This window comes from Streptomyces bauhiniae (assembly GCF_004784475.1).
Lineage (GTDB): Bacteria > Actinomycetota > Actinomycetes > Streptomycetales > Streptomycetaceae > Streptomyces > Streptomyces seoulensis.
Genome location: NZ_SRRT01000003.1, coordinates 1 through 227,508 on the forward strand (window position 1 = coordinate 1; position 227,508 = coordinate 227,508).

General features: G+C 71.7%; 211 protein-coding genes, 1 tRNA gene, 2 pseudogenes and 1 riboswitch. Of the genes and pseudogenes, 102 read left to right on the forward strand and 112 right to left on the reverse strand.

Going from position 1 to position 227,508, the window contains the following annotated elements; all coding sequences use genetic code 11:
- Positions 1–561: 561 nt before the first annotated feature.
- Positions 562–1,203 (reverse strand): DNA-3-methyladenine glycosylase, encoded by a 642-nt coding sequence (locus E5083_RS10040; RefSeq protein WP_135785308.1) that lies wholly within the window; start codon positions 1,201–1,203, stop codon positions 562–564.
- A 101-nt stretch (positions 1,204–1,304) separates the two neighbouring features.
- Between E5083_RS10040 and E5083_RS10045 the strand changes: the two genes are divergently transcribed.
- The 3 genes from E5083_RS10045 (at position 1,305) to E5083_RS10055 (ending at position 3,323) form a co-directional block, all read left to right on the forward strand.
- Positions 1,305–2,087: a sporulation protein gene (locus tag E5083_RS10045; protein WP_135785309.1), complete on the forward strand. Its 783-nt coding sequence runs from the start codon at positions 1,305–1,307 to the stop codon at positions 2,085–2,087.
- Between the two features lie 42 nt (positions 2,088–2,129).
- Positions 2,130–2,669 carry a YbhB/YbcL family Raf kinase inhibitor-like protein gene (locus tag E5083_RS10050; protein WP_135785310.1) on the forward strand — a complete coding sequence of 180 codons (540 nt, stop codon included), beginning with the start codon at positions 2,130–2,132 and terminating at the stop codon, positions 2,667–2,669.
- Positions 2,670–2,813: 144 nt separating this feature from the next.
- A complete protein-coding gene (locus E5083_RS10055; protein WP_135785311.1) occupies positions 2,814–3,323 on the forward strand; it encodes an HNH endonuclease in 510 nt (169 codons plus the stop codon).
- A 4-nt stretch (positions 3,324–3,327) separates the two neighbouring features.
- Here the strand turns inward: E5083_RS10055 and E5083_RS10060 are convergent, their stop codons facing one another.
- The 3 genes from E5083_RS10060 to E5083_RS10070 form a co-directional block, all read right to left on the reverse strand.
- Positions 3,328–4,281 carry an SPFH domain-containing protein gene (locus E5083_RS10060; protein WP_135785312.1) on the reverse strand — a complete coding sequence of 318 codons (954 nt, stop codon included), beginning with the start codon at positions 4,279–4,281 and terminating at the stop codon, positions 3,328–3,330.
- A 132-nt stretch (positions 4,282–4,413) separates the two neighbouring features.
- On the reverse strand, positions 4,414–4,845 hold the full coding sequence (locus E5083_RS10065) for an NfeD family protein (RefSeq protein ID WP_135785313.1): 432 nt from the start codon (positions 4,843–4,845) through the stop codon (positions 4,414–4,416).
- Positions 4,846–4,918: 73 nt separating this feature from the next.
- Positions 4,919–5,710, reverse strand: a complete 792-nt coding sequence (locus tag E5083_RS10070; protein WP_135785314.1) for an ABC transporter ATP-binding protein — start codon at positions 5,708–5,710, stop codon at positions 4,919–4,921.
- A gap of 149 nt (positions 5,711–5,859) precedes the next feature.
- Between E5083_RS10070 and E5083_RS10075 the strand changes: the two genes are divergently transcribed.
- Entirely contained in the window at positions 5,860–6,642 is a 783-nt protein-coding gene (locus tag E5083_RS10075) for a hypothetical protein (RefSeq protein WP_135785315.1), read from the forward strand.
- 9 nt (positions 6,643–6,651) lie between these two features.
- Here E5083_RS10075 and E5083_RS10080 read toward each other — a convergent pair whose 3' ends face one another.
- Together E5083_RS10080 and E5083_RS10085 are read right to left on the reverse strand one after the other, a co-directional pair.
- Positions 6,652–7,293 (reverse strand): response regulator, encoded by a 642-nt coding sequence (locus E5083_RS10080; RefSeq protein ID WP_135785316.1) that lies wholly within the window; start codon positions 7,291–7,293, stop codon positions 6,652–6,654.
- The gene (locus E5083_RS10085; protein ID WP_135785317.1) at positions 7,286–8,431 is read right to left on the reverse strand and encodes a GAF domain-containing sensor histidine kinase; all 1,146 of its coding nucleotides are present in this window, start codon (positions 8,429–8,431) and stop codon (positions 7,286–7,288) included. Before E5083_RS10085 ends, E5083_RS10080 begins: the two co-directional genes overlap by 8 nt.
- A gap of 435 nt (positions 8,432–8,866) precedes the next feature.
- Between E5083_RS10085 and E5083_RS10090 the strand changes: the two genes are divergently transcribed.
- Positions 8,867–9,613, forward strand: a complete 747-nt coding sequence (locus E5083_RS10090; RefSeq protein WP_135785318.1) for a transglycosylase SLT domain-containing protein — start codon at positions 8,867–8,869, stop codon at positions 9,611–9,613.
- Positions 9,614–9,701: 88 nt separating this feature from the next.
- Here E5083_RS10090 and E5083_RS10095 read toward each other — a convergent pair whose 3' ends face one another.
- Positions 9,702–12,215: an ABC transporter ATP-binding protein/permease gene (locus E5083_RS10095; RefSeq protein WP_135785319.1), complete on the reverse strand. Its 2,514-nt coding sequence runs from the start codon at positions 12,213–12,215 to the stop codon at positions 9,702–9,704.
- A 249-nt stretch (positions 12,216–12,464) separates the two neighbouring features.
- Here E5083_RS10095 and serB point away from each other — a divergent pair, with 249 nt between their 5' ends.
- Positions 12,465–13,688, forward strand: a complete 1,224-nt coding sequence (serB, locus tag E5083_RS10100; protein ID WP_135785320.1) for a phosphoserine phosphatase SerB — start codon at positions 12,465–12,467, stop codon at positions 13,686–13,688.
- A 55-nt stretch (positions 13,689–13,743) separates the two neighbouring features.
- Here serB and E5083_RS10105 read toward each other — a convergent pair whose 3' ends face one another.
- The 4 genes from E5083_RS10105 to E5083_RS10115 all read right to left on the reverse strand — a co-directional run bounded on the left by E5083_RS10105 (position 13,744) and on the right by E5083_RS10115 (position 16,126).
- On the reverse strand, positions 13,744–14,262 hold the full coding sequence (locus tag E5083_RS10105) for a SixA phosphatase family protein (RefSeq protein WP_135785321.1): 519 nt from the start codon (positions 14,260–14,262) through the stop codon (positions 13,744–13,746).
- Between the two features lie 78 nt (positions 14,263–14,340).
- Positions 14,341–14,532, reverse strand: a complete 192-nt coding sequence (locus tag E5083_RS10110) for a hypothetical protein (protein WP_135785322.1) — start codon at positions 14,530–14,532, stop codon at positions 14,341–14,343.
- A 148-nt stretch (positions 14,533–14,680) separates the two neighbouring features.
- Complete coding sequence (locus tag E5083_RS32005) at positions 14,681–14,803, reverse strand: SGM_5486 family transporter-associated protein (RefSeq protein ID WP_279632455.1); 123 nt, start codon at positions 14,801–14,803, stop codon at positions 14,681–14,683.
- Positions 14,804–14,851: 48 nt separating this feature from the next.
- Positions 14,852–16,126: a CynX/NimT family MFS transporter gene (locus tag E5083_RS10115; RefSeq protein WP_135785323.1), complete on the reverse strand. Its 1,275-nt coding sequence runs from the start codon at positions 16,124–16,126 to the stop codon at positions 14,852–14,854.
- Between the two features lie 103 nt (positions 16,127–16,229).
- Between E5083_RS10115 and E5083_RS10120 the strand changes: the two genes are divergently transcribed.
- A complete protein-coding gene (locus E5083_RS10120) occupies positions 16,230–16,922 on the forward strand; it encodes a FadR/GntR family transcriptional regulator (RefSeq protein ID WP_135785324.1) in 693 nt (230 codons plus the stop codon).
- Here the strand turns inward: E5083_RS10120 and E5083_RS10125 are convergent.
- The 6 genes from E5083_RS10125 to E5083_RS10150 form a co-directional block, all read right to left on the reverse strand.
- Positions 16,900–17,241, reverse strand: a complete 342-nt coding sequence (locus tag E5083_RS10125) for a hypothetical protein (RefSeq protein WP_135785325.1) — start codon at positions 17,239–17,241, stop codon at positions 16,900–16,902. The genes E5083_RS10120 and E5083_RS10125 overlap by 23 nt on opposite strands.
- 148 nt (positions 17,242–17,389) lie before the next feature.
- Complete coding sequence (gene fabI / locus E5083_RS10130) at positions 17,390–18,157, reverse strand: enoyl-ACP reductase FabI (RefSeq protein ID WP_135785326.1); 768 nt, start codon at positions 18,155–18,157, stop codon at positions 17,390–17,392.
- Between the two features lie 5 nt (positions 18,158–18,162).
- Positions 18,163–18,867 carry a 3-oxoacyl-[acyl-carrier-protein] reductase gene (gene fabG, locus E5083_RS10135; protein ID WP_031182105.1) on the reverse strand — a complete coding sequence of 235 codons (705 nt, stop codon included), beginning with the start codon at positions 18,865–18,867 and terminating at the stop codon, positions 18,163–18,165.
- A 169-nt stretch (positions 18,868–19,036) separates the two neighbouring features.
- Positions 19,037–19,423, reverse strand: a complete 387-nt coding sequence (locus tag E5083_RS10140; protein WP_135785327.1) for a type II toxin-antitoxin system VapC family toxin — start codon at positions 19,421–19,423, stop codon at positions 19,037–19,039.
- Between the two features lie 5 nt (positions 19,424–19,428).
- Positions 19,429–19,713: a type II toxin-antitoxin system Phd/YefM family antitoxin gene (locus E5083_RS10145; protein ID WP_135785328.1), complete on the reverse strand. Its 285-nt coding sequence runs from the start codon at positions 19,711–19,713 to the stop codon at positions 19,429–19,431.
- Between the two features lie 42 nt (positions 19,714–19,755).
- Entirely contained in the window at positions 19,756–20,202 is a 447-nt protein-coding gene (locus tag E5083_RS10150; RefSeq protein ID WP_135785329.1) for an ATP-binding protein, read from the reverse strand.
- 135 nt (positions 20,203–20,337) lie between these two features.
- On the opposite strand from E5083_RS10150, the gene E5083_RS10155 reads away from it, so the two are divergent.
- The 5 genes from E5083_RS10155 to tyrS are packed head-to-tail and all read left to right on the forward strand — an operon-like array spanning position 20,338 to position 25,645.
- Positions 20,338–21,180, forward strand: coding sequence for a helix-turn-helix domain-containing protein (locus E5083_RS10155; RefSeq protein WP_135785330.1), 843 nt, complete (start codon positions 20,338–20,340; stop codon positions 21,178–21,180).
- Complete coding sequence (locus E5083_RS10160) at positions 21,177–21,353, forward strand: DUF397 domain-containing protein (RefSeq protein WP_135785331.1); 177 nt, start codon at positions 21,177–21,179, stop codon at positions 21,351–21,353. Before E5083_RS10155 ends, E5083_RS10160 begins: the two co-directional genes overlap by 4 nt.
- A 52-nt stretch (positions 21,354–21,405) precedes the next feature.
- The gene (locus tag E5083_RS10165; RefSeq protein ID WP_135785332.1) at positions 21,406–22,929 is read left to right on the forward strand and encodes a TldD/PmbA family protein; all 1,524 of its coding nucleotides are present in this window, start codon (positions 21,406–21,408) and stop codon (positions 22,927–22,929) included.
- A complete protein-coding gene (locus E5083_RS10170) occupies positions 22,926–24,320 on the forward strand; it encodes a metallopeptidase TldD-related protein (protein ID WP_135785333.1) in 1,395 nt (464 codons plus the stop codon). The genes E5083_RS10165 and E5083_RS10170 overlap by 4 nt, the downstream gene beginning before the upstream one ends.
- 56 nt (positions 24,321–24,376) lie before the next feature.
- On the forward strand, positions 24,377–25,645 hold the full coding sequence (gene tyrS, locus E5083_RS10175) for a tyrosine--tRNA ligase (protein WP_135785334.1): 1,269 nt from the start codon (positions 24,377–24,379) through the stop codon (positions 25,643–25,645).
- Positions 25,646–25,703: 58 nt separating this feature from the next.
- Here the strand turns inward: tyrS and E5083_RS10180 are convergent, their stop codons facing one another.
- On the reverse strand, positions 25,704–25,997 hold the full coding sequence (locus tag E5083_RS10180) for a GlsB/YeaQ/YmgE family stress response membrane protein (RefSeq protein ID WP_031182097.1): 294 nt from the start codon (positions 25,995–25,997) through the stop codon (positions 25,704–25,706).
- Between the two features lie 239 nt (positions 25,998–26,236).
- Here E5083_RS10180 and E5083_RS10185 point away from each other — a divergent pair, with 239 nt between their 5' ends.
- A complete protein-coding gene (locus E5083_RS10185) occupies positions 26,237–26,641 on the forward strand; it encodes a DUF3099 domain-containing protein (protein ID WP_135785335.1) in 405 nt (134 codons plus the stop codon).
- 269 nt (positions 26,642–26,910) lie between these two features.
- Entirely contained in the window at positions 26,911–27,129 is a 219-nt protein-coding gene (locus tag E5083_RS10190; RefSeq protein ID WP_031182095.1) for a hypothetical protein, read from the forward strand.
- Here the strand turns inward: E5083_RS10190 and moaA are convergent.
- From moaA to E5083_RS10205, 3 genes are all read right to left on the reverse strand, one after another.
- The gene (moaA, locus tag E5083_RS10195; protein WP_244317469.1) at positions 27,112–28,101 is read right to left on the reverse strand and encodes a GTP 3',8-cyclase MoaA; all 990 of its coding nucleotides are present in this window, start codon (positions 28,099–28,101) and stop codon (positions 27,112–27,114) included. The two genes, E5083_RS10190 and moaA, sit on opposite strands and share 18 nt — an antisense overlap.
- A 168-nt stretch (positions 28,102–28,269) precedes the next feature.
- Positions 28,270–29,910: a solute symporter family protein gene (locus E5083_RS10200; RefSeq protein WP_135785337.1), complete on the reverse strand. Its 1,641-nt coding sequence runs from the start codon at positions 29,908–29,910 to the stop codon at positions 28,270–28,272.
- Positions 29,910–30,260 (reverse strand): DUF485 domain-containing protein, encoded by a 351-nt coding sequence (locus E5083_RS10205; RefSeq protein ID WP_135785338.1) that lies wholly within the window; start codon positions 30,258–30,260, stop codon positions 29,910–29,912. Before E5083_RS10205 ends, E5083_RS10200 begins: the two co-directional genes overlap by 1 nt.
- Before the next feature lie 288 nt (positions 30,261–30,548).
- On the opposite strand from E5083_RS10205, the gene E5083_RS10210 reads away from it, so the two are divergent.
- Both E5083_RS10210 and E5083_RS10215 read left to right on the forward strand, forming a co-directional pair.
- Entirely contained in the window at positions 30,549–32,090 is a 1,542-nt protein-coding gene (locus E5083_RS10210) for a S8 family peptidase (RefSeq protein WP_135785339.1), read from the forward strand.
- Between the two features lie 43 nt (positions 32,091–32,133).
- Entirely contained in the window at positions 32,134–33,519 is a 1,386-nt protein-coding gene (locus tag E5083_RS10215) for a CoA transferase (RefSeq protein ID WP_208754021.1), read from the forward strand.
- Positions 33,520–33,533: 14 nt separating this feature from the next.
- On the opposite strand, the gene E5083_RS10220 is transcribed toward E5083_RS10215, so the two are convergent.
- Positions 33,534–34,580 carry a zinc-dependent alcohol dehydrogenase family protein gene (locus E5083_RS10220; protein WP_135785340.1) on the reverse strand — a complete coding sequence of 349 codons (1,047 nt, stop codon included), beginning with the start codon at positions 34,578–34,580 and terminating at the stop codon, positions 33,534–33,536.
- 241 nt (positions 34,581–34,821) lie between these two features.
- On the opposite strand from E5083_RS10220, the gene E5083_RS10225 reads away from it, so the two are divergent.
- From E5083_RS10225 to E5083_RS10245, 5 genes are all read left to right on the forward strand, one after another.
- Positions 34,822–35,805, forward strand: coding sequence for a DEDDh family exonuclease (locus E5083_RS10225; RefSeq protein ID WP_135785341.1), 984 nt, complete (start codon positions 34,822–34,824; stop codon positions 35,803–35,805).
- Positions 35,806–35,887: 82 nt separating this feature from the next.
- Positions 35,888–36,121 (forward strand): hypothetical protein, encoded by a 234-nt coding sequence (locus E5083_RS10230; RefSeq protein WP_078858611.1) that lies wholly within the window; start codon positions 35,888–35,890, stop codon positions 36,119–36,121.
- Positions 36,122–36,137: 16 nt separating this feature from the next.
- The gene (locus tag E5083_RS10235; RefSeq protein ID WP_167513510.1) at positions 36,138–36,968 is read left to right on the forward strand and encodes an SURF1 family cytochrome oxidase biogenesis protein; all 831 of its coding nucleotides are present in this window, start codon (positions 36,138–36,140) and stop codon (positions 36,966–36,968) included.
- 66 nt (positions 36,969–37,034) lie between these two features.
- Positions 37,035–38,828 (forward strand): glycoside hydrolase family 15 protein, encoded by a 1,794-nt coding sequence (locus E5083_RS10240; protein ID WP_135785343.1) that lies wholly within the window; start codon positions 37,035–37,037, stop codon positions 38,826–38,828.
- Between the two features lie 4 nt (positions 38,829–38,832).
- Positions 38,833–39,588, forward strand: coding sequence for an SDR family oxidoreductase (locus E5083_RS10245; protein WP_135785344.1), 756 nt, complete (start codon positions 38,833–38,835; stop codon positions 39,586–39,588).
- A gap of 26 nt (positions 39,589–39,614) precedes the next feature.
- On the opposite strand, the gene amaP is transcribed toward E5083_RS10245, so the two are convergent.
- The 5 genes from amaP to E5083_RS10270 form a co-directional block, all read right to left on the reverse strand.
- The gene (gene amaP, locus E5083_RS10250) at positions 39,615–40,205 is read right to left on the reverse strand and encodes an alkaline shock response membrane anchor protein AmaP (RefSeq protein ID WP_425276713.1); all 591 of its coding nucleotides are present in this window, start codon (positions 40,203–40,205) and stop codon (positions 39,615–39,617) included.
- Entirely contained in the window at positions 40,202–40,885 is a 684-nt protein-coding gene (locus E5083_RS10255; RefSeq protein ID WP_135785346.1) for a DUF6286 domain-containing protein, read from the reverse strand. Before E5083_RS10255 ends, amaP begins: the two co-directional genes overlap by 4 nt.
- Entirely contained in the window at positions 40,882–41,289 is a 408-nt protein-coding gene (locus E5083_RS10260) for a hypothetical protein (protein ID WP_135785347.1), read from the reverse strand. Before E5083_RS10260 ends, E5083_RS10255 begins: the two co-directional genes overlap by 4 nt.
- A 5-nt stretch (positions 41,290–41,294) precedes the next feature.
- Positions 41,295–41,525, reverse strand: coding sequence for a hypothetical protein (locus tag E5083_RS10265; protein ID WP_135785348.1), 231 nt, complete (start codon positions 41,523–41,525; stop codon positions 41,295–41,297).
- A gap of 84 nt (positions 41,526–41,609) precedes the next feature.
- Positions 41,610–42,074 carry an Asp23/Gls24 family envelope stress response protein gene (locus E5083_RS10270; protein WP_425276719.1) on the reverse strand — a complete coding sequence of 155 codons (465 nt, stop codon included), beginning with the start codon at positions 42,072–42,074 and terminating at the stop codon, positions 41,610–41,612.
- A gap of 98 nt (positions 42,075–42,172) precedes the next feature.
- Between E5083_RS10270 and E5083_RS10275 the strand changes: the two genes are divergently transcribed.
- Positions 42,173–42,889, forward strand: a complete 717-nt coding sequence (locus tag E5083_RS10275) for a nucleopolyhedrovirus P10 family protein (RefSeq protein WP_135785350.1) — start codon at positions 42,173–42,175, stop codon at positions 42,887–42,889.
- A gap of 14 nt (positions 42,890–42,903) precedes the next feature.
- Here the strand turns inward: E5083_RS10275 and E5083_RS10280 are convergent, their stop codons facing one another.
- The 3 genes from E5083_RS10280 to abc-f form a co-directional block, all read right to left on the reverse strand.
- A complete protein-coding gene (locus E5083_RS10280; protein WP_135785351.1) occupies positions 42,904–43,707 on the reverse strand; it encodes an enoyl-CoA hydratase/isomerase family protein in 804 nt (267 codons plus the stop codon).
- A 129-nt stretch (positions 43,708–43,836) separates the two neighbouring features.
- Positions 43,837–44,058 (reverse strand): helix-turn-helix domain-containing protein, encoded by a 222-nt coding sequence (locus E5083_RS10285; RefSeq protein ID WP_004002281.1) that lies wholly within the window; start codon positions 44,056–44,058, stop codon positions 43,837–43,839.
- 354 nt (positions 44,059–44,412) lie between these two features.
- Positions 44,413–46,011, reverse strand: a complete 1,599-nt coding sequence (gene abc-f, locus E5083_RS10290) for a ribosomal protection-like ABC-F family protein (protein ID WP_135785958.1) — start codon at positions 46,009–46,011, stop codon at positions 44,413–44,415.
- 255 nt (positions 46,012–46,266) lie between these two features.
- On the opposite strand from abc-f, the gene ypfJ reads away from it, so the two are divergent.
- A complete protein-coding gene (gene ypfJ, locus E5083_RS10295; RefSeq protein ID WP_135785352.1) occupies positions 46,267–47,154 on the forward strand; it encodes a KPN_02809 family neutral zinc metallopeptidase in 888 nt (295 codons plus the stop codon).
- Between the two features lie 86 nt (positions 47,155–47,240).
- On the forward strand, positions 47,241–47,660 hold the full coding sequence (locus E5083_RS10300; protein ID WP_135785353.1) for a VOC family protein: 420 nt from the start codon (positions 47,241–47,243) through the stop codon (positions 47,658–47,660).
- A 29-nt stretch (positions 47,661–47,689) separates the two neighbouring features.
- Here E5083_RS10300 and E5083_RS10305 read toward each other — a convergent pair whose 3' ends face one another.
- The 3 genes from E5083_RS10305 to E5083_RS10315 all read right to left on the reverse strand — a co-directional run bounded on the left by E5083_RS10305 (position 47,690) and on the right by E5083_RS10315 (position 51,326).
- On the reverse strand, positions 47,690–49,093 hold the full coding sequence (locus tag E5083_RS10305; RefSeq protein WP_167513511.1) for a hypothetical protein: 1,404 nt from the start codon (positions 49,091–49,093) through the stop codon (positions 47,690–47,692).
- Between the two features lie 395 nt (positions 49,094–49,488).
- Entirely contained in the window at positions 49,489–50,610 is a 1,122-nt protein-coding gene (locus tag E5083_RS10310) for an alpha/beta hydrolase (RefSeq protein WP_135785355.1), read from the reverse strand.
- Positions 50,611–50,660: 50 nt separating this feature from the next.
- The gene (locus E5083_RS10315) at positions 50,661–51,326 is read right to left on the reverse strand and encodes a class II aldolase/adducin family protein (protein ID WP_135785356.1); all 666 of its coding nucleotides are present in this window, start codon (positions 51,324–51,326) and stop codon (positions 50,661–50,663) included.
- A gap of 169 nt (positions 51,327–51,495) precedes the next feature.
- Here E5083_RS10315 and E5083_RS10320 point away from each other — a divergent pair, with 169 nt between their 5' ends.
- The 10 genes from E5083_RS10320 (at position 51,496) to cobI (ending at position 65,112) form a co-directional block, all read left to right on the forward strand.
- Complete coding sequence (locus tag E5083_RS10320) at positions 51,496–52,263, forward strand: lysozyme (protein WP_135785959.1); 768 nt, start codon at positions 51,496–51,498, stop codon at positions 52,261–52,263.
- A gap of 141 nt (positions 52,264–52,404) precedes the next feature.
- A complete protein-coding gene (locus tag E5083_RS10325) occupies positions 52,405–53,670 on the forward strand; it encodes an inorganic phosphate transporter (RefSeq protein WP_135785357.1) in 1,266 nt (421 codons plus the stop codon).
- 27 nt (positions 53,671–53,697) lie between these two features.
- The gene (locus E5083_RS10330; RefSeq protein ID WP_030815516.1) at positions 53,698–53,919 is read left to right on the forward strand and encodes a hypothetical protein; all 222 of its coding nucleotides are present in this window, start codon (positions 53,698–53,700) and stop codon (positions 53,917–53,919) included.
- 122 nt (positions 53,920–54,041) lie between these two features.
- Positions 54,042–54,180, forward strand: a riboswitch (cobalamin riboswitch).
- A gap of 99 nt (positions 54,181–54,279) precedes the next feature.
- Positions 54,280–55,221 (forward strand): cobalamin biosynthesis protein, encoded by a 942-nt coding sequence (locus tag E5083_RS10335; protein ID WP_135785358.1) that lies wholly within the window; start codon positions 54,280–54,282, stop codon positions 55,219–55,221.
- Positions 55,218–56,726 (forward strand): cobyric acid synthase, encoded by a 1,509-nt coding sequence (locus E5083_RS10340; RefSeq protein WP_135785359.1) that lies wholly within the window; start codon positions 55,218–55,220, stop codon positions 56,724–56,726. The genes E5083_RS10335 and E5083_RS10340 overlap by 4 nt, the downstream gene beginning before the upstream one ends.
- Positions 56,723–60,373: a cobaltochelatase subunit CobN gene (gene cobN / locus E5083_RS10345; RefSeq protein ID WP_135785360.1), complete on the forward strand. Its 3,651-nt coding sequence runs from the start codon at positions 56,723–56,725 to the stop codon at positions 60,371–60,373. The genes E5083_RS10340 and cobN overlap by 4 nt, the downstream gene beginning before the upstream one ends.
- Complete coding sequence (locus tag E5083_RS10350; protein WP_135785361.1) at positions 60,370–62,379, forward strand: putative cobaltochelatase; 2,010 nt, start codon at positions 60,370–60,372, stop codon at positions 62,377–62,379. Before cobN ends, E5083_RS10350 begins: the two co-directional genes overlap by 4 nt.
- On the forward strand, positions 62,379–62,978 hold the full coding sequence (gene cobO, locus E5083_RS10355; protein WP_135785362.1) for a cob(I)yrinic acid a,c-diamide adenosyltransferase: 600 nt from the start codon (positions 62,379–62,381) through the stop codon (positions 62,976–62,978). Before E5083_RS10350 ends, cobO begins: the two co-directional genes overlap by 1 nt.
- The gene (locus E5083_RS10360; protein WP_208754043.1) at positions 62,978–64,384 is read left to right on the forward strand and encodes a cobyrinic acid a,c-diamide synthase CobB; all 1,407 of its coding nucleotides are present in this window, start codon (positions 62,978–62,980) and stop codon (positions 64,382–64,384) included. Before cobO ends, E5083_RS10360 begins: the two co-directional genes overlap by 1 nt.
- The gene (gene cobI, locus E5083_RS10365) at positions 64,381–65,112 is read left to right on the forward strand and encodes a precorrin-2 C(20)-methyltransferase (protein ID WP_135785364.1); all 732 of its coding nucleotides are present in this window, start codon (positions 64,381–64,383) and stop codon (positions 65,110–65,112) included. The genes E5083_RS10360 and cobI overlap by 4 nt, the downstream gene beginning before the upstream one ends.
- Before the next feature lie 5 nt (positions 65,113–65,117).
- Here cobI and E5083_RS10370 read toward each other — a convergent pair whose 3' ends face one another.
- Entirely contained in the window at positions 65,118–65,849 is a 732-nt protein-coding gene (locus E5083_RS10370) for a ZIP family metal transporter (protein WP_135785365.1), read from the reverse strand.
- 142 nt (positions 65,850–65,991) lie between these two features.
- On the opposite strand from E5083_RS10370, the gene cobM reads away from it, so the two are divergent.
- Genes cobM through cobC form a run of 6 tightly spaced genes read left to right on the forward strand, consistent with a single transcriptional unit; the run spans position 65,992 to position 72,291 of the window.
- Complete coding sequence (gene cobM, locus E5083_RS10375; protein WP_135785366.1) at positions 65,992–66,810, forward strand: precorrin-4 C(11)-methyltransferase; 819 nt, start codon at positions 65,992–65,994, stop codon at positions 66,808–66,810.
- The gene (gene cbiE, locus E5083_RS10380; RefSeq protein ID WP_135785367.1) at positions 66,807–68,042 is read left to right on the forward strand and encodes a precorrin-6y C5,15-methyltransferase (decarboxylating) subunit CbiE; all 1,236 of its coding nucleotides are present in this window, start codon (positions 66,807–66,809) and stop codon (positions 68,040–68,042) included. Before cobM ends, cbiE begins: the two co-directional genes overlap by 4 nt.
- Positions 68,039–69,730 (forward strand): precorrin-3B C(17)-methyltransferase, encoded by a 1,692-nt coding sequence (cobJ, locus tag E5083_RS10385; protein WP_135785368.1) that lies wholly within the window; start codon positions 68,039–68,041, stop codon positions 69,728–69,730. The genes cbiE and cobJ overlap by 4 nt, the downstream gene beginning before the upstream one ends.
- Positions 69,727–70,314 carry a precorrin-8X methylmutase gene (locus E5083_RS10390; RefSeq protein ID WP_135785369.1) on the forward strand — a complete coding sequence of 196 codons (588 nt, stop codon included), beginning with the start codon at positions 69,727–69,729 and terminating at the stop codon, positions 70,312–70,314. The genes cobJ and E5083_RS10390 overlap by 4 nt, the downstream gene beginning before the upstream one ends.
- A complete protein-coding gene (locus E5083_RS10395) occupies positions 70,311–71,240 on the forward strand; it encodes a sirohydrochlorin chelatase (protein ID WP_135785370.1) in 930 nt (309 codons plus the stop codon). The genes E5083_RS10390 and E5083_RS10395 overlap by 4 nt, the downstream gene beginning before the upstream one ends.
- On the forward strand, positions 71,230–72,291 hold the full coding sequence (gene cobC, locus E5083_RS10400) for an Rv2231c family histidinol phosphate aminotransferase CobC (RefSeq protein WP_244317470.1): 1,062 nt from the start codon (positions 71,230–71,232) through the stop codon (positions 72,289–72,291). Before E5083_RS10395 ends, cobC begins: the two co-directional genes overlap by 11 nt.
- Here cobC and sigJ read toward each other — a convergent pair.
- Positions 72,279–73,160: an RNA polymerase sigma factor SigJ gene (sigJ, locus tag E5083_RS10405; RefSeq protein ID WP_135785372.1), complete on the reverse strand. Its 882-nt coding sequence runs from the start codon at positions 73,158–73,160 to the stop codon at positions 72,279–72,281. The two genes, cobC and sigJ, sit on opposite strands and share 13 nt — an antisense overlap.
- Before the next feature lie 95 nt (positions 73,161–73,255).
- Here sigJ and E5083_RS10410 point away from each other — a divergent pair.
- A pseudogene (locus tag E5083_RS10410) lies at positions 73,256–73,633 on the forward strand (hypothetical protein).
- Between the two features lie 12 nt (positions 73,634–73,645).
- Here E5083_RS10410 and E5083_RS10415 read toward each other — a convergent pair.
- The 5 genes from E5083_RS10415 to E5083_RS10435 all read right to left on the reverse strand — a co-directional run bounded on the left by E5083_RS10415 (position 73,646) and on the right by E5083_RS10435 (position 78,344).
- Positions 73,646–74,602, reverse strand: coding sequence for an SCO1860 family LAETG-anchored protein (locus tag E5083_RS10415; protein WP_135785373.1), 957 nt, complete (start codon positions 74,600–74,602; stop codon positions 73,646–73,648).
- A 147-nt stretch (positions 74,603–74,749) separates the two neighbouring features.
- Entirely contained in the window at positions 74,750–75,841 is a 1,092-nt protein-coding gene (locus E5083_RS10420; RefSeq protein WP_135785374.1) for an amidohydrolase family protein, read from the reverse strand.
- A 43-nt stretch (positions 75,842–75,884) separates the two neighbouring features.
- Positions 75,885–76,667 (reverse strand): amino acid ABC transporter ATP-binding protein, encoded by a 783-nt coding sequence (locus E5083_RS10425; protein WP_135785375.1) that lies wholly within the window; start codon positions 76,665–76,667, stop codon positions 75,885–75,887.
- Positions 76,664–77,497 (reverse strand): amino acid ABC transporter permease, encoded by an 834-nt coding sequence (locus tag E5083_RS10430; protein WP_086695322.1) that lies wholly within the window; start codon positions 77,495–77,497, stop codon positions 76,664–76,666. The genes E5083_RS10425 and E5083_RS10430 overlap by 4 nt, the downstream gene beginning before the upstream one ends.
- 4 nt (positions 77,498–77,501) lie before the next feature.
- Entirely contained in the window at positions 77,502–78,344 is an 843-nt protein-coding gene (locus E5083_RS10435) for a basic amino acid ABC transporter substrate-binding protein (RefSeq protein ID WP_135785376.1), read from the reverse strand.
- A 202-nt stretch (positions 78,345–78,546) separates the two neighbouring features.
- Here E5083_RS10435 and E5083_RS10440 point away from each other — a divergent pair, with 202 nt between their 5' ends.
- The 5 genes from E5083_RS10440 (at position 78,547) to thpD (ending at position 83,110) form a co-directional block, all read left to right on the forward strand.
- Positions 78,547–79,647 (forward strand): pyridoxal-phosphate-dependent aminotransferase family protein, encoded by a 1,101-nt coding sequence (locus E5083_RS10440; RefSeq protein ID WP_135785377.1) that lies wholly within the window; start codon positions 78,547–78,549, stop codon positions 79,645–79,647.
- 296 nt (positions 79,648–79,943) lie between these two features.
- Positions 79,944–80,462 (forward strand): diaminobutyrate acetyltransferase, encoded by a 519-nt coding sequence (ectA, locus tag E5083_RS10445; protein ID WP_135785378.1) that lies wholly within the window; start codon positions 79,944–79,946, stop codon positions 80,460–80,462.
- A 23-nt stretch (positions 80,463–80,485) separates the two neighbouring features.
- Complete coding sequence (ectB, locus tag E5083_RS10450; RefSeq protein WP_135785379.1) at positions 80,486–81,757, forward strand: diaminobutyrate--2-oxoglutarate transaminase; 1,272 nt, start codon at positions 80,486–80,488, stop codon at positions 81,755–81,757.
- A 43-nt stretch (positions 81,758–81,800) separates the two neighbouring features.
- The gene (locus E5083_RS10455; protein WP_030815454.1) at positions 81,801–82,205 is read left to right on the forward strand and encodes an ectoine synthase; all 405 of its coding nucleotides are present in this window, start codon (positions 81,801–81,803) and stop codon (positions 82,203–82,205) included.
- Between the two features lie 5 nt (positions 82,206–82,210).
- Entirely contained in the window at positions 82,211–83,110 is a 900-nt protein-coding gene (thpD, locus tag E5083_RS10460; RefSeq protein ID WP_135785380.1) for an ectoine hydroxylase, read from the forward strand.
- 78 nt (positions 83,111–83,188) lie between these two features.
- Here the strand turns inward: thpD and E5083_RS10465 are convergent, their stop codons facing one another.
- The 5 genes from E5083_RS10465 to E5083_RS10485 all read right to left on the reverse strand — a co-directional run bounded on the left by E5083_RS10465 (position 83,189) and on the right by E5083_RS10485 (position 87,824).
- Positions 83,189–84,250 carry an aminotransferase class V-fold PLP-dependent enzyme gene (locus E5083_RS10465; RefSeq protein ID WP_135785381.1) on the reverse strand — a complete coding sequence of 354 codons (1,062 nt, stop codon included), beginning with the start codon at positions 84,248–84,250 and terminating at the stop codon, positions 83,189–83,191.
- Between the two features lie 76 nt (positions 84,251–84,326).
- Complete coding sequence (locus E5083_RS10470) at positions 84,327–85,046, reverse strand: DsbA family oxidoreductase (protein ID WP_135785960.1); 720 nt, start codon at positions 85,044–85,046, stop codon at positions 84,327–84,329.
- A 76-nt stretch (positions 85,047–85,122) separates the two neighbouring features.
- Positions 85,123–85,626, reverse strand: a complete 504-nt coding sequence (locus tag E5083_RS10475) for a GNAT family N-acetyltransferase (RefSeq protein ID WP_208754022.1) — start codon at positions 85,624–85,626, stop codon at positions 85,123–85,125.
- 36 nt (positions 85,627–85,662) lie between these two features.
- On the reverse strand, positions 85,663–86,271 hold the full coding sequence (locus E5083_RS10480; RefSeq protein WP_135785382.1) for a DUF1349 domain-containing protein: 609 nt from the start codon (positions 86,269–86,271) through the stop codon (positions 85,663–85,665).
- Positions 86,272–86,297: 26 nt separating this feature from the next.
- A complete protein-coding gene (locus E5083_RS10485) occupies positions 86,298–87,824 on the reverse strand; it encodes an aldehyde dehydrogenase (NADP(+)) (RefSeq protein ID WP_135785383.1) in 1,527 nt (508 codons plus the stop codon).
- Positions 87,825–87,997: 173 nt separating this feature from the next.
- Here E5083_RS10485 and E5083_RS10490 point away from each other — a divergent pair, with 173 nt between their 5' ends.
- Both E5083_RS10490 and E5083_RS10495 read left to right on the forward strand, forming a co-directional pair.
- Positions 87,998–88,771 (forward strand): IclR family transcriptional regulator, encoded by a 774-nt coding sequence (locus E5083_RS10490; RefSeq protein ID WP_135785384.1) that lies wholly within the window; start codon positions 87,998–88,000, stop codon positions 88,769–88,771.
- Between the two features lie 156 nt (positions 88,772–88,927).
- Positions 88,928–90,385: a peptidoglycan D,D-transpeptidase FtsI family protein gene (locus E5083_RS10495; protein WP_135785385.1), complete on the forward strand. Its 1,458-nt coding sequence runs from the start codon at positions 88,928–88,930 to the stop codon at positions 90,383–90,385.
- Between the two features lie 33 nt (positions 90,386–90,418).
- Here the strand turns inward: E5083_RS10495 and E5083_RS10500 are convergent, their stop codons facing one another.
- The 3 genes from E5083_RS10500 to E5083_RS10510 form a co-directional block, all read right to left on the reverse strand.
- Entirely contained in the window at positions 90,419–91,216 is a 798-nt protein-coding gene (locus tag E5083_RS10500) for an HAD family acid phosphatase (RefSeq protein ID WP_135785386.1), read from the reverse strand.
- Between the two features lie 409 nt (positions 91,217–91,625).
- Positions 91,626–92,213, reverse strand: coding sequence for a TIGR03086 family metal-binding protein (locus E5083_RS10505; RefSeq protein ID WP_135785387.1), 588 nt, complete (start codon positions 92,211–92,213; stop codon positions 91,626–91,628).
- Between the two features lie 80 nt (positions 92,214–92,293).
- The gene (locus E5083_RS10510; RefSeq protein WP_135785962.1) at positions 92,294–93,445 is read right to left on the reverse strand and encodes a hypothetical protein; all 1,152 of its coding nucleotides are present in this window, start codon (positions 93,443–93,445) and stop codon (positions 92,294–92,296) included.
- Between the two features lie 230 nt (positions 93,446–93,675).
- On the opposite strand from E5083_RS10510, the gene E5083_RS10515 reads away from it, so the two are divergent.
- From E5083_RS10515 to E5083_RS10545, 7 genes are all read left to right on the forward strand, one after another.
- Positions 93,676–94,485 (forward strand): NAD-dependent epimerase/dehydratase family protein, encoded by an 810-nt coding sequence (locus E5083_RS10515; RefSeq protein WP_135785388.1) that lies wholly within the window; start codon positions 93,676–93,678, stop codon positions 94,483–94,485.
- 276 nt (positions 94,486–94,761) lie between these two features.
- A complete protein-coding gene (locus E5083_RS10520) occupies positions 94,762–95,532 on the forward strand; it encodes a DeoR/GlpR family DNA-binding transcription regulator (RefSeq protein ID WP_037775373.1) in 771 nt (256 codons plus the stop codon).
- Between the two features lie 99 nt (positions 95,533–95,631).
- Positions 95,632–97,002 carry an ABC transporter substrate-binding protein gene (locus tag E5083_RS10525; protein ID WP_135785389.1) on the forward strand — a complete coding sequence of 457 codons (1,371 nt, stop codon included), beginning with the start codon at positions 95,632–95,634 and terminating at the stop codon, positions 97,000–97,002.
- Positions 96,999–97,934 carry a carbohydrate ABC transporter permease gene (locus tag E5083_RS10530; RefSeq protein ID WP_135785390.1) on the forward strand — a complete coding sequence of 312 codons (936 nt, stop codon included), beginning with the start codon at positions 96,999–97,001 and terminating at the stop codon, positions 97,932–97,934. Before E5083_RS10525 ends, E5083_RS10530 begins: the two co-directional genes overlap by 4 nt.
- Positions 97,931–98,776 (forward strand): carbohydrate ABC transporter permease, encoded by an 846-nt coding sequence (locus E5083_RS10535; protein WP_135785391.1) that lies wholly within the window; start codon positions 97,931–97,933, stop codon positions 98,774–98,776. Before E5083_RS10530 ends, E5083_RS10535 begins: the two co-directional genes overlap by 4 nt.
- Positions 98,773–99,762 (forward strand): zinc-dependent alcohol dehydrogenase family protein, encoded by a 990-nt coding sequence (locus E5083_RS10540; RefSeq protein WP_135785392.1) that lies wholly within the window; start codon positions 98,773–98,775, stop codon positions 99,760–99,762. Before E5083_RS10535 ends, E5083_RS10540 begins: the two co-directional genes overlap by 4 nt.
- Positions 99,763–99,857: 95 nt before the next feature.
- Positions 99,858–101,030 carry a TerD family protein gene (locus E5083_RS10545; protein WP_135785963.1) on the forward strand — a complete coding sequence of 391 codons (1,173 nt, stop codon included), beginning with the start codon at positions 99,858–99,860 and terminating at the stop codon, positions 101,028–101,030.
- 7 nt (positions 101,031–101,037) lie between these two features.
- On the opposite strand, the gene E5083_RS10550 is transcribed toward E5083_RS10545, so the two are convergent.
- From E5083_RS10550 to E5083_RS10560, 3 genes are all read right to left on the reverse strand, one after another.
- Positions 101,038–101,589: a GNAT family N-acetyltransferase gene (locus E5083_RS10550; protein ID WP_135785393.1), complete on the reverse strand. Its 552-nt coding sequence runs from the start codon at positions 101,587–101,589 to the stop codon at positions 101,038–101,040.
- Positions 101,586–102,491 carry a 4-hydroxy-tetrahydrodipicolinate synthase gene (gene dapA, locus E5083_RS10555; protein ID WP_135785394.1) on the reverse strand — a complete coding sequence of 302 codons (906 nt, stop codon included), beginning with the start codon at positions 102,489–102,491 and terminating at the stop codon, positions 101,586–101,588. The genes E5083_RS10550 and dapA overlap by 4 nt, the downstream gene beginning before the upstream one ends.
- A 76-nt stretch (positions 102,492–102,567) precedes the next feature.
- Positions 102,568–104,391: an endonuclease/exonuclease/phosphatase family protein gene (locus E5083_RS10560; RefSeq protein WP_135785395.1), complete on the reverse strand. Its 1,824-nt coding sequence runs from the start codon at positions 104,389–104,391 to the stop codon at positions 102,568–102,570.
- 265 nt (positions 104,392–104,656) lie between these two features.
- Here E5083_RS10560 and E5083_RS10565 point away from each other — a divergent pair, with 265 nt between their 5' ends.
- From E5083_RS10565 to E5083_RS10575, 3 genes are all read left to right on the forward strand, one after another.
- Positions 104,657–106,081 carry a hypothetical protein gene (locus tag E5083_RS10565; RefSeq protein WP_135785396.1) on the forward strand — a complete coding sequence of 475 codons (1,425 nt, stop codon included), beginning with the start codon at positions 104,657–104,659 and terminating at the stop codon, positions 106,079–106,081.
- A gap of 146 nt (positions 106,082–106,227) precedes the next feature.
- On the forward strand, positions 106,228–107,649 hold the full coding sequence (locus E5083_RS10570) for an alkaline phosphatase PhoX (protein ID WP_135785397.1): 1,422 nt from the start codon (positions 106,228–106,230) through the stop codon (positions 107,647–107,649).
- 43 nt (positions 107,650–107,692) lie between these two features.
- Positions 107,693–108,241 carry a TetR/AcrR family transcriptional regulator gene (locus E5083_RS10575; RefSeq protein WP_135785398.1) on the forward strand — a complete coding sequence of 183 codons (549 nt, stop codon included), beginning with the start codon at positions 107,693–107,695 and terminating at the stop codon, positions 108,239–108,241.
- On the opposite strand, the gene E5083_RS10580 is transcribed toward E5083_RS10575, so the two are convergent.
- Positions 108,228–109,079, reverse strand: coding sequence for a helix-turn-helix domain-containing protein (locus E5083_RS10580; protein ID WP_135785399.1), 852 nt, complete (start codon positions 109,077–109,079; stop codon positions 108,228–108,230). The genes E5083_RS10575 and E5083_RS10580 overlap by 14 nt on opposite strands.
- A 12-nt stretch (positions 109,080–109,091) precedes the next feature.
- Entirely contained in the window at positions 109,092–109,838 is a 747-nt protein-coding gene (locus tag E5083_RS10585; RefSeq protein ID WP_135785400.1) for a DUF6879 family protein, read from the reverse strand.
- A 172-nt stretch (positions 109,839–110,010) separates the two neighbouring features.
- Here E5083_RS10585 and E5083_RS10590 point away from each other — a divergent pair, with 172 nt between their 5' ends.
- Positions 110,011–110,208, forward strand: a complete 198-nt coding sequence (locus tag E5083_RS10590) for a hypothetical protein (protein WP_135785401.1) — start codon at positions 110,011–110,013, stop codon at positions 110,206–110,208.
- A 62-nt stretch (positions 110,209–110,270) separates the two neighbouring features.
- Positions 110,271–110,429 (forward strand): hypothetical protein, encoded by a 159-nt coding sequence (locus E5083_RS10595; protein ID WP_244317471.1) that lies wholly within the window; start codon positions 110,271–110,273, stop codon positions 110,427–110,429.
- Positions 110,430–110,525: 96 nt separating this feature from the next.
- Here E5083_RS10595 and E5083_RS10600 read toward each other — a convergent pair whose 3' ends face one another.
- From E5083_RS10600 to E5083_RS10645, 10 genes are all read right to left on the reverse strand, one after another.
- Positions 110,526–111,587: a DUF5677 domain-containing protein gene (locus E5083_RS10600; RefSeq protein ID WP_244317493.1), complete on the reverse strand. Its 1,062-nt coding sequence runs from the start codon at positions 111,585–111,587 to the stop codon at positions 110,526–110,528.
- Between the two features lie 335 nt (positions 111,588–111,922).
- On the reverse strand, positions 111,923–112,909 hold the full coding sequence (gene dapD / locus E5083_RS10605; RefSeq protein WP_135785404.1) for a 2,3,4,5-tetrahydropyridine-2,6-dicarboxylate N-succinyltransferase: 987 nt from the start codon (positions 112,907–112,909) through the stop codon (positions 111,923–111,925).
- Between the two features lie 120 nt (positions 112,910–113,029).
- Positions 113,030–113,362 (reverse strand): metal-sulfur cluster assembly factor, encoded by a 333-nt coding sequence (locus E5083_RS10610; protein WP_031182020.1) that lies wholly within the window; start codon positions 113,360–113,362, stop codon positions 113,030–113,032.
- On the reverse strand, positions 113,359–113,832 hold the full coding sequence (gene sufU / locus E5083_RS10615) for a Fe-S cluster assembly sulfur transfer protein SufU (protein WP_031182019.1): 474 nt from the start codon (positions 113,830–113,832) through the stop codon (positions 113,359–113,361). Before sufU ends, E5083_RS10610 begins: the two co-directional genes overlap by 4 nt.
- An 18-nt stretch (positions 113,833–113,850) precedes the next feature.
- Positions 113,851–115,107 (reverse strand): cysteine desulfurase, encoded by a 1,257-nt coding sequence (locus E5083_RS10620; RefSeq protein WP_135785405.1) that lies wholly within the window; start codon positions 115,105–115,107, stop codon positions 113,851–113,853.
- On the reverse strand, positions 115,104–115,868 hold the full coding sequence (sufC, locus tag E5083_RS10625; protein WP_031182017.1) for a Fe-S cluster assembly ATPase SufC: 765 nt from the start codon (positions 115,866–115,868) through the stop codon (positions 115,104–115,106). The genes E5083_RS10620 and sufC overlap by 4 nt, the downstream gene beginning before the upstream one ends.
- A gap of 7 nt (positions 115,869–115,875) precedes the next feature.
- On the reverse strand, positions 115,876–116,199 hold the full coding sequence (locus E5083_RS10630; RefSeq protein ID WP_030815347.1) for a non-heme iron oxygenase ferredoxin subunit: 324 nt from the start codon (positions 116,197–116,199) through the stop codon (positions 115,876–115,878).
- Positions 116,196–117,377 carry a Fe-S cluster assembly protein SufD gene (gene sufD / locus E5083_RS10635; protein ID WP_135785406.1) on the reverse strand — a complete coding sequence of 394 codons (1,182 nt, stop codon included), beginning with the start codon at positions 117,375–117,377 and terminating at the stop codon, positions 116,196–116,198. The genes E5083_RS10630 and sufD overlap by 4 nt, the downstream gene beginning before the upstream one ends.
- A gap of 70 nt (positions 117,378–117,447) precedes the next feature.
- Positions 117,448–118,869 carry a Fe-S cluster assembly protein SufB gene (sufB, locus tag E5083_RS10640; RefSeq protein ID WP_031182015.1) on the reverse strand — a complete coding sequence of 474 codons (1,422 nt, stop codon included), beginning with the start codon at positions 118,867–118,869 and terminating at the stop codon, positions 117,448–117,450.
- Positions 118,866–119,633: a helix-turn-helix transcriptional regulator gene (locus E5083_RS10645; RefSeq protein ID WP_135785407.1), complete on the reverse strand. Its 768-nt coding sequence runs from the start codon at positions 119,631–119,633 to the stop codon at positions 118,866–118,868. Before E5083_RS10645 ends, sufB begins: the two co-directional genes overlap by 4 nt.
- A gap of 184 nt (positions 119,634–119,817) precedes the next feature.
- On the opposite strand from E5083_RS10645, the gene E5083_RS10650 reads away from it, so the two are divergent.
- From E5083_RS10650 to E5083_RS10665, 4 genes are read left to right on the forward strand one after another with little or no spacing between them, the layout of a single operon-like run.
- Positions 119,818–120,630: an AAC(3) family N-acetyltransferase gene (locus E5083_RS10650; protein WP_135785408.1), complete on the forward strand. Its 813-nt coding sequence runs from the start codon at positions 119,818–119,820 to the stop codon at positions 120,628–120,630.
- A 31-nt stretch (positions 120,631–120,661) separates the two neighbouring features.
- Complete coding sequence (locus tag E5083_RS10655) at positions 120,662–121,585, forward strand: ABC transporter ATP-binding protein (protein WP_135785409.1); 924 nt, start codon at positions 120,662–120,664, stop codon at positions 121,583–121,585.
- Positions 121,582–122,352, forward strand: a complete 771-nt coding sequence (locus E5083_RS10660) for an ABC transporter permease (protein WP_135785410.1) — start codon at positions 121,582–121,584, stop codon at positions 122,350–122,352. Before E5083_RS10655 ends, E5083_RS10660 begins: the two co-directional genes overlap by 4 nt.
- 47 nt (positions 122,353–122,399) lie before the next feature.
- Positions 122,400–123,410: a COX15/CtaA family protein gene (locus tag E5083_RS10665; protein WP_135785411.1), complete on the forward strand. Its 1,011-nt coding sequence runs from the start codon at positions 122,400–122,402 to the stop codon at positions 123,408–123,410.
- 1 nt (position 123,411) lies between these two features.
- Here E5083_RS10665 and E5083_RS10670 read toward each other — a convergent pair whose 3' ends face one another.
- From E5083_RS10670 to E5083_RS10685, 4 genes are all read right to left on the reverse strand, one after another.
- Positions 123,412–124,143 carry a nucleotidyltransferase gene (locus E5083_RS10670; protein ID WP_135785412.1) on the reverse strand — a complete coding sequence of 244 codons (732 nt, stop codon included), beginning with the start codon at positions 124,141–124,143 and terminating at the stop codon, positions 123,412–123,414.
- 39 nt (positions 124,144–124,182) lie between these two features.
- Positions 124,183–125,283 (reverse strand): amidohydrolase family protein, encoded by a 1,101-nt coding sequence (locus tag E5083_RS10675; RefSeq protein ID WP_135785413.1) that lies wholly within the window; start codon positions 125,281–125,283, stop codon positions 124,183–124,185.
- A gap of 155 nt (positions 125,284–125,438) precedes the next feature.
- Positions 125,439–125,753: a hypothetical protein gene (locus E5083_RS10680; protein ID WP_135785414.1), complete on the reverse strand. Its 315-nt coding sequence runs from the start codon at positions 125,751–125,753 to the stop codon at positions 125,439–125,441.
- A 49-nt stretch (positions 125,754–125,802) separates the two neighbouring features.
- On the reverse strand, positions 125,803–126,789 hold the full coding sequence (locus E5083_RS10685; RefSeq protein ID WP_167513534.1) for a heme o synthase: 987 nt from the start codon (positions 126,787–126,789) through the stop codon (positions 125,803–125,805).
- Positions 126,790–127,177: 388 nt separating this feature from the next.
- On the opposite strand from E5083_RS10685, the gene tkt reads away from it, so the two are divergent.
- The 5 genes from tkt to pgl are packed head-to-tail and all read left to right on the forward strand — an operon-like array spanning position 127,178 to position 133,831.
- The gene (tkt, locus tag E5083_RS10695) at positions 127,178–129,265 is read left to right on the forward strand and encodes a transketolase (protein ID WP_135785416.1); all 2,088 of its coding nucleotides are present in this window, start codon (positions 127,178–127,180) and stop codon (positions 129,263–129,265) included.
- A 34-nt stretch (positions 129,266–129,299) separates the two neighbouring features.
- Positions 129,300–130,418 (forward strand): transaldolase, encoded by a 1,119-nt coding sequence (gene tal, locus E5083_RS10700; protein ID WP_135785417.1) that lies wholly within the window; start codon positions 129,300–129,302, stop codon positions 130,416–130,418.
- A 1-nt stretch (position 130,419) separates the two neighbouring features.
- Positions 130,420–131,958 carry a glucose-6-phosphate dehydrogenase gene (gene zwf / locus E5083_RS10705; protein WP_135785418.1) on the forward strand — a complete coding sequence of 513 codons (1,539 nt, stop codon included), beginning with the start codon at positions 130,420–130,422 and terminating at the stop codon, positions 131,956–131,958.
- A complete protein-coding gene (opcA, locus tag E5083_RS10710) occupies positions 131,955–133,052 on the forward strand; it encodes a glucose-6-phosphate dehydrogenase assembly protein OpcA (protein ID WP_135785419.1) in 1,098 nt (365 codons plus the stop codon). Before zwf ends, opcA begins: the two co-directional genes overlap by 4 nt.
- Positions 133,049–133,831 (forward strand): 6-phosphogluconolactonase, encoded by a 783-nt coding sequence (gene pgl / locus E5083_RS10715; protein ID WP_031182002.1) that lies wholly within the window; start codon positions 133,049–133,051, stop codon positions 133,829–133,831. The genes opcA and pgl overlap by 4 nt, the downstream gene beginning before the upstream one ends.
- Before the next feature lie 59 nt (positions 133,832–133,890).
- Here the strand turns inward: pgl and E5083_RS10720 are convergent, their stop codons facing one another.
- The 13 genes from E5083_RS10720 to uvrC form a co-directional block, all read right to left on the reverse strand.
- On the reverse strand, positions 133,891–138,735 hold the full coding sequence (locus tag E5083_RS10720) for a DUF3320 domain-containing protein (protein ID WP_135785420.1): 4,845 nt from the start codon (positions 138,733–138,735) through the stop codon (positions 133,891–133,893).
- Positions 138,736–138,976: 241 nt separating this feature from the next.
- Positions 138,977–140,623, reverse strand: a complete 1,647-nt coding sequence (gene pgi, locus E5083_RS10725) for a glucose-6-phosphate isomerase (RefSeq protein ID WP_135785421.1) — start codon at positions 140,621–140,623, stop codon at positions 138,977–138,979.
- Between the two features lie 76 nt (positions 140,624–140,699).
- Positions 140,700–141,977, reverse strand: coding sequence for an MFS transporter (locus E5083_RS10730; RefSeq protein WP_135785422.1), 1,278 nt, complete (start codon positions 141,975–141,977; stop codon positions 140,700–140,702).
- Between the two features lie 112 nt (positions 141,978–142,089).
- Positions 142,090–142,425, reverse strand: a complete 336-nt coding sequence (locus E5083_RS10735; protein ID WP_003957010.1) for an RNA polymerase-binding protein RbpA — start codon at positions 142,423–142,425, stop codon at positions 142,090–142,092.
- A gap of 251 nt (positions 142,426–142,676) precedes the next feature.
- The gene (secG, locus tag E5083_RS10740) at positions 142,677–142,913 is read right to left on the reverse strand and encodes a preprotein translocase subunit SecG (RefSeq protein WP_030809737.1); all 237 of its coding nucleotides are present in this window, start codon (positions 142,911–142,913) and stop codon (positions 142,677–142,679) included.
- A gap of 122 nt (positions 142,914–143,035) precedes the next feature.
- A complete protein-coding gene (gene tpiA / locus E5083_RS10745; protein ID WP_135785423.1) occupies positions 143,036–143,812 on the reverse strand; it encodes a triose-phosphate isomerase in 777 nt (258 codons plus the stop codon).
- Positions 143,813–143,818: 6 nt separating this feature from the next.
- Positions 143,819–145,030 (reverse strand): phosphoglycerate kinase, encoded by a 1,212-nt coding sequence (locus E5083_RS10750; protein WP_135785424.1) that lies wholly within the window; start codon positions 145,028–145,030, stop codon positions 143,819–143,821.
- Positions 145,031–145,174: 144 nt separating this feature from the next.
- Positions 145,175–146,185, reverse strand: a complete 1,011-nt coding sequence (gene gap / locus E5083_RS10755) for a type I glyceraldehyde-3-phosphate dehydrogenase (RefSeq protein ID WP_130334626.1) — start codon at positions 146,183–146,185, stop codon at positions 145,175–145,177.
- Between the two features lie 297 nt (positions 146,186–146,482).
- The gene (locus E5083_RS10760) at positions 146,483–149,470 is read right to left on the reverse strand and encodes a M14 family metallopeptidase (RefSeq protein WP_135785425.1); all 2,988 of its coding nucleotides are present in this window, start codon (positions 149,468–149,470) and stop codon (positions 146,483–146,485) included.
- A gap of 171 nt (positions 149,471–149,641) precedes the next feature.
- Entirely contained in the window at positions 149,642–150,631 is a 990-nt protein-coding gene (whiA, locus tag E5083_RS10765) for a DNA-binding protein WhiA (protein WP_030809753.1), read from the reverse strand.
- Positions 150,622–151,716, reverse strand: a complete 1,095-nt coding sequence (locus E5083_RS10770; RefSeq protein WP_135785426.1) for a gluconeogenesis factor YvcK family protein — start codon at positions 151,714–151,716, stop codon at positions 150,622–150,624. Before E5083_RS10770 ends, whiA begins: the two co-directional genes overlap by 10 nt.
- Positions 151,713–152,714, reverse strand: coding sequence for an RNase adapter RapZ (gene rapZ, locus E5083_RS10775; protein WP_031182822.1), 1,002 nt, complete (start codon positions 152,712–152,714; stop codon positions 151,713–151,715). Before rapZ ends, E5083_RS10770 begins: the two co-directional genes overlap by 4 nt.
- The gene (gene uvrC, locus E5083_RS10780; RefSeq protein ID WP_135785427.1) at positions 152,711–154,810 is read right to left on the reverse strand and encodes an excinuclease ABC subunit UvrC; all 2,100 of its coding nucleotides are present in this window, start codon (positions 154,808–154,810) and stop codon (positions 152,711–152,713) included. Before uvrC ends, rapZ begins: the two co-directional genes overlap by 4 nt.
- A 325-nt stretch (positions 154,811–155,135) precedes the next feature.
- On the opposite strand from uvrC, the gene E5083_RS10785 reads away from it, so the two are divergent.
- Positions 155,136–156,083, forward strand: a complete 948-nt coding sequence (locus E5083_RS10785) for a hypothetical protein (RefSeq protein WP_135785428.1) — start codon at positions 155,136–155,138, stop codon at positions 156,081–156,083.
- A 28-nt stretch (positions 156,084–156,111) separates the two neighbouring features.
- Here E5083_RS10785 and E5083_RS10790 read toward each other — a convergent pair whose 3' ends face one another.
- Positions 156,112–156,537 (reverse strand): Rieske (2Fe-2S) protein, encoded by a 426-nt coding sequence (locus E5083_RS10790; RefSeq protein WP_135785429.1) that lies wholly within the window; start codon positions 156,535–156,537, stop codon positions 156,112–156,114.
- 268 nt (positions 156,538–156,805) lie between these two features.
- Here E5083_RS10790 and E5083_RS10795 point away from each other — a divergent pair, with 268 nt between their 5' ends.
- Both E5083_RS10795 and E5083_RS10800 read left to right on the forward strand, forming a co-directional pair.
- Entirely contained in the window at positions 156,806–157,888 is a 1,083-nt protein-coding gene (locus E5083_RS10795) for a LacI family DNA-binding transcriptional regulator (RefSeq protein WP_135785430.1), read from the forward strand.
- Entirely contained in the window at positions 157,885–158,796 is a 912-nt protein-coding gene (locus tag E5083_RS10800; RefSeq protein ID WP_135785431.1) for a carbohydrate kinase family protein, read from the forward strand. The genes E5083_RS10795 and E5083_RS10800 overlap by 4 nt, the downstream gene beginning before the upstream one ends.
- Positions 158,797–158,865: 69 nt before the next feature.
- Here the strand turns inward: E5083_RS10800 and uvrA are convergent, their stop codons facing one another.
- Positions 158,866–161,871, reverse strand: a complete 3,006-nt coding sequence (gene uvrA / locus E5083_RS10805) for an excinuclease ABC subunit UvrA (protein WP_135785432.1) — start codon at positions 161,869–161,871, stop codon at positions 158,866–158,868.
- A 225-nt stretch (positions 161,872–162,096) separates the two neighbouring features.
- On the opposite strand from uvrA, the gene E5083_RS10810 reads away from it, so the two are divergent.
- Positions 162,097–162,783, forward strand: coding sequence for a maleylpyruvate isomerase family mycothiol-dependent enzyme (locus tag E5083_RS10810; protein WP_135785433.1), 687 nt, complete (start codon positions 162,097–162,099; stop codon positions 162,781–162,783).
- A gap of 46 nt (positions 162,784–162,829) precedes the next feature.
- Positions 162,830–163,486: an MBL fold metallo-hydrolase gene (locus E5083_RS10815; RefSeq protein ID WP_135785434.1), complete on the forward strand. Its 657-nt coding sequence runs from the start codon at positions 162,830–162,832 to the stop codon at positions 163,484–163,486.
- Positions 163,487–163,499: 13 nt separating this feature from the next.
- Here E5083_RS10815 and aroQ read toward each other — a convergent pair whose 3' ends face one another.
- From aroQ to E5083_RS10850, 7 genes are all read right to left on the reverse strand, one after another.
- On the reverse strand, positions 163,500–163,973 hold the full coding sequence (gene aroQ, locus E5083_RS10820; protein ID WP_135785435.1) for a type II 3-dehydroquinate dehydratase: 474 nt from the start codon (positions 163,971–163,973) through the stop codon (positions 163,500–163,502).
- Between the two features lie 100 nt (positions 163,974–164,073).
- Positions 164,074–165,174, reverse strand: a complete 1,101-nt coding sequence (locus E5083_RS10825) for a calcium:cation antiporter (protein ID WP_135785436.1) — start codon at positions 165,172–165,174, stop codon at positions 164,074–164,076.
- Positions 165,175–165,340: 166 nt separating this feature from the next.
- Complete coding sequence (locus tag E5083_RS10830) at positions 165,341–166,324, reverse strand: TerC family protein (protein WP_167513514.1); 984 nt, start codon at positions 166,322–166,324, stop codon at positions 165,341–165,343.
- 233 nt (positions 166,325–166,557) lie between these two features.
- The gene (locus E5083_RS10835) at positions 166,558–168,297 is read right to left on the reverse strand and encodes a TerD family protein (protein WP_135785438.1); all 1,740 of its coding nucleotides are present in this window, start codon (positions 168,295–168,297) and stop codon (positions 166,558–166,560) included.
- 43 nt (positions 168,298–168,340) lie between these two features.
- Positions 168,341–168,919, reverse strand: a complete 579-nt coding sequence (locus E5083_RS10840; RefSeq protein ID WP_135785439.1) for a TerD family protein — start codon at positions 168,917–168,919, stop codon at positions 168,341–168,343.
- A 156-nt stretch (positions 168,920–169,075) separates the two neighbouring features.
- On the reverse strand, positions 169,076–171,223 hold the full coding sequence (uvrB, locus tag E5083_RS10845) for an excinuclease ABC subunit UvrB (protein WP_135785440.1): 2,148 nt from the start codon (positions 171,221–171,223) through the stop codon (positions 169,076–169,078).
- A gap of 41 nt (positions 171,224–171,264) precedes the next feature.
- A complete protein-coding gene (locus E5083_RS10850; protein ID WP_135785441.1) occupies positions 171,265–172,140 on the reverse strand; it encodes an MHYT domain-containing protein in 876 nt (291 codons plus the stop codon).
- A 278-nt stretch (positions 172,141–172,418) separates the two neighbouring features.
- Here E5083_RS10850 and E5083_RS10855 point away from each other — a divergent pair, with 278 nt between their 5' ends.
- The 4 genes from E5083_RS10855 (at position 172,419) to E5083_RS10870 (ending at position 175,828) form a co-directional block, all read left to right on the forward strand.
- Entirely contained in the window at positions 172,419–173,288 is an 870-nt protein-coding gene (locus tag E5083_RS10855; RefSeq protein WP_135785442.1) for a glycerophosphodiester phosphodiesterase, read from the forward strand.
- Between the two features lie 48 nt (positions 173,289–173,336).
- Positions 173,337–173,891, forward strand: coding sequence for a methylated-DNA--[protein]-cysteine S-methyltransferase (locus tag E5083_RS10860; RefSeq protein WP_135785443.1), 555 nt, complete (start codon positions 173,337–173,339; stop codon positions 173,889–173,891).
- Positions 173,892–173,981: 90 nt separating this feature from the next.
- Entirely contained in the window at positions 173,982–174,890 is a 909-nt protein-coding gene (locus E5083_RS10865) for a pseudouridine-5'-phosphate glycosidase (RefSeq protein WP_208754024.1), read from the forward strand.
- Entirely contained in the window at positions 174,875–175,828 is a 954-nt protein-coding gene (locus E5083_RS10870) for a carbohydrate kinase family protein (RefSeq protein ID WP_135785444.1), read from the forward strand. The genes E5083_RS10865 and E5083_RS10870 overlap by 16 nt, the downstream gene beginning before the upstream one ends.
- A gap of 4 nt (positions 175,829–175,832) precedes the next feature.
- On the opposite strand, the gene E5083_RS10875 is transcribed toward E5083_RS10870, so the two are convergent.
- A complete protein-coding gene (locus E5083_RS10875; RefSeq protein ID WP_135785445.1) occupies positions 175,833–176,627 on the reverse strand; it encodes a methyltransferase domain-containing protein in 795 nt (264 codons plus the stop codon).
- A gap of 178 nt (positions 176,628–176,805) precedes the next feature.
- Between E5083_RS10875 and E5083_RS10880 the strand changes: the two genes are divergently transcribed.
- Positions 176,806–177,933 carry a magnesium and cobalt transport protein CorA gene (locus E5083_RS10880; protein ID WP_135785446.1) on the forward strand — a complete coding sequence of 376 codons (1,128 nt, stop codon included), beginning with the start codon at positions 176,806–176,808 and terminating at the stop codon, positions 177,931–177,933.
- A 25-nt stretch (positions 177,934–177,958) separates the two neighbouring features.
- Here E5083_RS10880 and E5083_RS10885 read toward each other — a convergent pair whose 3' ends face one another.
- Positions 177,959–178,591 carry a nucleoside/nucleotide kinase family protein gene (locus E5083_RS10885; protein WP_135785447.1) on the reverse strand — a complete coding sequence of 211 codons (633 nt, stop codon included), beginning with the start codon at positions 178,589–178,591 and terminating at the stop codon, positions 177,959–177,961.
- Between the two features lie 120 nt (positions 178,592–178,711).
- Here E5083_RS10885 and E5083_RS10890 point away from each other — a divergent pair.
- A pseudogene (locus E5083_RS10890) lies at positions 178,712–179,465 on the forward strand (DUF2293 domain-containing protein).
- 240 nt (positions 179,466–179,705) lie between these two features.
- The gene (locus E5083_RS10895; protein ID WP_135785448.1) at positions 179,706–181,193 is read left to right on the forward strand and encodes a glutamate synthase subunit beta; all 1,488 of its coding nucleotides are present in this window, start codon (positions 179,706–179,708) and stop codon (positions 181,191–181,193) included.
- Between the two features lie 121 nt (positions 181,194–181,314).
- Here the strand turns inward: E5083_RS10895 and E5083_RS10900 are convergent, their stop codons facing one another.
- Both E5083_RS10900 and E5083_RS10905 read right to left on the reverse strand, forming a co-directional pair.
- Entirely contained in the window at positions 181,315–181,569 is a 255-nt protein-coding gene (locus E5083_RS10900; RefSeq protein WP_130334574.1) for a DUF397 domain-containing protein, read from the reverse strand.
- A complete protein-coding gene (locus tag E5083_RS10905; protein WP_135785449.1) occupies positions 181,570–182,430 on the reverse strand; it encodes a helix-turn-helix domain-containing protein in 861 nt (286 codons plus the stop codon). It lies immediately after the preceding gene.
- Between the two features lie 240 nt (positions 182,431–182,670).
- On the opposite strand from E5083_RS10905, the gene E5083_RS10910 reads away from it, so the two are divergent.
- From E5083_RS10910 to E5083_RS10920, 3 genes are all read left to right on the forward strand, one after another.
- Positions 182,671–183,369 (forward strand): ATP-binding protein, encoded by a 699-nt coding sequence (locus tag E5083_RS10910; protein ID WP_135785450.1) that lies wholly within the window; start codon positions 182,671–182,673, stop codon positions 183,367–183,369.
- On the forward strand, positions 183,366–183,788 hold the full coding sequence (locus E5083_RS10915) for a hypothetical protein (protein WP_135785451.1): 423 nt from the start codon (positions 183,366–183,368) through the stop codon (positions 183,786–183,788). The genes E5083_RS10910 and E5083_RS10915 overlap by 4 nt, the downstream gene beginning before the upstream one ends.
- A 244-nt stretch (positions 183,789–184,032) precedes the next feature.
- On the forward strand, positions 184,033–185,895 hold the full coding sequence (locus E5083_RS10920) for an ABC transporter ATP-binding protein (RefSeq protein ID WP_244317494.1): 1,863 nt from the start codon (positions 184,033–184,035) through the stop codon (positions 185,893–185,895).
- Positions 185,896–185,914: 19 nt separating this feature from the next.
- Here E5083_RS10920 and E5083_RS31175 read toward each other — a convergent pair whose 3' ends face one another.
- The 4 genes from E5083_RS31175 to E5083_RS10935 all read right to left on the reverse strand — a co-directional run bounded on the left by E5083_RS31175 (position 185,915) and on the right by E5083_RS10935 (position 189,748).
- The gene (locus E5083_RS31175) at positions 185,915–186,091 is read right to left on the reverse strand and encodes a hypothetical protein (protein WP_167513515.1); all 177 of its coding nucleotides are present in this window, start codon (positions 186,089–186,091) and stop codon (positions 185,915–185,917) included.
- Positions 186,092–186,276: 185 nt separating this feature from the next.
- Complete coding sequence (locus E5083_RS10925) at positions 186,277–186,921, reverse strand: DUF899 domain-containing protein (RefSeq protein WP_135785453.1); 645 nt, start codon at positions 186,919–186,921, stop codon at positions 186,277–186,279.
- Positions 186,922–187,019: 98 nt separating this feature from the next.
- Positions 187,020–188,870 carry an FUSC family protein gene (locus tag E5083_RS10930; RefSeq protein WP_135785454.1) on the reverse strand — a complete coding sequence of 617 codons (1,851 nt, stop codon included), beginning with the start codon at positions 188,868–188,870 and terminating at the stop codon, positions 187,020–187,022.
- A 56-nt stretch (positions 188,871–188,926) separates the two neighbouring features.
- On the reverse strand, positions 188,927–189,748 hold the full coding sequence (locus E5083_RS10935; RefSeq protein ID WP_135785455.1) for a nucleotidyltransferase domain-containing protein: 822 nt from the start codon (positions 189,746–189,748) through the stop codon (positions 188,927–188,929).
- A 115-nt stretch (positions 189,749–189,863) separates the two neighbouring features.
- Here E5083_RS10935 and E5083_RS10940 point away from each other — a divergent pair, with 115 nt between their 5' ends.
- Together E5083_RS10940 and E5083_RS10945 are read left to right on the forward strand one after the other, a co-directional pair.
- On the forward strand, positions 189,864–190,274 hold the full coding sequence (locus E5083_RS10940; RefSeq protein WP_135785456.1) for a RidA family protein: 411 nt from the start codon (positions 189,864–189,866) through the stop codon (positions 190,272–190,274).
- Positions 190,271–190,723 (forward strand): GNAT family N-acetyltransferase, encoded by a 453-nt coding sequence (locus E5083_RS10945; RefSeq protein ID WP_135785457.1) that lies wholly within the window; start codon positions 190,271–190,273, stop codon positions 190,721–190,723. The genes E5083_RS10940 and E5083_RS10945 overlap by 4 nt, the downstream gene beginning before the upstream one ends.
- Here the strand turns inward: E5083_RS10945 and E5083_RS10950 are convergent.
- Both E5083_RS10950 and E5083_RS10955 read right to left on the reverse strand, forming a co-directional pair.
- Positions 190,720–191,418 (reverse strand): uracil-DNA glycosylase, encoded by a 699-nt coding sequence (locus tag E5083_RS10950; RefSeq protein ID WP_135785458.1) that lies wholly within the window; start codon positions 191,416–191,418, stop codon positions 190,720–190,722. The two genes, E5083_RS10945 and E5083_RS10950, sit on opposite strands and share 4 nt — an antisense overlap.
- Before the next feature lie 24 nt (positions 191,419–191,442).
- On the reverse strand, positions 191,443–192,957 hold the full coding sequence (locus tag E5083_RS10955; RefSeq protein ID WP_135785459.1) for a YfcC family protein: 1,515 nt from the start codon (positions 192,955–192,957) through the stop codon (positions 191,443–191,445).
- 134 nt (positions 192,958–193,091) lie between these two features.
- Here E5083_RS10955 and E5083_RS10960 point away from each other — a divergent pair, with 134 nt between their 5' ends.
- Complete coding sequence (locus tag E5083_RS10960) at positions 193,092–193,649, forward strand: RNA-binding S4 domain-containing protein (RefSeq protein ID WP_244317472.1); 558 nt, start codon at positions 193,092–193,094, stop codon at positions 193,647–193,649.
- 32 nt (positions 193,650–193,681) lie between these two features.
- Here E5083_RS10960 and E5083_RS10965 read toward each other — a convergent pair whose 3' ends face one another.
- Positions 193,682–194,365: a class I SAM-dependent methyltransferase gene (locus E5083_RS10965; RefSeq protein WP_135785460.1), complete on the reverse strand. Its 684-nt coding sequence runs from the start codon at positions 194,363–194,365 to the stop codon at positions 193,682–193,684.
- 141 nt (positions 194,366–194,506) lie between these two features.
- On the opposite strand from E5083_RS10965, the gene E5083_RS10970 reads away from it, so the two are divergent.
- Positions 194,507–194,833, forward strand: coding sequence for a DUF6343 family protein (locus tag E5083_RS10970; RefSeq protein WP_135785461.1), 327 nt, complete (start codon positions 194,507–194,509; stop codon positions 194,831–194,833).
- Positions 194,834–194,843: 10 nt separating this feature from the next.
- Here E5083_RS10970 and E5083_RS10975 read toward each other — a convergent pair whose 3' ends face one another.
- The 4 genes from E5083_RS10975 to rpsA all read right to left on the reverse strand — a co-directional run bounded on the left by E5083_RS10975 (position 194,844) and on the right by rpsA (position 198,601).
- Positions 194,844–195,224, reverse strand: a complete 381-nt coding sequence (locus tag E5083_RS10975) for a tetratricopeptide repeat protein (protein WP_135785462.1) — start codon at positions 195,222–195,224, stop codon at positions 194,844–194,846.
- A gap of 50 nt (positions 195,225–195,274) precedes the next feature.
- The gene (coaE, locus tag E5083_RS10980) at positions 195,275–195,892 is read right to left on the reverse strand and encodes a dephospho-CoA kinase (RefSeq protein ID WP_167513516.1); all 618 of its coding nucleotides are present in this window, start codon (positions 195,890–195,892) and stop codon (positions 195,275–195,277) included.
- 32 nt (positions 195,893–195,924) lie between these two features.
- Positions 195,925–196,863 carry a PAC2 family protein gene (locus E5083_RS10985; protein ID WP_135785463.1) on the reverse strand — a complete coding sequence of 313 codons (939 nt, stop codon included), beginning with the start codon at positions 196,861–196,863 and terminating at the stop codon, positions 195,925–195,927.
- Positions 196,864–197,095: 232 nt separating this feature from the next.
- On the reverse strand, positions 197,096–198,601 hold the full coding sequence (gene rpsA, locus E5083_RS10990) for a 30S ribosomal protein S1 (RefSeq protein ID WP_135785464.1): 1,506 nt from the start codon (positions 198,599–198,601) through the stop codon (positions 197,096–197,098).
- A 371-nt stretch (positions 198,602–198,972) separates the two neighbouring features.
- Here rpsA and E5083_RS10995 point away from each other — a divergent pair, with 371 nt between their 5' ends.
- Positions 198,973–199,809, forward strand: a complete 837-nt coding sequence (locus E5083_RS10995) for a class I SAM-dependent methyltransferase (protein WP_208754045.1) — start codon at positions 198,973–198,975, stop codon at positions 199,807–199,809.
- Positions 199,810–199,843: 34 nt separating this feature from the next.
- A complete protein-coding gene (locus E5083_RS11000) occupies positions 199,844–202,777 on the forward strand; it encodes an ATP-dependent helicase C-terminal domain-containing protein (RefSeq protein ID WP_135785466.1) in 2,934 nt (977 codons plus the stop codon).
- Positions 202,778–202,783: 6 nt separating this feature from the next.
- On the opposite strand, the gene E5083_RS11005 is transcribed toward E5083_RS11000, so the two are convergent.
- A complete protein-coding gene (locus E5083_RS11005; RefSeq protein ID WP_135785467.1) occupies positions 202,784–204,532 on the reverse strand; it encodes a lytic transglycosylase domain-containing protein in 1,749 nt (582 codons plus the stop codon).
- A 314-nt stretch (positions 204,533–204,846) separates the two neighbouring features.
- Between E5083_RS11005 and E5083_RS11010 the strand changes: the two genes are divergently transcribed.
- Positions 204,847–205,731 carry a DUF4184 family protein gene (locus tag E5083_RS11010; protein ID WP_135785468.1) on the forward strand — a complete coding sequence of 295 codons (885 nt, stop codon included), beginning with the start codon at positions 204,847–204,849 and terminating at the stop codon, positions 205,729–205,731.
- Here E5083_RS11010 and E5083_RS11015 read toward each other — a convergent pair.
- Both E5083_RS11015 and polA read right to left on the reverse strand, forming a co-directional pair.
- Complete coding sequence (locus tag E5083_RS11015; protein ID WP_244317473.1) at positions 205,646–206,056, reverse strand: hypothetical protein; 411 nt, start codon at positions 206,054–206,056, stop codon at positions 205,646–205,648. The two genes, E5083_RS11010 and E5083_RS11015, sit on opposite strands and share 86 nt — an antisense overlap.
- A 101-nt stretch (positions 206,057–206,157) precedes the next feature.
- Positions 206,158–208,881 carry a DNA polymerase I gene (gene polA, locus E5083_RS11020; protein WP_135785469.1) on the reverse strand — a complete coding sequence of 908 codons (2,724 nt, stop codon included), beginning with the start codon at positions 208,879–208,881 and terminating at the stop codon, positions 206,158–206,160.
- 192 nt (positions 208,882–209,073) lie between these two features.
- Here polA and E5083_RS11025 point away from each other — a divergent pair, with 192 nt between their 5' ends.
- The 8 genes from E5083_RS11025 to E5083_RS11060 all read left to right on the forward strand — a co-directional run bounded on the left by E5083_RS11025 (position 209,074) and on the right by E5083_RS11060 (position 218,628).
- Positions 209,074–211,374, forward strand: a complete 2,301-nt coding sequence (locus E5083_RS11025) for an FdhF/YdeP family oxidoreductase (protein ID WP_135785470.1) — start codon at positions 209,074–209,076, stop codon at positions 211,372–211,374.
- Positions 211,375–211,431: 57 nt separating this feature from the next.
- On the forward strand, positions 211,432–211,911 hold the full coding sequence (locus E5083_RS11030) for a PaaI family thioesterase (RefSeq protein ID WP_135785471.1): 480 nt from the start codon (positions 211,432–211,434) through the stop codon (positions 211,909–211,911).
- Between the two features lie 107 nt (positions 211,912–212,018).
- Positions 212,019–212,621 (forward strand): Tat pathway signal sequence domain protein, encoded by a 603-nt coding sequence (locus E5083_RS11035; protein ID WP_135785472.1) that lies wholly within the window; start codon positions 212,019–212,021, stop codon positions 212,619–212,621.
- 253 nt (positions 212,622–212,874) lie between these two features.
- Positions 212,875–214,107 carry a branched-chain amino acid ABC transporter substrate-binding protein gene (locus tag E5083_RS11040; RefSeq protein ID WP_135785473.1) on the forward strand — a complete coding sequence of 411 codons (1,233 nt, stop codon included), beginning with the start codon at positions 212,875–212,877 and terminating at the stop codon, positions 214,105–214,107.
- Between the two features lie 114 nt (positions 214,108–214,221).
- Complete coding sequence (locus tag E5083_RS11045) at positions 214,222–215,154, forward strand: branched-chain amino acid ABC transporter permease (protein ID WP_031182872.1); 933 nt, start codon at positions 214,222–214,224, stop codon at positions 215,152–215,154.
- Between the two features lie 5 nt (positions 215,155–215,159).
- Complete coding sequence (locus E5083_RS11050) at positions 215,160–217,001, forward strand: branched-chain amino acid ABC transporter permease (protein ID WP_135785474.1); 1,842 nt, start codon at positions 215,160–215,162, stop codon at positions 216,999–217,001.
- 5 nt (positions 217,002–217,006) lie between these two features.
- Entirely contained in the window at positions 217,007–217,915 is a 909-nt protein-coding gene (locus tag E5083_RS11055; RefSeq protein ID WP_135785475.1) for an ABC transporter ATP-binding protein, read from the forward strand.
- Positions 217,912–218,628: an ABC transporter ATP-binding protein gene (locus tag E5083_RS11060; protein WP_086695666.1), complete on the forward strand. Its 717-nt coding sequence runs from the start codon at positions 217,912–217,914 to the stop codon at positions 218,626–218,628. Before E5083_RS11055 ends, E5083_RS11060 begins: the two co-directional genes overlap by 4 nt.
- Before the next feature lie 64 nt (positions 218,629–218,692).
- Here E5083_RS11060 and E5083_RS11065 read toward each other — a convergent pair whose 3' ends face one another.
- Positions 218,693–219,349 (reverse strand): ANTAR domain-containing response regulator, encoded by a 657-nt coding sequence (locus E5083_RS11065; RefSeq protein WP_135785476.1) that lies wholly within the window; start codon positions 219,347–219,349, stop codon positions 218,693–218,695.
- A gap of 101 nt (positions 219,350–219,450) precedes the next feature.
- On the opposite strand from E5083_RS11065, the gene E5083_RS11070 reads away from it, so the two are divergent.
- Positions 219,451–219,533, forward strand: a tRNA-Leu gene (locus E5083_RS11070).
- 88 nt (positions 219,534–219,621) lie between these two features.
- Positions 219,622–220,410, forward strand: coding sequence for a helix-turn-helix domain-containing protein (locus E5083_RS11075; RefSeq protein WP_135785477.1), 789 nt, complete (start codon positions 219,622–219,624; stop codon positions 220,408–220,410).
- A gap of 3 nt (positions 220,411–220,413) precedes the next feature.
- Here the strand turns inward: E5083_RS11075 and pyk are convergent, their stop codons facing one another.
- Together pyk and E5083_RS11085 are read right to left on the reverse strand one after the other, a co-directional pair.
- The gene (gene pyk, locus E5083_RS11080) at positions 220,414–221,838 is read right to left on the reverse strand and encodes a pyruvate kinase (RefSeq protein WP_135785478.1); all 1,425 of its coding nucleotides are present in this window, start codon (positions 221,836–221,838) and stop codon (positions 220,414–220,416) included.
- 158 nt (positions 221,839–221,996) lie between these two features.
- Positions 221,997–222,680: an SIMPL domain-containing protein gene (locus E5083_RS11085; RefSeq protein WP_135785479.1), complete on the reverse strand. Its 684-nt coding sequence runs from the start codon at positions 222,678–222,680 to the stop codon at positions 221,997–221,999.
- Positions 222,681–222,830: 150 nt separating this feature from the next.
- Here E5083_RS11085 and E5083_RS11090 point away from each other — a divergent pair, with 150 nt between their 5' ends.
- Positions 222,831–224,642 (forward strand): bifunctional metallophosphatase/5'-nucleotidase, encoded by a 1,812-nt coding sequence (locus tag E5083_RS11090; protein ID WP_135785480.1) that lies wholly within the window; start codon positions 222,831–222,833, stop codon positions 224,640–224,642.
- Here E5083_RS11090 and E5083_RS11095 read toward each other — a convergent pair.
- Both E5083_RS11095 and E5083_RS11100 read right to left on the reverse strand, forming a co-directional pair.
- On the reverse strand, positions 224,639–226,072 hold the full coding sequence (locus tag E5083_RS11095; RefSeq protein WP_135785481.1) for a lysine N(6)-hydroxylase/L-ornithine N(5)-oxygenase family protein: 1,434 nt from the start codon (positions 226,070–226,072) through the stop codon (positions 224,639–224,641). The two genes, E5083_RS11090 and E5083_RS11095, sit on opposite strands and share 4 nt — an antisense overlap.
- Positions 226,069–227,427, reverse strand: coding sequence for a pyridoxal phosphate-dependent decarboxylase family protein (locus E5083_RS11100; RefSeq protein WP_135785482.1), 1,359 nt, complete (start codon positions 227,425–227,427; stop codon positions 226,069–226,071). Before E5083_RS11100 ends, E5083_RS11095 begins: the two co-directional genes overlap by 4 nt.
- Positions 227,428–227,508 lie beyond the last annotated feature (81 nt).

The following is a 227,508-nucleotide window of genomic DNA, read 5'->3' on the forward strand; positions in this document are numbered from 1 at the left end:
GCCAGCGTTCGTCCTGAGCCAGGATCAAACTCTCCGTGAATGTTTTCCCGTAATCGGGACGACACACACGAGAGCGGAACCATCGGAGGAATAGTCCGATGGTTCACAGCGTCCTCGCTGTGTTTTTTCAAAGGAACCTCGTCCCGGTCGTGATGACCGGTAACGGGGTTATCAACATATCTGGCGTTGACTTTTAGCACGCTGTTGAGTTCTCAAGGAACGGTCGCTTCCTTTGTACTCACCCTCTCGGGCTTTCCTCCGGGCTTCCCTTCGGTGTTTCCGACTCTATCAGATCCTTTCGGCGTCTGATTCCCAGTCGGAGTGGGATTGCCTTTGGGCTTTTCGGCTTTCGCCGTCCGGCCTTTCGACATTCACTACGTTAGCCGATCTCCGCTGTTACTCATAATCGAGTCTCGCGGAGTTGAATTCGGACATGCGGGCACGCCGAAATCATCCCCGCCAGGGGAAGTCGTAGGTAGTGGGTGGCCGCTTCCGGCTGCAGGCGAATGCCGTACCCGGTTCAAGCGACTCGGGCTACATTACGCACCCGGCGGGGACGAGTCAACGTGACCTGCGTCTCGGGACGTGGGCCCGGTAGGGGCTCACGGTGGGGTCGTCCGCGACCCAGAAGCGCCAGGGGTGGACTCCGCCGTCGCCGGCCACTCCGGTGCGCGGGCCGCTGCGTACCTGCTCGGGCGGGACCGGCGTGCCCGTGAGGGCGCGGATCGGGGTCTCCCCCGTGGTGCAGGCGTCGGTGCCGTCGAGGGAGCGGTCGACGTCCAGGGCGGTCGCCAGGCGGGCCGGGCCCTTGGCCAGTTCCTTGTCGTTGCGGGCCGAAAGCCGGCGCTCGCGGGTCAGCTCGGCGCCCTCGACGATCTCGCCGGCGCGGAGCAGCACACCGCTCGCGGTGCCCTCGGGGCCGCAGACGAGGTTCATGCAGTGCCACATGCCGTAGGTGAAGTAGACGTACACATGGCCGGGCGGGCCGAACATCACGTCGTTGCGCGGGGTGCGGCCCCGGTAGGCGTGCGAGCCGGGGTCGTTCGGGCCGTCGTACGCCTCGACCTCGGTGAGGCGGAGGGCTATCGGACCGTCGGGGGTCGTGCGGATGATGAGGCGGCCGAGGAGGTCGGGGGCGACCTCCAGCACGGGACGGTCGAAGAAGTCCCGTGGCAGTGGCGTACGGTCCGGGGGCGTGATCATGCCCTCCGAGGGTAATGCAGCCGCGTCGTGGTCCCGGCGGAACCGGTCGCGGCCGGCTCGCGTTTGTACGGGTCGAGGGTCCATACGTAAAGGGAGAGTCAATGGCGTTCAAGAAGCTGCTCGCGAGCCTGGGGGCCGGGGGCGCCTCCGTGGAGACGGTGCTGACCGAGGTCAACGTGGTGCCCGGTGGCGTTGTCCAGGGTGAGGTCCGGATTCAGGGCGGCTCGGTCAACCAGAACATCGAGGGTCTGTCGGTGGGCCTCCAGGCGCGGGTCGAGGTGGAGAGCGGCGACCAGGAGTACAAGCAGGACGTCGAGTTCTCCAAGGTGCGGCTCGGCGGTGCCTTCGAGCTGCAGGCCGGGGCGGTGCACGCGGTGCCGTTCGGGCTGGAGATCCCCTGGGAGACCCCTGTCACGGTGATCGACGGGCAGGAGCTGCGCGGGATGCACATCGGGGTGACGACCGAGCTGCAGATCGCGCGCGCGGTGGACTCCTCCGACCTGGACCCGATCCGTGTGCACCCGCTGCCGGCGCAGAAGGCGCTGCTGGACGCCTTCATCCAGCTCGGCTTCCGCTTCAAGAACGCCGACATGGAGCGCGGCCACATCCGGGGCACCCGGCAGCGGCTCCCCTTCTATCAGGAGATCGAGTTCTACCCGCCGGCGCAGTACCGGGGTCTGAACCAGGTCGAGGTCAGCTTCGTGGCCGACGAGAACGCGATGGACGTCGTGCTGGAGATGGACAAGAAGCCGGGTCTGTTCAGCGAGGGCTCGGACACCTTCCGCTCCTTCCAGGTGGGCCTGCACGACTTCCACACCACCGACTGGGCCGGTTACCTCAACCAGTGGCTGTCCGAGGTCGGAAGCAAGCGGAACTGGTTCTAGGCTCGGAAGTCACGAACGGAACGATCAGCAGGAGGTATCGACGTGACCGAGCACAAGCGGCGGCCGCTCCCCCATGACTTCCATCCGCCCGTGCCGTCGTTCACGGTGACGAGCGCGGACCTCACCGAGGGCGGGACGCTGAAGGACGCCCAGGTGCAGTCGGAGGGGAACACCTCTCCGGAGCTGAGCTGGTCCGGCTTCCCGGCGGAGACCAAGAGCTTCGCCGTGACCTGCTTCGACCCGGACGCGCCGACCGGCAGCGGTTTCTGGCACTGGGTGGTCTTCGACATCCCGGTCTCGGTGACCGAGCTGCCGGCGGGCGCGGGCAGCGGTGACTTCGCGGAGCTGCCCAAGGGCGCGGTCCAGGTGCGCAACGACTACGGGGCGCCCGGCTTCGTCGGCGCGGCCCCGCCGCCCGGCGACGGTCCGCACCGGTATGTCTTCACGGTGTACGCGGTGGACGAGGAGAAGCTGGGGATCGACGCGGACGCCACTCCGGCGGTCGTCGGCTTCAATCTGCGTTTCCACGCGCTGGCCCGTGCCCAGCTCATCGGGGAGTACGAGGTTCCCGCTCAGGGCTGAGTGCCCCTTCGGTGTTTGCCCGCCCCTGGTCTTGGAATTGATCAGGGGCGGGCGCTTTTTATTTCGTTGTCCATCTCGTTGCGTCCGTCCAGAGTTGATCCAGGTCCGCCGGGGGTGCGGACAGGCGCACGGGAGGTGGGCGGGATGCGTGGCACGTTGGTCCTGAACGCGAGTTTCGAGCCGCTGTCGACGGTGACGGTGAACCGCGCCGTCGTGCTGGTGCTCCAGGACAAGGCGGTGGTGGAGCAGGCGCACACCGGGCTGCGGATGCGCGGTACGGCGGTGGACATGCCGGCGCCGAGGGTGATCCGGCTGTGCAGATACGTAAGGGTGCCGTTCCGAAGACAAGCGCCATGGTCGCGGCGGGGTGTGCTGGTGCGGGACCGGCACCGCTGCGCGTACTGCGGGCGGGCGGCGACCACGGTGGACCATGTGGTGCCGCGGGCGCAGGGGGGTGCGGACTCCTGGCTGAACACGGTGGCGTCCTGCGCGGAGGACAATCACCGCAAGGCGGACCGGACGCCGCAGCAGGCGGGGATGCCGTTGCTGCGGCAGCCGTTCGAGCCGACTCCGGCGGACGCGATGCTGCTGGCGCTGGGCTCGGACGACTTCGCGGCGCTGCCTGAGTGGCTGGCGCCGCCCGCCGCGGCGTGACCGGTCAGTCGATCGACGGCTTCTCGCGGCGGTCGGTGCCCGTGCCCTTGTTCTGCTGGGGCACCGCGCCGCCGCCCCCGCCGAAGTTGCCGAAGTTGCCCATGGCGCCGGAGAGGCCCTTGAGGGCGTCGCCGATCTCGCTGGGGACGATCCAGAGCTTGTTGGCGTCGCCCTCGGCGATCTTCGGGAGCATCTGGAGGTACTGGTAGGAGAGCAGCTTCTGGTCCGGGTCGCCCGCGTGGATGGCCTCGAAGACGGTGCGTACGGCCTGGGCCTCGCCCTCGGCGCGGAGGGCGGCGGCCTTGGCCTCACCCTCGGCGCGCAGGATCTGGGACTGCTTCTCGCCCTCGGCGGTGAGGATGGCGGCCTGCCGGGTGCCCTCGGCGGTGAGGATGGCGGCGCGCTTGTCGCGGTCGGCGCGCATCTGCTTCTCCATCGAGTCCTGGATGGAGGTGGGCGGCTCGATGGCCTTCAGCTCGACGCGGTTGACGCGGATGCCCCACTTGCCGGTGGCCTCGTCGAGGACGCCGCGCAGGGCCGCGTTGATCTCCTCGCGGGAGGTCAGGGTCCGCTCCAGGTCCATGCCGCCGATGATGTTGCGCAGCGTGGTGACGGTGAGCTGCTCGATCGCCTGGATGTAGCTGGCGACCTCGTAGGTGGCGGCTCGGGCGTCGGTGACCTGGTAGTAGATGACGGTGTCGATGTTGACCACCAGGTTGTCCTGGGTGATCACCGGCTGGGGCGGGAACGGTACGACCTGTTCGCGCAGGTCGATGCGGTTGCGGATGGTGTCGATGAACGGGACGACGATGTTCAGGCCCGCGTTCAGGGTGCGCGTGTAGCGGCCGAAGCGCTCGACGATGGCGGCGCTGGCCTGTGGGATGACCTGGATGGTCTTGATCAGGGCGATGAAGACCAACACCACCAGAATGACCAGGACGATGATGACCGGTTCCATCGTGTTCCCCGTATCCCCTCTCCGCTTCGGTGCGCGCGGCGGATGTCGTGGCCTGTGAAAGATCTTGCCGGTCGAGTCTGACAGACCGTCCGGCAAGTCGTGTGCTGTTCGGTTCAGTTGAGTCGTGCGAGGTCAGATGACGAGCGCGGTGGCTCCGTCGATGTCGACGACGTCCACCTCCTGGCCGACGTCGTAGGCACGGCCGGTGTCGAGGGCGCGGGCGGACCAGATCTCCCCGGCGAGCTTGACGCGTCCGCCGGTGCCGTCGACCCGTTCGGTGACGACGGCCTGTCTGCCCTTCAACGCGTCGATGCCGGTGGGCAGATGGGGGCGCCGGCTGCTGTGGCGGGCCGCGATGGGGCGGACCACCGCGATGAGCGCGACGGAGACGATCACGAAGGCGAGGACCTGGACGACGATGCCGAAGCCGAGTCCGGCCGCGCCCGCGGCGACCACGGCTCCGACGGCGAGCATGCCGAACTCGGGCATGGCGGTGACGACGAGCGGAATCCCGAGGGCCACGGCGACGACGAGCCACCACACCCATGCGTCTATGGCGTTCACCCGGTCATGGTAGGTCCGGGGGCCGGGCCGCCGACAGGGCGCGGACGGACCGGTGGTGGCCGAAAGAGGCGGGTCAGCCCAGCGGAAGGCCGCGCGCGGTCCAGCGCTCGCCGGCCTGCTCGACGACGAGCGGGAGGCCGAAGCAGCGGGAGAGGTTGCGGGAGGTCAGTTCCAGCTCGATGGGTCCGGCGGCGAGCACCTTGCCCTGGCGGATCATGAGGACGTGGGTGAAGCCGGGGGCGATCTCCTCGACATGGTGGGTGACCATGATCATGGAGGGGGCGATGGGGTCGCGGGCGAGCCGGCCGAGGCGGCGGACGAGGTCCTCGCGGCCGCCGAGGTCGAGTCCGGCGGCGGGCTCGTCCAGGAGCAGCAGCTCGGGGTCGGTCATCAGGGCGCGGGCGATCAGGGTGCGCTTGCGCTCGCCCTCGGAGAGGGTGCCGAAGCGGCGGTCGAGGAAGTCGCTCATGCCGAGGCGGTCGAGGAAGGCGCGGGCGCGCTGCTCGTCGACGTCCTCGTACTCCTCCTGCCAGCCGGCGGTCATGCCGTAGGCGGCGGTGAGGACGGTCTGCAGGACGGTCTGGCGCTTGGAGAGCTTCTCCGCCATGGCGATGCCGGCCATGCCGATGCGGGGGCGCAGGTCGAAGACATCGACCTTGCCGAGGGTGTCGCCGAGGATGGTGGCGGTGCCCTTGGTGGGGAAGAGGTAGCTGGAGGCGACGTTCAGGAGGGTGGTCTTGCCGGCGCCGTTGGGGCCGAGGATGACCCAGCGCTCGCCCTCCTTGACCGACCAGGAGACCTGGTCCACCAGAGCCCGGCCCTCACGGACCACGGATACGTCCTGAAGCTCCAGAACATCGCTCATGAGCGCGTTGTCTCCCCTTGATCTGCGGCCGGTCCCGGCTGTCGCGTACGCCTGTGGCTGGGTCGCCGCGCCGATGGGCGCAGCCCATATGAAATCTACGCCACGAGTGCCCCGCTCCATTCCATCGGTCCGGTCCTTAGGGTGGGGGCATGCTCACGGAACCGCGTTCAGGACGCCTCGCCGCTTGGGGAAATGCCCTCTTGGCCGGACTTGTCTCGCCGGATGACGCCGTACTGGCCGCTGTCGGTGACGACGCGGTGCACCGGGTGGCCGGGCTGCCGGGTGAGAACGGGGTGGTGGGTCTCACGTTGGCGCTGGGCCGGCTGCGGGCGCTCGGGGTGAGCGGGCTGCGGGTGGCGCTGCCCGCGCCGGGGCATCCGCTGGGGCTGAGCGGTCCGCCGGACTTCAACGCGCGGGCGCTGGCCGCCGGGGAGGCGGTGGTGTGTACGGGGGCCGCCTTCGGGCTGGTGCCGGAGGTCTCCGAGGCGGGTCCGGCGGGCGATGTGCACGTGGAGGTGGTGTGGCACGTGCTCCCGGTGCGGGAGGCGCCGCCGGCCGACGTGCCCTCGCTCGGCGAGGCGGAGCGGGAGCTGGCGGAGGCGCTGCGGGAGGCCACCGAGGTGCTGTCCCGGCTGGACGTGGCCGGGTCGGGGCCGGTGGCCGCGGCGGCGATCGACGCGTACCGGGCGCGCGCCGAGCGGGACGGGGAGGTGCTGGCGCCGGGGTATCCGCCGCGTGCGGCACGGGTGTTGGAGCTGGCGGGGCGGGTGGGGCTGCTGGTCTCGCTGGCCGGGGAGCGGGGGCACGGCGGGGCGGTGAGCGCCTCGGAGATGGGGGCCCGCGCCGAGGCGCTGCGCCCGGTGGAGCGGACGGCGCGGCGGGCGCGGGTGGCGGCGTACAACGCGGTGGTGGAGGAGCGGGAGCGGCGCTGACGGCCCGGTTCAGTCGGTCATGCCGTGCCGTACGGCCCACAGGGCGGCCTGGGTGCGGTCGGCGAGGTCGAGTTTCATCAGGATGTTGGAGACGTGCGTCTTGACGGTCTTCTCGGAGAGGACCAGGGCGCGGGCTATCTCCCGGTTGGAGCGGCCGTCGGCGATGAGGCCGAGCACCTCGCGTTCCCGTTCGGTGAGTGAACCGCCCCTGCCCTGGCCCGAGTTGGCCTCTTCCTGGGTGAGGAGGGCGTCGGCGACCTCGGGCTGGAGCAGGATGTGCCCGGCGTGCACGGAGCGGATGGCGGCGGCGAGCGCGTCGGGGTCGACGTCCTTGTAGACATACCCGGCGGCGCCCGCGCGCAGGGCGGGGACGACGGTACGGCGCTCGGTGAAGCTGGTGACGATCAGTACACGGGCGGGGTTGCCCAGCTCGCGGAGTCTGCGCAGGGCGTCGATGCCGTCGGTGCCCGGCATGAGGACGTCCATCAGGATCACGGCGGGCCGCAGTTCCTCGGCGCGGGCGACCCCCTCGGCGCCGTCGGCGGCCTCGCCGACCACCTCGATGTCGTCCTGGACCTCCAGGAAGGTGCGCAGCCCACGGCGGACGACCTGGTGGTCGTCGACGAGCAGCACCCTGATCGGCTCAGCCACCGGGGACCTCCATCTCGATCGCGGTGCCCTTGCCGGGCGCCGATTCCACGGTGAGCGTGCCGCCCGCGCCGTCGGCCCGGTCCCGCATGGAGACGAGGCCGAGGTGGCGGCCGGCCCGGCGGACGGCGGTGGGGTCGAAGCCGTGGCCGTCGTCGGTGACGCGGAGGACGGCTCCCCGGCCGCGTCGTGCCACGTCGACGTGGACGTTGTCGGCGCCGGAGTGGCGCAGGGCGTTGTGCAGGGCTTCCTGGGCGACGCGCAGCAGGGCCTCCTCCTGGGCGGCGGGCAGGGCGCGCAGGCCGTGGCCGCTGAAGGTGACGCGGGCGGTGTGGGCGCGGTCGAGGACCTGGATCTGGGTGCGCAGGGTGGCGAGCAGGCCGTCCTCGTCCAGCGCGGCGGGGCGCAACTCGACAACGGCGGCGCGCAGTTCGTCGGCGGCTTCGGCGGCGAGGGCGGCGACCTGGTGGAGTTCGTCCTTGGCGCGGGCGGGGTCGCGGTCCACCAGGGCGGTGGCGGCCTGGGCGGTCAGGCGCAGGGAGAACAGCTTCTGGCTGACGGCGTCGTGGAGTTCGTGGGCGAGGCGGGAGCGTTCCTCGGCGATGGTCAGCTCGCGGCTGCGTTCGTAGAGGCGGGCGTTGGTGAGGGCGATGGCGGCGTGCTGGGCGAGGATGCCGAGCAAGTCCTCGTCCTCGGCCGTGAAGCCGCAACCTCCTTGCGGTCTCGCGCAGTTCTTGTTGGCGAGGAACAGGGCGCCGATGATCTCGTCGCCGTCGCGTACGGGCAGGCCGAGGAAGTCGGCGAGTTCGGGGTGGGCGTCCGGCCAGCCCTCGAAGCGGGGGTCCTCGCGTACGTCGCCGAGGCGGACCGGGCGGCCCTCGCGGAGCATCGCGGCGAGGATGCCGTGCTGGCGGGGCAGCGGGCCGATGGCCTTCCACTGGGCGTCGCTGACGCCGTCCACGACGAACTGGGCGAAGCCCCCGTGGTCGTCCGGGACGCCGAGGGCCGCGTACTGGGCGTCGAGCAGCTCGCGGGCGGAGGCGACGATCGTCTTGAGGACGTCGCGCACCTCCAGATGCCTGCTCATGGCCAGCAGCGCGGCGCTCACGGCGGCGAGACCGGACCGGGGACCTGGGTGCATGCCCTCACGGTACCGGCGTGGCGCCAGGAGGCCGCACGAGGAGGTACAACGCGCGCGCGGGCGGGCGGGCACGCACAGACATCAGGGTGTCCGGGGAGTTTGCTAACGCAGAGAAGCGCTTGATGACCCCCGCGTGACATCCGGCCCGTACCGGTGTGAGCCCGCGCATAGGGCGCACATCACTTACGAACGGACATAGGAGACAGAGCACCCCTAGATGAACGGGGCGGATGGGCTGATCTGTCCTGTTTTACGTAGACCTGATCCACTACCCGGCTTCGTACGTCACATCATTGCCAGGGCATTTTGCGGCCGCTAAGAATTGCTCATGTCGCTCAGCGCCGCGGTTCACCCCGCGGCGTTCGTGCTGGAGGAACCGATTTCCCCGGCGGACGCGAGAGCGACCTCCGCGCTAACGAAGAGGTCCATCAAGCCATGCCCAAGAACACCCTGAATCGTCGTCTCAGTCGCCCGCTCGAGAAGTTCTCCGCGCTGAACAAGCAGCACAAGATCGCCATCGCGGGTGTCAGCACCCTCGGTGCCGCCGCCATCGCCCTGTCCGCCATCCCCGGCGGTGCCACGACCGTGGCCGGTGGCACCCCGGCCGCCAAGCCGGTGGCCGCCGAGCAGACCACCCAGACCCGTGACCTGCACGCCACGCTCAGCAGCCCGCTGACGAGCGACAAGGTCAAGCTCGACGCCATCGAGGCCAAGCAGAAGGCCGCCTCGAAGCAGAAGGCCGCCGACGCCGCGAAGAAGGCCGCCGCCGAGCGCAAGGCCGCCGAGTCGCGCTCCGCCAAGAAGGCCGCCGACCGGTCCGCGAAGCGTCCCCAGATGGAGACGGTCGCCGCGAAGACCTACAAGAACAACCTCGACGGCTGGATTCGCGAGTCGCTCGACATCATGCACGCCAAGGGCATCCCGGGCAGCTACCACGGCCTGCACAAGAACATCATGCGGGAGTCCTCCGGCAACCCCCGCGCCATCAACGGCTGGGACATCAACGCCATCAACGGCATCCCGTCCAAGGGTCTGCTCCAGGTGATCCCGCCCACCTTCGCCACGTACCACGTGAAGGGCACCTCGAACGACATCTACGACCCGGTCGCCAACATCACCGCCGCCGCCAACTACGCGGCGCACCGGTACGGCTCGATCGACAACGTCAACAGCGCGTACTGAGGTCGGCGCGGACCTCTGAGACGACGCGGAAGGGCGGCACCCGTACGGGGTGCCGCCCTTCACGTGACCTCTCGGAGCGCGAGCGCCGTTACTTGCGCATGACCTCGGGCTCGTGCCGCCGCAGGAAGCGCGAGACGAGGAAACCGCAGGCCACCCCGAGCGCGATGAGCACGACCATGTCCAGGCTCCAGGCCGCCGCCGAGTGGTTCCACAGCGGGTCGGTACTGGTCGGGTCGTCGGTGTTCGGCGCGATGTTGTTGAAGTCCAGCGTGGTGCCGGCCGCGGCCACCGCCCAGCGGGACGGCATCAGGTACGAGAACTCGTTGACACCCGGCGTGCCGTGCAGCGTGAACAGGCAGCCGGTGAACACGACCTGGATGATCGCGAACATCACCAGCAGCGGCATGGTCTTCTCCGCGGTGCGCACCAGCGACGAGATGACCAGGCCGAACATCATCGATGTGAAGCCCAGCGCCATGATCGGCAGGCACAGCTCGAAGAGCGTGGAGCCGCCGAGGACGAGGCCCCGCTCCGGGATCTCCCGGCTGGCGAAGCCGATCAGGCCCACCATGAGGCCCTGGAGCACCGTGACGGCGCCCAGCACGACCACCTTGGACATCAGGTAGGCCGAGCGGGACAGGCCGGTCGCGCGCTCCCTCTCGTAGATCACCCGCTCCTTGATCAGCTCGCGGACCGAGTTCGCCGCGCCCGCGAAGCAGGCGCCGACCGCGAGGATCAGCAGGACCGTCGTCGCCGTGCCGTTGGGCACGTGCAGGCCGGTTCTGGGGTTGAGCGGGTTGACCAGCAGCCCCTTCTCGTGGTCGATCAGCAGGCTGACCGCGCCGAGCACGGCCGGCAGGATCACCGTCAGGGCCAGGAAGCCCTTGTCGGAGGCGATGACCGACACGTACCGCCGGACCAGCGTGAGCAACTGGGAGCCCCAGCTCTGCGGCTTGGGCGGCTTGACCGCCTGCGGCGGGGGCGCGGTGACGGACTGGGCCGCGACGGCGTCGAGGTCGGCGGCGTACATCTGGTAGTGCTGCGAGCCCTTCCAGCGGCCCGCCCAGTCGTAGTCGCGGTAGTTCTCGAAGGCGGAGAAGACGTCGGCCCAGGTGTCGTAGCCGAAGAAGTTCAGCGCCTCCTCCGGCGGGCCGAAGTAGGCCACCGCGCCGCCCGGCGCCATCACCAGCAGCTTGTCGCACAGCGCCAGCTCGGCGACGGAGTGGGTGACGACCAGGACGGTACGGCCGTCGTCGGCGAGACCGCGCAGCAACTGCATGACATCGCGGTCCATGCCCGGGTCGAGGCCCGAGGTCGGCTCGTCCAGGAAGATCAGCGAGGGCTTGGTCAGCAGCTCCAGGGCGACCGAGACGCGCTTGCGCTGGCCGCCCGAGAGGGAGGTGACCTTCTTGTCCTTGTGGATGTCGAGCTTCAGCTCGCGCAGCACCTCGTCGATCCGGGCGTCGCGCTCGGCGGGCGTGGTGTCGGCGGGGAAGCGCAGCTTGGCCGCGTACTTCAGCGCCTTCCGGACGCTCAGCTCCTTGTGCAGGATGTCGTCCTGCGGGACCAGGCCGATGCGCTGGCGCAGCTCGGCGAACTGCTTGTACAGGTTCCGGTTGTCGTAGAGCACCTCGCCCTCGTTGGCGGGGCGGTAGCCGGTGAGCGCCTTGAGCAGGGTGGACTTGCCGGAGCCGGACGGGCCGATGACCGCGATCAGGGACTTCTCGGGGGCGCCGAAGGAGACGTCCCGCAGGATCTGCTTGCCGCCGTCGACCGTGACGGTGAGGTGGCGGGCGGAGAAGGACACCTCGCCGGTGTCGACGAACTCCTCCAGCCGGTCGCCGACGATGCGGAAGGCGGAGTGGCCGACACCGACGATGTCATCGGGGCCGAGGACCGCGGTGCCGCCCTTGGCGATGGGCTGGCCGTTGACGTACGTGCCGTTGTGCGAGCCGAGGTCCCGGATCTCGAAGCGGCCCTCGGGGGTCGTCTGGAACTCGGCGTGGTGCCGGGAGACCTGGAGGTCGGAGACGACGAGGTCGTTGTCCAGCGAACGGCCGATGCGCATCACGTGGCCGAGGGCGAACTGGTGGAACGTGGTCGGGCTGCGGTCCCCGTGGGCCTGCTGGTCCGGCGCGGCGGGGGTGCCGCCCTGCTGGTGCGGGAAGGCCGGGGCCTGCTGCGGGCCGCTGTGCCACTCGGCGCCCTGCTGGTGCGCGGGCTGCTGCGGCTGCGCGGCCTGCGGTACGGCCTGCGTCTGCTGGGCCCAGGTGGCGGACTGCGCGGCGTACGGCGCGGCCTGGTGCGCGTCGGCCGAGGTCAGGTTCAGCCGCGGCCCGTCGGTCGCGTTGCCCAGGTGTACGGCCGTGCCGGCGCCCAGTTCCGTCCGGCCGACGCGGTGGCCCTGCACGAACGTGCCGTTGGTGCTGCCGTGGTCCTCGATGACCCAGGTGTGCCCGTCGAAACGGACCGTGGCGTGGCGCCACGACACCCTGGCGTCGTCGAAGACGATGTCGCCCTGCGGATCACGTCCGAGGGCATAGGACCGGGACGGCTCCAGCGTCCAGGTCCGTCCGTTTGTTTCCAGTACGAGTTCCGGCACTCCATGCCCCACTGAGTTGTCCCCCGAATTGCCCCCGACACGGGGAGTCTAGGGATGTCGAACATCGTGGGGAACTATTCCAGGCGGGACCGCCCAACTGTTAGCCGGGCGGGCGGGGGAACGGGAGTTGAGGGGCGGATACCGGTGCGGAGGGGGCTATTTGACCGCGAGCGGGACGGGGGCGGGCGCTGTCCGGGTGGCGGACCTGTCGGGCGGTGGGCCGCGGGTGCCGGATACGGTGGTGGGACCATGAGCGCTTCGCAGATCGTCGCTTCGCGGACCGGTGAGGTCCCCACTCTTCTCGTCAAGGTCTTCGGGAAGGACCGGCCCGGCATCACGGCCGGGCTGTTCGACACCCTGGCCGCCTTCCAGGTCGACGTGGTCGACATCGAGCAGGTCGTGACGCGGGGCCGACTGGTGCTGTGCGCGCTGGTCACACAGCCCGCGGAGGGGCTGGAGGGCGACCTCCGGTCGACCGTGCACAGTTGGGCCGAGTCGATGAAGATGCAGGCCGAGATCATCTCGGGGCACGGCGACAACCGCCCGCGCGGTGTCGGCCGCTCCCTGGTGACGGTGCTCGGACATCCCCTGACCGCCGAGTCGACGGCGGCCATCGCGGCACGGATCGCCGGGGCCGGCGGCAACATCGACCGTATCTTCCGGCTCGCCAAGTACCCCGTGACGGCCGTGGAGTTCGCGGTGTCCGGCGTGGCGACGGAACCCCTGCGCACCGCGCTGGCCGCGAGCGCCTCGGCATTCGGTGTCGACATCGCCGTGGTCTCGGCGGGCCTGCACCGGCGGGCGCAGCGGCTCGTGGTGATGGACGTGGACTCGACCCTGATCCAGGACGAGGTCATCGAGCTGTTCGCCGCGCACGCCGGCTGCGAGGCGGAGGTCGCCGCGGTGACCGAGGCGGCGATGCGCGGGGAGCTGGACTTCGAGCAGTCGCTGCACGCGCGGGTGGCCCTGCTGAAGGGGCTGGACGCGTCGGTGGTGGACAAGGTCCGCGAGGAGGTCCGGCTGACGCCGGGCGCGCGGACGCTGATCCGCACCCTGAAGCGGCTCGGCTACCAGGTCGGGGTGGTGTCCGGTGGCTTCACGCAGGTCACGGACGCGCTCCAGGACCGGCTGGGGCTGGACTTCGCGCACGCCAACACGCTGGAGATCGCCGACGGGAAGCTGACCGGCCGGGTCACCGGTGAGGTCGTGGACCGGGCGGGCAAGGCGCGGCTGCTGCGCCGGTTCGCCGCGGAGGCGGGGGTGCCGCTGTCGCAGACGGTGGCGATCGGTGACGGCGCCAATGACCTGGACATGCTGAACGCGGCCGGGCTGGGCGTGGCCTTCAACGCCAAGCCGGTGGTCCGGGAGGCCGCGCACACGGCGGTGAACTTCCCCTTCCTGGACACCGTGCTCTATCTGCTGGGGGTCAGCCGGGAAGAGGTCGAGGCGGCGCAGACGCACGACGAGGACTGAGCGGACGCGACGAAGGGCCCGGAACCTTCCGGGCCCTTCCGCATGTCCGGGCAGGTCACTCCGAGGGCGCCCAGTACTCCACCAGCGTCGCCTTGCCCGGCTCCAGGTCCTTCCAGTCGCCGTCGAAGGTGAGCACGGCGAAGGCGGAGGTGGGGAAGCCGCGCCGGTTCATCCGCTCGCGGGCGTCGCCCTCGGCGGTCCCGGCGAGGATCTCGACCAGGTGGTGCACGCCGGGGTTGTGGCCGATGAGGATCGCGTCGCGCACGTCGTCCGGCGTCTCGTTCAGCACGGCGATCAGCTCGCCGGGCGAGGCGTTGTAGACCCGGTCCTCATAGACCGTTTTCGGCCGGTGATCCAGCTCGGACACGGCGAGTTTCCATGTCTCGCGGGTGCGTACCGCGGTGGAGCAGACGGCCAGGCCGAAGGGGATTCCGGTGTCGGCGAGCCTGCTGCCGGCGACGGGGGCGTCCGTGCGGCCCCGGTCGGCGAGGGGGCGCTCATGGTCGGAAACCTGGGGCCAGTCGGCTTTCGCATGGCGGAAGAGGACGATCCTGCGGGGTTCAGCGACGCTCATGTCCCCCAGCTTCGCATGAAACAGGCCACCTGGCGCAGGGAGTTGACATGCGGATTCACCGGTGCGAGGGGTCTGGGTTCAGTGCGCGACGAGCTGCCGGGCGCGCTCCAGTATCTGCGCGAGCGCGGGGTCGCCGCTCGCCGCGTGCGCGTCGGAGGGGTTCATGATGAGCAGCAGCAGCGCGACGAAGGCCAGTATCGGCAGCGCCAGCGCCCACCAGGGCAGCCGGGCACCGGCGGGGTGGGGCCGGGTGTGGGCGGGTACCGGCATGATCGCCTCCGTGGCTCGTCGGGCCGTACGGGAAGCTCTCTCCCGTACCCCTCGAAGCTACGCGGTCACCGGCCGTCAACCCATCCGGGCTTCCACCCACTTGACCCTGATCCCCGCCCCCTAGGGGACGGGGGGACAGCCCCCGTGATCAGGAGGGGGCGAGCAGCATCGCGACGATGCCGATGACGATGAAGATGGCGAAGAACGAGCCGAAGACGATCAGCATCTTCTTCTGGCCGTTCTTGGGGTTCGGGTCGAGCACAGGCTGCATGCGGCCAGTGTCCCACCCTCCCCCGCGCCGGAGCCCGCCACCCCCGCCTCAGCGGGCCTCGTCCTCCACGATCCGGTCGCGCCCGGCGAGGAACCCGACCGCCATCTGCGGCAGCATCAGCGCGGCCATGAGCGCGATCGGCACGCCCCAGCCCCCGCTGCGCTGGTAGAGCACGCCGACCAGCAGCGGGCCGGGGATGGAGAGCAGGTACCCGGTGCTCTGGGCGAACGCGGAGAGCTGGGCCACGCCCGGACCGGTGCGGGCCCGCATGCCGACCATGGTGAGCGCGAGCGGGAAGGCGCAGTTGGCGATGCCCAGCAGCACCGCCCAGGCCCAGGCACCGGCGGCGGGCGCCAGGTACAGCCCGGCGTACCCGGCGAGGCCGCAGGCGCCGAGGACCAGCACGATGGGCCCCTGGTGGGGCAGTCGGCTCGCCACGCGCGGGATGACGAAGGCCAGCGGGACGCCCATCACCATGGTGACCGCGAGCAGCACGCCCGCCGTACCGGCCGGGACCCCGGCGTCGCGGAAGATCTGCGGCATCCAGCCCATGGTGATGTACGCGGCGGTGGCCTGGAGGCCGAAGAAGACGGCGAGCGCCCAGGCGGTGCGGCTGCGGGCGATGCGCAGCCGGGGGCCCGCCTCCGCGCCCGGCACCGGCACCGGCGCGGGCACCCGCTCGCGGACCAGCGGCAGCCAGGGCAGTACGGCGATGCCCGCGAGGACCGCCCAGACGGCGAGCCCGGACTGCCAGTGCCCGCCGAGGGCGCCGGTCAGCGGCACGGTGACGGCGGCGGCGACGGCGGTGCCGAGGGCCAGCGCCATCGAGTACAGGCCGGTCATGGTGCCCACGCGGTCCGGGAACCAGCGTTTGACGATGACCGGCATCAGCACGTTGCTGACCGCGATGCCCATGAGGGCGAGGGCGCTGGCGGCCAGGAATCCGGCGGTTCCGCCGATGTAGGGGCGGATCAGCAGGCCGGCGGTGATGGCGGTCATGCCCGCGCAGACCACCGCGCCGGGGCCGAAGCGGCGGGCGAGGCGGGGTGCGGTGGCGCCGAAGACCGCGAAACAGAGCGGGGGCACGGAGGTGAGCAGTCCGGCGACGCCGCCGCTCATGCCGAGCCCGTCGCGGACCTCCTCCAGCAGGGCGCCCAGGCTGGTGATGGCCGGGCGGAGGTTGAGCGCGGCCAGCACGATACCGACGATCACCAGGCGCACGGCCCAGGCGGGCGGGGCGGCGGGGGTCGTCAGGGGGGTGCTTGTCTCGGGGACGGCGGGCTTCCGCACGGTCCGGGTCTCCTCAGCCATGAGACCCATCATAGAATCATGGGATGATTGGTTGTCCATTCCGGAGCCGGCTCCTCAGGGGGCGCCCCGGTCCGGTCCGTTGGTACGGGCCGGAACTCACGTGCCAAGGTGAGTCATGCCTCTGAGCCACCCGCGCCGTTCGGCGCTGTCCGAGCAGGTCATCGCGGAGCTGCGCGCCCAGATCACGTCCGGCGAGTGGCCGGTCGGCTCCCGCATCCCCACCGAGCCGGAGCTGGTCGAGCAGCTCGGCGTGGCCCGCAACACCGTCCGCGAGGCGGTACGGGCGCTCGCGCACAACGGCCTGCTCGACATCCGCCAGGGCTCCGGCACCTATGTGGTCGCCACGAGTGAGCTGGCCGGGGTGATGCACCGCAGGTTCGCCGACGCCGATCCCCGGCACATCGCGGAGCTGCGGTCCACGCTGGAGTCGTCGGCGGCGAGGCTGGCGGCGGAGCGGCGTACCGAGAAGGACCTCAAGCAACTGGACGCGCTGCTGACCCGGCGCGAGGAGGCGTGGGAGGCCGGGGAGGCGGAGGCGTTCGTGACGGCCGACGCCACCTTCCACCTGGCCGTGGTGTCCGCCTCGCACAACGACGTGATGACGGCGATGTACGCGGACCTCGGCGAGGTGCTGCGGGAGTGGCTGCGCGCGGACGTGGGCGCCGAGCTGGAGCCGCGGGCGTACATGGACCACACCCGGCTGGTGGACGCGATCCGCACCGGCGACGCGCGGGCGGCGGCCACGGAGGCGGCGAGCTACCCCTTCCAGTGCCGGCCGGAGCGGTTCAGCCCGCCTTCTGGTGACTGATCCACACCACCCGGATCTCCTTCCAGCACCGCCCGGTCAGCTTCACGGTCAGCGCGGGCCCCGCCGCCACCGGCGCGCTGTCGGTGTCGATGTCCCACCACCGCGCGCACTCGACGTGCAGCCGCACCCGGTCCACGTGCACATACGGGTTGTGGCAGTACGCCACCACCTCGGACCCGTCCACCTTGGTACGACAGGACGCCCCGAACAGATCGGGCGCGTGCGGCTTGCCGTCCCCGGCGCGCGCGATGCCGCCGGGCATGGCGAGAACGAGCACCGCCGCCGCGGTCACCGGGGTCAGGCTGCGGGGAAGACGCACGTAGAGGGACCTCCTCGGCCATGGCTGCGGAGGGGACGCGTACTACGAGGATGCGCCGCGTGAGCCGGGTCGGCCCGGCCGGAGATCCGTACGGGTGAGGCCCGCACCCCGTTGAAGGGGTGCGGGCCTCACGCGCGTGCGGGAGCTGTCAGGCGCCGATCGCGTGCAGGCCGCCGTCGACGTGGATGATCTCGCCCGTGGTCTTGGGGAACCAGTCGCTGAGGAGGGCGACGATGCCCTTGCCGGCGGGCTCGGGGTCCTTGAGGTCCCACTCGAGGGGGGAGCGGGTGTCCCAGACGGCGGCCAGGTCGGAGAAGCCGGGGATGGACTTCGCGGCCATGGAGCCGAGCGGGCCCGCGGAGATGAGGTTGCAGCGGATGTTCTGCTTGCCCAGGTCGCGCGCCATGTAGCGGCTGGTGGCCTCCAGGGCGGCCTTGGCCGGGCCCATCCAGTCGTACTGCGGCCAGGCGTACTGCGCGTCGAAGGTGAGGCCGACGACCGAGCCGCCGTTCTGCATCAGCGGCAGGCAGGCCATGGTCAGCGACTTCAGGGAGAAGGCGGAGACGTGCATGGCGGTGGCGACCGACTCGAACGGGGTGTTCAGGAAGTTGCCGCCGAGGGCGTCCTGCGGGGCGAAGCCGATGGAGTGGACGACACCGTCCAGGCCGCCCAGCTCCTCGCCGACGATGTCGGCCAGGCGCGCGAGGTGCTCCTCGTTGGTGACGTCCAGCTCGATGACCTTCGCCGGCTTCGGCAGCTTCTTGGCGATGCGCTCGGTCAGCGTGGGACGCGGGAACGCGGTCAGGATGATCTCGGCGCCCTGCTCCTGCGCGAGCCTGGCCGCGTGGAAGGCGATGGAGGACTCCGTCAGCACACCCGTGATCAGGATGCGCTTGCCCTCGAGAATTCCGCTCATGGTGTTCAGTGACCCATTCCCAGTCCGCCGTCAACGGGAATGACGGCTCCAGTGATGTACGAGGCGTCGTCCGAGGCGAGGAACTTCACCGCCGCGGCCACCTCCTCCGGCTCGGCGTACCGGCCGAGCGGCACCTGCGACACGATGCCCTTGCGCTGCTCGTCGGTGAGCGCCTTGGTCATGTCGGTGTCGACGAAGCCGGGGGCGACGACGTTGAAGGTGAGGTTGCGCGAGCCCAGCTCACGGGCGAGGGAGCGCGCGAAGCCGACCAGCGCGGCCTTGGACGCGGCGTAGTTCGCCTGCCCCGCCGAGCCCAGCAGGCCGACGACCGACGAGATCAGTACGACGCGGCCCTTCTTGGCGCGCAGCATGCCCCGGTTGGCCCGCTTGACGACCCGGAAGGTGCCCGTCAGGTTGGTGTCGATGACCGAGGTGAAGTCCTCTTCGGACATGCGCATCAGGAGCTGGTCCTTGGTGACACCCGCGTTGGCCACCAGCACCTCGACCGGGCCGTGCCGCTCCTCGATCTCCTTGTACGCCTGCTCGACCTGCTCGGCGTCGGTGATGTCGCACTTGACGGCCAGGAAGCCCGCCGGGGGCTCGCCCGAGCGGTACGTGATGGCGACCTTGTCGCCGGCGTCGGCGAAAGCGCGGGCGATGGCGAGGCCGATGCCCCGGTTGCCTCCGGTGACGAGAACCGAGCGGCTCAACGGATCACCCTTTCATCAGCGGTCTACAACGTTCCGACAATCCGCCCGGACGCCCTCGTGACGGGCCTGACAGGCGGCTTCCCAAGAAACCTATCGGTCCGCCCGCGACCACGGACAATCGGGCACCGACAGTGACACATCCCTGCTCCTGTCGGATTCCTACAGACGCTCAGCCCGTCATTCCGGGCGCGTGAGCGGCCAGCCCCTCGGCTCGGGCCGCGTCCAGCATCCGGCGGTCGTAGGTCACCAGAGCGGTCAGGTCGTCGCCCAGCGACAGCGCGCCGGCCACATGAATCGCGTCCAGCGTCCTGAGCCTCCCGACCAGCAGAGCCGCCCCGTCACGAACTTCCCTGGTCAGCAGGATCTCGGTGATCCGGGTATCCAGATCCTCCATCGCCTTCGGGAAGTGCCCCATGAGATCCAGGGTCCGTACCGTCTCCACGAAGCCCAGCGTGCTGGTGGCGAGCGGCGCGGTGATCCGCTCCTGGAGGAAGGCGTCCAACTCCCTCCAGTGGTTGCGGCGGGTCATCCACGTGACCAGCGCGGATGTGTCCATGTAGATCAACGGTCATCCTCCTCGCGCTCGGCCAGAAGCAGCGCCAGGGGATCGACGTCTTCGGGTACCGCGTAATGGGGCATCGTGTGCCGGTCGGCAGCGGTGACCGGCTTGAGCTTGATCTTCCCCTGGGCCACCAAATGCGCGTACCGCTCCATGGGCCCGCCGGCCGGGGACAGTATGGCGATCACGTTGCCGTGCCGGGTGACCTGAATCGCCTCCCCCTTCTCGACACGGGCGAACACCGCGCTCGGGTTGTACGAGAACTCTCGGACGGAGATGGTGCTCATCGCTGCCTCGCTTCGGCCGATTGTGCCTACATCTCTTCAAGCCTACCTACAAACCGGTGAGACTGCGTGGGTGGCGCACTCCGCCCACACGGTCTTGCCGGGGCCGGTTCGCGGGCTCGTGCCCCAGCGGGTGGCTACGGCCTCGATCAGGAGGAGGCCCCTGCCTCCCTCGGCGGTGGGGTCCTGGGCGGGGAGCTTGGGGTGGGCGGGGTGGGTGTCCGAGACCTCCACGCGGATGCGGTCGGGGGTTTGGTGGAGGCGGAGTTCGAAGTCCCTTCCCGGTACGCGGCCGTGCAGGACGGCGTTCGCGGCGAGTTCGGCGACGATCAGGGCGACGGCCTCGGAGGTGGGGGTGCCGTAGGGGTGGCCCCACTGGTCCAACTGGTGCGTGGCGAGTCGGCGGGCGAGCCGGGCACCCCGCCGGGTGGCGGAGAAACGCTGAGCGAACGTACGTACGGTGACTGCCTCTTGGGCGGGCGTGGGTGACATGGGTCCAGCGTGAGGAGTCCCTCCGGGGGGCCAACAGGAACGAAGCCCATACAACTCCGCTTGTATCAGTGCACACTCTGGACTGGGTGGGTCACTCCCCGTGACGATGGGTCGATTCGGCCGGTTCAGGGGCACATGGAGGCAGTCGTGACGAAGGGCAACAACGAGGCAGAACTCTCCGATGGCCTGCGGACCTTCGGCGCGGTCTTGAAGGTGCTACGGGAGGAAGCGAACCTGACACAGGAGGAGTTCGCAGTTCGCGTGCAGTACTCGGTTCCTTACATCGCCAAGATCGAGCAGGGCAAGCGATTTCCTCCATCGGATCTGCTGACCCGGGCCGAAGAACCCCTGGGGCCGGTCGCCATCAAGGTACTGACGGGAGCGGCCAAGAGCCTGACCAGGCGGCCAGGGCTGGCTCACCGGTTCCGGGAGTGGGCAGGCATCGAGGAGGACGCGGTCTCCCTGTGCGCGTACGAATGCCGGGCGATTCCGGGGCTGTTGCAGCCGGAGAGCTACATGCGGGCGGTGTTCAACGGACAGCTACCGCCGCCGGACGAGGAGCAGGTCGAGCGCAACGTGGCAGCCCGGCTGGATCGGCAGCAGATCTTCTCCGCCCGGCAGAACACCGCGTTCACCTTCGTCATCGAGCAGTGCGTACTGGAGCGACGCCTGGGAGGCGGCGAGGTGACGAAGCAGGTCATTGACCACCTGCTCGCAGTGGGGGCCCGGCGCAATGTCGAGATTCAGATCATGCCCTTGATCCAGGAGGACCACGCGGGCATCGACGGTCTGATGTATCTGGCAGAGACGCCCGCTCACCAGTGGCTCGGCTACACCGAGGGACAGAGGTCCAGCAACCTGATCTCCGCGCCGAAAGACGTAAGCGTGTTGCTTCAGTGCTATGGCAAGCTGCGTTCCCAGGCATTGGACTGCCGGGCTACCGTGGAACTGCTGGAAGACATGCGAGGAGCACTATGAGCACCACTGACAAGCTGGCCTGGTTCAAGAGCAGCTACAGCGGCAGCGAAGGTGACAATTGCATCGAGGTCTCCTTGCGTCCCGGCGCTATCCACATCCGCGACTCCAAAGACAAGCGTATGCGCCCCCTCACCGTCACCCCCGAGGCATGGGCCATGTTCGTCGGCAAGTGAACTGAGCGCCGTATCCTCCTTGCACCCCACCCCGTGCAGGAGGAACCCGCCCGTGGCTCAACACATCGACCCTTCCTTCCTGGCGCTCCCCCTGAGGGCCCTCGCTGATGCCGCGCTGGCGCGTGCACGCGCCCTGGGGGCCACGCACGCCGACTTCCGGCTGGAACGGGTGCGCAGCGCGTCATGGCGGCTGCGGGACGGGCGGCCGTCGGGGTCCTCGGACACCACCGACCTGGGGTACGCCGTCAGGGTCGTGCACGGGGGTAGCTGGGGGTTCGCCTCAGGGGTGGACCTGACGATGGACGGCGCCGCGAAGGTCGCCTCGCAGGCGGTGGCGATGGCCAAGCTGTCCGCGCAGGTGATCAAGGCCGCCGGGTCGGACGAGCGCGTCGAGCTGGCCGACGAGCCCGTACACGCCGACAAGACGTGGATCTCGTCGTACGACATCGACCCCTTCACCGTGCCGGACGCGGACAAGTCCGCGCTGCTGGGCGACTGGAGCGGGCGGCTCCTCGCGGCGCAGGGCGTCGACCACGTGGACGCCTCGCTGACCACCGTGCACGAGAACAAGTTCTACGCCGACACCGCCGGGACCGTCACCACCCAGCAGCGCGTCCGGCTGCACCCCGAGCTGACGGCCGTCTCCGTGGACGACTCCAGCGGCGAGTTCGACTCGATGCGCACCCTCGCCCCGCCGGCCGGCCGGGGCTGGGAGTACCTGACCGGCACCGGCTGGGACTGGGACGCCGAACTCGAACAGATCCCCGAGCTGCTGGCCGAGAAGATGCGCGCCCCGAGCGTGGACCCCGGCCTGTACGACCTGGTCGTGGACCCCTCCAACCTGTGGCTCACCATCCACGAGTCCATCGGCCACGCCACCGAACTGGACCGCGCCCTCGGCTACGAAGCCGCCTACGCCGGCACCTCGTTCGCCACCTTCGACCAGCTCGGCAAGCTCAAGTACGGCTCCGAGCTGATGAACGTCACCGGCGACCGCACCGCCGAACACGGCCTGGCGACCATCGGCTACGACGACGAGGGCGTGGCCGCGCAGTCCTGGGACCTAGTGAAGGACGGCACCCTCACCGGGTACCAACTCGACCGCCGGATCGCCAAGTTGACCGGCTTCGACCGCTCCAACGGCTGCGCCTTCGCGGACTCCCCCGGCCATGTCCCGGTCCAGCGCATGGCCAACGTCTCGCTGCGGCCGGACCCCGCCGGGCTGTCCACCGAGGGGCTGATCGGGGGCGTCGACCGGGGCATCTACGTCGTCGGGGACCGGTCCTGGTCGATCGACATGCAGCGCTACAACTTCCAGTTCACCGGCCAGCGCTTCTTCCGCATCGAGAACGGGCGGATCACCGGCCAGCTCCGGGATGTCGCCTACCAGGCCAACACCACCGACTTCTGGGGCTCGATGGCCGCCGTCGGCGGCCCCCAGACCTACGTCCTCGGCGGCGCCTTCAACTGCGGCAAGGCCCAGCCCGGCCAGGTCGCCGCCGTGTCCCACGGCTGCCCCTCCGCCCTGTTCCGGGGCGTCAACATCCTCAACACGACCCAGGAGGCCGGGCGATGAGCGCGCGGACCAGCAAGCCGTACGAGATCGTCGAGCGGGCCCTCGCGCTGTCCCGGGCGGACGGCTGTGTCGTCATCGCGGACGAGGAGTCCAGCGCCAACCTGCGCTGGGCGGGCAACGCGCTCACCACGAACGGCGTGACCCGCGGCCGTACCCTCACCGTGATCGCCACCGTGGACGGGCAGCAGGGCACCGCCTCCGGCGTGGTCTCGCGCTCGGCGGTGACGGCGGCCGAGCTGGAGCCGCTGGTGCGGGCCGCCGAGGCCGCCGCGCGGGCGGCCGGACCCGCCGAGGACGCCCAGCCGCTGGTCAGCGGGGTCCCGGACTCCCCCGACTTCCGCGACGCGCCCGCCGAGACCTCCTCCGCCGTGTTCGCCGACTTCGCCCCGGCGCTCGGCGAGGCGTTCGCCCGCGCCCGGGCCGGCGGCCGCGAGCTGTACGGCTTCGCCAGCCACGAGACCGTCTCCACCTACCTCGGCACCTCCACCGGCCTGCGCCTTCGGCACGACCAGCCGACCGGCACCCTGGAACTGAACGCCAAGTCCCCCGACCACACCCGCTCGGCCTGGGCCGGCCGCTCGACCCGCGACTTCAAGGACGTCGACCCGGGCGCCCTGGACACCGAGCTGGCCGAGCGCCTCGGCTGGGCCGAGCGCCGCGTGGAGCTGCCGGCCGGGCGGTACGAGACGCTGCTGCCCCCGTCCGCCGTGGCCGACCTGCTCATCTACCAGCTCTGGTCCGCCTCCGGCCGGGACGCCACCGAGGGCCGCACGGTGTTCTCCAAGCCGGGCGGCGGCACCCGTACCGGCGAGCGGCTCAGCGAGCTGCCGCTGACCCTGCGCAGCGACCCCGACGAGCCGGGCCTGAACTGCGCGCCCTTCGTCGTCGCCCACTCCTCCGGCGGCGACCGCTCGGTCTTCGACAACGGGCTGCCCGTACGCGCCACCGACTGGATCAAGGACGGTGTGCTCGACCACCTCACCACCACCCGGCACAGCGCGGCCCTGACCGGGCTGCCGCTCGCCCCGGCGCTGGACAACCTGATCCTGGACGGCGGCGGCGACCGCTCGCTCGCGGAGATGGTCGCGGCCACCGAGCGCGGGCTGCTGCTGACCTGCCTGTGGTACATCCGCGAGGTGGACCCGGCGACCCTGCTGCTCACCGGCCTCACCCGCGACGGCGTCTACCTGGTGGAGAACGGCGAGGTCACCGGCCAGGTGAACAACTTCCGGTTCAACGAGTCGCCCGTCGGCGTGCTCGGCCGCGCCTCCGAGGCGGGCCGCACCGAGCAGACGCTGCCCCGCGAGTGGAGCGACTGGTTCACCCGCGCCGCGATGCCCGCGCTCCGCGTGCCGGAATTCAATATGAGCTCTGTCAGCCAGGGCGTATAACCTCGTACTCGGCTGTCACCCGACCGCCGCATGATCATCTAGGAGACACGAGAACCGTGACGGACATCGTCGACGAACTGAAGTGGCGTGGGCTGATCGCCCTCTCCACCGACGAGGACGCATTGCGCAAGGCGTTCGCGGACGGTCCTGTCACGTTCTATTGCGGCTTCGACCCGACCGCGCCCAGCCTGCACCTCGGCAACCTGGTCCAGATCCTCACCATGCGCCGCATCCAGAACGCGGGCCACCGCCCGCTGGGCCTGGTCGGCGGCGCGACCGGTCTGATCGGCGACCCCAAGCCGACCGCCGAGCGCACGCTGAACGCGCCGGAGACCGTCGGCCAGTGGGTCGAGCGGCTGCGCGCGCAGATCCAGCCCCTGCTGGACTTCGAGGGTCCGAACGCGGCCGTGATGGTCAACAACCTGGACTGGACCCAGGGCATGTCGGCCATCGAGTTCCTGCGGGACATCGGCAAGCACTTCCGAGTCAACAAGATGATCGCCAAGGAGGCCGTCTCCCGCCGGCTGAACTCCGACGCGGGCATCAGCTACACCGAGTTCAGCTACCAGATCCTCCAGGGCATGGACTTCCTGGAGCTGTACCGGCGCTACGGCTGCACGCTGCAGACCGGCGGCAGCGACCAGTGGGGCAACCTCACCTCCGGCACCGACCTGATCCACCGGACCGAGCCGGACGCCGTGGTCCACGCGCTGGGCACCCCGCTGATCACCAAGGCGGACGGCACCAAGTTCGGCAAGACCGAGTCGGGCACCGTCTGGCTCGACGCGGAGATGACCACGCCGTACGCCTTCTACCAGTTCTGGCTGAACGCGGACGACCGGGACGTCTCCAAGTTCCTGCGGATCTTCAGCTTCAAGTCCCGCGAGGAGATCGCGGAGCTGGAGCGGCTGACCGAGGAGCGTCCGCAGGCCCGTGCGGCGCAGCGCGCGCTCGCGGAGGAGCTGACGACGCTGGTGCACGGCGCGGACCAGACCGCCGCCGTGGTCGCCGCGTCCAAGGCGCTGTTCGGCCAGGGCGAGCTGTCCGAGCTGGACGAGGCGACGCTCGCCGCCGCGCTCTCCGAGCTGCCGCACATCCAGGTCGCGGAGCTGGGCCCCGTGGTGGACCTGTTCGCCGAGGTCGGTCTCGTGGCCAGCAAGTCGGCCGCGCGGCGCACGGTGAAGGAGGGCGGGGCCTACGTGAACAACGTCAAGGTCGCCACTGAGGACGCCGTACCGGACGCCGGGGAGCTGCTGCACGGGCGCTGGCTGGTGCTGCGCCGGGGCAAGAAGAACCTGGCGGCGGTCGAGGTCACGGGCGCCTGAGGCATGGATAAGAGGGCGGCTTCCCTTCGCGGGGAGGCCGCCCTCTGTCGTACCCGCGTCACACCCGTTCGTCGTACTTGCGCTTGCGGCGCTTGCCGAGGGTCGCGGTGTAGAGCATGTCGACGAAGAACACGATGATGATCGCGGCGACGAGCTGGAAGATGTGCCTGCTCCAGTCGATGCCCTTGGTCTCCGCGACCCCCAGACCGCGCGCGATGGCGTTGCCCGCCAGGGCGCCCAGGATGCCGCAGATGGTGGTCAGCCACAGGGGGCTGTGCTGCTTGCCGGGAATGATCGCCTTGGCGAGCAGGCCCAGCACGAATCCCACGATGATCGCCCACAGCCAGCCCATGGCGGCCTCCTCGTCCGGTCCGACCTGATCGATCTGATCGTCCTGGCCAGTCTGGGCGCGCTCCGGCCGTCGCGCATGCCGGGGGCACCCGGACGGTGGACGTTCCCGCAGGCCGGACGGCGCCCCGGTATCGAGCGCGGGGGCGCGGCGGCGTACCGTTGGTGGGTGTGCCGGGGCCGGTTCGGGCCCGGACGCGGCTTTCGGGCCGGGGTTGGACCATGCGGGCGGATGGTGGACTGATGGGCAAGCAGCGTGGCGAGGTTTTCCGGATCACCGGCGCCCGGACCGGCCTGGCCGAGGACGTACGGGGCCGACAGCGGCGGTACGTGATCTCGATGTCGATCCGGACGGTGTCCGTGATCCTGGCCGCCTCCCTGTGGAACGTGGAGCGGTACGTCGCCATCGTGGCGCTGGTGCTGGGCGCCGCGCTGCCGTACATCGCCGTGGTGATCGCAAACGCGGGGCGGGAACGGCCGCAGTCGCTTCCCTCGACCTTCGTCGTGATGCCGTCCAAGCCGATGATCACACCGCCGCGTGACGAGCCTCGTGACGAAGAGTCAGCGGAGCGGTCGGATTCCGGCCCGGAACAGGCGTCGGCCCGGCCAGGTGCGGAGTCGCGGGAGAAACGTTCCGACCGAGCCTGAGCAGCGCGGCAGCGGAAAAAGCGGAAGACGACTTCCCGCCAAGCTCAGGAAAAGCTCAGTTCAATCATGCTGTTCTTGTGCCGGTCGGCCAGTGGTGCGTGACATACTGCGTACGCGCTCCGCATCCCCCGTCGGAGCGACAGACCGACGCCGGGCAGCTCCCCCCGTGGCTGCTCGGCGTCGCCTTGTTCGCAGGCGTTTTTCCCGCGCGAATTCACTCCGCGCACTCCCCGCCTTCCGTGGGAATCCCCTCTGCGAGAATCTTTTTCGTGAGTGAGACACCGATCTGTTCCGCGAAGGGCTGCCGGGCCGATGCCGTGTGGGTGCTGGCGTGGAACAACCCGAAGATCCACACCCCGGAGCGGCGCAAGACCTGGATCGCCTGCGAGGAACATCGCGAGCATCTGTCGCAGTTCCTCGGCGTGCGCGGCTTCCTGAAGGACGTGGTCCCGCTCCGGGAATGGGAGGACTCAGCCGCCGATCGCTGACATCGGGCGGTCCGGCTGGACGAAGGACGGGTCGTCGAGGCCCGCGCCCGCCTTCTTGCCCCACATCGCCTTGCGCCACAGCTCGGCGATCTCCTCGTCGGAGGCGCCGGAGCGCAGCAGGGCGCGCAGGTCGGTCTCCTCGGTGGCGAACAGACAGGTGCGTATCTGGCCGTCGGCGGTGAGCCGGGTGCGGTCGCAGGCCGCGCAGAACGGGCGGGTCACCGAGGCGATCACGCCGACCCGCTGCGGGCCGCCGTCCACCAGCCAGCGCTCGGCCGGGGCCGAACCGCGCTCGCCCTCGCCCTCGTCGGTCAGCTCGAAGCGGGTGCGCAGGGAGGCGAGGATGTCCTGGGCGGTGACCATGCCCTCGCGCTTCCAGCCGTGCTGGGCGTCGAGCGGCATCTGCTCGATGAAGCGCAGCTCGTACGCGTGCTCCAGCGCCCAGGCCAGCAGGTCGGGGGCCTCGTCCGCGTTGAGGCCCGGCATCAGGACCGAGTTGACCTTGACCGGGGTGAGGCCCGCCTCGGAGGCGGCTTGGAGCCCGTCCAGGACGTCCTGGTGGCGGTTGCGCCGGGTGAGGGTCTTGAAGACGTCGGGGCGCAGGGTGTCCAGCGAGACGTTGACCCGGTCGAGCCCCGCCTGCTTCAGGGCGGCGGCGGTGCGCTTGAGGCCGATGCCGTTGGTGGTGATGGACATCTGGGGGCGCGGCTCAAGGGCCGCGACGCGCTCCACGATGCCGACCAGGCCGGGGCGGAGCAGGGGCTCGCCACCGGTGAAGCGGACCTCCTCGATGCCGAGGTGGGTCACCGCGAGGTCGATCAGGCGGACGATCTCGTCGTCCGTGAGCAGGTCCGGCTTGGCCAGCCACTGCAGGCCCTCCTCGGGCATACAGTAGGTGCAGCGCAGATTGCACCGGTCGGTCAGTGAAACCCTCAGGTCGGTGGCCACCCGGCCGTAGGTGTCGATGAGCACGTGGGCCCCCTCCCTCGTCTCGGACCGTCTGTCATTCGCCACTTGCGAGCCTACGCGAGACCTCGGACATCGACAGCCGCTGATTCCCCGGCCCGGCATGGACGCGGCCGCGCCGCGCGAGGGTCCTGCCCCGCGCGGCGCGGCCGTGAGGTGTGCCGAACGGGCGGCTCAGTGCGCCCCGGTGCCGGTCAGGGACCGTACCTCCAGCTCGGCGTACTTCTCCGCGTCCGGGACCTCCTTGGACAGCAGGGTGCCGACCGCGCCCAGCAGGAAGCCGACCGGGATCGAGATGATGCCGGGGTTCTCCAGCGGGAACCAGTGGAAGTCGACGTCGGGGAACATCGAGGTCGGCTTGCCGGAGACCACCGGGGAGAACAGCACCAGGCCGACCGCGGTGACCAGGCCGCCGTAGATCGACCACAGGGCGCCCGAGGTGGTGAACCGCTTCCAGAACAGGCTGTAGAGGATGGTCGGCAGGTTCGCCGACGCGGCGACCGCGAAGGCCAGCGCCACGAGTCCGGCCACGTTCAGGTCGCGGGAGAGCGCGCCGAGCACGATGGAGACGGCGCCGATGCCGACGGTGGCGTACCGGGCGGCGTTGATCTCCTGCTTCTCGGTGGCCCGGCCCTTCTTGATGACGTTGGCGTAGATGTCGTGGGCGAAGGACGAGGAGGAGGCCAGGGTGAGGCCGGCGACGACCGCGAGGATCGTGGCGAAGGCGACGGCGGAGATGCTGGCCAGCAGGATGGCGCCCCAGTTGGAGTCCACTCCCCCGAGGTGCAGGGCGAGCAGGGGGGCCGCGGTGTTGCCCGCCTTGTTGGAGGCGATGATCTCCTCGGGCTTGATCAGCGCGGCCGCGCCGAAGCCCAGGGCGAGGGTCATCAGGTAGAAGGCGCCGATCAGACCGATGGCCCAGATCACCGATTTCCGGGCCGCCTTGGCGGTGGGGACCGTGTAGAAGCGGATCAGGATGTGCGGCAGGCCGGCGGTGCCCAGGACCAGGGCGATGCCGAGGGAGATGAAGTCCAGCTTGGAGGTGCCGGTGGCGCCGTACTTCAGGCCGGGCTCAAGGAACGCCTTGCCCTTGCCGCTGTTGTCGGCGGCCGAGCCCAGCAGGTCGGAGACGTTGAAGTCGAACTTGAGCAGCACCAGGAAGGTCAGCAGTATCGCGCCCGCGATGAGGAGGACCGCCTTGACCATCTGGACCCAGGTGGTGCCCTTCATCCCGCCGATGGTGACGTACACGATCATCAGAACGCCGACCAGGGCGACGATGCCGATCTTGCCGCTGTCGCTGGTGATGCCGAGCAGCAGGGAGACCAGGACACCGGCGCCGGCCATCTGCGCGAGCAGGTAGAAGATCGACACCACGATGGTGGAGGTGCCCGCGGCGGTGCGTACCGGGCGCTGGCGCATCCGGTAGGCCAGCACGTCGCCCATGGTGTAGCGGCCGGAGTTGCGCAGCGGCTCGGCGACCAGGAGCAGCGCGACCAGCCAGGCGACCAGGAAGCCGATGGAGTACAGGAAGCCGTCGTAGCCGAACAGGGCGATGGCGCCCGCGATGCCGAGGAAGGACGCGGCGGACATGTAGTCGCCGGAGACGGCGAGTCCGTTCTGGAAGCCGGTGAACTGGCGGCCGCCCGCGTAGAAGTCGGCGGCGTCCTTGGTCTGGCGGCCCGCCCAGACGGTGATGACCAGGGTCGCGGCGACGAACACCGCGAACAGGGAGATGATCAGACCTCTGTGCTCGCTGGCCTCGCCGGCCGCGAGCAGGGTGTGCTGGGCGGCGATCGTGTGCGATGCGGACATCAGGCGCCGCCCTCCATCCGGGACTTGATGGCGTCGGCCCTGGGGTCGAGCTTGGCGGCGGCGTGCCGCGCGTACCACCAGGCGATGAGGAACGTGGTGAGGAACTGGGCGAGGCCCAGCACGAGGGCCACGTTGATGTTCCCGGCGATCTCGGTGCCCATGAAGTCGCCCGCGTAGCAGGAGAGCAGCACGTAGGCCAGGTACCAGGCGATGAAGGCGATCGTCAGGGGAAAGGCGAACGAGCGGTGGGCGCGGCGCAGTTCACCGAACTCCGCGCTCGCCTGTGCCTCGGTGAACTCCTCGGGGGACGGAAGTGGGTGCTTCGCGGGGGGCGGTGTCTCGGTCGCCACTCAAGGTCTCCTCGCGTCACGGACGGGCGGTTGCCGACCTCACTGGAACGGAGATCACGTTACCGGGCGTCAACGCGTGACTCCCCGTTGTGATCTTCCGGGGGGCGCGATCCGGCCGTACCCCCTCGTTGACGCACACGGCCCGGCGCGTACGCCGGTTCACGGGAGTGCGGGCCTTTCGGAGTTCCGTGTCACCGGGATAGCTTCACCTTGTTCCACCCGTCATGTACCTGCCCGAGCGCCACCCGTGCCTCGGGCGGTTTCGTTTCCGGATGATGTGGAGATCCCATGGCTCATCTGCGCTCCCGGCGCCGGTTCGCGCCGGCCGTCCCGGTCGTGCTGTCGCTGACCGCCTCGCTCGGCTTCCTGCCGACGGCGGCTTCGGCGGCCCCGTCCACGGCCCCGACGACGCGGGCGGCGGAGGGTTCGGCCACCACGTACGACGGCCCGAAGCTGTCCTACGTGGTCAACACGAGAACGGACCATCGCACGATCGAGTCGGTGCGCCGCGCGATAGGACGCAACGGCGGCACCGTCGTGGCCAGTTACGACCGTATCGGCGTGATCGTGGTGCACTCCGCGAACCCCGACTTCGCCAAGTCGATCCGCAAGGTGTCCGGTGTCTCCTCGGCCGGGGCCACCCGCAACGCGCCGCTGCCCGCGCAGTCCACCACCGACGTGGGGGCGCCGAAGCCGCTCACGGCGGCGGAGCTGTCGAAGGCCAAGGCGGTCGACGGGCAGGACCCGTTGGAGCCGCTCCAGTGGGACCTGCCCGCCATCAAGGCGGACAAGGCCCATGAGAAGACGCTCGGCAGCAAGAAGGTGACGGTCGCCGTCATCGACACCGGCGTCGACGACACCCACCCGGACATCGCGCCCAACTTCGACCGGGCGGCCTCCGTCAACTGCGTCTCCGGCGCGCCGGACACGGCGGACGGTGCCTGGCGGCCGAGCGCGGCGGAGTCCCCGCACGGCACGCATGTCGCGGGTGAGATCGCGGGCGCCAAGAACGGCGTCGGCATCACCGGTGTGGCGCCCGGTGTGAAGGTGTCCGGCATCAAGGTGGGCAACCCGGACGGCTACTTCTACACCGAGGCCGTGGTCTGCGGGTTCGTGTGGGCGGCCGAGCACCACGTGGACGTCACCAACAACAGCTATTACACCGACCCGTGGTACTTCAACTGCACCGGCGACCCGGACCAGAAGGCCCTGGTGGACGCCATCACGCGGGCCACGCGGTACGCGGAGAGCAAGGGCACGGTCAATGTCGCGGCGGCCGGCAACGAGAACTACGACTTCGCCGCCGACTCGATCACCGACCCCTCCTCGCCCAACGACGGCACGCCCTCGGACCGGACCGTCGACCCGCGCAAGTGCTTCGACATACCCACCCAGCTTCCGGGGGTGGTGACGGTCGCGGCGACCGGCGCGAAGGGGATCAAGTCGTCGTTCTCCAACTACGGCCTGGGCACGATCGACATCGCGGCGCCCGGTGGCGACTCGACCGCCTACCAGACCCCGGCCCCGCCCGCGACCAGCGGTCTCATCCTGGGCCCGCTGCCCGGCGGCACGTGGGGGTACATGGCCGGCACCTCGATGGCCTCGCCGCACGTCGCGGGTGTCGCCGCGCTGATCAAGTCGGTCCACCCGCACGCCTCCGCTGCCGCGGTGAAGGCCCTGCTGTACGCGGAGGCCACGGCCACGCCGTGCACCGACCCGTACGACATCAACAGTGACGGCAAGGTCGACGCGGTGTGCGAGGGCACGAAGAACCGGAACGGGTTCTACGGCTGGGGAATCGCGGACGCGCTGGCGGCGGTGACGCACTAGGCGCCTCCTTGTGGGGCCGGGGCGGCTGATGCATAGTGCGGCCATGATCGATCCCATGATCAAGTCCGCCTGGGTCGCGCTGGGCGGCGATCGCGCGCTGCTGGCCCGGCTGGTCTGCGTCGAGCGGCCGGGGGCGCTGATCGGCCGCCTTCCCGTGCAGCGGCTGGCGCGTGCGTGCGTGGGCACGTGCGCGCTGGCCGCCGCCGAGCTGGGCGCGCTGCGGGCCGGGCTCGGTGAGGTACCGCGTGCCGTGGTGGACGACGGCGCGGTGGTCACCGCGTTCCACAGCGAGCGGCTGCTGCGGATCGACGGCCGCGCCCCGGTCAACTTCGCCCCGCTGTCCCGCTGGTGGCGGGCCTCGTACGGCTGGGTACGCACCCACGCCAACTACCCGCACCACCGACAGCGCCTCCTCGGCGCCCTGGGACTGCCCGACGACGCCGGCCCCGAGGACGTGGAGCGGCTGCTCCTCGAACGCTCCGCCCTGGACGTCGAGGAGGCGGTGTACGCGGCCGGGGGCCTGGCGGTGGCCCTGCGTACGCCTGGGCAGTGGGCGGCACATCCGCAGGGCGCGGAGGTGGCACGGCGGCCGCTGGTCGAGCGCATCCCGATCGGCTCGGCCTCGGCACGCCAACTTCCGCCCTTGGAAAGGGAGTCCGGCCCCCTGCTGCCCGCCACCGGCCTGCGCGTGCTGGACCTCACCCGCGTCCTCGCCGGGCCCGTCGCCACCCGCACCCTCGCTCTCCTCGGCGCGGACGTGCTGCGCGTGGATGCCCCCGAGTTGCCCGAACTTGCCGACCAGCACGCCGACACGGGCTTCGGGAAGCGGTCGGCCACCCTCGAACTCGCCACCGACACCACGGCGTTGACCGACCTGCTGGCCTCCGCCGACGTGGTCGTCACCGGCTACCGCCCCGGCGCCCTCGACCGCTTCGGCCTCTCCCCCGAGGCGCTGGCCGGGCGGTACCCCGGCCTGATCGTCGCCCAGATCTCGGCGTGGGGGGCGTACGGGCCCTGGGGTGAGCGGCGCGGCTTCGACAGCCTCGTCCAGGTCGCGACCGGCATCGCGGCCACCGAGGGCTCGACCATGGAGCCCGGCGCGCTGCCCGCGCAGGCCCTGGACCACGGCTCGGGCTACCTACTGGCGGCAGGCGTCCTGCGTGCCCTGACCGAACGCTCCCACGACGGCCAAGGCCGCCTGGTACGCCTCGCCCTCGCCCGCACCGCCCACTGGCTGACCACCGAGGCCGGCCGAGACCCCCGCCCCGGCGGCCCCTCCTACGAGGGCCCGGCCCCCTGGCTGACCGAACGCGCCAGCCCCCTGGGCCACTTGGACTACGCCCGCCCCCCGGTGTCCTTCACCGGCGGCCCGACAGACTGGGCCACCCCACCGGTGCCTTGGGGGTCGAGCCCGGCGAAGTGGAGCTGACCGGGGGCGATCGGTCAGCCGTTGGTGACGAGGACCTTCAGGGCTGTGCGCTCGTCCATCGCGCGGTAGCCGTCCGGGACGCCCTCGATGTCTACGGTCATGTCGAAGACCGGGGAGGGGTCGATGGTGCCGTTGAGGACGTCGGGGAGGAGTTCGGGGATGTAGGTGCGGACCGGGGCGACGCCGCCGCGCAGGGCGATGTTGCGGTCGAACATGACGCTGAGGTCCAGGCCGGTGCCGCTGCCGTGGGGGACGCCGACGAAGCCGATGGCGCCGCCGTCGCGGGTGATGTTGACGGCCGTGCTCATGGACTGCTCGGTGCCGACCGCCTCGACGACGGCGTGGGCGCCCTGGCCACGGGTCAGCTCGCGGACGGCGGCGACCGCTTCCTCGCCGCGCGCCGCGACGACGTCGGTGGCGCCGAAGCGGCGGGCGATGTCGGTGCGGGCCTCGTGGCGGCCGAGGGCGATGATCCGCTCGGCGCCGAGCCGCTTGGCGGCGAGCACCGCGCAGAGGCCGACCGCGCCGTCACCGACGACGGCGACCGTGGCGCCGGGGCGGGCGCCCGCGCCGAGGGCGGCGTGGTGGCCGGTGCCGAGCACGTCGGAGAGGGTGAGCAGGCCGGTGAGGAGGTGGTCGTCGGAGGCCGCCTCACCCGGCAGCTTCACCAGGGTGCCGTCGGCGAACGGCACCCGCACCGCCTCGCCCTGGCCGCCGTCGTAGCCGACGGAGCCCCAGAAGCCGCCGTGCACGCAGGACGTGGTCAGGCCCTCGGCGCAGTACTCGCAGGTGCCGTCGGACCACATGAACGGGGCGACCACGAGGTCCCCGCGTCGCAGCGTGCCGACGGCGGAGCCGGTCTCCTCCACCACACCGAGGAACTCGTGCCCTATCCGCTGCCCCGGCTGCCGGGCCGCCTCGCCCCGGTAGGCCCACAGGTCGCTGCCGCAGATGCAGGCGCGCAGCACGCGTACGACGGCGTCGGTGGGGAGCTGCACGATCGGCTCGGGCACGTCCGTCACCCGCATGTCGAACGGGGCGTGGATGGTGGTGGCGCGCATGACGGGGTCCTTCTCGTACCGGGGTGGTGGGGGCGCCCGGAAGTGGCCCGAGCGCACCCACGGTACGCCGTCGCGGGACCGGTCCGCGCCGCGAGGAGCCCCGGACCAGCGGCGACGCCGTCAAAGGCGTGTCCCCGTACCGGCCTTGAGGGCGTACACCCTTGCGAGGACCGACCCGGTCGGTGGGGTGGGAGCCCCTGGGCGGCCCGGCTGTCGGCGGTGACCCGTATCCTCATTGACCATGCTCGAAGACCCCGCGACCGCAGTGTCCTCGCCCACCCCGTGGCCGGCCGTGTATCCGAAGGGATACGCGGTCGTTGACGTCGAGACCACCGGGCTGGCGCGCGACGACCGGATCATCTCCGCGGCCGTGTACCGGCTGGACGCGCGGGGCGAGGTCGAGGACCACTGGTACACGCTGGTCAACCCCGAGCGCGACCCCGGCCCGGTGTGGATACACGGGCTGACGAGCGACGTGCTCGAAGGGGCGCCGCTCTTCACGGAGGTGGCGGAGGAGTTCGCGGCCCGGCTGGCCGACCGCGTACTGGTCGCGCACAACGCGGTCTTCGACTGGCAGATGATCGCGCGGGAGTACGCGCGCGCCCGGCGCGAGCCCCCCGTGCGCCAGCGGCTGTGCACCATCGCGCTCTCCAAGGAGCTGCGCCTGCCGCTGCCCAACTTCAAGCTGGAGTCGCTCGCCGCGCACTTCGGGGTCGTGCAGCAGCGGGCGCACCACGCGCTGGACGATGCGCGGGTGCTGGCGGAGGCGTTCCGGCCGAGCCTGCGCGCGGCCGCCGCGAACGAGGTGCGGCTGCCGCTGCTGGAGTGCCGTCCGCTCACCGAGTGGTCGGACGCCCCGCTCATCGGCCGTCAGGCGACCGGCGGTTACGGCGGCGGACGCGGCCCCGGCTGGCGCCCGGCGCGCAAGCGGCCCGCGTGCCCGTACCCCAACCCCGGACGGTACGAACCGGGCAAACGTCTCAAGCAGGGCATGCGGGTGGCCTTTTCGGGTGACACCTCCACCGAGCGCGAGCTGCTGGAGGACCGGGCGACCGAGGCCGGGCTGCACGTGGCCACCAGCCTCTCCCGGCTGACCAGCCTGCTGGTCACCAACGACCCCGACTCGGGCACCTCCAAGACGGCCAAGGCCCGCCAGTTCGGCACCCCGGTCATCGACGAGGCGGCCTTCGGGCAACTGCTGCGGGACGTCGAAGCGGCCGGCTGAGAGCCGTACACACGGGTGATTCCCCGCGATTCGCGCCCGCGCCCGCTCGCCCGGCGGGCGGGTACGGCTCACTCTGAGGCGCATGGCGAGATGCGAAGTTTGCGGCAATGACTACGGAATGACCTTCGAGGTCCACGCACAGGGCGCGGTGCACGTCTTCGACTGCTTCTCCTGTGCGATCCACCGCATGGCACCCATCTGCGAGCACTGCCGGGTGCAGATCATCGGGCAGGGCGTGGAAGTGGAGGGCCACTGGTACTGCGGCGCCCACTGCGCCCGCGCCGAGGGGAAGGCGGGGGTGGTGGACCGGGTCTGACCCGGTACCCGCCCGAATGCGCCCCACGGCCCACAGGTACCGTCGTGGGGTGCACCGCTACCGCTTCCTGCTCACCCGCCAGTGGGTGATCCTCACCCTCGTCGTGATCGCGCTGATCCCGACGATGATCAGGCTCGGTTTCTGGCAGCACCACCGGTACGAGGAACGCACCGCCCGCAACGACCTGGTCGCGCGGGCCCTGCACGCCGATCCGGTGCCCGTGGAACGGCTCGCCTCCCCCGGCCGCGCCGTCACCCACGCCGACAAGTACCGCACGGTCACCGCGACCGGCACCTTCGACACCGCCCACGAGGAGGTCGTCCGGCGCCGCACCAACGCCGACGACGAGGTGGGCTTCCACGTCCTGACCCCGCTGAGGCTGACCGACGGCCGGGTGCTGCTGGTCAACCGGGGCTGGATTCCGGCGAACGGCGCCCAGACCGAGTTCCCGAAGGTCCCCGCGCCCCCGGCCGGGAAGGTCACGATCACCGGCCGGCTGAAGGCCGACGAGACCACCGCGGCCAGCGGCATCAAGCAGATCGCCGGTCTCCCGGACCGCCAGGTCATGCTGATCAACAGCGCCGACCAGGCCAAGCGCCTCGGGGCCCAGGTGCTCGGCGGCTATGTGGAGCAGACCGCGCCGGAGCCCAGGGGCGACACCCCGGAGCAGATCTCCAGCCCGGGCAAGGAAGACGCCCCGCTGAACTACGCGTACATGATCCAGTGGTGGCTGTTCGCCGCCGCCGTGCCCGTCGGCTGGTGGTTCCTGGTCCGGCGCGAGCTGCGCGACCGGGCGGCGGCCGCCGAGCAGGGGAGCGCGGCCGAGGCGGAACCCGCCGCCGTGTGAGCCGGGTGTCACTCCCCCGGCGCACCACCTGATTGGCCGTCAGGCCGCACGGGGAATCGCCAAGGCGTGAACCCGCGCATCGAGGACTACGCCGTCATCGGCGACGAGCAGACCGCCGCCCTGGTCGGCCGGGACGGCTCGATCGACTGGCTCTGCCTGCCCCGCTTCGACTCCGGCGCCTGCTTCGCCCGGCTGCTGGGCGACGAGGACAACGGCTACTGGCGGATCGCGCCGAAGGGCGCCGGTACCTGCACTCGGCGCGGCTACCGCCCCGACACCCTCGTCCTGGACACCGAGTGGGACACCCCCGAGGGCACCCTGCGCGTCACCGACCTGATGCCGCAGCGCGAGAAGGTCCCGGACGTCGTACGGATCGTGGAGGGCGTCAGCGGCCGGGTCACCGTGCGCAGCACGCTCCGGCTGCGCTTCGACCACGGCTCCATCGTGCCGTGGATGCGCCGCGCGGACGGGCACCGGGTGGCCGTCGCGGGCCCGGACTCCACCTGGCTGCGCTCCGAGCCGCATGTACGGACCTGGGGCGAGGATCTCGGCACGCACTCGGAGTTCACCCTGGCCGAGGGCGAGCGGGTGGCGTTCGTGCTCACCTGGCACCCCTCGCACCAGCCGCGCCCCCGGCTGATCGACCCGTACAAGGCGCTCAGCTCCAGCGTCCGGGACTGGCGGCGCTGGAGCGGGCGGTGCCGGTACGAGGGGCCGTACCGGGACGCCGTGGTGCGCTCGCTGATCACCCTGAAGGCGCTCACCTACCGGCCCACCGGCGGGATCGTCGCGGCGGCCACCACCTCCCTGCCGGAGAAGCCGGGCGGGGTGCGCAACTGGGACTACCGGTACTGCTGGCTGCGCGACTCCACCCTCACCCTGAACGTGCTGCTCGCCGCCGGGTACCACGAGGAGGCCGAGGCGTGGCGCGACTGGCTGCTCCGGGCGGTCGCGGGCAGCCCGGAGGACCTCCAGATCATGTACGGGGTCGCGGGCGAGCGCCGGCTCCCGGAGACCGAGCTGCCCTGGCTCGCCGGGTTCGCGGGTTCGGCGCCGGTCCGCATCGGCAACAGCGCGGTGGACCAGCTCCAGCTCGACGTGTACGGCGAGGTGATGGACTCCCTGTGGCTGGCCCGGCAGTCGGGTCTTTCGGCCCGCCCGCACATGTGGGCCCTGCAGTGCGCGCTGATCGACTTCCTCGACGAGCAGTGGCGGCAGCCGGACGAGGGGCTGTGGGAGGTGCGCGGCGGGCGCCGCCAGTTCACCCACTCCAAGGTGATGACCTGGGTGGCGGTGGACCGCGCGGTACGCACGCTGGAGGAGCATCCGGAACTGGAGGGCGACCTGTCCGGCTGGCGGGAGCTGCGCGACGAGATCCACGCCGAGGTGTGCGCCAAGGGCTACGACCCGGAACGCAACACCTTCACCCAGTACTACGGCTCCCGCGAGCTGGACGCCTCGCTGCTGCTGATCCCGCGCGTGGGCTTCCTGCCCCCGGACGACCCACGGGTGATCGGCACGGTCGACGCGATCGCCGCCGACCTGGGCGACGGGGGCTTCGTGCGCCGCTACGACACCGAGGACCCCGGGGGCCCGGTGGTGGACGGGCTGCCCGAGGGCGAGGGCGCCTTCCTCGCCTGCTCCTTCTGGCTGGCCGACGCCCTGCACATGACCGGCCGCACCGAAGAGGCCCGCGCGCTGTTCGAGCGCCTCGTCGGCCTGGTCAACGACGTCGGCCTGCTGGCCGAGGAGTACGACGAGGAGGCCGGCTGCCAGCTCGGCAACTTCCCGCAGGCGTTCAGCCATATCGCGCTGGTGAACACCGCCCTCACGCTGTTCGGCACCGAGGAGGCAGGATAGGAGCATGGATCTTGGACTGAAGGACCGGGTGTACATCGTCACCGGCGCCTCGCGGGGCCTGGGCAACGCGGCCGCGCGGCAACTGGTCGCGGACGGGGCGAAGGTGGTCGTCACCGGCCGGGACGAGCAGCGGGTGGCGGACGCCGCCGCCGAACTGGGCCCGGACGCGGTGGGCGTGGCCGTCGGCAACGCCGAGGCGGACGCCCCCGAGCGGCTGATCGCGCTGGCCCGTGAGCGCTTCGGCCGTTTCGACGGCATCCTCATCAGCGTCGGCGGCCCGCCGCCCGGCTTCGTCGCGGACAACAGCGACGAGCAGTGGCGGGACGCGTTCGAGTCGGTGTTCCTCGGCGCGGTGCGCCTGGCCCGCGCCGCGGCGGCCGAGCTGGAGCCGGGCGGGGTCATCGGGTTCGTGCTGTCGGGCTCGGTGCACGAGCCGATCGCGGGGCTGACCGTCTCCAACGGGCTGCGGCCGGGCCTCGCCGGGTTCGCCAAGTCCCTCTCCGACGAGCTGGGCCCGCGCGGCATCCGGGTCGTCGGCCTGCTCCCGGCCCGTATCGACACCGACCGGGTGCGGGAGCTGGACTCGATGTCCGCCGACCCGGTCGCCACCAGGGCGGCCAACGAGTCCCGTATCCCGCTGCGCCGGTACGGGGCGCCGGAGGAGTTCGGGCGGGTGGCCGCGTTCCTGCTGTCCCCGGCCGCGTCCTATCTGACGGGCGTCATGCTGCCGGTCGACGGGGGCATGCGGCACGGGTTCTGAGCCCCCTTCTTTTGGGCGGCGGCCGGTCAGCTCACCCGGTCCGGCTTGTGCCGGACCTTCCGCAGCCGCACCACGGTGGGCAGGGTCTCGATGCCCGTCGAGTCGCGGGCCGCGCCCAGCGGACGCTCGGCGAAGTCGGCCAGGGCGGCGGCCGGGGACGCGTCGGGTTCCAGGCGGAGCCCGGCGCGCAGCGCGGGGGACGTACGGCGGCCGCTCAGGCGGGCGTCGGCCCCGGCCACGCCCGGCCGGCGGGCCGCGTCGTCCGCCACCGCGGACTCCAGCGCGCCGCCGCGCACCAGGGCGCCGGTGCCGTCGCCCGAGTCGACGAGGATCTCAGAGAGCCGGTGCCTGCGCAGCACCGACACCAGCCACCACAGTCCGATGAGAAACAGGACGGCCAGCAGCGCGATCAGCGCGGGCCACCACCAGTCCTGGTCCCGCCAGGCGGTGCGCTCGGCCCGGCTGAGCAGCACGTCGTGCCGGCCGGAGTGCGGCCACCAGGAGGGCGAGGGCGCGCCGAGGCCGACGGCCAGCACCGACCCGCCGAGCACGAACAGCACCAGTCCGGCGAGCGCCAGCAGAACGCGGTTGACGGCTCCTGAACGCATGCCCCTCATCCCTTCTTCCCGGGTCCCCGGAGGCGTACCGACAGCTTGGGGCGCCGGACCATGCCGAGGTCGGTCACGGCGCCGGCCAGCGCGGTGTCCAGGTCGCTCCGCACCTCGGCGGGGTCCCGGAAGTGCGAGATCACCCGCACGTCGGCCCGGCGGCGGCGCATGTTCACCCGCGCCTCGCGCACCCCGGACACCTCCACGGCCCGGTCCCGCAGCACCTGGGCGGCGGCGTCGCGGGTGAGCGCGGCGCGTACGTCGTAGCGCGGGCGGAGCATGGGGAGCAGGTTGCGCAGGCCGGGGGTGAGCGCGAGGAGGATCAGCCAGAGGCCGAGGGCGGTGACGAAGGCGGCGCCCCCGAGCACCGGGATGTCGTCGAGGTGCCGCTCGGCCAACTGGCGGGCGAGTTCGCGGCGCCAGTACATCGCCGGGTGCCCGGTGCGCACGGCCACGACGTCGTACAGCAGCAGGCCGGCGCCGCCCAGGGTGAGCAGGGCGACGATCGCCGAGGGGACGCGGCGGGCGGACCAGAAGCGGCCGCTGCCGCGGGCGTCCGGGGAGAGGGCGGGCTGCCCGTCAGCCGGCGGACGGTGCCGGCCGGTGCCGGGGTGCTTCTCGGTGTCGGGGTGCTTCTCGGTGTCGACCACGGGCATGGGCCGGGTGGCGTCCTGCGGCGGCTCGCTCATACCGTCCTCCCCTGACGCTCACCGGGCAGCCGCAGCCGCTCCACCTCGACGACCACCTGCGGCACCTCCATGTTGGCCAGCGTGCCCACCCGCTCGGTGACCCGGCGGCGTACGGCGGCGCAGCGCGCGCCGATGTCACCGGGGTACTCCAGCTCCAGCACCACCCGCACCCGGGCCGTGGCGAAGGGGCTGTCCTCCACCGGGCCGGTGCCGCGGGCCCGGGGGCGGACGTTGACCGTGGCGTGCGGCGGGCCGAGGTCGCGCGGCAGCGGGGCGATTGCCTCGCGCGCGGCCCGCGCGGCGATCTTGGCGACGACCCGGTCCGCGATCCGGGTGAACCCGCGCTCGCCCGGCGGGGTGCGGTCCGGGACAGCCGGCGCCGCCGCGCCGGTGTCCGTGCTCATCGCGGTCACCGGCGCCAGTCGCGCCGGTCGCCACCGGTGCGGAACCGGTCGTCACGCGGGCGGTCGTCCCGGCGGCGGAAGAAGTCGCCGAGTTCCAGTTCACCGTCCATGAAGCGGCCGGCGAAGAATCCGACGGCCCCGAGGGCCGCCACCAGCACGAAGGCTCCGAACCCGCCGTAGAACCCGGCGAATCCCAGCGCCATTCCGGCGATCATGCCGACTGCTGCCATGCTCATCTCTGCAGCGCTCCTTCAAGCGAGTCGGCTCGTCCGGCCGAGTGATGTCAGCCGGTCCGGCCTCTTTTACGAGTACCCCCCGACTCACTGAATACGGGGCTGCTCCGGCTCCTCGTCGTCCTCCTCGTCCGGGAGGTGGACGTCGCTGACCGCGATGTTGACCTCGACGACCTCGAGGCTGGTCATCCGCTCCACGGCGGCGATCACGTTCTCCCGTACCGCGCGGGAGACATCACCGATCGGGTAGCCGTACTCCACGACGATCTCCAGGTCGAGCGCGGTCTGCACCTCGCCGACCTCGGCCTTCACCCCTCGGGTGACGGCCTTGCCGCCGCCCGGTACCCGGTCGCGCACGGCGCCGAAGGTGCGGGAGAGGCCGCTGCCCATGGCGTGCACGCCCTCCACGTCCCGTGCCGCCATTCCGGCGATCTTCTCGACGACTCCGTCCGCGATGGTGGTGCGGCCTCTGGTCGCCGGGTCGCCGCCGCCGGACCGGGACTGCCTGCGGGCCGAGGTCTGCGGCTCGTTGTCGCCGCCATGGGTTGCCATCTCGCTCATCGCCACTGCTCCCCTTTTCGGTCGTCGTTCTCCGACCACCGTAAGCACGCCTGCGCCGTTGCGCGCCGTGGAGAGGGCAGGGTGGAGGAATGACGGCGGACTGGACACAGGCGGTACGGCAGCGACTGGCGCCCGGCAGACTGCTGCCGCTCGGCGGCAGCCGGGACGGCGCGTGGATGACGGAACGGGCGGCCGCCTCGGTGCTGGCCGGGGCGGCGGCCGAGGTGCCGGGGGCGTGGCTGGGCACGCTGCGGATCGGTCCGGCCGATCCGCGCGAGGTGAGCGAGCCGGTCGTACCGGCCCCGCCGAGCGCGCTGTGGCCGGGGCCCCTGCGGGTGACGGCGGACTTCGCGGCGACTGCCGCCCGGCCGCTGCCGGAGACGGCGGACCGGCTGCGGGAGGCGCTGACGGCGGCGGCCGACCGGCTCGGGCTCACCGTGACGGAGGTGGACCTGCGCGTGACGGACCTGCTGGAGCCGCCCGCCGAACCGCCCCCGGCGCCTCAGGCGCAGCGGGCGCCGGACGCCGAGCGGACCACCGACCCGGACGAGGCGGCAGTGGCCGCGGCCGTGCTCACGGTGGCCGGGGTGACCCGGCTGACGGCCGCCTTCGGCGACCGGGGGCACGCGGTCCGGGTCCAGCGGCGCGAGTCGGACGCGGCCCTCCCGCACCGGCATGTGTACGTGGAGATCGCCACGGACTCCGCGCACCGGGCCACCGAGGTGGCCCAGCGGGTGCGCGCGGCGGTACGGGACACGCTGGAGGACCGCCCGACGGTGGCGGTCCTGGTGACCGGCGTGGAGTGAGCGCCGGGGCGGGCTCAGTCGCCGATGCCCGCGAGGTCCCGCAGCCGGCGGGCCTGGGCGGCGCGCTCGGCGACGACCTGCTCGTCGAAGGAGCGGCCGACGGCACCGCGCAGCAGCGCCTTGGTCTCCACGACGGCGTCGCGCGGCGCGGCCAGCACGGCGGAGGCGAGGTCGGTGGCGGCGCCGTCGAGTTCGGCGGCGGGCACGGCGACGCTGGCGAGGCCGGAGACGACCGCCTCTTCGGCGTGCACGAAGCGGCCGGTCACACAGATCTCCAGCGCGCGGGCGTAGCCGACGAGGCCGACCAGCGGGTGGGTGCCGGTGAGGTCGGGGACCAGGCCGAGGCTGGTCTCGCGCATGGCGAACTGTACGTCGTCGGCGACGACACGCAGGTCACAGGCGAGAGCCAACTGGAAGCCGGCGCCGATGGCGTGTCCTTGCACGGCGGCGATGGACACGATGTCATTGCGCCGCCACCAGGTGAACGCCTCCTGGAAGGCGGCGATGGCGGAGTCGACCCCGGCGTCGTCACGGCGCGCGAGATCGATGAAGGTCGGCTCGCCCTCGATCCCCTCCGGCGTGAACATCTGGCGGTCAAGACCGGCGGAGAAGGACTTGCCCTCGCCACGCAGCACGACGACGCGGACGGAACCCGGCAGCGCCCGGCCCGCCTCGGCCAGCGCCCGCCACAGAGCGGGGCTCTGCGCGTTGCGCTTGGCCGGGTTGGTCAGGGTCACCGTGGCGAGCGCGTCGTCGACGGTGAGCCGTACGCCGTCCTTGTCGAGTACAGGAGCGAGGTCCTGGTCGGGCGAAGCCATGGGGCGCCTCCGGTGGGTGCGGTCATCGCGCGGCGCCGTACGGCACCGCGAAGTGACTGCACAGTAACCACCCGGACGATCAGGGGACCGACCGGGTGGCCACCATCGAAGCCGATGGGCCGCCCGGAGTCAGGACGACGCGGCCTTCTTGCCCCGCGTCGCGCCGCCACGCCCACGGAGCGTGACGCCCGACTCGCTGAGCATCCGGTGCACAAAGCCATACGAGCGACCGGTCTCCTCGGCCAGCGCCCGGATGCTCGCACCGGAGTCGTACTTTTTCTTCAGGTCTGCCGCGAGCTTGTCGCGCGCGGCGCCGGTAACCCGGCTGCCCTTCTTCAGAGTCTCGGCCACCCGGTCCTCCTCATGGGAAGTGCGCTCTGGTCTTCTCATGATCACCCCTTCTCGTCGGGTTGGCCACCCATTCGGCAAGGTCCGTGAGACGAGGTTGTGACGACAGGAGCGGGTCCGCACATACGGAATCAGCGATTCCGACCCGGCGCGCGCGTACCGCCGAACGGGTGGAATCGGGAAGCCCCAGGTCAGAGACGCGGAACGGCCGGTCCCCCGGTACCGCTCGGGTACGGGGGGACCGGCCGCGAAATCCGTGTAGGACACACCTCGGTATGAGGAGATCTCACTCAGATGGTGGATCACCACTGGGCCGAATGATCGGTTCGAGTGATCGTGCCGGGGGTCTTACGAGGGTCAGGCGAGGGCGACCAGGTCGGCGTAACCGGAGCCCCACAGGTCCTCCACGCCGTCCGGGAGCAGGATGATCCGCTCCGGCTGGAGCGCCTCCACGGCGCCCTCGTCGTGGGTGACCAGGACGACGGCGCCCTTGTAGGTGCGCAGCGCGCCGAGGATCTCCTCGCGGCTGGCGGGGTCGAGATTGTTGGTGGGCTCGTCCAGCAGCAGCACGTTGGCCGAGGAGACGACCAGGGTGGCCAGCGCCAGGCGGGTCTTCTCGCCGCCGGAGAGGACCCCGGCCGGCTTGTCGACGTCGTCGCCGGAGAAGAGGAACGAGCCGAGCGTCTTGCGGACCTCGACCAGGTCCAGGTCCGGCGCGGCCGAGCGCATGTTCTCCAGGACGGTGCGCTCGGGGTCCAGGGTCTCGTGCTCCTGGGCGTAGTAGCCGAGCTTGAGGCCGTGGCCGGGGACGACCGAGCCGGTGTCGGGCTGCTCCGCGCCGCCGAGGAGGCGCAGCAGGGTGGTCTTGCCGGCGCCGTTGAGGCCGAGGATGACGACGCGGGAGCCCTTGTCGATGGCCAGGTCGACGTCGGTGAAGATCTCCAGCGAGCCGTACGACTTCGACAGGCCCTCCGCCATCAGCGGGGTCTTGCCGCAGGGGGCGGGCTCGGGGAAGCGGAGCTTGGCGACCTTGTCGGACTGGCGGACGGCCTCCAGGCCGGAGAGCAGCTTGTCGGCGCGCTTGGCCATGTTCTGCGCGGCGACCGTCTTGGTGGCCTTGGCGCGCATCTTGTCGGCCTGCGAGTGCAGGGCGGCGGCCTTCTTCTCGGCGTTCTGCCGCTCGCGCCTGCGGCGCTTCTCGTCGGCCTCGCGCTGCTGCTGGTAGAGCTTCCAGCCCATGTTGTAGACGTCGATCTGGGAGCGGTTGGCGTCCAGGTAGAACACCTTGTTGACCACCGTCTCGACCAGGTCGACGTCGTGGGAGATCACGATGAAGCCGCCGCGGTAGGTCTTGAGGTAGTCCCGCAGCCAGACGATCGAGTCGGCGTCGAGGTGGTTGGTCGGCTCGTCGAGCAGCAGGGTGTCGGCGTCCGAGAACAGGATGCGGGCCAGCTCGATACGGCGGCGCTGACCACCGGAGAGGGTGTGCAGCGGCTGGCTGAGCGCGCGGTCGGGCAGGTTCAGCGCGGCGGCGATGGTCGCGGCCTCGGCCTCGGCGGAGTACCCGCCCTTGGTGAGGAACTCGGTCTCCTGGCGCTCGTACTGGCGCAGGGCCTTCTCGCGGGTGGCGCCGGAGCCGTTGGCGATGCGCTGCTCGTTCTCCCGCATCTTGCGGATCAGTACGTCGAGGCCGCGGGCGGAGAGGATGCGGTCGCGGCCGAGGACGTCGAGGTCGCCGGTGCGGGGGTCCTGCGGGAGGTAGCCGACCTCGCCGGAGCGGGTGATGGTGCCGGCGGCCGGGATGCCGTCACCGGCGAGGCACTTGGTGAGGGTGGTCTTGCCCGCGCCGTTGCGGCCGACGAGGCCGATGCGGTCGCCCTTGGCGATGCGGAAGGTGGCGTTCTCGATGAGGACGCGCGCACCGGCGCGCAGCTCGATACCGGAGGCGGAGATCACGGACATACTCCTGGGCGTACGTGGTTGACGGATGGGCGGCTGTCGAGGGCGTTCCCGCCGTCTAATGCGCGAGGAGAATGGCCATGGGGCCAGTCTAACGGGGGCGGGCAAGCCCTTTTCCTGCCTCGGGTGGCGGGGTGCGGGGGCTCGCGGGGTAGATATGCCGCGTGAGCTGCGGGCGACGGGTGTGACGGGTCGGCCGGAAGCGCGCAGAAGCCGATGGACCTGACAGAAGCCGACAGAAGGTGACGGGCTGTGCAGTTCGACGACGACGCGAATCTGGACACCTCCGAGGTGCGGGACGTGCGCGGGAGCCGGGTGCCGGGCGGCCGGGCGACGATCGGGGGCGGTGTCGTCGGGCTGGTCGGGCTGCTGCTGGCGCTGTTCCTGGGCGTCGGCCCGGACCAGCTCGGGCTCTCCTCCGGCGGTGAGGAGTCCGCGGCCCAGCCCTCCTCGGTGAGCGAGGTCCAGCAGTCCTGCCGTACCGGCCGGGACGCGAACACCCGTGAGGACTGCCGGGCGGTCGCGGTGGTCAACAGCGTGCAGGACTACTGGTCGGGCGAGTTCCGGCAGCAGGGGAAGCGGTACACCCCGGCGGAGACGTACTTCTTCACCGGGCAGATCCGTACCGCCTGCGGGGCGGCGACGGCGGCCGTGGGGCCGTTCTACTGCCCCGGTGACCAGCGGGTCTATCTGGACCTGGACTTCTTCGACGAGCTGCGCACCAAGTTCGGGGCGAGCGGGGGTCCGTTCGCGCAGGCGTATGTGATCGCGCACGAGTACGGCCACCATGTGCAGGACCTGATGGGCACGCTGGGCCGGACCCAGGACGGGACGACCGGCGAGAACAGCAGCTCGGTCCGGGTCGAACTCCAGGCGGACTGCTATGCCGGGGTGTGGGCGCACCACGCGACGACGACGCCGGCCGAGTCGGGCAAGCCGCTGATCACCGAGCTGACCCCGGCGGACATCAAGGACGGGCTGAACGCGGCGGCGGCCGTGGGCGACGACCGTATCCAGGAGGAGTTCCAGGGGAAGGTCACCCCGGAGACCTGGACGCACGGGTCCTCGCTGCAGCGCCAGCAGTGGTTCGACCAGGGGTACCGGACGGGCGATCCGGACCGGTGCAACACGTTCGGCTGAGGCGCTCGGCCTGAGGCATTGTCAGTGGGGGCTGCCAGACTGAGGGGACGAAGCGGGACGGAACCGTTCACAAGGGAGTGATCGGCATGGCGGACACCAGTGGGCGCCCCAGCGTGTACCCGACGCTGCTGTACGCGGACGCGCGGGCGGCGATCGCGCAGCTCACGCGGGCGCTGGGCTTCACCGAGCTGGCGGTGTACGAGTCGGAGGACGGCACGGTGCTGCACGCCGAGCTGACCCAGGGGAACGGCGCGGTGATGCTGGGGTCCATGGGGCGCGGCGGTGCCTTCGACGAGGCGATGAGGGGCGGGGGCCGGGCGGGGGTGTACGTGGTCCTGGACGACGCGGCCGACGTGGACGCCCATCACCGGCGTGCGGTGGAGCACGGGGTGGAGATCCTGATGCCCCCGACCGACCAGGACTACGGCTCGCGGGACTACATGGCGCGGGACGCCGAGGGCAACGTCTGGAGCTTCGGCACGTACGCCCCCGCGCTGCCGTCCTGAAGCGGCGGGGGCGTCCGGCAGGGCCCTGCTCAGCCTCCGGTGTGCACCTGGAAGGCGGCCCGGCGCACGGCCTTGGCGAGGGCGGGGTCGGGGTGGGCGGCGGCGAGCGCGACCAGGACCTGCACGGTGCGGGGGTGGCCCACGGACCGGACCTCCTCCAGCAGGGCGGGGACGGTGGGCTGCACCGCCGCCTCGAGGTGCCGGACGAGCATGTCGGTCTCGCCGTGGTCGGCGACGGCGGCGGCGGTGTCGACCCAGAGCCAGGTGGCTTCCTCGCGGGTGAGGACCTCGTGGGCGTCCTCCGGGTCGACGCCGTCGTACTCGGCGAGCCACAGCAGGGCGTAGGGGCGCAGCGCGGGCTCCGCGACGACGGCGCGGACCTCGTGCTCGGCGGGGGCGCCGACCACGCGGAGCGCCTCGAAGGCGAGGCCGCGCAGCAGGGCGTCGTCGCCCCGGGCGGCGTCCAGGAGCTGGCCGACGGCTCCGCCGACGGTGCGGGCGGCGAGCCAGGCGCGGTACTCGGCGCGGGCGGCGTTGGGGCGGAGCTGGGCGCAGCCGCGCAGCATGTCCTCGGCGGACTGCTCGATGTTCCCGGCGGGGCTCTGCGCGGCGACGCAGATCTGCTCCAGCTTGACCCAGACCGCCCAGCTTCCGAGCGGGGTGAGGGTGGCGTGGCCGTCGCCGTGGGTGAGCGCGCCGACCGCCGCGAGCGCTTCCACGGCCCAGTCCAGGAGGGGGGCGAGGGGGACGTCCGGGGCGGGCGCGGTGAGGACGGGGGCCTCGACGGCGCCGGGGGCGTAGGTGACCTCGCAGCGTTCGGTGCGCAGTTCGGTGACCCGCTGCTGGAGCAGGTCGAGCAACTGCTCCGCCGGGACGGGCCCTGCGGAGAGCTGGAGGAAGGAGAGGACCTGGGGCATGGCGGAGACGACCTCGGCGACCGTGGCCGGCTCCTGCCCGCTGGGCTCGGGGCAGGCCAGCGACCAGGCGTCGAAGAGGGCGACCCAGCCGCGCAGTACGGCGCTGTCGTCCCGGTCCCAGGCGCGCAGGCGCCAACTGGGGCGGGCGCTGTCGCCGTGCACCTCGACCAGGCCGGAGAGGCGGGCGGTGTCCCAGTCGGCGCGGATCTGCGCGGGGGTGAGGCCGAGGTCGGCGGCGGCGCGCTCGGCGGTCGCGTCGGAGAGGGTGGCCTTGCCGTCGGCGGTGCCGGCGTCGCTGCCGGGTCCCAGGGCGAGGTCGGCCCACCGGGCCACCCGGACCGCCCCGGCGAGGACGGTCCGGGCGAGTCTCGCCAGTTCGGCGGGGGCCGGCGTCCCCTCGGGCGGCCGGGGCGCGGCGCGGCGCGTGCGCCGCTGGTTCACAGCTCTGGGGGCGGCGGCCAGGGGTCGCGGTCGGACGAGTCGAAGCCTGGAGTCGCGCGGGATACGGGACGTCACGGGTGCAGTCTTCCGGTTGACGGTCCGAAAACCCAAACGGGAAGTCACACGCGGCAACAGAGAGGGCCAGAACCGGGCCTCCGGCCGGGGGCGAGGTGCTCCGCCGGGGGCGGGGGTGTGCGGCCGGGGCTGGTCCTGTCGGGCCGGGGCCCCGCGGAAAAGACCCTCCGGGAACCGAGGCTCCGGGCCAGGGACCGGAAGCCGACGGCGGAGGCCCGGAGGCGGAACGGTGGGGAGCGTCGGCCGGAGTGGCGGAGGCCGGAGTGGCAGGTCGACTCGGCGGGCCGACGTGGGGCCTCGCGGGGGTGGGCGGGATGCCACCCGGAACACGGGAACGGCGGGCGAGCCGGGGGGACCGCCTGCGGTGAGGTCCTGGGGCTGATGCCGCCGGGCCGCTACAGCAACGGAGTCAGAAAGCGGCGGAGGAGGTCTTCGTACGGGGTGGGGTCGGTGTTCCACATGGCGGCGTGGGGGGCCTTGGGGACGGGGTGGAGGGATATGAGGCCGGGCTGGCGGGCGGCGAGGCGGCGGGAGTCGGCCCAGGGGGCGACCTTGTCGTCGGGGCCGTGGATGATCAGGGTGGGGACCTTGAGGGGTTCGACGGCCACGGCGTGCCGGGCGGTGCGCATGCCGGCCCGGCCCTGGGCGGCACGTACCGCGAGGGGCAGCAGGGGGCCGGGGACGTGCCGGGCGTGGGCCAGGGCGCGCAGGGTGGTCTCCCAGCCGAGGACGGGCGAGTCGAGGATCAGCCCGGCGATCCGGTCCCGTACGGAGGAGCGTTCGGCGGCGCGCAGGGCCATGGTGGCCCCGGTGGACCAGCCGAGGAGGACGACCCGGCGGGCGCCGTAGCGGACGGCGTACCGGATCGCCGCGTCCACGTCCCGCCACTCGGTCTCGCCGAGGTGGCTCAGGCCGTCCGGGGAGCGCGGGGCGCCGATGTCGCCCCGGTAGGCGAGGGCGAGGACGGGCAGGCCGAGGGCGTGCAGCATCCCCATGACGTTGAGGGTCTGCTCGCGGGTGGTGCCCAGGCCGTGTACGGCGATCACCCAGGTGTCCCGGGGGCCGGGCACGAACCAGGCGGGGAGCGGGCCGAGTTCGCCGGGGATGTCGATGTCGGCGTACTCCAGGCCGAGGGCGGAGCCGGGGTCGCCCACGTAGGCGTTGGGCGTGAGCCAGGCCGGGTCGCCGGGGGCGAAGGCGCCGTGGGTGAGGCGTTCGAGACGGCGGACGACGGTGTCCGGGCTCTGTTCTGCCCCCTCCAGCACCTCTCCGACGACGGCGTGCGAGCCGTTGCCCGCGAGGCCGTAGACGCCGGGGCGCCGGGAGGCGAGGTCACGGGTGAGGGTGATCCTGCCCCCCTCCAGACCGTGCACGGTGAGCCGGGGTTCGGTGGGCAGCGGGCGGCCGGGCGGCAGCTTCAGCGCGGCTCCGCTGGCCAGCCTTCCGACGGCCACGGAAGCGGCGCCCGCGGCCAGCACGGCACCGATGGCGGCGGCGACTACGTGGACTTTGCGCACGCGTCCAGTGTCACGGGACGGGCGGGTCCCGGCCAGTGGAGCACCGGCGCTCAGCGCTGCCCGTACCCCCGCAGCCGCTCCCCCGCCTCCGCCAGTTCCGCCTCCGTGAGCAGCGAGGGGCTCAGGCCCGGCACCGAGGACGCGGTGAGCCAGACGCGGCACATCCACTCCAGTTGGGCGGTGCGGTCGTAGGCGCGGTCCAGGGTGTCCCCGTAGGTGAGGGTGCCGTGGTTCCGCAGCAAACAGCCGGAGCGGTCGTCGAGGGCCCGGAGCGCGTGGGCGGCGAGTTCGGGGGTGCCGTAGGGGGCGTAGGGGGCGACCCGTACGGGACCGCCGAGGGCGCCGGTCATGTAGTGGATGGCGGGCAGCTCGGTGACCAGGGTGGAGACGGCGGTGGCGTGCACGGCGTGGGTGTGGACGATCGCGTGGGCGTCGGTGCTGCGGTACACCGCGAGGTGCAGGGGGAGTTCGCTGGTCGGCACCAGGGTCCCGAGCACCTGGCGGCCGGAGAGGTCGACGCCGGTGACGTCGGCCGGGGTGAGCCGGTCGTAGGGCACGCCCGAGGGGGTGACCAGAACCGTGTCGCCCACCCGTACGGAGACGTTGCCGGAGGTGCCGACGACCAGTCCGTCGGCGACGGTCCGCCGGGCGGTGGCCACCAGCTCGTCCCAGGCCCGCGCCTCGTCGCCGTCCGCGTCCCGCCGTTGCTCCGCCATGCCGCGATCCTGCCAGCAGGCGGCCGCCCGTGTGCCCGCTTCGGCCCCCTCCACGCGCCGCCGAACGAGCGAAACCGACCGGAAACGCCAGAAATAGTCACACTTCTGACGAACCTCCGGCATTCACTGATCCCTCTTGCCGCTGGACCACGTCTCGCCGGGGGACCGCATGGCCCGTGACCGCTCATCAACCCGTCGCCGCGCGGGCGTCCTCGCGGCGGCCCTGACGGCCCTCACCCTCACCGGGGCCCTCACCGCCGCCCACGCCCCCGTGGCCGCGAAGCCCGAACTGCGCCGGACCCAGCCCAAGGGCCACGACGTCTCCTCGCACCAGAGGCGCGTCGACTGGTACGCGGCCCGCGCCAAGGGCGCCCGGTTCGCGTACGTCAAGGCGACCGAGGCCACGAGCTATCGCAACCCCTACTTCACCGGCCAGTACGACGGCGCCCGCCGGGCCGGCCTGATCCGGGGCGCGTACCACTTCGCCCTGCCGAACCGTTCCTCCGGCGCCGCGCAGGCCGCGTACTTCGTCCGGCACGGCGGTGACTGGCAGGCGGACGGGGTGACACTGCCGCCCGCGCTGGACATCGAGTACAACCCGTACGACAAGCACCACAAGTGCTACGGGCTGAGCCGGACGCGGATGGTGCGCTGGATCAGGTCCTTCAGCGACGAGGTGCGCCGGGAGACCGGCCGCCGCCCGGTCATCTACACCACCACCAACTGGTGGACCGCCTGCACCGGCAACAGCCGCGCCTTCGCCGCCGACCACGCGCTGTGGATCGCGAGCCACGGTTCCTCCGGCCCCGGCAGGCTGCCCGGCGGCTGGCGGTACTGGACGTTCTGGCAGCACGGCACCAAGGGAAAACTGCCGGGTGACCAGGATCTCTTCGGCGGCTCCACCACCCGGCTGCGGGCCTTCGCGCGCGGGCGCTGAACAGGCCCCGCAAGGCCCCCCGAAGCCCCCGGAATCCGGGGTCCCGCTTCCGGCACCAAGGCGCCCGTCCCAGTTCACCTTCCGTTCACCCAGGTTGCCTACGTTCAACCCGCCAACGACTTCGAACGATTGCCTGGGTAAATGGAAAGCTTCTCGCTGATCCTCGCGATAGTGGTGATAACCGCACTCGCGTTCGATTTCACGAACGGTTTCCACGACACCGCCAACGCGATGGCCACCACCATCTCGACCGGCGCTCTCAAGCCCAAGGTCGCGGTGGCCATGTCCGCCGCGCTCAACCTGGTGGGCGCTTTCCTCTCGGTGGAGGTCGCCAACACGATCTCCAAGGGTCTCGTCGACGAGACCGGCATCCGTCCCGAGGTCATCTTCGCGGCCCTGACCGGCGCGATCCTCTGGAACCTGCTGACCTGGCTGGTGGGCCTGCCGTCCAGCTCCTCGCACGCCCTGATGGGCGGCCTCGTCGGTGCCACCGTCGCCTCGGCGGGCTTCGGCGCGGTCCACGGTGACGCGCTGGTGACCAAGGTGCTGCTCCCGGCGGTGGCCGCGCCGATCGTGGCGGGCCTCGCCACGATGCTCGCCACCCGCCTCTCCTACGGCATCGGCCGGGACGGCGACACCCCCGCGACCCGCAAGGGCTACCGCGCCGGCCAGATCGCCTCGGCCGGCCTGGTCTCCCTCGCGCACGGCACCAACGACGCGCAGAAGACCATGGGCATCATCACCCTCGCGCTGATCGCGGGCGGCGCCCTCTCCCCCGGTGCCAACCCTCCCACCTGGGTGATCCTCTCCGCCGGCCTGGCCATCGCGCTCGGCACCTACATCGGCGGCTGGCGCATCATCCGCACCATGGGCAAGGGTCTGACCGACCTGGAGCCCCGTCAGGGCTTCGCCGCGCAGACCAGCGCCGCGACCGCGATCCTGGCCTCCTCCCACCTCGGCTTCTCCCTCTCCACCACCCACGTCGTCTCCGGCTCGGTGATGGGCGCGGGCCTCGGCCGCAAGGGCGGAGTGGTCCGCTGGTCCACCGCGACCCGGATGTTCGTCGCCTGGGCGCTGACCCTGCCGGCCGCCGCGCTGGTCGGCGCGGGCGCCGAGGCCGTGACCGGCCTGGGCGACTGGGGCACCGCGCTGGTCGCGCTCTTCCTGGCCGGCTCCAGCTTCGCCATCTGGAAGATCTCCCGCCGCGAGGTCATCGACCACACCCACGTCACCGCCGAGGAGTACACCGAGCCGGCCGGTGTGGTGACCACCGCGATGGCCATGGTCACCCCGCCCCCCGTGGGCATCGTCGCGGACGACCTGACGGCCACCATCCCGGCCGCCACCGCCGAGTCCCGTACGACCGAGCCCACCCCCGCCACCACCGCGCCGTCCGCCCGGGTCTGACCACCCGGCAACTGGAGGAACATCCCCATGAAGATCGACTGGGCGGCCCTCGGCTCCGTCTTCGGCGTCAGCCTCGTGGTCACGGTGGCCCTGGTGGGCCTGTTCACCCTCGGCGTCAGCGGGCTGGCCCGCCGCGAGCGCGCGGTGGCCACCGGCGGCTCGGCCCCGCTCGCGGTGACCGGCGCCTACGCCTGCTTCGCCGCCTGCGCGGCGGCGGTGGCGTACGGCTTCTACCTGATCGTCGCCTAGCACCCGCACTTCCGGAGGGCCCCCGCACGGCACATGCCGCGCGGGGGCCCTCCGCTGTTCCCACCGGTGCCGGTGTGGGGCTCCACACACTCTTCTCCCGCAGGTCACAGGCAGGTTGACGGCCCTTCCGGGCACGTGGTGGACTTCGCGGGCCATGTACGGCGACAGCAGAGGAAGCCGGTGCGAATCCGGCGCGGTCCCGCCACTGTCACCGGGGAGAAGTCCCCGGGAGCCAGGAACTCTCGTCGCCGGTCTCGTCGAACCAGGGCGTGGACACCCTGAGTGAGGACTACCGTCATGCCCGGCCGCCGCCCGAGAACCCGCACCAGGAACACCGGCACGCCCACGGCGAGTTAGCCGATGGGCGCCGATCGCTCGTACGCGTACGGTGCCGCCGCCGGCCTCCTCGGTGATCTCCTCCTGGGCGATCCCCAGCGCATGCACCCCGTCGCCGCCTTCGGGCGGGCCGCCGGGCGCGTGGAGCGCGCGCTGTGGCACGACCACCGCGGCTGGGGCGCGCTGCACACCCTGGTGTGCGCCGGAGGCGCCACCGCGCTCGGCGTGGTGGCGGCGCGCGCCGTACGCGCCTCCATCCCCGGCTCCGCCGCACTGACCGCCGCCACCACCTGGGCCGTGGTCGGTGGTACCTCGCTCGCCCGCGAGGCGTCCGCGGTCGGCCACGCCCTGGAGCGCGGCGACCTCGCCGCCGCCCGCGCCCGGCTGCCGCATCTGTGCGGCCGGGACCCCGAGGCGCTGGACGCCGACGCGATCGCGCGCGCGGTGGTGGAGTCGGTCGCGGAGAACACCTCCGACGCCGTGGTGGGCGCCCTGGTGTGGGGCGCGGTGGCCGGGGTGCCGGGGCTGCTGGGGTTCCGGGCCGTGAACACGCTGGACGCGATGGTCGGGCACAAGTCGCCCCGGCTGCGCCGCTTCGGCTGGGCCTCCGCCCGGCTGGACGACGTGGCCGGCTGGCCCGGCGCCCGGCTCACCGCCGTACTCGCCGCGCTCGCCGGGGACGACCCGCGCGGGGCGGTACGGGCCTGGCGGGCGGACGCGCACCGGCACCCGAGCCCCAACGCGGGCCCGGTGGAAGCCTCGTTCGCGGGCGCGCTCGGCGTCCGGCTGGGCGGCACCCTCTCCTACGGCGGCCGCGTCGAGCACCGGCCCGTGCTCAACGGCACCGGGCGGCCGGTCCGGGTCGCCGACATCGGGCGGGCCGTACGGCTCTCCCGCCGGGTCGGTCTGCTCGCGCTCGGCGTCACCGTCGCCGGGCGTCTCATCACCAGGGGGCGGGGCAGGTGAGCGGTGGTCTGCTGGTCGCGGGGACGACGTCCGACGCGGGCAAGAGCGTGGTGACGGCCGGGATCTGCCGGTGGCTGGTCCGGCAGGGCGTCAAGGTGGCGCCGTTCAAGGGGCAGAACATGTCCCTCAACTCCTTCGTGACCCGTGAGGGCGCGGAGATCGGGCGGGCGCAGGCCATGCAGGCGCAGGCGTGCCGGGTGGAGCCGACCGCGCTGATGAACCCCGTGCTGCTGAAGCCCGGCGGTGAGCGCAGCAGCCAAGTGGTGCTGCTGGGGAAGCCGGTGGGCGAGCTGAGCGCGCGGGGGTACCACGGCGGGCGTCAACAAGCCTTGTTGGGCACGGTGTTGGAGTGCCTTGCGGAGTTGCGGGGCACGTATGACGCGGTGATCTGTGAGGGCGCGGGTTCGCCGGCCGAGATCAACCTGCGGCGCACCGACATCGTCAACATGGGCGTCGCGCGGGGCGCCGGGCTGCCCGTCCTCGTCGTCGGCGACATCGACCGGGGCGGGGTCTTCGCGTCCTTCTTCGGCACCGTCGCCCTGCTCTCCCCCGAGGACCAGGCGCTGGTCGCCGGGTTCCTGGTGAACAAGTTCCGGGGCGACGTGACGCTGCTGGAACCTGGGCTCGACATGCTGCGCGGGCTCACCGGACGGCACACCTACGGGGTGCTGCCGTTCCGGCACGGGCTCGGCATCGACGAGGAGGACGGTCTCCGGGTGTCCCTGCGCGGGACCGTACGGGAATCCACCGTCGCTCCCCCGTACGGCGAGGACGTGCTGCGGGTCGCCGTGTGCGCGGTCCCGCTGATGTCCAACTTCACCGATGTGGACGCCCTGGCCGCCGAACCCGGCGTGGTGGTCCGCTTCGTGGACCGGCCGGAGGAGCTGGCCGACGCGGACCTCGTGGTGGTGCCGGGCACGCGCGGCACCGTACGGGCGCTTCAGTGGCTGCGCGAGCGGGGGCTCGCGGACGCGCTAGCGCGCCGGGCCGCCGAGGGGCGTCCGGTGCTCGGGATCTGCGGCGGCTTCCAGGTGCTCGGCGAGCACATCGAGGACGACGTCGAGTCGCGCGCCGGAAGCGTGCCGGGGCTCGGGCTGCTCCCGGTGCGGGTGCGGTTCCACCCCGAGAAGACCCTGGCCCGGCCCGTAGGGGAAGCCCTGGGTGAGCCGGTCGAGGGGTACGAGATCCATCACGGGGTCGCCGAGGTGCTGGGCGGGATGCCCTTCCTGGACGGCTGCCGTACCGGCCAGGTCTGGGGCACCCACTGGCACGGCTCGCTGGAGTCGGACGGCTTCCGGCGCGCCTTCCTGCGTGAGGTCGCCGCCGCCTGTGGGCGCCGCTTCGTCCCGGCCCCCGACACGTCGTTCGCCGCGCTGCGCGAGGAGCAGCTCGACCTGCTCGGCGACCTCATCGAACACCACGCGGACACGGACGCGCTCTGGCGGCTCATCGAGTCGGGCGCGCCCGCAGGACTGCCCTTCATTCCACCGGGAGCGCCCGCATGAGCACAGTGTTGTTGCTGTCCACCGCCGACACGGACCTGCTGGCCGCCCGCGCCAGCGGCGCCGACTACCGCATCGGCAACCCGTCCCGCGTCGACGCGGCCGACGACCTGCCCGCCCTGCTCGACGGCGCGGACCTGGCGGTCGTCCGGCTGCTGGGCGGCAAGCGGGCCTGGGAGGACGGGCTCGCCGCGCTGAAGGCGTCCGGGGTGCCGACGGTGCTGCTGGGCGGCGAGAGCGTGCCGGACGCCGAGCTGATGGCCGAGTCCACCGCACCGGCCGGGGTCGTCGCTGAGGCGCTGCGCTATCTGGTCGAGGGCGGCCCGGCGAACCTGCTGGAGCTGTCCCGGTTCCTCTCCGACACCGTCCTGCTGACCGGCGAGGGCTTCGAAGAGCCGCACCGGATGCCGGAGTTCGGGCTGCACGGCGCCTACGAGCAGCGGCCCGGCCGGCCGACCGTGGGCGTGCTCTTCTACCGGGCGCACGAACTCAGCGGCAACACCGCCTTCGTGGACACCCTCTGCGCGGCCATCGAGGAGCGCGGGGCCAACGCCCTTCCGGTGTACTGCGGTTCGCTGCGCGACGCGGACGCCGGGCTGTACGAACTGCTGGGCCGGGCCGACGCCCTGGTCGCCACCGTGCTCGCGGCCGGCGGGGCGCACGCCTCGGCCGCCTCGGCGGGCGGCGACGAGGAGGCGTGGGACATCGGTGCCCTCGCCGACCTCAACGTGCCGGTGCTGCAAGGACTTTGCCTCACCTCCACGCGGGCCGCCTGGGACGCGTCCGACGCGGCCCTCTCCCCCATGGACGCCGCGATGCAGGTCGCCATCCCGGAGTTCGACGGCCGCCTGATCACCGTGCCCTTCTCCTTCAAGGAGCCCGGCCCCGACGAGGTCCCGGTCTACGTCGCCGACCCCGAGCGCGCCGCCCGGGTCGCCGGAATCGCCGTACGGCACGCGGCACTTCGGCACAAGCCGAACGCGGAGAAGCGGATCGCGCTGGTCTTCACCGCCTACCCGACCAAGCACTCCCGCGTCGGCAACGCCGTCGGCCTGGACACCCCCGCCTCGGCGGTCCGGGTGCTGGACGCGCTGCGGGACGCCGGGTACGGGGTGGACGAACACCCCGCCGAGGGCGACGAGTTGATCCACCGGCTGATCGCGGCCGGCGGGCACGACGTGGAGTGGCTGACCGAGGAGCAGCTCGCCGCCGCGCCCGCCCGGGTGCCGCTGGCGGACTACCGGGCCTGGTTCGACACCCTCGACCCCGAGCTGCGCGACGCGATGCTGGAGGCGTGGGGCGAGCCGCCGGGCAGCCTGTACGTGGACGGCGATGACATCGTGCTCGCCTCCCTGCGGTTCGGGAACGTCGTCGTGATGATCCAGCCGCCGCGCGGCTTCGGCGAGAACCCCATCGCCATCTACCACGACCCCGACATGCCGCCCTCGCACCACTACCTGGCCGCCTACCGCTGGCTGGAGAACAGTTTCGGCGCCGACGCGGTGGTCCACATGGGCAAGCACGGCACCATGGAGTGGCTGCCCGGCAAGGGCCTCGGCCTCTCGCGCGGCTGCGCCCCGGACGCGGTGCTCGGTGAACTCCCGCTGATCTACCCGTTCATCGTCAACGACCCCGGCGAGGGCACCCAGGCCAAGCGGCGCGGCCACGCCACGGTGGTCGACCACCTGGTGCCGCCGATGGCCCGCGCCGACACCTACGGCGACCTCGCCAAGCTGGAACAACTCCTGGACGAGTACGCGCTCGTCTCCGACCTGGACCCGACGAAGGCGCCGGCCGTGCGCGCCCAGATCTGGACCCTGGTCAAGGCCGCCGAGCTGCACCACGACCTGCACGTGGACGAGCAGCCGGAGGACGACGACTTCGACTCGTTCGTCATGCACATCGACGGCTATCTCTGCGAGATCAAGGACGTGCAGATCCGCGACGGACTGCACATCCTGGGCGGCGGCCCCGAGGGCGAGGCCCGCGTCAACCTCGTCCTCGCCGTGCTGCGCGCCTCCCAGGTGTGGGGCGGCCAGGCGAACGCCCTGCCCGGACTGCGGGCCGCGCTCGCGCAGCACTTCGGGCTGGTGGAGAAGGAGCTGCTGGCCGAGCCGGGCGCGCCGGTGAAGGTGCCGGTGGAGCTGACCGACCTGGCCGAGGGCCCGGCGCGCACCGGCGCCGACGCGGTCGACCTGTTGGAGAAGCTGTGCCGCGGCATCGCCGAGGGCATGGAGGCGCGGGACTGGGACCGGGCGGCCGTACCGGCGGTGCTGGATGAGGTACTCGGCTTCCAACTGGCCGACACCACGGCGGTGTTGGAGTTCGCCTGTACGGAGGTCGTGCCCCGGCTCGCCCGGACCACCGACGAGATCGGGCACATCCTCCGTGCGCTGGACGGCGGTTACGTCCCGGCGGGGCCCTCCGGGTCGCCCACGCGGGGTCTGGTCAACGTGCTGCCGACCGGGCGCAACTTCTACTCCGTCGACCCCAAGGCGATCCCGTCCCGCCTGAGTTGGGAGGTCGGGCAGTCGCTCGCGGACTCGCTGGTGCAGCGGTATCTCGCCGACACCGGGGAGTACCCCAAGTCGGTCGGGCTCACCGTGTGGGGCACCTCCGCGATGCGGACCCAGGGTGACGACATCGCGGAGATCCTCGCGCTGCTGGGCTGCCGCCCGGTGTGGGACGACGCCTCGCGCCGGGTCACCGGGTTCGAGATCGTGCCGCTCGCCGAGCTGGGGCGTCCGCGCATCGACGTCACCGTGCGCATCTCCGGCTTCTTCCGGGACGCGTTCCCGCATGTGGTCGGGCTGATCGACGACGCGGTGCGCGCGGTGGCCGAATTGGACGAGCCCGGCGAGTCCAACTACGTCCGCGCCCACGTCGAGGAGGACACCGCCGAACACGGCGACCGCCGCCGCGCCACGGCCCGCGTCTTCGGCTCCAAGCCGGGCGCGTACGGCGCCGGCCTGCTCCCCCTGATCGACGCCCGCAACTGGCGCTCCGACGCGGACCTCGCCGAGGTGTACGCCGTCTGGGGCGGCTACGCCTACGGGCGCGGGCTGGACGGGCGCGCGGCGCGGGGGGACATGGAGACGGCGTTCCGGCGGATCGCGGTGGCGGCGAAAAATGTCGACACCAGGGAGCACGACCTCGTCGACGCGGACGACTACTTCCAGTACCACGGCGGCATGGTCGCCATGGTCCGCCATCTGACCGGCACCAGCCCCGAGGCGTACGTGGGCGACTCGGCCGTCCCCGACCAGGTCAAGACCCGCACCCTCGGCGAGGAGACGCACCGGGTGTTCCGCGCCCGCGTGGTCAACCCGCGCTGGATGGCCGCGATGCGCAGGCACGGCTACAAGGGCGCCTTCGAGATGGCGGCGACCGTGGACTACCTCTTCGGGTACGACGCCACGGCGGGCGTGGTGGACGACTGGATGTACGAGAAGTTGTCGGCCGAGTACGTCTTCGACCCGGAGAACCAGGACTTCATGAAGAAGTCCAACCCGTGGGCCCTGCGCGGCATCACCGAGCGCCTGCTGGAGGCGGCCGACCGTGGCCTGTGGGCGGAGCCGGACCAGGAGACCCTGGAGCGGCTGCGGGCGACGTATCTGGAACTCGAGGGAGAGCTGGAGGGAGACGAGTGAGCACGCGATTCCCGTTCACCGCGGTGGTCGGGCAGCAGGATCTGCAACTGGCCCTGCTGCTCAACGCCGTCGCGCCGAACATCGGCGGGGTGCTCGTGCGGGGCGAGAAGGGCACCGCCAAGAGCACCGCCGTACGTGCGCTGGCCGCGCTGCTGCCCGAGGTCGAGGTGGTCGCGGGGTGCCGGTTCTCCTGTGATCCGGCTTCGCCCGATCCGACGTGCCCGGACGGGCCGCACACCGGGGCGGGGGCCGAGGCGCGGGATGCGCGGATGGTCGAGTTGCCGGTGGGGGCGTCCGAGGACCGGCTGGTCGGGGCGCTGGACATCGAGCGGGCGCTCGCGGAGGGGGTCAAGGCGTTCGAGCCGGGGCTGCTGGCGTCGGCCAACCGGGGCATCCTCTACGTCGACGAAGTCAACCTGCTGCACGACCACTTGGTGGACGTGCTGCTCGACGCGGCCGCGATGGGCGCCTCGTACGTCGAGCGCGAGGGCGTCTCCGTACGGCATGCCGCGCGGTTCCTGCTGGTCGGGACGATGAACCCCGAAGAGGGGGAACTGCGGCCGCAGTTGCTCGACCGGTTCGGGCTGACCGTGGAGGTCGCGGCCTCGCGGGAGCCGGATCAGCGGGTGGAGGTCGTGCGGCGCAGGCTGGCGTACGACGACGATCCGGCCGCCTTCGCGGCGCGCTGGGCGGACGAGGAGCGTGCCGTACGGCAACGCATCGTCGCGGCGCGGGAGTTGCTGCCCAAGGTGCGGCTGGGTGACGGGGCGCTGAAGCAGATCGCGGCGACCTGCGCGGCCTTCGAGGTGGACGGCATGCGGGCCGACATCGTGATGGCGCGTACCGCGACCGCGCTGGCCGCGTGGGACGGGCGCAGCGATGTGCTCGCCGAGGACGTGCGGCAGGCCGCGCTGCTGGCGCTGCCGCACCGCCGCAGGCGCAACCCGTTCGACGCGCCGGGTCTGGACGAGGACAAGCTCGACCAGACGCTTCAGGAGTCGGCCGGGGGCGACGACGATCCAGATCCCGATCCGGACGGTCCCGGTGGCGGGGGCGGGCAGCCGTCGCCCTCGCCCGAGGAAGGTCCGCAGGGCGGGGACGCGGGCGCGCAGCCCGAGGCCGGGGAGGACGGGGAGCCGCAGCCGTCGGCCGGCGGTGCGGGTGAGCAGGCGCCGGCGCGGGCGGCGGAGCCGTTCCGTACCAAGGCGCTGACCGTGCCCGGTGTCGGGGCGGGTGCGGCCGGGCGGCGTTCGCGGGCGCGGACCGAGCGCGGGCGGACCACCGGTGCGCTGCGGCCGCGCGGGGCGCTGACCAAGCTGCACCTGGCGGCCACCGTACGGGCGGCGGCTCCGCATCAGCGGGCGCGGGGCCGGTCGGGGCCGGGGCTGGTGCTGCGCCGGGACGATCTGCGGCAGGCGGCGCGGGAGGGGCGCGAGGGGAACCTCGTGCTGTTCGTGGTGGACGCCTCCGGTTCGATGGCGGCGCGGCAGCGGATGAGCGCGGTGAAGGGTGCCGTGCTGTCGCTGCTGCTGGACGCCTACCAGCGGCGGGACAAGGTCGGCCTGGTGACCTTCCGGGGTACGTCGGCCGAGGTGGCGCTGCCGCCGACCTCGTCGGTGGACGCGGCGGCGGCCCGGCTGGAGTCGCTGCCGACGGGCGGCCGTACGCCGCTGGCGGCGGGGCTGCTGAAGGCGCACGACGTGCTGCGGGTGGAGCGGCTGCGGGACCCGTCCCGGCGGGCGCTGCTGGTGGTGGTGACGGACGGCCGGGCGACCGGTGGTCCGGAGCCGGTGGCGCTGGCGGGACGTGCGGCGCGGCTGTTCGGCGCGGAGTCGGTGGCCTCGGTGGTCGTGGACTGCGAGTCGGGGCCGGTGCGGCTGGGGCTCGCGGGGCGGCTCGCGGAGGAGCTGGGGGGTACGGCGGTGACGCTGGAGGAGCTGCGGGCGGACGCGATCGCCGGGCTGGTCAGGGATGTGCGGGGGACGACTTCGAGGAGGGCCGCGTAGTGCCGCAGGGGCAGCCGAGTGTGGTGCCGGACGACGGGTTGACGACACGGCAGCGGCGCAATCGTCCGCTGGTGGTCGTGCACACCGGGATCGGGAAGGGCAAGTCGACGGCCGCGTTCGGGCTGGCGTTGCGGGCCTGGAACCAGGGGTGGCCGATCGGGGTGTTCCAGTTCGTCAAGTCGGCGAAGTGGAAGGTCGGCGAGGAGAACGCGCTGCGCGTGCTGGGTGCCTCCGGCGAGGGCGGGACCGTCGACTGGCACAAGATGGGTGAGGGGTGGTCCTGGGTGCAGCGGGACGCCCAGCTCGACAACGAGGAGAAGGCTCGGGAGGGGTGGGCGCAGGTCAAGCGGGACCTCGCCGCGGAGACGTACCGGCTGTATGTGCTGGACGAGTTCGCGTATCCGATGCACTGGGGGTGGGTGGACACGGAGGAGGTCGTCTCCGTGCTGCGGGCCCGGCCGGGGAATCAGCATGTGGTGATCACCGGGCGTAACGCGCCTGCTCCGCTGGTGGAGTTCGCGGATCTGGTGACCGACATGTCCAAGGTGAAGCACCCGATGGACGCCGGGCAGAAGGGGCAGAGGGGCATCGAGTGGTGATGTCCGTTCCCCGGCTGGTCATCGCCGCGCCCTCGTCGGGGTGCGGGAAGACCACTGTCGCCACGGGGCTGATGGCCGCGTTCGCCTCGCGGGGGCTTGCCGTGTCTCCGCACAAGGTGGGGCCCGATTACATCGACCCCGGGTATCACGCGCTCGCCACCGGGCGGGTGGGGCGGAATCTCGACGCGTATCTGTGTGGGCCGGAGTTGGTCGCTCCGCTGTTCGGGCATGGGGCTCGGGGGTGTGATCTCGCGGTCGTTGAAGGGGTGATGGGGCTCTACGACGGGGCCGCTGGGCAGGGGGAGCTGGCGTCCACGGCGCAGGTCGCCAAGTTGCTGCGGGCGCCGGTGGTGCTGGTCGTTGACGCTTCGTCGCAGTCCCGGTCGGTGGCCGCGCTGGTGCATGGGTTCGCGTCCTGGGATACGGGGGTGCGGATCGGGGGTGTGATCCTCAACAAGGTGGGGTCTTCGCGGCACGAGGTTCTGCTGCGGGAGGCTTTGGAGGAGGCGGGGGTGCCGGTACTTGGCGTGCTCCGGCGGGCGGCCCAGGTGGAGACGCCTTCGCGGCATCTGGGTCTGGTGCCGGTGGCTGAGCGGGGTGCTGCCGCTGTGTCTGCGGTCGCGGCGATGGGGGCGCAGGTTGCTGCCGGGTGCGACTTGGATGCGTTGATGGCGCTGGCGCGGAGTGCGGGGGCGTTGCCGGGTGGCGGGTGGTCTGCGGCTGAGGCCCTTTCTTTGCCCACCCACGACCACCCGTCTCGGTTGGTTGAGAGGCGGGGCGAGGACAGCGACGCTGTACGCCAGCGTCCAGTCGTTGCCGTTGCCGGTGGCCCCGCTTTCACCTTTTCCTATGCCGAGCACGCTGAGTTGCTCGATGCCGCTGGGGCTGACGTCGTCGCCTTTGACCCGCTGCGGGACGAGCGGTTGCCCGAGGGGACTCGGGGGCTCGTCATCGGTGGGGGTTTCCCCGAGGTCTACGCCAGTGAGCTTGGGGCCAATGAAGCGCTGCGTAAGGAGATTGCCGCGCTCGCCCTTTCCGGGGCCCCCGTTGCCGCCGAGTGTGCCGGGTTGCTCTACCTGTGCCGGGAGTTGGACGGCGTCCCCATGTGCGGAGTGCTCGATGCGGACGCGCGGATGGGCGAGCGGTTGACGCTCGGGTATCGGGATGCCGTGGCCGTGGGGGACAGCGTGCTCGCGGTGGCCGGGACTCGGATGCGGGGGCACGAGTTTCACCGGACCGTGGTCGAGCCGGAGGCCGGCCCCGCGCCCGCGTGGGGGGTCGTCGCGCCCGAGAGGCGGGTGGAGGGGTTCGTGCAGCAGGGCGTGCACGCGAGTTATCTGCATACGCACTGGGCGGCGGAGCCCGGGGTGGCCCGGAGATTTACGGAGAGGTGCCGGACTTCATGAGCAGCAGGCTGGTCGGGGTCGGAGTGGGTCCCGGGGACCCGGAGCTGGTGACGGTGAAGGGGGTCAACGCGTTGCGGGCCGCCGATGTGGTGGTCGTACCGGTGATGGACACCCTGGAGCGGGGCCGCGCGGAGGCGACCGTGCTGCACCACGTGTCCGGGCAGAAGATCGTCCGGGTGGTGTTCGCGCTGAACGAGCGGACGGACCGCGCGCGCCGGGAGGCCGCGTGGGACGCGGCGGGCGCGCGGGTGGCGGAGCTGCTGCGGGAGCACGCGTACGTGGCGTTCGCGACCATCGGTGACCCCAACGTGTACTCCACCTTCACCTACCTCGCGCAGACGCTGAAGGAACTGCTGCCGGAGCTGGTCGTCGAGACCGTGCCCGGCATCACCGCGATGCAGGACCTCGCGGCCAGGTCGGGCGCGGTCCTGACCGAGGGCACCGAGCCGCTGACCCTGGTGCCGGTGACGGCGGGCGAGGCGGCGCTGAAGGAGGCGCTGGCCGGTCCGGGGACCGTGGTGGCGTACAAGTTCGGGCGGCGCGCGGCCGAAGTGGCCGAGGCGCTGCGGGAGGCCGGGCGGCTTCAGGACGCGGTGTGGGGCTCGGCGCTGGGCCTGCCGGAGGAGTCCGTACGGCCCGCCGCCGAGCTGGACGGCGCCGCGCTGCCGTATCTGTCGACGCTCATCGCGCCGCCCCGGCGCGAGGGCGGCCGGGGCGGGAAGCTGTGAGGGGGTCAGCCGCCGGAGAGGCCGACCACCAGCCAGATGAAGGCCGCGCCCGCGACGGTGCACAGCACGGTGGAGCGGGCCGGGTGGTCGTGGTGGGCCTCGGGGAGGATCTCGGCGGCGGCGAGGTAGAGCAGCGCGCCGCCGAAGAGGCCGAGGTAGCCGCCGAGCAGTGGTTCGGGGATGTGCACGAACACCGTGGACAGCGCGCCCAGCATCGGCGCGCAGGCGTCGGCGACCAGCATGGCGACTGCCCGGCGGCGGGCGTTGCCGTACAGGCTGGTGATGGTGAAGGTGTTGAACCCGTCGGCGAAGTCGTGCGCGATCACGGCGAGGGCGACGGACAGGCCCATGCCGCCGCCGATCTGGAAGGCGGCGCCGATGGCGACGCCGTCCATGAAGCTGTGCCCGACCATCGCGGCGGCCGCCGTGAGCCCGACCTCGGGAGCGCGGTGGGTGTGCTCGCCGGCGCCGTGCGCGGCCTGGCGGCCGGCGAGGAGACGTTCCACCAGATGGGCCAGCAGGAATCCGGCGACGAACAGCACGAGCGCCGCGGGTACGCCGAACACCTTGTGACCGGCCGCCTCCAGCGCCTCGGGGAGCAGGTCGAGGCCGACCACGCCCAGCATGAGGCCGCCGGCCAGGCCCAGGACCAGGTGGCGACGGTCGGTCACGCGCTGTGCCGTCCAGCCGCCGGCCAGCGTCATCAGGAACGCGCCGAGCGCGACAAGGACCGCCATAGGCCCTTGCTATCCGATGCGGGGCCCTGTGCGCACATCCTGCGGCCCGCAAACCTCATCAGACCCTGACATTCACCCCAGTTCCCCAGACCCCCGGACCACGACAACGTGTCCGGGCTTCCCGTAGGAGAGGACCCTTCCCATGGCCGATGCCCCCGCCGGCAAGGTGACGTTCGTCGGTGCCGGGCCCGGTGCCGCCGACCTGCTGACGTTCCGCGCCGCCCGCGCGATCGCCGAGGCGGACGTGGTGATCTGGGCGGCCAGCCTGGTCCGCGCCGAGGTGCTGGAGCACGCCCGCGCGGACGCGGAGATCCTCGACTCGGCGACCCTCTCCCTGGAGGACGTGGTGGCCGTCTACCGGCGCGCCCGGGCGGAGGGGCTGAAGGTCGCGCGGGTGCACTCCGGCGACCCCTCGCTGTGGGGCGGCACCCAGGAGCAGGTGGACCGGTGCGCGGAGGTGGGGATCGCCACGGAGATCGTGCCGGGCGTGTCGTCGTTCTCGGCGGTGGCCGCGCTGGCCGGGCGGGAGCTGACCATCCCGGAGGTGGCCCAGTCGGTGATCCTCACCCGGCTCGGCGGCGGCAAGACGCCGATGCCGCCCGGTGAGGAGGTGCGCGAGTTCGCCCGGCACGGCACCACGATGGCGGTGTTCCTGTCGGCGGCGCGCAGCGGCCAGTTGGTGCGGGAGCTGCTGGAGGGCGGCTACCCGACGTCCACCCCGGTCGTGGTCGCCCATCAGGTGACCTGGCCGGAGGAGCTGGTGGTGCGGTGCACGATCGGCACGCTGGAGGAGACGGTCAAGGAGCACAAGCTGTGGAAGCACACCCTGTTCCTGGTCGGCGCCGCGCTGGACGCGCACGGCACCCGCTCGCACCTGTACCACCCCGGCCACTTCCACGGCTTCCGCAAGGCCGACCCGGAGGCGCGGCGGGCGCTGCGTGAGCGGGGGGCGAGCAGTTGATCACGGTCGTCGGCACGGGAACGGGCACCCCGCTCCCGCCGGACGCGCTCGCCGGGGCGGAGCTGGTGGTCGGCGGGCAGCGCCATCTGGACGCGACCCCGGTGCCCGAGGGCGCGGCACGCGTGGTGCTCGGCCCGCTGGCGCCCGCTCTGGACGCGATCGGCACGTACGTGGCCGAGGAACGCCCGGTGGTGGTGCTGGCCTCCGGTGATCCGGGGTTCTTCGGCATCGTGCGGGTGCTGGCGGAACGCTTCGGCGCCGGGCTGCTCGACGTGCGGCCGGGGGTGTCCTCGGTGGCGGGTGCCTTCGCCCGGCTGGGGCTGACCTGGGACGACGCGGTCGTGGTGAGCGCGCACGGACGGGACCTGCGTACGGCGGTGAACGTGTGCCGGGCGCGCCCGAAGGTCGCCGTGCTGACCGGTCCCGGCTCGGGTCCGGCCGAGCTGGGCGCCCGGCTGGACGGTACGGGCCGGATGCTGGTCGTGGTGCGCGCGCTCGGTGACCCGGAGCGGGAGCGGGTGGAGCGGGTGACGCCCGCCGAGGCCGCCGCGCGGGACTGGGGTCCGGCGGTGAGCGTGGTGCTGTGCCTGGACGAGACGCGTGACGAGGGCGGTCCGCGCACGGTCGCCGGTCCGGGTGCCGGGCCCGCGCGGTGGGCGCTCGCGGAGGACGCGTTCGCGCACCGGGACTCGATGATCACCAAGTTCGAGGTGCGGGCGCTGGCGCTCGCCCGGCTCGGGCCGCGCCTGGGCGATCTGGTGTGGGACGTGGGCGCGGGTTCGGGCTCGGTGGCCGTGGAGTGCGCGCGGCTCGGCGCGGCCGTGACCGCCGTGGAGAAGACCGAGGACGGCGCCGGGCGGGTACGGGCCAACGCCCGCGCCCATGGCGTCGATGTGAGCGTGGTGCACGGCACCGCCCCGGCGGCGCTGGCCGGTCTCGACGAGCCCGACGCGGTGTTCGTGGGCGGTGGCGGGCGTGACCTGCCCGCAGTGGTCGGCGTCTGCGCGGAGCGGGCGCGGCGGACGGTCGTGGTGGCCGTGGCCGCGCTGGACCGGGTCGGCCCGGTGCGCGAGGCGCTGACGCGGGCCGGGCTGAGCTGTGACGGCGTGCTGTTGCAGTCCTCGCGGCTGGCGCCGCTGCCGGGTGAGGTGACCCGGCTGGCGGCCGGCAACCCCGTTTTCCTGCTGTGGGGCGACCGCCTCCCGGCACGGAGTGAAGGAGGAGTCCAGTGATCGGCCTGATTTCCGCCACCGCGGCGGGGGCGGCGGCCCGCGACCGGCTGGCCGCGGCCTGGCCGGACCGTACGCGGGTGTACGAGGGCCCGGCCGGGGAGGCCGTACGGGCGGCGTTCGCGGAGTGCGACCGGCTGGTGTGCTTCCTGGCCACCGGTGCCACGGTCCGGCTGCTGGCCCCGCTGCTCGGGGACAAGGCGGCCGATCCGGGCGTGGTGTGCGTGGACGAGGGCGGCCGGTTCGCGGTGTCCCTGGTCGGCGGGCACGGCGGCGGTGCCAATGAACTGGCCTGCGAGGTGGCCGAGTTGCTGGGCGCGGAGCCCGTGGTGACGACGGCGACGGACGCGGTGGGCCTGGCCGGCCTGGACACCCTGGGCCTGCCGGTGGAGGGCGCGGTGGCGGCGGTGTCGCGGGCGTTGCTGGACGGGGAACCGGTGGCGCTGGAGGCCGAGGTGGCCTGGCCGTTGCCGCCGGTGCCGTTCGCCGAACAGGGCGCGTACACGGTGCGGTTGACCGACCGGGCCGTACAACCGGGGCCACAGGAGGTGCTGTTGCGTCCGCCGTCCCTGGTCGTCGGGGTCGGCGCGTCCAAGGGGGCGCCCGTCGAGGAGGTGCTCGGGCTGATCGAGGAGGCGCTGCGCGAGGCGGGGCTCTCGGTGCGTTCGGTGGCCGAACTCGCCACGGTGGACGCCAAGTCGGAGGAGCCCGGCATCGTGGCCGCCGCCGACCGGCTGGGCGTCCCCCTGGTGACGTACCCGGCGGACGAGCTGGCCGCCGTGTCCGTGCCGAACCCCTCCGACGCGCCCCTCGCGGCGGTCGGCACCCCGTCCGTGGCGGAGGCCGCCGCGCTGAGACAGGGCGGCGAACTCCTCGTACCCAAGCGGAAGTCGGCGGCCACGCCCGCGATGGCGACCTGCGCGGTCGTCCGGCGTCCCGGCCGGGGCCGGCTCGCGGTGGTCGGGCTCGGGCCCGGCGCCCGCGACCTGCTGACCCCGCGTGCGACCGCCGAACTGCGCCGCGCCTCGGTGCTGGTGGGCCTGGACCAGTACGTCGACCAGATCCGCGACCTGATCCGGCCCGGCACCGTCGTGCTGGAGTCGGGGCTCGGCGCGGAGGAGGAGCGGGCCCGTACCGCGGTCGCGGAGGCCCGTAAGGGGCACGCGGTGGCGCTGATCGGCAGCGGGGACGCGGGCGTGTACGCCATGGCCTCCCCCGCGCTCGCGGAGGCGTCCGACGACATCGACGTGATCGGCGTACCGGGTGTCACGGCGGCGCTGGCGGCCGGGGCGATCCTGGGTGCGCCGCTGGGCCACGACCACGTCTCGATCAGCCTCTCCGACCTGCACACCCCGTGGGAGGTCATCGAGCGCCGGGTGCGCGCGGCCGCCGAGGCGGACATCGTGGTGACCTTCTACAACCCCCGTTCGCGCGGCCGGGACTGGCAGCTCCCCAAGGCGCTGGCCGTGCTGGCCGAGCACCGGGAGCCGGGGACGCCGGTCGGCGTGGTGCGCAACGCCTCCCGGCCGGACGAGTCCGCCCGGCTGACCACGCTCGCCGGACTCGACCCGGCGACCGTCGACATGATGACCGTGGTCACCGTCGGCAACACCGCCACCCGGAACATCGCCGGGCGCATGGTGACCCCGCGCGGCTACCGCTGGCAGCACGCCCCGGAGGGAGCCCGGTGAACCGTGTCGTCCACCCCATCGAGCAGGAGTCGTTCCGGCGGCTGCGCGCCCGCCTGGACACCTCCGGCTTCCCGCCGCTGACCCGTGCGGTGGTGGAGCGGGTCATCCACTCCGCCGCCGACCTGGAGTACGCCACCGACCTCGTCACGGCCGAAGCCGACCTCCGGCGCGGGCACGCCGCGCTGCACGCCGGGGCGCCGGTCGTCGTGGACGTGGAGATGGTCGCGGCCGGGATCACCCGCCGCGACACCGTCTGCCGGCTGCGGGAGGCCAAGTCCGTTGACGGCCTGACCCGTTCGGCGCATGCCGTGCGGCTCGCGTACGAACAGGTCGGCCCCGGCGCGCTGTGGGTGATCGGCTGCGCGCCGACCGCGCTGGAGGAGCTGCTCACCCTGGACGCCGACCCGGCGCTCGTCATCGGGCTGCCGGTCGGCTTCGTGGGCGCCGCCGAGTCCAAGGAGGCGCTGCGCGCGAGCGGGCTGCCCGCCGTGAGCAACGTGTCCGAGAAGGGCGGCTCGGCGGTCGCCGCCGCCGCGCTCAACGCCCTGCTGTACCACCCGACTTCACCCGAGGAGAAACCGTGACCCCCCAGTCCCCCGCCCTGCTCGTCGCCGGACACGGCACTCGTGACGAGGCCGGGGCCGAGGCATTCCGTGACTTCGTGCAGGAGCTGGGCCGCCGCCATCCCGAGATTCCCGTCGCGGGCGGCTTCATCGAGCTGTCCCCGCCCCCGCTGGGCGAGGCCGTCACCGAGCTGGTGGAGCGGGGCGTACGCCGGTTCGCCGCCGTGCCGCTGATGCTGGTGTCCGCCGGGCACGCCAAGGGCGACATACCGGCGGCGCTGGCCCGCGAGAAGGAGCGCCATCCGGGCGTCACCTACACCTACGGCCGCCCCCTCGGCCCGCACCCCGCCCTGCTGCGGGTACTGGAACGCCGGCTGGACGAGGCCCTCGCCGGCACCCCCCGCGAGGACGTGACCGTGCTACTGGTCGGCCGCGGCTCCACCGACCCGGACGCCAACGCCGAGGTGTGCAAGGCGGCCCGGCTGCTGTGGGAGGGGCGCGGATACGCGGGCGTGGAGACGGCGTTCGTGTCGCTGGCGGCGCCGGACGTGCCGAGCGGCCTGGACCGGGTCGCCCGGCTGGGGGCGCGCCGGGTCGTCGTGCTGCCGTACTTCCTGTTCACCGGCATCCTCCCCGACCGGGTACGGCGGCAGACCGAGGAGTGGGCGGCCGCGCACCCGGAGGTGGAGGTCCGCTCGGCGGACGTGATCGGGCCCGAGCCGGAGCTGCTGGACCTGGTGATGGAGCGGTACGCGGAGGCCGTCGCCGGTGATCTGCGCATGAACTGCGACTCCTGTGTGTACCGGATCGCGCTGCCGGGCTTCGAGGACAAGGTGGGCCAGCCGCAGCAGCCGCACTTCCACCCGGACGACGACGGCCACGACGGCCACGGACATGGGCACGGCCATCACCACCACGGCGGCCACTCCCACAGCCATGCGCACTGACGCCGGGCCCGATCTGCGCCACCACGGGGACGCCGAGGTCCGCGACGCCGGGGCGGACCTGGTGGACCTGGCCGTCAACGTCCGCGCGGACACGCCCCCGCGCTGGCTGCGCGAGGAGATCGCCGCCTCGCTGACCGGTCTCGCGGCCTACCCGGACGGGCGGGCCGCGCGGGCGGCGGTGGCTCAGCGGCACGGGTTGCCGGAGGAGCGGGTGCTGCTGACGGCGGGCGCGGCGGAGGCGTTCGTGCTGCTGGCCCGCGCGCTCGAGGTGCGGCGGCCGGTGGTGGTGCATCCCCAGTTCACCGAGCCGGAGGCGGCGCTGCGGGACGCGGGGCACGAGGTGGAGCGGGTGCTGCTGAGCGCGCGGGACGGGTTCCGGCTGGACCCGGCCCTGGTGCCCGAGGACGCCGATCTGGTGATCGTCGGCAACCCGACCAACCCGACCTCGGTGCTCCACCCGGCCGGGGTGCTCACCCAACTCGCCCGTCCTGGACGGACGTTGGTCGTGGACGAGGCGTTCATGGACGCGGTGCCGGGTGAGCGGGAGGCGCTGGCCGGGCGGACGGACGTGCCCGGCCTGGTGGTGCTGCGCAGCCTCACCAAGACATGGGGCCTGGCCGGGCTCCGGGTCGGCTACGTCCTCGCGCCCCCGGAGACGGTCACCGCCCTTCAGCGCGCCCAGCCCCTGTGGCCGGTGTCCACCCCGGCCCTGGCCGCGACCCGCGCCTGCGTGGCCCCCCGCGCCCTCGCCGAGGCGGCCCACGCGGCCCACCGCACGGCCGCCGACCGCGCCCATCTCCTCACCGCCTTAGCCGAGTTGGCCCCGTACGGCGTCAAGGTCACCGGCCCCGCGGAGGCCCCCTTCGTCCTGCTGGAGCTGCCGGACGCCCACCGCGTACGGCGCCGCCTGCGCGAGCTGGGCTACGCGGTGCGCCGGGGCGACACCTTCCCCGGCCTGGGCCCGGACTGGCTCCGGGTCGCGGTGCGGGACCGGGCGACGACGGCGGGGTTCGTGGCGGCGCTGGGCAAGGCACTGACTCAGGAGGGCTGAGGGGCCCAAGGCCGCAGCTTCTCCGGATTGCGCACCACCCAGATCCGGGTGACCCGGTCGCCGTCGCTCTCGAAGGCGGCGACGGTGGCCACCGCGCCGTCGCGGCAGGCCACCAGGCCGGGCAGGCCGTTGACCGAGCGTTCCAGGAGTTCGAGGCCGGGGGCGCGGTCGGCGATGGCGGCCATGTAGTGGGCGATGCGCGGGCCGCCCTCGACCGGGCGCAGCACGGTGCCGACCATGCCGCCGCCGTCGGCGGTCATCACGGCGGCCGGGTCGAGGAGGCCGACGAGGGCGGCGATGTCCTTGCTCTCCCACGCCTCCTTCACCCGCCGCACCACATCGGCCCGCACCGGCGCCGGAGCCCGCGCGGCGCTCACCCGCCGCCGCGCGGAGGCCGCCAACTGCTTGCAGGCCGCCGGGGTCCGGCCCAGCACCTCCGCGATCTCCGCGAACGGGTACCGGAAGACGTCGTGCAGCACGAACGCCACCCGCTCGGCCGGGGTCATCGACTCCAGGACGACCAGGAACGCCATCGCCACCGACTCGTCCCGCACGATCAGGTCGGCGGGGTCGGCGTCGCCCGTACCGTCCCACTCGGCGCGGTCGGGCAGCGGCTCGGGCAGCCAGGCGCCGACGTACCGCTCCCGGCGGGCCCGCGCCGAGCCGAGCAGGTCCAGGCAGATCCGGCCGGTCACCGTGGTCAGCCAGGCCCCGGGCGACAGGATCTCCGCCCGCCGGCCGTCGGAAAGCCCGTACCAGCGTGTGTACGCGTCCTGTACGGCGTCCTCGGCCTCGGTCACCGAGCCGAGCAACCGGTAGGCCACATTGAGCAGTTGGCGCCGCTCAGCCCTGTCCTCCACCGTCCCCATGCCGCCCCCTCGCCTTACCTTTCGCAGGCCCGCGTCGTCGGACCGGTGAGACCTTATCGAGCTGCTGCCCGACGGGCGGAAAAGGGGACCGTGACATGGCCACTCAGGTGACGACCACGACGGAAGCGCGACGCGACGGCACCTCGTTCCTCCGCGTCGCCGTAGCCCTCCAGACGCTGACCATCTTCCTCCAGGCCGTCTCCGCGGGGCTGTTGCTCACCACGTCCTACTGAGAGACGCTGCACGGCATCGGCGCCCGCGTGATGTACGGGGCGTCGATGCTGTACGTGCTCGCGGCGATACTGGCGTGGAAGCCGGGCGGCGGCTCCACCCGGCCCATCTGGCACGCCTCGGGCTTCCTCGCGCTCGCCTCGGTCCAGGTCGTGCTCGGCATCGCCCATGTGCCGTCGGTCCATCTCCCGCTGGGCGTGCTGATGTTCGGCCTGAGTCTGGTGGCGCTGGTCCGGCGGTGAGACCCCGGCCCGTCAGCTCCGGCGCCTGCGGGCCACCGTCACCGCGCCGCCGCCCAGCAGAAGCAGGGCGAGTGCGCCGCCCGCGATGTACGGGGTGGCCGAACTGCCGCCCGTCTCGGCGAGGTTGCTCTGTGTGCCCTGGGGTTCGACCTGGGGCGCGGGGGCCTCACTGGACTTCTCCGGCGCGGTCTCGGGCGACTCGGCGGCGGGCTCCGCGGACTCGGGGGCCTCGCTGGGGGCCGGCTCCTCCCCCGCCGGTGTCTCACAGCTCGCCTCGGCCAGCGTCACCGTGCCCGTCACCTCGGCCACATTCAGCCGCAGCGGGTTCACCGAGACCTTGAGCCGGAGCGCGGTGGCCGCGGCCGTGTGGGAGGTGGACCGGTGTTCGGCCAGGTCGAGGCGGACCTCGCCGACGCCGGGGACCCGTACCTCGGTGGGGCCGCCCGCCGTGAGGGTGGTGCGCTTGCCGAGCACGGTGACGGCACCGAGGACGTTCGCCTCCGCCTCGGGCTCCTCCCCGGCCGCGCAGGTGGCGCGGGCGGTGACCGTGCCGACCTCGATCAGGGAGAGCAGCGGCAGACCGGGCACGTGCAGCCGGGCGTCGGCGAGCCGGACCGAGCCCTCGGCGCGCTCGGCGGTGGCGGTGGCTCTGGCCGAGGCGACGTCGGCGCGCAGGACGGAGAAGGGGCGGCCCTGGTCGACGCCGTCGAGCCGGGCCGACAGGGCCGTGCGGTCGGCGGTGCCTGGTGCCTGGACCTCGTTGAGGGAGAGGGTGAGCGGGACATCGGCGGTGCGGTGGAGCAGGGACACGTCGAGCCCGGCGCGCAGCACGGCGGCGGAGGCGTGGCCGTGGCCGCCGGTGGCGTGCGCCGGGCGCGCGCTCAGCAGCAGGGGCGCGGCGGTGAGGGCGGCGGCCGTGGCCAGGGCGGCGAGACGGCGTGCGGGCATCGGGAAGTTGTCGCTGTTCAAGGCGGTGGGACCCCCAGGAGAAACGTGCTCGGGACACGCCAACCCTTACGCACTGTGGGTGAACGGTCAGCGATCCTGGGTTACTTCACTCCATCGGGGGGTTTCCGTCCCTGTATTCGATTAAGCGGGCACGCCCGTTCGTCCCGCTTACTGCACGACCCGCCCGTTCAGCACCACCCGGCGCGGCGCCGCGAGCACCCGGACGTCGGCGCGCGGGTCGGACTCGTAGACCACCAGGTCGGCCGGGGCGCCCTCCTCCAGGCCGGGGCGGCCCAGCCAGGCGCGGGCGGCCCAACTGGTGGCGGCCAGCGCCTCGACGGGCGGGATGCCGGCGGTGACCAGTTCCGCCACCTCGGCGGCGACCAGCCCGTGGGGCAGCGAGCCGCCCGCGTCGGTGCCGACGTACACCTCGATGCCCGCGTCATAGGCGTCGCGCACCGTGTCGTAGCGCCGCTCATGGAGGCGGCGCATATGTGCCGACCAGCGGGGGTACTTGTCGTCGCCGCCCGCCGCCAGGTCGGGGAAGGTGGCGATGTTGACCAGGGTCGGCACGATGGCGACCCCGCGCTCGGCGAACAGCGGGATCAGCTCGGGGGTGAGGCCGGTGGCGTGCTCGATGCAGTCGATACCGGACTCCACCAGGTCCCGCAGCGAACTCTCCGCGAAGCAGTGCGCGGTGACCCGCGCGCCCAGCCGGTGCGCCTCCGCGATGCCCGCCTCGACCGCCTCGCGCGGCCAGCAGGGCGCGAGGTCGCCGACGCCCCGGTCGATCCAGTCGCCGACCAGCTTGACCCAGCCGTCCCCGCGCCGCGCCTCCTGCCCCACGTAGGCGACGAGATCGGCGGGCTCGATCTCGTGGGCGTAGCCCCGGATGTAGCGCCGGGTACGGGCGATGTGGCGTCCGGCGCGGATGATCTTCGGGAGGTCGTCGCGGTCGTCCACCCAGCGGGTGTCGGAGGGCGAACCGGCGTCCCGGAGCAGCAGGGCGCCGGCCTCGCGGTCGGTGAGGGCCTGCTTCTCGGCGGTGTCCGCGTCGACCGGGCCCTCCGCGCCGAGGCCGACATGGCAGTGGGCGTCGACCAGACCGGGCAGCGCCCAGCCCTCCACAGTCGTGACATCACGGGCGCCGGCGGGGCGGTCGTAGGTGACGCGGCCGCCGACCACCCACAGCTCGTCGCGGACGTCGTCGGGCCCGGCCAGGACCCGCCCCTTCACGTGCAGCACCGCGTGATCGCTCATGCACCGCACCTTAGTGAGACGGCTCCCCCGGCTGAAGCCCCGGCTACTTCTCCGTCTGGCCCGGTGCGTCCTCGACCTCGGCCATCGCCGGGTCCAGGACACGGGAGAGGAAGTGCCGGGTCCGCTCGTTCTTCGGGTTCCCGATGACCTCCTCGGGGGTGCCCTGCTCGACGATGACGCCGCCGTCCATGAAGACGACCCGGTCCGCGACCTCGCGGGCGAAGGTCATCTCGTGGGTGACGACCATCATCGTCATGCCCTCCTCGGCGAGCCCCCGCATCACCGCGAGCACGTCACCGACCAGCTCGGGGTCGAGCGCGGAGGTCGGCTCGTCGAAGAGCATTACCTCGGGGCCCATGGCGAGCGAGCGAGCGATGGCCACCCGCTGCTGCTGGCCGCCGGAGAGCGAGGACGGGTAGGCGTGCGCCTTGTCGGCGAGCCCGACCCGGGCCAGGTTCTCCGCCGCGACCTTCTCCGCCGCCGCTTTGTCCCGCCCGAGCACCCGGCGCTGGGGCAGCGTGAGGTTCTCGGTGACGTTCAGGTGCGGGAACAGGTTGAACTGCTGGAACACCATGCCGATGCGCCGGCGTACGGCGTCGATGTCCACGTCCGGGTCGGTCAGCTCGGTGCCGCCGACCACGATGGTGCCCTGCTGGGGTTCCTCCAGCAGGTTGACGCAGCGCAGCAGGGTGGACTTGCCGGAGCCGGACGGCCCGATGACGCAGACTACCTCGCCCTGGCCGATCTCCAGATCGATGCCGCGCAGGACGTGGTTGTCGCCGAAGGACTTGTGCAGCCCCTCGACGCGGATCTCGGGGGTGCTCACCGGATCGCCTCCTGGGACTTGGACTCCATCCGCCGGACGACGAAGCCGAGCGGGATGGTGACCAGCAGGTAGCACAGGCCGGCCACCAGGATGGGGGTGGAGTTGGCGGTGGTGCTGGCCAGGTCGTTGCCGAACTTGGACAGCTCGCGCTCCTCCAGCGTGACCCCGAGGAACAGCACCAGCGAGGAGTCCTTGAAGAGCAGGACGAGTTCGTTGGTGAGCGGGGGCAGGATGATGCGGAACGCCTGCGGGATGACGATGGAGATCATGGCCCGCGCGGGCGAGAAGCCCAGCGAACGCGCCGCCTCCATCTGTCCCTTGGGCACCGCCTGGATGCCCGCCCGGATCGTCTCGGCCATGTACGCGGCCGAGACCAGACCGAGGGCGACCGCGACCTTGCCATAGGTGCCGCCCGGATACTGCACGTCCGGGAAGGCCAGCGGCACGCCGACGCCGACGAAGATGAAGATCAGCAGGGCGGGCAGGCCCCGGAAGATCTCGATGTAGATCCCGGCGAGCCAGCGGTACGGCCCCACCGAGGACAGCCGCATCAGCGCCACGACGATGCCCAGCACCAGACCGACCACGAAGCCGGACAGCGTGTAGAGCACGGTGTTCTTCAGCGCCAGCGTGATGATGTCCGGGAACATCTGCTCGGCGATGGGCAGTTGCGCGAACTGGTTCTTCAGCCGTCCCCAGTCCGCGGAGAACGCGAAGGCGAGGACGGCGGCGACGAAGACGACGTACTGCGCGCCGCGCGAGAGCCTGCGCCGCTGCCTGCGGGTCAGGCCCTTCTTGCGGGGCTGGATGCGGGTGTCCGTGTCGGCCATCGGGTCAGGAGCCCGCGGAGGGGGAGGCGGCGGACGGGTCGTACGGGCCGATCCACTTCTCGTAGATCTTCTTGTACTCGCCGTCGGACTTGGCGCGGGCGAGCGCCTTGTTGACGGCGTCGCGCAGGGCGGTGTTGCCCTTCTTCACCGTGAAGCCGTACTGCTCGCCGGTGTTGATGTTGTCCACCACCTGGAAGGCGGCGGAGTTGGCCTTGTCCTTCAGCCAGCCCTGGACCACCGGGTAGTCGATGACCACGGCCTGGACCTGGCCGGTGCGCAGGCCGTTGAGGACCGCGTCGGAGGAGTGGAAGGAGACCGGGTCGAGACCCTTGCTCTTGGCGAGGTCCTCACCGGTGGTCTGCGCCTGCGCGCCGAGCTTCTTGCCCTTGAGGTCGGCGATCGACTTGATGCCGCTCTTCTTGTCGACCAGCACGGCCTGGGTGGCCTCGAAGTACGGGTCGGAGAAGTCGACGTTCTTCTTGCGCTCGTCGGTGATCGTCATACCGGCCGCGGCCAGGTCGCACTGGCCGGAGTTGAGGAAGGCGCCGGTCTTGAAGTTCTCGAACGGCGTGTCCACGATCTTCTGCTTGACGCCCAGGTCCTTGGCAACCAGGTCGATCAGGGAGACGTCGAAGCCCTGCACCTTGCCGTCCACCACCGACTGGAACGGCGGGTAGGGCAGGTGGGTGCAGACGGTCAGCGCTCCGGCGTTGGCGAGGTGGACCCCCTTGACGGTGGTCTTCCCGCCCCCGCCGCCCGAGGAGGAGCAGCCGGCGACGAGCGCGATCGCGGCCGTCGCGGTGATGGCTGCCAGCACACGGGGCCGGCGCCGAAGGAGGGTCTTCATGGGGGGAATCTCCCGATCGGGGGAACTGTGGGTTCCGATTATAAGGAGAGGTTTGGGCCTCTCAAATCAAACTGATGGCTTCGCGGCCGTCCAGCCTAAGATGTCGCCGGTCAAAACGGCACGGAGGCCGCCAGTTACCCTCGTCACCGTCGGCCCGCCGGGGCCGGCCCCGTGGACCTCGTGAGCGAAGAAGGCACCCGCCGTGACCCATCCCCTCCTCGACCTGCCCCCGCTGACCGCCGCGCGGTTCGCCGCCATCGAGGACCGGGTGGCCCGGCTGCTGGACACCCGGCAGGACGTGCTGATCACCCAGGGCGAGGCGCTGCTGCCGCTGGAGGGCGCGATCCGCGCGGCCGCCGGTCCGGGCACCGTCGCGCTGAACGTGATCACCGGCCCGTACGGCCAGACCTTCGGCGACTGGCTGCGCGACTCCGGCGCGACCGTGCACGACCTCGCGGTGCCGTTCGACTCGGCGGTCACCGCCGACCAGGTCCGGGCGGCGTTCGCCGAGCACCCGGAGATCGACTTCGTCTCCCTGGTGCACGCGGAGGCCGCCACCGGCAACACCAACCCGGTCGCGGAGATCGGCGAGGCGGTACGGGAGCAGGGCGCCCTCTTCTACCTGGACGCCGTCGCCTCGGTCGGCGCCGAGCCGGTGCTGCCGGACGCGTGGGGCGTGGACCTGTGCGTGATCGGCGCCCAGAAGGCGATGGGCGGGCCCGCCGGGGTCTCCGCGATCTCGGTGAGCGAGCGGGCCTGGGAGCGGATGGCCGCCAACCCGGACGCGCCGCGCCGCTCCTACCTCTCCCTGCTGGACTGGAAGGAGCGCTGGATCGACGGCGGCCGCAAGGCGCTGCCGCACGCCCCGGCCCAGTTGGAGATGCTGGCGCTGGACGCCTGTGTCGAGCGGATCGAGGCGGACGGCCTGGACACGGTGATGGCCCGGCACCGCGACCTCGCGCGGGCGACCCGGGCGGGCGCGCTCGCGCTCGGCGGCGGCCTCCAGCCCTATGTGCGCGAGGAGCGCGACGCCGCACCGGTGGCGACCACGCTGCGGGTGCCGGCGGGCACGGTGGCCTCGGAGCTGGTGGCGCGGGCGCTGGAGAGCGACCCGGGGCTGCCGCTGGCCGCCGGTGGCGGGGCGCTGGCCAAGGAGATGATCCGGGTGAACCACTACGGACCCGACGCCACGCCGCAGGTGGTGCGCCGCGCGCTGACGGCGCTGGGCGCGGCGCTGGCCGGAGAGGGCCTGACGGTGGACCCGGAGGCGGCCGCGGCGGCGGTGGACGAGTTCCTGCTCTGACCCCCGGCACCGAGGAGCGGCCCGCGCGATTCCGCGCGGGCCGTTTTCTTTTTATCCATATGACGTAAATTCCCCGTGAATTCAATCGTCCAGGCCCAGCCTTTTTATCCTGCCCGGATTTTGCAGAGCTAAACAACTTCGATTTCCAACAGGTTTCCGTCCTGTGACACACTCCACACAGGGAGCTTTTTGTCCCGTTTTAACCTAGGTCAAACCCGGCATAACGCCGAGAGGTCCAGACCCCGCCGAGATCACCCCCGTGCATTTCGCAATTCACCTCGCTAAATTCAGGCCGCATGACTTCCGCATCCGCCGACCTGCTCATCGACAGACCCGCGGTCACCGACGGCGCCGCACTCTGGCGTCTCGCCAAGGACTCGAAAACGCTCGACCTGAACTCCTCGTACAGCTATCTGCTGTGGTGCCGGGACTTCGCCGGCACCTCGGCGGTGGCCCGTGGCGCGGACGGCGAGCCGGTCGGGTTCGTCACCGGGTACGTCCGCCCGGACCGCCCGCACACGCTGCTGGTCTGGCAGGTGGCCGTGGACGGCTCCCAGCGCGGCAAGGGCATCGCCGGCGCGCTGCTGGACGGGCTGACCGCGCGGCTCGCGGCCGAGCAGGGCGTGACGGATGTGGAGACGACCATCACCCCCGGCAACACCGCCTCCGAGCGGCTGTTCACCTCGTTCGCCGAGCGCCACGGCGCCGGGCTGACCCGCGAGGTGCTGTTTCCGGAGGAGCTGTTCCCCGACGGCCCGCACGACCCCGAAGTGCTGTACCGCATAGGCCCGCTGACCCACGTCCCGGCGCACTGACGTCCCCCGAGGAGCGAATCACCGTGACCATCACCCAGCCCGACCTGAGCGTCTTCGAGACCGTGGAGTCCGAGGTCCGCAGCTACTGCCGCGGCTGGCCCGTCGTGTTCGACCAGGCGCGGGGCAGCAGGATGTACGACGAGGACGGCCATGCCTACCTCGACTTCTTCGCCGGGGCCGGCTCACTCAACTACGGCCACAACAACCCGGTGCTGAAACGGGCGCTGATCGACTATCTGGCCCGCGACGGGGTGACCCACGGCCTGGACATGTCGACCACGGCCAAGCGGACCTTCCTCCAGACCTTCCAGGACCTGGTGCTCCGGCCGCGCGACCTGCCGTACAAGGTCATGTTCCCGGGCCCGACGGGCACCAACGCGGTGGAGTCCGCGCTGAAGCTGGCCCGGAAGGTGAAGGGGCGCGAGGCGATCGTGTCCTTCACCAACGCCTTCCACGGCATGTCGCTGGGCTCGCTCGCGGTCACCGGCAACGCCTTCAAGCGGGCCGGCGCCGGCATCCCGCTGGTGCACGGCACCCCGATGCCGTTCGACAACTACTTCGACGGCACCGTGCCGGACTTCCTGTGGTTCGAGCGGCTGCTGGAGGACCAGGGCTCCGGCCTGAACAAGCCTGCCGCGGTGATCGTGGAGACCGTGCAGGGCGAGGGCGGCATCAACGTGGCCCGGCCCGAGTGGCTGCGCGCGCTGAAGGAGCTGTGCGAGCGGCAGGACATGCTGCTGATCGTCGACGACATCCAGATGGGCTGCGGCCGTACCGGCCCGTTCTTCTCCTTCGAGGACGCGGGGATCACCCCGGACATCGTCACGGTCTCCAAGTCGATCTCCGGCTACGGCCTGCCGATGTCGCTGTGCCTGTTCAAGCCGGAGCTGGACATCTGGGAGCCGGGCGAGCACAACGGCACCTTCCGCGGCAACAACCCGGCGTTCGTCACGGCCACGGCCGCGCTGGAGACGTACTGGGCGGACGGCGCCGCGATGGAGAAGCAGACCCGTACGCGCGGTGAGCAGATCGAGCGCGAGCTGATCTCCATCACCGAGGAGAACCTCGCCGACGTCAAGGAGTACCGCGGGCGCGGGCTGGTGTGGGGCCTGGAGTTCCACCACAGCGACCGTGCCTCGCGGGTGGCCAAGCGCGCCTTCGAGCTGGGGCTGCTGATCGAGACGTCCGGCCCGCAGGGCGAGGTCGTCAAGCTGCTGCCGGCGCTGACCATCACCCCGGAGGAGCTGGACGAGGGGCTGAGCATCCTCGCCCGCGCCGTCCGCGAGACCGCCTGACCAGCACGACCGCCTGACCGGCTAGTAAAGAGGAGGAGACACCGTGATCGTCCGTTCGTTCAAGGACATCGAGGGCACCGACCGGCATGTGAAGGCCAAATCGGGTACCTGGGAGAGCAAGCGCATCGTGCTCGCCAAGGAGCGGGTCGGCTTCTCCCTGCACGAGACGGTCCTGTACGCCGGGACCGAGACGTCGATGTGGTACGCCAACCACATCGAGGCCGTCGTCTGCACCGAGGGCGAGGCCGAGCTGACCGACCACGAGGACGGGCAGGTGTACACCATCACGCCCGGCACCATGTACCTGCTGAACGGGCACGAGCGCCACACGCTGCGGGTGAAGGAGGACTTCCGCTGCATCTGCGTGTTCAACCCGCCCGTCACCGGCCGGGAGGACCACGACGAGAACGGCGTCTACCCGCTGCTCACCGAGCCCGAGGAGGTGTGAGAACCATGACCACGCTCACCACCACGCCCACCGACCTGTACCCGAGCCGGGGCGCGACCGAGGTCCGGGTCCCGCGCAAGGACCCGGTCGTCTGGGGTTCCCCGGACACGCCGGGCCCGATCCAGGCGGCCGAGCTGGAAGGGTTCGAGCGCGACGGCTTCCTCACCGTCGACCAGATCATCACCCCCGCCGAGGTGCAGGTCTACCAGCGTGAGCTGGACCGGCTGGTCGGCGACCCGGCGATCCGCGCCGACGAGCGCTCGATCGTGGAGCCGCAGTCCGGGGAGATCCGCTCGGTCTTCGAGGTGCACCGGCTCAGCGAGCTGTTCGCCAACCTGGTGCACGACGAGCGGGTGGTGGGCCGGGCCCGGCAGATCCTGGGCTCGGACGTCTACGTCCACCAGTCGCGGATCAACGTCAAGCCCGGTTTCGGGGCGAGCGGCTTCTACTGGCACTCGGACTTCGAGACCTGGCACGCCGAGGACGGCCTCCCCCACATGCGTACGGTGTCCGTCTCGATCGCGCTGACCGAGAACTACGACACCAACGGCGGCCTCATGATCATGCCGGGGTCGCACAAGACGTACCTGGGCTGCGCCGGTGCCACGCCGAAGGACAACTACAAGAAGTCGCTCCAGATGCAGGACGCGGGCACCCCGTCCGACGAGGCGCTGACCGAGCTGGCCAGTGAGCACGGCATCCGCCTGTTCACCGGCGCGGCGGGTTCGGCCACCTGGTTCGACTGCAACTGCATGCACGGCTCCGGCGACAACATCACGCCGTTCCCGCGCAGCAACGTCTTCATCGTGTTCAACAGCGTGGAGAACACGGCCGTGGAGCCGTTCGCGGCGCCGGTGCGCAGGCCGGAGTTCATCGGGGCGCGGGACTTCACTCCGGTGCGGTAGCCCTCGCCCGACCCTGGTCACCGGGCCGGTGCCTCTTCGTGTGGGACGAGAGGCACCGGCCCGGTCATGTGCGCGTACTCAGCCGTCGAGCGCGTCCAGCAGGCGGTCGACGTCCGCCTCGGTGTTGTAGAGGTGGAAGGCCGCGCGCAGATTGCCGGCCCGGTCGGACACCTCGATGCCGGCGCGGCCCAGCTCCGGCTGACGGGAGCCCAGCCCCGGCACCGAGACGATCGCGGAGCCCGGCGCGGGCAGCGCCTCGTGGCCGAGCGCGGCGAGCCCGGCCCGGTAGCGGTCGGCCAGGGCGATGTCGTGGGCGTGGATCGCGGACACGCCCAGCTCCTCGATCAGCTCCAGCGAGCGGCGCAGTGCCGGGTAGCAGAACAGGGCGGGGCTGAGGTCGAACCGCCGTGCGGAGTGGGCGAGTTCGGTGACGGGGCCGTAACAGCTCTCCCAGGGCCGCTCGCCCGCGACCCAGCTCGCGAGCAGCGGGGTGAGCCCGCCGAAGTCCTCGGGGACGACGAGGAAGGCGACGCCGTGCGGGCCGAGCAGCCACTTGTAGGACACCGACGCGGTGAAGTCCCACTCCCCCGCCTCCATCGGCAGCCATCCGGCCGCCTGGGAGTAGTCCACGTAGGTACGCGCGCCGTGGGCGCGGGCCGCCTCGCGCAGCGCGGGCAGGTCGGCCACCTTGCCGTCGGCGGACTGCGCGGCGCTGACGGCGACGAGCGCGGTGCCGGGGCGGACGGACTCGGCGATCCGCTCCACGGGCACCGCGCGCACCTTGAGGTCGCCCCGGACGTGGAACGGGTTGGGCACGGAGGCGAAGTCGTCCTCGGCGGTGAGGACTTCGGCGCCGGAGGGCAGCGAGGCGGCGATCACTCCGCTGTGCGCGGCGACCGAGGCGCCGAGCGCGACCCGCTCGACGGGGACTCCGGCGAGCCGGGCGAAGGCGGCCCGGCACGCCTCCACGTCGTCCCAGAGCGCGGTCAGCGGCTGTCCCTGCGCGCGCAGCAGGGCCGCCTCGTAGAGGGCGGTGACGGCGCGGGCGGGCAGCAGGCCGTTGCTGGCGGTGTTGAGGAAGGTGCCGACCGGGGCGAACTCGGCGCGGACGAGGCTCTCGAACGTCTCCGTGGTCTCCATGACTCCACTGTGCGGCGCCCGGATGCCGTCGTCCATCACGCATCTCTACAGGGTGTGCCCAAGCAACCCTTATGCGTCAGCCCTGCTGGGGCACCGCGCAGCCGTCGGGGCCACAGGTGCCGGCGTCGTCCTGGGCGACCGTCTTCAGCGGGGAGCGGTCGCCCCACGCCTGGGTGAGGGCCTGGGTGAAGACCTCGGCGGGCTGGGCGCCGGAGACGCCGTAGGTGCGGTCGAGGACGAAGAAGGGGACGCCGTTCGCGCCGAGCTGGGCGGCCTCGCGCTCGTCGGCGCGGACCTCGTCGGCGTAGGCGCTGGGGTCGGCGAGGACGGCGCGGGTGGCGTCGGCGTCCAGGCCGGCCTCGGCGGCCAGCTCGACCAGATGGTCGTCGCCGCCGGTGAACACCGACTGCTCGTCGGCGAAGTTGGCCCGGTAGAGGCGGTCCAACAGCGCCTCCTGCCGACCCTGCTCCTTGGCGAAGTGCAGCAGGCGGTGCAGGTCGAAGGTGCTGCCGTGGTCGCGGCCACGGGTGCGGTAGTCGAGGCCCTCGGCGGCGGCCTGGGCGCCGAGGTTGTCCTCGCCGGCCTCGGCCTGCGCCGCGCTCATGCCGTACTTCCGGGTGAGCATGTCGAGCACCGGCTGTACGTCGCCCTTGGCGCGGCCGGGGTCCAGTTCGAAGGAGCGGTGCACGACCTCGACCTCGTCCCGGTGCGGGAACGCGGCGAGCGCCTTCTCGAAGCGTGCCTTGCCGACGTAGCACCAGGGGCAGGCGATGTCGGACCAGATCTCGACGCGCATCTTCAGGGCTCTCTTCCGCTCGTACGTACCGGACGGGCTCTCGCCGTCCGGTACGTGAACGTTCAAGCAGCTTGGTTCATTCCCCCGGCGGGGTCCAGCGCAGGAACAGATGGTGGTCGTCCTCGGCGGGCGGCTTCTCCGGGTCGGGGACCCAGCCCTGGCGGGCGTAGAACGCCTGCGCGCGCCGGTTGTCCACGTGCACGTCGAGCACGGCGGTCCGTTTGCCCCCGGCGAGCCACCGCTCGACGCAGGCGGCGTGCAGGGCGCTGCCGAGGCCCGCGCGCCAGCGGTCCGGCGCGACATGGAACTGGTACAGCTTCACGGTGTCCGCCGGCTCGCCCTCCGGGGTCCGGAACGAGGCGATCGCGACGATCTCCCCGTCCCGCACCCCGCACAGCACCTCCCCGTCCGGCCGCTCGACGGCCCCGCGCCAGGCGTCGGTCCAGTCGAAGTCGGACGGCGGCAGCCCGTCCGGGTAGTACGTCGCGCGGGCCCGCGCGTGCAGCGCGGCGATCGCCTCGGCCTCCCCGGCCTCGGCGGGACGGATCACCAGGGCACCCGCTGTCTCGTCACTGATCATGTGGCTCAGGACGTACGGGCCCCCGCGCGCGGTTCCTCAGCTCCCGTCGCGCAGGTCGGCGGGCCAGGTGGGCCGGAACTCCAGGTGGTCGTAGGTCACCACGCAGCCCTCGCCGAGGGGGGACTGGGTCATGAAGCCGATGAGGGCGGCGCCGGTCTCCTTCTCGTCGCCGAGGGTGAAGAGGCGGACGAAGGTCCAGCGTTCGCCGTCGCGGGAGGCGTGGAAGGCCAGCGCGCGGCCGGTGCGGCTCACCCGGAGCCAGACGGAACTGCCGGGCCCGGTGAAGGAGTTGGCGTCGTCGGAGTGGCCGCGGGTGACCACCGTGCAGATGGTGGGCACGTCCGGGGAATTCTCCAGGCAGAGCTTGGCCCAGGCCCGGTCGCCGACGTGGACGTAGAGCACCCCGGCGTCGAAGGCGGCGTTGAAGCCGACCGTGACGCGGGCGATCAACTGGAAGTCGCCCTCGGGCGAGCCGAGCAGCCGGGGCGCGTCGGCGGCCGGGTCCAGCGCCTCCCCGGTCGGCGTGACGAACCGGTCCTGCCGGGGCCCGGCCCAGCCGGTGAGCACCCCCTTCTCGTACGACCAGTGCCCGTCCGGGCCGTACGTCCGCAAGGGGAAGGGGAGTTCGGGAAGCTCTATGTCCATCGGGCGATTCTCGCAGCCGTCGTACGTCAGCGTTCCAGGACTCCGTCGTACCGGCGGGGCAGGCCGAGCGGGTTGTCGTCGCGCAGCTCGGGCGGGAGCAGCGGCTCGGGGGTGTTCTGGTACGCGACCGGGCGCAGCCAGCGTTCGACGGCGGTGCCGCCGACCGAGGTCGAGGTGGAGGTGGTCGCGGGGTAGGGGCCGCCGTGGTGCTGGGCCGGGGCCACCGCGACGCCGGTCGGCCAGCCGTCGACCAGGACCCGGCCCGCCAGCGGGGTCAGCCGGGCCAGCAGCGCGGCCGCATCCCCCTCCCCCGCCGCCTCGGCCGGGGAGAGCTGCACGGTCGCGGTGAGACTGCCCGGCAGCCGCTCCAGTACGGCGGTCAGCTCGTCCTCGTCCGTGTAACGGGCGACCACGGTGACCGGGCCGAAGCATTCCTCCAGCAGCGGTGCGTGCGCGTCCTCGGTGAGCCGGGCCGCGGGGACGGTGAGGAAGCCCGCGCCGACCGTGTGCGCCCCGGCCGCGCCGGGTGTGACCGGCGAGTCCACCTCGGGCAGGGCGGTGCGCTCGCCGACGCCCGCGAGGAACGCGTCCCGCATGCGGTGGTCGAGCAGCACGCCGGGCTCGGTGTCGCTGACGGCGTCGGTGAGCGCCTTGACCAGGCCGTCGCCGTGCGCCCCGGCGGGCACCAGCACCAGGCCGGGCTTCACACAGAACTGGCCGACGCCGAGGGTCATGGCGGCGGCGAGTCCGGCGCCGATGTCCTGGGCCCGCTCGGCGGCCGCGTCCTCGGTGACCACGACCGGGTTGAGCGAGCCGAGTTCACCGTGGAAGGGGATCGGCACCGGGCGGGCGGCGGCCGCGTCGAACAGGGCCCGGCCGCCGCGCACCGACCCGGTGAAGCCCGCGGCGGCGACCAGGGGGTGCCCGATCAGGTCGACGCCCGCGGTGAAGCCGTGCACCAGGCCGACGACGCCGGCGGGCAGCCCGTGCGCGGTGGCGGCCCGGCGCAGCACCTTGGCGACCAGCTCGGACAGCGCCGGGTGGTCGGGGTGGGCCTTGACCACGACGGGGCAGCCCGCGGCGAGCGCGCTCGCGGTGTCGCCGCCCGCGACGGAGAAGGCGAAGGGGAAGTTGGAGGCCGCGTAGACGGCCACCACGCCGAGCGGGATCTTCCAGCGGCGCAGGTCCGGCACGGGCGGGGTGGCGGCGGGGTCGGGGTGGTCGATGACGACGTCCAGGAAGGCGCCCTCGTCGACCAGGTCGGCGAAGGCCCGCAACTGGTAGGCGGTGCGGGCGAGTTCGCCGGTGAGCCGGACCGGGCCGAGGGCGCTCTCGGCGTCGGCGACCTCGATCAGCAGCGCGCTGACCGTCTCCAGGCCGGTGGCCGCCTCGCGGAGGAACGCGGCGCGTACGGCGCGGTCCGCGAGGGTGCCGCGCGCGGCGTGCGCCTCCCGGACGGTGGCGTCCACCTCGTCGGCGGTGGCTTCCACCGCGACCTGCTCCCGGTGCTTCCCCGTACGCGGGTCGACACTCCAGACTGGTGCTGCTGTCACCGCGGTTCCCTCCAGACAAGGCCGCACTGCGGGGATTCGGCCATCGGCCCGTTCGATATGCTGAACGCCGTCTCCGATGGTGAATGAGCTGCTCGGAGACTATAGGCCGGAGGGGCTTACTCAACAGGGGTCCGGGGCCTTGGGGCGACGGCCGAGCGAAGGGTCCAGAAGCGATGACGGCAGCCGAGACGGGCGGCGGGGCGCAGGTCAAGTCCGCGGTGCGGACGGTGGAGTTGCTGGAGTACTTCGCGGGGCGGCCCGGCATGCACTCGCTGGCGGACGTGCAGGAGGCCGTCGGCTATCCCAAGTCCAGCCTGTACATGCTGCTGCGCACGCTGGTGGAGCTGGGCTGGGTGGAGACGGACGCGACCGGCACCCGGTACGGCATCGGGGTACGGGCGCTGCTGGTCGGCACCTCCTACATCGACGGCGACGAGGTGGTCGCGGCGGCCCGGCCCGCGCTGGACCGGCTGGCGGACGACACCACGGAGACCATCCACCTGGCCCGGCTGGACGGCACCAACGTGGTCTACCTCGCCACCCGTCAGTCCCAGCACTACCTGCGCCCCTTCACCCGCGTCGGCCGCCGGCTGCCCGCGCACTCGACCTCGCTGGGCAAGGCGCTGCTCGCCACGCACACCGACGACCAGGTACGGGCGCTGCTGCCCGAGAAGCTCCCCGCGCTCACCGAGCACACGGTGACCGACCGGGAGGAGCTGATCGCCGAGCTGCACCGCATCCGCGAGCAGGGGTACGCCGTGGACCGTGAGGAGAACACCCTCGGCCTGCGCTGCTTCGGCGTCGCCGTGCCGTACCGCACCCCGGCCCGTGACGCCGTGAGCTGCTCGGTCCCGGTGGCCCGGCTGACCCCGGCGCACGAGCAGATGATCAAGGACGCGCTGCTGGACGCGCGGGACCGGCTGACGCTGGCGACGCGGCGGCTGTGAGCGAGTGCCGTTGAGGGGGTGCCGTTGAGGGGGTGCCGTTGAGGGGGTGCCGTGCACACGGCATCGGCACGGTGGGCACTGAAAATCTGAACATGCGATGAGAACCGCGTCCGGGAGGGAACGGAACCGGTCGCCCCGGTCGTCTTCCCCTGCGCCATGAACAAGACGATCAGGCGCGCCGCCGTCTTCTCCCTGCTCCTCGTCCTCGCTCTGCTGCTCCGGGCGACCTGGGTGCAGTTCTACGACGGCAAGGCCCTCGCGGACTCCCCCGACAATCGCCGGAACGCCATCGGCACCTACTCCCGCCCGCTCGGCGACATCGTCGTGGGCGGCAAGGCGGTCACCGGTTCCGGCCGGGTCAGCGGGAGCGACCTCGCGTACCGGCGCACGTACACCGACGGCTCGCTGTACGCGGCGGTCACCGGCTACGCCTCGCAGGCGTACGCCCCCACCCAGCTCGAAGGTGTCTACGCCGACCTGCTCAACGGCACGGACACCCGGCTGCAGACCGTCATGGACACGGTCACCGGGCGGCGGGCCGATCCGGGCGACGTGATCACCACGATCGACCCGGCCGTGCAGAAGGCCGGTGCCCGGGCGCTGGGCGGCAACACGGGCGGGGCGGTGGCGATCGACCCGAAGACCGGCAAGATCCTCGCCATGGTCTCGACGCCGTCCTACGACCCCTCGGCGCTGACCGCCGCGAACACGGCGGGGACCGCCTGGCAGAAGCTCACCACCGACAAGGAGAAGCCGCTGGTCAACCGGGCCATGCGGCAGCCGCTGCCGCCCGGCTCGACCTTCAAGCTGGTCGTGGCCGCCGCCGCGCTGGAGGACGGGCTGTACCCGGACGTGGACCGGCCCACCGACAGCCCGGTGCCCTACACCCCGCCGGGCACCACCCGCGAGCTGCCCAACGAGAACACCGCCGCGCCCTGCGCGAACGCCTCGATCCGGGTGGCCCTGCAGTACTCCTGCAACAACGTCTTCGGCAAGCTCGCCGTCGACCTCGGCCAGGACAAGGTGCGGGCCATGGCCGAGAAGTTCGGCTTCGACGACGACAAGCTGGACGTACCGGTGCGGGCCTACCAGAGCGTGTATCCGGCCCACATGGACAAGGCGCTCACCGCGTTGTCGGGCATCGGGCAGTACGACGTCACCGCCACCCCGCTCCAGATGGCCATGGTGTCCTCCGCCATAGCGAACGGCGGGGAGCTGGTGGCGCCCCATATGGTGTCTCAGCTCACCACGGGCGACGGCGATGTGTTGCAGGACTTCGGGGACGCGGACCGCAAGCGGATCGTCAGCGCACGTACCGCCGAGCAGCTCCAGTCCGCGATGCAGACGGTGGTCCGGGACGGCACCGGACGGAACGCGCTCATCGACGGGGTCACGGTCGGCGGCAAGACCGGCACCGCTCAGCACGGCCCCAACAACAGCGAGACGCCGTACGCCTGGTTCACCGCGTACGGCAAGTCGGACAGCACGGGCCAGGAGGTCGCCGTGGCGGTGATGGTCGAGCAGTCCGGCGCGGCCCGCTCGGAGGTCAGCGGCAACGGGCTCGCGGCTCCGGTGGCCCGCGCGATGATGGCGGCGGCGCTCAAGGCGAGCTGAGCGCCGCCGGGTCATCGGGGTCGGCGGGCTCCGTCAGGAGACGAAGTACGTCGGGTTGGGCAGCTTGTACGTGCGGTCGGCGTAGCCGCCGTCCAGGTCGGAGTACTGGTCGCCGAAGTTGGCGATGATCTCGTACCCGAGGTCCTTCTCGATGTGCTTGCGGGTGCCGGCCTTGTACTGGACGGTGGTGCAGGTCCAGGTGCCCGGCGTGGCGCAACCGGACAGGTACGCGGGCGGGTTGGCCTTGTCCTTGAGGAACATGTGGCCGGCGTCCAGGTTGACGTCGGCGCCGACCTTCTTCAGGTTCTCCACCGCGCCGGGGCGCTGGGACTCGCTCAGGCCGGAGTTGTAGAACACCGCGACACCCTTGGAGGTGGCGTACCGCACCAGCTCCGGGCTGCCGAACACCTCGGGACGGTCGGCGCGGTTCACGTAGTCGTTCCAGGTGGCGGAGTCGTACGTGTAGTTGTAGCGCTTCTCGTAGTCGAGGCTCAGCAGCAGGGTGTCGTCGATGTCGAACACCACGGCCGGCTTCTCGCCCCGGTGATGGGCCTTGCGGGCCGCCTTGTCGATGTACCGCTTGGCGTCGGCGTCGATCCGCGCCAGGTCCTTGGCGTACGGGCTGGTGGGCGACGCCTGGTACTTGCCCGCGCTGTCGGCGGTGGTGCCGTAGTAGGTGTCGATGTCCTTCACCAGGAGCCCGATGTTGTACGGCTCATGCGTGGAGTTCGCCGTCGACTGCCCGGCGGTGGCCGCCCCGGCGCCGTACAGCGCACCCCCGGCAAGCGCACAGGCGGCGGTGGCGGCCGCGATCCGCAGTGATTTATGCATGACAGGTGTTCTACGCGCGTAAGCGCTGCCGCGCGACGGGTGTTGCAGGATCGAGATCAAGCCAGTCCCTGCGGGGCTTGGCGGGAGGGCTCGGCGGGCGGGCTCTGGAGCGCGGGGAGTCCTTGCGGGCGCAACCCGAACAAGGCCCTCGCAGGCGAGGCGGGTGGGCCCGGGGACGCGGGGAGTCCTTGAGGGCGCCGCTCGAATCGGCGCCGGGCCCTCGGGGGCGGGGCGCACGACGGCTGGGCCCCCATGATCGTTTAGATAACGGGCCACTCCGCTTCGATGGTCATAGATAACGGGCCACGGCCGCCGCACCGGATGAGGCCGAGCGAGCCCAGGTCAGGCGCCCGTACGGCGCCGCTGGCAACTAGGAGAAGGCGTGGCCCGTTATCTAACTCCGCCCCAACTACGCCCGCCACTCCGGGTCGCGGCCGCTCAGGCCCACCGCTCGGTCCAGGAGGGGGGCCTCCGGGGGGACCTCGATCACCGGGCCGAAGAGGCCGTTGCCTCGGTTGGGGTCTTCGGCGGCGGCCAGGAGGAAGCTGTAGGCGGAGGCCAGGGCCGGGAGGTCGGGGGTGTAGTCGAGGTCCAGGGCGCGGGCCAGGTCCCAGGCGTGGATGACCAGCTCGTCGGCGGCCACGGCTCCCGCGATCTCGCCGGGGAGGTCCACTCCCCCGGCGCGGGTCTGGCCTGTCCAGGCGGTGGGGTCGCGCCAGGCGTCGGCGAGTTCGTCCAGTGCCTTGGGGAGGTCCTCGCGCCAACTGGGGGGCAGGTCGGGGACGGTGGCGTTGGGGTTGGTGCCGGTCGTGGCGCCGAGGTCCTTGCGGGCGGCGTCGCGGAAGGCGATGGACAGGTGGAGCAGGTGCCCGAGGAGGTGCCGTACGGGGGTGTCCGGGCACGGTGTCGGCGCCGCGAGCTGCTCATCGGTCACGGCCTCGGCCAGCCGTGCCACGATCCGGGCCTGCGGGCCGAGGTCCAGGGGTGAGTCGGTCATGTCGGTCTCCTCGCGGTGCGCACCGGGCGTACGAAGGGGGGACCGGCCGGCCATCCGGAACTCATCGGCGCCCGGCCCGCTCACACCCCCGCGAGCCCCTCCCGTGCCGCCGCCAAGTCCGCGTCCGAGGCCAGGCCGGCGTGATAGAGCCGCAGCTCATTCGCCCCCTCGGCCCGCGCACGCGCCGCGTCGGCCGCCAGGTTCGCAGGGTTTCCGCCCATGCCCGAGACCACCGTCAGGTTGGCCGCCAGAACCGTCCGCTCCCCCGCGTGCTCGGCGAAGGGCGCCAGACGGTGTACGCCGTCCACACAGGGGACGACCACACCATCCGCCCGCGAGAGTATGTGCGCCGGGTCCACCCCCGCGTTCGCGCCGCAGTGGTAGGACACGGGGTCGGCGTGCAGCAGGACCCGGAAGCCCTCGGGCGCAGCCCCGCGTACCGCCCTGACCGCCTCCTCCTGGAGCCTACGGGCCACTGACTCGCGCCACGCCCGCGTAGCCGCAGCCGTCTCCACTCCGAGCCCCCGCTCCACACACTCCCAGCCCCCGTCCTCGGCCCCCCGCCACACCGGCTCCAGCGCGGCCCGGACACCGGCGGCCAACTCCCCCGCGTCCACGCCGTACCCCTCCCCGCAGGCCGGGCAGAAGCACAGGGACATCAAGTACTGCCCTGCCTCCCCCAGCCGCACCCCGCCCGTCTTGTCGTGGGCGTGCAGATGCGCGAGGCCGTACCAGCCGAGGGACTCCAGTTCGGTGCCGGTGGCGCCGGGGCGGACGGCAGCCTCGGCGGCCAGGGCGGTGAGGTAGGCACGGACGCGAGGCTGGGCGATGCAGGGCGCCCAGGGGTAGCGGTCACCGTAGGCGTTGACGACGGAGGTCTCCGGATGCTCCGCGCCCAGCCGGGAGTTGTGCGCCAGGACGACCCAACTGTGCACCTCCAGACCGGCGGAGGCGAGCGCGGAGGCCGCCTCACCGAAGGCGTCACCGGGAGCCCAGTCGCCGGCCGGGTGGGGCCGGAGGTCACGGTCGGACCAGAACCCGCCGGGGGGATACAGCACAGCCGCGTACTCCGCCGTGACGATCCGGTGCCGGGGATGGCGCGGAGTCAGCGCGCGAGTGGAGTGATAGGCGGCAGCCAGCGTCACCTGCGCGACCCCCAGCGAGGCGATCCGTCCCGGAGCCTCGGGGTCCCCGTTGACGTCCCAGGGGTAGACGAACGCCGACGCCCGCACATGTCCTCCTCCGGCGGCCCGACCGCACCACCGGGGCAGCAGGCTGACCGGCGTCCGCATGCGTGAACGCTACGAGCCTCCGCCGAAGCGGTCAAGGACACGCGCACCCCGTGCCCACCAGCCAGTTGACCACATCCCTCAACCCACTTGACCCACCCCGACCCCCTCTCTAACTTCACCAAGTATGTGAACGCCCCCCATATGGCCGGACCACACAAGGAGACCCCGAGATGCCCGCCCCCCGCACCCTCCTGCTCACCGGCGCCGCAGGCGGCCTGGGCACCCTGATGCGCTCCCTGCTCCCGGCCCACGGCTACGACCTCCGCCTCCTGGACGCCCGCCCGATCCCCGACGCCCCGGACGCCATCACCGCCGACCTCGCCGACCTGGACGCCCTGCGCGAGGCAGTACGCGGCACGGACGCGGTGCTGCACCTGGCCGGGATCTCCCTGGAGGCCCCGTTCGAGAAGATCCTCAAGGCCAACATCGAGGGCACGTACCACCTTTACGAGGCGGCCCGGCTGGAGGGCGTCCGCCGCGTGGTCTTCGCCTCCTCCAACCACGCGGTCGGCGACACCCCCGTCCCGGCGCCGGAGGACCCCCGCATCCCGGTGGACACCCCGCACCGCCCGGACACCTTCTACGGCCTCTCCAAATGCTTCGGCGAGGACCTGGCCCAGCTCTACCGGGACCGGCACGGCATCGAGACCGTCTCCGTCCGCATCGGCTCCTGCTTCCCCGAGCCGACCAGTGTCCGCATGCTCTCGATCTGGCTGAGCCCCGCCGACGCGGCCCGCCTCTTCCACGCGGCCCTGACCGCCGAGGACGTGGGCCACACGGTGGTCTACGGCTCCTCCGCCAACACCCGCCTGTGGTGGGACCTCACCTCCGCCCGCGCCCTCGGCTACTCCCCGGAGGACGACTCCGAGCCGTACGCCGCCAAGCTCATCGCCGAGCAGGGCGAACTGGACCCCGCGAACCCGGCCCACGACCGCCTCGGCGGCCACTTCCTCACCGACCCGCCGATCTGGCCGTACTGACCCCAGCACCGACGGCCCCACGGCCGAAAACGATCGCGGGCGGGCACCAAACGGGCCCGCCCGCGGTCGTGTTCGGGCACGCGCCGCGCCCGCTCCCACCCCGGGCCCCGCTGCCGCGCAGGTCCGAGGCGGGCGCGGCGGGATGTGATCGGGCACACACGGGCAGGATCGGGCACGGAACAGACCTGGTCAGCGCCGCGCGTCCGCTGTAGAACTTCCCCCAGGGCCCGAACGGGCATCCCAGCGGGCATCTCAATGACGAGAGCGGGTGACGACATGAACACCAGGACGGCCGAGGAACGCCAACGCGAGATCGTGCGCGCGGCGCGGGCCACCGGTTCCGTCGACGTCACCGCGCTCGCCGACGAGCTGGGCGTGGCCAAGGAGACCATCCGGCGGGACCTGCGCGCGCTGGAGGACCACGGGCTGGTCCGCCGCACCCACGGCGGCGCCTACCCGGTGGAGAGCGCCGCCTTCGAGACCACGCTCGCCTTCCGCGCCACCAGCCACGTACCTGAGAAGCGCAGGATCGCGGCCGCCGCGGCCGAGCTGCTCGGGGACGCGGAGACGGTCTTCGTCGACGAGGGCTTCACCCCCCAGCTCATCGCCGAGGCCCTGCCCACCGGCCGGGCGCTGACCGTGGTGACCGCCTCGCTGCCCGTCGCGGGCGCCCTGGCGGAGGCCGAGAACGTGTCGGTCCTGCTGCTGGGCGGCCGGGTCCGGGCGGGCACGCTCGCCACGGTCGACCACTGGACGACCAAGATGCTGGCCGGCTTCGTGGTGGACCTCGCCTACCTCGGCGCCAACGGCATCTCCCGCGAACACGGTCTGACCACGCCCGACCCCGCCGTCAGCGAGGTCAAGGCGCAGGCCATCCGGGCCGCCCGGCGCACGGTCTTCGCCGGGGTGCACACCAAGTTCGGGGCCGTGAGCTTCTGCCGGTTCGCGGAGGTCGGCGCGGTGGACGCGATCGTCACGAGCACCCAGCTCCCGGCGGCCGAGGCCCACCGCTACTCCCTCCTGGGACCACAGGTCATCCGGGTCTGACACAGCACCGCACCACACAGCTTTCCGCACCACCACTCCCCCGAGGGCACCCGTACCCGCGGCCATGCCCTTCTGTCCCCATATATCCAGGAGCGATCCATGCGCACCCCGAGCCGACGGAGGCCGCGAACCACATTCGCCATGGCCGCCGCAGGGACGCTGCTCGCCCCGCTTCTCTCCGGCTGCTGGGCCGGCGCGGGCGGGACCGGTTCCGGCGGCGATTCCATCAACGTACTGATGGTCAACAACCCGCAGATGACCGAGTTGCAGAAGCTGACCCGCGCCCACTTCACCAAGGAGACGGGCATCAAGGTCAACTTCACCGTGCTGCCCGAGAACGACGTCCGCGACAAGATCAGCCAGGACTTCGCCAACCAGGCCGGCCAGTACGACGTGGCCACGCTGTCCAACTACGAGATCCCGATCTACGCCCGCAACGGCTGGCTGCACGACATGGACGGCTATGTGGCGAAGGACCACGCGTACGACGAGCAGGATGTACTCAAGCCCATGCGGCAGTCGCTCACCGGCGACGACAACAAGCTGTACGGGCAGCCGTTCTACGGCGAGTCGTCCTTCCTGATGTACCGCAAGGACGTCTTCGCGGCCAAGGGCCTGACGATGCCCGCGCACCCGACCTGGCAGCAGGTGGCCGACCTCGCCGCGAAGGTGGACGGCGCCAAGCCCGGCATGAAGGGCATCTGTCTGCGCGGCCTGCCCGGCTGGGGCGAGGTCATGGCCCCGCTGACCACGGTGGTGAACACCTTCGGCGGCACCTGGTTCGACAAGGACTGGAAGGCCCGCCTGGACTCCCCCGAGTTCAAGAAGGCCGTCAACTTCTACGTGGACCTGGTCCGCGAGCACGGCGAGTCCGGCGCCGCCCAGTCCGGCTTCGCGGAGTGCCTGAACAACATGACCCAGGGCAAGACCGCCATGTGGTACGACGCCACCTCCGCGGCCGGACTCCTGGAGGGCAAGGGCTCCCCGGTCAAGGGCAAGCTCGGCTACGTCCCCGCGCCGGTGGAGAAGACCAAGTCCTCCGGCTGGCTCTACACCTGGGCCTGGGGCATCCAGCACGCCTCGCGCAACCCCGACAAGGCGTGGAAGTTCGTCTCCTGGGCCTCCAGCAAGGAGTACGAGCAACTGGTCGGCGACACCAGCGGCTGGGCCAACGCCCCGGCGGGCAAGCGCGCCTCCACCTACTCCAACCCGGAGTACCGCGAGGAGGCCGCCTCCTTCCAGGAGATGACCAAGGAGGCCATCGAGAACGCCCGGCCCACCGACCCCGGCGTGCAGCCGCGCCCCGCGCCCGGCATCCAGTTCGTGGGCATCCCCGAGTTCACCGACCTCGGCACCAAGGTGTCCCAGCAGATCAGCGCGGCCATCGCCGGCCGCCAGTCGGTCGATTCGGCCCTGCGCAAGTCCCAGCAGCTCGCCGAGCAGATCTCCAAGGAGTACGAGGGACGATGACAGCGACGACAACGGCCCCGCTCGCGGCCGACTCCGCCCCCGCCCTCCGGCGCCCCCCGGCCCGGCTGCGGGCCTGGGCCACCCGCGCCCCGCTCCTGCCCGCCCTGGTCTTCATGATCGTCGTGACCCAGTTGCCGTTCGTGGCCACACTGGTGATCTCGTTCTTCGACTGGAACGCGCTCTACCCCAAGGCCCGCCGCTTCACCTGGTTCGACAACTACCAGCAGGTGCTCACCGACGCCGACCTGCGCCACTCGGTGTGGGTGACCGTGCTGCTCACCGCCTCCGTGGTGATCGCCAGCCTGGTGCTCGGACTGGCGCTCGCGCTGCTGCTGGACCGGAAGTTCAAGGGCCGGGGTGTGGTCCGCACCCTGCTGATCGCCCCGTTCCTGGTGGTCCCGGTGGCCGCCGCCCTGCTCTGGAAGCATGTGCTCTACAACCCGGAGTACGGTCTTCTCAATGGGTTGCTGCACTATGTGGGCGGCCCACAGCCGGACTGGGTCTCCCATACCCCGCTGCTCGCGGTGGAGGCTTCGCTGGTGTGGCAGTGGACGCCGTTCATGATGCTGATCCTGCTGGCCGGACTGCAGAGCCGGGACCAGCAGCAGATCGAGGCCGCCCGGGTGGACGGGGCGAGCGACTGGCAGATCTTCCGCCACCTCACCCTCCCGCACCTGCGCCGCTACCTGGAACTGGGCGCCCTGCTGGGTTCCATCTACATCGTGCAGAACTTCGACGCGGTGTTCACGCTCACCTCCGGCGGCCTCGGCACCGCGAACCTGCCGTACACCGTCTACCAGAGCTTCTACCAGGCCCATGAGAACGGCCTCGCCTCGGCGGCGGGTGTCCTGGTCGTCATCGGCTCCATCATCATCGCCACCTTCGCGCTGCGCGTGGTGTCGTCCCTGTTCCGCGAGGAGGTGTCCCGATGAGCTCCACCACCGCCACTCCTACGCGGCGCACCGGGCGCAGTCTGGGCCTGGTGGCCTGGCTGGCCGGCATCGTCTTCTTCCTGCCCATCGCCTGGATGGTGCTGACCTCGTTCCACTCCGAGGCGGACGCGGCGACCAACCCGCCGTCCTTCGCCGCCCCGCTCACCCTGGACGGCTACCGCGAGTTCTTCGGCGCGGCCGGCGGCGCCAGCCCCTGGCCCGCGCTGATCAACTCCACGGTGGCCTCGCTGGCCTCCACCCTGTTCGTGCTGGTGCTGGCCCTCCCGGCGGCGTACGCGCTGTCCATCCGGCCGGTGAAGAAGTGGACCGACGTCCTGTTCTTCTTCCTGTCCACCAAGATGCTCCCGGCCGTGGCGGGTCTGCTGCCGCTGTACCTGTTCGCGAAGAACGCCGGGATGCTGGACAACATCTGGCTGCTGGTCATCCTCTACACCTCGATGAACCTGCCGATCGCGGTGTGGATGATGCAGTCCTTCCTCGCCGAGGTGCCGGTCGCCGTCATCGAGGCGGCGCGGGTGGACGGGGCGCCGCTGCCGGTGATCCTGGCCCGCGTGGTCGCGCCGATCGCGCTGCCCGGCATCGCGGCGACCTCGCTGATCTGCTTCATCTTCAGTTGGAACGAGCTGCTGTTCGCCCGGGTGCTGACCGGGGTGGTCGCGGAGACCGCGCCCGTCTTCCTGACCGGCTTCATCACCAGCCAGGGCCTGTTCCTGGCCAAGGTGTGCGCCGCGTCGCTCGTCGTCTCCCTGCCGGTACTCGCCGCGGGGTTCGCCGCCCAGGACAAGCTGGTCCAGGGCCTGTCGTTGGGAGCCGTGAAATGAAGGCCGCCGTCATCGAGTCCGTGGGCCGCGCCGTCGTCACCGAGGTCCCCGACCCGACACCGGGTCCGCGCGACGTGGTCGTGGAGGTCGCCGCGTGCGGGATCTGCGGCACCGATCTGCACATCCTGCAGGGCGAGTTCGCGCCCAAGCTGCCGATCGTGCCGGGACACGAGTTCGCGGGCCAGGTGGTCGGGATCGGCAGCCAGGTCACCGAGGTCGCGGTCGGCGACCAGGTCGCGGTGGACCCGTCCCTGTACTGCTACGAGTGCCGCTTCTGCCGCGACGGCCACAACAACATGTGCGAGCGCTGGGCCGCGATCGGTGTGACCACGGCCGGAGGTGCCGCCCAGTACGCGGTCGCGCCCGTGGCCAACTGCGTGAAGCTCCCCGAGCACGTACGCCCCCAGGACGCGGCCCTCATCGAGCCGCTGTCCTGCGCGGTGCGCGGCTACGACATCCTCAACTCCCGCCTCGGCGCCCATGTCCTGATCTACGGCTCCGGCACCATGGGCCTGATGATGCTGGAGCTGGCCAAGCGCACGGGCGCGGCGAGCGTGGACATGGTCGACATCAACCCGGCCCGGCTGGAGACGGCCAAGCTGCTCGGTGTCTCCGGTTCGGCGGCCAACGCCGACGAGCTGGACCGGCCGCAGGGCTGGGAGATCGTGATCGACGCGACCGGCAACGCGGCGGCGATCCAGGACGGCCTGGGCCGGGTGGCGAAGGCGGGTACATATCTCCAGTTCGGCGTGGCCGACTACGCGACGCGGGTGACGATCGACCCGTACCGCATCTACAACCAGGAGATCACCATCACCGGCTCCATGGCGGTGCTGCACAGCTACGAGCGGGCGGCGGAGCTGTTCGCGGGCGGCGTGCTGAACCCGGACGTGTTCATCAGCGACCGGATCGCCCTGGAGAACTACCCGCAGGCGCTGGAGCAGTTCGCGGCGGGCGTCGGCCGCAAGATCGTCGTGACTCCCTGAGCCGTGCCTTCCCGGCGCCCTGACCCGAACGGGGGTCTCGGCGCCGGGTAAGGGAACGGCAAAGTGGGCTCGTTCGTTCACCCGGCATGACCGCTATGACCCCTGGCTCCAACGTCCCGCTTCCGGCCGCCCGTGTGACGGTGGACGTGGCCGCACCGGTGCGGCTCGACGTGTCGGGCCTGCTGCTCACCGCCGACGGCAAGGTGCGCTCCGACGACGACTTCATCTTCTACAACCAGCCGGCCGGGCCCGGTGTGACCTACCGCTCGGGCGGCGGGTCCGCGCCGGACTCGATCACGGTCGACACCGGCGCCGTGCCGCCGGACATCGAGAAGATCGTCGTCACCGCGAGCCCGGACGCGGCCGGCCAGACCTTCCAGGGCATCGAGCCGACGGCCACGATCCGGGACGCGGACGGCGGCGCGGTCGTCGCCTCCTTCACCCCGCCCGGCCTCGGCGCCGAGACGGCCCTGGTGGTCGTGGAGATCTACCGGCGCAACGGCCAGTGGAAGGCCCGCGCGGTGGGCCAGGGGTACGCGAACGGGCTGGCGGGGATCGCGACGGACTTCGGAGTGACGGTGGAGGAACCGGCCCAGCCGGCGCCGGCACCGCAGCAGCCCGTGGCCGCGCCCCCGGTCCCCCAGACGCCCCCCGCACCCCAGGCACCCCCGGCTCCGGCACCGGGCGCGGGCAAGATCAACCTCGACAAGGGCCGGGTGAGCCTACAGAAGAACCAGACGGTGTCCCTGGTCAAGGGCGGCGCCCCCCTCCTCTCCCGCGTCCAGATGGGCCTCGGCTGGGAGCCCGCCTACCGCGGCAAGGACATCGACCTCGACGCCTCGGTCATCGCCTACGGCCCCCAGCGCAACGCCGTGGACAGTTGCTACTTCGGCAAGCTGTCCATCCTCAACGGCGCCATCAAGCACTCCGGCGACAACCTCACCGGCGAGGGCGGCGGAGACGACGAGGTCATCACGGTCGACCTCGGCCGCATCCCCCCGGAGGTCACCGGCCTCGTCTTCACCGTCAACTCCTTCTCCGGCCAGAAGTTCACCGAGGTCGCCAAGGCGTACTGCCGCCTCATCGACCCCACCTCCGGCGAAGAACTGGTCCGCTTCGACCTGACCTCGGCGGAGCCCCAGACGGGGGTCCTGATGGCGAAATTGATCCGCCAGTACTCCGGCGAATGGGACATGACCGCCCTCGGCGACTTCGTAAAGGCCCGCACGGTCCGGAACATGGTGAAGCCGGGGGGCGCGGCTCTGTGACAGAGGTCTAGGACGCGCGGCCGGGGCCCGTCCACCGGGCCCCGAACCACTGCTCGGCGCCGTACGCCTCGAACCGCCGCACCTCGGTGAACCCGAGCTTCTCCGCGAGGCGCAGCGACCGGGCGTTGCCGCTCTGTGTGGTGAGGACCACGGGCTCACCGGGCAGTACACCGGCCAGCCACTCCAGTGCGGCTTCGCACGCCTCGGCCGCGTACCCGCTCCCCCATGCCTCGGGCAGGAACATGTAGCCGAGCTCGACCTCCCCGCCCTCGGGACGCACGCGCTCCGGCTGCTCCACAGCGCGCCGGACCAGCGTCACCGTGCCGATCATCGTCCCGTCCCGCTCGGCCACGAAGCTGCCCGACCGCCGCGCCGGCACCTCGGGGGCAAGGCGCTCCACCTCCGCACGCGGACGGGCGCCGCCGATGTAGGTGCCGACCTCGGGCGACGTGAACAACTCGATGAAGGCGGGACGGTCGCGCCCCTCGGACTCCCGCAGCACGAGCCGCTCGGTCCGTATCGGGGCGGGCGGCCAGGCGACGCTTCCGAGTCCGGTCATGGCGGGCAACCTATCGCGGCGAGTGCTTCGTAGAGAGCCAGAAGGTTCGCCGTGGTCTCCGCGTCCGCCGCGAGCAGCGGCGCTCGTACCGGGCCCGCCGGAAGGTTCAACGCGTTGAGCAGCGCCTTCGTCGTCACCGTCCCCGGCAAGTCCGAGGCCATCATCGCCTCGATCAACGGGGTGAGGCGGGACTGGAGTTCAGCGGCCAGCGCCGTGTCTCCCGCATCGAACGCGGTCAGGATTCCCGCCACTTCCCCCGGCACCACGTTGGCGATCGTGCTCACGCAGCCCGCCGCCCCCACCGCGCACAGCGGAAGGATGTGTTCGTCGCACCCCGCGTAATACGCCAACTCCGTTTCCGCCAGGACCTTTTGCGTGCCGAGGAAGTCGTAGGAGCAGTCCTTGACCGCGATGATGCGAGGGTGTTCCGCGAGGCGGATCATCGTGGGCGGGGCGATGCGGGTGCCGGTGCGGCCGGGGATGTCGTAGAGGATCAGGGGGAGGCCGGTCGCGTCCGCGATCTGGCGGAAGTGGGCCTCGACGGCGGCCTGTTGGGGGCGGCTGTAGTACGGGGTGACGACGAGGGCCGCGTCGGCGCCCGCCTTCTCGGCGGCGAGGGTGAGTTCGACGGTGTGCCGGGTGTCCGCCGTGCCGACGCCCGCGACCAGGGGGACGGCGGGGCCCACCGCGGAGCGGACCGTCGCGATCAGCTCCCGCTTCTCCGCGTCGGTGGTGGTGGGCGACTCGCCCGTGGTGCCGTTCAGGACCAGCCCGTCGCAGCCGCCGGCCACCAGACGGGTGGCCAGGCGGGCCGCCCCGTCCACGTCGAGCGTGCCGGCCGACGTGAACGGGGTGACCATCGCGCAGAGCGTGCGGCCGAAGGGTGCGTTCCGTTGCCTCATGGTCGTAGTCTCGGCACCACGACCGTGAAGCTCCACTTAAATCTGCTACGAGATACAGCCAAGCAGACCTTAAGAGTCAGGGACGGAAGCGCAGCACCTGCGGGTCGTGGTCGCTGATCTGGTCGTGGAATTCCGAGTTGATGTGCACACTGTCGTACGTGAACGGCCCCCGCCGGATCGCCTTGCTGATCAGGATCTGGTCGAGCACCTGCGCGTTGCCCTGGTAGTCGTAGGTGTAACGCTCGCTGCGCGGCAGCGACTTGATCGCCGACCAGAGCTGCCCGTCACCCTCCAGGATCTTCGCGGTGTCGGAGAACTCGAAGTCGTTCATGTCCCCGAGCGCGATGACCTCCGCGTTCTTCTGGGCGCTCAGCAGGGACTTCACGAAGGTGTTGACCTCGGTCGCCTGCGCGTGCCGCTGCGTCTCCGAGCTGCGGACGACCGGCTGGTACTGCCCGGCCAACGGCTGGTCGCCGCCCTTGGAGTTGAGGTGGTTGGCGATCACGAAGACCGTCCGGCCCTTGAACACGAACTCCCCGGCCAGCGGCTTGCGGCTGTTGGCCCAGGCCGCGTTCGCCGGGTCGATCCGGCCGGGCGACACGGTCAGCCGGGCCTTGCCGCGCTCCTTGGCGACACCCACCGCCGTGGTGGAGTCGCCGCCGGGGCGGTCGGTGAAGGAGACCCGCTCCGGGTTGAAGAGGAACACCTGCCGGATGTTGCCGCCCGGCTCGCCGCCGTCCTGCTTGTCGACGGGGTCGATGGAGCGCCAGTCGTAGCGCGGACCGCCCGCGGCCACGATCGCGTCGATCAGCTTGCCGACCGTCGCGCCCGCGCTCACCGTGCCGTCGTCGGTGGCGCCGTTGTCGTCCTGGATCTCCTCCAGGGACACGATGTCGGGCGAGCGCAGGTTGTTCACGATCGCGGACGCGTGCGCGTCGAAGGTCTGGTCGGACGGGTCGAGGTTCTCGACGTTGTACGTCGCCACCGCCAGCTCGCCGGACGCCTGCTTGCGCGTCGTCTCCCGCTCCAGGCCGCCGCTCTCCAGCGTGCCGAGGGCGCTCGCCACCAGGGTGTAGCCGCCGAACTGGTTGAAGTCCAGCGGTCCTGTGGTGGTGCCGGCGAGGGTGTCGCCGACGTTCGCCTGCGGGAAGTCCGCCGTCGCGCCGAGGGACTGGATCTGCAGGCGCCCGGTGTTCTGCGCGTCGTAGGAGCCGTAGAGGGTGCCGCCGCGCTCGGTGCGGTGCTCCTTCGGCTTCACGGTGACCCACAGCTCGCTGTACGGATCGGTGGCGGTGACCACGCGCGCGTCGCTGACCTGGACGTTCATGCCCTCCAGCGACTCGTAGTAGTCGAGGGCGTAGGTCGCGGGGGCGAGCGGGAGGGCGTTGATCGAGTTGTTCGCGGCCGGGTCGCCGGCCGGGGCGTATCGTTCCGGCACCGCGCGCTTGGTGATCACGACCGGCGCCGGGACCGCGTTGCCGGTGGAGACGGTGGTGACGACGGGCTTGGTGATCTCGGTGACCGACTGGTTGCCCGAGGCGGTGCCGCCGGGCACGTACTCCGAGACGGTGCCGGTGACGGTCACCGAGTCGCCCACGGCGGCCTTCGGCGTGGAGCTGGTGAAGACGAAGACGCCCTCGCTGGTGGCCGGGTCGGCGTCCGGGTTCGGGTCCTGGAGCCAGAAGCCCTTGGACGAACCGTAGGTGCGTACGGCGGTGACCACGCCGGGCACGTCGGCGACCTGCTTGCCGGCGTACGGCGAGAGGCGGGTGGTGCCCTGGATGTCGTGGACGCGCACCGAGTCGGCGTGCGCGGGTGAGGTGGCGACGACGGCGGACGCGGCGCCGCACACGGCGGCGACGGTGAGCGCGGCGAGACGCGCGGAAGTCCTGCTCGGCAAGGGGATTTCCTCCGGGAACGTGACGGAACGCCGGGACGGGAACGCACAGCAGCGTGTGGGGCTCGTCGCCCTCAGTGACACGCGTAGAGCCGAGTGAACAGTCGTTCCCCCACCTCTACGCGCGTCAATCTCCTGCCTCGCGCCGGGAGTTGTCAAGGTTTCGGCCACGTACGAGGGGCAGCGGCGACCGGAATCGGGCGGTGCGCGGGCAAAGCCGTCTAGGCTGAGGGGTTGAGTGCTTTCCCGGTCCTAGGAGAACCAGCCGATGTCAGACAGCTCCCCCCTGCCGCCCGTACGGCTGCGTCCCGAAGCGGAGCTGGCGCGTGCCGCGCTGTCCACCCCGCTGCTCTCCCGCGCCGCCCGGCTCGCCCGCTGGGCGGGCCCCGAGACCCGCGTCGACGGGGGCGGGGGCCTGGTCGAGGAGCAGGTGCCCGCGGCCGCCGAACTGCTCGGACTGACCGGCGACTACGCCGCCGCGGACACCACCGAGGCGTGGGGCGTAGCCGTGGACACCGGCCTGATCGAGATCACCGACGAGGAGGCCGGGACCGTGGCCCCCGGCGCGGACCTCGCCCTGCTGACCGGCGCCCCGCACGACGTGCTGACGATCTGGCTGGCCGCGCTGGACACGGTGGTCGCGGATGCCGGGGTGCCGGACCTGGAGGGGCTGGCCGCCGCTCTGGAGGAGGGCGGCGAGATCGATTTCTCGACGTTCGACTGGGACCCCGAGGGCGAGGCGGAGCTGCTCGACGGCGTGCTCGGCAACCTCTACCTGCTCACCGTCGGTGAGGACGGACCCGGCGAGAGCCCGGTGCCCCTGCCCGCGCTGGCCGCTTCCACCATCGTCCCCGACGACCTGGCGGAGCCCAGCAACGACGTCCTGGAGCAGGTCTCCGACGCGATGATGAAGCTGGACGAACAGTTCCGGCTGCTGGAGCCGATCGGCCTGGTCGAATACCGGCCGGTGGACGAGGAGTTGATGGCCGGCGAGGAGGAACCCGCCGAGCCGGTCGACGAGGACGACATCGCCCGCTACGGCATGGTCCGGCTGACCCCGCTCGGCCTGTACGGCCTCCGTGCCCGGCTGCTGGAGGCGGGGTTCGAGGCGCCGGCCGTCGGCGAGCTGGCCGACAAGGGCGCGGACGCGCTGTTGGACGGCACCGCCGGGTACGGGGAGTTCGCCGCGCGTGCCGAGACCGAGCAGTGGCTCGACCGGCGTGAACCCCTCGCCGCAGCACGGGAGTTGCTCGCGGCGGCGCGCGGCGCGGACACCGGGGCGCCGCTGCGGCGGCTGCGCTGCCAGCAGGCGCTGTCCCTGGTCGGCGCGGCGGCCGAGCCCGCGCTGCGGGAGGTGCTGGACGACCCCGAGCTGGGCGGTCTGGCCCGGGTCTGGCTGAGCGAGCGGGGCGCGTCCGACGTGCCCCCGCCCTCGGAGGACCTGGTGTTCTGGCTGACCGTGGACACGATCGCCGCGCAGCTCCAGGCGGAGGGCAACTCCGAGGAGCTGCAGGCGCTGGTGGAGGGGCTGGCGGAGCAGCACAGCGGGTTCTTCTCGGCCGCCTGGCGGGTGGAGCACCCGGCGACGGCCGACGTGCTGGAGGCGATGGGGCGGCTGCACCCCGACAAGCGGGTGGCCAAGGAGGCGCGGAAGGCGGCGTTCAAGGCGAGGTCGCAGCAGCAGGGGAACTGACGGCCCCTGGGGTGTACGGCAGCGGTGTCCTGTGCGCGGCTCGGTGTTCAACTGCCGTTCAGCGGGGGGCGGGAGTGTGTCGGCCGAACGAGGCCGCGCCACCCTCGCCCTCCGCCACGGGCGTCCCGACCGTCACAGGAGACACCATGTCACTCACCCGCAGGGACTTCGCCAGGTCTACGGCGGCCGGCGGTGCCGGGGTCGTACTCGCGGGCAGCGTCGGCGCCCTCGCCACCGCCCCGCAGGCCCTCGCCGCCACGGATCTCGACGGCGCGGCGGACGCGCACGGCCACCCCGGCATCGGGTACGGCCCGCTGCTCCCCGACCCGGACGGCATCCTCGCGCTGCCCGCCGGCTTCTCGTACCGGGTGGTGACGTACTCCGGCCGTACGCGGCTGGAGTCGGGCGAGCCGACCCCGTCGAACCACGACGGCACGGCGGCCTTCGCCGGTCCGCGCGGTGCCGTGCTGCTGGTGAACAACCATGAGCTGAAGGGGCCGCGCGCGAGCTGGGCGCACCCGGTGCCGCTGGCCGAGGGCCTGGTGTACGACCCGGCGGCCTCGGGTGGCTGCACGGTGGTGGAGGTCCGCCGCGACCATGTCGCCGAGTGGGTGGGCATCGCCGGTACGTCGACCAACTGCGCGGGTGGCAGCACTCCTTGGGGTACCTGGCTGACCTGCGAGGAGACCGAGGACCGGGCCGGGCAGAACGGCATGAGCAAGGACCACGGCTACGTCTTCGAGGTCGACCCCGCCGACCGCCGGGCCAACCACGCCCCGAAGCCCCTGAAGGCGCTGGGCCGTTACGCCCACGAGGCGGTGGTGGTCGACCCGAAGCGGGGCCACCTCTTCCTCACCGAGGACGCCGCCGGCCCCAACGGCCTGTTCTACCGCTGGACTCCGCCGCAGGGCTTCCACCACGGCCGGGGCCGGCTGCGCACCCTCGCGGACGACGCCGGCGTCCTCCAGGCGTTCCGCTGCTTCGACTCCGGCGGCCGCTTCGTGGACGACCTCTCCCGCGCGACGCGTACCGGCACGGTGTACGGCGTGGACTGGGTCGACGTCCCCGACCGGGACGCGCTTTCGGTGCCGGTGCGGCAGCAGTTCCGCGACGGCCGGGTGACACGGGCCCGCAAGCTGGAGGGCATGTGGTGGGGCGACGGCGGGGTGTACGTCGTCTCGTCCTACGCCCGCGAGGAGAGCCCCGTACAGCACGACGGTCAGGTGTGGTTCTACGACCCCCGCCGCCGGACCCTGACCCTCAAGGTCCTCCTCGGCACCGGCGGCACCTTCGACGGCCCCGACAACATCACCGTCTCCCCCTACGGGGGCCTGGTCATCGCCGAGGACGGCGAGGGCGTACAGCACCTCTTCGGCGCGACGGACGGGGGCCGTACGTACCCGATCGCCCGCAACGAGCTGAACATCGGCACCGAATCCGCCCCCGCCTACAGCGAGTTCACCGGCGTCACCTTCTCCCCCGACGGCCACGCCCTCTTCGCCAACATCCAGGACCCCGGCATCATGCTGGCGATCACGGGCCCCTGGAAGCGACAGCGCCGCGGCTAAACTCTGCGGGCACGCCCCCGCCGCCCGACAGAAAGCACGACCCATGCGGGCAGACGCCCGACGCAACCACACCCGCCTCCTGAACGCCGCCGCCTCAGCCTTCGCCGAACACGGCGAAAACGCCTCCCTGGACGACATCGCGAAACGCGCGGGCGTGGGCTCCGGCACGCTGTACCGCCACTTCCCGACGCGGCGGGCGTTGCTGGAGGCGGCGTATGCGGCGCGGATCGAGGCGCTGGGGGTGCGGGGCGAGGAACTGTCGCGGTCGTTGCCGCCGGGCGAGGCCCTGACGATGTGGCTACACGAGCTCTGCGCGGCCACCATCCAGGTCCGCGGCCTGAAGACCCTGCTGGGCACTGCCGCCACCGACACTCCTCTCACCACCTGCGGCACCCTGGTGAAGTCGACGGCAACCACTTTGCTGACGGCCGCCCAATCGGAAGGCACCCTCCGCCCCGACCTCACCCCCACGGACCTGCTCCGCCTCACGCAGGGTGTTGCGACGGCGGCGGAACTGGGGGGCGGGGAAGCGCGGGAGATCGAGCGGTACCTGGGGTGGCTGCTGGACGGGATTCGGGTCAGCGGAGATTGAGAGCGCGGCGGGCCGCGGTGATGACGTTCTGGGCTTCGGTCCCGTACACCGCCGACTCGCGGAGAGTGTGCCAGACCTTCGAGTAGAGGGCGATGTTGTCGGCGTCGTCCAACCACATCTCGGCATGCCAGTCCTCCGCGACGACCACCCGGTCATCCAGGACCCAGAAGCCGTTGGCGGGCACGATCTTGACGGGGGCGGCAAAGGGGACGACGCCCAGCTCGACGGTGTCCATCCCGATCATGCCGGTCAGCCGGTCGAGCTGGGCGGCCAGCACGGAGGGCGGACAGATCAGCGAGCGCAACGCGGCTTCCCACATCAGCACGTGAAGCTTGCGGCCGGGCCGGTAGAGCCACTCCTGCCGCTGCACTCGGGAGCGGACGGCGTCGTCGATGTCGTTGGCGCCGCCAAGCAACTCGGCGTACCGCTGGATGACGTGGTGGGCGTACTCGGGGGTCTGCAACAGACCAGGGATCACCGACTCTTCCCAGATCCACATGAGCGAGGTGCGTTCGATCTCCGCGCTCAACCCTTCGTGCATCGGCTTGAAGCCGTTCGCCAACGCCCTGCGCCATGACCTGATGTGTGATTCGAAGCCCGCGAGCCGGGCGGCCAGCTCGGCGTACACCTCAGGCTGCTCGGTCGCGTCGGCCCACGCCCTCAGGTCCTCGGGGGTAGCCGTCTGCTTGCCATTCTCCAGCTTGCTGACCTTGGAGCCCTGCCACCCGAGGCGCAGGGCCAGTTGCTGACCGGTGAGCCGGCCACCAGGGCATGAGAAACGCAGCTCACGCAGCCGCGTCCCCAGGGCCACTCTGGCCTGCTGATAGTCAGTGCTCACCGGTCACGCGCACTATCCGGCCTCAGCGACCAGTGCCTCGAACTCGTCCCGCGCTATGGCGTGGTGCATCGCAGCGTCACGTGCGATGCAGTACCGGACGACCTCGGCTGGTTCGGTGATCAGCTCGATGTTCGTGATGTGGTCGGCGTCGTCGAAGTGCAACAGCGCGACGAGCCGCGAGTCGAAGATCCAGAAGTCCTCGGCGGGCAGGTCGGTGGCGTCTTCGCGCCACAGGTACCGGATGTCCTCGCCCACGGCCGCGTTGTGCCGGGCGTAGTCGAGCAGGAACAGTTGCTCCGTAGTGAGCGGCTTGTCCGCGACGCGCACCCGACCGACCGTCTTCCCTGCCTCGGTCTGGGCCTTGATGTTGACGAACCAGGGCTCACTGAAGTCGCACGGCGACGAGCCGGTGGCCAGGAACGCCTGGAAGTCGGGGTCCTCACGGTCCGAGGCGTAACCGCGCCGGGTCTCCAGCCGCCAGGCGGTGTGTTTGAAGGTCTCGAAGAGGCGGCGGAAGGTAGCCCGGTCCACGAGTTCGGGCACGCATTCCATCTCCTTCGGCCCCCAGTTCACGAGCAGTTCGCGCGGCACGGCAACCGCCGCATCGCCGGGCCCGAAGTGCTGGAGCTGCGCGAGGCCTTCGGGGTCGGTGACGGGCGTGCCCTGAACGATGACTTCACCGGTGCCCTCATCCGTGTGCAGGGCGGGGCAGCCATCGACCTTGCTGTCTGTGCCGACGAAGCGTAACTGACGGGCCATGAGCGCTCTCCGTTCCGGGGGATGTGGTCCACCAGCATGGCGGCGGCCCGGTCTCGGCACTACGGGGTCAAGGTGGGCGGCTGAGAAAACACCAGCAATATTGGCGACTGGTCGAGCAAACTCGGGAAAACACCGTACCGCCCACCAACCCAGCATCTCTAGCGTCCAGTTCATGGCAACCGAAGAACAGCAAGACCCCTTCACGGCGGTAGAGACCCTGAAGACAGCCCTGGCCGGCGCAGGCATCGTCCTCCCCTCCCTCGCGGTCGACATCGCGTCACCGGCACTGAAGCTCGTAGAGCTGGGACGCGTACGAGCCGACGTGGCGGCCCGCCTGGCCGAGGTACTCCGGAAGGGCGGTCAAGCGTGAGCGAGAGAGTCCCCACAACACTCTGCACAGGCAAGCTCCCCTACCCGGCCGGAACCTTGGTGATGGACCAGGTCTCGGAACGCACGGGCCACCTGGTCTACGTCCTGGAGGAGCGAACCAAGGAGAAGTGGAGGCTCGTCAGCAGTCAAGCATTCATGCGCCCCGTCGGCGGAGGCATCGAGTGGGACGTTCCTCTGGAGCGCATCAGGCCGGTGGACTAGTGCCGGACTTCAACAGCAGTGATCGTCACGCTCCGCACACCTGTACGCCCCGGCCGACAGGCCCACTCCGATTGCAGATCAGAGGAACTGCCACAGCTATTCCTCATCGCAGTGCGCCTCGTAGTAGCTGCCGAAATAACCCTGAGCCGACTCACAGAGCTCATCTAGGGGGCCAAGCATGAGCGCCGCGTCCGGATCGACAAGTGAGGCGATCTCCCTAATCGCAAGTTGATTCAAGAAAAAGAAGAAGCACGAGGTCGCGCCAGCCACCCATGCGGCGGAAGCATAATTCACCTCTCCGCCGATCGGATTGAAAAATGGATGGGCCCGGTCAGAGCGTGCAGTGACGGACAGAGCTCCACTATGGATCGCGCAATTCATGGTCAGGTAAGCATGCCGCAAACTGTCCATCACTGCCGCTTCTTCAACGTCGCGGAAGGTAACGCGAGAGCCAGGTTCGGCGCCAGGGATCCCAGTCCGCGCCCACCCGTAGGGGCGGAACACCTCGTCACCCCAGGCAGCTCTCATGGCATCTTCCAATCCGGGTGCATCAGCGAAAGGATCCTCTTCTCCCATGAATCGCGCATCCTTCCTACGCTCAACCATCGCGGATAGGTGATACCTCTCTGTCAACTCATATGTAGGGGTGTTGCGAACCACTAGAAAGCTTGTGATAGCTGTCACCTCGTACAGACTGCGCGCTCGCGCCAGGGCCCCTTCGTTAAATCCCTTGCGCGCCAGCAAGTCCACCTCGGAAACAATCGAACAGCCTCGCGCATGCAACCCCAAGATCACCAAAACATGTAGCGCGGACCCCCCGATCACACCTGGGGCCGCGATCACACTGTCACGCGAAAGGCCATCCTCGGCGAGCTTCTGCCCGAAGCTACGAAAAAGATCACGATGGACGTCTTCAGCAACTGTCACGGCATTTGAAAGGAGACGGAATCCGGTTCCTAGCTTCTTCAAAATTGAGCGCTCGTTGTGTTGCGCAGTCCGAGCACGGCGTTGCCGGCCGTACTTCATGCTCCACTTGATCGAACGGCGCACGACGGGGTCGATCTCAGCGGCCTTCATGAGCACGGCATCGAGGGCTGCGCGGAACACTTCGTCCCGATCCATGGTGTTCGGGTCTGTGATCGTTCCATCCAGGACCATCGCGTCCACTTGGGCGTTAATGTGATCTGTGAGCCTGGATCGCGACATCGTCCCTCACTCCATTGACTGCAAAGCCTTCCAGGATCCATGCAATACGCTTCTCTATCAAGCGAGTTTTTCTTGACCTGGAAGGCAGAGGCAGGGGACCGCCGATGCACCCGCACTCAGGCCCCCGCGGTGACGGCCACTGACGCCCTGGCTGCGCTCAGCGCAGCCGGCTCATGAAATGCGCGAGCGCCCTCCCAGGCCACCTGGGGCCGTGGAAGGACGCTCGATGCCGACCAACACTGACAGTTGCCGGCAGGTCGGCAGGCCGCTGTAGCTCTGCCGGAGGGTCAGTTGTGGCTGTGCAGAATGTCGTTCAACCCGCCCCACACCGCATTGTTAGGCCGAGCCTCCACCGCCCCCGTCACCGAGTTGCGGCGGAACAGGATGTTGGAGGCGCCCGAGAGGTCGCGGGCCTTTACGATCTGGCCGTCGGGCATTGTCACGCGGGTGCCGGCTGTTACGTACAGGCCCGCTTCGACCACGCACTCGTCGCCCAGGGCGATGCCCACGCCCGCCTCCGCGCCGACGAGGCACCGCTCGCCGATGGCGATGATGACGTTGCCGCCGCCGGAGAGGGTGCCCATGGTGGAGGCGCCGCCGCCGATGTCGGAGCCGTCGCCGACGACGACGCCGGCGGAGATGCGGCCCTCGACCATGGAGGTGCCCAGCGTGCCGGCGTTGAAGTTGACGAAGCCCTCGTGCATGACCGTGGTGCCCTCGGCGAGGTGCGCGCCGAGGCGGACGCGGTCGGCGTCGGCGATGCGGACGCCCTTGGGGGCGACGTAGTCCGTCATGCGGGGGAACTTGTCGATCGAGGTGACCTGGAGATGCAGCCCGTCGGCGCGCGCGTTCAGCCGGACCTTCTCGATGTCGTCCACCGCGACCGGGCCGAGCGAGGTCCAGGCGACGTTGGCCAGGTGGCCGAAGATGCCGTCCAGGCTCTGGCCGTGCGGCTTGACCAGGCGGTGCGAGAGCAGGTGCAGCCGCAGGTAGACGTCGTGCGCATCCAGCGGCTTCTCGTCCAGCGAGGCGATGACCGTACGGACCGCGACCACCTCGACGCCCCGCCGGGCGTCCGGGCCGAGCGCGGAGACCGCGTTGTCGCCCAGCAGTTCCGCGGCCCGGTCGGCCGAGAGGCGCTCGCTGCCGGAGGGACCCGGCTCCGCCACCAGCTCGGGCGCCGGGAACCAGGTGTCGAGAACGGTGCCGTCGGCGGCGATGGTGGCGAGACCGGCGGCGACGGCGCCGGTGGTACGGGAAGCAGTGTCGGTCATGCGGAAAACCTAACGTGGGAGCGGGGTGGCGGCCTAACCGGTACCTGACCGGTGCGGCGCCGGGTACGCGAAGGCGGCGGCACCCGAGGGCGCCGCCGCCTCATGCCAGAAAACCAAGCCTCAGACGTTGAACCCCAGCGCCCGCAACTGCTCGCGGCCGTCGTCGGTGATCTTGTCGGGGCCCCACGGCGGCATCCAGACCCAGTTGATGCGGAGCTCGCTGACCAGGCCGTCGGTGACGGACTTGGCCTGGTCCTCGATGACGTCCGTCAGCGGGCAGGCCGCGGAGGTCAGGGTCATGTCGATCGTGGCGATATTCGCGTCGTCGACGTGAATGCCGTAGATCAGACCGAGGTTGACGACGTCGATGCCCAGCTCGGGGTCGACGACGTCCATCAGGGCCTCGCGGAGTTCTTCCTCCGAGACCGGTTTCATCTCAGCGGTGTCGGTCATGCCGTCTTCCTTTCGGCGTCCGCGCCGGCCTCGCCCAGGGCCTGGGCCGTCGCGTCCTTCCACGCCATCCAGCTCAGGAGGGCGCACTTGACCCGCGCGGGGTACTTGGAGACACCGGCGAACGCGACCGCGTCCTCCAGCACCTCCTCCATCGCGTCGTCGGGCTCGATCCGGCCCTTGGACTGCATCAGCTCCAGGAAGGTCTCCTGGATCTTCTGCGCCTCGGGCAGGTCCTTGCCCACCAGCAGTTCGTTCAGTACGGACGCCGATGCCTGGCTGATGGAACAGCCCTGGCCCTCGTACGAGACGTCCGCGATCTTCGTACCGTCGTACCGCACCCGGAGGGTGATCTCGTCGCCGCACGTCGGGTTCACGTGGTGCACCTCGGCGTCGCCATCACGAAGACCACGCCCGTGCGGGTTCTTGTAGTGGTCCAGGATGACTTCCTGGTACATCGAGTCCAGCTTCACGGTGTCAGCCCACGCCTCTCAGCCGAAGAAGTTCCGTACGTGCTCCAGCCCCTCGACCAGTGCGTCGATCTCGCCGGGCGTGGAGTACAGATAGAACGACGCCCGGGTGGTCGCCGGAATTCCGTACCGCAGGCAGACCGGCCGCGCGCAGTGGTGGCCGACGCGCACCGCGATGCCCTGCTCGTCGAGGACCTGGCCCACGTCGTGCGGGTGGATGTCGCCGAGCGTGAAGGAGATCGCCGCGCCGCGGTCCTCGGCCGTGGAGGGGCCGATGATGCGCAGGTCGGGGACCTCGCCGAGCCGCTTCACCGCGTACTCGGTGAGCGCGTGCTCGTGGGCGAGGATCTTGTCCATGCCGATCGAGTTCAGGTAGTCGATGGCCGCACCGAGACCGACCGCCTGGGCGATCGGCGGGGTGCCCGCCTCGAACTTGTGCGGGGCCGGCGCGTAGGTCGAGGAGTGCATCGACACCGTCTCGATCATCTCGCCGCCGCCGAGGAACGGGGGCAGGTCCTCCAGGAGTTCCTGGCGGCCCCAGAGCACGCCGATGCCGGTCGGACCGCACATCTTGTGGCCGGTGAAGGCCACGAAGTCGGCGCCGAGCGCCTGCACGTCCAGCGGCATGTGCGGCGCGGCCTGCGAGGCGTCGACGCAGACCAGCGCGCCGACCTCCTGGGCGCGGCGCACGATCGCCTCGACCGGGTTGACCGTGCCCAGGATGTTGGAGACCAGCACGAAGGAGACGATCTTCGTCTTCTCGGTGATGATCTCGTCCAGGTTGGACAGGTCGAGGCGGCCGTCCTCGGTGAGGCCGAACCACTTCAGCTTCGCGCCGGTGCGCTGCGCGAGCAACTGCCACGGCACGATGTTGGAGTGGTGCTCCATCTCCGTGATGACGATCTCGGTCTCGTGGTCCACCCGGTAGGGCTCGTCGGCCCAGCCCAGCATGTTGGCCACGAGGTTGAGCGACTCGGAGGCGTTCTTGGTGAAGATCACCTCGTCGCGGCTGGGCGCGTTGATGAAGTCGGCGACCTTGTCACGCGCGCCCTCGTACAGCGCCGTGGCCTCCTCGGCGAGGACGTGCACGCCTCGGTGGACGTTGGCGTTGTAGCGCTCGTAGTACTCGCTCAGGGCGTCCAGCACCTGGCGCGGCTTCTGCGAGGTCGCCGCGTTGTCCAGGTAGACGAGCTGGCGCCCGTCGTGGACCTGGCGGTCCAGGATCGGGAAGTCCTTGCGGATCGCCTCTGTGTCGAGGAGGCCCGGCATCTGTGTCACGCGGATACTCCACCCTTCGTGTACGCCTCGTAGCCCTCGTTCTCCAGCTTGTCGGCAAGCTCGGGGCCGCCGGACTCGACGATGCGGCCGCCGGAGAACACGTGGACGAAGTCCGGCTTGATGTAGCGCAGGATGCGCGTGTAGTGCGTGATCAGCAGGGTGCCGGTCTCGCCGCTCTCGCGGACGCGGTTGACGCCCTCGGAGACGATGCGCAGGGCGTCCACGTCGAGGCCGGAGTCGGTCTCGTCGAGGATGGCGACCTGCGGCTTGAGCAGTTCGAGCTGGAGGATCTCGTGGCGCTTCTTCTCACCGCCGGAGAAGCCCTCGTTGACGTTGCGCTCGGCGAAGGAGGGGTCCATGTGGAGCCGCTCCATGTTCTCCTTGACCTCCTTCACCCAGGTACGCAGCTTGGGGGCCTCGCCGCGGATGGCGGTGGCGGAGGTGCGCAGGAAGTTGGAGACGGAGACGCCGGGGACCTCGACCGGGTACTGCATGGCGAGGAAGAGGCCGGCGCGGGCGCGCTCGTCGACCGACATGGCGAGGACGTCCTCGCCGTCGAGGGTGACGGTGCCGCCGGTGATCGTGTACTTCGGGTGACCCGCGAGCGAGTAGGCGAGGGTCGACTTGCCCGAGCCGTTGGGGCCCATGATGGCGTGCGTCTCGCCCTGCTTCACGGTGAGGTCGACGCCCTTGAGGATCTCCTTCGTGGCGTTGTCGGCCTCGACGGTGACGTGCAGGTCTCGGATTTCAAGCGTTGCCATGGGTGCCTCAGGACTCCTGGGTGAGGGAGACGAGCACGTCGTCCCCTTCGATCTTTACGGGGTATACGGGGACGGGGCGCGTCGCGGGCGGACCGGACGGCTTGCCGCTGCGGAGGTCGAAGCAGGAGCCGTGCAGCCAGCACTCGATCTGCCCGTCCTCCACTTCGCCCTCGGAGAGGGAGACGTTCGCGTGCGAGCAGATGTCGTAGATCGCGTACACCTCGCCCTCGGTCTTCACGACCGAGACCGGCGTGCCGTCGAGTTCCACCCGCTTGGGGGTGTCCTCCGACAGTTCGCTCAGTCCGCAGGCGCGCTGGAAGGTCGTCGTCATGCGACCGCGGCCTCCAGCTCCTCCTCGATCTTGACGAGCAGGCGCTCCTCGATGTCGGGGAGGCCGATCTGCTGGACCAGCTCGGCGAAGAAGCCGCGGACCACCAGACGGCGGGCCTCGTGCTCCGGGATGCCGCGGGCCATCAGGTAGAAGAGCTGCTCGTCGTCGAAGCGGCCGGTGGTGGAGGCGTGGCCGGCGCCGACGATCTCGCCGGTCTCGATCTCCAGGTTGGGGACCGAGTCGACGCGGGAACCGTCGGTGAGCACCAGGTTGCGGTTCATCTCGTAGGTGTCGGTGCCCTCGGCCTTGGCCTCGATGAGCACGTCACCGATCCAGACCGCGTGCGCGCCCTCGCCCTGGAGCGCGCCCTTGTAGATGACGTGGGACCGGCAGTGCGGGGTGTTGTGGTCGACCAGGAGGCGGTGCTCCTGGTGCTGGCCGGCGTCGGTGAAGTACAGGCCGAACAGCTCGGCCTCGCCGCCGGGGCCCGCGTAGCTGACGCGCGGGTGGAGGCGGACGACGTCGCCGCCGAAGGTGACGACCACGGACTTGAAGGAGGCGTCGCGGCCGACCAGGGCGTTGTGCTGGGCCACGTGCACGGCCTTGTCGTCCCAGTCCTGGACGGAGACGACGGTCAGCTTGGCGCCGTCGCCGAGCACGTAGTCGACGTTGGCGGCGAGCACCGCGTCACCGGTGTGGTCGATGACGACGAGCGCCTCGGCGAAGGCGCCCAGCTCGATCACCTGGTGGCCGAAGGCGGTGCCGCCCTCGCCGTGCACCGCGATGCGGATCGGCTCGGTGAGGACGGTCTCCTTCGGCACGGTGACGACCGACGCCTGCTCGAAGGCGGAGTACGCCTGGGCGGCGACGCGGTCGACGGGGGTGCCTGCCTTGCCGAGCCGGGCGTCGTCACGGCCGACGTTCTCGACGGTGACGCCCTCGGGGGCCTCGACGACGACCTTCAGGCCCTCGCCGGTGGCGACGGCGGTGCCGTCGTGCAGGCCGCGCAGCCGCTCCAGCGGAGTGAACCGCCACTCCTCCTCCCGGCCGTGCGGGACGGGGAAGTCCGCGACGTCGTAGGAGGGGGGCGCGCTCATGCGCGTGGCGACGGTCGACTCCGCGGCGACCGCGATCGAGCCCGCGGTGGTGGACCCCACGGGGATGTTCTGCTCAGCCATGGCTGTCGGGGTGCTCGCTTTCTGGTGCGTAGGTGGCTGCGTGTGTGGCGTGACGGGGTACGGCGGCGGGTCAGCCGACCGCGCCCTCCATCTGCAGCTCGATCAGCCGGTTGAGCTCCAGCGCGTACTCCATCGGCAGCTCCTTGGCGATCGGCTCGACGAAGCCGCGCACGATCATCGCCATCGCCTCGTCCTCGGAGAGGCCGCGGCTCATCAGGTAGAAGAGCTGGTCCTCGGAGACCTTGGAGACGGTCGCCTCGTGGCCCATGGAGACGTCGTCCTCGCGGACGTCGACGTAGGGGTAGGTGTCCGAGCGGGAGATGGTGTCGACGAGCAGCGCGTCGCACAGCACGTTGGACTTCGATCCGGCCGCGCCCTCGCCGATCTCGATGAGACCGCGGTAGGAGGTACGGCCGCCGCCGCGCGCCACCGACTTCGAGACGATGTTGGACGACGTGTTGGGCGCCATGTGGACCATCTTGGCGCCGGCGTCCTGGTGCTGGCCCTCGCCCGCGAAGGCGATGGAGAGGGTCTCGCCCTTGGCGTGCTCGCCCATCAGGTAGACGGCCGGGTACTTCATGGTCACCTTGGAGCCGATGTTGCCGTCGACCCACTCCATGGTGGCGCCCTCGTAGGCGACGGCGCGCTTGGTGACCAGGTTGTAGACGTTGTTCGACCAGTTCTGGATGGTCGTGTAACGGCAGCGGGCGCCCTTCTTGACGATGATCTCGACGACCGCGGAGTGCAGCGAGTCCGACTTGTAGATCGGCGCGGTGCAGCCCTCGACGTAGTGGACGTAGGCGTCCTCGTCGACGATGATCAGCGTCCGCTCGAACTGGCCCATGTTCTCGGTGTTGATCCGGAAATAAGCCTGGAGCGGGATCTCCACGTGCACGCCCTTCGGCACGTAGATGAAGGAGCCGCCGGACCACACGGCCGTGTTCAGCGAGGCGAACTTGTTGTCACCGACGGGGATGACGGTGCCGAAGTACTCCTTGAACAGCTCGGGGTGCTCGCGGAGCGCGGTGTCGGTGTCGAGGAAGATGACGCCCTGCTCCTCCAGGTCCTCGCGGATCTGGTGGTAGACGACCTCCGACTCGTACTGGGCGGCGACACCGGCGACGAGGCGCTGCTTCTCGGCCTCCGGGATGCCCAGCTTGTCGTAGGTGTTCTTGATGTCCTCGGGCAGGTCCTCCCAGGACTCCGCCTGCTTCTCCGTGGAGCGCACGAAGTACTTGATGTTGTCGAAGTCGATGCCCGAGAGGTCCGAGCCCCAGTTGGGCATGGGCTTCTTCTCGAACAGCTTCAGGCCCTTGAGGCGGAGCTTGGTCATCCACTCCGGCTCGGACTTCTTGTCCGAGATGTCGCGGACGACGGCCTCGTTCAGACCGCGCTTGGCCGAGGCGCCGGCTACGTCGGAGTCGGCCCAGCCGTATTCGTACTTGCCCAGACCCTCGAGTTCGGGGTGGGCAGTCTCCGTGGGGAGCGTCATGCGGGGTTCCTCCCGGCCGTGCTTGCGTGGTGGCTCTGATCGGACTTGTCGGTCGTGTCAGTCTTGGAAATCTTGGGGATGAACGTCGTGCAGACGCCGTCGCCGTGCGCGATGGTCGCCAGTCGCTGGACGTGGGTTCCCAGCAGCTCGGCGAAGAACTCCGTCTCCGCCTCGCAGAGCTGGGGGAACTGCTCGGCGACGTGCGCGACCGGACAGTGGTGCTGGCAGAGCTGCTCACCCTGTTGCGGGAGGGGGGCACTGCGTGCCGTAGCAGCGTACCCGTCCGCGGTCAAGGCCCTGGCCAGGGCTTCGGCGCGGCGCTCCGGCTCCACTCCCTCGACGGCCTTGCGGTACGTGGCGGCCTGGGCGGCGATGCGGGCGCGGGCGAAGGCGGCGATCGCCTCGTCCCCGCCCTCGCGCTCGGCGATCCAGCGCAGGGCGTCGGCGGCGAGCTGGTCGTAGGACTGGTCGAAGGCGTCCCGGCCGCAGGCGGTCAGGGCGAAGACCTTCGCGGGGCGGCCGCGGGTACGGGCTCCGTACACCCGCTGCTCGCGGGCCTGCACGACGTCGTCGGCGGCCAGCGCGTCCAGATGCCGGCGCACGGCGGCCTGGGTGAGGCCCAGCCGGCCGGCCAGTTCGGCGACGGTCGACGGGCCGTGGTCCAGGATGGACCGCGCGACCCGGTTGCGCGTCGAACGCTCACCGGTCGCTAGCTCTTCCTGGGGCCCCGTGGGGGTCTCCCGAGCCTCGCCGACGTTTTTCACAACGCTATTGTTGCGTAATTCTTCGGAGCCTGACAAGCCAGGCCGGGAGCGATCGACGGTGCCCTGCGTCACTTAGGCACACCTAACCTGACCTGCGGAAACGATCTCCGGGACGCTTCTCGCGACCCTCCTCACCAGGCAAAACCGCTGGCGCCCGGCACCCCCGCCGGGCAGACTCCGCGCCATGCCGACCCTCGTCCCAGCAGGCCCCCTGGTCACCCGTCCGACCCTCGCCGGACAGCTCGGCGAGCTGGGTGTCGAGCCCGGCGAGACGCTGCTCGTCCATTCCTCGCTGAGTTCCCTCGGCTGGGTGAACGGCGGGGCCGTCGCCGCCGTCCAGGGCCTCCTCGACGCCCTCGGCCCGGACGGCACCCTGGTCGTCCCCACCCAGTCGGCCGACCTCTCCGACCCCGAGCTGTGGCACGCACCCCCGGTGCCGCCCGAGTGGTGGGAGACGGTACGGGCGACCATGCCGCGCTACGACCCCCGCACCACCCCCTCGCGCGGGGTCGGGGTGATCCCGGAGACCGTACGCACCTGGCCCGGCGCCCGGCGCAGCGCCCATCCGCAGACCTCCTTCGCCGCGCTCGGCCCGCGCGCCGCCGAGATCACCCACGGCCACGCCCCGGACTGCCGGCTCGGTGAGCGCAGCCCCCTGGCCCGCCTGGAGCGGCTCGGCGCCCGGGTGCTGCTGCTGGGCGCGGGCTACGCCGCCTGCACCAGCTTCCACCTGGCCGAATACCGGATACCCGCGCCGCTGGTGGAGGTCGGACGGCCCGGCGCCGGCGGCTGGGAGACGGTGACCGAGGTGTCCATCACCTCCGACCGCTTCGACGAGCTGGGCCACGATTTCGAGCGGGACCGGCCGGTCCTGCGGGGCCGGATCGGCGCGGCCCGGGCCCGGCTGTTCCCGGTCGCGGACGCGGTGGCCTACGCCGAGCGCTGGCTCCCGCTGCACCGGCCCCGCGAGGCCGGTTTCCAGCACCCCAGCGCCTGAGCCCCGGCGCGCCTCCCTAGACTCTGGACCCATGCATAGTGACCCCGTGGTCCAGGTCCAGGCCCTGGTGAAGCGGTATGGGCGGAAGACCGCGGTGGACGGCCTCGACCTGGAGGCCCGGCCGGGCGTGACCGCCGTACTCGGTCCCAACGGCGCCGGCAAGACGACCACGGTCGAGACCTGCGAGGGGTACCGCACGCCGGACTCCGGCACCGTGCGCGTCCTGGGCCTCGACCCGGTGCGGGACGCGGCCGCGCTGCGCCCCCGGGTCGGCGTGATGCTCCAGTCCGGCGGCGTCTACTCCGGCGCCCGCGCCGACGAGATGCTGCGGCACGTCGCCAAGCTGCACGCGCACCCGCTCGACGTGGACGCCCTGATCGAGCGGCTCGGGCTCGGCTCCTGCGGCCGGACCTCCTACCGGCGGCTGTCCGGCGGCCAGCAGCAGCGGCTCGCGCTCGCCATGGCCGTCGTCGGCCGCCCCGAGCTGGTCTTCCTGGACGAGCCGACCGCTGGCCTCGACCCGCAGGCCCGGCGCGCCACCTGGGACCTCGTACGGGACCTGCGCACCGACGGGGTCTCGGTGATCCTCACCACGCACCACATGGACGAGGCCGAGCAGCTCGCGGACGACGTGGCGATCATCGACGGCGGCCGGGTCATCGCCCAGGGCTCCCCGGAGGAGCTGTGCCGGGACGGCGCCGAGAACACCCTGCGGTTCAGCGGGCGCCCCGGACTGGACGTGGCCTCGCTGCTCAAGGCGCTCCCGGCGGACTGCACGGCCGACGAGCTGACGCCGGGCGGGTACCGGGTGAGCGGCAAGATAGACCCGCAACTGCTCGCCACGGTGACCTCCTGGTGCGCGCAGCACGGGGTGATGCCGGACCGGATCTCGGTGGAGCGGCACACCCTCGAAGACGTCTTCCTGGAACTGACCGGCAAGGAGCTGCGCTCATGACCACCGCGCCGGGCACGTACGCCCCCAGGCCCGGAGCGGCCCCGCTCCCCCGCATGATCGGCGCGCAGGCCGCGCTGGAGACGCGGATGCTGCTGCGCAACGGCGAGCAGTTGCTGCTGACCGTGGTGATCCCGACGCTGCTGCTGGTGCTGTTCAGCTCGGTGGACGTCGTGGACACCGGGTCCGGCAAGGCGGTGGACTTCCTCGCGCCCGGCATCCTGGCGCTGGCGGTGATGTCCACGGCGTTCACCGGGCAGGCCATCGCCACCGGGTTCGAGCGGCGCTACGGCGTGCTGAAGCGGCTGGCCTCCTCGCCGCTGCCGCGCTGGGGGCTGATGACCGCGAAGACGGCCGCGGTGCTGGTCACCGAGGTGCTCCAGGTGATCCTGCTGACCGTCATCGCCTTCGCGCTGGGCTGGTCCCCGCACGGCAACCCGGCCGCCGTCCTGCTCCTGCTGGTCCTCGGTACGGCCGCGTTCTCCGGGCTCGGGCTGCTGATGGCGGGCACGCTGAAGGCGGAGGCGACGCTGGCCGCGGCCAACCTGGTCTTCCTGCTGCTGCTGGTCGGCGGCGGGGTGATCGTGCCGCTGGAGAAGTTCGGCGCCGCGCAGCACGTCCTGGGGCTGCTGCCGATCTCCGCGCTCTCCGACGGGCTGCGGGACGTGCTCCAGCACGGCGCCGGGATGCCCTGGGGCGACCTGGCGATCCTCGCGGTGTGGGCGGTCGTGGGGCTCGCGGCGGCGGGGAAGTTCTTCCGCTGGGAGTAGGTTCCCGACGGCCCCCTCGTGAAAGCGTGCACAAGCGGGCGCCTACGATGGTGCGCGTGCCAAAGCTGACCCCCGCCGACGCCGCGGCGGCCCTCCGCAACCCGCTCGCCTTCATCGCCGACCGCTGGACCCCGGACCCCCGGACCGTCCGCCGGGCCGCGCTCGCCGCACTCGTGATGGCGGTGGTCATCGTGGTCACCGGCGGCGCGGTGCGCCTGACCGGCTCCGGGCTCGGCTGCCCGACCTGGCCCACCTGCACCGACGACTCGCTGACCACCACCCGCGCCATGGGCGTGCACGGCGTCATCGAGTTCGGCAACCGCATGCTGACGTACGTGCTCTGCGCGGCCGTCGGCTGGGCGATCATCGCCGCCCGCTCCCGGAAGCCGTGGCGGCGCGACCTGACGCGGCTGGGCTGGGCGCAGTTCTGGGTGGTCATGGGCAACGCGGTGCTCGGCGGCATCGTGGTGCTGGTCGGGCTGAACCCGTACACGGTGGCCGCGCACTTCCTGCTGTCCACGGCGCTGATCACCGTGGCCACCGTGACGTGGCAGCGCACCCGTGAGGGTGACACGGAGCCGCGTCCGCTGGTCGGCGGGGCGGTACGGCAGCTCGTGTGGTTCCTGGTGGCGGCGGCCGTGCTGCTGATCGCGGTCGGCACGGTGGTGACCGGCGCCGGTCCGCACGCGGGCGACTCCTCCGAGGTGGCGCGCATCCCGCTGGACTGGGAGATGATCGCCAAGCTGCACGCGGTGCTGGCCTGGATCGTGGTGACCCTGACCTTCGCCCTGTGGTTCATCCTCAAGGCGGTGGACGCCCCCAAGGGCCCCTTGTCCCGCACCCGTGACCTCTTCCTGATCCTGCTGGCCCAGGGCGTCATCGGCTACATCCAGTACTTCACCCACCTCCCCGAGGCCCTGGTGGCCCTCCACATGCTCGGCTCCTGCCTCATGTGGATCGCCACCCTCCGCGTCCTCCTCTCCCTCCGCGAACGCCCGGAGACCCCGGCCACCGTGCCGGGCCCGGCGACGGAGGTCTCGGTGGGCACGCCGGCCTGAGTCAGCGGTACCCGGCCACCAGAGAGTCGATGGCCGGGCCCAGGTAGGCGCGGGTCAGTCGCGCCCTGCGCTCCGGCGAGGGCCCGGGGCCCTGTTCCCCGTAGCGCCGCCGGGTGACGTCCTCGACGACCTCGCCCGGCGCCCCCAGCGCGGGCAGCTCGGTGAGCGCCTGCCGCTTGGAGATCAGCCGTCCCTCGCGCAGGGTCACGGTGGCGCGGGCGAAGGTCAGCAGGCCGAGGTCGACCCAGATGTCCTCCGTCCACAGCCGCTCCTTGTCCACCGCTGGGCGCCAGAAGTCCCGCTGGTCGGCCGCGACGAAGTCCCGCAGCTCCCGGTCCGGCACCGGCGGCAGATACGCGGCGGGCGGCGCCCCGTGCAGCACCCGGCCGAACTCGTGCAGCTCGCTCCGGGTCACCGGTGTGACCGGGCGGCGCTTGATGCGGCCGTGCGCCCAGGTCAGGTGCGGCCTTTCCGGATCGGCGGCCGTGGGCGGGGTCAGGTAGGAGCAGTGCAGCCTGTCCGCCAGCGGCTCGGCGCGCAGGTGCCGGTGCAGCACGATCAGGCGGCGTACGGAGGCGGGGGTCAGCGGGCCGGGGAGGACCGCGATCAGGTCCAGGTCGCTGCGGCCCTCCTGGTAGTCGCCGCCGCCCAGTGAGCCGTGGGCCCAGACGGCGAGGGGGCGGAAGGGGGCGAGGTCGTCCAGGAAGCGGGTGAGGAGCGCTTCGGTCGGCATGGGGTGAGTGTCGGGGACGGGGGGCCGCCCGTACAGAGGTCAGCGCAGGCCGTACACCCGGTGGGCGTTTTCCGAGGCCAGGAGGTGGGCCACGCGGCGGGCGTCCGTGGGGGTGCAGGCGTCTTCGGTGAGCCAGGTGCCGAGGACTCGGTTGAGGGACTCGCGGAAGAGGTGGGCGCCCACCACGTGGAGTTCGGGGAGGGACTGGGCGCCGGTGGAGAAGAGGATCTTGCCGAAGGGGGCGAGTTCCAGGATGTCGGCGAGGATCGCGGCCGCGCGGGCGCCGGTGCGGGCCAGGGCGGCGCCGGAGTCGGCGTAGACGTGCGGGTGGACGGCGGCCAGGCGGGCCGCGTACCGGTGGTGGAAGAGGCCGGGCAGCAGGACCAGGTCGGTGCCCAGCCCTGCGGTGGCCCGTACGAAGGCGGTGAGCGGGGCGGGGTCGGTGCGCAGGCCCGGCTCCTCGGGGCCGGCGTGCAACTGGAGCGGGCGGCCGGTGGCCACCGCGATCCACAGCAGGTGGGACAGCAGGACCGGGTCGGTCAGCTCCTCCCCCACGCGCCGTGCGGCCAGCCAGCGGGCGGCGGCGCCGCGTACCGCGCCGGGTCCGGGCGGCTCGGGGGCGAGGGCGGGCCCTGCGCCGGCGAGCGAGGCCGTGGCGGCGAAGGCGACGGCGTGCGTGGCGGCCCCGTGCACCGACTCGGCCAGATTGGCGAGGAACGCGGCGACCGTGCCCGAGGTGTCCGCGACCTGCTCGGCCAGCGGCTCCAGCCGGACCACCTCGCGCGCCTCCGCGTCACCGGCGGCGGCCATCTCCTCGGGCCCGGTGAGATCGTCGGGCAGCCCGCTGGAGACCAGGTAGGTGGTGATCCCGGACCCGCGCAGCAGCCTGCGCCCGGCCTCCAGCACGCCCAGTTCGCGGCGCCGGGCCAGATAGCGGGCGGGCGGACAGTGCGGCTCCAGACCGAGCAGCGGCGGACACCAGCGCCGCACCGCGAACCCCGTCTGCGTGTCGAACAGCGTGGTCCCCGGCGCGGGCGGCCCGTCCCCCCGCCCAAGCCGCGCCTCGAACGTCCCGAGCCCCAGCTCGGTCCTGAGCACCCCATGGCAGTACTGATCCACGAGCGACGGTGTCTCGATCATCCCGGCCTCCCGCAGAACGGCGTGCTACCTCATCCGTCCTAACGGCACGACCTGGGCTCAGGTGGCGCGAGCCGACCCAAAGGGGCGCGGGGAACTGCGCGACCAGCCACGACGGCGGGTCAGCCTGCAACGAACCGACACCCCGCAGCCGGGACTCAGAGCTGAATCCCGGCCATCCGCTTCCACTCGTACGCGCTGGTGCGGATCTTCGCCGCGAACTCGCCGTCGAAGTCGTCCTGGAGCGCGGCCCCGGCCTTCTCCACCGCCCGGCGCCCGATCTCCACGCTGGGGGCCACGAGGTTGCCCCACTCGCCGTCCTCGCCCACGAGGGCGATACGGGCCCCGCGCTCGCCGAGGTAGGCGACGTTCCCCTCGGCGCCCCCGTGCGCCTTGGCGAACGTACCGATCTGGTGGGCGAGCCGCTTCACCTGGCGCTCGCTCTTCGCGTCAACCTGCTCCGTGTCAGCCATGACAGGGATGCTACCGACGAGTAGGCAAAAGGGCGACGTGAGAGGCGCCTCAGCGCAGGAAGGGGTCCACCGCGACGGCGACGAACAGGATGGAGACGTAGGTGATCGACCAGTGGAACAGCCGCATCTCCTTGAGCTTGCCCCCCGTCACCTCGGCCTTGGCCCGGTTCTGCAGGCCGTGCGCCTCCCAGAGCCAGAAGCCGCCGGCCGCGAGGGCGACCACGGTGTAGAACCAGCCGGTGTAGCCGAGCGGGGTCAGCAGCAGGGAGACGGCGACCATCACCCAGCTATAGATCACGATCTGCCGGGCGACCACCTTGTTGGAGGCGATGACGGGCAGCATCGGCACGCCCACGCGGGCGTAGTCCTCCTTGACCTTCATGGACAGCGGCCAGTAGTGCGGCGGCGTCCAGAAGAACATGACGAGGAAGAGGATGACCGGCGCCCAGGACATCGAGTTGGTGACCGAGGACCAGCCGATCAGCACCGGCAGGCAGCCCGCGATGCCGCCCCAGACGATGTTCTGCGAGGTACGCCGCTTGAGGATCATCGTGTAGACGACGACGTAGAAGAGGAGCGCACCGAGTGACAGCCACGCGGACAGCCAGTTGACGGTCAGCCCGAACAGCAGCGTCGAGACGACGGCGAGGGAGATGCCGAAGGCGAGGCACTCGCGCGGGCTGACCAGTCCGGTCACCAGCGGCCGCTGCGAGGTGCGGTCCATCAGGGCGTCGATGTCCCGGTCGATGTACATGTTGAGCGCGTTGGCGCCGCCCGCGGAGAGGTAACCCCCGACGCAGGTGAGCAGGACGAGGCCCAGGTCGGGCACCCCCTGCTGGGCCAGGAACATCACCGGGACCGTGGTGATGAGCAGCAGCTCGATGATCCGCGGCTTGGTCAGCGCCACGAAGCCCTTGACACGGGCTCCGAACGACCGGTCAACCGGGCTCCGGCTCGTACCGGGACCGGCCTCCCCCAGAGCCTCGAGGGCCTGGGAAGTGCCGCCAGGACGGGATTCGACGGCCGTCACGCACACCCCTGACAGAGACATCAAGCGAGCCTTCCCGTGTGAAAGCGGGGTAAAGGCTCGCGCGTACCACGCCACTTTAGACGTTGCCCATATCCGGTTTTTCGCCGGGGTCGGCTCGTGTTGGCGAGCCCTTCGGCACGCCGCCCGTCCGAGGTCTCCACCGGCTCGGTTGAGCACTCGGACGAGCGGCTCCGTATTCATGTGCCAAGCGGCTTCCGGCCCGGTCGGGAGGCGGATAACGACGAGTCCCGGCAGTCTGGAATGACTCGAAAAAACGCACGTCCCCTCGGGGGTAGGCTCGACAACGGCCGGTGGACACCAGTGCACCGGCGGCCGGCGGGCGCCACGCGCCGCGAACCGGCGAACGACATGTGGAGAGGAGCCCTGACCCAGGGTGAGCACCAAGCCGACCACCACAGACCTTGAGTGGACCGAGCTGGACCAGCGGGCCGTGGACACCGCCCGGGTCCTGGCCGCCGACGCCGTACAGAAGGTCGGCAACGGCCATCCCGGCACGGCGATGAGCCTGGCCCCGGCCGCCTACACCCTCTTCCAGAAGGTGATGCGGCACGACCCCGCCGACCCGCAGTGGGTGGGCCGCGACCGCTTCGTGCTGTCCGCCGGTCACTCGTCCCTGACCCTCTACACGCAGCTCTACCTGGCCGGCTTCGGCCTGGAGCTGGACGACCTGAAGTCCTTCCGCACCTGGGGCTCGAAGACTCCGGGCCACCCGGAGTACGGGCACACCAAGGGCGTCGAGACCACCACCGGCCCGCTGGGCCAGGGTGTGGCCAACGCGGTGGGCATGGCGATGGCATCCCGCTTCGAGCGGGGCCTGTTCGACCCCGACGCGCCCGAGGGCACGTCCCCGTTCGACCACTACATCTACTGCATCGCCGGTGACGGCTGCCTCCAGGAGGGCATCTCCGCCGAGGCGTCCTCCCTCGCGGGCCACCAGCAGCTCGGCAACCTGGTCCTGCTGTGGGACGACAACCACATCTCGATCGAGGGCGACACCGAGACCGCCGTGTCCGAGGACACGATGAAGCGGTACGAGGCGTACGGCTGGCACGTCCAGCGCGTCGAGCCCAAGGCCGACGGCGATCTCGACCCGGCGGCGATCTACGCGGCGATCGAGAAGGCCAAGGCGGTCACCGACCGGCCGTCCTTCATCGCCATGCGCTCGATCATCGCCTGGCCCGCCCCGAACGCCCAGGACACCGAGGCCGCGCACGGCTCGGCCCTCGGTGACGACGAGGTCGCGGCCACCAAGCGCGTCCTCGGCTTCGACGAGACGCAGAGCTTCGCCGTCGCCGACGAGGTCCTCGACCACACCCGCGGCGCCCTGGAGCGCGGCCGTCAGGCCAAGGCGGAGTGGGAGAAGGGCTTCCAGGACTGGCGCGAGAACAACGCGGACCGCGCGGCCGAGTTCGACCGCATCAGCGAGGGCGCCCTGCCGACCGGCTGGGAGCTGAAGATCCCGGTCTTCGAGACCGGCAAGAGCGTGGCCACCCGTGCCGCCTCCGGCAAGATCCTCCAGGCGCTCGGCCCGGTCATCCCCGAGCTGTGGGGCGGCTCCGCCGACCTCGCCGGGTCGAACAACACGACCATCGACAAGGACAGCTCCTTCCTCCCGGCGGGCAACCCGCTGCCGGAGGCGGACCCGTACGGCCGCACGATCCACTTCGGCATCCGCGAGTTCGCCATGGCCGCCGAGATGAACGGCATCACCCTGGCCGGGAACACCAAGGTCTACGGCGGCACGTTCCTCGTGTTCTCCGACTACATGCGCAACGCCGTCCGCCTGTCGGCGCTGATGCACCTGCCGGTGACGTACGTGTGGACGCACGACTCGATCGGTCTCGGCGAGGACGGCCCGACCCACCAGCCGGTGGAGCACCTGGCCGCGCTGCGCGCGATCCCCGGTCTGAACGTGGTCCGCCCGGCGGACGCCAACGAGACCGCCACCGCCTGGCGCGAGGTCCTCAAGCGCTGGACCAAGGAGTTCGGCAAGGGCGCCCCGACCGGCCTGGTGCTGACCCGCCAGGGCGTGCCGACGTACGAGCCCAACGACGACGCCGCGCGGGGCGGCTACGTCCTGTTCGAGGCCGAGGGCGGCGAGCCGCAGGTGATCCTGATCGCCACCGGTTCCGAGGTGCACGTGGCCGTGGAGGCGCGCGAGCAGCTCCAGGCCGAGGGTGTGCCGACCCGTGTGGTCTCGATGCCGTCGGTCGAGTGGTTCGAGGAGCAGGACCAGGGGTACCGGGATTCCGTGCTGCCGCCGTCGGTCAAGGCCCGCGTCGCCGTGGAGGCGGGCATCGGTCTGACCTGGCACAAGTACGTGGGTGACGCCGGCCGCATCGTTTCCCTGGAGCACTTCGGCGCGTCCGCGGACGGCAAGGTCCTGTTCCGCGAGTACGGCTTCACTCCGGAGAACGTGGCCGACAAGGCGCGGGAATCCCTCGCCGCTACGCAGCGCTGACGCCCGTAAACGACACGTAGGAGATGCAATTTCCATGACAGACGCACTGAAGCGCCTCTCCGAGGAAGGCGTGGCGATCTGGCTGGACGACCTGTCGCGCAAGCGGATCACGTCCGGCAACCTCGCCGAGCTGATCGACCAGCAGCACGTCGTCGGCGTCACCACCAACCCCACGATCTTCCAGAAGGCGATCTCGCAGGGCGACGGCTACGACCAGCAGCTCACCGACCTCGCGGCTCGTGAGGTCACGGTCGAAGAGGCCATCCGCATGATCACGACGGCGGACGTCCGGGACGCCGCCGACATCCTGCGCCCGGTCTTCGACGCCACCGGCGGCAAGGACGGCCGGGTCTCCATCGAGGTCGACCCGCGCCTGGCGCACAACACGCGCGCCACGCTGGCCGAGGCCCGCCAGCTCGCCTGGCTGGTGGACCGCCCGAACACGCTGATCAAGATCCCGGCGACCGAGGCGGGTCTGCCGGCCATCGCGGAGACTATCGGCAACGGCATCAGCGTCAACGTCACGCTGATCTTCTCCCTCGACCGGTACCGCAAGGTCATGGACGCGTACCTGACCGGCCTGGAGAAGGCCAAGGAGCGCGGCCTGGACCTGTCGAAGATCCACTCGGTGGCGTCCTTCTTCGTGTCCCGCGTGGACTCCGAGGTCGACAAGCGGCTGAACGCGATCGGCACCGACGAGGCCAAGGCGCTGCGCGGCAAGGCCGCCATCGCCAACGCGCGCCTGGCCTACCAGGCGTACGAGGAGGTGTTCTCCTCCGACCGCTGGAAGGCGCTGGAGAAGGCGGGCGCCAACAAGCAGCGTCCGCTGTGGGCGTCGACCGGCGTGAAGGACCCGGAGTACCCCGACACGATGTACGTCACCGAGCTGGTCGCGCCGAACACGGTCAACACCATGCCGGAGGCCACCCTGGAGGCCGTCGAGGACCACGGTGAGATCACCGGCGACACGGTGACCGGCACCTACGAGCAGGCCCGCGCCGACCTCGACGCGATCGAGGCCCTCGGGATCTCCTACGACGACGTCGTCCAGGTGCTCGAGGACGAGGGCGTGGACAAGTTCGAGGGGTCCTGGAACGACCTGCTCAAGTCGACCGAGGCGGAGCTGAAGCGCCTCGCCCCCTCGGAGGGCTGATTTGTCACCCCTCAACGGTTCCGGAGCGAACCCGCTTCGTGATCCCGCGGACCGACGGCTCCCGCGCATCGCGGGGCCGTCGGGCCTGGTGATCTTCGGTGTCACCGGCGACCTGTCGCGCAAGAAGCTGATGCCGGCCGTCTACGACCTGGCCAACCGCGGTCTGCTGCCGCCGGGCTTCTCCCTGGTGGGCTTCGCCCGCCGCGACTGGGAGCACGAGGACTTCGCCCAGGTCGTACACGACGCGGTCAAGGAACACGCCCGTACGCCGTTCCGCGAGGAGGTCTGGCAGCAGCTCATCCAGGGGATGCGCTTCGTCCAGGGCACCTTCGACGACGACGAGGCGTTCGAGCGGCTGCGCTCGACCATCGACGAGCTGGACAAGCAGCAGGGCACCGGGGGCAACTTCGCCTTCTACCTGTCGGTGCCGCCGAGTGCCTTCCCGGTCGTCATCCAGCAGCTCAAGAAGCACGATCTGACCGACCAGTCCAAGGGCTCCTGGCGGCGCGCGGTCATCGAGAAGCCGTTCGGCCACGACCTGAAGTCCGCCGAGGACCTCAACAAGGTCGTACACGAGGTGTTCGAGCCGGACCAGGTGTTCCGGATCGACCACTACCTCGGCAAGGAGACCGTCCAGAACATCCTGGCGCTGCGGTTCGCCAACACGATGTTCGAGCCGATCTGGAACCGGTCCTTCGTGGACCATGTGCAGATCACGATGGCCGAGGACATCGGCGTCGGCGGCCGCGCCGGGTACTACGACGGCATCGGCGCCGCCCGTGACGTGATCCAGAACCACCTGCTCCAACTGCTGGCGCTGACCGCCATGGAGGAGCCCTCCTCCTTCGGCGCGGACGCGCTGGCCAGGGAGAAGACCAAGGTGCTCGGTGCCGTACGGCTGCCGAAGGACCTGGGCGCCGACACCGTGCGCGGGCAGTACGCGGCCGGCTGGCAGGGCGGCGAGAAGGTCATCGGCTATCTGCAAGAGGACGGCATCGACCCCCAGTCGAAGACCGACACCTACGCGGCGCTGAAGCTGGAGATCGACAACCGCCGCTGGGCGGGCGTCCCCTTCTATCTGCGCACCGGCAAGCGGCTGGGCCGCCGGGTCACCGAGATCGCGGTGGTCTTCCAGCGGGCGCCGCACTCCCCGTTCGACCACACGGCGACCGAGGAGCTGGGCCAGAACGCGATCGTCATCCGGGTCCAGCCCGACGAGGGCATCACGGTCCGCTTCGGCTCCAAGGTGCCGGGCACCTCGATGGAGATCCGGGACGTGTCGATGGACTTCGCCTACGGCGAGTCCTTCACCGAGTCCAGCCCCGAGGCGTACGAGCGGCTGATCCTGGACGTGCTGCTGGGCGACGCCAACCTCTTCCCGCGTACGGAGGAGGTCGAGCTGTCCTGGAAGATCCTCGACCCGGTCGAGGAGTACTGGGACGAGCACGGGCGGCCCGCGCAGTACAAGTCGGGCACCTGGGGCCCGTCCGAGGCCGACGAGATGCTCGCACGAGACGGACGGAGCTGGCGCCGGCCATGAAGATAGACCTGACCGACACCACCGCCGGTGAGATCAACAAGGCGCTGATCGAGGGCCGCCGCGCCATCGGCACGCCCGCCGTCGGCATGGTGCTGACCCTGGTCATCGTCACCGACGAGGAGAACGCCTACGACGCGCTGCGGGCGGCGAGCGACGCCTCGCGGGAACACCCCTCGCGCACGCTGGTCGTCATCCGCCGCGTCTCGCGCACCCCGCGCGACCGCACCACCTCCCGCCTCGACGCCGAGGTGCGGGTGGGCGCGGAGGCCGGCACCGGCGAGACGGTCATCCTGCGGCTGTACGGCGAGGTGTCCGACCACGCCGACTCGGTGGTGCTGCCGCTGCTGCTCCCGGACGCCCCGGTGGTGGTCTGGTGGCCGGTGAACGCTCCGGCGGCCCCGGCCGAGGACCCGCTGGGCGCGCTGGCGCAGCGCCGGGTCACCGACACCTACGCGGCCGAGCAGCCGGTGCGTGAGCTGGCGGCGCGTGCGGAGACGTACACGCCGGGCGACACCGACCTCGCCTGGACGCGGATCACGCCGTGGCGTTCGATGCTGGCGGCGGCGCTGGACCAGGTGGACTGCGAGGTGCGGTCCGTCGAGGTCGAGGGCGAGGAGTTCAACCCGAGCTGCGAACTGCTGGCCATGTGGCTGGCGGACCGGCTGGGTGTGCCGGTGCGGCGGTCGCTGTCCTCCGGGCCGGGTCTGACGGCGGTCCGGATGGAGACGACCTGCGGGCCGGTCGTGCTGGACCGGGCGGACGGTGCGCTGGCGAACCTGTCCATCAAGGGCCAGCCGGGCCGCGCGGTGGCGCTCCAGCGCCGGGACACCGCCGAGCTGATCGCGGAGGAGCTGCGCCGGCTCGACCCGGACGACACCTACGCGGCGGCCCTGCGCTACGGCGTGGAGCGGCTGTCGATGGGCGCGGACGCGGTGGCGACGCTGGGCGGCGCTCCGGAGCAGGCCGCAGAGAAGGCCGCGCAGGACGAGGCTGTCACCGAGGTGGCGGTGGCCGAGTCCGAGGCGGGTACCGAGGAGGGCGAGGCCGAGCGGCCGACCCCGAACTCCCTCGCGAGGAAGGCGGCGTCGAAGTGAGCACTCCGCAACTGGTCGTGCACCGCGACAAGGAACTGATGGCCGAGGCCGCCGCCGCGCGGCTGATCACCAAGATCGTGGACGCCCAGGCGTCGCGCGGTCACGCCTCGGTGGTCCTCACCGGTGGCCGCAACGGCAACGGTCTGCTGGCCGCGCTGGCCAAGGCGCCCGCGCGGGACGCGATCGACTGGGGCCGCCTGGACCTGTGGTGGGGCGACGAGCGCTACCTCCCCGAGGGCGACCCGGACCGCAACTACACGCAGGCCCGCGAGGCCCTGCTGGACTCCGTACCGCTGGACCCGGCGCGGGTGCACCCGATGCCCGCCTCCGACGGGCCCTACGGCGCGGACGTGGACGCGGCGGCCGGTGCGTACGCGGCGGAGCTGGCCAAGGCGGCCGGTCCCGAGGACCACGCCGAGGTGCCGGAGTTCGACGTGCTGCTGCTGGGCGTCGGCCCGGACACGCATGTGGCGTCGCTCTTCCCGGAGCTGCCCGCGGTGCGGGAGACCGAGCGCACCGTGGTGGGTGTGCACGGCGCGCCCAAGCCGCCGCCGACCCGGACCTCCCTGACGCTGCCCGCGATCCGCGCGGCGCGTGAGGTGTGGCTGCTGGCGGCGGGCGAGGACAAGGCCGAGGCGGTGGCGATCGCGCTGTCCGGCGCGGGCGAGGTGCAGGCCCCGGCGGCCGGTGCCCAGGGCCGGGCGCGGACGCTGTGGCTGCTGGACTCGGCGGCCGCGGCGGATCTGCCGCGGTCGATGTATCCGCCGGCTTCACCGTGAGCTGAGCGCGAGTAAGGGGCGGCGGAGACTCTTGGGAGTGTCCGCCGCCCTTTCGTGTGTCAGCGGGCGGCGGACACTCGCTCCGGGCCGCCTTGGAGCCGTCCGGCGCCCCTCAGTTCCGCGATGTCGGCGGCGAGCCGGTCGCGGATGTCCTTGCCGGTGCGCCGCCAGCCGAAGAACTCGCAGGTCTGCTTGATGAGTTCGTCCTCGGTCATGCCGGGGCACTCGGCGGCCAGTTCGTACAGGGCCACATGGCGCTCGCCGGGCGCGATGTGCACAACCTTGCGGGGTGTGTCGCCCTCGCGGGGGTGACGGGCCTTCAGCGGGCCGGGGTCGGCGAGCGTGTAGAAGCCGTCGTCCGAGACGATCGTCCGCGAGCGCACCAGGGCGTCGGCGACCGCGCGCACGTTGTCCCGGATACGGCTGCCCGCCCGGCCGACGCCCCAGGCTTCCCGCGCCCGCTGCACCAACAGGTCCTCGTGCACCGGTCCTTCGGCCTCGACGATCCGGACCAGCACCTCGCGCAGCGCGGGCCGGGCCTCGGCGGTGTGCAGTTCGTGGCGCGGGGCGACGGTGACGACTCCGGGGGCGTACGGCGCGCTCCACTCGCGCCCGGTGCCGAGATCGACGGGGACGCGCTCCAGCGGGATGTCCACGGGTTCGGTGCGCTGCTCGGGCACGGTGGCGACGGGCGCCGGGCCGGTGACCGTGGTCAACGGGCCACTGGCGACGGCCTGTTCGACGGCTTCGCGCAGCCGGCGTTCGGCCGCCGCCCGGCCCCGGTACCAGTCGGTGCCCCAGATGCGGTGCAGCTTCCAGCCGAGTCCGTTCAGCACCTGCTCGCGCAGCCGGTCCCGGTCGCGGGCGGCCTTGGACGAGTGGTACATCGCGCCGTCGCACTCGATGCCGAGCGCGTACGCGCCGGGCAGCTCGGGGTGGCGTACGCCGAGGTCGATGCGGTACCCGGCGACGCCGACCTGTGGCTGGACCCGGTAGCCCCAGCCGCGCAGCACGGCGAGGACGGACTCCTCGAAGGGGCTGTCGGGTTCGGCGTCGGACTGGACCACGTCACGGGCGAGCACGGCGGGCCCGTTCTCGGCGTACTCCAGATAGCGCTTGAGGTACTGCACGCTCTCGTTCGGGCTGTCGGTCAGGCTGGTGCCCCGGAAGGAGGAGACGACCTCCATGCGGAAGCGGGCGCGGGTGACCGCCACGTTGAGGCGCCGCCAGCCGCCGTTCTTGTTGATCGGGCCGAAGCTGAGGCCGAGGCGGCCGTGTTCGTCGGGGCCGTAGCCGATCGACATGATCATCACATCGCGCTCGTCGCCCTGCACCGACTCCAGGTTCTTCACGAAGAACCCGTCGAGCCGGTCCTCGGTGAAGCAGTGGTCCAGGTCGGGCCGGGCGAGCCGGGCCTGCTGCACGGCCAGGTCGATCGCGGACGCCTGCGCCTGGGACAGCGCGACCACACCGAGGGTCTTGCCGGGCCGGGTGTCGAAGTGGTGCAGCACCCGCCGGGCCACGAACTCGGCCTCGGCCCGGTTGTCCCGGCGTCCGCCCCGGTCGTAGACACCGTCGGCCGCCAGGAAGGCCACGCCCACGTCCTCGCCCTCGGCCACCGCGCCGGGGAAGGTGATCATCGAGTTGGCGTAGAACTCGCGGTTGCTGAAGGTGATCAGGTTCTCGTGGCGGCTGCGGTAGTGCCAGCGCAGGGGCAGTTCGCGCATCGCGCCCGCCTTGCAGGCGTGCAGCAGGGACTCGAAGGAGTCGGGCAGGTCCTCGGCGTACTCGTCGGAGTCGTCGTCCACCGCGGAGTCGAAGAAGGAGGTCGGCGGGAGCTGCTTGTCGTCACCGGCGACGATCAGGGTGCGGCCCCGGTAGATGCAGTTCACGGCGTCGCTGGGCCGGACCTGGGACGCCTCGTCGAACACCACGACGTCGAAGTGGAAGTCGGGCGGCAGGAACTGGCTGACGGTCAGCGGGCTCATCATGAAGCAGGGCTTGACCGCCTGCACGACCTCGCGGGTGCGGCCGAGCAGTTCACGCACCGGCATGTGCCGGGTCTTCTTCTCGGCCTCGCGGACGATGACGGCGCCGCCGCCCCCGGCGAAGTTGCGCGGGCGCCGCTTGTTGCACGCCTCCGTCACGGCCCCGCCCGCCGCGGCGACCAGCCGCAGGTCGGCGGCGCGGAAGTCGGCCACGCGGGTGTCCAGGTCCTCGGCACGGGTGCTGCGCAGCCGGGGGTCGGTGGCGAGCAGGTCGTCCGCCCAGGCGCGCAGCACCGCCTGCTCGGCCACCTCGGGCAGCCGCTCCGGGGCGAGCCCGCGCTCGGCGGCACTGGCCACCAGCGTGTCGGCGCCGTGCCGGGCGAGCACGGCGACCGCGCCGACGTGGGTGTGCCAGACCTCGGGTCCCTGCGGGTCGTCCAGCAGCGCGCCGACGGCCTGCCCGGCCTGGTCGAGGGGGCCGAGCAGGGCGGGCGAGAGCTGGGTGCGGCGGGCCGTGTCGAACTGGTCGAGCAGCTCGGTGACGGCCGTGTTCCAGCGGGCGGCGCGGGCGGTGGCGGCGGCGCACCAGGCGGCGAGGGCGCCCTGGATCTGGTCCGCGAGCAGGGTGGGCAGCGGGTCGGGGTCGGCGTCGGCGGCGAGACGGTCGGCCAGCAGGGCGGGCCGCTCGGCCGGGGCGCCGAGCACCGCGACCCGGTCGGCGGTGGCAAGGGCGCGGTCGGTGTCGGCGCAGGCCGGGAGGGTGGTCGGGGTGTACGGGCCGAGGAGTGCGCGGTGGGCCTCCGTGAGCCGGGCGACCTCGGCGGCGGCCCGGTGCCAGGCGAGGGCGTCGTCCAGCCGGGTGAGGAGGGACTTGTCCCAGGTGCCGGTGCGGGTGAGGGCGGTGAGCTTGAGCCGGTCGGCCTTGTACTGCGCGGAGAAGCGGGCCATCAACCCCTTGTGCTGCTCCCCGAACCGGGCGACCAGCGCCGGGAGTTCGGGCTCCGCGAGCAGTTGCTCGCCGAACACGTCGGCGGCGGCCGCGCGGGCCCGCTCCTCGGCGTCGAGGGCGGTACGCAGCTCATCGGCGGCGGCGTGCGCGCGGCGCAGCGTCCCGGCGTCGAACCAGTCGCGCGGCGGGCGGTGTCCGGCGGTGGTGAGCCCGGCCAGCTCGCACAGCGCGAACGCGGCCTCCGGCCGGTCCGGCTTGGGCATCCCGAAGAGGTCCGCGAGCTGGGCGGTCTGGGCGGTGATGTCGTCGGGCAGCGTGCCGTCGGCCGGTGCGGTGGTGCCGGTGCCGGGCAGCCCGGCGGTGAGGGTACGGACGAGCTGCTGGAGCTCGCGGACCGTGCGGGGCTCGTCCACGGTGACGGCGAAGGGTCGGCGTCCGGCGGCGGTGACCAAGGCGCCGAGGGCGTCGGCGGCCTCGTCCACGGCCTGGTGCGGGGCGGTGCCGGTGAGGCCGCGCCAGGCGAAGGCGTCCCCCTCGGCGGCGGGGCGCCAGGCACGGGCGACGGTACCGGCGGCGGCCAGCAGCTCCTGGAGGGCGGCGGCGCTCAGGGTGCGCGCGGCCTTGGCGTTGCGCGCGCCGAGCGGGAGCTGCGGGGTCTCCGCCTGCTCCAGGAGGACCAGTCGGCCCAGTACGTCGTGCAGGGTGCGGCCGAGGGGGTCGCGGGTCTCGTTCATCGCGGCCGCGTAGCCGGACAGCTCCTCGCGCAGGGCGCGGGCCCGCTCCAGCTCGTGGGCGGCGGCGCCGGTGACGCGGGCCTCGGTGGTGAGCACCCGCGCGAGTTCGGTGGCCACCGCCTTCTTGCTGGTGTCGCCACTGTGCAGCGCCATGACGAAGTCACCGAGGCCCACCGCTCCCAGCCGGTTGCGTACGACATCCAGCGCGGCGGCCTTCTCGCTGACGAACAGCACACTGCGGCCGGCGTGCATGAGCGCGGCGATCAGGTTGGTGATGGTCTGGCTCTTGCCGGTACCGGGCGGCCCGCTCATCACGAAGGACCGCCCGTCCAGCGCGGCCGCCACGCAACTCCGCTGGGAGGCATCGGCGTCCAGCACCAGCGGGGTGCGCTCGGGGAGCTGGACCTCGTCGATGCGGTCGAGGCCGGGCGGCTCGAAGTCGACCAAGTCGGCGGGGAGCCCGGCGTCGGGGCCGAGAGCGACCGCGCGGACCAGCGGGTGGGCGAGGATCTGCTCCTCGTTCTGCTGGAGGTCCTGGTACATCGCCTCACGGTGGGAGGCGAACAGCCCGAGCACCGCCCGCTCCCGCACGTCCCAGCCCTCCAGCCGGGCGGTGACCTTCCGGGCGGCGGCGAGCACGGCGGCCGGGTCGGCGGCATCGGCGCTCGTGACGGGCGCCCAGTCGACACCGAGCCGGTCCGCCTTCACGGCAAGCGCCGGGTTGTGGATGCGCTCCTGCCCCTCGGCCGGGTGAAGCCGGTACCGGCGGTTGCCGTCCCGGCGCAGCTCCACGGGGACGAGGAGCAGCGGGGCGGCACTGCTCTCCTGCGCGCCGGGCTCCCGCCAGTCGAGCATGCCGATGCCGAGCCAGAGCACCCAGAGGCCGTAGTCGTTGAACATCTGGCCGGACTTCTGGCGGAGTTGGTACAGCGAACTGTCCAGCGCGGCCTGGGTGGTCTTCTGGGTGACCAGTCCCGGCCGGGAGCGCCGGGCGCTGCCCGTGTCCCCCGCCTTGGCCAGCTCCACCCCGGCCTCGCGCTCGGTGACGGGGGCGAACTCCCAGCCCTTGGCCAGCTCCGCGAGCAGGGCGGCCGGGTCCGGTGCGGTGATCTCCAGGGTGGCGATCCTGGTGTGCCGGAAGTTCAGCAGCCGGTTGCGGCCGCCCATGTCCAGCAGAGAGTTCCGCCATCCGTCGAGCACGGCCTTCAACAGGGTGTGCGGCTGATGGGCCATGTGGTGGGTACCTCCCGGAGCTGCGCAGGGGTGACCACCCTCTCCGGCCCCCCTGGAGGTATCTCCCTATCAGGTGCGTTCCTCCGCCACACCGAAGATCGACCACCTGATATGGATCTGTTGTGAAAGTACCGGGGGAACTCTTGCGCGGTCGGCGTGCTTCCGCTTGACCGCTGGCGCCGGAGTCTTTCGAGCGACGGGCGCGGCGGCCCGAACCGGCCGCGCCCGCCTCACCGGTACGTCAGCCGCCCATCTCCCGGTAGTCGGCGACCAGCGCCCGTGTCGACGGGTCGAGACCGGGCACGTCCGCGCCTTCGGTGAGGGCGGGTTCGATGCGCTTGGCGAGCACCTTGCCCAGCTCGACGCCCCACTGGTCGAAGGAGTCGATGTTCCAGACCGCGCCCTGCACGAACACCTTGTGCTCGTACAGCGCGATGAGCTGGCCCAGCACGGACGGGGTCAGCTCCGGCGCCAGGATGGTGGTCGTCGGCCGGTTCCCCTGGAAGGTCTTGTGCGGGACCAGCTCTTCCGGCACCCCCTCCTCCCGGACCTCCGAGGCGGTCTTGCCGAAGGCGAGGGCCTGCGTCTGGGCGAAGAAGTTGGCCATCAACAGGTCGTGCTGGGCCTTGAGTTCATCGCTCAGCTCGTCCACCGGACGCGCGAACCCGATGAAGTCCGCCGGGATCAGCTTCGTCCCCTGATGGATCAACTGGTAGTACGCGTGCTGCCCGTTGGTGCCAGGCGTGCCCCAGACCACGGGTCCGGTCTGCCACTCCACCGGAGTGCCGTCCTTCTGCACGGACTTGCCGTTGGACTCCATGTCGAGCTGCTGGAGGTAGGCCGTGAACTTGGACAGGTAGTGGCTGTACGGCAGGACCGCATGCGACTGCGCGTCGAAGAAGTTGCCGTACCAGATCCCCAGCAGGCCCAGCAGCAGCGGCGCGTTCTCCTCCGCAGGAGCGGTACGGAAGTGCTCGTCCACGGTGTGGAAACCGTCCAGCAGCTCCCGGAACCTGTCCGGACCGATCGCGATCATCAGCGACAGGCCGATCGCCGAGTCCATGGAGTACCGGCCGCCGACCCAGTCCCAGAACTCGAACATGTTGTCCGCGTCGATACCGAACCCGGTGACCTTCTCCGCGTTCGTGGACAGCGCCACGAAGTGCTTGGCCACGGCCTTGTCGTCACCGAGCGCGTCCAGCAGCCAGGTACGGGCCGAGGTCGCATTGGTGATCGTCTCGATCGTCGTGAACGTCTTCGACGCCACGATGAACAACGTCTCCGCCGGGTCCAGATCCCGCAGAGCCTCGTGCAGGTCCGCGCCGTCCACGTTCGACACGAACCGCACCGTCAGGCCACGGTCGGTGAACGGACGCAGCGCCTCGTACGCCATCGCCGGACCAAGGTCGGAACCGCCGATACCGATGTTGACGATGTTCTTGATCCGCTTGCCGGTGTGCCCGGTCCACTCACCCGAGCGCACCCGGTCGGCGAAGCCGGACATCTTGTCCAGCACCCCGTGCACGGCCGGGACCACATTCTCGCCGTCGACCTCGATCACCGCGTCCCGAGGAGCACGCAGCGCGGTGTGCAGCACCGCGCGGTCCTCGGTCGTGTTGATCCGGTCACCACGGAACATCGCGTCCCGCTGCCCGAACACATCGGTCGCGACGGCCAGTTCGCGCAGCAGCCGCAGCGCCTCGGCGTCCACGAGCTGCTTGCTGTAGTCGATGTAGAGGTCGCCGACCCGGACCGTGTACGTCCGCCCGCGCTCCGGGTCGGCGTCGAACAGCTCCCGCAGGCCCGTCCCGCCGAATCCCTCGCGGTGCTCCTTCAGAGCGGCCCACTCGGGCGTCCGGTTCAGTGCTGTACGGCCTTCTGCGTTCATCTCCGGCTTCCGCCTTCCTTTCTGCGCCTGTCGCCTGTCCTGCCCCGTGTGCCCACTGCGGGACCAACCTAATTGATCACCCGGGGGCCGGGCCGGTGGTGACACCGCCCCGCTTCTCGTCCTTCTCGACCTTCGATACGTCCGCCGAGCGCGCCGGTATCAGTGTGAGGACCGCCGCCGCGAAGAGGGCGGCTGTGAGGAGCGCGGGGGCGTTGAGGCCGAGGGAGCCGGCGGCGGCACCGCCGAGCAGGGCGCCGAGCGGGGCACCGGCGGTGGAGGCGGTGCGGAAGGCGGCCGAGATGCGGCCGGTCATCGCGGCGGGGGCGCGCTGCTGCATCAGCGTCACCTGGTTGACGTTCCACACCATGCCCATCGCGCCGAGCAGCAGCATCCCGGCGATCAGCGCGGCCAACTCCCGCACGGAGCCCAGCAGGAGCAGCGCACCGGTCTGCACGGTGCCGCCCAGCAGCAGGACCCGTACCCGGCCGAGGCGGCCCGCGAGGCGCTGGGCGAGGAAGCCGCCGGCGATGCTGCCGACCGAGTAGGCGGTCATGGCGGCCGCGTATCCGGTGTTCCCCGCGTGCAGCCAGCCGGTGACGTGCAGGACGAGGGTGGCGATCAGGGCGCCCATGCCGATGTTGCACAGCAGGGTGGCCCCGCAGGTGGCCCGGAGCGCGCGGTCCCGCCAGAGTTGCCGCAGCCCCTCCCCTATGTCGGCGCGCAGGGTGGCGCCGGGCGGGCGCGGTGCACGTGATGGCGTCCCGATCCGCAGGGAGGCCACGAGAGCGGCGCCCAGGAGGTAGGTGACCGCGTCGGCCGCGTAGGGCAGGAACGCACCGGCCGTCAGCAGCAGGGGTACCAGGGGGCCGCCGAGCAGACCCCCGGCGAGCTGCTGACCGGTCATCAGGCGGGCGTTGGCGCTGCCCAGGGACTCCGGCCGGACCACGGAGGGCAGCAGGGCTGTGGCCGCGTTGTCGAAGAGGGTCTGGAGCGCGGTGAGGGAGAAGGCGAGCGCGATCAGCAGCGGGATCGAGGCGTGGCCGAGGGCCACCGCGAGGGCGAACGCGGCGACGAGCAGCCCGCGTGCCACGTCCACGGCCCACATCGCGCGCCGTTGGTCCACCCGGTCGGCCACGGCACCGCCCAGCAGGCCGAACAGCAGCCAGGGCACATAGCCGCAGGCGGTCACGGCGGCGACGGCGAGCGGGTCGTCGGTCAGCCGCACGGCGAGCAGCGGCAGCGCGGCCGTACGCAGCGCGTCGCCGAAGCGGGAGAGCACGGCGGCGCTCCACAGCCGCCCGAATCCCCCGCGCCACGCGGGCGTTGCCGTCTCCACCACCTGAGCCGTCGTCATGGCCGTCCCCCCGAGTCGCAGTTACCTCACTCACAGTAGGGGGCACCACTGACAACGGGGTCCGGGACAGCTCCGGCCGGGCACCCTCTCGGGTCCCGGCCGGTGTCAATTCCTAGATCTCGCCCCGCAGTTTGGCGAGCGCCTCGGCGAGGATCGCCTCGCCGTCCGCGTCGCTGCGCCGCTCGCGTACGTAGGCGAGGTGCGTCTTGTAGGGCTCGGTGCGCGGCGGGTCCGGGGGGTTGTCCCGGTCCTGACCGGCCGGGAAGCCGCAGCGCGGGCAGTCCCAGGTGTCGGGGACCTGCGCGTCGCTGGCGAAGCTCGGCTGGGTCTCGTGCCCGTTGGAGCACCAGAAGGAGATGCGCAGACGCGGGGCGGACTCGCCGCGCTCGGCCTCGCCCATCGGCCCCGCACCGACCCGGCTTCCCCGGATCGCGTTGCCACTTGCCACGGTCGTAACTCCCTGCGTGATGGTGCCGCGAAGCAGGTCGGCCTATCGCTTCGCCGCGAGCGCCTCAGTCTACGTAAGGCCCAACGCACGTCCAGTGAGGGGAGGTACCGCCTCCGCCCAGACGCAAGCCCCATGATAGGCCGCGCTCGTGAGCGCGTACCGAACATGGGGCCTTACGTGTGGAATCTATGCACTTGTGGGACGTGCGGGGCATCGCGGCTGTACGCGCGGCCCCCGCCTCGGCGGTGCGGTCAGCCGCTCGACTTCATGAGCAGGCCGAGCACGATGATCGAGGCGAACCAGAGCACGGCGATCACGACCGTGATGCGGTCGAGGTTGCGCTCGGCGACCGAGGAGCCGCCCACGGAGGACTGCATGCCACCACCGAACATGTCGGAGAGGCCGCCGCCCTTCCCCTTGTGCATCAGCACCAGCAGCATCAGCAGCAGGCTGAAGACGATCAGGGCGATCGAGAACCCCAAAACCACGGCTGGACCAACTTCCTCGGATTCGGACGGACGGATTGAGCTGGACGACGGGGGCACGGCACGACGGCCATGCCCCCGCAAGAGTACGACGTATCGCCGCTACCGCCTACTCGCGGACGGGATCACTGATCGCGGAACCGCACGATCTTGACGAACTCGTCGGTGTCCAGCGACGCGCCGCCCACCAGGGCGCCGTCGATGTCCGGCTTGGCCATGATCTCGGCGACGTTGCCGGACTTCACGGAGCCGCCGTACTGGATGCGGACCTTGTCCGCTACGTCCCTTGAGTACAGCTCGGCGAGCTTGCCCCGGATCGCGCCGCAGACCTCCTGCGCGTCGTCGGAGCCGCAGACCTTGCCGGTGCCGATGGCCCACACGGGCTCGTAGGCGATCACGACGGTCTCGGCCTGCTCGGCCGGGACATCCTTCAGGCCGCCCTCGACCTGGGCCAGGGTGTGATCGACGTGGTTGCCGGCCTCGCGGACGTCCAGCTCCTCGCCGACGCACAGGATCGGGGTGAGGCCGTTCTGGAAGGCCGCCTTGACCTTGGCGTTGACCACGTCGTCGGTCTCGTGGTGGTACTGGCGGCGCTCGGAGTGGCCGGCGAGCACGTAGGAGCACTTCAGCTTGGCCAGCATCGAACCGGAGATCTCGCCGGTGTAGGCGCCGGACTCGTGCTGGGAGACGTCCTGGGCACCGTACTTGATCTTGAGCTTGTCGCCGTCGACCAGGGTCTGCACGGAGCGCAGGTCGGTGAAGGGCGGCAGGACGGCGACCTCGACGGCCTCGTAGTCCTTGTCGGCCAGGGCGAAGGCGAGCTTCTGGACGTGCGCGATGGCCTCGAGGTGGTTGAGGTTCATCTTCCAGTTGCCCGCCATGATCGGCGTGCGAGTGGTCATGCGGGGTCAGTCCTCCAGTGCGGCGAGGCCGGGGAGCGTCTTGCCCTCGAGGTACTCGAGGGAGGCGCCGCCGCCGGTCGAGATGTGGCCGAATGCGTTCTCGTCGAAACCGAGCGTACGCACCGCGGCGGCGGAGTCGCCGCCGCCGACGACGGTGAAGCCGTCGGAGTCGACGAGCGCCTGGGCGACCGCCTTGGTGCCCTCGGCGTAGTCGGGGTGCTCGAAGACGCCCATCGGACCGTTCCAGAAGACGGTCTCGGCATCGCCGAGCTTCGAGGCGTACAGCTCGCGGGTCTTCGGGCCGATGTCCAGGCCCTCCTGGTCGGCGGGGATCTTGTCCGCGTCGACCACGGTGTGCTGCGAGGGAGCCTTGGTCTTCAGGTCGGGGAACTCCGGGGAGACCAGGACGTCGACGGGCAGGACCAGCTCGACGCCGTTCTTCTCGGCGCGCTCCATGTACTCCTTGACGGCCGGGATCTGGTCCTCCTGGAGGAGGGAGATGCCGACCTCGTGGCCCTGCGCCTTGAGGAAGGTGTAGGCCATGCCGCCGCCGATGAGCAGGCGGTCGGCCTTGCCGAGCAGTTGGTCGATGACGGCGAGCTTGTCGGAGACCTTGGCGCCGCCGAGGACGACGACGTAGGGGCGCTTGACGTCGGCGGTGAGCTTCTTCAGGACGCCGACCTCGCGCGCGATCAGGTAGCCGGCGTAGTGCGGCAGCCGGGCCGGGAGATCGTAGACGGAGGCGTGCTTGCGGTGCACGGCACCGAAGCCGTCGCCCACGTACACGTCCGCGAGGGCGGCGAGCTGGTCGGCGAACTCGCCGCGCTCGGTGTCGTCCTTGGAGGTCTCGCCGGGGTTGAAGCGCAGGTTCTCGACAACCGCGACCTGGCCGGGCTCCAGGCCGTCGACGGCCGCGTGGGCGGCGGGGCCGACGGTGTCCTCGGCGAAGGCGACCGGGGTGCCGAGGAGTTCGGCGAGCCGCTCGGCGACGGGCAGCAGCGAGAAGGCCGGGTCCGGCGCGCCCTTGGGACGGCCCAGGTGGGAGGCGACGACCACCTCGGCGCCCGCGTCGGCGAGGGCCTTGATGGTGGGCACGACGGCACGGATGCGGCCGTCGTCGGTGATGGTCCCGTCGGCCAGCGGCACGTTGAGGTCGGCGCGGACGAAGACCCGCTTGCCGCTCACGCCGTCGGCGAGAAGTTCGTCGATCGTCTTCATTGAGTGGACTCCTGGAGAGGGCTCGTGATGCCCCTGATCGTAAGAGGGCGTGGTCCGTGCGTGAGACAGGGCCCGGACAGCGCGGCCGTGCGCTGCCCGGGCCCTGCTCTCACTTCAAGGTCCTGCTGGGTCCGATCCGGCGGATCAGAGCTGCTCGCCGACGAAGACCGTCAGGTCCACGAGGCGGTTGGAGTAGCCCCACTCGTTGTCGTACCAGCCGAGGATCTTCACCGTGTTGCCGTCCTGGACCATGGTCAGGGACGAGTCGAAGGTGCAGGAGGACGGGTCGCCGACGATGTCGGAGGACACGATCTCGTCCTCGGTGTAGGACAGGAAGCCCTTGAGCGAACCGTCCTCGGACGCCTTCTTGAACGCGGCGTTGACCTCGTCCTTGGTGACCTCGCGCTGCAGCTCCACGACCAGGTCGGTGGCCGAGCCGGTCGGGACCGGGACGCGCATCGCGATGCCGTCAAGCTTGCCCTTGAGCTGCGGCAGGACCAGCGCGGTCGCCTTGGCGGCACCCGTGGTGGTCGGGATGATGTTCTCGGCGGCGGCACGGGCGCGGCGCAGGTCCTTGTGCGGGAAGTCCAGGATGCGCTGGTCGTTGGTGTACGCGTGCACCGTGGTCATCAGGCCGCTGACGATGCCGAAGTTCTCGTCCAGCACCTTCGCCATCGGCGCCACACAGTTGGTGGTGCACGAGGCGTTGGAGATGACGTGGTCCTTCGCCGGGTCGTACTTGTCCTGGTTGACGCCCATGACGATGGTGATGTCCTCGTCCTTGGCCGGAGCCGAGATGAGGACCTTCTTGGCGCCGCCGGCCAGGTGCTTGGCGGCGTCGTCGCGCTTGGTGAAGATGCCGGTCGACTCGATGACGATGTCGACGCCCAGCTCTCCCCACGGGATGTCGGCGGGGTTGCGCTCGGAGAGCACCTTGATGGTGTGACCGTCGACCGTGATCGTGTCTTCGGTGTGCGTCACCTCGGCCTTGAGACGGCCCAGGATGGTGTCGTACTTCAGCAGGTGCGCCGTGGTCGCGGTGTCACCCAGGTCGTTGACAGCCACAACCTCGATGTCCGCACCCTGCTCCAGCAGAGCGCGGAAGTAGTTACGCCCGATGCGGCCGAAGCCGTTGATGCCTACGCGGATCGTCACGAACCGATCTCCTCGTTGGTACGCCGGCCATGCGGTGCCGGCGAGCTGTATTTGGGATGTCCCCGACCACCCACGACCCTACCCCTCCGCGGCCCCTGGGGTGACATCGAGATGGCGCATAAAAGGGCAGGCGTTCCGTACCCGTCAGTAGGGTACGGAACGCCTCGGAACGGCGGTGGATTCACTCCTCTTTGTCAGGGAATGACGGGCACCGCCGACGCGCTTTTCACTCGTTCGTGAGCGGGTTGGCTCACCTGATGCGAGGGCCTTCCGCGCACCGTTGAGAGGGGGGTTCGCTCACCTGTCGAGTGCGGTCAGCGCCTTGCGGACGAGAGCGGTCCGTTCGGCCGCCGACGGGACCTGTTCCAGGCCGAATCCGAGCAGCACGGTGTCGTCGGTGGTGACCGCTCCGTAGGTCTGGAAGAGGGCGCCGGTACGGGTCCAGTCCTTCAGCACCGCCGGGCTCCCGGCCGGGGGTCCGGAAGCGCGCCAGGGACCGAGGGAGGACTCGAACCCTTCCGTCTCCTTGGCATTGCCGCCGACGACGAGCGAGGCGTCGTCGGCGAGCACGCCGTGGCCGCCGGTGCCGGGGTCGGTGATGTAGGAGACGGACAGCTCGATCTGCTTGCCCGCGTAGGCGCTCAGGTCGAAGTCCACCCGCTGCCAGCCCGACGACCGCCCGGTGAGGCTGTGCCACTGGCCGGTGCTGCCGGTGGCCGTGCAGGCGTTGCCCGTGAGCGTCAGATAGTGCCTGAGCCAGGGGTGCTCCCCGACCAGGAACCCGGCCCCGCACTCGGTGGGCACGGCGTCGGTGGTGGCACCGCCCGCCTCCGGCAGGGTCGTCCAGTCGTCGGCGCCCACCGTGTGGACCTCCACCACCGCGTGGTCGTAACCCCGCTCGGTGTCCCACAGCAGCCGGGTGCCGAACGCGGGCTTCTCGGCGGCGCCGACACCGGTGAGGTCGATGGTGCGGGTGAGGCGCTTGTAGGCGTCGTCGGTGTGCACGGCGGCGGCCATGTACGAGCCCGCGTACGGCCCGTACGGGCTGACGGCACCCGTGAACCGGCCCGCCCCCGCGCTGCGGAACTGGGGGTACGTCGCGGGAGGCAGCTCGTCCGAGGTGACCCCGTAGGCACCGGCCGCGTCGAGCGGGTTGCCCGGGGCGTCGCCGAGCGCGGCGGAGACGCCGGTCAGCGCGCCGGTGCCGGTGATGCCGGTGGCGCCCTCGGTGGAGGTCCGGCTGTAGGCGCCCAGGTAGTACTGGCTGAAGTCGTCGGAGAGGTTGCCGCCGCCGAGGTCCACCTCGCCGCCGGCCTGCTCACCGGCCTCGATCAGCTTGCCGCCCTCGTTGAGGTAGGCGCGCAACTGGAGCTGGGTGGCGTTGCCGGGGCCGTCGGGGCCGGAGTAGTGGACGACGGTGCGGAAGTGGGCGAGGACGCCGAGGGCGTCGGGGGTGCCGCGCTGGGCGGTGTCCCACACGAGGGGCCTGCGGCCGGCCGCCTTCAGGGCGTCGGTGTAGGCGCGGGCCTGGGTTGCGGTCACGCCCTCTTCTGCCACGACGAGGGTGTCGGCGGTGCCCCGGTCGGCGACGGTGTAGGTGAAGTGGCGGCTCGCCTTTGCGCGGCCCCCGCCCGTGAACCAGACCTCGACCCGGTCGCCGGCCCGGCTGCCGGGTACCTCGGCGCGGTACTGGTCGAAGTGGAGGTTGTCGTCGCCGCCGTAGGTCTCGCCGCCCTTCCACGGGCGCAGGGTGCGCTCATGGGTGCGGCCGCCGTTGACGCGGTACACCAGCCGCTTGTTCCGGACCGCCTTGCGGGCGACGACGGAGACCTGCTGGCCGGTGCCTCGCGCGTAGGAGGTGGTGAAGGTGGCCGGGGTGAAGTCGGGGGCGCTCAGGCCGACGGTGGAGACGGGCCGGTCGGGGTGGGCGGCGGTCTCCGCGACGGAGAGCGCGAACGGCACGTTCTTCTCGAACTCCCGCTGGATCAGCGTCTCGTCGTCCGGGAAGGTGAAGACCGAGCGGCAGTCGTCGGGGTTCCAGGCGTCGTCCGGGTCGGACTCGGAGGCGGTCGCGCAGGTGGACATCTCGGGGGTGAACATCGCCATGCCGTTGACGTTCGCGGCCTGGCCGTCCGCCTCGCCGTTGGTGGTGTACAGCTCCGAGGAGACCTGGGAGCGGTAGCCGGGGATCGCCGGGTTGTCGGGGGTGCCGGCCAGCGCCCGGTAGAGGACGTCGTCGGGCGTGTCGGTGGCGACCTGCCAGCCGACGCCGTAGAGGAGCAGCTCGGCGGCGGAGTGGTAGTTGATGCCGTACGCGAACCGGACGCGCTTCTCCAGCGCGTCCAGCGCCCTGGTCTCCGGCTCGGAGTTCGCGCTCGGGCCGCGGTAGGTCTCGCTGGCGGGGCTGGGGGACGAACCCTCGTCGTCGTAGCCCCACTTGTAGCCGAAGTTGCGGTTGAGGTCGACGCCGTCGCCGGTGCCGATGACCCCGTCGCCGTTGACGTCGCGCAGGTTCTTCCGCCACAGCCGGGTGCCGGAGTCCTTGAAGGTGTAGTCGTAGCCGTCGGGGTTGGCGGACAGCACGAACCACAGCTCGGTGGTGTCCACGAGCTTCTTGATTCGTTTGTCCGACCGGTAGTTGTCCAGGTAGTGGTGCATCAGGCGCCGGGTCATCTCCGGCGTGATCCACTCCCGCGCGTGCTGGTTGGACAGGTACAGCACGGCGGGCCGGGAGCCGTCCTTCGCGGTCCGGGCGTTCTTGGTGACCTTGAGTGCGAGGATGTCCTGGCCGCGCACGGTGCGGCCGATGGACTCGACCTTGGCGAGGCCCGGGTTCTCCTGCGCGGTCCGCAGGATCTCCTCCTTGAGCCCGCCGCTCCCGCTGTACGGGCGGAACACGCCCTGGGCGGCGGCCGACAGGCGCTTGTCCGCGCCGCTCGGCAGGGAGTGCTCGGTGAGGCGGACGCCCTGCGCCTTCAGGCCGCGGGCCTGCCCGTCGGTGAGGTAGACCTCGACGGCGGTCCGGCCGCGCGGTGCCACCCGCTCCCCCAGCTCATGGGCGTCCTGCCCGGCCCTGAGCAGCAGGGGCACCTGGGCGCGGGTCACCTCGGCCCGGAAGACCTTGACCTCGTTGCCGCTGTCGGCGGGCGCGCTCTCCCGCGCCTGGGCGACGGGCGTGAGGCAGGCCGCTCCGGCCAGCAGCGCCCCGACGGCGAGGACGGCCCTGGCCGTGGGTCTGGCGGGTCTTGCCGTGGGCCGGGCTGCGGGTCTCACTCGGTGTCTCATGAACCCCCCTCGCGGTGGTCCGCCACAGCGGCGAACAGGTTGCCAGGCTCATGTCACTGCATGATCGAGTCAAGAGCGCCCCAAGGACACGCGAAACGCCGGTACCGACCACCCGAACGGGCGGCGGCACCGGCGTCTGTACGGCGTTTTCCCGCCTCGGCGCCTCGGGGATCAGCCCGCGAGGTTGTCCGCCAGCTCCTCGGAGAGGTTGGCCTCGGTGCTCGGGATACCGAGGTCGGAGGCGCGCTTGTCGGCCATCGCCAGCAGCCGTCGGATACGGCCGGCCACCGCGTCCTTGGTCAGCGGCGGGTCGGCCAGCGCGCCCAGCTCCTCCAGGGACGCCTGCTTGTGCTCCATGCGCAGCCGGCCCGCGGCGGCGAGGTGCTCGGGCACCTCCTCGCCCAGGATCTCCAGCGCCCGCTGCACCCGTGCCCCGGCGGCGACGGCGGCCCGCGCCGAACGGCGCAGGTTGGCGTCGTCGAAGTTGGCGAGCCGGTTGGCGGTGGCGCGGACCTCGCGCCGCATCCGGCGCTCCTCCCAGGCCAGCACCGACTCGTGCGCGCCGAGCCGGGTGAGCAGGGCGCCGATGGCGTCACCGTCGCGGACCACGACCCGGTCCACGCCCCGCACCTCGCGGGCCTTCGCGGCGATCGACAGCCTGCGGGCGGCGCCGACCAGCGCGAGCGCGGCCTCGGGGCCGGGGCAGGTGACCTCCAGCGAGGAGGACCGGCCGGGCTCGGTGAGCGAACCGTGCGCCAGGAAGGCACCGCGCCAGGCGGCCTCGGCGTCACAGGTGGCGCCGGAGACGACCTGCGGGGGCAGGCCCCGGATCGGGCGGCCCCGGCCGTCCACGAGGCCGGTCTGCCGGGCCAACTGGTCGCCGCCCGCCACGACCCGCACCACATAGCGCGAGCCGCGGCGCAGGCCGCCGGGCGCCATCACGATCAGCTCGGAGCTGTGGCCGAAGATCTCCAGGATGTCCCGCTTGAGGCGCCGGGCCGCCATCGCGGTGTCCAGCTCCGCCTCGATCACAATGCGCCCGCTCACCAGGTGGAGGCCGCCGGCGAACCGCAGAATGGCGGAGACCTCCGCCTTTCTGCAGCAGGTCCGGGTGACGGGAAGCCGGGAGATCTCATCCTTCACCGCTGCCGTCATCGCCATGGGCCGATCCTTCCATGCATCCGAAAAATACGGTCGTACGCGGCGGCCAGCAGCTCCGGATCGTGCCGGGGAGTTCCGTCGGTCCGGGCCACCGGCGCCAGCTCGACCGCGGCTCCCAGCCGCTTGGCGGCCTCGGTGAGCGAATCGCGGTCGGGCACGGCCGCCTCGTCGGCCAGCACCACGTCCAGGGCGAGTTTAGGGGCGTGTCGCCCCAAAACCTCCAAATGACGCTGCGGGGAGAAGCCCTCGGTTTCGCCGGGTTGCGGGGCGAGGTTCAGCGGGAGGACCCGGCGCGCCTTGGTCTGGGTGAGCGCGTCGAGCAGTTCGGGCACGAGGAGGTGCGGGATGACGGAGGAGAACCAGGAGCCCGGCCCGAGCACCACCCAGTCCGCGTCCAGCACCGCTTCGACCGCCTCCGGGACGGCGGGCGGGTCGGAGGGCACCAGGTGCACCGACTGCACCTCGCCCGGCGTCAGCGCGACCGTCGCCTGTCCCCGCACGGTGTCCACGTCCTCCGGCCGCGCCGGGTCGTGCCCCTTGACCAGGGCCTGCAGCTCCAGCGGCACGGCCGACATGGGCAGCACCCGGCCGTGCGCGCCGAGCAGCCTGCCGACCAGGTCCAGCGCCATGACATGGTCGCCGAGCTGCTCCCACAGGGCGACGATGAGCACATTGCCGACGGCGTGGTCGTGCAGGTCGCCCTGGGACTGGAAGCGGTGCTGGATGACCCGGGCCCAGGTCTGGCCCCACTCGTCGTCCCCGCACAGCGCGGCCAGCGCCTTGCGGAGGTCACCGGGCGGCAGCACGCCCAGCTCGTCGCGCAGGCGTCCGCTGGAGCCGCCGTCGTCGGCGACGGTGACCACGGCGGTGAGGTCACCGGTGATCCGGCGCAGCGCGGCGAGCGAGGCGGACAGGCCCATGCCGCCGCCGAGCGCGACCACCTTGGGCTGGGCGCCGCGTCTGCGGGGCCGCGCGCCCCGCACCTCGACGGGACGGGACGCGCGCGCCTCGGCGGCCGCGCGGCCGAGGCGTCCCTCGGGGACCACGCGGCGCAGGCCGCGCAGCCGCCGTGCACGGTCGGTCATTCGCGTCCCATGTCCCGGTGCACGACCACCGTCTCCACGCCCTCCGCCGCGAGGCGCGCCGCGAGCTTCTCCGACATGGCGACCGAGCGGTGCTTGCCGCCGGTGCAGCCGATGGCGATGGTCACGTACCGCTTGCCCTCGCGGCGGTAGCCGGCCGCGATCAGCCGGAGCAGCTCGGCGTACCGGTCGAGGAACTCCTTGGCGCCGGGCTGGTTGAAGACGTAGGAGGCGACCTCCTCGTTGACCCCGGTGAAGGGGCGCAGCTCCGGGACCCAGTGCGGGTTGGGCAGGAACCGCATGTCCGCGACCAGGTCGGCGTCGACCGGGAGGCCGTACTTGAAGCCGAAGGACATGACGGTGGCCCGCAGCTCGGGCTCCTCCTCGCCCGCGAACTGGGCGTCCATCTTGGCGCGCAGCTCGTGCACGTTGAGGCTGGAGGTGTCGATGACCAGGTCGGCGTCGCCGCGCAGCTCGCGCAGCAGTTCCCGCTCGGCGGCGATGCCGTCCACGATGCGGCCGTCGCCCTGGAGGGGGTGCGGGCGGCGCACCGACTCGAAGCGGCGCACCAGGGCATCCTCGGAGGACTCCAGGAAGACGATGCGCCGGGTGACGCCCCGGCTGTCGAGGTCCGCGAGGGACTCACGGAGGTTGTCGAAGAAGCGGCGGCCGCGCACGTCCACGACGACCGCGATCCGCGCCACGTTGCCCTGGGAGCGGGCGCCCAGCTCCACCATGGTGGGGATCAGGGCGGGCGGCAGGTTGTCGACGACGAACCAGCCGAGGTCCTCCAGGCACTTCGCGGCCGTCGAGCGGCCGGCCCCGGACATGCCGGAGATGATCACCAGCTCGGGGATGGGCGCATCGTTGGCCGCTGCCGGCGTGACGTCCTGACTCACCTGTGCTCCGTTGTCCTGTTCCGCCGCCCCTGGCGGGCTGTCGTCCGTCGCCGCGTGTGCGCGGTCCCGCTCGGCCGTGGGCCGTGCCTCGTGCTCGGTCATGTCTCCTGCCCCCGTCGGTCGTCCGGGAGGCCCGCGCTCACGGACTCTCCGGAGGAACCGCCCGTCGTGTCGGGTTCCTCTTCGTCAATGATCTCTCCGGTCGCCGTGTTCACGGCGGGTGCGGCCGGGGCCGAACGGGCGAGTGCCACCGCGATGGTCTCGGCCGTCTTCCGGCCTATGCCGGGTACTTCCTGGATCTGCTCGATGGTGGCGGCGCGCAGCCGCTTGACCGAGCCGAAGTGCTTGATGAGGGCCTGCTTGCGGGTCTCGCCGAGGCCGGGCACCTCGTCCAGCGGGCCGCTGCGCAGCCGCTTGGCGCGTTTGGCGCGCTGGTAGGTGATGGCGAAGCGGTGGGCCTCGTCGCGCACCCGCTGCAGGAGGTAGAGGCCCTCGCTGCTACGGGGCAGCACCACGGGGTCCTCCTCTCCGGGCACCCAGACCTCCTCCAGGCGCTTGGCGAGGCCGCACACGGCGATGTCGTCGATGCCCAGCTCGTCCAGCGCGCGCCGGGCGGCGGCGACCTGCGGACGGCCGCCGTCGACCACGACGAGTTGGGGCGGGTAGGCGAACTTCCTCGGGCGGCCGTCGTCGTCCTTGGGGCCGCCGATGAGCCCGTCATCCTCGCCCGGCAGGGGGACACCGGAGGGCGTGCCGTTGACCGGGGCGTCCTCGGCGCCCGCCCACTCGCCGGACTTCTCCTTCTCCGCCAGGTAGCGGCGGAAGCGGCGGGTGATCACCTCGTGCATGGAGCGGACGTCGTCCTGGCCGGCGAAGCCCTTGATCTGGAAGCGGCGGTACTCGTTCTTGCGCTGGAGGCCGTCCTCGAAGACGACCATGGAGGCCACCACGTCGTCGCCCTGGAGATGGGAGATGTCGTAGCACTCGATCCGCAGCGGGGCGCTGTCGAGGTCGAGGGCGTCGGCGATCTCCTCCAGCGCGCGCGAGCGGGTGGTGAGGTCGGAGGCGCGCTTGGTCTTGTGCAGCACGAGGGCCTGCTGGGCGTTGCGCTGGACGGTCTCCATCAGCGCCTTCTTGTCGCCGCGCTGCGGGATGCGCAGCGAGACGTTGGCCCCGCGCCGGACGGTCAGCCACTCCTGGACCGGCTCCACCGGGTCGGGCAGCGCCGGGACCAGCACCTCCTTGGGCACGGAGTCCCCGGTCTCCTCGCCGTAGAGCTGCTGGAGGGCGTGCTCGACCAGGGCGCCGGTGGTGATCTCCTCGACCTTGTCGGTGACCCAGCCGCGCTGGCCGCGCACCCGGCCGCCGCGCACGTGGAAGATCTGGACGGCGGCCTCCAGCTCGTCCTCGGCGACGGCGATGAGGTCGGCGTCGGTCGCGTCGGCGAGCACGACCGCGTTCTTCTCCATGGCCTTCTTCAGCGCGCCGACGTCGTCGCGCAGGCGGGCGGCCCGCTCGTACTCCATCTCGTCGGACGCCTCGGCCATCTGCTTCTCCAGGCGGCGGAGGTAGGTGCCGGTGCGGCCGGCCATGAAGTCGCAGAACTCCTCGGCCAGCTCGTAGTGGTCCTCCGGCGAGATCCGGCCGACGCAGGGCGCGGAGCACTTGCCGATGTACCCGAGCAGGCAGGGGCGGCCGGTGCGCTCGGCGTTCTTGAAGACACCGGCCGAGCAGGTGCGCACCGGGAAGACGCGCAGCAGCAGGTCGACGGTGTCCCGGATCGCCCACGCGTGGGCGTACGGACCGAAGTACCGCACCCCCTTCTTCTTGTGACCGCGCATCACCTGGACGCGCGGGAACTCCTCGTTCATCGTGACGGCGAGGTACGGGTAGCTCTTGTCGTCGCGGTACTTGACGTTGAACCGGGGGTCGTACTCCTTGATCCAGGAGTACTCCAGCTGCAGCGCCTCGACCTCCGTGGACACCACGGTCCACTCCACGGACGCGGCGGTGGTGACCATGGAGCGGGTGCGGGGGTGCAGGTTCGCCAGGTCCTGGAAGTAGTTCGCCAGGCGCTGGCGCAGGCTCTTCGCCTTTCCGACGTAGATCACCCGGCGGTGCTCGTCACGGAACCTGTACACCCCCGGAGAGTCGGGGATCTCGCCCGGCCTGGGGCGGTAGCTGGAGGGGTCGGCCATGACTCACACCCTACTGGCGAGCGCGGACACCGCGCCGGGCCTGTGGACAACGGTCGCGGAGCCGCCGGACCGGCCTGTGGACAACCGGGCCGGAGGGGGCTCCGGGGTGTCACGATCCAGGCCATGACGTGACCCAGGGTGTTGTCGGGGTCTGGTCAACACGCTTCAATGCGGGGGAACTCGGGGCCGCGCACTCGGCGCACACGAACGGCGTGCCCGCCCGCGAGCGCGCCCCCGGGGGGACGCGCTCGCGGGCGGGCCGGCACACGACCCCGCACCGCGGTCTGACCAGCCGTGGTGACACCTCACAGAAAGGCTTCTGTGCATGCCACATGTCACAGAGCACCCGGACCTCGCCTCCGCCGAGCTGGAGACGGCCCTGCGGAGCGGCCCCTTCCATGTGGCGCTGCGCGCCGCGATAACCGCCCGCGGGCTGCCGCTCCAGCGCGTGCAGCACCACCTCACGCGCCACGGGGTGAAGGTCGGCGTGACCAGCCTCAGCTACTGGCAGCAGGGCGCCCGCCGCCCCCAGCGCCCGGAGTCGCTGCGGGCCGTGCGCGCGCTGGAGGAGATCCTCCGGCTGCCCGAGGAGTCCCTGATCAGGCTGCTCGCCGAGGCGCCGGAGACGGCCGACGGCGACCGCCCGGCACCCCGCTCCTACCGCTCGCTGGTCGAGGCGTCCGACACCCTGGACCGGCTCCGGGCGGAGCTGGACTGGACGCCGGACGGCGGCATGCACACCCTCGGCCACCACGAACGCGTCCGCATCGGGGGACGGCGCGAGCTGGCGGGCCGGGAGTCCGAGCACATCGTGCGCGCCCACCGCGACGGCGTGGACCGCTTCGTCGCCGTCCACCACGGCGACCCCGGCTGCCGCCCCGCCGACATGGCCGTGCACGCGCTGGAGAACTGCCGCACCGGCCGGGTCCGGCTGGACCGGGAGACCGGTGTCCTGGTCGCCGAGCTGCTCTTCGGCACCCGGCTGCGCTCCGGCGACACCTTCCTGTTCCGGTACGGCATCACGGACGGCACCGCCGGGCCTTCGCACGAGTACGTCCACCGCTTCGGCTCACCGGGCGGCCAGTACGCGCTCCAGGTGCGGTTCGACGCGTCCGCGCTGCCGGCTCGCTGCCATCGCTTCACCCAGTTCTCCCCCGCCGCGCCGCGCGCGGGACGGCAGGAGCTGGCGGTCAGCGAGCCGCACCGCAGCGTCCATGTGGTGGAGCCGCGGGTGCGGCCGGGGACGGTGGGGATCGCCTGGGAGTGGGAGTGATCGCGCTCTGAGCGGGGGGTGACCGGCGTCAGGCGGCCGGCCCCGCGACGATCCGGCCGTCCGCCACCTTCACCGGCAGCTCGCTCAGCGGCTCGGTAGCCGGCGCCTGGACCACCTTGCCGGTGACGGCGTCGAACTCGCTGCCGTGGCAGGGGCAGACCAGGGTGGTGCCGCGCAGCTTGTTGATCACGCACCCCGCGTGCGTGCACACCAGGCTGTACGCCTTCAAGCCACCTTCGCCGTCCCGGCTGACCACCACGTTGTGGTCGCGGTAGAGCTTCGCGGCGCCCTTGGCCACCTCGCCCTCGGCCCCGAGGTCGACGGCAGAGGTGACCGCCGACGCGCCCTTGTCGTCCTGGGGAGCGGCGCAGGCGGCCAGCCCGAGCCCGGCGACCGGCGCCACGGCGGCTCCTCGGAGGACGGTACGGCGGCTCGCGGACGATCGGGCGGGCATCGGTCTCTCCACAGGTCGGGGGGTGTGCAAGGTGACCCTATCCGGGCGCAGGAGGTGGTTTCGGGGCGGGGGCGGGCGTACGCGCCTGCGGGGGTCTCCGCGCGCGGAAGCCTTCGCAAGCGCTTGCGCAAGCGTTTACGCACCGGTGGCCGATGGGATACCTTCCCGCCCGTGGGACCGACGGTGGTCGCCGTGGCCCGCACCCGCCCGCCGTGCTCCGGCCGGCGGCCGGGACCGCGTTCCGGGATCACGTGGGAGGGGAAGCGCGATGTCCACCATGGCCGACGTGGCCCGGAGCGCCGGTGTCTCCGTGGCGACCGTCTCCCACGTCCTCAACGGCACGCGCCCGGTGCTCCCCCACACCCGGCAGGCAGTACTGGACGCCGTCGAGGCCCTCGGCTACACGCCCAACTCCCTCGCCCGCTCCCTGGTGACCTCCCGGACCCGCTCCATCGGGCTCGCGGTGTCCGCGATCAGCAACCCGTACTTCACCGAGATCCTCCAGGGCGTGGAGGCGGCCGCACTGGAGGCGGGCTACAGCCTGCTCATCGCGGACCCGCACGACGACCCCGAGCACGAGCTGAAAGTGGTCCAACTGCTGCACGAGCGGCGGGTGGACGGCATGATCGTCGCACCCTCCGCCGAGCCGGGCGACCTCGTGGCGTACCTCCGGCGCCAGGCCGTACCGACGGTGCTGCTGGACCGGGTGCTGGGGCCGGCCGGACCTGGGCAGGGCGCGTTCGACCAGGTCTGCGCCGAGAACTCCGGGCCCATGGCCGAGCTGGTCACCCACCTCGCCTCGCTGGGACACCGGCGGATCGGCCTGGTCGCCGGGCTGCCGGGGCTCAGCACCACCAGCGAGCGGATTGCGGGGTACCGGCAGGGGCTCGCGGCGGCGGGGCTCGACGCCGACGACGCACTCGTGGTGTCCGGCAGCTCCGAGTCCACGGGTGCCGAGCGGGCCACGGCCGCGCTGCTCGCCCTGCCCGGTGCCCCCACGGCGCTGGTCACCGCCAACAACGCGATGACCATCGGCGCCCTGCGCGCACTGCGGGAGCGGGGCCTGAGCGTGCCCGGTGACATCGCGCTCGCCTGCTTCGACGACTTCGCCTGGGCCGACCTGTTCGCACCCCGGCTCACCGCGATCGCCCAGCCCAGCCGGGAGATGGGCGCCCAAGCCGTCCACGTGCTGCTGGACCGCCTGGCGGCGCCGGACCGGGAGGCGAGGACGGTACGGCTGCCCTGCGCCTTCGTCCACCGCACCTCCTGCGGCTGCCCGGAGCCCCGGCCGGCGGACACCGGGACCAGCATGGAATCGACCTCGCAGTCCGAGAAGGGAACCACTCCGTGATCGTCGTCGCCGGTGAGGCACTGATCGACCTGGTACCGCAGGGCCGTGGCGCCCTGGCCGGCCTCCAACCGGCGCTCGGCGGCGGCCCGTTCAACACCGCCGTGGCCCTCGGCCGGCTGGGCTCGCCGACCGCCTTCGCCTCCCGCGCCTCGCACGACGCCTTCGGCGAGGCCCTGCTCGACGGGCTGCGGCGGGCCGGGGTGGACGTCTCCGCGGTGCAGCGCGGCCCCGAACCGACCACCCTCGCGGTGGCCACCATCGACTCCGGCGGCTCGGCGGCGTACTCCTTCTACGTCGAGGGCACCGCCGACCGCCTCTTCACCACCCCGGCCGCCCTGCCCGAGGGCACCCGCGCGGTGTCCTTCGGCACCTGCTCACTCGCCCTGGAGCCGGGGGCGAGCGCCTACGAGGAGCTGATGCGGTCGGCCGCCGGCCAGGGGCTGTTCACCGCGCTCGACCCCAACATCCGGGCGGGCCTGATCCCGGACGCGGACGCCTACCGCGAGCGCTTCCGGGGCTGGCTGCCCTCGGTGACCCTGCTGAAGCTGTCCGAGGAGGACGCCCGTTGGCTGGGCGGCACCCCGCGCGAGTGGCTGGCCGCGGGACCGTCGGCCGTGGTCGTCACGCGGGGCGGCGACGGCCTCACCGTCTACACCGCCGACGGTTCCGAGCACCGGGTGCCCGGCGAGAAGGTCGACGTCGTGGACACCATCGGCGCCGGGGACACGGTGAACGCGGCCCTGCTGCACGGCCTGTCCACCCTGGACGCGCTGTCCGCGCGGGCGCTCGCCGGGCTGGGCCCGGACACCTGGCGGCGGCTGCTCGGCTTCGCCACGCGGGCGGCGGCGATCACCTGCTCACGGGCGGGCGCGGAGCCGCCCTACGCGGCCGAGCTGGGCGAGCTGTGACCGGCTGAAACGCCGAGCGGCGCCTCGCGGGGTGAGTCCGCGAGGCGCCGCTCGTATCAAGATCCGACGTCAGGCTTTGGGGGCCCGCGTCGTCTTCTTGGCGGCCGTCTTCTTGGCCGTGCCGGCCTTGGCGGTGGCGGTGTTGTTGGCCTTGGCCGGCACCGCCTTCGCCACCGTCTTCTTGGCCGTCTTCCGTGCCCGCGGGGTCTTCACCGGGCCCGCGTCGCTGACCCGGTCGGCGCCGAGGACCTCGCGCAGGAACTTGCCGGTGTGGCTGGCGGGGACCGCCGCGACCTCCTCGGGCGTGCCCTCGGCGACCACGAGACCACCGCCCGCGCCGCCCTCCGGGCCCATGTCGACGACCCAGTCCGCGGTCTTGATCACATCGAGGTTGTGCTCGATGACGACGACCGTGTTGCCCTTGTCCACCAGCCCGGAGAGGACCTTCAGCAGCTTGCTGATGTCCTCGAAGTGCAGACCGGTGGTCGGCTCGTCCAGGACGTAGACCGTGCGGCCGGTGGAGCGCTTCTGCAGCTCACTGGCGAGCTTGACGCGCTGCGCCTCGCCGCCGGACAGGGTGGTCGCGGACTGGCCGAGCCGGACGTAGCCGAGCCCGACGTCCTTCAGGGTGCGCAGGTGCCGGGAGATGGCGGGCACCGCCTCGAAGAAGTCGGTCGCCTCCTCGATCGGCATGTTCAGCACGTCGGCGATGGACTTGCCCTTGTAGTGGACCTCCAGGGTCTCCCGGTTGTACCGGGCGCCGTGGCAGACCTCGCACGGGACGTACACGTCCGGGAGGAAGTTCATCTCGATCTTGATCGTGCCGTCGCCCGAGCAGTTCTCGCAGCGGCCGCCCTTGACGTTGAAGGAGAAGCGGCCGGGCTGGTAGCCCCGCACCTTCGCCTCGGTGGTCTCGGCGAACAGCCTGCGCACGTGGTCGAAGACACCGGTGTACGTCGCCGGATTGGAGCGCGGGGTGCGTCCGATGGGCGACTGGTCGACGTGCACGACCTTGTCCACCAGGTCGTCGCCGTCCACGCGCGTGTGGCGGCCGGGGACGTTCCGCGCGCCGTTCAGCTCGCGGGCCAGGTGGGTGTACAGGATGTCGTTGACCAGGGTCGACTTGCCCGAGCCGGACACGCCGGTGACGGCTGTGAACACGCCCAGCGGGAAGGACACGTCGATGTCCTGGAGGTTGTTCTCCCGCGCGCCGCGCACGACGAGCTGCCGGGACGGGTCGAGCGGCCGGCGCACGTCCGGCAGCGGGATCGACTTACGGCCGGAGAGGTACTGGCCGGTCTGCGACTCGGCGTTGGCGAGCAGCTCCTTGAGGTGACCGCTGTGGACGACCTTGCCGCCGTGCTCACCGGCGCCCGGACCGATGTCCACGATCCAGTCGGCGACCTTGATGGTGTCCTCGTCGTGCTCGACCACGATGAGGGTGTTGCCCATGTCGCGGAGCCGGACCAGGGTCTCGATCAGCCGGTGGTTGTCCCGCTGGTGCAGACCGATGGACGGCTCGTCCAGCACGTAGAGCACGCCGACCAGGCCGGAGCCGATCTGCGTGGCCAGGCGGATGCGCTGGGCCTCGCCGCCGGACAAGGTGCCGGCCGCGCGGTTGAGGGAGAGGTAGTCCAGGCCGACGTCGACCAGGAAGCGCAGCCGCTCGTTGACCTCCTTCAGCACGCGCTCGGCGATCTTCTTGTCGCGGGCGTTGAGCTTCAGCTCGCCCAGGAAGTCCGCGCAGTCGCTGATCGACATCGCGGAGACCTCGGCGATCGACTTCCCCATGACGGAGACCGCGAGGACGATCGGCTTCAGCCGGGTGCCCTCGCAGGAGGGGCATGGCACCTCGCGCATGTAGCCCTCGAAGCGCTCCCGGCTGGCGTCGCTCTCGGCCTCGCTGTGCCGCCGCTTGACGAAGGGCACCGCGCCCTCGAACGGCGTGGTGTACACCCGCTCGCGGCCGTACCGGTTGCGGTAGCGGACCTCGATCTGCGTCTTGTGGCCGTACAGCAGGGCCTTCTTCGCGCGCTGGGGCAGCCCGGCGAAGGGGATGTCCGTACGGAAGCCGAGCGCGTCCGCGAGGGCGTTGATCAGCCGGCCGAAGTAGTCCTTGGTGTGACCGTGGGACCAGGGGTGGATGGCGCCCTCGTCGAGCGACTTGTCCTCGTCCGGGACGATCAGCTCCGCGTCGACCTCCATGCGCGTGCCGATGCCGGTGCACTCGGGGCAGGCGCCGAAGGGCGAGTTGAAGGAGAAGGAGCGCGGCTCCAGCTCCTCGAAGGACAGGTCGTCGTACGTGCAGTACAGGTGCTCCGAGAACATGCGCTCGCGCTCGGGGTCGTCCTCGGGGAGGTCGACGAAGTCGAGCACGACCATGCCGCCGGAGAGGCCGAGAGCGGTCTCCACCGAGTCGGTCAGGCGGCGCTTGGCGGAGTCCTTCACCGTGAGGCGGTCGACGACCACCTCGATGGTGTGCTTTTCCTGCTTCTTCAGGGTCGGCGGCTCGGACAACTGGATGGTCTGGCCGTCGACCCGCGCGCGGGAGTAGCCCTTGGTCTGGAGGTCGGCGAAGAGGTCGACGAACTCGCCCTTGCGCTCGCGCACCAGCGGGGAGAGCACCTGGAAGCGGCTGCCCTCGGGCAGCTCCAGCACCTTGTCCACGATGGCCTGCGGCGACTGGCGCGAGATGGGCCGGCCGCACTCGGGGCAGTGCGGCTTGCCGATGCGCGCGAAGAGCAGACGCAGGTAGTCGTAGACCTCGGTGATGGTGCCGACCGTGGAGCGCGGGTTGCGCGAGGTCGACTTCTGGTCGATGGAGACCGCGGGCGAGAGGCCCTCAATGAAGTCGACATCGGGCTTGTCCATCTGGCCGAGGAACTGGCGGGCGTACGAGGAGAGCGACTCCACGTAGCGGCGCTGGCCCTCGGCGAAGATGGTGTCGAAGGCCAGGGAGGACTTGCCCGACCCGGACAGGCCCGTGAAGACGATGAGCGCGTCACGCGGCAGGTCGAGCGAGACATTCTTCAGGTTGTGCTCGCGCGCGCCACGGACGATGAGACGGTCGGCCACGCCGGTCCGCACCTTTCTTCAGAGAAGTGACAGGGGCCGAGGCCCCGTGCTTCTTCGAGCCTAGGGGGAGCCACTGACAACGCCGGTCGGATTCCCGGATGCATAACAATCCCCAGCCACCCAGCATGCCCGACGCCGCCTTCGACGATATAGCACGCGCTTTCGAATTACGGAGGATGTTCGCCACCTTCACCCGAAGGAGTGGTCCCGCTAGGGTCGGGCCTCATGACCGATCACGCTCATGACCTGGCCCGTGTACAGGAAGCGACGGAACGGCTGCTCAGCGCGGCCGCCGCATTGGACAACGCGGCACTGGCCGAGCCGTCACGGCTTCCGGGCTGGACGCGCGGACATGTCCTCGCTCACATCGCCCGCAACGCCGACGCCCTCGTGAACGTCCTCGAGGGCCGCCCGATGTACGTGAGCGCCGAGACCCGCGACGCCGACATCGAGCGGGACGCCCCGCGCCCCTTGGAGACCCACCTCACCGACGTGCGCGACAGTGCGGCCCGGTTCGACGCGGCGGGTTCGGCGCCGGGCGACTGGGACCGCGTGGTGGAGCTGCGCAATGGCATCACCGATGTCGCGGCCCGGCTGCCGTTCCGGCGCTGGGTGGAGATCGAGCTGCACCACGTGGACCTCGGCGCCGGCTACGAGCTGGAGGACCTCCCGGCCGAGTTCACCGAGCGCGAGACCGAGTTCCTGGCCCAGCGCTTCCTGGGCCACCCCGACGTGCCCCCGACGCTGCTGAGCGACGGCACCCGGACCTGGAGCACCGGGCAGGAGGCCGATGATCCCGAGATCACCGTCACCGGCACTCCGGCCGACCTGCTGGGCTGGCTCGCCGGACGCCGCGAGGGGACCTCGCTGGAGGTGAAGGGCGGCGAGCTGCCCGCACTGCCCCCGCTGTGACACGGCGCCGGGCCGCCAACGCCCGCCCCGCTATAGGCTGATCGTCATGACGTACAGCGGCGAGGTCAGGGTCGGCGGTCCGGCGGACGTGCACGAGCTGAAGGACCTGATGATCACGAAGGTCGCGGTCGGCCCGATGAACAACAACGCCTATCTGCTGCGTTGCCGGGCCACCGACGAGCAGCTCCTGATCGACGCGGCCGCCGAGCCGCACACGCTCCTCACCATGATCGGCGAGGACGGCATCGCCTCCGTGGTCACCACCCATCAGCACGGCGACCACTGGCAGGCGCTCGGCGAGGTCGTCGGCGCCACCGGCGCGCGTACCTACGCCGGCCGGGAGGACGCCTCGGGCATCCCGGTCGCCACCGATGTGCCGGTCGACGACGGGGACGTGATCCGGGTCGGCCAGGTCGAGCTGACCGCGCGCCATCTGGTCGGGCACACGCCGGGCTCCATCGCGCTGGTCTACGACGACCCGCACGGCCACCCGCACGTCTTCACCGGCGACTGCCTCTTCCCCGGCGGTGTCGGCAACACCCACCAGGACCCCGAGGCGTTCGCCAGCCTGATCCACGACGTGGAGACGAAGATCTTCGACGCGCTGCCGGACGAGACCTGGGTCTACCCCGGCCACGGCGACGACACCAGCCTCGGTGCCGAGCGCCCGCATCTGCCGGAGTGGCACGCGCGCGGCTGGTGAGCCGGGGCGGCGCTCAGGCGTCGGCCCGCGCCGACCCCGCCAGCGTGGCGATCCGCTCCACCGCGAAGACGTACCCCTGCACCCCACAGCCCGCGATCACCCCGTCGGCGCGCAGCGAGACGTACGAGTGGTGCCGGAAGGACTCGCGCTGGTGGATGTTGGAGATGTGGACCTCCACCACGGGCAGGCCGTCGCAGGTGTTGAGCGCGTCCAGGATCGCCACCGAGGTGTGGGAGTAGGCGCCGGGGTTGATCACGATCCCGGCGTGTCCGAGCCGCGCCTCGTGAACCCAGTCCACCAACTGTCCCTCGTGGTTGGACTGCCGGCAGTCCACCGTGCCGCCGTACGCGGCCGCCGCCTCGGCGCACAGGGCCTCCACGTCGGCCAGCGTGTCCTTGCCGTAGATCTCGGGCTGCCGCTGGCCGAGGAGGTTCAGGTTGGGCCCGTTGAGGATCATGATCGGGGCGCTGGCCAGGCTGCGGGGCACGGTGGTTTCCTCCGGGTGCGTCGGGGGCGGCCGGCAGGGCGGCCACTGGTCGCACCCGGTCTATCACGGGCCGTTTTCGGGCCTGGCGGGGCACCTCCGGCTAGGGGTTGAGGGCCAGTTCCAGGTAGGCGGCGAAGATGACCAGGTGGACACCGCCCTGGAGCGGGGTGGCGCGGCCGGGTACGACCGTGAGCGAGGCGACGACCACGGTGAGCGCGAGCAACAGCATGTGCGTGGAGCCGAGGCCCAGCACGAGCGGTCCGGAGAGCCAGATGGACGCCAGGGCGACGGCCGGGATGGTCAGCCCGATGCTGGCCATGGCGGAGCCCAGCGCGAGGTTGAGGCTGGTCTGGACCCGGTCGCGGCGGGCGGCGCGCAGCGCGGCGATGGTCTCCGGGAGCAGCACCAGCAGGGCGATGATCACACCGACGACGGCCGGAGGGAGCCCCGCGCCTTCCACCCCGGACTCGATGGTGGGCGAGACGCCCTTGGCGAGACCGACCACGCCGACGAGGGCGAGGCCGAGCAGGCCGAGGCTGATCCAGGCCCGGCGGGCGGTCGGGGGCGCCGCGTGGTCGGCCCCGGTGATGATGTCGCCCTCCTTGGTGACCGGCAGGAAGTAGTCGCGGTGCCGCACGGTCTGGGTGGTGACGAAGAGGCCGTAGAGGATCAGCGAGGAGAAGGCCGCGAACGTCAGTTGCACGGAGGAGAACTCGGGGCCGGGCTTGCTGGTCGTGAAGGTCGGCAGCACCAGGCTGAGGGTGGCCAGCGTGGCGACCGTCGCCAGGGCGGCCCCGGTGCCCTCGGGGTTGAACACGGCGGTGCCGTGCCGCAGGGAGCCGACCAGGAGGCAGATGCCGACGATGCCGTTGCAGGTGATCATCACGGCGGCGAACACCGTGTCGCGAGCCAGCGTGGCGCTCTTGTCCCCGCCGTCCACCATGAGGGTGACGATCAGTGCCACCTCGATGATGGTGACGGCGATGGCGAGCACCAGGGAGCCGAAGGGTTCGCCCACCCGGTGGGCGACGACCTCGGCGTGGTGCACGGCGGCCAGCACGGACCCGGCGAGCACGAGGGTGATCAGGGCGACGACCGCGCCGGGCAGGCCGCGGCCCCAGGTGAAGACGAGGAGGACGACCGCGAGCACCGGCACGAGGAGCGTCCACCGCGCGGCGAGCGACCTGAGCCGAGTGATCATGCAGTGATGGTGGCAGAGGCGTACAGGGTTCGCATTCCGTTCGTTTCGTCCGGCGCACCGATCGGGCGGGCGCGGGGGGTTCGGTCGGAGCGGAGCCTTCCCGTGCGGAAGGTGCCGGGCTGCGGCACCTTCCGCACGGGTCGGCTGCCCCTCAAGCGATGAAGGGTCAGGCGTCGATGCTGTCCTTGGAGGCGCCGTCGCCCCCGGCCGCCTCGGCGGCGGCCTGCTTCCGGGAGGCGATGAGGCTGGTGATGGTGGTGATGACGAGCACGCCGCAGATCACGGCCAGGGAGACCGGGATGCTGATCTCCGGGACATGCACCCCCAGCTCGTGCAGGGCGTGCAGCACCAGCTTGACGCCGATGAAGCCCAGGATGACCGACAGTCCGTACGACAGGTGGACCAGCTTCTTCAGCAGGCCGCCGATGAGGAAGTAGAGCTGCCGCAGACCCATCAGGGCGAAGGCGTTCGCGGTGAAGACGATGTACGGGTCCTGCGTCAGGCCGAAGATCGCGGGGATGGAGTCCAGCGCGAACAGCACGTCGGTGGTGCCGATGGCGAGCATCACGACCAGCATCGGGGTCATGACCCGCTTGCCGTTCTCCTCGATCCACAGCTTGGTGCCGTGGTACCGGTCGGCGACACCGAACCTGCGCTCGGCTGCCTTCAGGAGCTTGTTCTCCTCGTACTCCTCGTCCTCGTGATCGGCGCGGGCCTCCTGGATGAGCTTCCAGGCGGTCCAGATCAGGAAGGCGCCGAAGATGAAGAACACCCAGGAGAAGCTGGCGATGATCGCCGCGCCGGCCGCGATGAAGACGGCCCGCAGGACCAGGGCTATGAGCACACCGAAGAGCAGGACCCGCTGCTGGTACTGCGCGGGCACCGCGAACTTCGTCATGATCAGGACGAAGACGAAGAGGTTGTCGACACTCAGCGACTTCTCGGTGATGAAGCCGGCGAAGAACTCCCCGGCGGGCTGGGCGCCCCCGAAGTAGAACAGTCCGAGGCCGAAGAGTCCGGCCAGGGCGATCCAGACGGCTGTCCAGATACCCGCTTCCTTGATGGACACCTCATGCGGCTTGCGGCCGATGAAGAAGTCCACCGCGATCAGGGCTGCCAGCCCCACGATGGTCAAGACCCACAGGGTCATCGAGACGTCCACTGCACCTCCGGCATCACGTCACGGCAAACATCAGCGTTGTCGCTGCCGGAGGTCTCTTCCACCCGAGGAACGGGCCGGCGCCCCGGAATCCATGGGGATTCGTACTGACGGGGCCGCCGCATCAGGGAGTACTCCCCTCCGCACGAATACGGTAGCGCAATCACCAAGGGAGAGTAAAGAGAAAGGTAAAGTAAAGACCAAGTGAGCAGCTCAGAGGTTCTTTACTTCCTCTTGATCCTGGCTGCGGAGACCGCGCCGAGTACTTGCTGAACGACCGTGCCGCCCTGCGGTGGCAGGGACGGTTCGAAGGTCCAGGCGTGTCCGACCCAGGGATCGGCGAAATGGTCGTCGGGTGATGGCGTCAATCGCATCAGCGAACGCCACAGCGGGTCGAGCAACGGCCCGTACTCCCCCGCGTCCGCCCGGTCCGCGACCAGCAGCAGATGGACCCCGGCCGCCGGACCCTCGTCGGCGAGGAAGCGGAGCCGGGTCAGAGCGCGGTCGTCGAAGCCCTGCGGGAAGTCGTTGACGATCAGCAGCCGCCGGGCCGTGTCGAAGCCGTCCGGCAGCGCCTCGGTGGCGCCGCCACCGATCGCCATGCGTACGAGGTCGACCCGCCGGGTGAGCGACTCCAGCGCCTGCGTGACGCCCGCCGTGCCCCTCGCGGGCGGTCCCGTCAGTGCGCCCGACCGGGTGAGGGCGCCGAGCGGTCCGGCCCCGGCCCCGGCCGGGTCGATGACCTCCACGGAGAATTCCCCCACCGGATGGACGGCGAGCAGCCGCGCGGCGAGGGCGACGGCGACTTCCAGGGCCAGGCGGCGACGCTCGGCCGAGTCGTTGAAGTCGGCCGGTGTGGCGCCGCTGTCGACCCACAGGCCCCGCTCCAACGGGAGCCTGACCAGCATCGGGATACGCAGGGACGCGCTCTCGGGGAGGTGGAGGTCGCCCAGCCGTACGGCCTGGGGCGACTCGGCCGGCATCCGGTGACCGTGCCAGACGGGGCTGTCCCAGCGGGCGTACGCGGGTGGCAGGGCGGGCTCGACGACCTCCGCCTCGGCGGTGAGCTGGGCGACGTCACGGTCGTGGGCCGCCTTCGCCCGGCCCATCAGCTCGTCGTGCTTGGCCTGCGCCGCCTTCCGTGCCGCGTCCCCGGCGCCGCCGATCCTGGCGCGCGGATCGGCCAGGGCCTCGTCGAGTTCGCGGTCCAGGCGGCCGGCGGCGAAGTCGGCCGCGCTCCGGAGGGCGGCGGTGGAGCGGGCCAGGTCCTCGAACATGCCCCAGACCTGGTTGTACAGCCGCTCCTCTATGGACCAGCCCGCCGCGTCGCCCGCGACGGGCTGTGGCTGTGGCTGTGGCTGTGGCTGTGGGGAAGCCTGTCGGCCGGGGTGGGTGTAGTCGAGCGGTCCGCCCATGGCCGCCTCGCTGAGGCGCCCCGCTTCATGGATCGTTTCGGCCACATCGTGGGCATCCGGCAGCCCCAGGTCCGCCAGGAGCGCCGTGAGGCCCTCCGCGTACCCCTGGCCGACCGCGCGCACCTTCCAGCCGCCCTGCCTGCGGTACAGCTCCAGCGCGACGACGGCCGACTCCGCGTCAAGACCGGCGAGGGTGAAGCGGACGATCTCCGTGCCGTCGGCATCGGTGACGGTCGCTCGCGGGGCGGCGGTCGCGCCGAACCGCACTGCCGAGCCCGGCAGCGCCAGCAGCACGGTGACGCGGTGCACCGCTTCGGGCAGCTCCCCCAGGTCGACGGAGAGGCGGTGCTCGGCGGCGGCCGCGCGGGGCACTTCGACGCCGGGGAGGGCGGGAGCGCCGGGATGGGCGATCCGGTGACCCTCATGGACGCGGCCGCCCTCGTCACCGAGAGCGGCCGCCACGAGCACGGGGACCTCGGCCGAGATCAGGATCTCCAGCCGGGTCCGGGGCAGCGGGTGGTTCTGCCCCCGCACCAGTTCGGCCCCCATCGCCGTCCCCCTGTGTCGTGTGGTGGTGCGCGCCGGGCGGGTTCTACAGGTGCGGCAGGATCGCCGGCATCAGGTCCTGGAAGGTGCGCCCGTTGGCCGGCTCGCCCAGCGCGGTCATCGTCCAGCCGGCGCCCTGGCGGTGCACCTTGGCCATGATCTGCGCCGTGTACTGGCCGCCGCCCGCCAGCGTGTAGCGCGCGAGCTCCTGGCCGTTGGTCTCGTCCACCAGGCGGCAGAACGCGTTCTGCACCTCCTGGAAGGTCTGCCCGGTGAAGGAGTTCACCGTGAAGACGATCTGGTCGACGTGGGGCGGAACCCGCTGGAGGTCCACCAGCACGGCCTCGTCGTCACCGCCCTGCCCGACACCGCCGACGAGGTTGTCCCCGGTGTGCCGCACGGAGCCGTCGTCGCTCACCAGATGGCGGAAGAAGACCACGTCGACCGGCTGCTTCTCCGCGAAGAGGACCGCAGAGGCGTCCAGGTCGATCTCGCGGGTGCGCGAGCCGAACAGCCCGCGTCGCTTCGCCGCCTGCCAGCCGAGACCCATACGGACCGCGGTCAGGGTGGCCCCGTCCTTCTTCTCCAGGCTGATGGCCTGGCCCTTGGTCATGTTGACGGTCACGGCTGAATCCCCTCTCGGTGTTCCCCTGTTGCCGCGCATCGCGCGGTTGCCCAGAACCCTACGCAGCGTCGCCGACCGTGCCGAACCCCGGCCCGCGCTTTGTGTCGGTGTTGCAACACTGGGCGCGTATGCCGAGGTCCGGACGGGTCGGGAGGGTCAGGCGAGACCGGCCTCCCGCATCTGGCGCAGTTCCTTCTTCATCTCGGACACCTCGTCACGCAGCCGGGCGGCGATCTCGAACTGGAGCTCCGCGGCGGCCGCGCGCATCCGGTCCGTCATCTCCTCGATCTGCCCGGCGAGTTCGGCGGCCGGCTGGTCGGTGGGCTGCGTCTTGCCCTTGGCCTTCGTCCTGGCCGCCTTCGCCTTGGCGTCGGCGGTCGCCTTGCCACCCAGGCTGGGCACCGGCGTCTTGGCCGCCTTGCCGTCCTTCTGCTGCCGGTAGCCGGTGCCGAGGAGCTGCTCGGTGTCGACATCCTCGCGGGCGATCTGCGCGACGATGTCGTTGATCTTCTTGCGCAGCGGCTGCGGGTCGATGCCCTTGGCCTTGTTGTACGCGACCTGCTTCTCGCGGCGCCGGTTGGTCTCGTCGATGGCCTTCTCCATCGCCGGGGTGATCTTGTCGGCGTACATGTGAACCTGGCCGGAGACGTTGCGCGCCGCACGGCCGATGGTCTGGATCAGCGAGGTGCCGGAGCGCAGGAAGCCCTCCTTGTCGGCGTCGAGAATGGCCACCAGGGACACCTCGGGCAGGTCGAGGCCCTCGCGCAGCAGGTTGATGCCGACCAGGACGTCGTACTCACCGGCGCGCAGCTCGCGCAGCAGCTCCACGCGGCGCAGGGTGTCGACGTCGCTGTGCAGATAGCGGACCTGGATACCGAGTTCGACGAAGTAGTCGGTGAGGTCCTCGGCCATCTTCTTGGTGAGCGTGGTGACCAGGACGCGCTCGTCCTTGTCGGTGCGCTCCCGGATCTCGTGCACCAAGTCGTCGATCTGGCCCTCGGTGGGCTTGACCACGACCTCGGGGTCGACCAGGCCGGTCGGGCGGATGATCTGCTCCACCACCCCGTCACCGCGGGACAGCTCGTAGGCGCCCGGCGTCGCCGACAGATACACGGTCTGCCCGATGCGCTCCTGGAACTCCTCCCACTTCAGCGGGCGGTTGTCCAGCGCGGAGGGCAGCCGGAAGCCATGGTCGACCAGGGTGCGCTTCCTGGACGCGTCGCCCTCGTACATGGCGCCGATCTGCGGGACGGTGACGTGCGACTCGTCGATGACCAGCAGGAAGTCGTCCGGGAAGTAGTCGAGCAGGGTGTTCGGCGGGGAGCCGGGGAGGCGGCCGTCGAAGTGCATCGAGTAGTTCTCCACGCCGGAGCAGGTGCCGATCTGGCGGAGCATCTCGATGTCGTAGGTGGTGCGCATCCGCAGACGCTGGGCCTCCAGGAGCTTGCCCTGCTTCTCCAGCTCGGCCAGGCGCTCCCCCAGCTCCTTCTCGATGCCGTTGACGGCACGCTCCATGCGCTCCGGTCCGGCGACGTAGTGGGAGGCGGGGAAGACGTAGAGCTGCTGGTCGTCGCTGATGATCTCGCCGGTGATCGGGTGCAGCGTGGAGAGCGCCTCGATCTCGTCGCCGAACATCTCGATGCGGACGGCCAGCTCCTCGTAGACCGGGAAGATCTCGATGGTGTCGCCGCGCACGCGGAAGGTGCCGCGGGAGAAGGCGGTGTCGTTGCGCGTGTACTGGATGTCGACGAAGCGGCGCAGCAGGTCGTCCCGGTCGATCTCCTCGCCGACCTTGAGGGGGACCATGCGGTCCACGTACTCCTGCGGGGTGCCCAGGCCGTAGATGCAGGAGACGGAGGCGACCACGACCACGTCACGGCGGGTGAGCAGGGAGTTGGTCGCCGAGTGGCGCAGGCGCTCGACCTCCTCGTTGATCGAGGAGTCCTTCTCGATGTAGGTGTCCGACTGCGGGACGTACGCCTCGGGCTGGTAGTAGTCGTAGTACGAGACGAAGTATTCGACCGCGTTGTTGGGGAGCAGCTCGCGGAACTCGTTGGCCAACTGGGCGGCCAGCGTCTTGTTCGGCGCCATGACCAGGGTCGGGCGCTGGAGCTTCTCGATCATCCACGCGGTGGTGGCGGACTTGCCGGTACCGGTCGCGCCGAGCAGTACGACGTCCTTCTCGCCGCCCTGCACACGCTTGGCCAGGTCGGCGATGGCCGCCGGCTGGTCGCCGCTGGGCTGGTAGGGGCTGACGACCTCGAAGGGCGCCACCGTGCGTTCGATCTTTGAAACGGGCCGCATGGAATCAACCGTACGACCCCCCACTGACAACGGGCCGGGAGTCAGTTGCGCTGCGGGGTGCGGGAGCCGTGGGCGTCGGCGTGGACCGGCTCCCGGTGCGGCCGGTGCGGCGGGCGAATGCGCTGGTGGGAGGGTACGGCGGCGGCCGGGACGCCCGGCTTGGACTCCTCGGGGATGCGCCGCGGCGCGCCCTTGACCATCAGCGGATCGAACATCACGACGACGGCCGCGAGGAGCAGGAGGGCGAGCGGTCCGATGAGGATCGGCGCGAGCACGGCGGCCGGGGAGCCGCTGGTGGCGGTGCCGGGGGTGCCGTGGAGGTGCACGGTGAGTCCGGCCATCCCGGTGTAGTGCATGCCGCTGACGGCGAGGCCCATGACGAGACTGGCGCCGATGCTGCCCCGCCATCCTCTGACGCTTCCGGCGGCCCAGAGGGCGACGGTGGCGGCCACGACGGCGATGACGACGGAGGCGACGACACCGGTGATGTCGTAGGTGAACTGTCCGTCGAAGCGCATGCCGGCCATGCCGAGATAGTGCATCGAGGCGACGCCCAGACCGGTGATCGTGCCGCCGGTGACGAGCGAGGTGCCGGTGGCGCCCCGGTAGCCGATGATGAAGATCCCGACGCCCACCATGAGGATGGCCAGACCGAGGCTTGCGTAGGTCATCGGTTTGTCGAAGCGGATCGGCGTCTCGTCGATGGAGAAGCCCATCATGGCGATGAAGTGCATGGTCCAGATGCCGGAGCCGATCGCGGTCGAGCCCAGGGCCAGCCACGCGGGCCGCCAGGAGTGGGTGACCAGCAGGGACCGGGTGGTGCAGCGCAGGCCGAGGGCGCCGCCCAGGCAGGCCATCACATAGCCCACGAGGGGGGTGACGACCCCGTAGCTGAATCCGTCGATCGTGCCTCGCATGCGCGGCTGTTCCTCGCCTTCTCGCGTCCCTCTACCGACGCGATGTTCCCCCTGCCCCGGACCGCTGTGGCGGTCGGGGCTGTCGGAGAGAGTATGGCCGCCACCGGAATGGTCGAATGATTTTCCGGCAAAGAACCACGGCTTTACCCCACTTGTGCGGCACCGGTGTGCGGAGTTGGGCTCCGCCGTTCATCGTGTGGCCATTCCGCGCTCCTGTGCCGTTGACGCTCTGCTGTCACTCTGGTGCTGTTGGTATTCGCCGGACGTGAGGAGTACGCATGCACGCGCACGCAGTCGCCGCCGCGGCCACCGCCGCCCTGGGGGCGACGGTCCTGCTGAGCCCCGGCTCCGACGGCCGGCCGGTCCGGGCGGCCCAGCCCACGGTGGTCGCCCACCGCGGGGCCTCCGCGTACGCGCCCGAGAACACGCTGTCCGCCATCGACAAGGCGGCGAGGCTGGGCTTCTCCTGGGTGGAGAACGACGTGCAGCGCACCAAGGACGGCAAGCTGGTCGTCATCCACGACGACAGTCTGGCGCGCACCACGAACGTCGAGGACGTCTTCCCCGGCCGGGCTCCCTGGAAGGTCAAGGACTTCACGGCGGCGGAGATCGCCCGGCTGGACGCGGGGAGCTGGTTCTCCCCCGTCTTCGCGGGCGCGCGCGTGCCGACGCTGGAGCGCTACATGCGCCGGGTCGAGCACAACCACGAGAAACTCCTGCTGGAGGTCAAGAACCCCGAGCTGTACCCGGGCATCGAGGCACAGATCCTCAAGACCCTGAGCAACGAGGGCTGGCTGGACCGCGCGCACCGGAGCCGCCTGATCGTGCAGAGCTTCAGCGCGGACAGCATCCGTACCGTGCACCAGCTCAAGCCCGCGCTGACCACCGGCTTCCTGGGCCGCCCGAAGATCGCCGAGCTGAGCGGGTACGCCCGGTTCGCCGACCTGATCAACCCGGCGTACGCGGACATCTCCGCGAGCTACGTCTCGACCGCGCACGCGCTGAAGGGACCGCACGGCAAGCCTCTGCGGGTCTTCACCTGGACGGTGAACGACGCGGCCACGGCGCGGAAGGTCCGGGGCTACGGCGTCGACGGCATCATCACCAACAAGCCGGACGTGGTGCGCACGGCCCTCAGCGCCGACTGATTCCCAGGTCAGGGCCCGTTGTCGGTGGTGGGTCGTAACGTGGTCGGCATGGACAGCCAGGGGCAGGACGGGCAGCGGGTCGTGTGGGCGGTCGTGGACAGCCGCATCGGCCCGCTGATGCTGGCCGCGAGCGGCCAGGGACTGGTGAACGTGGTCTTCCACGCCACCGGCCCGGTGTGCGAGCGCGCGCTGAAGCGGCTGGCGGCGCGGTACGGCACCGAGCCGGCCGAGGAGCCGGGCGCGCCCCTGCTGGCGGAGGCGATACGGCAGGTCGAGGCGTATCTGGCGGGCGAGCGCCAGGACTTCGACCTGCCGCTGGACTGGTCGCTGATCTCCGGCTTCAACCGGGCGGTGCTGCGCGAGCTGGCCGACGGCGTCCCGTACGGCACGGTGGTCGGCTACGGCGATCTGGCCCGGCGGGTCGGGCAACCGGGCGGGGCGCAGGCGGTGGGCACGGCGATGGGCGCCAACCCGCTGCCGGTGGTCGTGCCGTGTCACCGGGTGGTGGAGAGCGACGGCGGGATCGGGGGGTTCGGGGGCGGCCTGGAGACGAAGCGGCAGTTGCTCGCGCTGGAGGGCGTGCTGCCCGAGCCGCTGTTCTGACGGTGCCTCCCGCCGATTCCTACGCCCGGCGTTTGGCCGGGGGTCGCGCCCGCCAGGAATGAGGGGAGGCGACTGACGGGAGGCGGGCGCGTGGTGCTGGTGTTGTCGGAGGAGGTCCGGGAGGCGACGGGCACCGGGCGGCCGGTGGTGGCCCTGGAGTCCACGATCATCGCGCACGGGCTGCCACGCCCGCGCAATCTCCAGGTGGCGCTGGAGCTGGAGGACGTGGTCCGGCGCGAGGGTGCCGTGCCCGCGACGATCGCCGTACTCGACGGACAGCCCCATGTCGGGCTGGACAAAGGCCAGTTGGAGCGGGTCGCCAACGACGACGGCATCCGCAAACTGGGCCACCGGGACCTGCCGCTCGCCATGGCGTCCGGAGCGAGCGGGGCCACCACGGTGTCGGCGACGGCCCAGTTGGCGGCGCTGGCCGGCATCCGGGTGTTCGCCACCGGCGGGCTGGGCGGGGTGCACCGGGAGTGGACGACGACGCAGGACGAGTCGGCCGACCTGGGGCTGCTGGCCCGGACCCGGATCACCGTGGTGTGCGCGGGCGTGAAGTCGATCCTGGACGTGCCGGCCACCTTGCAGCGGCTGGAGACCCTGGGCGTGGCCGTCGCCGGTTACCGCACCGAGCGGTTCCCCGGCTTCTATCTGTCCGACTCGGGCCATCCGGTGGACTGGGCGCTGCGGGACCCGGAGCAGGTCGCGGAGGTGATGCGGGCGCAGGACACGCTCGGCGGACCGGAGTCGGCGCTGATCGTGGCCAATCCCGTCCCGCCGGAGCAGCAGCTCGATCCCGAGCTGCACGCGCGCGTGCTCGCCGAGGCGCTGCGGGCCTGCGAGGAGGAGGGGATCACCGGCCAGGCCGTCACCCCGTTCCTGCTGGCCCATCTCGTCCGGCACACGGACGGGGCGTCGCTGCGTGCCAACCTGGCGGCGGTGCGCGGCAATGTGGAGCTGGCGGCGCGGATCGCCACGGCGTGGGCGATGAGGTGACCGGCGGCCCGGCGGGAGGGCTGCTGGTCGTCGGGGACGTGATCACCGACGTGGTGGCCCGGCACCGGGGCCCGCTCGCCGCGCGCACCGACACGGCCGCCGTGATCCGGACCCTGCCGGGCGGCGCGGGCGCCAACGTGGCGTGCTGGGCCGCCGACGCGGGCTGCGCGGACGTCACGCTGCTGGCGCGGGTGGGCGCGGACGCGGCGCGGTGGCACGAGCGGGAGCTGCTGGCGGCCGGGGTGCGGCCACGGCTGGTGGTAGACCCGGTGGCGCCGACCGGCACGGTGATCTGCCTGGTCGACGGGGAGGCGGCGGCCGAGCGCACGTTCCTCACCTCCAGCGGGGCTTCGCTGCGGCTGGAACCGGCCGACTGGTCGGAACGGTTACTGGATGGCGTGGCCCGGCTGCATCTGTCGGGGTACCTGCTGTTCGCCGAGTCCAGCCGGGCGTTGGCCGGGACCGCGCTGGCGGCGGCGCGGGCGCGCGGGGTGCCGGTGAGTCTGGACCCGGCTTCGGCGGGGTTCCTCGCGCGGTTCGGGGCGGACCGGTTCCTGGAGTTCGCCAAGCAGCTCGATGTGCTGTTGCCCAGCCGGGACGAGGCGTGCCTTCTTACGGGGTCGTCCGACTGGGCCGAGGCGGCGGCGGAGTTGAGCGGGCTCGGGCCGGTGGTGGTGGCCAAGTCGGGGGCGGAGGGGGCCTTGGTGGCACGGTCGGGGAAGGTGAGCGCCCGGGTTCCGGCGGTACCGGCCCGGGCGACGGACAGTACGGGGGCCGGGGACGCGTTCACCGGCGCGTTCCTCGCGGCTCTGCTGGCGGGCGCCCGTGCGGAGGTCGCGGCGGAGTGGGGGTGCCGGGCCGGGGCGCGGGCGGTGGAGGGGGTGGGCGGCCGGCCGCCGCGCCCGGACGACGACGGGCAGGCGCCGCACACCCCCTGAGCACTCAGACCTTGCGCCCCCACGCCGAGATCATCGGCGCCGTCGCCAGATCCATCCCGCCCGCTGCCACATTGGCGAGATGGCGGTCGATGTCCTCGTCGGTGGCGAGCCCCGCTTCGACCAGGCGGCCCCGGATCTGACGGACCGTGGCCAGTTCGAGCGCGGTGCACGCCGGTGAGGTGAGCGGGAAGTACGCGTCGGCCTCGACCTGCCGCAGCCCGGCCTCACGGAGCAGCCGCGGCAGCCGGCGTCCGTAGGAGAGGTCGGCGCCGCGCTCGGCGAGGAGGCTGCGGAAGCCCTGGCGGAGCCGGTTGGCGAGCCGTTCCTCGGGGCCGTGCTCGTCGGGGCAGGTCAGGGGTTGCAGGGCCGGGTCGGCGTCCTCGATCAGCAGCCGGCCGCCGGGCCGCAGCGCGTCGATCATGGAGCGCAACGCCCGCTCCCGGTCCGGGACATGGACGAGCACGAGCCGGGCGTGCACCAGGTCGAAGCCCCGGCCGGGCGGCTCCTCGGCGCCCACGTCATGGGTACGGACCTCCACCGGCGGCCGGGCTACGGTGGCCAGGCGCGAGGTGTCGATGTCGGTGGCGAGGACGGTGCCGGTCGGGCCGGCCTTCCGGGCGAGCCAGGAGACGACGGAGGTGCCCCCCGCGCCGACCTCCCAGCAGCGCCAGCCGGGGCCGATACCGAGACGTTCGAGGTGGCGGAACGTGGTGGGGTCGAAGAGGGAGGCGAAGGCGTCGAAGCGTTCGCCCGCCTCGGTCTGCCGGTTGTCCAGGAGGTATCCGTCCGAGGGCGTCATGTCCCGCATCGTCCCAGCCGGTCGGCGGGTCCGGGGCGGCCGACCCTCCGTCCACAGGCGGGAACCAAGCGGAATCCATGATTCCCACAGGCTTCCCCAGCTTTCTTGACGGACTGGCAGACTGATCGCGCAGGGCACGAAAGGTGTCAGGTGCGGAGATCCAGGCAAGGAGATCCAGATGTCGATGGCGGGGAATCTGCGGAAAGTCACCAAGCTGAGCAAGGTCGGCGGTCTGCGCAAGGTGGCCGGTCTGGCCCGGCGCCGACCGCGTGTGGACCTGAGCCACCCGGCCAGGTCGCCGCTGGGTTCCTCGGTCGTGAACTGCGTGACGTATCAGGACGGCATACGCGTGCCGGGCTCCGCCGATGTGGTGGACGCCGTGAAGACGGTCCGCAACACCGGCGACGGTTTCGTCTGGCTCGGTCTGCACGAGCCGACCACCGAGGAGTTCGCCGATGTGGCCGAGCTGTTCGACCTGCACCCGCTGGCGGTGGAGGACGCGGTGGAGGCCCACCAGCGCCCGAAGCTGGAGCGGTACGGCGACACGCTCTTCGCGGTGCTGAAGACGGTCTGTTACGTGGAGCACGAGAAGCTGACGGCGACGAGCGAGGTGGTGAACACCGGCGAGCTCATGGTGTTCGTCGGCGAGGACTTCGTCATCACCGTGCGGCACGGCCACCATGGCTCACTGGGGCCGCTGCGCGAGGAGTTGGAGTCGCGCCCGCGTCAGCTCGCCAAGGGCCCGTCGGCGGTACTGCACGCCGTCGCGGACCATGTGGTGGACGAGTATCTGAACGTCACGGACGCCGTGCAGGGCGATATCGAGCACGTCGAGACGGACGTCTTCTCGGAGGAGGGCGGGCGGGCCGATCCGGGGCGGATCTACCAGCTCAAGCGCGAACTGCTCGAACTGAAACGGGCCGCGGTGCCGCTGGTGCGCCCGGTGGAGGACCTGGCTACCCGGCCGATGAGGGTGGTCGACCCGGAGATACAGGCGTACTTCCGCGATGTGATGGACCATCTGATACGGGCCAAGGACCAGATCGCCGCGTTCGACGAGCTGCTCAACTCCATCCTCCAGGCGCATCTGGCCCAGGTGACGGTCGCGCAGAACGAGGACATGCGGAAGATCACCGCCTGGGCCGCGATCGTCGCGGTGCCGACGATGGTGTGCGGGGTCTACGGCATGAACTTCGAGTACATGCCGGAGGCGCGCTGGCACTACGGCTACCCGGTGATCATGGGCATCACCGCGCTGGCCTGTGTCGCGCTCTGGCGGGGTTTCCGGCGCAACGGCTGGTTCTGACGGTCCTACGGGCTGGCAGGCGATGTCAGCCGTTCCAGGCGGGGTGCCGGGGGTCGTCGGCGCGTACGACGACGTCGGCCGTCGCGGCGGGGTCGGTCTCCGTCTCGTAGCGGGCGAAGGCGGGGAGCGTCCAGTGGTCGGCGTCGGGGGTGCGGCGGCGCAGGGCGCCGGGCGACAGCAGGACGTGGACGGTCAGGTCGAAGGGGAACCAGTGCTGGAGGAGAAGGGGGCCATGCAGGAGCAGTACCCCGCCGGGTGGTAGCCGGACGTAGGAGCTGCGGGTGGCGCGGTCGGTGACCGGGTCCCACAGGTCGGGCAGCACCCGCCCGTCGCCGTCGGCGTCCAGGGGGCCGAGGACCTCGCGCCACAGCGCGCCGGTGTCGAACCAGCCGCTGTAGTACGACTCCTCGTCGCGCCGCCCGTGCTCCAGGCGGAGGGAGGCGGGGCGCAGGAAGCCCTCGGCGCCGACGACCAGTGAGGGCCGGCCGCGTACCCGGAGCGCTTCGGAGATGCGGGTGGCGAGGTCTCCCGGCCCGGCGGCGGGCGCTCCGTCGAGGACCACCCGCGGCCAGGGGCTGCCGTCGGCGGGCTCCAGCGCCAGAATCCGGTCGGCGAGCCGTTCGGCCAGCCGCTCCCAGGTGATCGCTTCGAGTCGCACACGCCCATGATGCCGGGAAGCCGGCAGAGGGAGGCACGGGGAGGCAAAGGGGAGGACAGAAAGGAGGAGCGGCCCGGTCCCGTGCGGGAGGGCGGGCCGGTGGCGGGGAAGGAACCGCGTATGGCACGTCCCGCAGGTGCACGTCGTCCCGTGGAGCCGCGCTCCCCCGCGCTGCCCGGTGCCGGGGGCGGTCCGGTCGTGGTGCAGCCGCAGCGGCGCAAGCACTGCGCGGCCTGTCGGCAGGGGCCGCTGGCGCTGCTGGTGCTGGAGGACGGGGTGCCGCGTTGCCTCGACTGCGCGGATCTGGGGCACCTGGTGTTCCTGCCGCGCGGGGATGCCGCGCTGACCCGCAGGGCGCGGGAGGAGAGCGGGCTGTCGGCGGTGGTGGTGCGGTTCGCGCGGCGGCGGGGGCGGTACGAGCGCCAGGGCCTGCTGGTGGAGGAGGCCGCGCTGGCGCGGGCGGAGGAGCGGTGCCTGGCGGACGCCGAGGTCCGGGAGCGGCGCCGGGTGCGGAACGCGCGGCGGCGGGTGGCGGAGGACGAGCGCTTCGTCGCGGAGTTCGCGGCGGAGATCGGGCGGCTGTTCCCCGGCCGGCCGGGCGCGGGCGGTCGCCGGGCACGCGGCTCTGCGGGGCAGCGGGCGGGTCGGGCGGAGCGCGGCCGGACGGGCGCTGTCGGAGGCGGCGGTGACCTCGGCGGTGGTGGCGTCGGTGCGGCATCTGGACACGCCGTACGACGGGCTGCTGATGAGCGGGGTGCCCCGGCGCGAGGCGCGCGAGCGGATCGCCGGGGCCGTGGAGGGAGTGCTGCGGGAGTGGCGGGAGCCGGGCGCGCGGGAGGTGGTGGAACCGGAACAGGAGCAGGGAGAGGAGTGACGGGAGTGGAGCGAGGGAGTGGTGGTCCGCGGACACGGGACGGTGGGCCGTGGAGTGCGGAAAGGTGGCGTCCGCCGCCCTGCGCGGGGGTCGGTGGCGACGTATCGTGGCCGGAAGGACACCGGGCCGGGGCCGCCTCCGTGCCGGGTGACCGACGAGTGACCCCCGCCCGATGCCGCACGGCTCGTGGTACCCCCAGTGCCCTCCATACCCCGGTACACGTCCGCGAGGAAGACGCCCATGGCCGATCCCAAGGGGTTCATGAGCACACCGCGCCAGGAGTGGCCGCGGCGGCCCGTGGTGGAGCGGGTCCGGGACTGGGACGAGGTCTATGTGCCGGGGGCGTTGCTGCCGATCGTGAGCGCACAGGCGAACCGGTGCATGGACTGCGGGGTCCCGTTCTGCCACGACGCCTGTCCGCTGGGGAACCTGATCCCCGAGTGGAACGATCTGGTGGCGCGGTCGGACTGGCGGGCGGCGAGCGAGCGGCTGCACGCGACGAACAACTTCCCCGAGTTCACCGGGAGATTGTGTCCGGCGCCCTGCGAGGCGGGGTGTGTGCTGGCGATCAACCAGCCCGCCGTCACGATCAAGAACGTGGAGTGGGCGATCGCCGAGCGGGCCTGGGAGGAGGGGTTCGTGCCGCCCCGGCCGCCGGACCGGCTGTCCGGGAAGACGGTCGCGGTGATCGGGTCCGGGCCGACCGGGCTGGCGGCCGCGCAACAGCTCACGCGGGCGGGGCACACCGTGGCGGTGTACGAGAAGGACGACCGGATCGGGGGGCTGATGCGGTACGGCATCCCCGAGTTCAAGATGGAGAAGCGCTTCCTGGACCGGCGCCTGGAGCAGATGCGGGCGGAGGGGACGCGGTTCCGTACGTCGACGGCGGTCGGGCGGGACGTGCCGGCGCCGGAGCTGCGGTCGCGGTACGACGCGGTGGTGATCGCCACCGGGGCCACGGCGTGGCGGGAACTGGCGGTGCCGGGGCGGGAGTTGGCCGGGGTCCATCAGGCCATGGAGTACCTCCCGCCGGCCAACCGGGTGTGCGCGGGCGACCTGGAGGCCAACCCCCTGTCGGCGGCCGGGCGGCATGTGGTGATCGTAGGCGGCGGGGACACCGGGGCCGACTGTCTGGGGACGGCGGTGCGCGAGGGTGCCGCGTCCGTGACCCAGTTGGACATCTACGCCCGGCCGGGCGGGGAGCGGGACGCGGAGGCGGAGCCGTGGCCCACATACCCGAAGCTCTACCGTCTCTCCGGCGCGCACGAGGAGGCGGGTGAGCTGCGGACCGCTCCGGCGGCGGACGCGGACGCGCGGCTGTTCGCGGCGTCGACGCTCCGGTTCACCGGGGACGACCGGGGGCGGGTCAAGGAGCTGCACCTGGTGGAGGTGGACGAGCGGCGGCAGCCGGTGGCGGGCACCGAGCGGGTGCTGCCGGCCGACCTGGTGCTGCTGGCACTCGGCTTCTCCGGGCCGGACCGCGCCGACGGGCTCATCGACCAGTTGGGGCTGGAGACGGAGCCGCGCGGCACGCTCGCGCGGGACGGGGAGTTCGCCACGAACGTGCCAGGCGTGTTCGCCGCCGGGGACGCGGCGCGCGGTCAGTCGCTCATCGTGTGGGCGATCGCGGAGGGACGGGCGGTGGCGGCCGCCGTGGACCGGTATCTGATGGGTGAGTCGTGGCTGGAGGCGCCGATCTCGCCGCACGACCGGCCGATGGCGGTGTAGCGCGGTGCAGCCATCGGCCGGGCCAGAGGGGAGGGGGGCGGGGAGGGGGTGGGGGCGGGGGACGGGGGGCCAAGGGTGGTGCGCAGAGTCAAAACGCAGAGTCAAAAACAGTGACAGCCGTTCAGGACAGCAGGAAGTCCGCCTCTCCCGCCTTCGCGCCCTCGATGAAGGCGGTCATCTCGGCGGTGGTGTATATCAGCGCGGGGCCGTCCGGGTCGGTGGACTGGCGCAGGGCGATGCGGCCATCGGCCAGCTTCATGGCCTCCAGGCAGTTGCCGCCGTTGCCGCCGCTCCAGGGCTTGTGCCAGCCCACGGCGCCCAGTTCCCGCGCGGGCATGCCGTTGTAGACGCGGCGGCGCGGATTGATGCGATCCATTCACAGCTCCTTGCGGAGATCCCGCAGGATCTCCTTCGTGCGTTGTGCCGTGGCGGCCTGCGCCGCCATGCGGTCCATGACCTCCAGGTGGGTGGCCACCTCGGAGCGCGCGTCGAGGTAGACCGCGCCGGTCAGGTACTCGCTGTAGACCATGTCCGGGAGTTCGGGCATGGCGAACCGGAACAGTACGAAGGGGCCGTACGTGCCCGGATGCGGCCCGTTGGCGAACGGGGCCACCTGGAGGGTGACGCCGGGCAGCGTCGTGGCCTCCAGGAGTTTGTCGAGCTGGGCGCGCATCACCTCGGGTCCGCCGACCGGGCGGCGCAGGGCGGTCTCGTCCATCACGGCCCAGAAGCGGGGCGCGTCGGGGCGGGTGAGGAGTTCCTGACGGCGCATCCGGAGGTCGACGTGGCGTTCGATGTCGTCAGGGCTGGTCTGCCCGATGGCGCCGGATCTGAGCACCCCGCGCGCGTAGTCCTCGGTCTGGAGCAGTCCGGGGACGAAGTGCGGCTCGTAGGAGCGGATGAGCGAGGCGGCGCCCTCCAGGCTGACGTACATGGAGAACCAGCCGGGCAGGATGTCGTGGAACCGCTGCCACCAGCCGGGCCGGTTGGCCTCCTCGGCGAGCTGGACGAAGAGTTCGGCCTCGTCGTCCGGAACGCCGTAGGACTTCAGCAGGAGTTGGAGGTACGGGATCTTGAGGGAGACCTCGGCCATCTCCATGCGGCGCACGGTGGCGGGGGCGACGCGCAGGACGCGGGCGGCCTCCTCGCGCTTGAGCCCGGCGCGTTCCCGCAGGTCCAGCAGGCGGCGGCCGAGGACCACCTGACCCACGGTCGGCGCGGACCGCGGTTCGCTCACGTTGCCACCTCCGACGGAAGGGATACCGGTTGCCTGGGCGGGGATACCCGGTGCGGGGGCCCCGACAGCCCTGCGGCGCCGTTCGAAGACGCATTCGACGATCCGGGCGGATCGGCGAGGGTCCCAATTGGCGCCGCGCGAGGTGCTGTTGCGAGCAGTGTGCCACGGCCGTTCACCGCGTCCTACCGCACTCTGCATTTTTCAGAGTGACACTTGCCAAGTGTTCACGGCGGGGAGATAGTGGCAAGCGTGATTCCGTCCGCGCCCTTAGGAACAGACTCCGCCGCAGACCGTTCCCGTCCCGGCGTCGCACCGGCACCGGCAACGGCCGGGGCCGGCCGCCGGTTCCGCTTCGAGCTGGCCGCGCATCCGGGCTCCCCGGCCCAGGCCAGACGCCTGGCGCGGACCCGGCTCGCCGGCTGGTCGGTGTGCGCGGACACCTGTGAGAGCGCGGTCCTGGTCGTCTCCGAGCTGGTCACCAACGCCGTCGTGCACACCGCGAGCAGTCGCGTGGTGTGCGAACTGGCCGACCACGACGGCCTGGTGCGCATAGCCGTACGGGACGAGGGCTGCGCGCCCGGCGAGCCCCACCCGGCACAGCAGCGCCCCGACGAGGAGCACGGGAGGGGGTTGCTTCTGGTCGCCGCGCTGTGCCGGGCCTGGGGTGCCCAGGAGTACGGTCCGGGCCTGCTGGTCTGGGCCGAGCTGGACCGCGGCCCCGCCACGGAAGGCCGGCCCGAAACCCCGGCGCACACGGACACCGACGACACCCGCGCCGCCACCGAACCCCGCCACGACCTCGGCTGGGGCACGCGCGGCAAACCCGACCCGTCCCGCGCCCCGGGCGAGGACGTACGCTCCGCCCCCGCCCGCCACATCCGGGTGCCGGAGCAGTACGCCCGTGCCGCCGAACGGGCCGAGGCCTGGAGCCGGTCGTGACCGGCGCCGCCGGGCAGCCGCTCGGTCTGAACACGCTGGTCCGGCTCGGACGCGGCCGCCCCGCTCCGGACCGGGTCCCCGGACCGCCCGTACCCGAGGGCATGACCGCCCCGCTCGGCTGCGACGCCGTCGCCATGCCCGACCGCCTGGCCGCCCTGATCGTCCCCCGACTCCCCCGGGTGGGCTGTGTGTACGCCGAGGGCGGCCGCTGGTGGTGGCTCGTCCCGGCCGACTCCGACTACGCGCTCCCCTGGCCCGCCCCCGCCCAGTACGCCCCCGGCGCCCCCGTCCCCCGCACCGCCCATCTGCTGCGCCGCCCGGCCGGCACGATCCCCTACACCCCGCCGATCCCGCTCTACCTGGCCCTGTGCCGGGTCACCGGCACCACCCCGGACTGGTCCCGCCCCATATCGGCCTGACGGCATCCTGCCCCGCGCACCCCCGCCCGCCGTCCCTCCCCGCGCACCCCCGTACGCCCCCGCTCGCGCTCTGCCCGAGCCGGGCGCCCGCGGCGATAGTGGCCGTTCGGTCACGGCGAGGGGGAGGTCCGCGGTGCGGCGGCAGCGGCGGGGACGGAACAAGCCGGGCGAATCAGGGAACCCTGACGGCCCCGAGGTCTCGGAGTCCGAGCGGCTCCTCTTCGGCGGCCCCCTCCGGTACGACATGGGGTGGAACGAGCACGCCGACGCCTTCCTGGAGCTGAGCCTGCGCTCGATGGTGCGGCGGCTGCCCGGCATGCTGGCGTCCAGTCTGGAGCTGGCCCGACAGGCGGACTCGAGGGCCGCCCGTACCGTACTCGCCGCCGAGGTGGGCCGGGGTGTGGCCCAGGCGGTGAGCCTGCTGGCCGTCAACAGCGCGCTCGGCAGCCTGCTCACCGGCCCCGACATCGAGAACCGGCTGCGCGCCGCCGTACCCGCCCTCGCGGTGATGGCCGTGACGATGCTGATCTCGGCGCTGCTGCGGGCCGCCTCCACCTATGCCACCGGGCGCCTGGAGCCCAAGGTGGAGCGGGTGGCGACCGAGCTGTATCTGGAGCGGGCGGCCAATGTGGAGCTGGCCGCGATCGAGGACCACGCCTTCCACAAGCTGCTGGACACCGCGCAGTACGGCGCCCGCTCGGCGCGCCACATGATCTCCTACAGCGCGCGGGTGATCAACGCGCTGATCTCGCTGCTGGCGGCCGCCGGTGTGCTGACCGTGCTGCATCCCGCGCTGCTTCCGCTGCTGGTCACCATGACGCTGCCGAGCGCCTGGAGCGCGCTGACCAACGCGCGGCGGCGCTACGAGTCGTTCCACACCTGGGTGCAGCACGTACGGGCCGGGCAGCTCATCGGCAGTCTGCTGACCGAGCCGGGAGCGGCGCCGGAGATCCGGGTGCACGGGGTCGGCCCGTTCCTGCTGCGGCACTACCGGGCGATGTCGGAGACGGCGGAGGCCGAGCAGGCCCGGCTCTCCCGGCTCGCGGCCCGCACCGGGCTGGCGGCGGCCGCCTGGACGGGGCTGGCGACCCTCGCCACCTACGCCACCCTGGGCGCGCTGCTGCTGGCCGGGGCGATGGCTCTCTCGGTGGCGGGTACGGCGGTGATCGCCATCCGTACCGGCTCGGCGAGCCTGGACACGCTGGTGCTGGAGATCAACCAGTTGCACGAGGAGGCGCTGTTCGTCGGGGACCTGAAGCGACTGTACGTGGAGGCGGCCGAGCGGGCGATCCCGGTGGGCGGGGAGGAACTGCCGGAGGAGCCGAAGGAGATCAGGTTCGAGGACGTCACCTTCAGCTATCCCGGTGAGGCGGCGCGGCCCGCGCTGGACGGGGTGAGCCTCAGTCTGCCCATGGGCCGGATCATCGCGCTGGTCGGCGAGAACGGTTCGGGCAAGACGACCCTGGTCAAGCTGCTCGCGGGCCTGTATGCGCCGGACCGGGGGCGGGTGCTGTGGGACGGGGTGGACGCGGCGCGGGCGGACCGGCGGCGGCTGGCCGAGCGGGTGGCGATGGTGGCGCAGGACTTCAAGCGGTGGCCGTTCACTGCGCGGGTCAACGTGGCGGTGGGCCGTTCCTCCGTACCGATGACCGAGGAGCGGCTGGCGGCGGCGGTCGCGGAGGCCGGTGCCGAGGAGGTGGTCGCGGGTCTGCCGCGCGGTCTGGACACCCTGCTGGCCCGTAATTTCACCGGCGGCCACGAGCTGTCCGGGGGCCAGTGGCAGCGGCTCGGGATCGCGCGGGCCGCCTACCGGCGCGGTGGCATCCTGATCGTGGACGAGCCGACGGCGGCGCTGGACGCGCGGGCCGAGCTGGCGGTGTTCGAGAAGATCCGGGCGCTGGCGGGCAGCGGGCAGACCGTCGTACTGATCACGCACCGGCTCGCCTCGGTCCGGCACGCGGATCTGGTGCATGTGCTGGAGCGGGGCCGGCTGGTGGAGTCCGGCAGCCCGGAGGAGCTGCTCGCGCGGGGCGGGGTGTACGCGGAGCTGTACGCGCTCCAGGCCGGGCAGTTCACCGCCCCCGTTCCCGCGCCGAGGTCCGGCTGAGCCGGGCCCTTTCAGACGTTCAGTCCACGCCCTCGGCGCCGCGCAGGATCACCAGGAACGTGTCGGTCGCCAGGTCCATCACGACCTCGACCGGCATTCCTTCCTGCCGTCGCTCGTGCGCGAACTCCTCCGCGGGCCATGAGCCGCGCGGGCCGCCTGCGGGAAAGCGTTCGAGCACCGTCCGCCCCATCACCATCTCGCACCTCCAGTCATGCGTCGTGCTTACCGAAGTCAACGCGCTGGAGGGGGTGATCGCCTCGCCCGGTGACGGGACTGAGACGTAGCCGACACCGGTTCACAGCCGAACGTGAACGTCCGCTCACCAAATGGCAGCAGCGGGCGCGTTCGGTGCCCGGACGGACACGGAACGGCACAGGACGGTCAGTGGTCGTACTCGTCGTGCAGGCGGAGCCGGTCGCCGCCGTGCGGGTGGCGGCCGACGGCGGTGAGGTCGAGCAGGCCGGAGAGGGCGCCGATGCCGTCCAGGGCGTCGTCGTACACCGAGTAGGTGTGGAAGATCCGGTCGCCGTCGCGCAGGAAGCAGCTCAGGCCGGGGCGTTCGGCGGGGGCGCCGGCGCGGTCCACGGTCGCCTCGAAGTCGCGGTTGAAGTCGCTGGGGCAGGAGGAGTACCAGGGCAGGGTCCAGCCCATCCGTGCCTTGAAGGGCAGCAGCCGGGTGAAGGGGGCGAGCGAGACGGCCGCGAAGGCGGTGTCGCGGGCCCGGAGATGGGCGAGGGGGCCGATCTGGTCGAGGAAGGCAGCGCAGCAGGGGCAGCCCGCCTCCTGCTCCGGCGCGAACATGAAGTGGTGGACGACGAGCTGGGCGCGGTCCCCGAACAGGTCGAGCAGGGTGGCCTTGCCGTCGCCGCCCTCGAAGACGTACTCGTCGGCGACCTCGACCACGGGCAGCCGCCGCCGTTCCTCGCCGAGCGCGGCCCGTGCCCGTTCGACGGCCTGCTCCTTGCGCCGTAACTCCTCGCGCGCCGCCCGCCACCGCTCGCGGCTGACGATCTCCGGAAACGACATGAGCCCTCCAGTCCGACGGTCCGTTCGGGGTGCAGACCGTGGACGGGGGGACAACTCATCGGCGTGCGGCGGATTTTTTTCCGGTGAGCGGTGCGCGGTTACGCGGCCTTGCCGAGCCCGGTCCAGTCCGGGCCCCCGGCCTCCAGTTCCCGCAGCGCGGACTGGAGCTGGCCGGTGTGGCGGGGGGTGAGGCGGCCGGTGTCGTCCAGGTGGACCGCGCAGGCGGTGGTGGTGTCGACCAGCCGTTCCAGCACGGCGGCCACCTGGTCGGTGCCCCGCGTGTGCCGGGCCAGGGTGGGCAGTTCGGCGGCGGAGACGGCGATGGCGGTACGGGCCTCGGCCAGCGCGCGGTACGCCTCGCGGCGCAGCGCCCAGCGCTCGGTGTGGTCGCCGGTCTCGGTGAGGACGTGCACGAGGTAGGCGTGCGCGGCGCCCCCGGCGGCGGCGAGCCGGGCCCGGACCCCGGCGCCGTGGCGGCCCGGCATCGGCAGGTGGCCGACGATCAGGACGAGCGCGCAGGCCACCATGGTCTCGGCGATCCGCCCGAGGCATGCCTGCGGTTCCCCGCCGACCATGATCAGGGCGAGCACGAGCACCGTGACCACGGCGGTCAGCGCGGCGAAGTGCCGGGTGGAGACGGGCAGCAGCGCGCCGCACACCGTGACCAGCACGATCAGCCCGGCCGGGTGGGGCAACAGCGCGGCCAGACCGGCGAACACCAGCGCGCCCAGCACGGTCCCGGCGGCCCGGCACAGCACGCGGGAGACCAGCGGGCCGAGGTCGGGCTTGACGAGGAAGACGGCGGTGAGCGGCAGCCAGTACCAGTGCGGGTGGCTGCCGTACCAGCCGGTGTGGTGCAGCGCCTGGGCGATGCCCGCTCCGGCGCCGAAGCAGAGGGCGACGCGCAGCCCGTACTCGCGGCCCGCCGTGCCGGTCATGGCCCGCAGCGCGCCGCGTATCCCGCCGCGCCGGCCGAGGGTGAGGTGGCGGGCGCTGCCGGCGCGGTCGAACGCCTCGGCGGCGCGCAGCAGGGCGTCGTCGAGGGCGCGCAGGGCGGGCGCGGCACGGGTGGGGGCGGGCAGCGGACCTGCGGCGGTGTTGTCGCGGACGGCGGCGGCGAGCCGGCGGGGGCCCGCCGAGGCCCGCGCCGAGAGGGGGTCACCGGCCCAGGCGAGGGCGGTGGCGGCCTCGGCCAGGGGCAGCGCGGCCCGGTACCGGGCGTGCAGGCGGCGTTCGGCGGCGGAGGTCGCGTGGCGGCGCAGCCGGGGTCCGGCGAGGGCGTCCTGCGCGTGGTCGAGGGCGGCGGTGAGCGCGGCCCGGCGGGCGGGCGCGGTGTCGGTGCCGGCCGCGTCGAGCAGGTCGGCGACGGCGTCGTACACGTCGGCCACCGCCTGGCGTTCGCCGTCGAAGCGGAAGTCGCCCGCGAGCGAGCCGGGGGTGGGCAGGGCGAGGCGGAGCAGGAGCAGCCAGAGCGCTCCGGCGAGGAAGGCGAGGGCGCCCTGCCAGGCGGGCGGTCCGGCCGGGGTGCCCGCGCCGACGGCGGCGGTGACGAGGAGCTGGGTGCCGGCCGCCGAGGCGACCGGGCCGACGGCGCTGATGGAGCCGGCCAGCAGGCCGAGCACGGTCAGGGCGAGGGTGAGCGGTACGGCGGAGAGGTGCTGTCCGCCGTAGGTGCCGGCGAGCAGGCCGAGGGCGCCGGCCAGGGCGGGGGTGCCGAGACGGTCGACGGAGGCGCGCCGGCTGCCGGGGCGGTCGTTGATCCCGGCGAGCATCGCGCCGATCGCGGCGAGGACGCCCTCGGCGGTCAGTCCGGCGAGCATCCCGGCGACCAGCAGCGGTCCGGCGGCGAGGGCGCCCCGGACCACCGCGCTCCAGGGCACGGGGCCGCGCTGGGCGCGGAAGGCGTGGGCGAGCCAGGGCGGAAGTGACCGGACGGCGGGGCGCGACACGGGGCTCCTGTTCGTACGAGGGCGGGGGCCTTCGGACGACGGTGGCCGAGTGGGGGTCACTCCAGGGTAGAGCGTGGCGCGGTGGTGGGTGCGACGCGCGGGTTTCGGGGAGGTGAAAGATGCGCCGGTGGCGTGAGCAGGATCTCCTCGGCCTGATCCACGGCGCGCATCAGGTTGCCGGGGTTCAGCGAGCCGGTCACCTCGTCGATGCGGCGCAGTCCGGCGCGCTCCAGCAGCCGTTTCTCGTTGGTGATCCACTCCCCGCGCTCGGCCAGCACCGCGTGCGCGGCCTGGGCCGCGGCGGTGGCGAGCGCACCGGCGACCTCGGTGAGCCGGCCGTGCGGGGCGTGGTTGGCGCGGGCGTAGCCGAGGGTGGCGCGGGCGGTGCCGCGCCAGCGTTCGGGGGCGGTACGGCGCAGCGCATCCGGGTAGCCGGCGGGGCGGGGCAGGGTGCCGCGCAGCACCTGGTTGACGGCCAGCTCGGCGACGATCAGATACGTGGGAATCCCGGCGAGGTGGAACAGCAGGGGCTCGACCCGGAAGCGGCCCTCCTGCGCCTCGGCCAGCTCGTGCTCGACGGTGGCGAGATCCCGGTAGTGGACGTCGACCCGGCGGCCGTCGACGGTGAGCCATGCCCCGCCGTTGAACACCCCGCCGCCCCAGCCGCCGACCTCGGAGACCTCGCCCTCCCAGCCGAGGGCGCGCAGGCCGTCCGGGTCGAAGGCGCCCCGGTAGTACACGGCGAGGTCCCAGTCGCTGTCCTCGGTGTGCGTGCCCTGGGCCCGCGACCCGCCGAGCGCGACGGCCCGCACGCTGGGCAGCCCGGCGAGGCGGTCGGCGGTGGCGGAGAGGAAGTCGGCGTCGGAGAGGGCGGGCACGGCGGGCTCCTCGCTGTCGTCGCTGGCCGGAGTTGTTCGGAGTTATTCGGATGCGCGGGCGCCTCCGGGCGGCCAATGATGGGCGGTCGTCCGCCCGCGCATCCAGGGAGCCGCCATGATCCGCCGTGTCACCGTCCCCGGTCTCTTCCCGCCGCCGGCCTACTCCCATGCCTCCGTCGTGGAGGCGGGCACCCGGCTCGCCTTCCTCGCGGGCTCCGTCCCGCTGGACGAGCGGGGCGAACTGGTCGGGCCGGGCGATCCGGTGGCCCAGGCCGGGCAGGTGATCGCCAACCTGCGGGAGCAGTTGCGGGCCGTGGGCAGCGACCTGGAGCACGTGCTGGTGACCGAGGTGTACGTGGTGAGCGACCAGCCCTCGGTGCTGTCGTCGGTGTGGGAGGTGGTGGAGGCGTCCGGTCTGAGCAAGGGCCCGCACTCCTCCACCCTGCTCGGCGTCGCCTGCCTCGGCTACACCGGACAACTGGTGGAGATCACCGCCACGGCCGCGGTCCCGGAGGCGGGCGAGTGACGGTCCTGCTGCGCCGGGCCGTCCCGGCGGACGCCCGCGCCACGGCCGACGTCTGGCTGCGCTCCTTCGCCGCCGCCCTGCCGACGGTCGTCCGCCCGCGCTCGGACGACGAGGTCCGCGCCCACATCCGGGACGTGGTGATCCCGCTGCGCGAGACCTGGGTGGCCGAGGCGGAGGACGGCGCGGTCGTCGGCATGATGGTGCTCGACGGGGGCCTGCTGTCCCAGCTCTATCTGGACCCCGCCCATAGCGGACGCGGCCTCGGCGACCGGTTCGTGGCACTGGCCAAGGAGTGCGTACCGGCCGGGCTGACGCTGTGGACGTTCCAGGTGAACGAGCCCGCGCACCGCTTCTACGAGCGCCACGGCTTCGTCGCCGTCGAGCGCACCGACGGCCACGACAACGAGGAGCGGGAGCCGGACGTGCGGTACGTCTGGCAGCCCCGTTAGCGCAGGCCGGCCGCTTGCGCCGCCGTCCCCAGGGTCTCGCGGAGCATCTCCGGGGTGAGGCGGCCGGTGAAGGTGTTGCGCTGGCTGACATGGAAGCAGCCGTAGAGGTCGAGGCCGCCTTCCAGCGGGACGTGGGCGCCGTGGCCGAAGGCGGGACGGGGGCGGGGTACGGTCCAGCCCGCCTCGGTGAGAGCGGGCAGCGCCGCCTGCCAGCCGAAGGCACCGAGCACGACGACGGCCCGGAGCGTCGGCCGGAGCAGCTTGAGCTCCTGTACCAGCCAGGGCCGGCAGGTGTCCCGCTCGCCGGGCGTCGGCTTGTTGGCGGGCGGGGCGCAGTGCACGGGCGCGGTGACGCGGACGCCGTACAGTTCCAGCCCGTCGTCGAGGGCGACCGAGGTCGGCTGGGAGGCGAGGCCCAGGTCGTAGAGGGCCTGGTAGAGCACGTCCCCGGAGCGGTCGCCGGTGAACATGCGGCCGGTGCGGTTGCCGCCGTGCGCGGCGGGGGCCAGCCCGATGATCGCCAGGCGGGCGTCGGCGGGGCCGTAGCCGGGTACCGGGCGCCCCCAGTACGTCCAGTCCGCGAACGCGGCCCGCTTGGTACGGGCCACCTCCTCGCGCCACTCCACCAGGCGCGGGCAGGCCCGGCACTCGCTCACGCGCCGGTCCAGCCGGGCAAGGCCACCACTGTCGTCCATGCCCTTCACCGTAGGCCAGTCCGGTCAGGTGAACGCCGCCCCCAGCGCGACGAACCCGCAGATCAGCGCGAACAGCACGGCCAGCAGCGGCCACGCGAACCGCAGGTACTTGTCGTAACCCACCTTGGCGAGCGCGACCCCGCCCATGACGACGGCGGTGGTCGGCACCCACAGGTTCATCCAGCCGCTGGACGCCTGCCAGGCGGTGACGACGACCGCGCGGGACACCCCGGCGAAGTCCGCCAGCGGGGCGAGGATCGGCATGGCGAGCGTGGCGTGGCCGGAGGTGGAGGGGATCAGGAAGGCCAGCGGCAGGTTCACCACGAACACGATGACCGCGAAGACCCCGGACGAGGTGCCCCGCACCACGCCCTCGATGGAGTGCAGCACGGTGTCGGTGATCTTGGAGTTGTTCATGATCACGGTGACGCCGCGGGCCAGCACGATGACCAGCGCGGGCGAGATGAAGTCGGCCGCGCCCTGCACGATGGTGGCGCTGAGCCGCTGCTCCCCCATGCGCGCCACCAGCCCGACCAGCACGGCCGCGCAGATGAACAGCGCGGCGAGCTGCGGGAAGGACCAGTCCAGCTCGAACCCGTAGGGGGTGGCGTCCGCGTCGCCGGTGAGCGCGCTGGACCAGGGCACCACGGAGAAGATCATGAACGCGAAGACCAGGACCATGGTGGCCAGCACGGCCCGGTGCAGCCCCGTCAGCTCCGGTTCCGCGTCCGGCGCCTCGGTGGCGTGCTCGCGGTCGCCGGGCAGGAAACCGGTGAGAGAGCGGGCCGGGTCCCGCCGTACCCGCCGGGCGTACCGGATGACGTAGGCGACCGTCACGGCCGTCAGCACCACCCACATCACGAACCGCAGTGCGATGCCGTCGCCGAGGGAGATGTCGGCCGCCGAGGAGGCCACGCCGGTGGCGAAGGGGTTCACCGTCGAGCACAGCACGCCGATGCCCGCGCCCAGGATGATCGTGCCGACGGCCACCATCCGGTCGTAGCCGAGGGCGAGCATCAGCGGCACGATCAGGCCGTAGAAGCCGAGGGTCTCCTCGGCGAAGCCCTCCACGGTGCCGAGCACCGAGAACACCACCATGATCCCGGCGATCAGCAGCGCGCCCCGCTCCCGCAGCCGGTGCGCGAGCCGGGCGATGCCCCGGTCCAGGGCGCCGGTGGCGAACACCACGGTGATGAACGCGCCGATGGCCAGCACGAACAGGAACACCCCCGCCGCGCCGTACAGCTCCCCCGCCAGGTCCGGCCCCACCAGCCCGGTCTTCGCGTCCCGCAGGCCGTACAGCCCGTTGACCGGCGACAGGAACAAGTCGCTCAGCCGGTCGGCGAAGGACTCCCCGGCGGAGACCCGGTGGTACGTCCCCTGCACCGGGGCGCCGGCCGCGTCCCGGTCGTACTGGCCCGGCGGAATGAGAAACGCGAGCAGCCAGACGGCGATCGTGACGACGGCGAGGACGGTGAGCGCGCTGGGGAAGGTGAACGTCCGCCGGTGCCGGGACGGCTCCTCGGCCTCCGTCTCCATGTCCCCTCCTCGCTCCCGGCCCGACCTCGGCAACAGCCTCCGGGGTGCGCGGGCGGGCCGCATCCGGGGCGGGGCGTGGGAGTGGTGGGAAACGCCGTACCGGCCCGGCGCGGCGGAGCGTTAGGGTCGGCAGCATGGCACTCGCTTCACAGGACCCGGCCGCCGACGGCACCCAGGAGGCAGCCACCCCCGAGGCACCGGCGCCCGACCCCGGCATTGCCGCCGCGGTGGCCGCCGCCCAGGCCGCGGGACTCGCCGCCGGGGAGACGGTGCGGATCGATAGCTGGATCTGGGCGGTGCGCCTGGTCAAGACGCGTTCGCTGGGTGCCACCGCGTGCCGGGGCGGCCATGTCCATGTGAACGGGGAGCGGGTGAAGCCCGCGTACTCCGTGCGGGTGGGTGACGAGGTGCGGCTGCGGCACGAGGGCCGGGAGCGGGTGGTGATCGTGAAGCGGCTGATCCGCAAGCGGGTCGGCGCCCCGGTGGCAGCCCAGTGCTACATCGACAACTCCCCTCCTCCCCCGCCCCGCGAGGCGGTCGCTCCCGTCGGCATCCGCGACCGGGGCGCCGGACGCCCCACCAAGCGGGACCGCCGCGAACTGGAACGCCTGCGCGGCCTGGGCACACCGGACGCCCCCGGCGCTCCTCCGGTCGCCCCGGACCCCCACGGCAGGCGCCGGCCGGGCCGCTGAGCCACGGCGCCCCGGCCCGCCCCCTCAGACCCTCAGCCCACCGGCACCGCCCGCACCCATATCCCGTCGTCGGTCAGCTCGGCGTCCACTCTCAGCCCCGCCTCCCCGAGCGCGGCCTCGAACTGCTCCTTCGTCAGGGGCCTGCTGCGGAAGGTCTGGGTCCAGGTGGCGTCCGGGAAGGTGTACTCGGCCCGCACCGAGTTGACCCCGTCCCCGACCGGTTCCACCGAGGCGATCCGGACGGTGAAGCCCCGGGGGTCGACGCGCTCCCTCGGCACGTTCTCGTGGTAGTCCGCGCCCTCCCGCTGGATGAGCACGCAGCCGTCCGGCGCCACATGGCGGGCGCACGCGTCCAGCAGGGCGTGGCGCAGTGCCGGGTCGGCGGTGTGGACCAGGAACGAACCGAGCAGCACCACGTCGAACCGCTCGCCCAGGTCCAGGTCCTCGATCGGCGTGCATATGGTGCGCTCCGCCCCGCGCACCCGCTCCAGCATCTCGGCGGACTCGTCCACCGCCGTCACCCGGAAGCCGCGCTCCAGCAGGGCGTGGGTGACCCGGCCCGCGCCGCTGCCCAGCTCCAGGATGTGCGCCCCGGCGGGCACGGCGGCGGCGATGACGTCCGGTTCGTCGCCCGGTGGGAAGCGGGCGTACAGCTCGACGGCACAGCCGTCCGGGGTGATCGCTCCGGGGCCGGTGCCCTGATGTCCTTCACGCATCTCGACTGTCATGCCGGAAGAACGGACGATCTTCGTTCAGCCGTTCCCGTCCCGCCCCGAACCACTCGTTCGAGTCAATTCACACCGACTCGGGAACCGGAGTACGTTGCGAGAGAGGTTGCCGGAGAGGTGGTGATCGGGATGCGTACCGGCAGTGAACCGACGACCGCGCGCAGTGCGCTGCGGGCGCGGCTGTGGCTGAGCGTGTGGGGGTTCGCCTGGACCGTCTTCGGCACCGTGGCCTTCGCCCTCACCGGACGCACCGGCTGGGCGGTCGCGTGCGCCGTGCTGTGGCTGGTGGTCACGGCCGACCTGGTGCTGGTCCTGCGCCATCTGCGCCAGGGCCCGCACTACCAGCCGGGCCGTGACGTACCCCCGTACGAGCCTGCGCACGACGACCCCCCGATACGGCCGAGGCGGCGGCGAGGATTCCCCCGCCTGCCCGCGCCCCGCCACCACCACCCCTGACCGACGGGGCTCAGGAGTCGAAGCGGGCCGCTCGCAGATAGTCCGGGTTGGGGTCCAGCGCCGCGGCCAGCCGGAAGTGGCGCCGGGCCTGACCGGGGCGGCCCTGGCGCTCGTAGGTGCGGCCCAGCGCGAAGTGGGCGAAGGCGTTGTCCGGCTCGCGCTCCAGCACCACCGTGAACTCCAGCTCGGCGGGCCGCAGTTGCGCGGCGGCGAAGAAGGCGCGGGCCCGCAGCAGCCGGGCCGCGGTGTTCTCGGGGTGGGCGGCGATCACTTCGTCCAGCAGTTTCACCGCGCCCCTGGGGTCCCGCGCGTCGAGCAGATGCTCGGCGGCGCGGAAGTCGATGACATCCGTCTCCGGCGTACGTCCGGCGGAACCATTGATCTCGGGCACGGCGAAGTCCTTCCCTCACTCCGCCGTTCCAACGCCTCGGAGCCGAAGGGCTATTCCGCGCCACCGCTCCGTGCGGCCGCGCGCCGGGTCAGTTCGGCCCAGACCTCCGCGACCCGCTTCTCCAGCGCGTCCAGCGGTACGTCGTTGTCGATCACGATGTCGGCGATCTCCCGGCGCTGCTCACGGCTCGCCTGGGCGGCCATGCGAGCGCGGGCGTCCTCCTCGGTCGTCCCGCGCAGCCGGACCAGCCGGTCGAGCTGGGTCTCGGGGCTCACGTCCACGACGATCACCAGGTCGTACAGCGGCGCCAGCCCGTTCTCGGTGAGGAGCGGTACGTCGTGCAGGACGACGGCGTCGGCGCTCGCGGCGCTCTCCAGCTCGCGGGACCGCTCGCCCACCAGGGGGTGCACGATCGAGTTGAGGACGGCCAGCTTCTCCGGGTCGGCGAAGACGATGGACCCGAGCCGGGGCCGGTCCAGCGAACCGTCCTCGGCGAGGATCTCCGGCCCGAAGGCTTCCACCACGGCCGCCAGCCCCGGTGTCCCCGGCGCGACGACCTCCCGCGCGATCCGGTCCGCGTCGATCAGCACGGCCCCGTGCCGCACGAGCAGCCGCGACACCTCGCTCTTGCCGGCCCCGATGCCGCCGGTCAGCCCCACTTTCAACATGCCGCGCAGCCTAGACCCTGATGCCGGAAGGCTTACGCCTCCCCCTCCCGCTCCGCGAGGAACCGCTCGAACTCGCGGCCGATCTCGTCGGCGGAGGGGATGTCGACGGGCTCGGCGAGCATGTTGCCGCGGGTCTCGGCGCCGGCAGCCGCGTCGTACTGGTGCTCAAGGCCCTGGATGAGCGAGGTCAGTTCCTCGTCGCCCTCGCGGATCTGGCGGTCGATCTCGGTCTGGGTGCGGTGGGCCTCGGTGCGCAGGCCGTGGGCGACGCCGGGCAGGACGAGGCCGGTGGCGGCGGTGATCGCCTCCAGTACGGTCAGCGCGGCGTCCGGGTAGGCGGAGCGGGCGAGGTAGTGCGGGACGTGCGCGGCGACACCGAGGACGTCGTGGCCGGCCTCGCTGAGCCGGTACTCCAGCAGCGCGGCGGCACTGCCCGGCACCTGGGCCTCCTCGAAGGGACTGCGGTGTCCGGGGACGAGGTCGGTGCGGTTGCCGTGCGGGGTGAGGCCCACGGGACGGGTGTGCGGCACGCCCATCGGGATGCCGTGGAAGGTGACGGAGAGCCGGACGCCGAGCCGCTCCACGATCTGCTGGACGGCGAGCGCGAACCGCTCCCACTCCACGTCCGGTTCGGGCCCGGACAGCACCAGGAACGGCGCGCCGGTGGCGTCCTGCACGAGGCGGACCTCGATGGCCGGCACCTCGTAGTCGGTCCAACTGTCCCGCTGGAAGGTCAGCAGCGGACGGCGGGCCCGGTAGTCCACCAGCCGGTCGTGGTCGAACCGGGCCACGACCTGGTGCGGCAGCGTGTCGAGGACACGGTCGACGATCTGCTCGCCCGTCTCCCCCGCGTCGATGTAACCGTCGAAGTGGTAGAGCATGACCAGCCCGGCCGACTCCTGAGCCAACGCCACGTCCACCACGGCAAGCCCCTTCGGCTCCCAAGCGAACAAACCCTGCGGATCAACCACGATGACCGCCCCTCCTAGTGTCCAAATGACCCAACACCAGGAAGCACCAGACCATTCCCAAGATCACTTGAAAGAAGCGCCCACCGCAACTCCCTCAAGGGGCGCGGGGAACTGCGCGAACACCCCCCACGAGCCGCACCTGACAACGCACCAGAAACGCCTGAGGGACCCGCACCCCGAAAGGTACGAGTCCCTCAAGCTTGACTACCGGCTAACCCTCAGCGGTGAGCGCTCAGCTCTGGCCGCCCGCCAGCTTCTCACGCAGCGCGGCAAGCGCCTCGTCCGAAGCAAGGGCACCGGAGGTGTCCGCACCCTCGGAGGAGTACGAACCGCCGCCGCCACCGGACGCGGCCGGAGCCGCACCCGCGACGTCGCCGCCCTCGGCAGCGGCCTTCTCGTCCGCCTCGCGGGACTTGATGACCTGGGCCTGGTGCTGCTCGAAGCGCTGCTGCGCCTCGGCGTACTGGCCCTCCCACGCCTCGCGCTGGGTCTCGTAGCCCTCGAGCCAGTCGTTGGTCTCGGGGTCGAAGCCCTCGGGGTAGATGTAGTTGCCCTGGTCGTCGTAGGACGCGGCCATGCCGTACAGGGTCGGGTCGAACTCGACCGACGCCGGGTCGGCACCGAACGCCTCGTTGGCCTGCTTCAGCGAGAGGCTGATGCGGCGACGCTCGAGGTCGATGTCGATGACCTTGACGAAGATCTCGTCGTTGACCTGGACGACCTGCTCCGGGATCTCCACGTGGCGCTCGGCCAGCTCGGAGATGTGGACCAGACCCTCGATGCCCTCGTCCACGCGGACGAACGCACCGAACGGAACCAGCTTCGTGACCTTGCCGGGCACGACCTGGCCGATCTGGTGGGTGCGGGCGAACTGCTGCCACGGGTCTTCCTGGGTCGCCTTCAGCGACAGGGAGACGCGCTCGCGGTCCATGTCCACGTCGAGGACCTCGACGGTGACTTCCTGGCCGACCTCGACAACCTCGGACGGGTGGTCGATGTGCTTCCAGGACAGCTCGGAGACGTGCACCAGACCGTCGACGCCACCCAGGTCCACGAAGGCACCGAAGTTGACGATCGAGGACACGACGCCGGAGCGGACCTGACCCTTCTGGAGGGTCGTGAGGAACGTCTGGCGGACCTCGGACTGGGTCTGCTCGAGCCAGGCACGGCGGGACAGGACCACGTTGTTGCGGTTCTTGTCCAGCTCGATGATCTTCGCCTCGAGCTCCTTGCCCACGTAGGGCTGGAGGTCGCGGACGCGGCGCATCTCGACCAGGGAGGCCGGGAGGAAGCCGCGGAGGCCGATGTCGAGGATGAGACCACCCTTGACGACCTCGATGACGGTACCGGTGACGATGCCGTCCTCTTCCTTGATCTTCTCGATGGTGCCCCAGGCGCGCTCGTACTGGGCGCGCTTCTTCGAGAGGATCAGGCGGCCTTCCTTGTCCTCCTTCTGGAGAACCAGGGCCTCGATCTCGTCGCCGACCTTGACGACCTCGTTCGGGTCGACGTCGTGCTTGATCGAGAGCTCGCGGCTCGGGATGACACCTTCGGTCTTGTAACCGATGTCGAGCAGGACCTCGTCCCGGTCGACCTTCACGATGACGCCGTCGACGATGTCGCCGTCGTTGAAGTACTTGATCGTCTCGTCGATCGCGGCGAGGAAGGCTTCCTCGTTACCGATGTCGTTGACCGCAACCTGCGGGGTGGTGGCGGTGGTCTCGGTGCTGCTCGTCATGTGGGAAAGGGCTCCGGTACGGACATTGAAGTCGTAGGTACTGCTTACGCCGGGAGCCCGTTTCGCTCTGCAGAAGCCGGACAGCCAAGGAAGCGCCACTTGAGCACCGGGTGCCCGGTGGCGCCTCGAGAACCGAGGGATACATACAGATGCGAGCGCGACCTGCTACGTCTGAGGTGCGCAGGCCCGCAGCGCAACTTGTAGCATACGGGGGCAGCCGGGCAGGGTCAATGCGCGAAGGCGCACACCGCGGACGGATCGCCGCATACCCGGCTGAACAATCGCCCAACTGGGCGCGCGTGACCGCGCGATCCCTTCCGTGACACGCGTCCGGCGGGCCGGTTGGACGGAAGAGTACGACGAGGGAGCCGATCATCCAAGAGCCTGTGGAGCACGACCCGGAGGGGCCGGAGGAATCAGAGCCGGAAGCCACTCGCCGTGACGCGGGGGTCGCGGAGAGCAGCAGGGCCAACCGGGGCTGGTGGGACCGGAACGCCGACGAGTACCAGGTCGAGCACGGCACCTTCCTCGGTGACGACCGCTTCGTCTGGTGCCCGGAGGGGCTGGACGAGGTGGAGGCCGAGCTGCTCGGCCCGGCGGAGGAGCTGAAGGGCCGGGACGTGCTGGAGATCGGCGCGGGCGCGGCGCAGTGCGCGCGCTGGCTGGCCGCCCAGGGTGCCCGTCCGGTCGCGCTCGACCTCTCCCACCGGCAGCTCCAGCACGCGCTGCGCATCGGCTCGGCGTTCCCGCTGGTGTGCGCGGACGCGGGCGCGCTGCCCTTCGCGGACGCCTCCTTCGACGTGGTGTGCTCGGCGTACGGGGCGCTGCCGTTCGTGGCCGATCCCCGGCTGGTGCTGCGCGAGGTGCGGCGGGTGCTGCGGCCGGGCGGCCGGCTGGTGTTCTCGGTGACGCATCCGGTCCGCTGGGCGTTCCCGGACGAGCCGGGCCCGGAGGGGCTGTCGGTGGCGTCGTCCTACTTCGACCGCACTCCTTATGTGGAGCAGGGCGACGACGGTCACGCCGTCTATGTGGAGCACCACCGCACCATCGGTGACCGGGTGCGGGACATCGTGTCCTCCGGGTTCCGGCTGGTGGACCTGGTGGAGCCGGAGTGGCCGGCCTGGAACACCTCCGAGTGGGGCGGCTGGTCCCCGCTGCGCGGCAACCTCATCCCCGGTACCGCGATCTTCGTCTGCGAACGGGACTGACCGCCCCGGCTCCCCGGCGTACGACACTGGGGGCGTGATCCGTGACGACGCCCTCGCCGCGCTGCCCGTGCGCTCCGCCCTGCCCGACCTGACCGCCGCGCTGGACGGGCCGGGCACCGCCGTGCTGGTGGCGCCGCCCGGTACCGGCAAGACGACGCTCGTGCCGCTGGTGCTGGCCGGGCTGGTCGGCGGGGGTCCGGCGCGGCGGGTCGTGGTGGCCGAGCCCCGCCGGATCGCGGCGCGGGCCGCCGCGCGGCGGATGGCGTGGCTGCTGGGCGAGCAGCCGGGGGTCAGCGTCGGCCACACCGTTCGCGGTGAACGTGTGGTGGGGCGCCACACTCGCGTGGAGGTCGTGACCACCGGTGTCCTCCTCCAGCGGCTCCAGCGGGACCAGGAGCTGGCCGGTGTCGACGTGGTGGTGCTGGACGAGTGCCACGAGCGGCATCTCGACGCGGACACGGCCGCCGCCTTCCTCTGGGACGTACGGGGCACCCTCCGGCCCGACCTCCGCCTGGTGGCGGCCTCCGCGACCACCGACGCGCAGGGCTGGGCGCGGCTGCTCGGCGGTGCGCCGGTGGTGGAGGCGGCCGGGGTGTCGTACCCCGTGGAGGTGGTCTGGGCGCCGCCCGCGCGTCCGGTACGGCCGCCGCACGGGATGCGGGTGGACCCGGCGCTCCTCGCGCATGTGGCCTCGGTCGTGCGGCGGGCTCTGGCCGAGCAGTCCGGTGACGTGCTGTGTTTTCTGCCCGGCGTGGGTGAGATCGCCCGCGTGGCGGGCCAGTTGGGACAGCTTCCGGGTGTCGACGTGCTCCAGGTGCACGGCCGGGCCCCCGCCGCCGTGCAGGACGCGGTGCTCTCCCCCGGCGAGCGGCGCCGGGTGGTCCTGGCGACCTCCGTGGCCGAGTCCTCCCTCACGGTGCCGGGCGTCCGGGTCGTCGTGGACGCGGGGCTCGCGCGGGAGCCCCGCGTGGACCACGCGCGCGGCTTGAGCGGCCTGGCGACGGTACGGGCGTCCCGCGCGGCCGGTGCCCAGCGCGCGGGCCGGGCGGGGCGCGAGGCACCCGGTGTGGTCTACCGCTGCTGGGACCACGCCGAGGACCCCCGCCTCCCCGCCTTCCCGGCCCCGGAGATCAAGGTCGCCGACCTGACCGCGTTCGCCCTCCAGGCGTCCTGCTGGGGCGACCCGGACGCCACGGGCCTCGCCCTGCTGGACCCGCCCCCGGCCGGCGCGATGGCAGCGGCCCGCGACGTCCTGACGGCCGTGGGCGCCGTCGACCCGCTCGGCCGGGCCACCCCCCGAGGCACCCGCCTCTCCCACCTCGGCCTCCACCCCCGCCTCGGCCGAGCCCTCCTCGACGCGCCCACCCCCGCCGCCGCAGAAACAGTCGCCCTCCTCTCGGAGGAGGTCCCGCGCGACTACGGCGACGACCTGGCAGGTGCCCTGCGCCGGGCCCGCCGGGGCGGGGACGCGTACGCGGGGCGCTGGGCGGCGGAGGTACGGAGGCTGCGGGGGGCGGCGGGGCGTACGGCGGGCGTGGGCTCCGAGAGCGGGCCGGACGAGCGGACGCGGCAAAGCGCCCCGGCCCAGGCGACCCCCTCGGACGGCGACGCCCGCGCGGCCTCCTCTGGGGCGAGCGCGGAGGGGCGACGGAAGGGCGTGCCGGGCGGCGGGTCCTGGCAGACCGGCTCAGAGACGCACACAGAACCCGGCCGAGGACAGGCCCAGCCGAACAACCCGGACCACGCGGCCCCGGCGCACGGGGGCCCCGCCTCGTCCGGGGCGAGCGCGGAGGGGCGGACGCCGAAGGGCGTGCCGGGCCGCGGGTCCTGGCCGACCGGCTCAGGGACGCGGGCGGACCCCGGCCGAGGACCGGCGAGGCGAGGCGGCGCGCGCCAGGCGGCCCCGTCGGGCGGCGATTCGCGCGTGGTCGCGTCCGGGGCGAGCGCGGGAGGCGTCCGGCACGGGTCGTCCACGTCCGAACCCGGCCTTCCCGGCGACGAAGCCGCCGTCGGTCAAGTCGCCGCCCTCGCCTTTCCCGAGCGGATCGCCCGGCTGGACGGGGGGTCGTATCTGATGGTGTCCGGGAGTCGGGTCGAGCTGGATGAGGCGTCGGCGTTGCGGGGGGCGCCGTGGATTGTGGTGGCTGTGGCGGATCGGCCTGTGGGGAAGGGGCATGGGCGGGTGCGGCTGGGGGCTGCTGTGCGGGAGGAGGTCGCTCGGGCGGCTGCCGCTTCGTTGTTGGAGGAGCGGGAGGAGGTGTGCTGGGCCGAGGGGGATGTTGTGGCGCGGCGGGTTGAGCGGCTGGGGGCCGTCGAGTTGGCCGTACGGCCGATCAGAGGCGCCGACCCCGAGTTGGTGCGGGCCGCCCTCGTCGACGGGTTGGAGCGAGAAGGGCTGGGGTTGCTGCGGTGGACCGAGCACGGTCAACTCCTGCGGCAGCGGCTGGCATTCCTTCACTCGCGCCTCGGGGAGCCGTGGCCGGACATGTCCGACGAGGCGCTGCTGGCCCGCGTGGACGACTGGCTGGAGCCGGAGTTGGGGCGGGCCCGGCGTCGGGCGGACCTGGGGCGGATCGACGCGGGGCAGGCGCTCGCGCGGCTGTTGCCGTGGGCGAGTGGAGAGGCGGCGCGGCTGGACGAGCTGGCGCCGGAGCGGATCGCCGTACCGAGCGGCTCACGGGTGCGGGTCGACTACGCGGACCCCGAACGGCCGGTGCTGGCCGTGAAGTTGCAGGAGATGTTCGGGCTGCGGCAGACCCCGGAGGTGGCCGGGGTGCCGCTGCTGGTGCATCTGCTGTCGCCCGCCGGGCGGCCCGCCGCTGTGACGGCGGACCTCGCCTCGTTCTGGCAAGGCGGCTACCGGGCGGTCCGGGCCGAGCTGCGCGGGCGGTACCCGAAGCACCCCTGGCCCGAAGACCCGGCCACCGCCGAGCCGACCCGTCACACGACGGCCCGGCTCAAGCGGTGAACAACCTCAGGAGCTGGCCGACGGGCTCGGCGAGGGGCTGGCCGAGGCGCTCGCCAGGACCGACACCTTCAGCTCGACGGTGACGCTGCCACCGCCCGGCGTGGTGACGCGGAGCAGGTAGGTGCCGCTGAACAGGTCCGCGTACAGCTTGGGCAGCGTGACGACACCGTTCGCGTCGGTGGTGAGCCCGGTGAGGGTGCGGACGGGCTGGCCGTTCGCGTCCTTGAAGTAGGGCCCGACGATGTTCGCGCTGGGGTTGGCCGCGGACTTGATCAGCGTGGCGGTGGCGCCGACCTTGGCCGCCGGGGCGCCCTTGTACGTCGCCTTCACCTGGACCTGCCCGAACTCGCCGCCCGGAGCGCTGGTCAGCGCGGTGTCGGAGGTGCGGACCAGCTTGTCGGCGGGGCGCGGGGTGACGGTGGCCGTGTAGCCGACGCCCTTGGCCGCGTGCCCGACGACCACGCTGCTGATCTTGAAGGTGCCGGCCTGCTCCCCCGCGAGGAGCTGCGGGGCGAGGGCGACGCCCTTGGCGTCGGTGGCGATGGTGGCCACCCGCTCGCCGCCGGTGAAGGTGGCGTCGGTGTCGCCGCTGATGGTGAACCGCACCCGGATCTTGGCCACGGACTTGCCGTCCTTGGTCACCGCGCGGGCGCCGATCCGCCGCTCGAAGGCGTCTCCGGCCGTGGCGGTCAGCTCGGTGCCGTCCAGGTCCGGGGAGACGAGGTGGTCCACCGTGTCGGACGGGGTGGGTGTCCCGGCCGGCGGGGTCGGCTCGGGCGAGGGGCTGCCGGGCGTGGTGGGGTCCGGACTCGGGCTTGACTTGGGCGGATTCGCCGGCTTCGAGGGCTTGCCCGGCTTCGTCGGCTTCGGCGAGGCCGTGCCCGGACCGGCGGGCCTGCTCGTGCGCGGCAGGTCGTCGTCGCTGCGGTGGCTGGGGACGCCGCCGGAGCCGTCCGGGACCGAGTGGGTGCCCTTGCGGTAGTAATCCACCCAGCTCAGCACGAGGTTGAGGTAGTCGGTGGAGTTGTTGTAGCTGAGGATCGCGCGGTGCAGGTCGCGTTCCGTGGAGAGGTCCCAGCCGTTGCGGCACAGGTAGTGGCCCGCGGCGAGGGCGGCGTCGTAGACGTTGTTCGGGTCGGCCTTGCCGTCGCCGTTGCCGTCGCGGCCCGCCCAGGCCCAGGTGGACGGGATGAACTGCATCGGGCCGATGGCCTGGTCGTAGGAGCTGTTGCCGTCGTAGGCACCGTGGTCGGTGTCCTTGATGAGGGCGAAGCCGTTGCCGTCGAGCTGGGGGCCGATGATCGGGCTGATCGTGGTGCCGTCGGCACTCACGCGGCCGCCTCTGGCCTGGCCGGACTCCACCTTGCCGATGGCGGCGAGGAGTTGCCAGGGCAGGTTGCAGCCGGGCTTGGCGGCGCGGAGTGCGGCCTCGGCCTTCTGGTAGGCGTCCAGGACGGTCGCGGGGATGCCCGCCTCGCCCTCGCCCCGCGAGACGGGCGTGCCGATCGTGGAGGACGGGCTCGGCAGGGGGCTGTTGAGCGGCGGAAGGTCCGTGTAGTACGGGGAGTTGCCGGTGGCGTTGCCGTCCGCCGACGCCTCTGGCACGGGGGTGCTGTGACCCGCGCTGGTCTGGAGGGGTTCGGGGGCGCCGGTCGCGCCCGGTGCCTGGGACGCGGAGAGTGCCGCCACCGCCAAGGCGGCCGCCGCGGTCGTCGCCGCTCCCTTGCGCAGCCGCCTGCCCTTGTGCGCCGCCATAGAGTGAACCCCTCCCGTGGACGCCCTCGGCGTCCGTCTGCGCCTGTCCCGACTGAAGGTGTGACGGCCGAGCCGGTGCCACGGTTGCCCGGTGTGCCGCCCTGTGGTCTGTGGGGTGGGTCACCTGACCGTGTGCACGACAGATGCGCCCCGGCCGACCCTACGTCAACTCCCCTGTCCCGAGGCACCCGTGGCGCCCGCGTTTTCCGGACTTGGCCGACTCCCGTCGCCCGCGCGGCCGGTGGGGGCGGATCACGCATACTGGGCGCGCGATCACCGGCGCGGCCCGTGCCGGCCGTTCCGGGAGGACTTCGTTGCCGTTCACACTCAGCCATGCCGCGGCCGTACTGCCCGCCGTCCGCCGGGACGGGACCGGGCGGGGGCCGCTGGTCCCCGCGGTGCTCGTCGCGGGCTCCTTCGCGCCGGACCTGACGTATTACGCGGCCAGCGTCCACGCGGAGGCGATGGAGTTCGGGACGTTCACGCACTCCTTCACCAGTGTGCTCACCGTGGACGTGCTGATCTCCTGGGCGCTGGTGGCGCTCTGGCTGCTGGTGCGCGAGCCGCTGGTGGCGCTGCTCCCCCGGCGCTGGCAGCCGAGGCCCGCCGCCCTGCTGCGGTGCGGGGCACCCCGCGCGCGGGTCCGGGCGTCCCTTGCGCTGTGGTGGTACGTCTCGGCGGTGCTCGGCGGGGTCACGCACGTGGTGTGGGACGCCTTCACCCACCACGACCGCTGGGGCACCGACCTGGTCCCGGTGCTCGCCCGCACGATGGCCGGAATTCCCCTCTTCCAGTGGCTCCAGTACGGCACCTCGGCCCTGGCCGCCGTCGGGATCACCGTCTTCCTGGTACGGGCGCTCCGCGCGGCCCCAGCCGCCGACCCGCTGGGCGTGCCGCTGCTCTCCGTACGGGACCGGTGCTGGGCGCTGGCCGTGCTGGTGGGCTGTGCGCTGGGCGCGGCGGTGGTACGGGCGGTGCGCTGGTGGGCGTACTGGGGTGCGGTGGCCCGGCCCTGGGAGCTGGTGCCCACGGTGTGCTTCGGCGCGGGCGCGGGCCTGCTGCTCGGGGTGGTGCTGTACGCGGGCGCGCTCCGGGTGTGGCGGCCCGGCGGTGCTAGGCCCGCTTCCGTCCCGAGCGGGGACCCGGTGTCGCGGGGCGCGACGGTCGGCGCGGGGCGGCAGGGGCGGGGCGGTCGGTGAGGGAGGCCACGAACACGGTGAGCGTATGCCGGGGGCGTGCCTTCGGCAGGTGGGTCAGCAGCAGCGCGAGATAGCCGCGTACGAGGTCGGCGCAGGCGTGCCGGTCGGGGAGGCGGCGGGCCCCTGCGGCCAGGACCCGGCGGGTGGCGGCGCCGGCCCGGCGGACGCCGGTCAGCGGGTGCGCGGGGCGGCGGGCGGCGCTGGCACCGGCCGCGACGACGGGCACGGCTGTCCCGGACGCCTCCGGCGCCGGTCCGGTGTCCGTACGCTCCGTACTGCCGTGCCGCGGGGCGGGCCTCAGGCGGTGAAGCATGCGTATACCCATGCCCGCAGTCTCGCGGGTGGCGGGCGGGGGCTGCGTTCTGGCGGGGGCCACGTGAGTGAAACCCCGCGGGGAGGGCCGCTCCCCGCGGGGTTTCCGTTGGCTCAGTGCGCCGCCGACTCCCAGTCCGGGCCGACGCCCACCGAGACGTCCAGCGGGGCGCGCAGGCTGACGGCGTTCGCCATCTCGCGGCGGACGATCTCCTCGGTGGCAGCACGCTCGCCGGGGGCGATCTCCAGCACGATTTCGTCGTGGACCTGGAGCAGCATGCGGGACTTCAGCTCCGCCTCGCGCAGCGCCCGGTCGACGTGGAGCATCGCGATCTTGACGATGTCGGCGGCGGTGCCCTGGATCGGGGCGTTCAGCGCCATCCGCTCGGCGGCCTCGCGGCGCTGGCGGTTGTCGCTGTTGAGGTCGGGCAGGTAGCGGCGGCGGCCGAAGAGGGTCGCCGTGTAGCCCGTCGCCCGCGCCTCGTCGACCGCGCGGCGCAGGTAGTCCCGTACTCCGCCGAACCGCTCGAAGTAGGTGTCCATCAGCGCGCGGGCCTCGCCGGCGTCGATGTTGAGCTGCTGGGAGAGGCCGAAGGCGGACAGGCCGTAGGCGAGGCCGTACGACATGGCCTTGATCTTGCGCCGCATCTCCGCGTCCACCGCGTCCCGGCCGACCGAGAACACCTGGGAGGCGACCGTGGTGTGCAGGTCCTCGCCGGAGGTGAACGCCTCGATCAGGCCGGCGTCCTCGGAGAGGTGGGCCATGACGCGCAGCTCGATCTGGCTGTAGTCGGCCGTCATCAGGGACTCGAAGCCCTCGCCGACCACGAAGCCCCGGCGGATCGCGCGGCCCTCGTCGGTGCGGACCGGGATGTTCTGCAGGTTGGGGTCGGTGGAGGACAGCCGGCCGGTCGCGGCCACCGTCTGGTTGAAGGTGGTGTGGATACGGCCGTCGGCGGCGATGGTCTTGATCAGGCCCTCGACGGTGACGCGCAGCTTGGCCTGCTCCCGGTGGCGGAGCATGATCACCGGCAGTTCGTTGTCGGTCTGCGCGGCGAGCCAGGCCAGGGCGTCGGCGTCGGTGGTGTAACCGGTCTTGGTCTTCTTGGTCCTGGGCAGCGCCAGCTCGCCGAAGAGGACCTCCTGGAGCTGCTTGGGCGAGCCGAGGTTGAACTCGTGCCCGGCGGCCGCGTGCGCCTCCTTCACGGCCTGCTGCACGGCGCCCGCGAAGGTCTGCTCCATGGTCTCCAGGTGCGGGCGGTCGGCCGCGATGCCGTGCCGCTCCATGCGGGCGAGCAGGGCGGAGGTGGGCAGTTCCATGTCCCGCAGCAGGTCGGCCGCGCCGACCTCGGCGAGCCGGGTCTCCAGCGCCTCGCCCAGGTCGAGGATGGCGCGGGCCTTGATCATCAGGGCCTCGGCCTCGGCGCCGTCGTCCCCGCCGAAGGCGAGCTGACCGTCGGCCGCGGCGGCCGGGGCCAGCTCGCGGTGCAGGTACTCCAGCGAGAGCGCGTCCAGGTCGAAGGAGCGCCGGCCGGGCTTGACCAGGTAGGCGGCGAGCGCGGTGTCCATGGACACGCCCTCCACACTCCAGCCGTGCTCGGCCAGCACCCGCATGGCGCCCTTGGCGTTGTGCAGCACCTTGGGCCGCTCGGGGTCGGCCAGCCAGCCGGCGAACGCCCGCTCGTCGGCCTCGTCCAGCTCGGCGGGGTCGAAGAAGGCGGCCGCTCCCCCGGCAGCGGCCAGGGCGACCTCGGCGACCGAGCCGGAGCCCAGCGCCCAGGTGTCGACCGTGGCCATGCCCAGCGGCTCACCGGCGTGCTCGGCCAGCCAGCCGGCCAGCTCGCCGGTGCCCAGGACCGTGCCGTCCACCTCGACGCCGTCCGCGACGACCGGGGTGGCCTCGGCCTCCTCGGCGCCGGGGTCGACGGCGAAGAGCCGCTCGCGCAGCGAGGGGTTGCGGATCTCCAGGGTGTCCAGGAACGCCGCCACGCCCTTGCGGTCGTACGGCTCACGGCCGAGGTCCGCGACCGTCTTCGGCAGCTCGACCGAGCGCTCCAGCTCGGTCAGCACGCGGTTGAGCTTGACCGACTCCAGGTGGTCGCGGAGGTTCTGCCCGGCCTTGCCCTTGACCTCCTCGACCCGCTCGACCAGCTCGGCGAACGAGCCGAACTGGTTGATCCACTTCGCGGCGGTCTTCTCGCCGACGCCGGGGATGCCGGGCAGGTTGTCGGACGGGTCGCCGCGCAGGGCGGCGAAGTCGGGGTACTGCGCGGGCGTCAACCCGTACTTCTCGAAAACCTTCTCCGGGGTGAACCGGGTCAGCTCCGAGACGCCCTTGGTCGGGTAGAGCACCGTGGTGTGCTCGCTGACCAGTTGGAAGGAGTCCCGGTCGCCGGTGACGATCAGCACGTCGAAGCCCTCGGCCTCGGCCTGGGTGGCAAGGGTGGCGATCACGTCGTCCGCCTCGAAGCCGTCCACGGCGAAGCGGGGCGCGTGCATCGCGTCCAGCAGCTCGCCGATCAGCTCGACCTGGCCCTTGAACTCGTCCGGCGTCTTGGAGCGGTTCGCCTTGTACTCGGTGAACGTCTCCGAGCGCCAGGTCTTGCGGGACACGTCGAACGCGACCGCGAAGTGCGTGGGCGCCTCGTCACGCAGGGTGTTGGCCAGCATCGAGGCGAAGCCGTAGATCGCGTTCGTCGGCTGGCCCGTCGCGGTGGTGAAGTTCTCCGCGGGCAGCGCGAAGAACGCGCGGTACGCCAGTGAGTGCCCGTCCATGAGCATCAGGCGGGGTCGGCCGCCGGGAGGGGTGTCGGTCTTCTTCGATGCTGTCTCTGCCACGCCCCCGATCCTGCCACGCCGCACTGACAGCCGAGTCCGCGAACCGTTTCACCGGAAGATCGCGCACTGTCCACAGGGCTTGTCCCCACCCGCTGTCCACAGGGCTCCCGCTGCGGCCGCTCGCGGGGCATGCTTGTGCGGCGGGGCCGGGGGACCCCGGATGTGAGAAAGACGATCGAAGGGGAGCGGGCGATGGCGACGAAGCCGCCCAAGGGTGATCCGGTGCAGGACGCGCCGCGGACAGGGGAGCCGAAGCACGCGGCGGCGGGACTGCCCGCCGTGGGGCACTCCCTGAAGATCGCGCAGCAGCAGATGGGGGTGCGGCGCACCGCGCTGACCCTGCTGCGGGTGAACCAGAAGGACGGCTTCGACTGCCCCGGCTGCGCCTGGCCCGAGCCGGAGCACCGGCACATGGCGGAGTTCTGCGAGAACGGCGCCAAGGCGGTGGCCGAGGAGGCCACGCTGCGCCGGGTCACCCCGGAGTTCTTCGCCGTGCACCCGGTGGCCGACCTCGCCGGGCGCAGCGGCTACTGGCTGGGCCAGCAGGGCCGCCTCACCCACCCCATGTACCTGCCCGAGGGCGCCGAGCGCTACGAGCCGGTCACCTGGGAGCGCGCCTTCGACATCGTCGCGGAGGAGATCGCGGCCCTCGGCTCGCCGGACGAGGCCGTCTTCTACACCTCGGGACGCACCAGCAACGAGGCGGCGTTCCTGTACCAGCTCTTCGCCCGCGAGCTGGGCACCAACAACCTGCCCGACTGCTCCAACATGTGCCACGAGTCGTCCGGTTCGGCGCTCTCGGAGACGATCGGCATCGGCAAGGGCAGCGTCCTGCTGGAGGACCTGTACCGGGCCGACCTGATCATCGTGGCCGGGCAGAACCCCGGCACCAACCACCCGCGCATGCTCTCCGCGCTGGAGAAGGCGAAAGCGTCCGGCGCCAAGATCATCAGCGTCAATCCGCTGCCCGAGGCGGGCCTGGAGCGGTTCAAGAACCCGCAGACCCCGCAGGGCATGCTCAAGGGCGCCGCGCTCACCGATCTGTTCCTGCAGATCCGCATCGGCGGCGACCAGGCCCTCTTCCGCCTGCTGAACAAGCTGGTCCTGGAGACGGACGGCGCGGTCGACGAGGAGTTCGTCCGCGAACACACGCACGGCTACGAGGAGTTCGCGGACGCGGCGGCCAAGGCCGACTGGGACGAGACGCTGGCCGCCACCGGGCTCGGCCGTGCGGAGATCGAGCGGGCCCTGGAGATGGTGCTGGCCTCCGAGCGGACCATCGTCTGCTGGGCCATGGGCCTCACCCAGCACAAGCACTCGGTGCCGACCATCCGCGAGGTGGTCAACTTCCTGCTGCTGCGCGGAAACATCGGCCGTCCCGGCGCCGGGGTGTGTCCGGTGCGCGGCCACTCCAATGTGCAGGGCGACCGCACGATGGGCATCTTCGAGCGCCCCGCGCCCGCCTTCCTGGACGCGCTGGAGCGGGAGTTCGGCTTCGCCCCGCCGCGCGAGCACGGCTACGACGTCGTCCGGGCCATCCGCGCGCTGCGGGACGGCGAGGCGAAGGTGTTCTTCGCCATGGGCGGCAACTTCGTCTCCGCCTCCCCCGACACCGAGGTCACCGAGGCGGCCATGCGGCGGGCCCGGCTGACCGTGCATGTGTCGACCAAGCTCAACCGCTCGCACGTGGTCACCGGCGCCCGCGCGCTGATCCTGCCGACGCTGGGGCGCACCGAGCGCGATGTCCAGGGCGGGGGCGAGCAGTTCGTCACCGTCGAGGACTCCATGGGCATGGTGCACGCCTCGCGCGGCCGGCTGGCGCCCGCCAGTCCCCATCTGCTGTCCGAGCCCGCCATCGTGGCCCGGCTGGCGCGGCGCGTGCTGCCGCACAGCACGGTGCCGTGGGCGGAGTTCGAGCGGGACTACGCGGCGATCCGCGACCGCATCGCGCGGGTGGTCCCCGGCTTCGAGGACTTCAACGCCCGCGTCGCCCGCCCCGGCGGCTTCACCCTGCCGCACGCCCCGCGCGACGAGCGCCGTTTCCCCACCGCCACCGGCAAGGCCAACTTCACCGCCGCGCCGGTGGAGCACCCCGAGCTGCCCGAGGGCCGGCTGCTGCTGCAGACGCTGCGCTCGCACGACCAGTACAACACCACGATCTACGGCCTGGACGACCGCTACCGGGGCATCACCGACGGCCGCCGCGTGGTGCTGGTCCACCCCGAGGACGCCCGCCAACTCGGTGTGAGCGACGGGAGTTACGTGGACCTGGTGGGTGAGTGGAGCGACGGGGTGGAGCGGCGGGCGCCCGGTTTCCGGGTGGTGCACTACCCGACCGCGCGGGGCTGCGCCGCCTCGTACTACCCGGAGACCAATGTGCTGGTGCCGCTGGACGCCACCGCCGACACCAGCAACACCCCGGCCAGCAAGTCGGTGGTGGTCCGGCTGGAGGCGCGCCCGGAAGGGCGTCTGGAACAATCGGCGACCGACTGAGCGTTCGCTCAGTGATATGGGTCGCCGCCGGACAGGCGCACGAGAACGGAGCCGGGCATGGGTGAGCAGCAGCAGGTGAAATTCCCGCAGGAGATCATCGACGAGTACGCGGCGCTCGGTGTGGACCTGCCCGCGATGTTCTCCGCCGGTCACCTGGGGACGCGGATGGGCGTGCAGATCATCGAGGCGGCGCCGGAGCGGGTGGTCGGCACCATGCCGGTGGAGGGCAACACCCAGCCGTACGGCCTGCTGCACGGCGGTGCCTCGGCGGTGCTCGCCGAGACCCTGGGCTCGGTCGGCTCGATGCTGCACGGCGGCAGCTCCAAGGTCGCCGTCGGTGTCGACCTGAACTGCACCCACCACCGGGGCGTCCGCTCCGGCCTGGTCACCGGCGTCGCCACCCCGGTCCACCGGGGCCGCTCCACGGCGACGTACGAGATCGTCATCACCGACGAGCAGGACCGCCGCGTCTGCACGGCCCGGCTGACCTGCCTCCTGCGCGACCTCCCGGCGGGCGAGGCCCCGGCGAAGGACTGACGCTCCCCATTGCCCCGTCCCGTCCCACGCCGTAGCTTTCGGCGCATGGGACGGGGCGGGGCACTTCTCATCGCGCCCGGCGTTCTCACTGTGCCCGGAGTCCGGCGGTGACCGGCATCGGCCCGCTGGAACCCGGCGAGGACACCTGGGCGCGCGAGCCCGCCGAGCCACGCCCGGCACCCCGCCCCTGGCAGCGCCGCACCCTACTGATTCCGGCCACCGCCTGCGCCGTACTGGCGGCCGGCGCCGCCCTCTGGGTCACCCGCCCGCGCCCGGCGCCCCCGCCCGAACTCCCCTTTCCCGCACAGACGGTGACCGTGACCTTCCTGGCCGGCCGCACCACCGCACCCCACCGCCTCGCCTTCGACGTGCGGCTCACCGTGGAGTCCGGACCCCCGGTCACCGTGACCCGGGTGAGCCAGCCCTACGCCGGGATGTCGGCCGAATCCGAGCCCCGCGCCCCCTTCCGGACCGCACCCGGTTCCGCGCGGGTGATCACCGTGACCATGCGTGTCACGGAATGCGGAAGGGTGCCCAAAAACGCCGCACTGCCTTTCCTGGAAGTAACACTGCGTAATACGCGCGCAATACAAACCCAGAGTTTCATCCTCGGTCCGCGCTACACCCGATACCTCTCCCGCGCTCTCGGGGAAGCCTGTGGCGAAAGTGCGCCGTCATCACCAAAACCCCCGAGACGCCTGAACAGTTGAGGGCAGGTGCTGCGCGTTCTCAGCATGTGGACAGGGCGAATCGGCTGGAATTCCGGCGTTCCCCCCAGGGCGTACCGCTCTGCATTACCTCGTGTCATAACAAGAGCGTCACAGCCTTGGTCAAGCTCTCCTCCACGTTCCCATCACACGCTTAGAGTCACGGCCAGTCACCGCGCCCCGGATTCACTTTTCGGCCAGGCGCGCGGCTCGACCGTTTCCATGGGGATGCGGTCGTCCAGGGAAAGGACTGATCGTGCGTCAACGTTCGCTCATCGCCATCACCGCCGCGCTGTCCGCGGGAGCGCTCACCCTCACCGCCTGCGGCTCGCGCGACAGCGGCGACAACGGCTCCGACGCCAAGGGCGGCACCACCGTCACCATCGGCATCGACGCCCCGCTGACCGGCGACCTGTCCGCGCTGGGCCTCGGCATCAAGAACTCGGTGGACCTCGCGGTCAAGACCGCGAACAAGAAGGAGTACGTCAAGGGCGTCACCTTCAAGATCGACGCCAAGGACGACCAGGCCCAGCCCTCGTCCGGCCAGCAGAACTCCACCGCCTTCGTCACCGACAAGAGCGTCCTCGGTGTCGTCGGCCCGCTGAACTCCTCCGTCGCCGAGTCGATGCAGAAGGTCCTCGACGACGCCAAGCTGGCCCAGGTCTCCCCCGCCAACACCAACCCGGCGCTGACCCAGGGCGTCAACTGGCAAAAGACCAAGGCCCGCACGTACAAGTCGTACTTCCGCACCGCGACCACGGACGCCATCCAGGGCCCGTTCGCCGCCCAGTACGTCTACAACAAGGCCAAGAAGACCAAGGTCTTCGTCATCGACGACAAGAAGACCTACGGCGCCGGTCTCGCCGCCACCTTCTCCGCCGAGTTCAAGAAGCTGGGCGGCAAGGTCGTCGGCACCGAGCACATCAACCCCGACACCAAGGACTTCTCCGCGGTCGCCACCAAGGTGAAGAACTCCGGTGCCGAGGTGGTCTACTACGGCGGCGAGTACCCGCAGGCCGGCCCGCTCAGCAAGCAGATCAAGGCGGCTGGCGCCAAGGTCCCGCTGGTCGGCGGCGACGGCATCTACGCCGACGACTTCATCAAGCTCGGCGGCGCCTCCGCCACCGGCGACCTCGCCACCTCCGTCGGCGCCCCGGTGGAGACCCTCCCCTCCGCCAAGCAGTTCGTCGCGGACTACAAGGCCGAGGGCTACAAGGAGGCGTACGCGGCCTACGGCGGCTACTCCTACGACTCCGCCTGGTCGATCATCGAGGCCGTCAAGAAGGTCGTCGACGACAACGACGGCAAGCTGCCCTCCGACGCCCGCGCGCAGGTCACCGCCGCCCTCCAGAACGTCTCCTTCGACGGCGTGACCGGCAAGGTCTCCTTCGACGAGTACGGCGACGCCACCAACAAGCAGCTCACGGTCTACTCCGTCAAGGACGGGGCCTGGAAGGCCGTGGAGTCCGGCACCTACAACGGTTCCTGACCCACCGCCGCACCAGCCGAGCCGCGCGGGGCGCTCAAGAGGCGCCCCGCGCGGACTCGCATCCGGCCACTTCCGGCCACATCCGTCGCTTATCCCACGCTCGGAGGACATGCGGTGAACGAACTGCCGCAGCAGCTCGTCAACGGCCTGCTACTTGGTTCCATGTACGGGCTGGTCGCCATCGGCTACACCATGGTCTATGGCATCGTCCAGCTCATCAACTTCGCCCACGGCGAGATATTCATGACCGGCGCCTTCGGCGCCCTCACTGTCTACGTGTACATCCTGCCCGACGGCACCTCCATGTGGATCGCCCTGCCGCTGATGCTGGTCGGCGCCATCGTGGTCGCCGTGACCGTCGCCGTGGGAGCGGAACGATTCGCCTACCGGCCGCTGCGCAGCGCGCCCCGGCTCGCCCCGCTGATCACCGCCATCGGCCTCTCCCTCGCCCTCCAGCAGGCCGTGTGGGCCTGGTACCCCGAGGCCAAGTCCGCGCGCACCTTCCCGAGCATCCCCGGCGGACCCTTCGAGATCGGCAACGTCACCATCCAGACCGGAGACGTCTTCCTCGTCGCCGCCGCCCCGCTCAGCATGGCCGTCCTCGCCTACTTCGTGATGCGCACCCGTACCGGACGCGGCATGCAGGCCACCGCCCAGGACCCGGACACCGCCAAGCTGATGGGCGTCAACACCGACCGCATCATCGTGATCGCGTTCGCCCTCGGCGCCGCCTTCGCCGCGGTCGGCTCCGTCGCCTACGGCTTCAAGTACGGCCAGATCGACTTCCGCATGGGCTTCATCCTCGGCCTCAAGGCGTTCACCGCGGCCGTCCTCGGCGGCATCGGCAACATCTACGGCGCCATGCTCGGCGGCCTCGTCCTCGGCGTCGCCGAAGCCCTGTCCACCGCCTACATCGCGGACATCCCCGGCATGGACAAGTTCGGCAGCCAGTCCTGGGCAGACGTCTGGGCGTTCGTACTCCTCATCCTCGTGCTCCTGCTGAGGCCACAGGGCCTGCTCGGCGAGCGCGTCGCGGACAGGGCGTGACACCGATGACCACACAGACCACCGCACCCGGCACCCCGGAGACCCCGGACACCGCGGGCTCCAACGCCGCCGCCACCACCGGCCTGATCGGCCTGCCGGCCACCCTCGGCCGGGCCCTGGCCACCGGCGGCGGCGCCCTCGCCGTCGTCTCCGCCTTCCTCGCCTGGACCTGGACCTCCGAGTTCCCCGGCGACCTCACCGTCTACGGCTACCCCGGCGGCCTCCAGGTCCTCGTCCTCATCGGCGGCCTGCTCACCACCCTGTTCGGCCTCGCCTCCTACGGCGTCAAGGGCCTGAAGCTCCTCACCCCCGGCAACGCCGACAGCGCCCTCAAGCTCGCCGCGCTCGGCACCTTCGCCACCGCCTGGTACACCGTCCTCGCGATCAGCGTCGAACTCGGCGGCGTCGTCAACCTCGAACCCGGCGGCTACCTCGTCGCCCTCGCCACCCTGGCCGCCCTGCTCGGCGCCCTCGCGCTGCCCTATCAGCGGCCCGAGCCCGACCCGGTGGACCCCGACGACACCGGCTGGGAAGCCTTCCGGCACCGCGCCCGGCAGAACTGGCAGAACTTCAAGGCCGCCTTCGCCGCCGCATCCCCCGCCCCCGGCCGCGCCCTGCCCGCCTGGGCGGAGATCCTCGTCATCACCGGCGTCATGGCCTTCGGCCTGCTCGTCTTCACCTACGGCATCGGCACCGAGTACGACGAACTGTTCATCGGCTTCCTCATCACCGCCGGCTTCGGCTTCGCCGCACTCGCCAAGGCCGGACTCGTGGCCCGGATCTCGGCGATCACCACGCGGCACCGCACCGTCACCATGACCGGCGCCTTCGTCGCCGCGGCCGCCTTCCCCTTCACCCAGTCCGACGACCAGTACGCCACCATCGGCGTCTACATCCTCATCTTCGCCACCGTCGCCCTGGGCCTGAACATCGTCGTCGGCCTCGCCGGCCTGCTCGACCTCGGCTACGTCGCGTTCCTCGGCGTCGGCGCCTACACCGCCGCCCTCGTCTCCGGCTCGCCCTCCTCGCCGCTGCACGTGCACTGGCCCTTCTGGGCCTCCGCCCTGCTCGGCGCCGTCGTCGCCATGATCTTCGGCGTCCTCATCGGCGCCCCGACCCTGCGGCTGCGCGGCGACTACCTCGCCATCGTCACCCTCGGCTTCGGCGAGATCTTCCGCATCACCGTCCTCAACATGGACGGCACCTCCGGACCCGACGTCACCAACGGCTCCAACGGCATCTCCTCCGTCCCCAACCTGAACATCCTCGGCTTCGACTTCGGCCAGGAACACCAGTTGTTCGGCGCCACCATCGGCCGGTTCGCCAACTACTTCCTGCTGATGCTCCTCATCACCCTCGTCGTGGTCGTCGTCTTCCGGCGCAGCAGCGACTCCCGCATCGGCCGCGCCTGGATCGCCATCCGCGAGGACGAGACCGCCGCGCTCGCCATGGGCATCAACGGCTTCCGGGTCAAGCTCATCGCCTTCGCCCTCGGCGCCGCCCTCGCCGGACTCGCCGGCTCCGTCCAGGCCCACGTCACCTACACCGTGACCCCGGAGCAGTACCAGTTCGCCCACGTCGTCCCGCCCAACTCGGCCTTCCTGCTGGCCGCCGTCGTCCTCGGCGGCATGGGCACCATCTCCGGACCCCTCGTCGGCGCCTCGCTGCTCTACCTGATCCCGGCCAAGCTCCAGTTCATGGGCGAATACCAGCTCTTCGCCTTCGGCGTCGCGCTCGTCCTGCTCATGCGCTTCCGCCCCGAGGGCCTCATCCCCAACCGGCGCCGCCAACTCGAGTTCCACGAGGACGCCGCCGCGCCCGCCGTCCTCAGCAAGGCAGGGGCCTGACCACCATGACCACCGACACCACCACCCAGGACACCGCACCCGGCACCACCCCCGGCGAGACGGTCCTCGACGCCCGCGGCGTCACCATGCGCTTCGGCGGTCTCACCGCCGTCCGCGACGTCGACCTCACCGTCAACAGCGGCGAGATCGTCGGCCTCATCGGCCCCAACGGCGCCGGAAAGACCACCTTCTTCAACTGCCTCACCGGTCTCTACATCCCCACCGAGGGCGAGGTCCGCTACAAGGGCACCGTCCTGCCGCCCAAGTCCTTCAAGGTCACCGCGGCCGGCATCGCCCGTACCTTCCAGAACATCCGGCTCTTCGCCAACATGACCGTCCTGGAGAACGTGCTCGTCGGCCGCCACACCCGCACCAAGGAAGGGCTCTGGTCCGCCCTGCTGCGCGGCCCCGGCTTCCACAAGGCCGAAGCCGCCTCCCGCGCCCGCGCCATGGAACTCCTCGCCTTCGTCGGCCTGGACGCCAAGGCCGAGCACCTCGCCCGCAACCTCCCCTACGGCGAGCAGCGCAAGCTGGAGATCGCCCGCGCGCTGGCCAGCGAGCCCGGCCTGCTCCTGCTGGACGAGCCCACCGCGGGCATGAACCCGCAGGAGACCCGCGCCACCGAGGAACTGGTCTTCGCCATCCGCGACCAGGGCATCGCCGTCCTCGTCATCGAGCACGACATGCGCTTCATCTTCAACCTCTGCGACCGCGTCGCCGTCCTCGTCCAGGGCCAGAAGCTGATCGAGGGCGACAGCGCCACCGTCCAGGGCGACGAACGCGTCGTCGCCGCCTACCTCGGTGAACCCTACGAGGACGCCCCCGGCGGCGAGGAGGCCGCCGAGGTCGAGGCGGCCGAGGCACAGGCCGGGACCACGAAGGACACCGCGCCCGGCAAGGAGAACGAGCGATGACCGCACTGCTCGAAGTCGAGGACCTGCGGGTCGCCTACGGCAAGATCGAGGCCGTCAAGGGCATCTCGTTCAAGGTCGAGGCCGGCCAGGTCGTCACCCTCATCGGCACCAACGGCGCGGGCAAGACCACCACGCTGCGCACCCTGTCCGGGCTGCTCAAGCCGGTCGGCGGGCAGATCCGCTTCAACGGCAGGTCGCTGAAGAAGGTCCCCGCCCACCAGGTGGTCTCCCTCGGGCTCGCCCACTCCCCCGAGGGGCGGCACATCTTCCCGCGCATGACCATCGAGGACAACCTGCGCCTCGGGGCCTTCCTGCGCAACGACAAGCCGGGCATCGAGAAGGACATCCAGCGCGCCTACGACCTCTTCCCCATCCTCGGGGAGCGGCGGAAGCAGGCCGCGGGCACCCTCTCCGGCGGTGAGCAGCAGATGCTCGCCATGGGGCGGGCGCTGATGTCCCAGCCGCAGCTCCTCATGCTGGACGAGCCGTCCATGGGCCTCTCGCCCATCATGATGCAGAAGATCATGGCGACGATCGCCGAGCTGAAGGCGAGCGGTACGACGATCCTGCTGGTCGAGCAGAACGCCCAGGCGGCGCTCTCGCTCGCGGACCAGGGGCATGTCATGGAGGTCGGCAGCATCGTGCTCTCCGGCACCGGGCGGGACCTGCTCACCGACGAGTCGGTGCGCAAGGCGTACCTCGGCGAGGACTGAGCAGGGTACGAAGAGGCCCGCGTCCCTCCGGCTCAGGGGGCGCGGGCCTCTCGTCGTTCTGCCGCTAGTTCTTCTTGGCCGACTTCTTCTCCTGGTCGTCGGAGATGACCGCCTCCGCGACCTGCTGCATCGACAGGCGGCGGTCCATCGAGGTCTTCTGAATCCAGCGGAACGCGGCGGGCTCGCTCAGGCCGTACTCCGTCTGCAGGATCGACTTCGCGCGGTCGACCAGCTTGCGGGTCTCCAGGCGCTGGCTGAGGTCGGCGACCTCCTGCTCGAGCTGCTTCAGCTCGGTGAAGCGGGAGACGGCCATCTCGATCGCCGGGACCACGTCGGTCTTGCTGAACGGCTTCACCAGGTACGCCATCGCGCCGGCGTCGCGGGCCCGCTCCACGAGGTCGCGCTGCGAGAAGGCGGTGAGCATCAGGACCGGGGCGATGGACTCCTCGGCGATCTTCTCGGCCGCCGAGATGCCGTCCATCTTCGGCATCTTCACGTCCAGGATGACCAGGTCCGGCTTGTGCTCACGGGCCAGTTCCACGGCCTGCTCGCCGTCCCCGGCCTCACCGACCACCGTGTACCCCTCCTCCTCCAGCATCTCCTTGAGGTCGAGCCGGATCAGCGCCTCGTCCTCGGCGATGACGACCCGGGTCGTCAACGGGGGCACATGCGACTTGTCGTCATCGGACACGTCTGCGGGCTGGGGCGACTCGGGGGTCACGGGGGCTCCTATGTACGGGCCGGACAGGTGCTGCTGTCTATGCAGCCTACCTAGCGGCGGCCCGGCGCGGTGACCCGGTATGCTTCCGAGCAGCCAGTCCCGCCGGGTTGGTGGAATGGCATACACGGATGTCTCAAACACATCTGCCCGAAAGGGCTTGCGGGTTCGAGTCCCGCACCCGGCACTCTGCTGACATAAAGCGGAGGATCACGTTCGCGTGGTCCTCCGCTTTTTGCTGCGTGGCGTCATGCCCAATCACACAGGGTGGCCGCATGAACGCTCATGGCACTAAGGTGCGAAACAAGGCCGTCACCCTGCTGCGCGACGGCGTGAAGAACGCCGATGTCGCCCGCAAGCTCGCCGTTCCGCTGGGGACCGTCGGCTACTGGAAGCACATGGACCGAGCGAAACGCGGCGAGTGCCCCGGGCGCCCCCATACCGCGTGTCCCCGATGCGACGGACGGCAGCTCGCCGAGGCGCCGTACAGCTACCTGCTCGGCCTCTATTTCGGCGACGGCCACATCAGCCACTACTCCGCGCACCGCGTACCCAACCTGATGATCACCTGTGCCGAGTCATGGCCTGGGCTCATGGACGACTGCGAGACGGCCATGCGCGCGGTGTTCCCTGAGAACTCTGTCTGCCGCGTCCGCAGGAGTGGCTGCCGCAATGTGAAGGTGTACTCGAAGCACTTGCACTGCCTCTTCCCGCAACACGGCCCCGGCAGGAAGCACGAGCGCCGGATCGTCCTCGAACCCTGGCAGCAAGCCATCGTCGACGCTCACCCCTGGGAGTTCGTCCGCGGCCTCGTCCACTCCGACGGGTGTCGCATCACGAACTGGACGACACGGATGGTCGGCGGTGAGCGCAAGCGCTACGAGTACCCCAGGTACTTCTTCACCAATGTCTCCGACGACATCCGGCGCCTCTACACCGACACCCTCGACACTCTCGGCATCGAGTGGACCCACTGCACCAGGCACGGCAACCCGTACAACATCTCCGTCGCCCGTAAAGCCTCCGTAGCTCTCATGGACGCCCACGTGGGTGCGAAGTACTGAGCCTCAGTCCTCCCCGATGTGGTGCACCCGGACCAGGTTGGTGGTGCCGGACTCGCCGGGTGGGGAGCCGGCGGTGATGACGACCACGTCGCCCTTTTTGCAGCGGGCGTACTTCAGCAGCAGCTCGTCGACCTGGTCGACCATCGCGTCGGTGGAGTCGACGTGGGGGCCGAGGAAGGTTTCGACGCCCCAGGTGAGGCTGAGCTGGGAGCGGGTGGCGGGGTCGGGGGTGAAGGCGAGGACGGGGATGGGTGAGCGGTAGCGGGAGAGGCGGCGGGCGGTGTCGCCGGACTGGGTGAAGGCGACGAGGAATCGGGCCCCGAGGAAGTCGCCCATCTCGGCGGCAGCCCGCGCGACGGCGCCTCCCTGGGTGCGCGGCTTGTTCCGCTCGGTCAGCGGCGGCAGCCCCTTCGCCAGCATCTCCTCCTCCGCGGCCGCGACGATCTTCGCCATGGTGCACACGGTCTCGACGGCGTAGCGCCCCACGCTGGTCTCGGCGGACAGCATCACCGCGTCCGCCCCGTCGAGCACCGCGTTGGCCACGTCGGAGGCTTCCGCGCGGGTCGGCCGGGCGCTGTCGATCATCGACTCGAGCATCTGGGTGGCGACGATGACCGGCTTGGCGTTGCGCTTGGCCAGCTTGACGGCGCGTTTCTGCACGATCGGCACCTGCTCCAGGGGCAGCTCCACGCCGAGGTCGCCCCGGGCGACCATGAGCCCGTCGAAGGCGGCGACGACGTCCTCGATGTTCTCCACGGCCTGCGGCTTCTCCACCTTGGCGATGACGGGCAGCCGGCGCCCCTCCTCCGCCATGATCCGGTGCACCTCGGCGGCATCGCGCCCGCTGCGGACGAAGGAGAGGGCGATGACGTCGAACCCGGTGCGCAGCGCCCAGCGCAGGTCGTCCTGGTCCTTCTTGGAGAGGGCGGGGACGGAGACCGCGACACCGGGGAGGTTGATCCCCTTGTGGTCGGAGATCACGCCGCCCTCCACCACCCTGGTGCGCACGCAGGGGCCGTCCACTGCGGTGACCTCCAGGCAGACCCGCCCGTCGTCGACGAGCACGCGCTCACCGGGCCGGACGTCCTCCGCGAGACCGGCGTAAGTGGTCCCGCACCGGTGGCGGTCGCCCTGGACGCCCTCCTCGACGGTGATGGTGAAGGTGTCGTCGCGTTCGAGGAGTACGGGCCCTTCGGCGAAGGTACCGAGCCGGATCTTCGGGCCTTGAAGATCGGCGAGGATTCCGACACTGCGGCCGGTCTCGTCGGCAGCCTGGCGAACGCGCTGGTAACGCGCCTCGTGTTCGGCATGGGTGCCGTGGCTGAGGTTGAACCGGGCGACATCCATTCCGGCCTCGACCAGTGCCTTGATCTGGTCGTACGAGTCGGTGGCGGGCCCCAGGGTGCAGACGATCTTTGCTCGGCGCATGGGTCGAGCCTATGGCTTACCGACGGGTAGAGAATTCGGGCTCCATGGCCACTCAACAACCTTTGGGGAAAGGGTTATTGACAAGTGTTGAATTGTGCGATGACCCGCTCCTATGAGCGATGTTTTTCGCGCAATAGTTCTTTGGAGCAAAGGCTTCGCTAAAGCCGGGGCGGTACCAGCGTGAACCGCGCGGTGACCTGCGCGGAGACCCACAATTGCGCCGGCTGGAGATCGAACGGCCCGGCGGATTCCGCCGCGTCGGCCCGGCGGGCGGCCCGCCCGAAGGCGGAGACGTCGCGCGGCCGGTCGGCACCGGTGTCGGCGAGTTCGGTCAGCGCGGCCAGGGAGGTGCCGAGCGCGTCGGCGTACTCGCGGGCCCGCCGCAGGGCGTCGGCGACGGCGCGGCGGCGGGCCTCGGCGTGGGCCGGGGAGTCGGGACGCAGCGACCACGCGGGCCCGTCCAGCTCGGTCAGCTCCAACTCGGCCAGCCGTGCGGTGAGTTCACCGAGGACGGCGAAGTCGGTGACCTCGGCGTCGATACGGACGATCCCCTGATGGCTGCGCACCCGCTCGCCCCGGCCGCGTTCGCTGAGTTCGGGGGCGACGCCGAGGGTGCCGGTGGTGAGGTGGGGCACCGCGTCCCCGTAGGACTTGAGGACGTCGAGCGCGGCGGTGTTGCGGCGGTTCAGGTCGTCGAGGGTGGCGCGGCGGTCGCGGCCGCGCGCGGTGACGGTGACGCCGATGCGGGCGATCTCGGCCTCGGTCCGGAACTCAGCCTCGCCCCGGACGGCGAGGAGCGGGGCGTCGGCGGTGCCGTACGCGGGGTGCGCCTCAGGGGTCATACGTCCCACTGTGTCATGTGTCCGGCGTACCGGCGCGGGGAGTTGACGGAAATCGGTCACCGGATCGCAACCTGGGGGGTCTGTTGCGACCTGTCATGGTCGGGCCACAATCTACGCGCGTTGTCGACCCCTTGCCGAGGAGACCGAGAGATGCCGTTCGACCGCCGGAAGTTCCTGAAGCAGTCCGCCGTCACCGGGGCGGGCGTGGCGATCGCGGGCGGGGCGGGAGCCCCGGCGGCCCAGGCGGCCGGGGCCGCCCCGGCGCGCCACGGGCACCACGAGAAGCGGTATTCGCTGACCGTGATGGGCACCACCGACCTGCACGGCCATGTCTTCAACTGGGACTACTTCAAGAACGCGGACTACTCCGACGCGGCGGGCAACGCCCAGGGCCTGGCCCGGATCTCGACGCTGGTGAACCAGGTCCGCAAGGAGAAGGGCCGCCGCAACACCCTGCTGCTGGACGCGGGCGACACCATCCAGGGCACCCCGCTGACGTACTACTACGCCAAGGTGGACCCGATCACCGCCAAGGGCGGCCCGGTGCACCCGATGGCGAAGGCGATGAACGCGATCGGGTACGACGCGGCGGCGCTGGGCAACCACGAGTTCAACTACGGCATCGAGACGCTGCGCCGCTTCGAGCACCAGCTCGACTTCCCGCTGCTGGGCGCCAACGCGGTGGACGCCAAGACGCTGAAGCCGGCGTTCGCGCCGTACTACATGAAGCGGTTCCAGGTGCCGGGCGCGCCGCCGGTGAAGGTCGCGGTGCTGGGTCTGACCAACCCCGGCATCGCCATCTGGGACAAGGCGCTCGTGCAGGGCAAGCTGGCCTTCGAGGGTCTGGAGGAGCAGGCCGCGAAGTGGGTGCCGAAGCTGCGGTCGATGGGCGCGGACATCGTGGTGGTCTCGGCGCACTCGGGGACCTCGGGCACGTCGTCCTACGGTGACCAGGTGCCGTACGTGGAGAACGCGGCGGCGAACGTGGCGCGGCAGGTGCCGGGGATCGACGCGATCCTGGTCGGCCACGCGCACCTGGAGATCCCGGAGCTGCGGGTCGTCAACGAGAAGTCGGGGAAGACGGTCGTGCTGTCGGAGCCGCTGTGCTTCGCGGAGCGGCTGACCCTGTTCGACTTCGAGCTGGTCTTCACGCGGGGCCGCTGGCAGGTGGAGTCGGTGAAGGCGTCCCTGAAGGACTCGCGGACGGTGGCGGACGACCCGAGGATCACCAAGCTGCTCTCCAAGGAGCACGCGAAGGTGGTGGCGTACGTCAACCAGGTGGTGGGCCGGGCGACCGAGACGCTGACCACGGTGGAGGCGCGGTACAAGGACGCCCCGATCATCGACCTGATCACCAAGGTGCAGGAGGACGTGGTCAAGGCGGCGCTGGCGGGCACCGAGTACGCCTCGCTGCCGGTGCTGGCGCAGGCGTCGCCGTTCTCCCGGACGAGCGAGATCCCGGCGGGCGACGTGACCATCCGGGATCTGTCGGGGCTGTACGTGTACGACAACACGCTGGTGGCGAAGCTGCTGACGGGCGCGCAGGTGCGGGCGTACCTGGAGTTCTCGGCGCAGTACTACGTGCAGACGGCGCCGGGCGCGCCGGTGGACGTGGACAAGCTGACGAACGCGGCCGACCGCCCCGACTACAACTACGACTACGTGTCGGGTCTTTCGTACGACATCGACATCGCGCAGCCCGCCGGGTCGCGGATCAAGAACCTCTCCTTCGGCGGGGCTCCGCTGGACGACGCGGCCCGGTTCGTGTTCGCGGTGAACAACTACCGGGCCAACGGCGGCGGCGCGTTCCCGTATGTCGCGGCGGCGCAGGAGCTGTGGTCGGAGTCGACGGAGATCCGGACCCGGATCGCGGAGTGGGTGACCGCGAAGGGTGTGCTGGACCCGAAGGACTTCGCGTCGGTGGACTGGAAGCTGACGCGGGCGGGCACGCCGGTGTTCTAGTAGGCCGGTCCGGGTGAAGCCCCGGTGGCGGTGCGGGCCGGTCCGGTCGCGCCGTCGCCGGGACTTCGGCGTTGCGGGTGCAGGCCGAAGGTGGTGAAGGCGGTGCGGGCGGGGAGCGGGTACTGCTCCTTGCCGGTCAGGGAGTTGAGGATGGTGGCGCTGCGCCAGGCGGCGAGGCCGAGGTCGGGGGCGCCGACGCCATGGGTGTGGAGTTCAGCGTTCTGGACGTGGACGCGGCCGCTGACGGCGGGGTCGAGGACGAGCCGGAACTCGTCGTCGATCAGGGGGCGTCCGGCGCTGTCGCGGCGCAGGTGGGGGTCGAGTCCGGCGAGGAGACCGTCGAGCGGGCGCATGCGGTAGCCGGTGGCGAGGACGACGGCGTCGGTGGCGAGGCGGGTGCGGCTGCCCTGGTCGAGGTGTTCCAGGTGGAGTTCGACCTGTCCGGTGCCGAGGCGGCCGGCGGTGCGGACCTGGACGCCGGGGGTGAGGACGGCGTCGGGCCAGCCGCCGTCGAGGGTGCGCCGGTACAGCTCGTCGTGGATGGCGGCGAGGGTGCCGGTGTCGACGCCCTTGTGGAGCTGCCACTGGGCGGCGACGAGCCGGTCGCGGACGGGCTCGGCGAGGGCGTGGAAGTAGCGGGTGTGGTCGGGGGTGAAGTGCTCCAGGCCGAGCTTGGAGTACTCCATGGGCGCGAAGGCGGCGGTGCGGCCGATCCAGTGCAGGTGTTCGCGTCCGGCGGGGCGGTGGCGGAGCAGGTCGAGGAAGACCTCGGCGCCGGACTGTCCGGAGCCGACGACGGTGACGTGTCCGGCGGTGAGCAGCGTCTCGCGGTGGGCTAGGTAGTCGGCGGCGTGCAGGACGGGGACGCCGGGGGCGGCGGCGAGCGGGCGCAGCGGTTCGGGGACGTGGGGTGCGCTGCCGATGCCGACGACGATGTTGCGGGTGCGGGTGCGGCCGAGGGCCTCGGCGTGGCCGTCGGCGTCGAGCCGGGTGAAGTCGACTTCGAACACGTCGCGTTCGGGGTTCCAGCGGACGGCGTCGGCGTGGTGGCGGAAGCGGAGTCCGGGGAGCTGTCCGGCGACCCAGCGGCAGTAGGCGTCGTACTCGGCGCGCTGGATGTGGAAGTGCTCGGCGAAGTAGAAGGGGAAGAGCCTCTCGCGGGTGCGGAGCCAGTTGAGGAAGCTCCAGGGGCTGGTGGGGTCGGCGAGGGTCACCAGGTCGGCGAGGAAGGGGACTTGGAGGGTGGCGCCGTCGATGAGGAGGCCGGGGTGCCAGTCGAAGCCGGGGCGCTGTTCGTAGAAGACGGCGTCGAGTTCGGCGAGGGGCGCGGCGAGGGCGGCCAGGGAGAGGTTGCAGGGGCCGATGCCGATGCCGACGAGGTCGCGGGGGGACTCGGGCTCCGGGTGTGGGGGGTGGGGCGGGTGGCTCATGCGGGGGTGTGTCCTTCGGCGAGTTTCAACAGGTGGGCCAGGTCGTCGGGCCCGGTGTGGGGGTTGAGGAGGGTGGCCTTGAGCCAAAGGCGGCCGTCGGCGCGGGCCCGGCCGAGGACGGCGCGGCCCTCGTGCAGCAGGGAGCGGCGTACGGCGGCCACCGCGTCGTCGCTCGCGTGGGCGGGCCGGAACAGCACGGTGGCGAGGGTGGGCCGGTCGTACAGTTCGAGGCCGGGGTGTGCCTCGACGCGGTCGGCGAGGTCTTGGGCGAGGGTGAGGACCCGGTCGATGAGGTCGGCGAGGCCGGTGCGGCCGAGGGTGCGCAGGGTGACCGCGGCCTTGAGGACGTCGGGTCTGCGGGTGGTGCGGGTGGAGCGGCCGAGGAGGTCGGGGAGGCCGGCCTCGGTGTCGTCGCCCGCGTTGAGGTAGTCGGCGCGCTGGTGGAGGGCGTCGAGTTCGGCTGCGTCGGCGACGGCGAGGAAGCCGGTGGCGACGGGCTGCCAGCCGAGTTTGTGCAGGTCGAGGGCGACGGTGTCGGCGGCGTCGAGTCCGGTGAGCAGGGCGCGGTGGCGGTCGCTGAGGGCGAGGGCGCCGCCGTAGGCCGCGTCGATGTGCAGCCGGACGCGGTGGGCGGCGCAGCGGGCGGCGATCTCGGGGAGCGGGTCGATGAGCCCGGCGTCGGTGGTGCCCACGGTGGCGGCGACGAGGAGCGGGCCGGTCAGCTCGGTGAGCGCGGCGTCCAGCGCGGCGGGGTCCAGGGTGCCGTTGGGGGCGGGGAGGACGACGGGGTCGGGCAGGCCGAGCAGCCAGGCGGCGCGGGGCAGGGAGTGGTGGGCGGCGGCCGAGCACACCAGGCGGACGTGGGCGCCGTGGGCCTCGCGGGCGAGCAGCAGGGCGAGCTGGTTGGCCTCGGTGCCGCCGGTGGTGACGACGGCGTCGGCGAGGCCGATGCGGGCGGCCAGCGCGCCGGTGACGCGGGCTTCGAGGGCGGAGGCGGCGGGCGCCTGGTCCCAGGAGTCCAGCGAGGGGTTGAGCGCGCTGACGGCCAGGTCGGCGGCGGTGGCGACGGCGAGCGGCGGACAGTGCAGATGGGCGGCGCAGAGCGGGTCGGCGGGGTCGGCGGCACCCGCGGCGAGGGCGTGGGTGAGGGCGCGCAGGGCGTCGGGGTCGCCGTGTTCGGGGAGTACGTCGCCGAGGCCGTCGCCGACGCGGGCGGCGACGGCCTCGGGCCCGCCTGCCGGCAGCGGGCCGCCACGGGCGGCGGCACCGGTGGCGAGGGCGCCGAGGACGGTCTCCAGGAGCGGGCGCAGGGCGTCCGGGCCGTGGGGTCCTGAGGCGAGGGGCGGGGTGCTCATGGGCTCTCCTGCGGGGCGGGGACACACACCGGCCCTCAGGTCCGAAAGCCGGGTGTCCGCGCTGCACAACGAGCGGGAGCG

Coding starts and splice junctions, on each gene's coding strand:
- coaE (WP_167513516.1), bottom strand. CDS start 195,892: ATGTTGAAAGTGGGGCTGACCGGCGGCATCGGGGCCGGCAAGAGCGAG.
- E5083_RS10480 (WP_135785382.1), bottom strand. CDS start 86,271: ATGGACATAGAGCTTCCCGAACTCCCCTTCCCCTTGCGGACGTACGGC.
- E5083_RS10815 (WP_135785434.1), top strand. CDS start 162,830: ATGACGTACAGCGGCGAGGTCAGGGTCGGCGGTCCGGCGGACGTGCAC.
- E5083_RS10810 (WP_135785433.1), top strand. CDS start 162,097: ATGACCGATCACGCTCATGACCTGGCCCGTGTACAGGAAGCGACGGAA.
- E5083_RS10060 (WP_135785312.1), bottom strand. CDS start 4,281: ATGGAACCGGTCATCATCGTCCTGGTCATTCTGGTGGTGTTGGTCTTC.
- E5083_RS10180 (WP_031182097.1), bottom strand. CDS start 25,997: ATGGGCTGGCTGTGGGCGATCATCGTGGGATTCGTGCTGGGCCTGCTC.
- cobN (WP_135785360.1), top strand. CDS start 56,723: ATGAGCACAGTGTTGTTGCTGTCCACCGCCGACACGGACCTGCTGGCC.
- E5083_RS10520 (WP_037775373.1), top strand. CDS start 94,762: ATGAACACCAGGACGGCCGAGGAACGCCAACGCGAGATCGTGCGCGCG.
- E5083_RS11100 (WP_135785482.1), bottom strand. CDS start 227,427: ATGAGCACCCCGCCCCTCGCCTCAGGACCCCACGGCCCGGACGCCCTG.
- E5083_RS10120 (WP_135785324.1), top strand. CDS start 16,230: ATGCCTCTGAGCCACCCGCGCCGTTCGGCGCTGTCCGAGCAGGTCATC.
- E5083_RS10770 (WP_135785426.1), bottom strand. CDS start 151,716: ATGACCGACCGTGCACGGCGGCTGCGCGGCCTGCGCCGCGTGGTCCCC.
- E5083_RS10970 (WP_135785461.1), top strand. CDS start 194,507: ATGCGTACCGGCAGTGAACCGACGACCGCGCGCAGTGCGCTGCGGGCG.
- E5083_RS10565 (WP_135785396.1), top strand. CDS start 104,657: ATGTCAGACAGCTCCCCCCTGCCGCCCGTACGGCTGCGTCCCGAAGCG.
- E5083_RS10570 (WP_135785397.1), top strand. CDS start 106,228: ATGTCACTCACCCGCAGGGACTTCGCCAGGTCTACGGCGGCCGGCGGT.
- E5083_RS10490 (WP_135785384.1), top strand. CDS start 87,998: ATGACGGCAGCCGAGACGGGCGGCGGGGCGCAGGTCAAGTCCGCGGTG.
- sigJ (WP_135785372.1), bottom strand. CDS start 73,160: ATGGGGACGGTGGAGGACAGGGCTGAGCGGCGCCAACTGCTCAATGTG.
- E5083_RS10330 (WP_030815516.1), top strand. CDS start 53,698: ATGAAGATCGACTGGGCGGCCCTCGGCTCCGTCTTCGGCGTCAGCCTC.
- E5083_RS10665 (WP_135785411.1), top strand. CDS start 122,400: ATGGTGCGCGTGCCAAAGCTGACCCCCGCCGACGCCGCGGCGGCCCTC.
- E5083_RS10535 (WP_135785391.1), top strand. CDS start 97,931: ATGAGCTCCACCACCGCCACTCCTACGCGGCGCACCGGGCGCAGTCTG.
- sufC (WP_031182017.1), bottom strand. CDS start 115,868: ATGGCAACGCTTGAAATCCGAGACCTGCACGTCACCGTCGAGGCCGAC.
- E5083_RS10265 (WP_135785348.1), bottom strand. CDS start 41,525: ATGAGCATGGCAGCAGTCGGCATGATCGCCGGAATGGCGCTGGGATTC.
- dapD (WP_135785404.1), bottom strand. CDS start 112,909: ATGACCGACACTGCTTCCCGTACCACCGGCGCCGTCGCCGCCGGTCTC.
- E5083_RS10150 (WP_135785329.1), bottom strand. CDS start 20,202: ATGTCACCCACGCCCGCCCAAGAGGCAGTCACCGTACGTACGTTCGCT.
- E5083_RS10600 (WP_244317493.1), bottom strand. CDS start 111,587: ATGGTCCTGGATGGAACGATCACAGACCCGAACACCATGGATCGGGAC.
- E5083_RS11025 (WP_135785470.1), top strand. CDS start 209,074: ATGGCGACGAAGCCGCCCAAGGGTGATCCGGTGCAGGACGCGCCGCGG.
- E5083_RS10255 (WP_135785346.1), bottom strand. CDS start 40,885: ATGAGCGAGCCGCCGCAGGACGCCACCCGGCCCATGCCCGTGGTCGAC.
- E5083_RS10495 (WP_135785385.1), top strand. CDS start 88,928: ATGAACAAGACGATCAGGCGCGCCGCCGTCTTCTCCCTGCTCCTCGTC.
- E5083_RS11030 (WP_135785471.1), top strand. CDS start 211,432: ATGGGTGAGCAGCAGCAGGTGAAATTCCCGCAGGAGATCATCGACGAG.
- E5083_RS10155 (WP_135785330.1), top strand. CDS start 20,338: ATGGAGGCAGTCGTGACGAAGGGCAACAACGAGGCAGAACTCTCCGAT.
- E5083_RS10675 (WP_135785413.1), bottom strand. CDS start 125,283: ATGATCGAGACACCGTCGCTCGTGGATCAGTACTGCCATGGGGTGCTC.
- pyk (WP_135785478.1), bottom strand. CDS start 221,838: ATGCGCCGAGCAAAGATCGTCTGCACCCTGGGGCCCGCCACCGACTCG.
- E5083_RS10500 (WP_135785386.1), bottom strand. CDS start 91,216: ATGCATAAATCACTGCGGATCGCGGCCGCCACCGCCGCCTGTGCGCTT.
- E5083_RS10595 (WP_244317471.1), top strand. CDS start 110,271: ATGGACCAGGTCTCGGAACGCACGGGCCACCTGGTCTACGTCCTGGAG.
- uvrC (WP_135785427.1), bottom strand. CDS start 154,810: ATGGCCGACCCCTCCAGCTACCGCCCCAGGCCGGGCGAGATCCCCGAC.
- E5083_RS10230 (WP_078858611.1), top strand. CDS start 35,888: ATGGCGAGATGCGAAGTTTGCGGCAATGACTACGGAATGACCTTCGAG.
- E5083_RS10105 (WP_135785321.1), bottom strand. CDS start 14,262: ATGAGCGTCGCTGAACCCCGCAGGATCGTCCTCTTCCGCCATGCGAAA.
- E5083_RS11095 (WP_135785481.1), bottom strand. CDS start 226,072: ATGAGCCACCCGCCCCACCCCCCACACCCGGAGCCCGAGTCCCCCCGC.
- E5083_RS10795 (WP_135785430.1), top strand. CDS start 156,806: ATGTCCACCATGGCCGACGTGGCCCGGAGCGCCGGTGTCTCCGTGGCG.
- E5083_RS10790 (WP_135785429.1), bottom strand. CDS start 156,537: ATGCCCGCCCGATCGTCCGCGAGCCGCCGTACCGTCCTCCGAGGAGCC.
- E5083_RS10550 (WP_135785393.1), bottom strand. CDS start 101,589: ATGACCGGACTCGGAAGCGTCGCCTGGCCGCCCGCCCCGATACGGACC.
- cobI (WP_135785364.1), top strand. CDS start 64,381: ATGAGCAGCAGGCTGGTCGGGGTCGGAGTGGGTCCCGGGGACCCGGAG.
- E5083_RS10515 (WP_135785388.1), top strand. CDS start 93,676: ATGCCCGCCCCCCGCACCCTCCTGCTCACCGGCGCCGCAGGCGGCCTG.
- E5083_RS10170 (WP_135785333.1), top strand. CDS start 22,926: ATGAGCGCGCGGACCAGCAAGCCGTACGAGATCGTCGAGCGGGCCCTC.
- whiA (WP_030809753.1), bottom strand. CDS start 150,631: ATGGCGATGACGGCAGCGGTGAAGGATGAGATCTCCCGGCTTCCCGTC.
- pgi (WP_135785421.1), bottom strand. CDS start 140,623: ATGAACGCAGAAGGCCGTACAGCACTGAACCGGACGCCCGAGTGGGCC.
- E5083_RS10045 (WP_135785309.1), top strand. CDS start 1,305: ATGGCGTTCAAGAAGCTGCTCGCGAGCCTGGGGGCCGGGGGCGCCTCC.
- E5083_RS10590 (WP_135785401.1), top strand. CDS start 110,011: ATGGCAACCGAAGAACAGCAAGACCCCTTCACGGCGGTAGAGACCCTG.
- E5083_RS10040 (WP_135785308.1), bottom strand. CDS start 1,203: ATGATCACGCCCCCGGACCGTACGCCACTGCCACGGGACTTCTTCGAC.
- E5083_RS10950 (WP_135785458.1), bottom strand. CDS start 191,418: ATGGACGACAGTGGTGGCCTTGCCCGGCTGGACCGGCGCGTGAGCGAG.
- E5083_RS11050 (WP_135785474.1), top strand. CDS start 215,160: ATGACCACACAGACCACCGCACCCGGCACCCCGGAGACCCCGGACACC.
- E5083_RS10530 (WP_135785390.1), top strand. CDS start 96,999: ATGACAGCGACGACAACGGCCCCGCTCGCGGCCGACTCCGCCCCCGCC.
- E5083_RS10160 (WP_135785331.1), top strand. CDS start 21,177: ATGAGCACCACTGACAAGCTGGCCTGGTTCAAGAGCAGCTACAGCGGC.
- E5083_RS10115 (WP_135785323.1), bottom strand. CDS start 16,126: ATGATGGGTCTCATGGCTGAGGAGACCCGGACCGTGCGGAAGCCCGCC.
- E5083_RS10900 (WP_130334574.1), bottom strand. CDS start 181,569: ATGGATCGCATCAATCCGCGCCGCCGCGTCTACAACGGCATGCCCGCG.
- E5083_RS10140 (WP_135785327.1), bottom strand. CDS start 19,423: ATGGACACATCCGCGCTGGTCACGTGGATGACCCGCCGCAACCACTGG.
- E5083_RS10830 (WP_167513514.1), bottom strand. CDS start 166,324: ATGACCCTGTGGGTCTTGACCATCGTGGGGCTGGCAGCCCTGATCGCG.
- E5083_RS10360 (WP_208754043.1), top strand. CDS start 62,978: ATGTCCGTTCCCCGGCTGGTCATCGCCGCGCCCTCGTCGGGGTGCGGG.
- E5083_RS10835 (WP_135785438.1), bottom strand. CDS start 168,297: ATGGGGGCCGAACTGGTGCGGGGGCAGAACCACCCGCTGCCCCGGACC.
- tal (WP_135785417.1), top strand. CDS start 129,300: ATGACAGACGCACTGAAGCGCCTCTCCGAGGAAGGCGTGGCGATCTGG.
- E5083_RS10730 (WP_135785422.1), bottom strand. CDS start 141,977: ATGACGACGGCTCAGGTGGTGGAGACGGCAACGCCCGCGTGGCGCGGG.
- E5083_RS10850 (WP_135785441.1), bottom strand. CDS start 172,140: ATGCGAGGCACGATCGACGGATTCAGCTACGGGGTCGTCACCCCCCTC.
- E5083_RS10965 (WP_135785460.1), bottom strand. CDS start 194,365: ATGCGTGAAGGACATCAGGGCACCGGCCCCGGAGCGATCACCCCGGAC.
- thpD (WP_135785380.1), top strand. CDS start 82,211: ATGACCACGCTCACCACCACGCCCACCGACCTGTACCCGAGCCGGGGC.
- E5083_RS10825 (WP_135785436.1), bottom strand. CDS start 165,174: ATGATCACTCGGCTCAGGTCGCTCGCCGCGCGGTGGACGCTCCTCGTG.
- E5083_RS10235 (WP_167513510.1), top strand. CDS start 36,138: ATGCGCCCCACGGCCCACAGGTACCGTCGTGGGGTGCACCGCTACCGC.
- E5083_RS10880 (WP_135785446.1), top strand. CDS start 176,806: ATGTCGATGGCGGGGAATCTGCGGAAAGTCACCAAGCTGAGCAAGGTC.
- E5083_RS10470 (WP_135785960.1), bottom strand. CDS start 85,046: ATGCGCGTCGAGATCTGGTCCGACATCGCCTGCCCCTGGTGCTACGTC.
- E5083_RS10525 (WP_135785389.1), top strand. CDS start 95,632: ATGCGCACCCCGAGCCGACGGAGGCCGCGAACCACATTCGCCATGGCC.
- serB (WP_135785320.1), top strand. CDS start 12,465: ATGAGCGCTTCGCAGATCGTCGCTTCGCGGACCGGTGAGGTCCCCACT.
- E5083_RS10575 (WP_135785398.1), top strand. CDS start 107,693: ATGCGGGCAGACGCCCGACGCAACCACACCCGCCTCCTGAACGCCGCC.
- E5083_RS10435 (WP_135785376.1), bottom strand. CDS start 78,344: ATGAAGACCCTCCTTCGGCGCCGGCCCCGTGTGCTGGCAGCCATCACC.
- E5083_RS10720 (WP_135785420.1), bottom strand. CDS start 138,735: ATGGCCCATCAGCCGCACACCCTGTTGAAGGCCGTGCTCGACGGATGG.
- E5083_RS10430 (WP_086695322.1), bottom strand. CDS start 77,497: ATGGCCGACACGGACACCCGCATCCAGCCCCGCAAGAAGGGCCTGACC.
- E5083_RS10335 (WP_135785358.1), top strand. CDS start 54,280: ATGGGCGCCGATCGCTCGTACGCGTACGGTGCCGCCGCCGGCCTCCTC.
- E5083_RS10465 (WP_135785381.1), bottom strand. CDS start 84,250: ATGGAGACCACGGAGACGTTCGAGAGCCTCGTCCGCGCCGAGTTCGCC.
- E5083_RS10270 (WP_425276719.1), bottom strand. CDS start 42,074: ATGGCAACCCATGGCGGCGACAACGAGCCGCAGACCTCGGCCCGCAGG.
- tpiA (WP_135785423.1), bottom strand. CDS start 143,812: ATGACCACTCGCACGCCGATCATGGCGGGCAACTGGAAGATGAACCTC.
- E5083_RS10960 (WP_244317472.1), top strand. CDS start 193,092: ATGGCACTCGCTTCACAGGACCCGGCCGCCGACGGCACCCAGGAGGCA.
- ectA (WP_135785378.1), top strand. CDS start 79,944: ATGACTTCCGCATCCGCCGACCTGCTCATCGACAGACCCGCGGTCACC.
- E5083_RS10855 (WP_135785442.1), top strand. CDS start 172,419: ATGCACGCGCACGCAGTCGCCGCCGCGGCCACCGCCGCCCTGGGGGCG.
- E5083_RS10585 (WP_135785400.1), bottom strand. CDS start 109,838: ATGGCCCGTCAGTTACGCTTCGTCGGCACAGACAGCAAGGTCGATGGC.
- E5083_RS10245 (WP_135785344.1), top strand. CDS start 38,833: ATGGATCTTGGACTGAAGGACCGGGTGTACATCGTCACCGGCGCCTCG.
- E5083_RS10210 (WP_135785339.1), top strand. CDS start 30,549: ATGGCTCATCTGCGCTCCCGGCGCCGGTTCGCGCCGGCCGTCCCGGTC.
- dapA (WP_135785394.1), bottom strand. CDS start 102,491: ATGAGGCAACGGAACGCACCCTTCGGCCGCACGCTCTGCGCGATGGTC.
- E5083_RS10925 (WP_135785453.1), bottom strand. CDS start 186,921: ATGTCGTTTCCGGAGATCGTCAGCCGCGAGCGGTGGCGGGCGGCGCGC.
- E5083_RS32005 (WP_279632455.1), bottom strand. CDS start 14,803: ATGCAGCCTGTGCTCGACCCGAACCCCAAGAACGGCCAGAAGAAGATG.
- E5083_RS10090 (WP_135785318.1), top strand. CDS start 8,867: ATGCCCAAGAACACCCTGAATCGTCGTCTCAGTCGCCCGCTCGAGAAG.
- E5083_RS10145 (WP_135785328.1), bottom strand. CDS start 19,713: ATGAGCACCATCTCCGTCCGAGAGTTCTCGTACAACCCGAGCGCGGTG.
- E5083_RS10200 (WP_135785337.1), bottom strand. CDS start 29,910: ATGTCCGCATCGCACACGATCGCCGCCCAGCACACCCTGCTCGCGGCC.
- E5083_RS10875 (WP_135785445.1), bottom strand. CDS start 176,627: ATGACGCCCTCGGACGGATACCTCCTGGACAACCGGCAGACCGAGGCG.
- E5083_RS10670 (WP_135785412.1), bottom strand. CDS start 124,143: ATGCCGACCGAAGCGCTCCTCACCCGCTTCCTGGACGACCTCGCCCCC.
- E5083_RS10680 (WP_135785414.1), bottom strand. CDS start 125,753: ATGGCTGACACGGAGCAGGTTGACGCGAAGAGCGAGCGCCAGGTGAAG.
- E5083_RS11085 (WP_135785479.1), bottom strand. CDS start 222,680: ATGACCCCTGAGGCGCACCCCGCGTACGGCACCGCCGACGCCCCGCTC.
- E5083_RS10545 (WP_135785963.1), top strand. CDS start 99,858: ATGACCCCTGGCTCCAACGTCCCGCTTCCGGCCGCCCGTGTGACGGTG.
- E5083_RS10475 (WP_208754022.1), bottom strand. CDS start 85,626: ATGATCAGTGACGAGACAGCGGGTGCCCTGGTGATCCGTCCCGCCGAG.
- E5083_RS10110 (WP_135785322.1), bottom strand. CDS start 14,532: ATGCCGGTACCCGCCCACACCCGGCCCCACCCCGCCGGTGCCCGGCTG.
- E5083_RS10275 (WP_135785350.1), top strand. CDS start 42,173: ATGACGGCGGACTGGACACAGGCGGTACGGCAGCGACTGGCGCCCGGC.
- E5083_RS10750 (WP_135785424.1), bottom strand. CDS start 145,030: ATGAAGACGATCGACGAACTTCTCGCCGACGGCGTGAGCGGCAAGCGG.
- E5083_RS10085 (WP_135785317.1), bottom strand. CDS start 8,431: ATGCACCCAGGTCCCCGGTCCGGTCTCGCCGCCGTGAGCGCCGCGCTG.
- E5083_RS10650 (WP_135785408.1), top strand. CDS start 119,818: ATGCCGACCCTCGTCCCAGCAGGCCCCCTGGTCACCCGTCCGACCCTC.
- cobM (WP_135785366.1), top strand. CDS start 65,992: ATGGCCGATGCCCCCGCCGGCAAGGTGACGTTCGTCGGTGCCGGGCCC.
- E5083_RS10215 (WP_208754021.1), top strand. CDS start 32,134: ATGATCGATCCCATGATCAAGTCCGCCTGGGTCGCGCTGGGCGGCGAT.
- E5083_RS10940 (WP_135785456.1), top strand. CDS start 189,864: ATGATCCGCCGTGTCACCGTCCCCGGTCTCTTCCCGCCGCCGGCCTAC.
- E5083_RS10785 (WP_135785428.1), top strand. CDS start 155,136: ATGCCACATGTCACAGAGCACCCGGACCTCGCCTCCGCCGAGCTGGAG.
- E5083_RS10955 (WP_135785459.1), bottom strand. CDS start 192,957: ATGGAGACGGAGGCCGAGGAGCCGTCCCGGCACCGGCGGACGTTCACC.
- E5083_RS10325 (WP_135785357.1), top strand. CDS start 52,405: ATGGAAAGCTTCTCGCTGATCCTCGCGATAGTGGTGATAACCGCACTC.
- uvrB (WP_135785440.1), bottom strand. CDS start 171,223: ATGCGGCCCGTTTCAAAGATCGAACGCACGGTGGCGCCCTTCGAGGTC.
- E5083_RS10320 (WP_135785959.1), top strand. CDS start 51,496: ATGGCCCGTGACCGCTCATCAACCCGTCGCCGCGCGGGCGTCCTCGCG.
- E5083_RS11060 (WP_086695666.1), top strand. CDS start 217,912: ATGACCGCACTGCTCGAAGTCGAGGACCTGCGGGTCGCCTACGGCAAG.
- E5083_RS10860 (WP_135785443.1), top strand. CDS start 173,337: ATGGACAGCCAGGGGCAGGACGGGCAGCGGGTCGTGTGGGCGGTCGTG.
- E5083_RS10315 (WP_135785356.1), bottom strand. CDS start 51,326: ATGGCGGAGCAACGGCGGGACGCGGACGGCGACGAGGCGCGGGCCTGG.
- E5083_RS10185 (WP_135785335.1), top strand. CDS start 26,237: ATGGGCAAGCAGCGTGGCGAGGTTTTCCGGATCACCGGCGCCCGGACC.
- E5083_RS10300 (WP_135785353.1), top strand. CDS start 47,241: ATGGCGGACACCAGTGGGCGCCCCAGCGTGTACCCGACGCTGCTGTAC.
- E5083_RS10505 (WP_135785387.1), bottom strand. CDS start 92,213: ATGACCGACTCACCCCTGGACCTCGGCCCGCAGGCCCGGATCGTGGCA.
- E5083_RS10075 (WP_135785315.1), top strand. CDS start 5,860: ATGCTCACGGAACCGCGTTCAGGACGCCTCGCCGCTTGGGGAAATGCC.
- E5083_RS10370 (WP_135785365.1), bottom strand. CDS start 65,849: ATGGCGGTCCTTGTCGCGCTCGGCGCGTTCCTGATGACGCTGGCCGGC.
- amaP (WP_425276713.1), bottom strand. CDS start 40,205: ATGAGGGGCATGCGTTCAGGAGCCGTCAACCGCGTTCTGCTGGCGCTC.
- E5083_RS10610 (WP_031182020.1), bottom strand. CDS start 113,362: ATGACCGACACCGCTGAGATGAAACCGGTCTCGGAGGAAGAACTCCGC.
- E5083_RS10760 (WP_135785425.1), bottom strand. CDS start 149,470: ATGAGACACCGAGTGAGACCCGCAGCCCGGCCCACGGCAAGACCCGCC.
- rpsA (WP_135785464.1), bottom strand. CDS start 198,601: ATGACGAGCAGCACCGAGACCACCGCCACCACCCCGCAGGTTGCGGTC.
- E5083_RS10420 (WP_135785374.1), bottom strand. CDS start 75,841: ATGAGCGATCACGCGGTGCTGCACGTGAAGGGGCGGGTCCTGGCCGGG.
- E5083_RS11075 (WP_135785477.1), top strand. CDS start 219,622: ATGAACGCTCATGGCACTAAGGTGCGAAACAAGGCCGTCACCCTGCTG.
- E5083_RS10540 (WP_135785392.1), top strand. CDS start 98,773: ATGAAGGCCGCCGTCATCGAGTCCGTGGGCCGCGCCGTCGTCACCGAG.
- E5083_RS10280 (WP_135785351.1), bottom strand. CDS start 43,707: ATGGCTTCGCCCGACCAGGACCTCGCTCCTGTACTCGACAAGGACGGC.
- E5083_RS10655 (WP_135785409.1), top strand. CDS start 120,662: ATGCATAGTGACCCCGTGGTCCAGGTCCAGGCCCTGGTGAAGCGGTAT.
- sufD (WP_135785406.1), bottom strand. CDS start 117,377: ATGGCTGAGCAGAACATCCCCGTGGGGTCCACCACCGCGGGCTCGATC.
- rapZ (WP_031182822.1), bottom strand. CDS start 152,714: ATGACCGAGCACGAGGCACGGCCCACGGCCGAGCGGGACCGCGCACAC.
- opcA (WP_135785419.1), top strand. CDS start 131,955: ATGAAGATAGACCTGACCGACACCACCGCCGGTGAGATCAACAAGGCG.
- cobC (WP_244317470.1), top strand. CDS start 71,230: ATGCGCACTGACGCCGGGCCCGATCTGCGCCACCACGGGGACGCCGAG.
- E5083_RS10260 (WP_135785347.1), bottom strand. CDS start 41,289: ATGAGCACGGACACCGGCGCGGCGGCGCCGGCTGTCCCGGACCGCACC.
- E5083_RS10220 (WP_135785340.1), bottom strand. CDS start 34,580: ATGCGCGCCACCACCATCCACGCCCCGTTCGACATGCGGGTGACGGAC.
- sufB (WP_031182015.1), bottom strand. CDS start 118,869: ATGACGCTCCCCACGGAGACTGCCCACCCCGAACTCGAGGGTCTGGGC.
- E5083_RS11005 (WP_135785467.1), bottom strand. CDS start 204,532: ATGGCGGCGCACAAGGGCAGGCGGCTGCGCAAGGGAGCGGCGACGACC.
- E5083_RS10660 (WP_135785410.1), top strand. CDS start 121,582: ATGACCACCGCGCCGGGCACGTACGCCCCCAGGCCCGGAGCGGCCCCG.
- E5083_RS10920 (WP_244317494.1), top strand. CDS start 184,033: ATGGGGTGGAACGAGCACGCCGACGCCTTCCTGGAGCTGAGCCTGCGC.
- E5083_RS10225 (WP_135785341.1), top strand. CDS start 34,822: ATGCTCGAAGACCCCGCGACCGCAGTGTCCTCGCCCACCCCGTGGCCG.
- fabI (WP_135785326.1), bottom strand. CDS start 18,157: ATGAGCGGAATTCTCGAGGGCAAGCGCATCCTGATCACGGGTGTGCTG.
- E5083_RS10630 (WP_030815347.1), bottom strand. CDS start 116,199: ATGACGACGACCTTCCAGCGCGCCTGCGGACTGAGCGAACTGTCGGAG.
- E5083_RS10055 (WP_135785311.1), top strand. CDS start 2,814: ATGCGTGGCACGTTGGTCCTGAACGCGAGTTTCGAGCCGCTGTCGACG.
- E5083_RS11055 (WP_135785475.1), top strand. CDS start 217,007: ATGACCACCGACACCACCACCCAGGACACCGCACCCGGCACCACCCCC.
- E5083_RS10895 (WP_135785448.1), top strand. CDS start 179,706: ATGGCCGATCCCAAGGGGTTCATGAGCACACCGCGCCAGGAGTGGCCG.
- E5083_RS11090 (WP_135785480.1), top strand. CDS start 222,831: ATGCCGTTCGACCGCCGGAAGTTCCTGAAGCAGTCCGCCGTCACCGGG.
- E5083_RS11015 (WP_244317473.1), bottom strand. CDS start 206,056: ATGGGTATACGCATGCTTCACCGCCTGAGGCCCGCCCCGCGGCACGGC.
- E5083_RS10070 (WP_135785314.1), bottom strand. CDS start 5,710: ATGAGCGATGTTCTGGAGCTTCAGGACGTATCCGTGGTCCGTGAGGGC.
- E5083_RS31175 (WP_167513515.1), bottom strand. CDS start 186,091: ATGGTGATGGGGCGGACGGTGCTCGAACGCTTTCCCGCAGGCGGCCCG.